We start from the raw sequence: 230,686 nt of genomic DNA, 5'->3' as shown, positions 1-230,686 counted from the left end.
GTGACGAGAACGCCAACGCCATCTGCTCCCAGCTGCTCCTCCTCTCGGCTGAAGACCCCGAGAAGGACATCTACCTTTACATCAACTCACCCGGTGGCTCGGTGACCGCCGGCATGGCCATCTACGACACCATGCAGTTCATCCCCAACGATGTTGTCACTGTTGCCACCGGCCTGGCTGCCTCCATGGGGCAGTTCCTGCTCTCCTCCGGAACCAAGGGGAAGCGTTACGCCACCCCCAACGCCCGTATTCTCATGCACCAGCCGTCCGGTGGCATCGGCGGCACTGCTTCGGATATCAAAATCCAGGCCGAGCTCATCCTGCACATGAAGAAGGTCATGGCGGAACTCACCGCAGAACAGACCGGCCAGACTGTGGAGACCATCCTCAAGGACAACGACCGCGACAAGTGGTTCACGGCCACGGAGGCTCTGGAGTACGGCTTCTTCGACAAGATCTCGGCTCACGCAGGCTCGGTAGCTGGTGGCGGTGGAACGGCCAACCAGTCGAACTCCGAGCCAGGCTCCGAAAACTAACCGGCACCAAAGAACCACTGAAACCCAGGAGTAATGACATGAACTACAACTTCGGATGGTCTGCCGGTAATCTCCCAACCAGCCGCTACGTCCTGCCCCAGTTCGAAGAGCGCACACCGTACGGCTTCAAGCGCCAGGATCCGTACACCAAGCTGTTCGAGGACCGCATCATCTTCCTCGGCGTCCAGGTTGACGACGCTTCTGCCGATGACATCATGGCCCAGCTGCTGGTCCTTGAATCGACGGATCCGGACCGCGACATCACGTTGTACATCAACTCGCCCGGCGGCTCCTTCACGGCCATGACGGCGATCTATGACACCATGCAGTACATTCGTCCGGAGATCCAGACCGTATGCCTGGGCCAGGCAGCCAGTGCGGCAGCTGTCCTGCTTGCAGCGGGAACACCCGGCAAGCGGCTGGCACTGCCGAACGCACGCGTGCTGATCCACCAGCCGGCGTTGTCCGGCGGCCAGGGCGGCCAGGCATCCGACCTCGAGATCCAGGCTGCTGAAGTCATGCGCATGCGTACATGGCTTGAAGACACGCTGGCACACCACTCGGGCCGTACCTCCGAGCAGGTCAACAATGACATCGAGCGCGACAAGATCCTGACCGCGGCCGAGGCCATGAGCTACGGTCTGATCGACCAGGTCCTGGACTCCCGCAAGATCAAGCCCCAGGCAATCGCCAGGTAGCATACGGAAAACGACGCCGGTGCGGTTCGCGAAATATGGACCGCACCGGCGTTCTGTTTCCACCCAAGCAGCCCATTGTGACCTAGAGTGGATGTTGTCACGGTGGTGCCAACCCCGGCCAGGCTGCACACTTGAGTACGGCACGGAGCCGCATCACCCGCATGTAACGAAGGGATTCCCACATGGCTCGGATTGGCGAGAGCACGGACCTGCTGAAGTGTTCTTTCTGCGGAAAGAGCCAGAAGCAGGTACGGAAGCTGATTGCCGGGCCCGGTGTGTACATCTGCGATGAGTGCATCGAGCTTTGCAACGAGATCATCGAAGAAGAACTTGCGGAAGTTTCGGACCTTGGCAGTTTTGAACTCCCCAAGCCCCGGGAGATCTTCGATTTCCTGCAGGAATACGTCATCGGCCAGGAGCCTGCCAAACGGTCGTTGGCAGTTGCCGTCTACAACCACTACAAGCGGATCCAGGCCGGTCATGCTCCCAAGGCCGGGAGCCTTGGTGAGGGTCCGCATCACGAGGATGTGGAGATCGCCAAATCCAACATCCTGCTGATCGGTCCAACTGGCTGTGGCAAGACGTATCTGGCGCAAACGCTCGCCCGCAGGCTCAATGTCCCGTTCGCCGTGGCCGATGCAACCGCACTCACGGAGGCTGGCTATGTGGGCGAGGATGTCGAAAACATACTGCTCAAGCTCATCCAGGCCGCTGATTACGACGTCAAGAAAGCCGAACAAGGCATCATTTACATTGACGAGATCGACAAAATCTCCCGCAAGAGCGAGAACCCCTCGATCACCCGGGACGTGTCGGGCGAGGGAGTCCAGCAGGCCCTGCTGAAGATCCTCGAAGGCACAGTAGCCTCCGTCCCGCCGCAGGGTGGACGTAAGCATCCGCACCAGGAATTCATCCAGATCGACACCACCAACGTGCTCTTCATCGTGGCAGGTGCATTTGCCGGCCTTGAGGACATCATTGGTTCGCGGTCAGGGCGCAAGGGCATCGGCTTTGGAGCGCCACTGAACGAAGTCCGGGACAACGTGGACACTTACGGTGAAGTCATGCCGGAAGACCTGCTGAAGTTCGGACTCATTCCGGAGTTCATTGGCCGCCTGCCAGTGATCACCACCGTCTCGAATCTGGACCGTCCTGCGTTGATCCAGATCCTTTCCACGCCCAAGAATGCCCTGGTGAAGCAATACCAGAAGATGTTCCAGCTGGATGGTGTAGACCTGCAATTCGACGACGACGCTTTGGATGCCATCGCTGACCAGGCTCTTGAGCGTGGAACCGGCGCCCGTGGCCTGAGGGCCATCATGGAAGAAGTCTTGCTGCCCGTCATGTTTGATCTGCCAAGCAGGGATGACATCGCAACTGTCGTCATCACCGCTGATGTGGTGGACAACAAGGCCCAGCCCACCATGATTGGCCACGACGTCGTAGCGAAGCGCCGGAATAAGTCGGCCTAGCCACCCGTTGGCCTAGTAAGCGGCGGTTTCATTCATTCCGCGTCGCTTGATGCCCGCTTTTTACTCTTCCAAGGAGTTTCCCTGTGCCTGAAATGAATGTGCCTGAACTGACTGTGCCTGAACAGAGCCTGCCCGAACAGAACCTGCCAGAGCAGCCCGTCAATAAAGCCGATTTCTGGTTCGATCCTGTTTGCCCCTTCGCATGGATCACATCGCGCTGGATCGGCGAGGTGGAGCAAGTGCGGGGAATTGAGACCGAATGGCACGTCATGAGCTTGTCCGTCCTCAATGAGGGCCGTGACCTTCCCGGGGATTACAGGGCGATGATGGACGACAGCTGGGGTCCTGTCCGCGTGATCATTGCTGCCCAGGAGCTCCATGGCAGCAGGTACATCAAACCCTTGTACGACGCCATGGGGGAACAGTTCCACCACGAAGGCAACAAGGACCGTAGTTCCGTGATCCAGAAAGCGCTGGCAGAAGTAGGCCTTCCTGCTGAGCTGGCCCGCTTCGCGGACTCAGGGGAGTACGACACCGAATTGCGGGCCAGCCACGAGGCCGGCATCTCCCTGGTGGGCCAGGATGTGGGAACGCCCGTGGTGGCTGTAAATGGCACGGCCTTCTTCGGCCCGGTCCTCACCCGGATTCCGAGGGGCGAAGAAGCGGGGCAACTTTGGGATGCCACGGTAACCCTTGCCGGCTACCCGCACTTCTTCGAAATCAAGCGCAGCCGCACGGAAAGCCCTGAATTCAACTAGGAAAGCCCGAGTTCAACCAGGAAGCCCAGGTCCGGCCCGGCGAATCCGCGGCACTACTTCAGGAAGCGCGACGTACGCCGGTCCGCGAGGATCTTTCCGTGGGTTTGGCAGGTAGCACAGTACTGAAGTGACGTGTCTGCGAACGACACTTCACGTACAGTGTCGCCGCAAACAGGGCAGGGCAGCCCGGTCCTGGCATGGACCCTGAAATTGCTTCGCTTTGTGTCCTTCAGCTCGCTGGAAGGCTTTCCAGCTGCCGCGTTCACGGCACCCACCAAAACCTCCTGCATGGCATCGTAGAGCCGCTGCACTGTTTCGCCGTCGATCGTCTTCGCGATGGCGAAGGGGGAGATTTTGGCGGCGTGCAGAATCTCATCGCTGTAGGCGTTGCCAATCCCGGCGATGATGCTTTGGCTGCGGAGAAGTCCCTTGATCTGTTGGGAACTTGTCTTAAGGATTGCCGCCAGGGCATTTTCGTCGAAGTCGGGGCTGAGCGGTTCCGGACCCAGGGTTGCGATCCCGGGAACATCCAAGGGATCCCTTACCACGTAGATGGCCAGGCTCTTTTTGGTGCCGGCTTCAGTGAGGTCCAGTCCTATGTGGGCGTCGTCGGCCTGCCGGTGCAGCAGTAGCCTGGCCGCTATGTTGCTCTTGCCCATGCGCAGCCCGGCTGCTGATGGATGCTCCGTATAGCGGACCCACCCGGCCTTTGCGAGGTGGAAGACGAAAAACAGGCCGTCGGCATCGAGGCTGATGAACTTGCCGAAGCGCTGTGTGCCCTGGATGGTGCGGCCTTCGAGGGTGCTGTAGGGCGGATCAGCGGTCTTCAAGGCGGCGATGGAGTTGATGCGGACGCTGGTCAGCACTGCTCCATGGAGCTGGGTGTCCAGATACGTGCACAGGCCGTGCACTTCGGGAAGTTCCGGCATGTCCATACTCTGCCATAGCTTTACCCGGGCTGCAGGATAGCTGCACGAAAAAGCCCTGGCAGAACTACAGGATTGTAGTTCTGCCAGGGCTCTTGTGCATGGTCACTGGCGGGACCACAATGGTTCTTACCCACTTCGAAAGAAGAGGGACACGGAAACCAAAGATTCAGTGATATGCAACCAACGCAGCCTTTGGCAAAGTTGGAAGCAAGCTACCAGTGACGAGGTAGTAAGACCTGAAATTCCGAGGATTCCGCCAGACTGTCAAGCCGTCACCAGACAGCCGAAAAGTCGAAGCCCCACCAACGGCAAAACGCTGATGGGGCTTCCCCTTTGCCCAAATTTCCGGAATTTGCCGGAAGGCTCTTAGGACGCTGGCGTTTCCTCTGCCGGTGCGAGGACGACGTCGCTGACCGTCAGCTCACCCTCACCGGACTGAAGTGCGATCTCCTGGGCGTTCGCGGCTGCCTTCAGGTCCCCGAGTCCGGCCTTGAGCTGCGCAACAAGCATTTCATTGGCCGTGATGGACGCCGAGAGTACTGCGGTGCGCTGCTTCACTTTTGCCTCGGACTTGGCCTTGCGGATGCCACTGAGTGCTACGCCAACAGTGCCAAGCATGGTGGTGTCGCCATCGGCGATTTCCAGTGCGGCAGGCCATTGGGCGCGGTGAACCGAGCCGGTGCGCCACCAGCTCCACACCTCTTCGGTGGCGAAGGGCAGGAACGGCGCGAAAAGGCGCAGCAAGGAGTCCAGGGTGGTGGCCAGCGCAGCCAGTACGGATGCTTGCTCCGACTCCCCGGCCGCACCGTAGGCGCGGTCCTTGATCAGCTCGACGTAGTCGTCGGTGAACTGCCAGAAGAATGACTCAGTGATTTGCAGTGCCCGCGCGTAGTCGTAGTTTTCGAAAGCCTTGGTGGACTGCGCAACAACGTCCGACAACTGGGCGAGCAGTGCCCGGTCCAGTGGATTGGTCAGCACGGAAAGATCGCTGGACACCACGGAGTTTTCGGTGGCACCAAGGTTCAACACGAACTTGGAGGCGTTGAGTAGCTTGATGGCCAACCGACGGCCGATCTTCATCTGCGCGATTTCGTAGGCCGTGTCCGCACCGAGCTTGGCCGAGGCTGCCCAGTAGCGGACGGCGTCCGAGCCGAACTCGTTCAGGACGTCCGTGGGGACAACCACGTTGCCCTTGGACTTGGACATCTTTTTGCGGTCCGGGTCAAGGATCCACCCTGAAATAGCTGCGTGCTTCCACGGCGCGCTCTTCTGCAGGGCGTCGGCGCGGACAGCGGAGGAGAACAGCCATGTGCGAATGATGTCGTGACCCTGGGGGCGGAGGTCGAACGGGTAGACCTTGGAGAACAGTTCCTCGTCACGGCTCCAGCCACCCACGATCTGCGGGGTAAGGGAAGACGTGGCCCAGGTGTCCAGGACGTCGGCGTCACCTGTGAAGCCGTTGGCCTGGTCACGCTGCGCTTCCTCGAAGCCAGGGGCTGCATCTGCGGCGGGATCCACGGGGAGCATGTCATCCGATGGCAGGATGGGGTGGTCGTAGTCCGGGTTGCCCTGGGCATCCAGGGGGTACCAGACGGGAATGGGCACGCCGAAGAAGCGTTGGCGTGATACGAGCCAGTCGCCGTTCAGGCCCGCGATCCAGTTCTCATAGCGCGAGCGCATGAAAGAGGGGTGGAAGTTGATTTCCTGGCCGCGGCCGATCAACCGTTCGCGGCGTTCTTCATCTCGTCCACCGTTGCGGATGTACCACTGGCGTGAGGTCACCACCTCAAGGGGCTTGTCGCCCTTTTCGAAGAAGTTCACGGGGTGGGTGATCTTCTTCGGTTCGCCGTCCAGCAGGCCTGCCGCCGTGAGGAGCTCTACAACTGCTTCCTTGGCGGAGAAGGCCGTCTTGCCGGCGATCGCGGCGTAGGCTTCCTTGCCGGCGTCGGTAGTAATCCATTCCGGGGTTTCGGCAATGATGCGGCCATCGCGGCCCATGATGGCGCGTGTGGGCAGCTGCAGCTCGCGCCACCACGTGACGTCTGTCAGGTCACCAAAGGTGCAGACCATCGCGATGCCGGAGCCCTTGTCCGCTTTGGCGAGCGGGTGGGCCTTTACCTCAAGCTCAACGTCGAAGAGCGGCGACTTCACGGTCTTGCCGAACAGCGGCTGGTACCGTTCGTCGTCGGGGTTTGCTACCAGCGCGGCGCAAGCGGCGAGCAGTTCCGGACGGGTGGTCTCGATGAAGATCTTTTCGCCGTCTTCGGTGAAGAAGGGGTAGCGGTAGTAGGCGCCCGCAACTTCGCGGTCCTCAAGCTCAGCCTGGGCTACAGCGGTACGGAACGTGACGTCCCACAACGTGGGGGCCTCGGCCATGTAGGCGTCGCCCGCTGCAAGGTTGGCAAGGAAGGCACGCTGGGATACCGCACGGGACGTGTCGTCGATGGTGCGGTAGGTCAGGTCCCAGTCCACGGACAGGCCGAGGGTCTGGAAGAGGTTCTCGAAGACTTTTTCGTCCTCGACAGCGAGTTCCTCGCACAGCTCGATGAAGTTCTGCCGGGAAACGACGTCGAAATCGCGCTGGTTCTTGGCCGGCTGTGCTGGAGGACGGTAGTCGGCGTTGTAGGGGATGGCGGGATCGCAGCGCACACCGTAGTAGTTCTGGACGCGACGCTCAGTGGGCAGGCCGTTGTCGTCCCAACCCATGGGGTAGAAGACATTCTTTCCGGTCATGCGCATGTAGCGGGCCTGGACGTCCGTCTGCGTGAAGGAGAACATGTGGCCCACGTGGAGGGAACCCGAGGCGGTCGGCGGGGGAGTGTCGATCGAGTAGACCTGCTCCCGGGTGGTGTCCGGGTTGAACTTGTAGGTTCCTTCGTCCAGCCAGCGCTGCGTCAGGGCAGCCTCAAGGCCTTCAAGGGCCGGCTTGTCGGGAACGTTGATGGGGGCGGTGGCGGGCGTGTCTGTACCCTGCGTTGATTCAGCCATGTGTCAATTGTTCCATGGTCCGCCGCAGCGCCTTGCCGTAGCATGCCGTCATGGCCGGCCATCGGGACGCTTTCGTCCTCAAACGCATCTACGAGGACCCCGCTGACGACGACGGTGCCCGGGTTTTAGTTGACAGGCTATGGCCGCGCGGGGTGTCCAAGGAGAAGGCCCACTTGGATTTGTGGCTGAAGGAAGTCGCGCCATCGCCAACCTTGCGGACCGAATTTGCACACATGCAGGAGCGGTTCACCGATTTCCGGCGGCAGTACGAGGCTGAACTGGAAAGCAATGCTGCAGTTCAGACTTTGCTGGAGTTGGCGAGGTCCCATCCTCGGGTCACCTTGCTCTATGCCGCCAGGGATCCAGAGGTGAACCATGCCGTGGTATTACGTGAATTCCTGCTCGGCCGGGCAGATGCTTGAGGCCTGCGGATAGTGTGGTGCCATGACTTTGGCAGCACACACGGTTCATCCAGTTCAGAACAAGACAGCAGTAGTAACCGGCGCGAGCACGGGCATCGGCGAGGCAACGGTGCGGGCGTTGGCCTCCACAGGCTGGAAGGTCTTTGCGGTGGCCCGCAGGGCCGAGCGCTTGGGCGCGCTGGGCGCCGAAACCGGCGCCATTCCATTTGCGGCCGATATCACCAGCGACGACGACGTCGCAGCCCTTTTGCAGGCCGTTTCCAAAGCCGGGGGAGCCGATACCCTCATCAACATCGCCGGCGGTGCCCGTGGCGCGGACACGATCGCGAATGCCGATACTGAGGATTGGGAGTGGATGTACCAGGTCAACGTCCTGGGCACCATGAAGATCACCAGGGCATTCCTTCCGATGCTGAGGGAGGACGGGGAAGGAACTGTACTCAACCTCACATCCACCGCCGGACTGGCCGCTTACGAAGGCGGCGCAGGATACAACGCCGCAAAGTTTGCCCAGCACGCCATGACCAACGCCCTAAGGCTGGAAGAAGTGGGTCACAACATCCGTGTCATCGAGGTAGCGCCGGGCCTGGTCCACACTGAGGAATTTGCCCTTAACCGGCTGGGTGACAAGGACGCTGCCGCCAAGGTCTACGCCGGAGTCGAAAAGCCCCTAACGGCAGAGGACGTGGCCGACGTCGTGAAGTACGCAGTCTCGCTGCCGCACCACATCAACCTGGACCAGATCGTGGTGCGCCCGGTGGCGCAGGCGGCCAACCACAAGCTCATCCGCAAGGAAGGCTGAAGCGAGACACGCCTTCCAACCGGCTAACCGGCCGGGATAACCAGGGTTGCCACCATGGCCGCATGGTCAGAACCGGAAACCTGGTGGACCGCGTAGCCACTGCTGCCGATTCGGGGCGACGTAACCATGTGATCGATCACGATCCCAGGTAGGGGTGGTCCCTCCATCGGCCAGGTGGGGGAGAACCGTCCGCCTGAGGCTGTTCCGACGTCGACGAGCCTTTTGCCGTCCTGTCCGCCGCCCATGGCGGGGTCAAGCAAGGCGCGGAACTCGGCATGGTCGTAGGTGGAGTTGTAGTCACCCATCAGCAGGTGATGTCCCGGACGGGAGGCCTGACGGGCAACCTGGACAAGGTCGCTGCGCCACTGCTGGATCCGCTCGTCAACCGGGGGCAGTGCATGAACGTTGGTGAGGTTCAACGTCGCCTTGGAAACGTTGCCCGGATCCGTGACGAGGACCCGCGTCACGTCCATCCGGAATGGCGTGTCGGGCAGCAGCCCCTCCGGTTGCAGAGGGAAAACGGAATACACGGCGCCACCGGAAGCGTCGTCGTTGGGTTCACTCAGGAGGTTCGGCAGTATTGACTCCAGGCCTTCGGAGCGTAAGCGGTCTTCCAGCCCTTGCGTATGCTCCTGGAGGGTCAAAAGTTGAACACCGTTGTCCCGGACCAACTTCACGATGGCACGTGCGTCAGCCTCACCGTATTCAGTGTTGAGGCTCATCACCTTCACGGAAACAGTGGCGTTCCCCGCAGGAACTGCTTCTGCCCTTCCGGTGTCCAGCGGAAACAGCCAGAACAATTGGAGAGCCAACAGGGCTGCCGTCGTGATGAGGACCCACAGGCGGCGCCCAACCAACGCAAGGACCATCGCCAGCGCCGATGGCAGCACCATCCACGGGGTGAACGACAACAGTTGAACCACCACCAGCGGCCACTCCGTGGGGACCGCCCTGAACAGGGACATTCCCGCCACAGGCAACACCAAGAGCAGAGCCAGGACCGACCACGCGGGGGATGCCTGGTGGCCCAGCCAGCGTTTTACCGGGCCCGCGGTCGGAAGGACAAGGGCGGGGTTGGTCATGGGGTCGAGTCTATGCACCCGACGGCATCCAGCTGGTCCACCCGAAGGATGATCCTGCGAGTGGAGCACGGGGCTCTCCTGCCGCTAGACTTGGGAGACAAGCGTTGACCCGGCCATCACCGGTGAGCTTCCGGAAGAACATCCCTGAACGCCCAAGTGGAGCAATCCAAGCGGCGGCCAGGGCCCAGTAGAACCGGACGGGTAAGCCCGTCACAGCAGTAATGAGAGGCCGGAACCGGCCGTTGCCCCCCCACCCGGGGCGCCATGGTTCCGGTAAGTGAGGTGGTACCGCGGCATCAGCAAACACTGAAGCCGTCCTCGCATCCTGACAGTCAACCAGCTATCACAGGATATGAGATGACCCACTACCCCAAGGCCTCAGCGACTCCTTCAGGCACGCAGGGCGTGTCCGCTTCCGTGAAGTTCCCGGAAATCGAAGAGCGCATCCTCAAGTACTGGGATGAAGACGGCACCTTCCAGGCAAGCATCGACCAGCGCGAAGCAGGCAAAGACGGCAGCAACGAGTTCGTCTTCTACGACGGCCCTCCCTTCGCCAACGGCCTCCCCCACTACGGGCACCTCCTCACTGGCTACGCCAAGGACCTCGTGGGCCGCTACCAGACCCAGCGCGGCAAGCGCGTGGAGCGCCGCTTCGGCTGGGACACCCACGGCCTTCCAGCCGAGCTCGAAGCCATGAAGCAACTGGGCATGACGGACAAGACCCAGATCGAAGCCATGGGCATCGACAAATTCAACGACGCCTGCCGCGCCTCCGTCATGAAGTACGCCAACGAATGGAAGGCCTACGTCACACGCCAGGCCCGTTGGGTGGACTTCGACAACGACTACAAGACACTCAACGTCGAGTACATGGAGTCGGTGCTGTGGGCCTTCAAGCAACTGCACGAAAAAGGACTGACGTACAACGGGTACCGCGTCCTTCCGTACTGCTGGAAGGACGAGACGCCACTGTCCAACCACGAGCTCCGCATGGACGACGACGTCTACAAGAACCGCCAGGACCAGACCGTCACGGTAACGTTCCCCATCAAGGCGGGGGAGTCCGAACTCTCCAAGGCCCTCGAAGGCGTCCAGGCGCTCGCCTGGACCACAACGCCCTGGACGCTGCCCACCAACCTGGCGCTCGCCGTCGGGCCTGAAATCCCCTATGCGGTCCTGCCCGCCGGTCCGAACGGCGTCAAGGCTGCTTCGGCGGAAGCCCCGGTCACGGGCAGCTTCCTGCTGGCCGCCGACCTCGTGGGGACCTACGCCAAGGATTTGGGGTACGACGACGCAGCTGCCGCAGCTGCCGCCGTCGTCTCAACCCATACAGGCGCCGAGTTGGCGGGCCTTGAGTACGAGCCACTGTGGAACGACTTTGCCGATGCCGAGAAGTACGGCACCCGGAACGCGTGGCGCTTCCTTGTGGCGGACTACGTCACCACCACAGACGGTACGGGAATCGTGCACCAGGCTCCGGCCTATGGTGAGGATGACCAGAAGGTCTGTGAGGATGCCGGCATCCCCGTTGTCCTGTCCGTTGACGAGGGCGCGAAGTTCCTGCCGTTGTTTGCCCATGGCGAGCTCGCCTCGATCGTGGGACTGCAGGTCTTTGACGCGAACAAGCCCATCACCCAGGTGCTGCGCGCCGATGGCCGCCTGGTCCGCCAGGCCAGCTACGAGCACAGCTACCCGCACTGCTGGCGCTGCCGGAACCCGCTGATCTACCGTGCTGTGTCCTCCTGGTACGTCGAGGTCACCAAGTTCAAGGACCGCATGTCCGAGCTGAACCAGGAGATCAACTGGATCCCGGGCAACGTCAAGGACGGCCAGTTCGGCAAATGGCTGGACAACGCCCGCGACTGGTCCATCAGCCGTAACCGCTACTGGGGTTCGCCGATTCCCGTGTGGCAGTCCGATGATCCCGAGTACCCGCGTACGGACGTTTACGGCTCGCTGGCTGACATCGAGGCGGACTTCGGCCGTCTGCCGGTCAACAACGAAGGACAAGTGGACCTGCACCGCCCGTTCATCGATGAATTGACCCGTCCCAACCCTGACGACCCCACAGGCAAGTCCACCATGCGCCGCGTCGAAGATGTCCTGGACGTCTGGTTCGACTCCGGTTCCATGCCCTACGGACAGGTGCACTACCCGTTCCAGAACGAGGAATGGTTCGACACCCACAACCCTGCGGACTTCATCGTGGAGTACATCGGCCAGACCCGCGGCTGGTTCTACATGCTCCACATCCTGTCTACGGCGCTGTTTGACCGTCCCGCTTTCCGCAACGTCATCAGCCATGGCATCGTGTTGGGCTCCGACGGCCAAAAAATGTCCAAGAGCCTGCGCAACTACCCGGACGTTTCCGAGGTCCTGGACCGTGACGGCTCGGATGCCATGCGGTGGTTCCTGATGTCCAGCCCGATCCTTCGCGGTGGCAACCTGGTGGTCACCGAGCAGGGCATCCGCGACGGCGTCCGCCAGGTCATCCTGCCGCTCTGGAACGTGTACAGCTTCTTCACGCTCTACACCAACGCCGCGAACTCCGGTTCCGGCTATGAAGCGAAGCTGCGCTACGACGGCTACTCCGACACGTTGGACCAGTATTTGATGGCCAACACCGGGGACCTCGTCCGCAGCCTGACCGAAAGCCTGGATTCTTACGACATCTCCGGGGCCTGCGATGAACTCCGCAGCTACCTGGACATGCTCACCAACTGGTATGTCCGCCGCAGCCGCCAGCGCTTCTTTGACGAGAACGTGGACGCCTTCGACGCCCTCTACACCGCTTTGGAAGCCGTATGCCGTGTGTCAGCGTCCTTGCTGCCGCTCGTGACGGAAGAGATCTGGCGCGGGCTGACGGGGGGCCGTTCCGTGCACCTCGCCGATTGGCCCGACGCTTCACTGTTCCCGGCCAATCCAGGGCTCGTGGAGGCCATGGACCGCGTGCAGCAGATCTGCTCCACCGGATCGAGCCTGCGCAAGGCCGCGAACCTGCGCGTCCGCCTGCCGCTGCAGGAACTGACTGTCGTGGCACCCGGGGCAGATGCGCTGGGAGGCTTCGCCGCCGTCGTCGCCGATGAACTGAACCTACGCTCCGTCCGCTTGCTGGACGCTGCTTCGGCTTCACCGGAGGAATTCGGCATCGAGCAGAAACTGGTGGTGAACGCCCGGGCTGCTGGTCCGCGCCTTGGCAAAAACGTGCAGCAGGCCATCAAGGGATCCAAGTCCGGCGACTGGTCGGTAACCGATTCCGGCGTCGTGGTGGCTGGGGGACTTGAGCTTGAGCCGCAGGAATACACCCTGGAGACCGTCGTGGCAGAAGCGGCCGACGGCGGGTCGTCCGCAGCTGCCGTACTGCCCGGTGGCGGCTTCGTGGTCCTGAACACCGAAGTCACGCCGGAACTGGCTGCCGAGGGCCTGGCACGCGACATGGTCCGCGCCATCCAGCAGGCACGCAAGGATGCTGGGCTGAACGTGAGCGACCGCATCCGAACTTCCGTCGAAGCGCAGCAGGACGTCGTTGACGCCCTCCAGGCCAATGCTGAGCTCGTCAAGACCGAAACGCTGACCCTGGAACTGGAAGTTCTGCTTTCCAGCGCCGAGGAACCGCAGGTCACCGTAGCAAAGGCAGGGGTCTGACCAATGACTGACGAATTCTCGGTAGAGAGCGTCTACGCCGAACTCCTGGGCCGCGCGCCGGAGAACAAAATGGAACCGCGGTTGGCTCCGCTCTTCCGTGCCATGGACGTGCTGGGTGAGCCCAACAAGGCTTTCCCGATCATCCACATCACCGGTACCAACGGTAAGACGTCCACTGCGCGCATGATCGAGGCCGGGCTCCGTGCCCACGGCCTCAGCACAGGCCGTTACACCAGCCCGCACCTTTCCAAGGTCACCGAGCGCATCAGCATAGATGGTGAGCCGGTATCGGATGCGACGTTTGTTCGGATCTGGGATGAAATCCGTCCGTACCTGGAAATCGTTGACAACGAGCTCCTTGCCGACAACCAGCCGCGGCTGACGTACTTCGAATGCGTCACGATCCTCGGGTTCGCCATCTTCGCCGACCAGCCCGTGGATGTGGCGGTCTTTGAGGTGGGACTGGGCGGCATCACCGACGCCACCAACGTCGGAGACGGCCAGGTTTCCGTCATCACGCCGATTTCCCTGGACCACACGGACCTGCTGGGCGATACGACCGAGGACATCGCCTACGAGAAAGCCGGCATCATCAAGCCGGGCGGCTTCCTGGTAAGCGCCGCCCAGCCCGTGGATGCGGCGCAGGTGCTCTTGGAAAAGGCCCGGGAAGTAGACGTACCGTTCCGCTTTGAAGGCGTCGAGTTCGGCGTCGAGTCGCGCAGCGTCGCCGTGGGTGGCCAGGTCCTTACCGTCCAAGGCCTCGCAGGCCGCTACGAAGACCTCCTTCTTCCCTTGCATGGTGCCCATCAGGCAGAGAACGCCGCCGTGGCGGTTGCTGCATTGGAAGCCTTCTTCGGTGGAGGAGAAAAAGAGCTGGACATCGACGTCCTGAAGGAAGCCTTCGGCAACGTGACGTCACCTGGCCGACTGGAAGTGGTGCGGACCGCCCCCACGATCGTGGTGGATGCCGCCCACAACCCGGAAGGGATCCGTGTTTCTGCCGAGGCAATCCACGAGGCCTTCAGCTTCAGCAAGCTGGTGGTCGTCGTCGGAGTCCTGCGGGAGAAGGACGCTGAGGAGATCCTGAAGACACTCAAGGAACAACTTGGCGATCTTGCCGATGAATTCTGCTTCACCCAGTCCAACTCACTCAGGGCTGTCCCTGCAGCGGAACTGGCCGAACTCGCCGTCGATCTTGGCTTTGGCGAGGACAACGTCCACATCGCTGAGAAGCTCGATGACGCACTGGAGTGGGCCGTTGAACGGGCCGAGTCCAACGATGACCTTGCCGGCGGCGTGCTGGTCACCGGCTCCATCACCCTGGTGGCTGAGGCACGCATCCTGCTTGGAAAGGAAGGTGCCTGACAGTGGCAAGGCTGACCAAGGCCCAGCGTGAATGGCGGCCGGGCATGCCCAGGAAGCGTCGATCCACCAAGGTAATGTTCGCTTCCACGGTGCTGCTGCTTGAAGCCTTTGTGGCCTTCTTCGGCACCTTGGTGGTTTTCGGGCTAAGGCGCGGGGAAGTTGCTCCTGGAATCATCCTGGGTGTGGGAATCGCGCTGAGCGTAGTGCTTGTCCTCACATGTGCGGTGTTGTCCAAGCCCTGGGGAATCGGCCTTGGCTGGGGGCTGCAGCTCCTCCTGATCCTGACGGGGATTGCAGAGCCCATGATGTTCATCGTTGGCGTCCTCTTCGCCATCTGCTGGTGGTACGGAATCCGGACGGGGATGAGGATCGACCGTGAAGTGGCACAACGCGACCGGGAGCAGGCCGAATGGGACGCCACGCACCGTGACGAGGCTGGTTCGTAAAACCCCGTAAACTGGCTGGGAAACCCACCCACCAACCACATTGGAGCAACTGTGAGCATTGAACGGACCCTTGTCCTGATCAAGCCCGACGGCGTCGCCCGCAACCTCAGCGGAAGCATCCTCGCCCGGATCGAAGCCAAGGGTTACGCCTTGGCCGAGCTGAAGAAGGTCAACGCGACCCGCGAGCTGCTGGAGCAGCACTATGAGGAACACGTGGGCAAGCCGTTCTACGAGCCCCTGGTTGAGTTCATGCTCAGCGGCCCGGTCATCGCAGCTATCTTTGAAGGCCACCGCGTCATCGAAGGCTTCCGCTCCCTGGCAGGAACCACGGACCCCACCACCGCTGCTCCGGGCACCATCCGGGGCGACTTCGGCCGTGACTGGGGCCTGGCAGTCCAGCAGAACCTGGTTCACGGCTCTGACTCCGTTGACTCCGCCGAGCGTGAGATCAAGATCTGGTTCGCCGGCTAGGTACGCCTCGCCGAAGTGACACTTAAGGCCAATGTTCATCACGAACATTGGCCTTAAGTGTCATCTCGCGAAGAGTTAGTAACCCGACGTGCCTGCGAAGACGTGGATGAAGGCGAAGAAGATCGTGGCAATGACAGCCACATAAAGCAGCGCCACGATGATCCAGCCGGAGTCACCCAAAACCTTGGCCAGTGCCGGTGGGGCCTTGATGACGCCATGGGAGATATTGCGGATGGTCACCCATACGAACATCGGGATCATCACGGTCCACACCACCATGCAGAACGGGCACAGCACGTTGATGACGTACAGGGCCTGGGACCACAGCCACACCACAAAGGCGAACCCCAGGGTTACGCCGGCCTGCAAGCCCAGCCAGTACCCGCGTGAGTACTTCGCCCCGGCCAGGAGGCCCATGGCAGTGGTGATGATCACCGCAAAGGCGACGATGCCGATGAACATGTTGGGGAACCCGAAGACCGAACTTTGCGGTGTTTGCATCACCGCGCCACAGGAAACCCAGGGATTCACATCGCAGAGCGTGATGTGGTTGGGGTCTTTGAGTACTTCCAGCTTCTCAAGGACCAACGCCCCGGAAGCCAGCCAGCCAATGACGCCGGTGATCAGCAGGAGCCAGGCGAACGGCTTGTCGCGGACTGCTTTAGGCAGCAAACCTGCATTGGTGGACGTATCCTCCATGGGGGTGGAGGCTTGGTTGGCCAGGTTTTCCCTGGCGGTGCTTGGCATCGCGGACGCAATCCTTTTCAACAAGTGACCCGGCCGGGCCGGGAACGGTTCTTGTCAGGATTGTAACGCCGGAGACTGGATGCAGCCTCCAGCCAGCACCAGCACTTTCCACACTGTGCGACACAGCCCCCTACCCTTCGAATGTGCGGGGGTGTGAGAGAATGAACATGGCTGGAAGCCGATCCACATTCGGAATCCGGTCCGGTGACTTGTTCCCAAGACCGCCAGTATGAGCAGGGCCTGCCCGGATCACGTGATCCTCGGTAAGCCCGCCATGACAATGGACGGCACCTGGTTGTGGCAGCAGAACAACGGGTTTCAGAGCAAAGCTACCGGCCTTCCAGGGCTGCCGCACCCCAATGATGGTGCGAACCGGAAGGAATACTACCGACTTCTGTCAACGCCTGAGGGTTTTGACAAATATTTGCCCCACTGGGCGCCGGATGTGGCGGCGTCGCTGGGGCAGGAGTGTTGCCACATATGGATAATGACCAGGTTGTAGCCGTTAATGAAGAGGCAGCTCCCGCGGAAACTGCGGAAGCGCCCAAAAAGACCACCCGGACACGGCGCAAGGCTGCGCCCAAAGCAGTGGAAACAGCCAGCGCTGAGGAAGCCACCGGCACTGAACCGACCGAAGCAGCTGTGAAGGCGCCGGCGCGCCGTACCCGTGCGCGCAAGACAACGGTGCCTGCCGAGCCCCTCCCGGGTTTTGACGATCAGGCCGGAGTAGCGTCCCAGCCGGAAACCGATGCCGAACCTGCCCCCGAAAAGCCGGTCCGCCGTCGTCGGACTACCAAGCCCAAGGACGTTGAGGCAACGGTCAGCGCGGAGGCGCCAGCCCCCGAAGCGTCTTCCGCCGTGGAAGCCGTTGAAGAAATCACGACGCCGGATGCGGGGTCCCAGCCTGCGCCGGCTACCCAGGGCGACCTTCCCGTGGAGGGCGACGTTCCCGCCGAGGAAGAGGCCGAAGCTGCCGAGGAGTCCGCCCCCGGTTCAACGTCGTTGTTCCTGGAACCTGTCTCCATTACCTCGATGATCTTCCAGGCCCCTGATCTGAGCACCGTTGCCCGCCCCGCCGTAGAGGAAAAGGCCGAAGAGTCTGAAGCAGAAACTCCGGAAGCCGGGTCAACTGACGAGCTGGAGGATTCCAGCAGCCGTCGTCGTCGCCGTAGCCGTGGCCGGCGTGGCCGCCGCGGGACTGAACGCGATGAGACCGATTCCGAGGACGGCGCTGAGGCTGAGGATGAAGAAGATGCTCCGGTAGCGGAAGCGCTCGAAGAGGGCGTCACGTCGCGTCGTCGTCGGCGTCGCCGCCGGGGTGACCAGGACCTTGAACTGACTGGCGGCTCGGACGATGACCCGCCCAACACGGTGACCCGTGTCCGCGCGCCCCGCCCGATCACTGAGACGGCCCCGTCAAACCGGGTTACCAGTGTTAAGGGTTCCACCAGGCTAGAGGCCAAGAAGCAGCGCCGCCGCGAGTCCCGCGAGACCGGACGCCGCCGCCAGGTGATCACAGAGGCTGAGTTCCTTGCCCGCCGAGAGTCCGTGGATCGCCAGATGATCGTCCGCCAGCGCGACGATAGAATCCAGATTGCGGTCCTTGAAGACGGCGTGCTTGCTGAGCACTTTGTGTCCAAGACCCAGCAGGATTCGCTGATCGGCAACGTGTACCTGGGCAAGGTCCAGAATGTTCTGCCGTCCATGGAAGCTGCCTTCGTGGACATCGGACGCGGGCGCAACGCAGTTCTTTACGCCGGCGAAGTCAACTGGGACGCCGTCAATCTCGAGGGACAGCCGCGCCGGATCGAGAATGCCCTCAAGTCCGGTGATTCTGTCCTGGTGCAGGTGACCAAGGATCCTGTAGGCCACAAGGGCGCGCGCCTCACAAGCCAGATTTCCCTCCCGGGCCGCTACCTTGTGTACGTGCCTGGCGGTTCCATGACCGGCATCTCGCGCAAACTGCCCGACGTCGAACGCAACCGCCTCAAGCGCATCCTCAAGGACCGTTTGCCTGAGAACGCCGGCGTCATCGTGCGCACGGCCGCTGAAGGTGCCTCCGAGGAAGAACTGACGCACGACATCAACCGTTTGCGCGCGCAGTGGGAGGGCATTGAAGGCCAGGCGTCCTCCACCAAGGTGCTGGCACCCGAACTGCTCTACGGCGAACCTGACCTCACCATCAAGGTGGTCCGGGATGTCTTCAACGAGGACTTTTCCAAGCTGATTGTGTCCGGCGACGACGCGTGGGACACCATTGAGGCTTACGTCACCTACGTTGCTCCCGATTTGGTGGGCCGCCTTGAAAAGTGGACCAAGGACCAGGACATTTTTGCGGCCTGGCGGATCGACGAACAGATCCACAAGGCCCTGGAGCGCAAGGTCTTCCTGCCGTCCGGCGGTTCCCTTGTCATCGACCGCACCGAGGCCATGACCGTCGTGGACGTCAACACAGGTAAGTTCACCGGCAGCGGTGGAAACCTTGAAGAAACCGTCACCAAGAACAACCTTGAAGCGGCCGAGGAAGTAGTTCGCCAGCTGCGCCTGCGCGATATCGGCGGCATCATTGTCATCGACTTCATCGACATGGTCCTTGAATCCAACCGTGACCTGGTACTCCGCCGATTGGTGGAATGCCTGGGCCGTGACCGCACCAAGCATCAAGTGGCTGAAGTGACGTCGCTTGGCCTGGTGCAGATGACACGCAAGCGCATGGGCACAGGCTTGCTTGAAGTGTTCGGTGAGCAGTGCGAGCACTGCGCCGGACGCGGCGTCGTCACCCATGATGAGCCCGTGGAACACCGACGCGCCAATGTAGTTGCCGCCGAGCACCACCGTCCACACACAGAACCGCAACAGCCTGCTGCCCGGAATGAACGCAAGCGTCGCCGTGGGAAAGGTGGGGGAGCGGTAGCCGAGGAAGCAGTCTCCACCCACAGCACCGCTGCCGCCCCGGTAGCTGCGCCAAGTGGCAAGGAGTCGGTTGACCCCGTTCGCCAGGCGAAGGCCGAGGCGACCAGGGCGGCTCTTGCCACCATCGCCGCTGCAGCGCATGCCGCGCACTTGCACGACGACGAAGTTCACCGCGCGGAGGAACTGGCACGCGCAGCCGGTCAGCATCACGACACGGCTGAATCCGTGTCTGATACGGCAACCGGCGATGCCGGGGGAGCGGCCGCAGCTGATGCCGCCAGCCATGAAGCAGCGGTTCGGGAGGCACGGTCCACGCCCGTTTTGCGCTTCGGCGGCGAAGAAGTGGCGCTTCCATTCGTGGAGCACCATGAGGAACCATCTGCGGGCAAGCCGGCCATGAGCCTGGACCTGCTGGCGGAGGCGTTCTCGCACCTCGGTGCTGCACCGGCTGACGAGGAAAAGACTGTGGATACGGTTTCCGGACCTGCCACGGCTTCCGAAACTTCCGCTGCCTCCGCTGCCACTACCTCCGCCGCCAGTGCTGCGGCCACCGACGGTCAGAACGATCGTTCTTCGCGTTCGCGTGGAAGTCGAGGCCGAAGGAACCGTAGCGCGAGCAGGGCACAGGGTGCCGCAAACGAAACCAGCGTGGAGCACCACGAGGTAACTGCCGCAGCCGCGGGTGGAACGGCCCACGAGGCCAAAGCGCCGGCAGCGGAAGAGCCTGCCAAAAAGAAGGCAGCTGACGAGCCCATCATCCTCGGCGTAGGAGTTCCAGCTTCGGAGTTGTAAGCACGTCAGCACTGATGACGTATTGAAAGAGTCCCGCAGTATCCGATGTCGTCGGATACTGCGGGACTCTTTTGTCGCCGGCAGTCACATCCATGCACCCAAGCAGGCCGGTTCCCGGACCGCTGGACTTCCCGGCTACGCTAGGAAACTGACACGGGGTGCCGGGCGCTGGGCCTGGCTGAGATCCAGACCCGTTGAACCTGTCCGGTTAGCACCGGCGAAGGGATGTCCATCATGGCTTCATTGTCGAGTTCCCCTGTCTACCCCCTTGACCCCGCCGGTAGCGTTGGCGGACCCGTGGCTGCCCGGCAACATCCGCGGGTGCTTAGCATTGCCGGTTCGGATCCGTCCGGAGGCGCAGGGATCCAGGCAGACCTGAAGAGCATTGCTGCGCACGGTGGTTACGGAATGGCTGCCATCACGGCGCTCACGGCACAGAACACCCTTGGAGTCAGTGCAGTCCATGTTCCGCCCGTGGAGTTCCTGCGCCAGCAACTGGATGCCGTCAGCAGCGATATTGAGATTGATGCCGTCAAGATCGGGATGTTGGGTGACGCGTCCGTCATCCACGAAGTCCGCAGCTGGCTCGAAGACGTGCGTCCCGCCGTCGTGGTCCTTGACCCGGTGATGGTGGCCACCAGCGGCGACCGGCTTCTGCGTGGGAACGCCGAAGCCGCCCTGCGCAGCCTCCTGCCTTTGGCGGATCTCGTTACCCCCAACCTTCCCGAACTGGCTATGTTGCTGGGGGAGCCTGACGCCCCGGACTGGGCCACTGCCCTTGACCAAGGCAAGCGTCTGGCTGCCGAATGTGGAACGACCATCCTGGTGAAGGGTGGCCATTTGGCAGGAGCGGAATGTCCTGATGCCTTGGTCAATACGAGCGGCTTGCTGCGGCAGGACGTTATCGAGGTGGCCGGTCCCCGCGTGGATACCCGGAACAGCCACGGAACGGGCTGTTCGCTCTCCTCGGCATTGGCCACGGTGCAGGCCCGCAGAGGTGACTGGGAAGCGTCACTGCGGGAGGTTAAGCCGTGGCTGCTGCAGGCCCTTTCTGCGGCCGACGGGCTCGACGTGGGCAGGGGCAGCGGGCCGATCCAGCACTTTCACCATCTGGAGCCGACACGGAATCCTGCTGGCCGGTCCGGCGATTTTGCCGCGCGACTTTGGGCGGAAGCCACGCCGGAGTTGGACGCAATCTACGGCCTGGCCTTCATCCAGGGCCTGCAGTCGGGGAGGCTCCCTGAGCCCGAGTTCAACTACTACCTTGCCCAGGATGCCATCTACCTCAACGGCTATTCCCGGGTTCTGGCCCGCGCCGGTGCCCTTGCCCCCACTGAGGAAGAGCAGCTCTTCTGGGCCAAGGCGTCACAGACCTGCCTTGAGGTCGAGTCCGAGCTTCATCGGAACTGGCTGAGCACGCGCCCGGCTCCGACGCAGACCGGACCCGTGACCAAGTCGTACGTGGACCACCTCCTGGCCACTTCCGCGTCCGGCAGTTACGCTGTGTTGCTCGCAGCAATCCTGCCCTGTTACTGGCTGTACGCGGAGGTAGGCCGGCAACTCCACGCGGCCTACGTGGATGCAGGCGCACCCGGCGACCACCCGTACGCCGACTGGTTGAAGACCTACGCCGACGAGGAGTTTGCTGCCGCAACCCGCAAAGCGATCGACCTTACGGACGCAGCCGCCCTCAAGGCCTCTGCGCAGGAACGCGAGGCCATGGTTGAGGCCTTTACACACTCTTGCCGCTACGAGACGGCCTTCTTTGATGCGCCAAGGCTCTTCGCCTGAGTTCGATTTCCGTGGTTTCTGCATAGCCGATCGACGAAACTCCCGCGCGTCGCCAGCCAAATCGCAGCATTCCCGCCCAAACCCTGTAGGCTGTATGGGCACGGTGCCGGGAGAGTCCGTTACAACTGGTGATGCAAGTCACCCGATAGCCTCCGGACCCGGCCTCATTTGCAGCTGAAGGTCAAACTAGCGTAATCTTGATCTTCGGTGCTTACGCCAACACTTGGGTTATGCCCCTTGGAATTGTTCATGGGATGACTCGCGGGCTTCGATCTGAAGTCCACGGCGTTGAGGCACAGCGCGAACCAAGCCTGATTCCGGTTCAAGGTTCCGCACGCAAATTTAGTAAGAAACGTCGAGAGAAGTGAGTACCCAAGTGGTGTACGCGATTGTCCGCGCAGGCGGCCGCCAAGAAAAAGTTTCCGTTGGAGACTACGTAACGCTTAACCGCGTCCCCGGTGGAGCCGGCAGCACGCTTGAGCTGCCCGCCTTGCTCCTGGTTGACGGCGACAAGGTCACGTCCGCTGCTGCGGACCTGGCCAAGGTCAAGGTCACGGCTGAGATCCTTGAGGACCTTCGCGGTCCCAAGATCGTCATCCAGAAGTTCAAGAACAAGACCGGCTACAAGAAGCGCCAGGGTCACCGTCAGGAACTGACCAAGATCAAGATCACGAGCATCAAGTAACTTTCGTTACTCTGTTCAGATTTTCAGTTTCCCCAGAAATTTAGAGGCAGGCATTTCACATGGCACACAAAAAAGGCGCGAGCTCCACTCGCAACGGTCGTGACTCCAACGCACAGCGCCTCGGCGTCAAGCGTTTCGGTGGCCAGGTAGTTTCCGCAGGCGAGATCATCGTTCGCCAGCGCGGAACCCACTTCCACCCCGGTGCAGGCGTCGGCCGCGGTGGCGACGACACCCTGTTCGCACTCGAGGCCGGTGCGGTTGAGTTTGGTACTCGCCGCGGACGTCGCGTAGTGAACATCGTTGCTGCTGCAGCTGCAGAGTAACAACAAGTTCTGAACCGGTGGAGCGGGCCAAACGGCCCGCTCCACCGTTCTTTTAACCGCATTACAATCGATTAGGGCGCCCATGGCGCTCTGGTTTATGCAACAGCGCTGGCAACAGCAAGAGGAGATTCACGTGGCGAGCTTTGTAGACCGGGTAGTCCTGCACGTATCCGGCGGAACCGGCGGCCACGGCTGTGTCTCTGTCAAGCGGGAAAAGTTCAAGCCTCTCGGTGGACCCGACGGCGGCAATGGCGGCAACGGCGGAGACGTCATCCTTAGGGTGTCGGCGCAGACCACCACCTTGCTTGACTACCACCACGCCCCCCACCGCCACGCCACCAACGGTGGCCCTGGCATGGGTGATTGGCGTGGCGGCAAGAACGGCGAAACCTTGATCCTCCCCGTGCCGGACGGCACCGTGGTGAAGACGAAGGACGGCGAGGTCCTCGCTGACCTCGTGGGCGAAGGCACGGAGTATGTTGCCGCGGCAGGAGGCCAGGGCGGTCTCGGAAACGCCTCACTGTCCTCGCAAAAGCGGCGCGCGCCCGGCTTCGCGCTACTGGGCATTGAAGGCGAATCCAGCGACATCGTGCTGGAACTGAAGTCCATCGCCGATATCGCGCTGGTCGGATTCCCCTCCGCTGGAAAATCCAGCCTCATTGCGGCCATGTCCGCTGCCCGGCCAAAGATTGCCGACTACCCCTTCACCACCCTCATTCCCAACCTTGGCGTCGTCCAGGCCGGCGACATCCGGTTCACCATCGCCGATGTGCCCGGCCTGATCGAAGGCGCCAGCGAGGGCAAGGGCCTTGGCCACAACTTCCTGCGCCACGTTGAACGCTGCGCGGCCCTGGTTCACGTCCTGGACTGCGGAACCCTGGAATCGGACCGTGATCCACTCTCCGATCTGGCCATCATTGAGGCGGAACTGGAGAAGTACGCCGTGGACATGAGCTACGCCGGCGTAGACGGCGAAGTAGTGCCGTTGAACGAGCGTCCCAAGCTTGTTGTCCTGAACAAAGTGGATCTTCCGGATGGCAAGGACATGGCGGAGTTCGTTCGTCCGGACCTCGAAGCACGCGGCTACCGTGTCTTCGAAGTCTCGGCAACCAGCCATGAGGGCCTGCGCCAGCTTGGCTTCGCAATGGCGGAGATCGTCAAGGCTGCGCGGGATGCCGTAGAGACTGCCCCTCCCAAGGTTGCCCCGCCCATCCTTCGTCCGCGCGCCGTCAACGAGAGCGGATTCCGGATCCGCCGCGAGGAAAAGAACCTCGAGCCGCTGTTCCGCGTGTTGGGCGAGAAGCCTGTCCGCTGGGTCAAGCAGACCGACTTCACCAACGAGGAAGCCATTGGCTACCTGGCCGATCGCCTGGCCAAGCTGGGCGTCGAGACGGAGCTCTTCAAGGTTGGAGCGAAGCCCGGCGATACGGTGGTCATCGGCGAGGACGATGGCGTGGTCTTCGACTGGGAGCCCACCATGATGGCAGGCGCCGAGCTCCTGGCGACTCCCCGTGGTACCGATATCCGCGTCGCGGACATCGGCGACCGTCCCACACGTTCGCAAAAGCGCGATGAACAGCTTGAGCGCCGGGAAGCGAAGGCTGCCGCCCGTGCTGAACTCGAAGCCGAGCGCAAGGCTGGCATCTGGACTGAGTCCGTCAGCCGTCGTCGTGCCCAGCCCGTAACGGAAGGCCACCTGGATACCGGTGATGACGACTAGGACTGTCGAAATTCCGGACGCAGAGGTTCTTGAGCGTCAGGCCCTGGCCACCGCCAAGAGGATTGTTGTCAAAGTGGGCTCGTCCTCGCTGACCAGTATCAAGGGCGGCATTTCCGAGAAATCGCTGACTTCGCTGGTTAATGCGCTGGCTGACAAACGAAACGCCGGTACTGAAATCATCCTGGTTTCCTCGGGCGCCATCGCGGCAGGTCTTGCCCCGCTGGGGCTCGCCAAGCGCCCGAAGGACCTCGCTACCCAGCAGGCTGCGGCAAGCGTGGGGCAGGGCCTGTTGATGGCGCGCTATACGCAAGCTTTCAGCGCGCACGGCGTCACGGTCAGCCAGGTCCTGCTGACAGCTGACGACCTCATGCGCCGGACGCAACACACCAATGCTTTCCGTGCCCTGGACCGCCTGCTGAACCTTGGTGTCGTTCCCGTCGTCAACGAGAACGACACCGTGGCAACCCATGAGATCCGTTTTGGGGACAACGATCGCCTCGCAGCCCTGGTGGCACACCTGGTGCGCGCCGACGCACTCGTGCTGCTCTCCGACGTCGATGCCCTGTACGACGGTCCACCCTCCCACGGCGCCAAGCGCATCCCCTTGGTTCGTGGTCCGCAGGACCTCGAGGACGTGACCATTGGCAAGGCAGGCAAGGCCGGTGTAGGTACCGGCGGCATGATGACCAAAGTGGAAGCGGCGTCCATAGCTGCCGGGTCAGGGATCCACGCGCTGGTGACTTCGACGCCCAATGCTGCAGCTGCCCTGGCAGGGGAGGACGTAGGAACGTGGTTCGCCGTCAACGGCAGCCGCAAGCCCGTCCGGCTCCTGTGGCTGGCTCACCTGGCAACGGTTCACGGGCGCTTGATACTCGACGACGGCGCGGTGAAGGCAGTGCGCGACCGGCATAGGTCACTCCTGCCCGCGGGGATATCGGACGTATTCGGAGACTTCGAAGCCGGGGACCCCGTTGAAATGGTGGCTTTGGACGGAACAGTGATTGCCCGCGGCCTGGTGAACTATTCCTCGGAGGAGCTTCCCCGCATGCTGGGACGCTCCACCCAGGAACTCGGCCAGGCAATGGGCCGCGGATACGACCGCGAAGTTGTTCATGTTGACGACCTCGTACTCCTTTAGGCTGCGCCCTCATCTAAACTTGGAGCATGACTGAAGCGCTGACCCCTGACGCCCCTGTGATTTCCGACGTTTCCGGTGCCGCCGGCCAAACGCCGGAGAACCCTGTGGCAGGTGGCGCTCCGTTGTCGCCGGAAGATGTCCAGGCTGCCGTCCATGCCATTGCCGACCGCTCCCGCAAGGCCGCCCGCCGTATGGGTCAAGCCAACCGTGCGTGGAAGGACCGCGCCCTGCGCGCTATTGGTGCTGCCCTTCAGGAGCGCCGGAAGCACGTGCTGGAAGCAAACGCCAAGGATGTTGCCGCAGGACGTGCCAATGGCACATCTGCCGCTCTTCTTGACCGGCTGACGCTGACACCTGCCCGGATCGATGGGCTGGTTGCTGCTTTGGAGAACCTGGCTGGCCTGCCGGACCCCGTAGGCAACGTGGTCCGTGGCCAGACGCTGCCCAACGGCTTGCGCCTGCGCCAGGTCAACGTCCCCATGGGCGTTGTTGCTGCTATTTATGAAGCCCGCCCCAATGTCACGGTGGATATTGCCGGACTCGCGCTTAAGAGCGGCAATGCCGTCATCCTGCGGGGTGGTTCCGCTGCAGCGAACACCAATGAGGCCCTGGTGCAGATCCTTCGGGAAGCCCTGGACTCTGTTGGCCTGCCTGCCGATGCTGTGCAGACCGTGGACCAGTACGGCCGCGAGGGCGCCAACGTGCTCATGCGTGCCCGGGGTCGCGTTGACGTCCTGATTCCCCGGGGTGGACGGGAACTTATCCAGACTGTCGTGACCAACTCTGCCGTGCCTGTTATTGAAACGGGTGAAGGCAATGTGCATATCTTCATCGACGAATCGGCCAATGAAGAGATGGCGGTTGACATTCTTTTGAATGCCAAGACGCAGCGTCCCAGCGTCTGCAACACCGTAGAGACCCTTCTTGTACACTCGGGCTCCACCGTGCTGCCTGCCGTTGCCGCTGCACTTCGCGCTGCCGGAGTCACCCTCCACGTCGATGAGCGGATTGCTGCCGCTTTGGGCAAGGACGTTGAAACCGTTCCGGCCGACGACGACGATTGGGCCACCGAGTACATGGACCTGGACCTTGCCGTTGCCATGGTGGACAACCTCGATGATGCCGTCAATCACATCCGCAAGTGGACCACCGGGCACACCGAAGCGATCCTGACGAACAACCTGGCCAACGCCGAGAGATTCATTGCTGAAATCGACTCGGCTGCCGTCATCGTCAACGCCTCCACGCGTTTCACCGACGGCGGTGAGCTCGGCCTCGGAGCAGAAGTGGGTATTTCCACCCAAAAGCTGCACGCCCGTGGGCCCATGGGCCTGACCGAACTCACCACCACCAAGTGGATCGTGCAGGGCGAAGGCCAGATCCGCAGTTAGCTACGCGGTAACATAGAACAGAAGTCCGGAACGGCGGGGAGTCCCGCCGTCGAAAATCCTTGAGAACCAACTAGGGGAGAAGATGCTGTTTCAGCAGATCGCCACGTCCATAGCAGCCCAAACAGAAGGCGGCCACGAAGCGCCTGCCCCGCTCTGGGCCGAGCCGTGGGTCTTCGGAGTCAGCATGTTTGCCCTCCTGCTGGTTTTGATGTTCGTTGCCCTCTCCTACACCAACCTTGGCAACCGTCACGAGGCTGTGGAAGAGCACTCGGATCCGCACCGCCAGCACCCGAACAAGCACACCCACAAGCAGGGCCACTAACATTATCGCCGCAACTCCGCGCGGGGAGTCGGAGCGCAGGCTCCGGCTGGGCGTGATGGGTGGAACTTTTGATCCCATCCATCACGGCCACCTTGTGGCTGCAAGTGAGGTTGCCGCCAAGTTCGATCTCGACGAAGTCGTTTTCGTGCCTACTGGCCAACCTTGGCAGAAGTCCAGCAAGCAGGTCAGCAAACCCGAGCACCGTTATTTGATGACCGTGATCGCCACGGCCTCAAACCCGAGGTTCACGGTGAGCCGGGTCGATGTTGACCGTCCCGGACCCACTTACACCATCGACACCCTGCGCGATCTAAGGGCCCAGCGACCCGACGCTGATTTGTTCTTCATCACTGGCGCTGACGCCTTGGCCCAGATTCTGTCCTGGAAGGACGTTGACGAACTCTGGTCTTTGGCGCACTTCGTTGGTGTAACGCGCCCTGGCCACGAACTGGACGGCATGGGCAGGGAAGACGTCAGCCTCCTGGAAGTTCCAGCCATGGCGATTTCCTCAACGGATTGCCGGACACGCGTAGGTGCCGGGAACCCCGTTTGGTACCTCGTGCCCGATGGCGTGGTGCAGTACATCGCCAAGTATGGTCTGTACGCCCCGCACTCCGGGACCGCGCGGCCAGGGACAGGGGAGCTGGCCCCCGCATTATCCGGATCAGACGACCAAGCACGTACTGAATGAGTTTTGAATGAGCAGCCAGGAACAGCGACCCATCCGCAGCAGGCGTGAGCTTCGCCGCGCCCGCGAAGAGAACCAAGAGCCGCAGGCGGAAGCTACACCACACAAGGTAGTAGACGCCGCGGAGAATGCTGTAACTGGCCGGAATCGTCGGGCGGCGGATGCTCCCGTAGATGCAGTGGGTACCACCGCGCAGCAGCGGTCCTCCCAAATCCGCGCCCGCGACCGCGCAGCTTTGCGCACCATCAAAGAGCTTGCGGACAAGGAAGAGCAGCTCTCCGGCGGTGGACCGCCAACACGTCGCCAGCTTCGCCTGCAGCAACTCCAGCAAGAAGTGGCCACGTCTGCCAACCCCATCGTTCCCATGCCGGGCGGGAAGCCAACGGACAAACCAGCCGGCCATCCCGTGGATACCAAGGCCGCCGCTGAGGGTTCCGCTGGGGTTCCGGCACCCAGCGCTGGTACTGCCGAATCTGAAATGTCTGTAGAGCAGGCACTTGCGGTCCGTGAACTGATCGCTGCCCAGGTCCAGAATCAAACCGCCAAGCTTGAGCACATTGCCGAGCAGGATCCCCTGGCTGTCGATCCTGAGGTCCTCGCCCAGCAGATTGCCCTCGCCGAACGAGCTGCAGTGCTGAACAAGCGGGCAGCGGCCAAACAGAAGCTTGCCGAACAGAACCAGGCTGAAGCCAAGGCCCCGGCAGCGGGCGTGTCCGAGGGGAAGAAGTCTTCGGGAGTCTCAGTGGGCCCCTCCACTGCAAACAATCTCGCCATGGTCACGCCGCTGGAGTTCGTCAAGGTGCCCGGCATTGAACGTCCGGTCATGAAGCGCCCCAGTACCACTTTCGTGCCTCTCGTGACCTCGTCGGATCCCACTCTTGATGCCGGCAAAGCGCCGGCGAACGGAAAGGGCACGCGTGGCCGTTCGGGTGTTCTCGCCCGTGCCGAAGCTGTGGCAAGGAACGCCCGGAAGCGGCCAGCGGCCGTCGACGAACAGCTTGAAGAAACACAGCGTCCGCCGATTTCTGCCAGCGCAGCGTATGGACTGGACCCTCTGGACGCCAATACGGCCGGCCTGGCCCGGGCCCAGCGGAACAGGTTGCTGCAGTTCGGCGTCCTGGCGTTGGGTGTTGTCGCGCTCATCGTCGGCATCATCATGATTACCAGCGGCTAATTCCGCTAGAACCCGGCTAACGCCATTTACAGGCCAACGGCCACAACAAGGAGTCCCCGTGTCTGCACATGAACAATCCATTACCCTCGCCCGTCACGCCGCGCGTGCGGCGGCTGACAAGCTTGCCGATGACATCGTTGCGCTTGACGTCAGCGAGCGGCTCGCCCTGACTGATGTCTTCCTGATTGCCTCTGCGCCCACTGAGCGCCAGGTCAATGCCATCGTTGACGGCATCGAGGAAGAGCTGATGAAGCAAGACCTTCGCCCGGTGCGGCGTGAAGGCCGATCCGAAGGCCGTTGGGTGCTCCTGGACTACGCCGACATCGTCATCCACGTCCAGCACGCAGAGGACCGCGTTTTCTACGCCCTGGAGCGCCTCTGGAAGGACTGCCCCGTAGTTGACCTTGAACTGGGGGATGACGCCTCGGCAAAGGCTGCGCCAGCAGGGGAATCAGAGTTCTAAACATGGGCCGGCAACCGAATATGCCCGATTTGGAATTTTCGGAAACGCTGTTCTAAGATATTTGAGTTGCTTCGGCGCGGATGGCTGGAAAGTCGATCGTGGAGCAGCAAGAATATGGGGCTGTGGCGCAGCTGGTAGCGCACCTGCATGGCATGCAGGGGGTCAGGGGTTCGAGTCCCCTCAGCTCCACTCTTAAGGTTCTGCCCTTCTTCGTGATGAAGAAGGGCAGGGCCTTTTTTGTGTGGTTCGGCCTAGCTGCCAGCGCCGGCTTCGATTGCCGGCAGCATGAATTCCCACATCTCGTCAATGCGGCGAAGTACGTCCGTGCGGGCAGTCAGGACGTTGGACACCATCTGGACTCCGGTGAAGGAGGCAACCAGATAGCGGGCAAAGGCGGCGGGCTCCAGCGTGGGCCGGACAGCCCCTTCGGTTTGGGCTTGGCGGAGCAGTTGCTCCACTGTTTCTATCCAGTCCTGGTAGGGGCCCGAAATATCGGCATCAAAGGCGGAGGCTTCGAACGTCAGGCGGATCCCGCCTTGGACAATCGCTTCGTCAAGCAGCTGCCGGCCGAACATCCGGCACAGTCCAATGATCTTGTCCAGGGCAGTCATGTTTGAGCCCACGATGCCCGCACCCGCCGCGAGGACCAATGCATGCTGCTCCTGGATGACGGCCAAAGCCAGCTCCCGCTTGGACGTGAAGTGGAAGTAGAGCGCCCCTTTGGTGACTCCGGCACGCTTGGTGATGTCGCTCAGGCTTGCATTGCCGTACCCGACTTCCGCGAAGACATGGGCGGCGCCTTCAATAACGGAAAGGCGGGTGTCTTTCGCGCGTTGCTGCATGGGCGGTGGGGGAGCCTCTCACTTGTTTCACTGTGGGACGGCCAGTAGAACGCGCCGCCGGACCCCACAACGCTACCACCGTCCATAAGTTAGGGCCCGTAAAACCGACTGAACGGTTTGGTTTATTCTTTCGGTGATTCTAGACTTCAAGAGGAGTCGCGCCGGGCCTTGGCCCAAGGGACTCCGCGTGGCCGTTTGGGGGGGAGGTGCGGTGGAGCGATCCAGCGCACCCCGGCTGCGGGGGAGTGCAGGGCAGAAATGCCCGCTCATCGCCGTGAGGCGTATCACGCTCCCGCGATTTCGCTTCTCGGGGGATTGTGGTTAGTATTGACGAGTTGCTTCGGCGGGAAGGGAAATCTTCCTGAAGAAATCAACAAGATCCGGGGCTGTGGCGCAGCTGGTAGCGCACCTGCATGGCATGCAGGGGGTCAGGGGTTCGAGTCCCCTCAGCTCCACTTCGGATAAAAGACCCCGCTCGGGCGAGCGGGGTCTTTTGCTTTCTGGTTGGCGGACGGATTCCTATTCCTGGCGGACGCCGAACTCGGCTGCACTGAGGAATTCGATGCCTTGGAAGGGCTGATCGCCCACCACCCGGGCATGGTGTCCCGGTGGGATCGAATAGGAGTCACCGCCGGAAATACTAACCTGGGCGCCATCGTTGGTTTCCACCTCGAGGGAGCCGGAGACGCAGAAACCTACATGGCTCAATTGGCAGGAGTCGGTTCCGACTACGGGTTTGATGCAGTCGTCCCAAGTCCAGCCAGGTTCAAAGGTGGTCCGGCCGATTGTGTATTCTCCGACGGTGACGACTTCCACCTTCGTCTTGTCCGGGGTGCGCGTTTCGTCGGGGGAGTTGTGTGATTTCACTTGGAGTTGCGTGACAACATTGACACTCATGGTTCGCTCTCAGGAAGGGAGCCGGTTAAGTGTGGTCCCGGGGCCTGGCTCGTCGGTTGGGCGGGACCGGTGCCTGCCGTCGGACGGGTTTGGGTTCGCAATCCGTCGCGACAACAGGTGCTTGGCATGCTGCATCATCCACATTCCTCCGAACGCACCATGAAGTCGAGACACTAAAGCGAACGAATTTTAGGAAAGTGGGAACGCGATGGTGGCCGAACTGGAACTGGAGCCGTTGTTCGGCGGGCTGCGCAGGTTCCCCGATGTCGAGGCGGACAACCTCCAGGCATACGACGCCACGGATCGCCTCCTCCTTGAAACCGCCGTGGATTATCTCCGGCCGGAAACAAGGATGGCTGTCATTGGCGACCGGTACGGTGCCCTGACACTGGGCGCTTTGGTGGGAAACGGCGTCGGGCATGTCCGCGTCAACCAGGACCTCTACACCGGAAGGCTGGCGCTCCAGCACAACGCGGAAGCAGCCGGCCTGCAGGGTCTGTTCAGCGCCCATGAATTGGGCAAGGAGCTCTTGGCGGGCGCGAACCTGGTGTTGATGCAGTTGCCGAAATCTCTGGCGGAGCTGGAGGAAAACGCCGACGCCGTTGCCCGCTATGCGGCGCCGGATGCCGTATTGCTCGCAGGAGGCCGCGTCAAGCACATGTCCCTGGGTATGAACGGGGTGCTTGAGCGCTATTTCTCCTCCGTACAACCGCAGCTTGCGCGCCGGAAATCCAGGGTGCTGGTGGCAAGCAATCCCAAACCGGTTTCCACCGACCCTCCCTACCCGGTGGTGGAACAGCTACCGGAACTGGGGATCACGGTCTGCGCTCATGGTGCTGCTTTTTCAGGTGCGCGCCTTGACATCGGAACCCGCTACCTCCTGACCTTCTTGGACCGTATGCCGGAAGTTCGACGCATGGTGGATCTGGGGTGTGGGACAGGCATTCTTGCCACGATGTTTGCACGGCACCAGCCCACTGCGGGCGTCGTGGCCACTGATCAATCGGCGGCGGCTGTGGCATCAGCAATGGCCACGGCAGCAGCCAATGGGCTGGGTGACCGGGTTTCCGTGATCCACGACGACGCCATGTCCACGTTTGATCCAGGCAGTGCGGATCTTGTCCTGCTGAATCCACCGTTCCACCTGGGAGCCAGCGTGCATGCCGGCGCTGCCCTGAAGATGTTCCAAGCGGCCGCGCGCGTTCTCGCGCCCGGCGGTGAGCTGTGGACTGTGTACAACAGCCATCTGCAATACCGGCCTGCCCTTGAGCGCCTCATAGGTCCCACTGTGGAGGAAGGCCGGAACCCGAAGTTCACGGTGACGCGGAGTCGTCGTGGATGAGCGGACCGTCGCTCTCACATAGAATTTAGTGTCATCGTTACCAAGCCCTGACTCCGGTGCCTGCGTGTGCGCATATCCCTGTGAGCGTGGGTATCGTACGATTCAGACAAAGACGAAGTACCATGATGTTTTTTCAAAAATGACTTAGGGGAATCAGTGACTGAGATCCGGCAGCCCACACCGAGGCGCGGAACGAATCTACCCCGCATGGGTGACTTCAATCTGACGGTCATTCTCGAGGCGATCCGGAGGTCCCCGGGCGGGCTCAGCCGTGTTGAACTGGCACAGATTGTTGGCCTGTCCCCCCAGACCATTTCCAATATTTCCCGTCGCCTGCTTGACCAGCACCTGATTGTGGAAGCAGGCAAGGAGGGGACAGGCCCAGGCAAGCCACGGACCATCCTGCGGCTGAACCCATCGGGAATGTATGCGGTGGGCGTCCACCTTGACCCTGCAGTCATCACGTTCGTTGTCCTGGACCTCCTGGGCGATGTTGTCAGGCATTCGCGGATGGCCACTCCCGGTGGTGACCCGGCGGCAGTGATCGCGAGCATCGCCCAGCAGATCAAGGTCCTCATTGAGGAATCGGGCGTGGATGCATCCAAGATTGCCGGGCTCGGCGTTGCCGTCCCGGGCCCGATCGACCTCGACGAAGGTTCCGTTGTGGAGCCGCCGCTGTTGACTCGATGGAACCGCGTGCGCATCCGGGAGGCCCTCACGGAGGCCACCGGCCTGGAGACGCTGGTGGACAAGGACGTAACGAGCGCCGCAGTGGCCGAAACCTGGGCCGGCGGTGCCAGCGGTGCCGGCAGTTTCGTCTTCATGTATATGGGCACCGGTATTGGTTGCGGCATAGTCCTGAACGATGAAGTGGTCCGTGGAACGTCCGGTAACGCGGGCGAGATCGGCCATATCATCGTTGATCCGATGGGGCCCCAGTGTGACTGCGGGCTCCGTGGTTGTGTGAAATCCTCGTGTATCCCGCAGGTCCTGGTGGCCGAGGCGGAGGCGGCCGGTGTGCTTGACAGCCATGGCGAGGATGCAGATGGACCGCAGGTGCAGGAACGTTACGCCTTGTTGTGCGACAAAGCCGACGCCGGCGATGAAAAAGCCATTGCCATCCTTGATAAGTCAGCCACCCTCGTGGCCCGTGCTGTCTCGGTGGTGACCAACACCCTTGACGTGGAACGCGTTGTGTTCGGCGGTCCTTTCTGGGGGCGGATGTCGAAGTACTTCCTGGAGCGTGTCCCGGCCCTCATCGCTGAAAACAGTGCGGCCCGCATGATCCACGGCATAGAAGTTGTGGGTTCCGGGGTAGGCGAGGATGTCGGCGCTATTGGTGCGGCGTGCCTCGTCCTGGAGCACACACTGGCACCACGCGCCCAACGGCTACTGCTGGAGGGCTAACTACTCAGCCACGTTGACTCGATTGGAGCAAAATGCGCCGCCCCATGAGGTTTGCCACCGTCCTTCCCGTCGTAGCCGCTCTTCTCGCTGCAACAGCTTGTTCCTCGACGCCGCCGACAGCCGAGAACAAGACCTTGAAGATCGTCTACCAGAAATCTGACTCCTTTACGGCACTGGATGCTGTGATGCAGGACGCCAAAAAGGAATTCGAGGCAGCCAACTCTTCGGTGACGGTCAATCTCGAACCGATCCAAGCCAACGACGACGACTACGGCACCAAGCTCGCCCTCGCCCAGCGCTCCCCGGACACCGCGCCGGATGTCTTCTATGAGGACACGTTCAAGGTGCGTTCCGACGTCGACGCCGGTTACCTCCTCAAGCTGGACAGCTATCTTGAAAAGTGGGACGACTGGTCCAAGTTCAACGAAGCGGCCAAAGAAGCGGGTCGGGCCGATGACGGAAGTATCTACGCTGTGCCCCTGGGCACTGACACTCGTGCCATCTGGTACAACAAGGCAGTGCTGCAGAAGGCCGGAATTCAAGTTCCCTGGCAGCCCAAAACGTGGGAAGACATCCTGTCCACGGCACGTGCCATCAAAGCCTCAGATCCAACCGTGATTCCCTTCAACATGTACGCCGGCAAGGGTACCGGCGAGGGCACTGTCATGCAGAGCTTCTACGAACTCCTCTACGGGACAGACAGCACCCTGTACGACGAAAAGGAAAAGAAATGGGTGGTGGGCTCCCAGGGTTTTACTGACTCGCTGGCCTTCCTGAAGACCCTCTACGACGAAAAACTTGCAGTGAGCCCGGCCGAAGCCCTCGACGCCAATGTCTGGAAGAAGGTCTTTGGCGAGTGGTTCCCGCAGGGCAAACTCGCTGCAACCGTGGAAGGTTCGTATACGCCGTCGTTCTGGCAAAAGGGCGGGGCCTATGAGTGGGCAGGCTATGAGCAGGACATGGGTGTGGCCATGTTCCCCACGAGGAACGGACAGGAACCGGGCGGCGTCAGCATGTCCGGTGGGTGGACCCTTGCAGTTGGTGCCAAGAGCAAGAACGCTGAGCTTGCGTTCAAGTTCCTCGCAACCGCGCTGAACAAGAAGAATGCCTTGGCCTTTGACGTTAACAACTCCCAGATAGCGGTGCGCACGGATGTTGCATCGGAATCGAGCTACCTTTCGGCGAATCCGTTCGTAAAGGATGTCTCGGAGTTGGTGAAGGTGACGCATTACCGCCCGGCAACCGCAGATTACCCGAGGATCTCGACGGCGGTCCAGGTCGCCACCGAGTCTGTCATCACTGGAAAGCAAAGCCCCGAAGATGCCGCAGCAGAGTATGACGCCACCGTGCGAAAGCTTGTTGGTGATGACAAGGTCCTGGAGAGATGACATCAAAGAAATGACAGCAGGGAAATGACGATTCGCCGCTACCTGCGGCTGCTGCCGGTTGTTCCGTCCGTTCTCCTGCTCCTGCTGTTCCTGCTTGCCCCGGTGGTTTGGTCCTTCTACGCGTCGTTCACCAATGCCGCTCTTTCAGGCCGGGCGGCCCGGGATCCACAGTGGGTGGGGCTTGAGAACTACGTGCGGATGTTCAGCGATGACTCGTTTCCACTGGCGGCATGGCTGACTGTTGTTTTCGTCGCAGCCTCGGCCGTGCTCGGCCAGAATGTGCTCGGCCTGCTCATCGCGCTGCTCATGACGCGCTCACGCAGGGCAGTTTCCTCGTGGGTGGGAACAGTGGTGGTAGCGGCCTGGGTACTCCCCGAGATCGTGGCTGCCTTCGCGGCCTATGCCTACTTCAACCGTGACGGCACACTGAATCAGATGCTTGCCTTCTTTGGCGGGCAGGGGCCGGACTGGCTGTACACGTTCCCGCTGGTCGCGATTATCCTTGCGAACACGTGGCGGGGAACGGCCTTCTCCATGCTGGTGTACAGGGCCGCCCTCGCGGACGTGCCACAGGACGTCTCGGAAGCTGCCTTGATGGACGGTGCGCAAGGCTGGCAGCGTCTGGCATTCATTACGTTGCCACTGATCAGGAGCAGCATCGCCACGAACCTGATGCTGATTACCCTGCAGACGTTGGCCGTGTTCACTCTTATTTGGGTGATGACGGCCGGCGGCCCGGCCAATGCCAGTACTACCCTGCCGGTGTTGGCCTACCAAGAGGCCTTCAAATTCGGGGATATTGGCTATGGCACGGCCGTTGCTTCGGTTTTGATTGTTTTGGGAGTGGTCTTCGGCGCTGTCTACGTCCGGCTGCTCAGGGAGCAGAAGCCGTGATGTCCAGGCCGCGGTTTGCGGCAGATATCGCTTTGGCCGTGATCGGTTTCTGCTTTATGGCGCCATTGTTGTGGTTGCTGCTGGCCGCCGTTGATCCTCAGGCCGGCTATCAGACCGCGCTGCCGTCAGCGCCGTCGATGGAGAATTTTGGCGCGGTGCTCACACCGGAACTGTTGTACCAGCCCCTGGCCAACAGTTTCCTTCTTTCAGCGGGAACAGCAGCGGTCAACCTGGTGGCAGCCGTCCTTGCCGCATATCCGTTGTCCCGCTACCAGTCCAGGTTCAACAAGCCGTTCATGTACTCGGTGCTGTTCGGGACGTCCTTGCCCGTGACGGCCATCATGGTGCCCGTCTATGGTTTGTTCGTCCAGCTCCAGTTGCTCGATTCCATGGTGGCAACCATATTCTTCATGGCTACAACCACCCTGCCGATGGCCATCTGGATGATGAAGAACTTCATGGACTCCGTTCCCTTGGAACTGGAGGAGGCGGCGTGGATGGACGGCGCCTCAAGTATGACGGCCTTGCGCGCGGTGGTGCTGCCTCTCATGAGGCATGGCTTGGGCGTGGTGTTCATCTTCGTCTTCATACAGGCATGGGGAAACTTCTTCGTCCCGTTCATCCTGTTGCTTTCCACGGCAAAGCAACCAGCCGCGGTGTCCATCTTCAGCTTCTTTGGCCAGCACGGTGCCATAGCTTATGGACAGCTCGCGGCATTTTCCATCCTGTACTCAGTGCCGGTGCTGTTGCTGTACGTGCTGGTATCCCGGAGCGTGGGCAGCTCTTTCGCGTTGTCCGGCTCCGTGAAGGGCTAGTCGATGTCTTCGACTATTTCACCGTAGGGTATCGACTCGTCCAGATGAGCCTGGTGTCCGGTGGGCCCTGTGTTGTAGGTGATCCGGACCCCGTGCCTCTGGTCTGCCGCGGACTGCAGCAGAACTGGACGAACGGCGTCGATGACACGCTGGGTTTGGCCGTTGAGATACTGCTCATAGCGGGCTGGTAGCTGATGCATGGCAAAAGAATAGACCCCAGAAGTCCACATGGGGAGGGCTCCCCATTGCGGGCTTGTTCAGGGAAGGCTTGGATAGAGTGGATTCACGCCAGCGAGGGGACCACAGGTGCTTCAGAACACAGCCGCGACCGGAACCGATGCACCGGACGGGATCGATGCACAAGATTTGGCCCGCGCACAGCAGCTCGTCGGCAGCATTATCCGCAGCTTTGAGACCAAGGTGGTGGGCCAGTCGAGGCTGCAGGAAACGCTGCTGATCGGCCTCCTGACCGGCGGACATGTCCTTTTGGAGAGCGTTCCGGGCCTGGCCAAGACCACAGCGGCGCAAGCTCTTGCGGACTCCGTGAGTGCGGATTTTCGCCGGATCCAATGCACTCCGGACCTGTTGCCCAGTGACATCGCCGGCACCCAGATATTTGATGCGGCCAAAGGCACGTTCGTCACCCAACTGGGACCCGTTCACGCGAACATTGTGCTGCTTGACGAGATCAACCGTTCCAGCGCCAAAACGCAGAGCGCCATGCTGGAGGCGATGCAGGAACGGCAAACGTCCATCGGTGGCGAGTCCTATGCTCTGCCCGAGCCTTTCCTCGTGCTGGCAACTCAAAACCCGATTGAGCAGGAGGGAACCTACCGCCTTCCGGAAGCACAGATGGATCGCTTCATGCTCAAGGACGTCCTGGACTATCCGAGCCCGGCGGAGGAAGCCGAAGTCATCAGGCGCATGGATGCCGGGGTGTTCAGCACAGCGCAGAAGCCACCCGCAGCCGCTTCCCTTGACGCCATTGTCCAGGTGCAGGAACTCGTCAGGAGGGTTTACGTTGATCCTGCCATCATCCAGTACATCGTTGGCCTGGCCTATGTGACCCGTCATGCCTCCCAGTACCTGGAGCCCCGATTGGCAAACCTCATCGAGTTCGGTGCAAGTCCGCGGGCAAGCATTGCGTTCAGTCAGGCGGCGAGGGCATTGGCACTCCTTAGCGGGCGCGACCACGTCATTCCCGAGGACGTCAAGAAACTGGCCCACAGGATCCTGCGCCACAGAATAGTGCTCGGGTTCGACGCCGTGGTTGAAGGGACCCCGGTGGAAACCATCATTGACGCAGTGCTCATGTCAGTGCAGACGCCGTAACGGACACCGAATGCCCAGCCTCCTCCGACGCGTGAAGTCGAAGATGTTCATCTTCGCCCATCGCAGGACCCTCACCATGTTGGATGGCGAATACGGTTCTGTCTTCAAGGGCCGCAGCCTGGACTTCGACGAATTGCGCTCATACGTACCCGGCGACGAAGTCAGGGACATCGATTGGAAAGCCACTGCCCGCCACGGATCACCCCTGGTGAAACGCTATGTGGCCGTCCGCCGTCATTCGGTGCTGTTGCTCGTGGACACGGGACGGAACATGGCAGCCCACGCAGCCTCGGGTGAATCCAAAAAAGACATTGCCGTTGACGCTGCCGGAGTACTGGGCTATCTCGCCTGCAGGCATGGGGACGACGTCGGACTCCTGCACGGCTCGGCCGCCACTTCCCGCTACCTCCCGCCCCAAAACGGTGAAGAGCACCTGGAGCGGTTGCTCCGGGAAGTGGATTCCGGCATCTCCCTGGATGGGCAGGCGAGCGCTATCACAGAGCAACTCGACTACGCGCTGAGGTTCTTGAAGGGCCGCCTGCTCATTGCCGTTCTCGCTGATGAGTTTATGCCCGACGCCCGCACCGAAATACTGCTCCGGCGCCTGAGGGCCCGGCACGAAGTCCTCTGGCTCACTATCCTCGACGCCCGCATGGCCGCGGAACCGGGGCAACCGGCGTCTATGCAAGAGGCCAGCAGCGACGTCGGGAACGGCCTGCGGATCCCTGCGGCGGTGGCGGGGAACAGCGTTGTTCGCGCCGCCTATGCCAGCGCAATGCGGAAACGAAGGGAGGAGCGCAGCGTATTCTTCCGCAGGCTCGGCATTGCTGAGCAGCCGGTTGGCGCCACCGTCGATGTCCTCCCGGCGGTGTTCGCGCTCCTGGAGAAGCACCGCTCGGGTGCGAAGTCCGCCAAGGGCAGCAACCGTGCAGGATAACGCCGGCTTCTATGCACCCCTTCAATATCAGCAGCTGTGGCTATGGCTGGGCTTGGTACTCCTGCTGCTCGTGGCGTGCTGGTACGGATGGATCCTGTGGCCCGACCACAAGGCAACACCAAAAACACCTGTAGGCGGGAACAGGACGCCTCACGATCTGGAAACGCTGCGGGCCACCTGCCTCTCAGCAATAGATACCCTCGAAAGAGAAGCCGACGCCGGCCGCCTCCCCGGGCGGGACGCCCACCAGCGGCTCAGCCTCCTCGTGCGCGAATTCGCGGGTGCGGCCACAGGCCTTCCGGCCACTTCCATGACACTGGAAGAATTACGCCGCAACGGACTGGATCAGGTCGCCGTGGGTATCGCCCTGATCTATCCCAACGAATTCGCGCCAGTGGCCTTGCAATCCGTTCGGGACTCCGCCAGGACCGCACGCCAGGTGGTACAGGCGTGGAACTGACCTTCTGGTGGATTCTTCCCCTCGCTGCCCTGGCACTGCTGATAGCCGCCCGGCTGTTGATCCGGCGTCGGCGACAAATGGGCAGGCCAGTGGCACACGGCGAGCGCCTCACAGACCTTCCCGAGTACCAAAGAGCGCTGCGGCGGTACAAGGCCACGTTGGTCCTCGCCATGGCCTTGGGTGCGTTGTTTCTGGCGGCCACAGCCACAGCCGCGGCAAGACCTGCCCAGCGCACCACGGAGCAGCCCGACATCCGGAACCGGGACATCGTCCTCTGTCTGGATGTTTCAGGATCCATGACCAGTACGGACGCTGCCATCGCCAAAGTGTTCCAGGAACTCGCCCGGGAATTCGATGGCGAGCGCATCGGCATGGTCATCTTCGATAGCAGCAGCGTCCAACCGTTCCCGCTGACAGACGACTACGACTACGCCGCCGAACAGCTCACCGCAGCCCGGAAGGCTCTGGACAGCGGGGCAGGATCCTTCTTCGACGGGACATGGAACGGCGGAGGATCCTCCCTGATCGGCGATGGCCTGGCATCCTGCGTGCAAAGCTTCCCGGACATTGAACCAGGGTCGGGGCCAGATCCGGGGGCAGGGTCAGGGTCGGCATCCACGTCCGGCAACGCCAAGCGCTCGCGGTCTGTTGTGCTGGCCACCGACAACTTCCTCTCCGGGGACCCCATCTTCACCCTGCAGCAGGCCGGGGAGCTGGCCCGGAGCAAGAACGTCAAGGTTTATGCCCTGAACCCCTCGGACTTTGACTACCCCGGCGACTTTGACTACGGAGATCAAGCAGATCAGCCAGGCGGCCAACTCAAGGCGGTTGCCGAAGGAACCGGGGGCAGCTACTTCGCCCTGGACAGTCCCGACGCGGTGCCCGGGATAGTGCAGAAAGTGCAGGAGACCGAAGCCAGCAGCTACCGGGCCGCGCCCCTGGTTGCCGTGAGCGATAGCCCGGCGCTGCCGCTTGGGGTCGCGCTGCTGGCAGGTGCCGGAATGGTGATCCTGGGATGGAGGCTGGACCAGTGACCCTTCTGCCAATCGTTCCGTGGGCGCTCCTCGCTGCCATGGGGGTCGCCGTCGTCGCCCTCACCCTGTGGGCCATCATTCGCGGGCCGGGACGCGGCAGCACTGGACCAAAAGGGTCGGTGCGGCCGGCCGCCGTCCGGGGCGCCGCCGTCGTGCTTCTGGTCCTTGCCGCACTGCGACCGGGTTGGCCCGGCAGCGAAGTGAGGACCGCCGTCGCGGACGTGGACGTCTTCTTCGTTGTCGATACCAGTACCAGCATGGCAGCAGAGGACTACAACGGCGCTGGAACCCGCTTGTCAGGGGCGACTGGCGACGTGATGGCGATAGCCAGGGAACTAGCGGGAGCCAGGTTTTCCCTCATCACTTTCGACAACAAGGCGACCGTCCGCATGCCGTTGAGCCAGGACGCCACCGCGCTGCAAACCGCCATGACAATACTGCAGCCGCAAAACCCGCGGTACGCCAACGGCAGCAGCATTACGGGCGCGGGAGCGTTGCTCAAGGAAAGGCTCGCGGCCGCCCGGGAGCAGCACCCAGGACGTCCGGCATTGGTCTTCTACGCCGGGGACGGCGAGAACACGGCGGCCGAGGCACCAGTGCCGCTGCCGGTGGATGCGGGCAGCGTCGGTGGGGGAGCCGTGCTGGGTTACGGCACGGGGCATGGTGGCCGGATGAAGGACGCCTCGGACACTGAAGCCGGGTACCTGCAGGACAAGGGCTCAGGCCAGGACGCGGTGTCCAGGATCGACGAAGGGCAACTGAAAAACATCGCAAGCCAACTCAATGTCCCATATGTCCACCGTACCGGGAACCAACCCACGTCCGACATGCTTGCCAAAGCCCGGCCCGGCGCCCTCACGCCCACCAATGACGATGAACCCGGCCGCGTGGAACTTTACTGGCTTCTGGCGCTCGCCGGATTCCTGCTGGCCCTTCACGAACCCGTTCGTCATCTCATCGCGCTGCGGGAAGTGCGGAGCTTGCCGTCGAGGGCCAAGGAGCCACTGGCATGAAGAATGCTCGACGCCGGAGACGCCGCCTCGCGCTGTGGTCCGCTCCGCCGGCCCTGCTGACGCTCGCCGTGGCGGCGAAGCTCCTCAGCGTGGGTGCCTTGGGCGGGGACGCCGCACATGCCTTCGAAACGGCCGACCAGGACCGTGCGGCCAGAGCCGCGTCCTGGCTGCATGTGGCGAACCTGGTGGAGCCGCACAAAGCCTTCTTCGCATCAGGCGACGCCCACGTTTTGGCCGGTGACTTCACGGCGGCAAGGAAGGACTTCGAGGCGGCGTTGGATGCCGGCGCCGGCGAGGACGAATGCCAAGTGCGGGTCAATCTGGTGTTGAGTGTCGAGAAACTGGGCGATGCTGCCCTGTCGGCAGGCAATCAGCAGATGGCAGCCACGTTGTTTCGTGAAGCGCTGGACCTCATCGATTCCTCACCTAGCCAGTGTGCGCAGGAGGGACCCGGAAATTCGTCCGGAGAGGGGAGGGCTTTGGACTCAGCGGCCGATCGTCTCAAAGCCAAGATAGCTGCGGACTCGGACGGAAGGGCCGGGGGGAAGCCAGCCAAGGACACGCCGCCTGACCAACAGCAGGAGCAACTGCAGAAGCTGGGACAGAACGCGCAACAGGCCCAACGGGAGCGGGCAGAAGGGCAGCAACGTGAGGAGTACCTGCGGGGCCCCGGGAATGAGTCCGGCGTAGACAAGCCCTGGTGAGCCATTCAGCGAACAAAGTTCACAAATCCCTCTTCGTGGATCGTAAAACTGCGTCTTAATTCGGTGGCAAAGTTGAACCGCTCGCCGCCCACGACCTAGAGTCGTAAACAAGTTACCGTGGTAACGTGTCAGCGATCCTCCGTTGGATCCGCCCCGCAAGGGCGGTGAGGAGGGTGTGGGTGCCCCCATGTGGGCCTGACATTTGCACACGGAAAGCTTCATTCCTGGCGTACCGGTCGCGGCTGCGTCCTGCTGGAGTTTCTTCGTGTATCCCAAACTAAATTCATCGACCATGCAATCGGTGGTTCCCTTGGATCCATTGGGTGATGTTCGATGACGAACAGCCAAGGACGCAAATGTCGCCGCCAAGCCTTATTGACGCACATCCCAACCTCGCCGGAACGGCGCCCGTGGCACTTTCCTACGAGCTGTTTCCCCCTCGCTCCCCGGCGGCCGCAGAAAGCCTGTGGACCACTATCCGTGAACTCGAAGCCACCGAGCCGGACTACGTCTCGGTGACATACGGTGCCAGTGGATCCAACGGGGATACTGCCGTTGACCTCATCAACCGCCTCCTGCTCGAGACCACGCTCCGGCCCTTGGCCCACCTGACGTGTGTGGGCAACACACCGCTTGAATTGGCGGAGATCATTGGTGAACTACTGGACCGCGGCGTCCGTGGCATCCTCGCACTCCGCGGGGATCTGCCCAAGGACGGAAGCCAGCCTGCCAGTGGCTCACTCCGGTATGCCCAGGATCTGATCGAACTGATCCGCCGCGTGGAGCAGCGTCGTTCAGCACTTCTTTGTGCCGGCAAGATCGCTGTCGGAGTGGCCGCGTACCCCACCAGGCATCCTGAATCGCCAAGTGTGGGGCACGACGTCGAAGTTCTCCTGGCCAAGCAGCGTTCCGGCGCAGACTTCGCGATCACGCAGGTCTTCTTCCACGCGAACGAATACTCGGACCTGGTTGCGCGTGCACGCCGGGCCGGGGTCACCATCCCGATCATCCCTGGTGTCATGCCGCTCACCAGCATCCGGCGCCTGAAGCGCCTCGGCGAACTGGCCGGCGTCGACCCTTCCGTGGAACTCATTGAGCGCCTAGCTGCCTTGGACACTGAAGCAGAGCGTCGGCGAATCGGCGTCGCTGCCACCGTGGATCTTACCAATGCAGCACTGGATGCCGGTGCACCGGGCATTCACTTGTACACCTTCAATGAGCACGCGGACGCCCTTGACGTGCTGGACAAGCTGGCGCTGCCGCGGCCATCCCGGCCGGCTGGCCGCGTAAGCACCATGGCACTCCGCCAGGAATACGCAAGCTAAAAACAGCTGGCCGCTTCTCCCGGCCGCCGTCGGGCGTTTAAGCTTCAGCCTTCACGACTCCCAAAGGATTTCGTCATCCACCACGCCGTCTTCATCGGCGGCCACTACCAGCAGCTCATCCGTGAAGTGCGAGCCGAGGGTGAAGTCCAGGACAAAATAGCGCTCGGGCTGGCCAGGGTAGATGGCCACATGACCCAGTTTGAGGGCTTTGAGGAAGACGTCGTTGGTGAGCTGGGACTTGTCCCTGACCCCGAAAACCGATTCGAGCTGCTCTTCCTTGAGCTGGGAGCTATGGAAATGCAGGAACTGCTGCGGATTGGTGCCGTCCTGGTCCAGCTCATCGGCGATCATCTCCCGGACCTGGTCAACCAGCTCCGGCAGGAAGCGCAAGCGGTAGTCCACCTTGTGCATGGCGGCCTCGTCGAAATGGTCATGCGCCGTGACGTTCAGGTCCAGCTCCAGCTGATTGCCGCCGAGCTCGTGTTTGGTCACGAAGCAATGTTCACGCCCGTGATTGAGCTCGATCTCCCCAAAATGTGTGCTCGCTACCTTGCCCATGTGATCAATCTAACCCCAACATCGGGCCGGTTCCAGCAATTGGGGAGAATTCACCTCCGACGCTGCGAACCCTTGACAGGCGCTGATTTCAGGGGATGCAAACCGCTCTTTTCGGAGGTGCCACGGAGGGTGTCGGCCAGGAGCTGCGTAAACAGTTGCACTTGAGCTGTTCGCTTTTCATTGATGAGCAGCGCGAACACGTTTCGCGCCAGCCGGATGTCCGGAACGTCAAGGACCACGACGCCGGGTGGCCGGTTGCGCAGCGCCAGTTCCGGTACCAGCGAAGCACCCAGGCCGGCCGCGGTCATCTCCAGGCTGGCATGGAAATCGTCACTGTAAGCCACGACGCGGGGATGCAGGTTGCAGCTGGCAAACAAACGTTCGATCACCAGGGCGTCGCTGGTGCCCGGGTGATGGACGATCCATGGCATGTCCGAGAGGTGTGCGGCCTCAATCTCGGCATCCTCGCGGATTTTCCATGAAGCGGGCAGCACCACCCGGAAGTCGTCGTCGCCGATCCATTGGCGCTCCAGGGAATGTGGCCAGGCCAATCCTGACTGTCCCACCTGGTACACGAGGGCGACGTCCAATTCTCCGCCGCTGCGCAGTCCCTGGATGGTCTGTGCCGGCTCAGCGACTGATACGCGCAGCTCTATCCCCAGCCCGTTCCACCGCTCATTCCGCAGGATGTCCGGCAGCACATACGTGGCAAGGCTGGGGAAGATGCCCAGCCGCAATTCCTGGGCCGGTGCATCGCTGGTCCTTGATGCGGCGGCCATGAGCGCTTCGACGTCCGTGAGCACCTTGGATGCGTGCCGGGTCATGGTGACGGCGGCCTCAGTGGGAATCACGCTCCTCGCCGAACGCTGGAACAGTTCGACGCCGGTATCCCGTTCCAGCGCGGCCATCTGTTGGGAAACGGCGGAGGCTGTATAGCCAAGCTGCGCCGCTGCGGCCGCGAAGGAACCCAGCCGGGTGACCTCCAACAGGGTCCGGAGATGGAGAAGGTTGACCATCAGCTGTCCTTTTGCTCGTTTCTTCCTGCCAACACAGGGGAGTGGGCTCCCTTGAAGCATCAGGGACACCGTACTCTGCGTTTGACCATCAGCAAATCTGGCTGTTCGAGCCGTGTTCGCCACGCCACATTTTCAAAGTGTCACGACACGCCGGAACCCGGCGACACGCTGGAGATTAAATGTGGCTAAGTAGTCCACAGGGTGTGGATTTCATCTCTCACTTTGGCGGAATCACGGACATTTTGAGCCACCTGCCCTGTGGACGAGCGGTGGATTGAATGACATACTTGTAATACATCATCTTGGGGTCCCGGCGAGGCGCTTGCACTACATGTAGTATCGGTTTACGGATTGAGCGGGAAACCAGCACAAGACTAAATAAGCGTGTTGGCTGCCACAGCAGCCTGCGGGCCGGTATCGGATTCAGTATTCAGTTCCGGTTGAGCCCGCCAGATACGAAGAGCGACAGACTTCAACTAAGGGGACAGGGATCATGACCGTTACGGTTTACACGAAGCCGGCCTGTGTTCAGTGCAACGCAACCTACCGGGCACTCGACAAGAAGGGCATTGCCTACCAGAGTGTCGACATCTCCCAGGATGCCGAGGCGCTCGAACGCCTCAAGGCGCTGGGTTACATGCAGGCTCCCGTCGTCGTGACCGAGCAGGACCATTGGTCTGGATTCCGCCCGGACAAGATCGAGGAACTGGCCCAGGCCGTTTCCTCCGTGGCCTAAGTTTCCTTTCGGACTTCGCCACCACAGCAAGCAAGAATTCCTATGTAGTCGAGGTGACTCCCATGGCACCGCTGGCAACGGCATCCGTGCGCAGTGACACGGACACTGTGACCACGAGGAGTCACCTCATCTACTTTTCCTCGACATCTGAGAACACCAAGCGCTTTGTCCGGAAATTGGGCAGGGATGCAGCGCGCATCCCGCTTTATGCGCACGATGCCCCGCTTCAAGCACTTGAACCCTTTGTCCTTGTCCTGCCGACTTACGGCGGGACAAACGGCGAAGGTTCAGTGCCCAAGCAGGTCATCAGGTTTCTCAACAACCCACGGAACAGGGAACTGATCCGTGGTGTTATCGGTGCAGGAAACACCAACTTCGCGGACAACTATTGCGCAGCGGGAGACATCATCGCCGCCAAGTGCAACGTGCCGCATCTCTACAGGTTTGAACTCATGGGGACGCCGGAAGACGTCGATCGGGTCAATCAAGGATTGGAAAAGTTTTGGACACTACTGTCGCAGAAACAGAAGTAACCGGGGGCGCTGTGGAAACGGCCAAGAAGCCACTGCCGGAGGCCTATAAGGGCCTGGGCTATCACGAGCTCAACGCAATGCTGAACCTGTATGGCCCCAACGGCGAGATCCAGTTTGAAGCCGATCGTGAAGCCGCGCACCAGTACTTCCTGCAGCACGTGAACAACAACACCGTGTTCTTCCACGACCTGGAAGAGAAGCTCGACTACCTGGTGAAGAACCAGTACTACGAGCGCGAAACACTGGACCAGTACACGATGAACTTCATCCGTGAACTCTTCAACCGTGCCTACAAAAAGAAGTTCCGCTTCGAGACCTTCCTTGGCGCCTTCAAGTTCTACACGTCCTACACACTGAAGACGTTTGACGGCAAGCGCTTCCTTGAGCGCTACGAAGACCGCGTCTGCATGGTTGCCCTGCACCTTGCCCGCGGCAACGAAGAACTTGCCAGCCGCCTTGTTGACGAAATCATCGATGGCCGTTTCCAGCCGGCAACCCCCACCTTCCTGAATGCAGGCAAGGCCCAGCGCGGCGAGCTTGTCTCCTGCTTCCTGCTCCGTATCGAAGACAACATGGAGTCGATTGCCCGCGCCATCAACTCCGCGCTGCAGCTCTCCAAGCGCGGTGGCGGTGTGGCACTTTCGCTCACCAACATCCGTGAGCACGGCGCCCCGATCAAGCAGATCGAAAACCAGTCCTCCGGCGTCATCCCCGTGATGAAGCTCCTCGAAGACAGCTTCTCCTACGCCAACCAGCTTGGTGCCCGCCAGGGTGCAGGTGCCGTGTACCTGCACGCACACCACCCGGACATCTACCGCTTCCTGGACACCAAGCGCGAGAACGCCGACGAGAAGATCCGCATCAAGACGCTCTCCCTTGGCGTCGTGATCCCGGACATCACGTTCGAGCTCGCCAAGAAGAACGAGGACATGTACCTCTTCTCCCCGTACGACGTCGAGCGCGTCTACGGAGTCCCCTTCTCCGACATTTCCGTCACGGAGAAGTACTACGAGATGGTTGACGATTCCCGGATCAAGAAGACCAAGATCAGTGCCCGTGAGTTCTTCCAAACCCTCGCGGAGATCCAGTTCGAGTCCGGCTACCCGTACATCATGTTCGAGGACACCGTGAACCGGGCCAACCCGATCGACGGCAAGATCACCATGAGCAACCTGTGCTCGGAGATCCTGCAGGTTTCCTCGCCGTCCATTTACGCGGAAGACCTGAGCTACCAGACCGTGGGCAAGGACATTTCCTGCAACCTCGGTTCCATGAACATCGCCAAGACCATGGATTCGCCGGACTTCGGTCTCTCGATCGAGACGTCCATCCGCGCCCTCAGCGCAGTGTCCGACATGTCCTACATCAACTCGGTGCCGTCGATTGCCCAGGGTAATGCCCAGAGCCACGCGATTGGCCTCGGCCAGATGAACCTCCACGGCTACCTCGCCCGCGAGCACGTCCACTACGGTTCCGAAGAGGGCCTGGACTTCACCAACATCTACTTCTACACGGTGCTGTTCCACGCCCTCCGCGCGTCCAACAAGCTGGCCATCGAGACCGGCCAGAAGTTCGGTGGCTTCGAGAAGTCGACCTACGCTTCCGGCGAGTTCTTCGACAAGTACACGGAGCAGGAATGGGTTCCGGCAACGGAGCGCGTCCGCGAGCTCTTCGCAGGCCACCACATTCCCACCCAGGACGACTGGCGTGAGCTGAAGGCTTCCGTCATGGAGCACGGCATCTACAACCAGAACCTCCAGGCCGTGCCGCCCACCGGTTCCATCAGCTACATCAACAACTCCACCTCCTCGATCCACCCGGTGGCCGCAAAGATCGAAATCCGCAAGGAAGGCAAGATCGGCCGCGTCTACTACCCGGCTCCGTACCTGACCAACGACAACCTGGAGTACTATCAGGATGCCTACGAAATCGGCTACGAAAAGATCATCGACACCTACGCCGCGGCCACCCAGCACGTGGACCAGGGCCTGTCCCTGACGCTGTTCTTCAAGGACACCGCCACTACGCGTGATATCAACAAGGCGCAGATCTACGCATGGCGCAAGGGCATCAAGACCCTCTACTACATCCGTCTCCGCCAGATGGCCCTGGAAGGGACTGAGGTGGAGGGCTGTGTTTCATGTGCCCTATGACGGTGGTGCTTTGAGATGAATGGAATTACGACGGCGACGGGTGGCTTGGTTTATGGCGTCCGGCTGCGCCGTGAGGTTGAGTACCGCTACGTCGGCATTACGACCAAGACCACCAGCCGTCGGTTCCATCAACATCTCAGAGTCGCCGCCGAAGGACGCAAGACTCCGTTCTATGACTGGGTGAGGAAGCACGATCCTGCGGATCTCATTGCTGACGAACTTGATTGGCTTGAAGGATTGGACCAACTTGGTCAAGCCGAGATGGACTGGATCGCATATTTGAGGAGTCAGGGGGATCGTCTCCTGAACCTCTCAGAGGGCGGGCTGGGTCCGACGGGTGTGGTGTGGACAGATGAAATGCGGGAAGCTGCTCGGCTCCGATCTACTGGGCGGAAGGGCCTGAGCCGATTCGGTGAGGAGAATCCCTTCTTTGGCAACTCACACTCATCGGAGCAGCGGGAAAAGTGGTCCGATGAGCGCAAGGGCACGTTTGTCGGATCGGACAATCCGAACTTTGGCAAGTTCGGGCCGGACCATCCAGGATTTGGCCACACAATGCCTTTGGAGTCACGCAAGGCGCTTTCTGAGGCCTTCACCGGCGAGGGCAATCCAAATTTTGGCAAGAAGGCCAGCGCCGAAACTCGTGCGAAAATGTCTGCTGTCAGGAAAGGCAGGCCGATGCCATCCAGCCGACGAAACGCGCACACCAGACATCACACGAACAAGGGTGTTGTGAACCCAACCTGCCAGCATTGCATCGACGATGCAGCGCAAGCGAAGCTCATGCGAGAAAGTGAAACGACAAATGACTGAGAAAGTGAAGCTCCTGACGCACGTCGAAGCAATCAACTGGAACAAGATCCAGGACGACAAGGACGTGGAAGTCTGGAACCGACTGGTCAACAACTTCTGGCTGCCGGAGAAGGTGCCGCTGTCCAACGACGTCCAGTCGTGGCACACGCTGACGCCGGAAGAGCAGCAGCTCACCATGCGCGTTTTCACCGGTCTCACCCTGCTTGACACCATCCAGGGAACCGTGGGCGCAGTTTCGTTGATCCCGGATGCCCTGACGCCGCACGAAGAGGCCGTGTACACCAACATCGCTTTCATGGAATCGGTGCACGCGAAGTCCTACTCGTCCATCTTCTCCACGCTGTGCTCCACCAAAGAGATTGACGACGCGTTCCGCTGGTCGGTCGAAAACGAGAACCTTCAGAAGAAGGCGCAGATCGTCATGGACTACTACCAGGGCGACGATCCCCTGAAGCGCAAGGTGGCCTCCACACTGCTGGAGAGCTTCCTGTTCTACTCGGGCTTCTACCTGCCCATGTACTGGTCCTCGCGTGCCAAGCTCACGAACACGGCCGACCTCATTCGCCTCATCATCCGTGACGAAGCCGTGCACGGTTACTACATCGGCTACAAGTTCCAGAAGGGCCTGGAAAAGGTTTCCGAAGCCCGCAAGCAGGAAATCAAGGACTACACGTTCGAGCTTCTCTTCGAGCTGTACGAAAACGAAGTCCAGTACACGCACGACCTCTATGACGGCGTCGGCCTGGCCGAGGACGTCAAGAAGTTCCTGCACTACAACGCCAACAAGGCCCTCATGAACCTCGGCTACGAGGCAATGTTCCCGGCTTCCGTTACGGACGTGAACCCGGCCATCCTTTCGGCGCTGTCCCCGAATGCGGACGAGAACCACGACTTCTTCTCCGGCTCGGGCTCCTCCTACGTGATTGGCAAGGCTGTCAACACTGAGGATGAGGACTGGGAGTTCTAAACGGATTCAGTTCTTGGTGTGAGGTTCCACGCTACATGGCCAAAATCAACCTTAGTTGGCCACGTTTCACAGCACTTGGCCAAAAGTCCAACTTAGTTGGCCTTTTGGTTCTATGACTGACGACAGGCTCTTGAACAGTCAACCCGCGACAGTAACTGGGAGATGACGCTAATGCCCGACTACACAACTAGTGACTTCGGCGAAACGGTATTGGGGGACTACCAAGCTCGGCGGGGCGGCATGAGTGTCTTTAAGGAGGCGCTACAGGCATCTGCCGCACGCGAGCCGAAGGTGTTGGGACATCCCGACTTCGAGGGCCTGGCTGTTGGTGAGCGTCGAACCGCGTCCATTGTGGCGGCGTTCATCGATTTGACGGACTTCACCGGGCGAAGCTTTTGGGATGACGAAACCGAGGTAGTAGACCTGGCACATGCTGTCCTTTCCGGCTTTGTTGAGACCGTCGTCAACTTTGGCGGTTTCCCACTTGGACTCCGTGGCGACGGGCTGTTTGCAGGATTTGGACCGGGCAACCCTCAAGTCGATGGTGTGATGGCGCTCAGCGCGTGTTCATTTGCACTCGACGCTGTTGAGACGGTCGTTAACCCTCGCCTTGAACGGCTCGGGATAGCTAGGGTTCAGGCACGTGCAGGACTCGACTACGGACGGATCACATTCGTTCGGAGCGGCAGCGGGCAGCACAGTGAGATCAATCCCCTCGGCTTCGCAGCCAACTTTGCAGCAAAGTGTGAAAAGAAGGCAAATTCTTGGGAAGTCGTTGCCGGCGAGGGCCTTGCTGAATTGCTGCCCCACGCCGATGCGTTCGTCGAGCACGAGGATTCCCCAAAGACATACCAGCGCGACTATCAGCGCCGGACTTACAGGTTTTACGACTACCGATGGAGAAGCACTCTTCGGCACATACCAGGAACCGTCCAGCAGCTCGACGGCAACCCCACCGAAAGCATAGCCCTGTTCTGAGGAGCAAACATGACCATTGCCGCGCTGCTGCGCCACCACGGCGTCAACGTTCCCCGGTACGTGACCGTTGAAGGACGCGTGGTCTTCGACGGTGTTACGACTACCGGCCCCGGGGCACATAATCATGCGACGCTGGGCACAGTTACTCCTGTCGCCAGCCATACCTTCCACGGAGGCGATGAAGAATCTGACGCTAAGGGGGATGCTTTGACGGCATGGTGGGCAGACGAGGAGGAGATCAACCGTCATATCGAGGCAATGAAAAAGTCCTTCCCAAAGTTCACCTACGTCCCAGCTGGGAACGACCTTGGTCCTTGTTGGGTTGGTGCTATTGACACAGGGCGGGGTAAGTTCAATGTCGCTGTGATCCTTCGCCACGACAAGCAGCTTCCGCGTGTCGCAGTGCTTGGGGTTGGTCGCCTCGGCGTACCCGTCGGCCGCCGATGGGTACAGTCTCCTCACCTTTATGACAACGGCAATTTGTGTGTGGCGGATGTCGGGGACTGGAAGCCCGAGGAACACACCGCCGCCACAGTGACCGCTTGGGCTTCCCACTGGTTGGCGGCGTACACGGAATGGCGGATGACGCGACGGTGGCCGGCCGAGGGAGCTCAGTCGGATGTGGCCTAGGAAACCTGTACCTTTCCCTCCCTCGACGCAGGTAGGTCCTGGGGCGCCGGACGAAAAGTGGGACGCGAAGCCGGCCGACGGCGGCTTTCAGGCAATGGATCAGATGGCGAACTGGGTACGGTTCGCAGACACAAAAGCAACGATCCTTACCGCAGGACTTGGCGTCATTCTGACGATGCTGATGAACAACGCTAAGACGGTGACGAGCGCTGTTGGTCAAGGGTGTCTCCAGGCTTTGATCGTAGGCACTCTGGCTGTTGGGGCACTTTTGGCATTCTTGTGGACGCTTTTCTGGCTGGTGAGGGCTGTCAGACCCCAAACCTCTACCAAATACTCGCAGCTCAATCGATTTGCGTGGCCGGCGCTTCAAACGGCCACCGCTGAGCAGGTGTCGGAGCACGCGAATCGGGTCGATGTTCGCGTGGATGCCTGGCAACAAGTGCTTGAGTTGTCTGAGCTCGCCGGGCGAAAGTTCGATGCATGTGCCAAGGCAGTGACGGGGTTTGCTCTCCTGGCGGTCTTCGCCCTGACGTGCGTCGCTGTGAGTATGGGGTTGACCGCATAATGTGAACGATGGCATGCCGTGCAGAGCTGGATCCGATCGCGTGAAGTGGTATGACAGGGATGGATCGGTCTCCAATACGCTTCTGCACTGCCACAGCAGACTCATGAGTGGATGGGCTGTCTCAGAAGGTCAGCTCGTTTGAGTTCGGGGAGCGAAGTGGTGCTGAGGCTGCAACATCGCGCGCTAGCTCTATCAACTCGGGGATGGCCCCGTCGTCGACCTCTGTTGCTGATTCGGGTCATGGTCCGCGCGGCAATTCGTCCGTGGACAGGGAGACGCCGGGACTCCCGGACGCTTGGCTCGTTGCCAGCGCCGCTCTAGATCCTTAAGAAGGATGCTTAGGCGTCAGACGGGCCGCTGTTCAATTCCATTCACACACGCCGGGCTCTCTATGTCTTGCTGTCTTGTCAGTTGAGCGGCACGAACAACTATGCGCTCCTCGCGGCTGATGCGCTCTGTGAATCGCTCGCAGCAGCCCGTTCTTTTCCGCGAATCCCTGATAGTCCTGCTGTCTTGAAGCGGTCTCTCCCAGGCTTCTGTAATGATCGTGGTCTTTTCCTCGCCGGAGAGACTGCTTGTGTTGAGGAGTTCCAAGGGGCGAGACAAACCATTTGCCGCGAGGGTTTGTCGTCGACTGCCACTTCCAACGCCAATCGTGCCCGTCACCGCCATTCTAATTGGCTGCCTGCAGTTGTCGCATTTTCATCTGGGAGGGTAGTCGCCAAATGCTGTCTGTCGAAGTATTAGCGAGGTGATCCCCGGAAAAGGAGAACATCGAGTGGCCCGAGGGCGGTGACCATCTGCCACCACTCGGTTTCACCAGTGGACGACAATGTCGATACGACTGGCTGACAAAACAGCGCCCATCTGCATAGTAGGTCGAGGATTAGTCAATGCGGCGACCCTTCGAAGAATGCAAGTAAGCAAGCTCCCCTTTTCGAGCCAACAGTTGCGCCTACCGGGTCACTCATCTAGGAGGGCAGACTGCCTGCGTCGCCGGACAAATGTCTATGTCGTAGCCTGCAGGCAGGGCCCCGGCCTGAATGAAGCGCCACGTAGGCTCGAATGAACCTTTCAGCATTCGGGCAACCACCATCGTTGTGACCTCGGTGGCGCCAGCCACCTTTAACTGATGGGCAACGGACTGGGCGTTGGCCCCGGTGACCCAGGTATCGTCAAAGAGTAGGATATGACGGCCCCTGACGTCGCCACTTACAGCAAAGTCCTCGGGGTGAAGTCGTCGCTGGGTGCGCGGTTGGGGCGGTGCCGTGCATTGGACGTGAATTGGGTCTCCTGCCCAGAGGAACTTGAGCAGGTCATATATGGGATGACTTTCCCTGCCTTGAGTGGAGGGAACGACGGCGGCGGCTGATATGGGAAGCGCGCTGAGCGCTTGTATGCAATCCCAGTGGAACTGACGTGCCAAGTAGACCAGGTATACGACACGGGCTAGCGACGGGTTGGGAGCAGCATGAGCGTCTTTGTAACGGTACATGTCGTGGGACATTTGCTGGCCCTCTAAGGCATAGGTCAGCGGAATGACACGGTCAGAGAGTCCTCCACCAGCGTACCGAGCCCGATGTGCATTGCACTGCATGCAGTACGTGTAGCCGATTACTGGCGCCAAGCAAGTCGCGCACATGTCGGGAGTACTGGCGAAAATGCTGATCAGCTCTGCTTGGGCGGGTAGGAGGAACCTATTGGGATTGGCTGCTATTGGTGCAACTTCTGCCAGCATGAGGCGATCAACTTCGGTTAGACCGTCCAACTCATCAGGCTTTCTGAAGGACTTGAGGCATAGGCGGGTGAATTGCCTGAAACGCCAGTCCTAGGGCCTCATCCTCATTGCCAGCCACGGACACCCTATTTAGGGGATCCTCTCCGTACTTTCGACCCCAGGAAGTCATCTCAGCTACTGCCTGGCTCAGAATGACCGGCCGCCCGTGCTTTACGGCTTGTGCCACCTGATGCCGAGTTCCGGACTTTTCACTGGCCTGAACGACGATCGTTGCCAAACCGTATGCCGACATCACACCGTTGCGCATCGGAAAGTTCCTTTGCCGGGGAGGTTCATCGGGCCAGAACTGCGATACAACCAGACCGCGTTGTTCGACCTCAAGCTGCAGAGAGGCATTCGCCGCCGGATATTGCCGCCGGATGCCCGTTCCAATAATGCCGACCGTGCGGCCCCCCAAGTCAAGGGCTGTTCTCTGCGCAGCAGCGTCCACGCCAGCGGCCAATCCTGAGACAACCGTCACACCTTGGCTGACGAGCCTGCTAGCCATGAATTTTGCTGATTCTATCGCCCAAGGCTCCGCATCCCGCGAGCCCACAATGCTAATGCCCAAGTCCCGATGATTTGGAGGCGGCAGAGTTCCTCTGGTGAAGATCATGAGTGGATAATCGTAAACGTCCAGCAGTTGAGCGGGGTAGCCCACATCCATGCACGTGAGGAGTCGCGTCCCGTCGGATTCCCACTCAGCAACTTGGGCGAAGGCTTTCTGTCGCATCTCGTCAGCGTTGCCCGTGCCTTCCGCCTCAGCATCCAGAATTGCGGCGAAAGAACGGGTTTCCTCGTACATGAGTCGTAGCGTGGCTGGCTTGATCACGTCGCTACCGTATTGCAGCGCCACCAGAGAGGCTCGCTCGATGTCATTCTGGTCCATCTGAGTTGCCTCCACTCTCAGCTATTCGACCGACGTTCGACAGGACGGCGACCGTAGATTCTTGGTTTACCTAAGGCTAGCAGTGCACCTAACCGAAGTTGCCGTGGCTCGACGGTTGCGATCTAAGTCAGGTGAGTCGCTGAGACCTCTACAAGCAACGGGTGTCACATGTTGTTTCTGAAATGCGGAAGCAAAGAGTTTGATTATACCGAGGCTAGCTCACGCCACTTCCGCCTTACCTGTTCAGGCGCGGCTTGGAACGCCTAGGCTGCGATTTTTGAAGGGCCTTGATTCCGGCGGGCGACCCTACGACGAGGGGGCCGAGGGGAAGGGATTCGACGGAGAAGCAGTTGGTGTGCGCCGATGAGGACTGGCACGGCTGGGAGACAGTGGTTGCCGAACGTTGCGAAGATTCAGGAAGCCGTTCTCACACATCTTGACGGATCAGGGGCACCGCGCGGGCGACCCGCTCATGAACGCGCGCCATCCTGCTTCGCCGACTATTCGTCCGGCCGTTATTATGCCTTCACTGCTAGTGGCGGGCACCAGTTGCGACCGTCAGCGAGGGCGGTGTTCCTGGCCCAACGGCAGGGAGTAGGCCAGTTCGTTAACCCGTTCGACCCGTCCGCGCTTTCTTGTCTAAGCCAGTGAGTATAAGGACCCGCTGCGCTATCCGTTCCTGATGTGGAGGGGGTTTATCCGTAGAGGCACTTGACTGGCCAAACAAGGACGCCATTCCCGTGGCGCGAGTTCTCCATATTGAGCACGTCGACTCTTGTGATCGTCCCGCTCGAATGTTCCAACTAGCAGATGCGCCGTCGGTGCCAGTGGCCGCAGGATAGATGAAGCACGGTCAGCGCATCGACTACTTCTCTCAGAGGGCGCCGGGTTTTGTTCGCTATCTCAGCTAGTTCTGTGCGGAGCTGAAAGTCACACTTGAGTGGAACACCTGTAGGGGCATCGTGGGCAATCAGGATGTCCAGGTGGCCGCCGGCGATGAGGGCCTCGGCTTCCTCGCGAGTGGGTTCTTCATTGGGCCACCAGTCCCTCCCCTCGGTCCTGTGCTCGTGGTCGACGCTGAAGGCGCCGCCCAAGCCGCCCACTGTGAGGCCCTCAACGAAGGCTCGCCCTCCTCTGGGAAGGACCTGCCGGAGTTGATACCGACCATGCCGACTTCCAAACGGCGTGCCACGCGGCGGGCCCCGGCTGAGGTCATTGGTCATCAGGTATCCGGCCAGTCCGTAGACGGTGTCGTTGGCGAGGGCGATGGCGTCGTCTTCGTCGGTGAAGTTGATGATCGGGGCGACCGGCCCGAAGATCTCTTCCTGGGTCAGTCGGGCAGCGCGGGTCAGGTTCGCCAGCACGGTGGCGGGTAGAACGATCCGGGGCCTTCGGGGATGGTCCCGCCGACGCGGAATTCTGCGCCGCGTGTGACGGCGTCCTTGACGAGGGATTGGATGCGTTCGACGCTGGTCTGATCAATCATGGGCCCGATCTCCGTGCCTTCTTCAAGGCCGTTGCCGACCCGGAAGGAGGCAAACCGTTCGGCCAGTTTGCCCCTGAGTTCCTCGGCGATGCGTTCATGCACGAGGACGCGGTTGGCTGCGGTGCAGGCTTCACCCATGTTGCGCATCTTCCCTGCGGTGATCTCGGTGACGGCCTCGTCCAAGTCGACGTCCTCGAAAGACGATGAATGGTGCGTTGCCTCCGAGCTCGAGCGAGGTGCGGATCAGGTGGTCCGGGCACTGGCTGTGCAGCTTGGAGCCGATGAAGGTGGATCCGGTGAAGGGAGAGGTGACGGACGAGCCCTTCGGCGGGCAGGGGAGCGACCAGGGCGCTGGAGCTGGAGGTGGTGACCACGTTGATTGTTCCGGCCGGGGCACCGGCCTCTTCGAAGATCTTTGCCAGGAACAGCATGGTCAGCGGGGTCTTCTCGGCCGGCTTGACGACGACGGCGCAGCCGGTCGCGATGGCGAGGGCGACCTTGCGGACGCCGATGGGTTCGCGGGAGAGGACCATTTGTCCGCGGCCGCTGGGGGATTCTGCGTGCGATCCCTGGACCCCGGTGCCTTCCTGGGCGTGCCACTGCAGGTAGCCGGCAGGGTAGTCGATCTCGCCGCGGGCTTCAGCCAACGGCTTGCCCATCTCCGCGGTCATGATCGCGGCGAGTTCCTCTTTGGACTCCAGCAGCAGTTTGTGTGCGGCGAGGAGGATGTCGGCGCGGGCACGGGAGGAGAGGGCTGCGAAAGCGTCCTGCGCGGCGTTGGCGGCATCCACTGCGGGCGTCCGTCTTCGGGGCGGGCATCGGGGATTTCGGCGATGATCTCACCGGCGGCGGGGTTGTGCACCTGGATGCGGGGACGGTCGGGAAGCTCTTCCCAGCGTCCGTTGATGAACAAGTCGGTCTTCAGCCCCACGGGGGCCTGCGCGGTTGTGGCCATGGTCATCCTTCAGTCTTCTGGGTGGTCCGGGGGTCGAGGAGTGCTGCAAGGTGCAGGCTATTGCGGTCGGGTTCGAGCTGCTTGACCTGCATGGCGCAGCTGAAGCCGTCGGCGAGGACGGGAACGTCGGCAGCCGTTTTGGCCAGTGCCGGTACCAGAGCTTGTTCAGCGACCTTCATGGAGATGTCCTAGTGGTTGGCTTCGAAGCCGAAGTTCCCGGCGACGCCGCAGCAGCCCGTGGCTTCGTTGACGTTGGCGACACCAAGAGCAGCCAAGGCCTTGCGTTGCACGGTGGCACCGAAGGTGGAGTATTCGCGACAGTGGGTCTGCACGGTCGCGGCCGTCGGCACGGCAGGGGGAGTCCAGCCGCCGTCGACCCATTCCTGCACGGCTTCGGCGAAGCTGCGGATCTTGTGGGGACGCGTTGGGCCGCTTCGGTGCCGAGCAGTTCGGGGGCGTCCTTCTTCAACGCTGCGGCGCAGCTTGGTTTAATGACGACAATCGGGGTCTCGGTGCCGTCGTCAAGCTTCGCGACCGCTTTGCCCATGAGCGGTGTCCAGCTGGCCGGTGGAGATCTACATCAGTCCGCAACAGGCGTCGGATGCACAGCCGATGGTGCGGCCGGTGCTTTCCATCACCCGGGCCGCTGCCCCGGCCACCTGAGGCCTGAAGCCCTTAGTGAACGAAAGTGAGGCGGAGCATGATGACGGTGCCTCGTCTCTATTCGCCCCAACCCACTTCAGCGTTCAGTATGCGAAGCGTGGCTTGGCACAAACCTATGCAGCGGTCGTGGCACAATGGCCAACGACGCAGGAAATTGGGCTTGAGTACAGTGGAAAAAGGAGTTTGATGCGGAACGTGCCGACCGGAGAATCGAAGGCGATGTGGACGGCGCTGGGTGGGGCATTCAGCATTGTCCTGGGCACTGAATCCCGGATCAGAAAGTCGCAAGTGGTGAGCAGAATTGCGTCTGCCGGACTCAATGTGGGGGAACGTAACAAAAATGATACGGTCACAGCCGCGTTCAACCAGGCGGACGAATGGCAGGCCAAGAAACTTGTCGAAGAGCTGCTCGACTTGCTTGTGACCGAAGGACTCTTTGTGTCTGGTGAGGAAACCGACGAGAAAAGCGTCAAGCGGTTGCAGGATGCATTCTTAGCCTGCGGCGCAGAGTTGGACGCCAGTGGTTTCCTTGATTGGCACGAAGAAGTTTTGAAGCCGAGTCCCCCGTCGTTCGCCGCCATTAGCACTCCTCCCGCCGGTCTCAGTCCAGGCCACAGAACCTTGTCCGCCCGCTTAACCGCTGCACCGTCGACTCCGGTTGCCGTGGATAATCAGCCTCGCCTCTCTCACTCACGCTCAGCCGACGAGGTCACCAAGGTTTCAGTGCCGACGATAATCAGAGTTCTGCAGCGGGTTCCTGAAGCGTCCAGGCCGCTTACCTATCATCGCCAGCAGAGCACACTAAAGTCGCCCAAAGTAGTTTTGCCCGTCCTTGACGAGTATGACGCCCAAGACTTTGTGTCTAACGCGTTTGAACTTTTTTGGGACGAGTCCGTAGTTCAAGAGCAACCGTCGGGTATTACAGGTGGCAGGAGTTCGCTGCGCGGAGACTTTCATTTCGAGGCCGAAAAAATCATGGTCGAAGTGAAGGTGGCCAAGATTGGGCACGCAGAAAAGGAAATCCAAGACGAGATTGCCCAAGACCAGGCTAGATACCGCGGGAAACGAGATGTCGAAGTGCTTGTAGTGGCCATCTACGACTTGGAGCATGCCCTAAGCAAAGAAGGAGCGCTTAAGCGGCACCTGGAGAGCACAAAGGACATAGAAACTCATGTTGTGATAGTGGATTGGCCTAAGAACCCGACGACGGCTACACGCAAGAGTTCAAACGGGGCTAGCTGAACCCTGTCCTGAGGTCGAGTCGCCCGGAGCTGCTGCATTGCCGGCAGCTCACGATAGCGAGGCGCCGAAGCCCGTGTTGACACCCGAAGCCAGCGGTATTGTGAAACTGTTAGTTGACCTTCTGCGGAGCTACTCGCCCAAGCCGCCGCTTCTGTCCAGACCCAAACACTTGACGAAGAAAACGGCGAAGTCAGTGCTGGCACATACTGTGCCTCATGGTGGACACGATTCGCTTCATGAATGGGGAGATAGGCACTGCAGGGCGCGAACCGCAGTCTGGCCGCGCTGGCTGGATGCACTGGAGTCCTTAGGGCTGACCATTGCCGAGAATCTGGGCATATACCTGCAGGCGATACAGGAAGAATCTGTCCAGTCGAAAGGCCCTGGGTTACGTGGTCTCCTTTTGTAAGTGTTTTCCTTTGAGTATCCGAATTATGTTCGTCCAGTCGAGGCTCCATGCGGTCTCTAGCTCCGACGATCTTCGCGTATGCATGCAGCCCTGCTATTAGGGCAAGCGTTGCCTTCATATGCACGGCTGTCGAGAACCGGGGCTCCCATTCGAACTGAAATCTTGCGTTGGCCCCGTCCGTTACGGTGTAGTAGGGTTGAGCGCTGGCCGATGAAGGGTGGCTGTCTTGCGTGTCGATGAGCCAGCCCAGATAGAGCGGACCGCGCTCCTCTGGATTTAGATCAACAATTTTGCGAAGGTGGCCGAGATGGCCGAGAGATTTATCCGCGGCTCCGGCTTCCAGTATGTGTCGCTCCATGGCATCAGCAAGCTCCTTTTCGAATGACCAAACGTCCGATTGGACGTCGATGATCTTCGTGAGGCCCTGCTCCTTCGTCAGGCGTGCAACATCGACGAAGTCCGTTCCCGAGTCCGCTGCCCAAAGCAATCTGATGGCATGCTCGATGGCGCTTCGATTCAGCGGTGGGGTTTCGGCGCCGAAACCTTGTTCTCCAAGTGGATAGCAGCCCGCCCTGAACGTGTGATTCGCACAAGCCAGCCCCATGCCATGGCAGGAGCATGGAGGTCCTTTAGCTTCTGTGCATTCCACTCACTGGGAGGCACATTCGGTGGCAGCGGCAATTCATGTACGAGGGCGATCAGCTCGTCATATGATTCCGTCGTGCGCCGAGGCCCTGTGGCATGGAGATTCTGTTGGCGCTGCCTCTTGCTCCTGCTTTCGCTCATGGCTCAAGTGTCTCAAAGGGTTCGCGGCGGAAGCTCAGTTCCTTATCTATCGGAAAGCCCTCCTGTGATAGCCGGGCCAGATCCCCTTGGGAGGTGGAATTTGTTGGCCAGACGGAGCAACGTCCCCTTGAGTTCGGTCCAGACGCTGGTCGACCGTTTTGAGAAAGGGCCAACTAGCTTGGGACAGCGGCTTAATTTCCTGATCTAAAACTTCCCGCAATCAGTGGATTCAACTTGGCGGAATGGTCCAGTTAGATCGGAATCTCACACTTGGCGGCATCTTCAAAGCCCCTTACGCTGTGCTGGCGTGAGGGGCTTTGTTGTAGTTCCAGTACGACCCAGCCAGTTGACCCGAATTCCCTCAATCGACTCGGGTTCGTTCATAACCTGGCAATGGAGGCGCGGCGCAGCGGTAGCTGTGCCCAGTGGGCGTGGTCACTTTTAGCGTGTGTCTCCGTGCAGGTTCTGGTCTGACGCTCCACCCGGGGTTTTCTTTGGTGTGATTGCATTGTTCGCAGAGCCCGGCCGCGTTCTTCAGTGTGGTTTTACCGCCTTCGGCCCACGGCAGGATGTGGTCGTAATGGCGGATGGGGGCGTCGCAGTATGGCGTGCGGCAGGTGCAGTCGCGGGTTTCGATGAACCGTCTCATGCCCATGGGGAAGAAGCGTGCCCTCGAGTCAGTGGCAAGGAGTTCGCCCGTGCTTGGTGCCGTGAAGAGTCGTCGCAGCCAAATGCTGAAGTCTTGATCTGTCTTGCTCTCACCGCTGGTCAGGAGCTTCCTGGCCCACTCAGCTGGAACGATGCCGTAGCCAGTAAGTCTTGCCGGTTCGCTGTCGCCTTGCAGCAACGTGCGGTCGGTCATAACGAGTTGAAGGTCGATCCCAGAGAACCCTGCAGGCGAACCGGTGATGCGTTCGACGAGCGTGTCCGCCATGACCTGTCCCCGGGACCGGCCATCCCCGTCGGAACGGGCGGAGTCTGCGTGCCGGGTGAGGGCCGCGTATGCAGCCACGCCTTGGGCGACTGGAAGTAGAGCCGTGAGGATCGTCATCGTGTCCGGTGCCGGGCGGAGGCTCACACGCCGTTCAGACGCCGCGTGGGCGGCCCTTTGCGTCACCGAGCGAGGATCACGCCGATAGGCCGCTGCTTTTGCGGCGGCGATGATGGTCTTGTCGCCAGCACCATCGAACGTGCCCGAGTCGGGGGCGAGTTCCTCGTCCACCGCGCAGCGATCTTCAGCACTGAGGCAGGCCGTTTCCTTCACAAGGAGTGTGGCCCGCCACTCATTTAGTCTTCCCGACTCCAAGGCGGCCATGGTCCGTGGCATCTCTGACACCAGCGCCTTGGCCAGTCCCAGAAGCCGGGACCCCTTATTCGGAGACTCCCGCCGGGCAAGGGCAACCTGGGCTGATACACCTTGGCCTCGTTCAGCAGCGGGAACCCCCGCTGCTGCCTGTTCTTGACGCTGGGCAAGGTCAAAGGCCACGGCTATCTTCGCTTGCAAACTTGAAATCGCAGACTTCATGTCCTCAAGAGCACGGAGCTGATTAATCAGGTCACCGCTGACGCTGCCTGCTTGAGCACGTGCAGGCAGCGAGGCCACCGCTTGGGTGGCTTGTATCTGCTGGCTCCGGCTCATATTTTTACTATGTCAGTAGCCACTGACATTTTTTAGCGCCGGGAACTTTGGCAGCAGATCCAAACCGTACCTGAACCCTTCCACCCTTGCCCGCGTCTTTCCAGCAGAGGAAGATACTGCCCAACTTCGGGAGGACGTCATGGTTCAGCTTGAGAAGTTTGAAAAGTACTTGATCGAAGAGTTCTACGACGATTACCGCTCGGGCGACATGTCCCACGGGACTTTCACCAGGCGCGTGGCGTTCATCATGGGAAGTATGACCGCGGCTGCGGCGGCTATGACCTTGGTGGGCTGTACACCGGACGAGGTGCCAAAGACCGGGGACCCGATGCCCACAGCCACGGCTTCAGCAAGTTCGGGAAACACTACAGCGGTTCCCAACGCCAAGAGTCCGCTGACGGTGCCGGAAGGGGCCGGGGGCTTGCAAACAGAAACGGTGAAGTTCGATTCCGGCGGCACCGACATCAGCGGGTACCTGGCCCGGCCCGAGGGCAGCAAGCCGGCTCCGGCCGTCCTGGTCTGTCACGAAAACCGTGGCCTCACGCCCCACATCCAGGATGTCGCCCGGCGCTTCGCCAAAGAAGGCTACGCAGCTTTGGCGCTGGACCTCCTCAGCAGGGAGGGTGGCACTGCATCGATGGATCCGGATGCTGTCCCGGGTGCCCTCACCAAGGCAGGAGCCCAGCGGCACGTGGGGGACTTCCAGGCAGCATTTGAATATCTGAACGGCCAGGACTTCGTGGAAAAGGGCCGCGTTGCCATGGTCGGCTTCTGTTTTGGCGGCGGCATCACCTGGCAAGCGGCCACCGAGATCCCGGGGCTGAAGGCCACCTCCGCGTTCTACGGTCCCGCCCCGGACCTGGCGAAAGTCCCCATCATCAAGCCCGCCGTTTTTGGTGTCTACGCTGAAAAAGACGCGCGGATCACCGGTTCCATGCCGCAGTTGAAGGCGGCCTTGGATGCGACACAGGTCAAGCACCAACTCAAGGTGTACCCGGGCGTGGACCATGCATTCCATAACGACACAAGCGACCGCTACAACGAGGCCCAGGCTACGGCGGCGTGGAACGACACGTTGGCCTGGTTCAGGGAAAACGTCTGAGCCTAATCCGGCAGGATACGGGCTTGGCTTGCCAGCTCGGCTTCCAACGTTTCGATACTGGGCAGGCTGGCGACAAATTCGTCGGGCAATGACTCGGCAAGGGACGTCCGCCACTCCGCGATCCCCACCGGAGCGCTGAATCCACGCAGGGCGTACTCGGCCACCACGCTGTTCTTCTCCTTGCACAGCAGCAGGCCGATGGTTGGTTTGTCGTCAGGGTGGGCCATGAGGTCGTCAACGGCTGCCATGTACATGCCCAGCTGGCCCAGGAACCCGGGTTCGAATTTCACGGCCTTTAGCTCGATGACCATGTAGCAGCGCAATTTCAAATGGTAGAAGAGCAGGTCCGCAAAGAATTCGTCGCCGGCGATCTCCAATCGGACCTGTTCACCAACGAATGCGAAGCCTTGACCCAGCTCGAGCAGGAATTTCTCCACATGCTTCACCAATTCCACCTCCAGGTCCCGTTCCGTGTGCCGGTCAGTCATGGCCAGGAAATCAAAGACGTAAGGATCTTTGGTGGCCTGCTGGGCGAGGTCTGAATCGGCGGCAATCATGGTGGTCTTGAAATTGGTGATGGCTTGCCCTGAGCGCTCGTGCAAGCGGGTCTCGATCTGATGCGTCAGGACGTTGCGCGACCAACCATGCTGGGCAGCTGCCGCTGCGTACCAGAGGCGGGTGGCGGCGTCGTCGAGCTTTTCCAAAAGCGCGATCTGGTGGTACCACGGCAATGTTGCAAGCGGCGCTTGCAACATTGGAAACTCGGGCCAAGCCTGGGCAAAGCTCTTCATGTACCGCAGGTTCCTGGGGGAGAAGCCCTTCGCTTCGGGGAAGCGCGTTCGGATATCAGCGGACAATCGGGTGACGACTTTGGCGCCCCAGCCCTCCTGCGATTCGCGCTCGGCAAGTTGCCTGCCGATGCTCCAGTACGAATTGAGCAGTTCGCTGTTCGCGGCCGCCAGTGCGCGCGTGCGGCCTGTCCGGACTTCTTGCGCGACAGTGTTGAGCAGCGCGGGATACCAGTCGGGCATCGACGTCGCGGCGGGGACTCCCGGGAACGACGCTGTGGCCTCGGTAGCGAGCTCTTGCGAAGGCATAATCTCTCCTGTCGATTGCTGTTGCCCCCACCCTAGAAGGAGGCACTGACAGAATGGACGCGTGAGTGAAGCTGGTGAACTTGTGGACTTCACGCTGCAGCGTGAATCGTCGTGGGAGAAGGCCATGGAAGCCCGGGAGCGCCTGGGCGGAATGAAGGTCTACGGGGCATCGGTTGGTGCAGTGCGAGGAACGGTCCGGGACGTCCTGAAGCGGCACAAGACTCTGGGCCATGACGACATCACGGCCCTGAGTTCGGAACTGTGGGAGGAGCCGGTCTTTGAACGCAGGCTCGCTGCGGTTGTCCTGTTGCAAACCAAAGTGGGGATCCTGGTCAATACGGACCTGACCCGCATAGAGGGCTTCATTCGGCAGGCCGGCACGGAGGAACTGGCTGATCCTTTGGCGGTGGATGTGGTCAAACCCCTGCTCGCCAGGCTCGAAGGACAGGCAAAGGAACGCGCTGAACGAGTTTTGGAACGCTGGTCGCGTGACACGGACCCGTGGCTCCGCCGTGCCGCGCAACTCGCCAAGGACAACCCGACCCCTTGATAAGGCCCGGCCACCGGCCTACCGTTTTCATCAACACATGCCAGGCGCCAATTCCGTGAATTGAGAGGCAGGTTGTTCGATGAAATCGCTGTGGTTGGACAGGGAATCCAGCTTCACGTCCGATGCAATCCCCGATGAAAAGCACTTCGACACAATAGTGGCGGGCGCAGGGCTCACAGGAATGGTGACGGCTCTGCTGTTGTCCAGATCGGGCCAGCGTGTGGCAGTTCTGGAAGCGCGCACCCTCGGCGCCGTGACCACAGGCAACACCACCGGCAAACTAAGCCTCCTGCAGGGAGGGGCACTCTCGGCGCTGCGTGGCCAGTACTCACTGAAAGTAGTGCAAGCCTATGTGGAAGCGAACCGCACTGGTCAGGCATGGCTGATGCGGTATATGGAAGAGCAGGGCATCGCGTTTCAGCGCCGGACGGCAGTCACCTTCGCAACCACCGACGACGGCGGCCAGCGCCTGCGCAAGGAGGCTGCCGTTTCCCGCGACGCTGGTTTGGACGTGCACTTCAGCCGCGACCCCGGGCTGCCATTCCCGGTGGTTGAGGCACTGGAACTCGATGACCAGGCGCAGATCCACCCCATGGAAGTCCTGGAGGTCCTGGCAAGGGATATCCGGGAGCACGGCGGAATAATTGTTGAGGGTGTCCAGGTGCAGAATGTGGGTTCCGACCTTCCCGTGGAAGTATCCACGCGAAAAGGGGCATTCACCGCGGACACCGTCGTCATTGCTACTGGCACGCCGATCCTGGACCGCGGACTCTATTTCGCCAAGCTCGAACCCAACCGGTCATACGCTGCCGCTCTTCGGCTTCCAGGTGAAACCCCGCCACCGAGCGGAATGTACCTGAGTATCGATCCACCCACCCGTTCCCAACGCACTCATCCGACGCCGGAGGGTGAGTTGTTGTTGGTAGGTGGCTACGGGCATACCGGCGGCCGGGCGGTCTCACCCAAGGCGCACCTGGATGACCTTCTCGCCTGGGCCAACCAGCATTATCCGGGCGCGGAGGTCACGCATACGTGGTCTGCCCAGGACTACCGGCCAACCAACCTCGTTCCCTTCTTCGGCAAGATGCCCCGGGGTCACGGCCGGATCTTCTTCGGAACCGGCTACAACAAGTGGGGCATGAGCAACGGAGTAGCTGCCGCGTTGTCCATTACTTCGGACATTCTGGGCGGCCAGTCTGATTGGGCCACGGTCATACACCACCGCGTTACGTCGCCCCAGGGCGCGTTGGAAGCCGTTCGCCTCAATGCCAGCGTCGCCAAACGGTTGGTCGAGGACAAAGCCAAGGTCAGGAGCAATCCGGAAATCACGGACCAGACCCGACCCCCGGAGGGGAGTGGCGTCGTCGGGCTTTACAAGGGTGAGCCGGCAGCTGTGTCCACCGTTGATGGCAACGTCTGTATGGTGTCGGCGAGCTGCGCCCACTTGGGAGGCCTGCTGAGCTGGAACGACGCCGAGAAATCGTGGGATTGTCCCTTGCACGGTTCAAGGTTCGCTCCCGACGGCAAGTATTTGGAAGGCCCTGCGACGCATAACCTGCAGAAGTCGCCACTAAAGAAGAAGGAGTAGTCAAGCCAGCCGTTCGACGCGCCGCCGGGCCTGGTCCGCGGCGCGTCGTTGCTGTGCCGCGGCCCGGACGGCCAGCTTTTTGTGCGACTCAGCGGCTTCGGCGTCCCGGGTGATGCCGATCAGTTCGGCTTCGAGGGAAGCCAAACGCTTTTTGGCGTCGGTGATCTGCGCCTCGACGTCCGAGCGCCTGTCCTCGAATTCATTGACAGCGTCCCAAGCCTTCGAAGCAGCGTTTTCGGCCTCCAGGGCTTCCTGTTCGGCTGCCTCAAACTCGGTGCGGGCTTCTTCCAACGCGGCCTGGCGCTTTTGGGCCCGGCGTTCGGCCAGGGATGTTGCGGCTTCCTCGGGTGCTTTCTCTTTCGGCTGCGGCTCTTGATGCTTCTTGCTCTGCCGTGCCGGCTTGGTTCCGGCTGGCAGCTTCGCTTTTGGCGCTTCGCCCACGCTCGCGATTTCGTCGGGATTTGCTGCAGCGACGGCATCTGTCAGGTCCACGGACTCGAAACCGCTGCCGCTTAGCCCGCGCACCAGCCGGCCGGTCGCCACCGCGGCTGCGGCGCCGGCGTCGGCCATTGCGGCCCGAAGCGTTTGCTCCACGTCGGCAGCGCCGGCCGCGCTGAGCGGTGCTCCCAGCCGGCTCGCCAGCTCCTTTGCCGCCTGCACGGCCAAGCTCAGTTGACCCTGTCGCTGCTGGCCGAGTTCACGGAAGGCTTCAGCATCTCCCTCCTCTTGCGCTGCACGGAGGGAAGCGCCAAAACGCACGACGCCGTCAATCACCTCGGGTTGGTGGATGGCAAGCATGTTGATGCCCCAGGCGCCGGCGGTGGGCTTTGGCAAGCTCCCGATCTCCTTGGCGAGCTCCTTCCCACCTGCTTCCTTTGCCTGCCGTGCCAATGCTGTCCGCTCCGCAGTGAATTCACGCGGAAGCACGGCGTACAACTGTTGGGCGGCATCGCGAAGATCCATGACTTCATCCTAGGTGCGCTTGTGCCGACCCTGGCCCGTGGCGCCGGGCACTTGCCCGCGGGACCTGGTGATGGAGCCTGCGGCGCTTAGGGTAGCCTAAGTCACGTGGACCAGATCATGAGCTTGCCCTTTGGCGTCGCGGTTGCGGCGCTCTTCGCGATTGTCATGATCCGCGTCAATGTCACGTACTGGCTGGGTCGAGGAGCAGTTGCCGGCTTCGCACACACCCGCTTCGGGGCGTCGCTCCAACAGCCGTCGCTCCAACAGTCCAAGGCAGCCCGGGCCCAAGCCTTCATACAGCGTTGGGGTCCGTACGCCGTCGTGCTGTCCTTCCTGACCATCGGCCTGCAGACCGCCGTTAATCTGGCAGCCGGCGCAGCGCGGATGCCGTTGCGCCGCTATCTCCCCGCTGCTATCGGGGGTTCCATCATCTGGGCGTTGCTGTACGCAACCATCGGACTGGCCGCCCTTGAGGCGTGGCTTGCGGTAGCTGCGACGTCGCCGGCTGGTGCCGGGCTGTCGGTGCTGGCTGTGCTCGCCGTGATCGTGTGGGTGGTGGTTGCCCGGCGGCGTCGGTCGGCTGCCAAATCAGCGGATACAGTGGTCTGAGTTCTACTGCTGGATTGGCGAAAGGCTCGCGTTGACAACCTCATTACCGGAACTGGCGGAGGGCAACTTCTACTACGAATCGTTGGGTGGGGGCCGCTACCGCTCCACGATTCATGCCCAGGGTGCCTGGAATCCGCACGAACAACACATGGCACCTGCCTCCGGCATCATGGCTGACGCCCTCCTGAGGCATGAGCCCCGGGACGACGTCCGTATGGCGCGGATCAGCTACGAGATCCTCGGGCTGATCCCCGGCGGCGAGTTCCAGGTAACCACCTCAACCTTGCGGCCGGGACGAACGATTGAACTCATCCAGGCTGAGCTTTCCGCCGGCGGGCGTGTCGCCATCCGTGCCGCAGCGTGGCGCATGATCACCAGCGATACCAGCGCCGTGGCGGCGTTCGAGGACGAGGCCATGCCCGCCCCGGACGAATGCAAGTTGTGGGATGGTGCCAGCGTATGGCCCGGCGGCTACATCCGGTCCCTGGAAATGCGTATCGCCGAAGGCCATCGGCCAGGTTCGGGCAAGGTGTGGATCCGGACCATGCACCCTTTGACTGACGAGGAAGACAGCAGCGATCTTGCCCGTCTCATGGGCTTGGTCGACACCGCCAATGGCATCGCCGCACGGGTCCCCCCAGGGGAGAACAGCTACATCTTCCCCAACGTGGACCTCCAGATCCACATGTATCGTGCGCCCTCGGGAGAGTGGCTCGGTCTGGACAACAAAGTCTCCTTCGGGGCAGATGGCATCGGCCTGACGTCCAGCGTGCTCCATGACATCAACGGACCTTTCGGCAGGGCCGAGCAAATCCTGACGCTGAGGAAAAGCTGATGAGCGAAGCACGGAACGAAGCCGACGGCGGCCTCACGGAGCGCTCCGAGCTGACCGTCTACCGCCAAGAGGAATCCCTTGGTGCTGCCGGGGATCTTGATTTTGCGTTGGAGCTGCTGAAGCGGGCGCGGAGCGGGCAACTGGGTCCCTCCCTTCGCTTGTACCGCCCGCAGCCTACGGTTGCCTTTGGCCAGCGCGATGCGAACCTGCCCGGCTTCAGCGCCGCCGAGGATGCGTGCCGGGAGCTCGGCTTCGAGCCCCTCGTGCGGAAAGCTGGTGGACGTGCGGCGGCTTATCACCAAGGCACTCTGGTGATTGATCACATTGAGCCGCACCCTGACGCGATCGTCCGTGCGAAAGCCCGTTTCGCGGAGTTCGGTGAGTTGCTGGCAGGTGCCCTTCGCAGCGTTGGCGTCCAGGCCGCCGTCGGGGAGATCCCGGGGGAGTACTGCCCCGGAGAGTTCAGCGTTCACGGGGAGGATGCGGAGTTTCCCGCGCATCGGATCAAGCTGATAGGGACTGCGCAGCGGGTGGTTTCCGGGGGTTGGTTGTTCAGCTCCGTGATTGTGGTGGAGAACTCCGGTCCGATCCGGGACGTACTGACGGCAAGCTACGCTGCTCTTGGCCTCGATTGGGATCCGGCTACCGCCGGTGCTGCAAATGACCTGCTGCCCCACTTGGACGTCAAAACGGTGGAGGACGCCGTGGTTGACGCTTACCGCAGCTACGCACACGTGGTGGACGGCGACTTCAGGAGCCTCTTGGCGTAGGTGGCTTTCACCGCCATTGAGCACGCTGGGGGCCGGGTTTACGCTGAGGGAATCAGGAACCCAACCACACGAAACCTGGTGGAATGATGGGCCGCAAGAAGCACCCAATTCAGGATACCGACGTCGACTTGAGCGTCAGCGAACCAAAGAGGTCGGCCGCCGGCTTGCCCAGCCTCAGCGAAACCCTTCCCCATGCGATGGCCTATATGGGCCCTTCCCGCGCATGGAAGACACTTACAGCAGTCAACCAAAAAGACGGTTTCGACTGCATGAGCTGTGCTTGGCCTGATCCGCCGGAACGCAAGGCTGCCGAATTCTGTGAAAACGGCGCCAAGGCTATCGGGTGGGAGGCGGAGCCGCTGAGGATCCCCACGGAGTTTTGGGCCGGAAACCCGCTGAGTTCCCTGGAGTCCCGTTCCGAGTATTGGCTGGGCCAACAGGGCCGGCTGGTGGAACCGGTGTATAAGGCAGCAGGCTCGGACCACTACGCGCCCGTCAGCTGGGAGCGGGCCTTGGACATCATTGCAAACGAGTTGAACGCCCTCGACGATCCGGATGAGGCCACTTTTTACACCAGCGGACGCACCAGTAATGAGGCAGCGTTCCTGTACCAGCTTTTCGTCAGGGCTTTCGGGACCAATAACCTTCCGGATTGTTCAAACATGTGCCACGAGTCCACGGGCCTTGCCATGGGCGAGACCATTGGGGTGGGCAAATCGGCCATCACGTATACGGACTTCGCGAAGTCGGACCTGATCATCATCATGGGGCAGAACCCGGGGACCTGCCATCCGCGGATGCTGACGGCACTGGAGGAGGCCAAACTCGCGGGTGCGTCCATTGTGGCTGTTAATCCTTTGCCTGAGGCTGGCCTGATCAACTTCCGGAACCCACAGCGTGTTCGAGGCCTCGTGGGGAAGGGAACTGACCTGGCTGACCAGTTCCTGCAGATCAGGCTCGCCGGGGATATGGCGCTGCTTCAGGCTGTTTCCAAGCGCGTCCTGGATGCTGAACGGGCTGCGCCGGGTTCGGTGCTGGACCGCACGTTCATCGATGAGCATTGTCAGGGGTTTGTTGGGTTCGCTGCCCACCTCGCAACTTTGCAGGAGCAGGACGTTCTTGCCGCCACCGGCCTGACCAGCGCAGAAATCGATGAACTCGCTGAACGGTACATCCACGCGGAGAGGGTGATCATTACGTGGGCGATGGGACTGACCCAGCATAAGAAGGCGGTGCCCACCATCAAGGAGATCATTAATCTTCTTCTACTGCGTGGCAACATTGGCAAACCGGGGGCCGGACCTTCGCCAATCCGTGGACACAGCAATGTGCAGGGTGACCGGACCATGGGCATTTGGGAGAAGATGCCGCCGCGGTTTCTTGACGCCGTGCAGGATGAGTTTGGCTTTGACCCGCCGCGGAAGGCCGGTGTTGATTCGGTGGACAGTATCCGTGGAATGCGTGATGGGAGGATCAAGGTCCTCATCGCGCTGGGAGGGAACCTGGTGCATGCGATCTCGGACACCGTGGTCGCTGAGGAGGCTGTGCGTCGGACCAGGCTTTCGGTCCAGATTTCCACCAAGTTGAATCGCTCACATGTGGTGGTTGGCGAGCAGGCGCTGATCCTTCCGACCCTTGGCCGCACCGAAATCGACAAGCAGGACGGGATTGAGCAGTTTGTCACCGTAGAGGACACTGTGTGTGCCGTGCACCGCTCCGCAGGGACGCTGGAACCCATTGCTCCGGACGTTCTGTCCGAAGTGGCGATTGTCACCCGCATGGCCGAGGCGGTTCTTGACCACAAGGTGCCTGTGGATTGGGCGGACCTCAGGCGTAATTACGACACCATCCGGGACCACATTTCCCATGTGGTGCCTGGATTTGATGACTTCAATACCCGCATCCGCGAGCGCGACGGTTTTGTCCTTCCGCATGGTCCCAGGGATTCGCGGACGTTCCCCACGGCAACGGGGAAAGCCATGTTTTCCGTCAATGACCTGGAAACCATTGAAGTACCGCCGGGGAGACTGCTCCTTCAGACTGTGCGGTCCCATGACCAGTTCAATACGACCACGTACTCCATGAATGATCGTTACCGTGGCATCAAGAAGGGCCGCATGGTCTTGTTGGTGAACCCTGGGGATCTGGCGGGGTTGGGTTTCCAGGACGGCGACTATGTGGATGTGCACAGCGAAGCCGACGACGGCGTTGACCGTGTGCTGCGCCAGTTGCGTTTAGTGGCGTACCCCAGTGCCAGGGGCTGCGCGACTGCCTACTATCCGGAGGCGAATGTGTTGGTGCCGCTGGATTCAACAGCGGAAGGCAGCAATACACCGGCGTCGAAGTCTGTGATTATTCGTCTTGAACCGGCTGCCGCCCCGATTTTCGAGGCGGCGGCCGGACAGCGGAAGTGAATGCCTTAGGCTGCGAGGCGGTTTTCTACTTCGGAGGCAGAAGGGTTGGTTGCTGCGGTTCCGTCCGGGAAGAGGACGGTGGGGACGGTGCGGTTGCCTCCGTTGAGCTGCTCGACGAGTTCGGCCGTGCCATCTACCTCTTCGATGTTGATCTCGGTGTAGCCGATGCCCTTGGCGTCGAGCTGCTTCTTCAGGCGGTTGCAGTAGCCGCACCAGGTGGTCGAGAACATGGTGATGGTGCCGGAGTCGGGAGTGAAGTCCACAGAGCTCTCCTCGGTATTGGTCGTTTCCACGGGTGATTCGTTGGTATCAACCGTAACCCGCAGACCAATAATTCCCATGAGGCCGGGATTCGGGGTTACGTCACATTCCGGGCTGGTGTGTGCTTGGGCGACACGGCAGACTGTTCCCATGTGTGGACGTTATGTAATGGCCCGTGCCGTGGGGGATCTGCTGGCTGACTTTGATGCCGAACTTGAAAACGAGATCGCCCTGGAAAAATCGTGGAATGTCGCTCCAACGGATGCTGTTCCGATTGTGCTGGAAAGGCTCATGGACGATGGATTGAAGCGGCAGTTGCATGTTGCGCGCTGGGGATTGGTGCCCTCGTGGGCGAAAGATCCCAAAGGCGGGGCGCGCCTGATCAATGCCCGCAGTGAGACCCTCCTGGAGAAGCCGTCCTTCCGAAAGGCTGCTGCGGCCAGGCGATGCGCTGTTCCTGCCGATGGCTATTACGAGTGGAAGAAGGGCGAGGGGAAGTCAAAGCAGCCGTACTACGTGCATCCGGCGGATGGTGGGGGCGTGGTGTTTGCCGGGTTGTATGAATGGTGGCGGGACCAGTCAGCCTCTGATGATGATCCGGCCCGTTGGCTGCTGTCCATGTCGATTCTCACGGCCGACACCCCGACGGCCGAGTCGGCCGTGACCCGGCGGAGTGCCTCGGTGTTCGACGAGCTGACTGCCCTGCATGACCGCGTTCCACTTCCCATGAGCAAGGACACGATGGAAGCCTGGTTGAATCCGCGCGAAGATGATGCGGCCGGCCTCGTGGATCTGGTGCGGTCAAAGGCGCACGACGCCGCTGCCAGCTGGACGCTCGACGCGGTGGGTGCCGCCGTCGGCAATGTCCGCAACAACGGACCGGAACTCATTGAGCCGGTGGAGGGCCTTTTCTAGCTGGAGCTATTGCCCTGGCTAGAGCTGTTCCCTACCTACAGCGCTTCCGTGACCGGAACGCCGGCCTGGAATTCGCGGCCGTCCGCTTCGCTGAAGGCCGTCATAACGTGGCCTTTACTGAGTCCATGGATGGCGGACATCGGGAAGTTTCCGGTGATCACGTTCCCGGAGTGTTCCACGCCCTTGATGTCGTAGTTTTCCTCGGCACTGAGTGAGTGGTTGAAGGAGTAGAACGAGATCGCTTCTCCATTCATGAACTCAATGCCCAGCCTTCGTTGGGAGGAATAGTCCTCGCTGGCAGCAACAAGGCCCACGACATAAGCGCCGGAGCCCGGTATGTTGCCTTCGATTTCGAATCTCGCAACGAGGTTGTCATCTGCGGCGGAGATACTGACCTGCTTCAGGAGTGCGTCATTGGTGCTCATGCCACAATCCTGCTCTGTGGACCCGCCCGCGTCCACCCCTTTGCTTCATCCCTCCAAGAGTCGCCGGACGTTGGCTGCCACTGTGGTTTGGTCCATCGCCTGGCCGCGGCGTGCTGTCAGGAGATGCATGGCCAATCCGTCGCCGTAGTCCGATACGGCTTCTGCACGGGCCCTTGGGTCGGTAATGCCCATGGAATCGAGCATCTGTTCAAGAGCTGAAAGCATCCGCTCGTGCCCGGCGGCCACCACCTCGGGTTGGTCCAGGGCAAAGGCGAACCGTGCGCGGGTCAGGTCAGCGTGATTGTTTGCGAGCCGGAGCAGTGCTCCCGCGAGCAGTTCCGCCAAGGCGGCTACCGACGTCGGGACCCCTGATCCACCCTGCTGCTGCAGCAGGAGCGAATCCCGTTCTTCAACGCGGTCGACGGCGGCAGCTACCAACGCGGCACGGTTGCGGAAGTAATTGGAGGTCGTTCCGACGGCCACGCCGGCTTCGGCGTCAACGGCGCGGTGGGTCAGTCCCTTGAGACCTTTGGCGGCCACCACGGCGAGGGCCGCGTCGGCAAGATCGGTTCGTCTGTCCGGCATGGCGAAAGTCTAGTCTTTAACCTCACAATTACTACAAATGTAGTAGTACATTGGCACCATGAAAAAGGTGGAAATCGTCGGTGGTGGAATAGCAGGCCTCGCCCTTGCGGGAACTCTTGATCCCAGTCAGTTTCACGTCACTGTGCACGAACAGCGGACCGGCCTCCCGGCAGTAGGAACAACCCTGGCCATGTGGCCCGAAGCCCAGAAGGCCCTGGCCTCATTGGGGATCCTTGATGCCGTCCGGGAAAACAGCCCCACCATCACGGGTGGCGCGCTCCGAAGTGCCGCAGGGATGCCGTGGCTGAGTGTGGAGGGGCAGAACCTTGTGGGAGTCGCCCGCCACACGCTCCTGCGGCTCCTGGACTCCGCCGTGCCCCCGACGGTCCAGAAACGCAACGGAAAAGTGGATGAGGTTCCAGGCGACGCCTACCTCGTAGTGGCGGCAGACGGAGTGCACAGCATGGTAAGGCGTTCCGTCTGGGGCCAGGGGTGTGCAGCAACGCTGACCCCCTACCTCGCCGTTCGAGGCGTCATCGCCGAAGAGCCCGGCAGCGAAACCATCGGTGAGTACTGGGGGCGCGGGGACCTCTTCGGCATAGGCCCATCAAGCGGGGGAACCAACTGGTATGCGTCCTTCCGCTCCGGGATGGGACCCGAGCGAATTGACGTCGGCGAAGCCCTGGCAGTGGCGCGCCGCCGCTACGCCGGACACTCGCAAAGTATCCAGCACGTCCTGCAAGCAGCGATGCCCGAAACAACATTGGCACAACGCATATGGACCACCCCGCCGCTAAGGCGCTATTCCCGGGACAACGTAGTCCTCATCGGCGACGCGGCCCACGCCATGGCACCCAACCTCGGGCGGGGCGCTTGTGAGTCGCTGATAGACGCCGTCGCCTTGGGCACGCTCGTCAACACACTGCCACTGGACCAGGCCCTCGCCGCCTACAACCGTCAACGCGTTCTTCGGACCCAGCAATACCGCATCGGTTCATCATTGATGATGCGCGTGGCGCTCGCAGAAGGTGCCCAACCACTGCGCGACAAGATGCTCGACCTTGCTGCCAAGCGAAAGTCCAAAGCGCCCCGAAGGAGCAAAACTTCCCAGTAGGTTTTGTCGGAGGGGCAACGTAAACTGGATACATTCGAACATACATTCGAACAGAAATTGCTCACAGGCAAGGAGTGTGGATATGGGACTTTTCAGTGAGTCCGTGGACGTCATCTGCACGGATACAGGCCAGCCGCAGGAAATCCAGTGGAAAGGAACCCGCTACGTCGTTACCAACGAACCCCTCAGATGGTATGAACGACGCCAATGGTGGGTAGAAGAAAGCCGGGCACCGCTGGGAAGCGGCGCAGGCTTGGTGGATCACGAAATCTGGCGGGTCCAACTCCAGCGCCCGCAGGATGAAGGGCAACCCGGCCAGGCCATCACCCTTGACCTTGTCCGCCATCTCGGCAGCGGCCGCTGGCGGCTCCTTCGCATCCACGACGCCGCGCCGGCCCGGGCAGTCGAACCAGACGAAGCCGCCTGAACCTTGAGCTTTACACACCTGCACGTCTCCACAGCCTTCAGCGCCCACTATGGCGTCTCCTGGCCGGACGAACTTGCCCAGTCAGCCGCAGCAGACGGCGCAACAGCGCTCGCCTGTACTGACCGGGACGGCCTATACGGCACCATCAAACACCTCAAAGCATGCATGGACGCCGGTATCGACCCCATCATCGGCGTGGACCTCGCCATATTCGACGACGACGGCGACCACCGCACCCAAGTAGCGGGCCGCGTCGTCGTACTCGCCCACGGCAACAACAACGGCGCCGGCTACCGGGCACTCTGCCGACTCGTCTCAGATGCCCATGCCCGCACCTCCGGTAAAGCCGGGGGAGTAGTGCCCGTCGCCGTAACGAGGGCAGAACTCGCATCACGCACACTGGACTCAAAAACCCTCAAACCCGTGCTAACCGTCCTCATAGGACCGGACTCCGATGTTGGCCGGGCCATGGGAGGGCGGAAATATCTTCGGCCCCGGACACTCTTCAAACAATGGATCGACGCCATGCCGCCCGGGACAATCGTTGCCGAAGCCGTATCCCACCTCAGCGCCCCTGGAGAGCCCCTCAGCACATCCCACGCAGTGCGCATGCTCAAACTCGCCCTTGAATACAACATCCCCGCCATCCTCAGCAACGCCGTCCGTTACTGCGCCCAGGACGGCGCCCCCACCGCAGACGTCCTGGATTCTGCACGCACACTAAAATCCCTCCCCGAACTCTCCGCAGCCCCACTGCTCCAACCAACAGGCCAGCTCCAACCAACCGGGCAGGGTTGGTTGAAAAACGCCCAACAAATGCTCCAACTCGGCAAGGAAATCATGGGCGCCGCAGGCCAAGGAGCAGCAGGGCTGAACAAGCTGCTCTCCAACACAGAAGCGCTCGCCGACAAATGCCGTATCGATCCCGTCCCGGACATGGGATGGAAAAAGCCCGTTGTTCCCGAAGCTTCCATCATCGGCATCGACCAGGACCCCATGCTGGAACTCACCCAACGATGCGAGGCAGGAATCACCCGGCGCTTCCCCGGCATCAACGGCAATGCGGAAATACAGATGCGCTCGCGGTTGCAGCATGAGCTGGGGATCATCGACAAACTCGGCTTTGCCTCCTACTTCCTCACTGTTGCGGAAGTATCCAGGATGATCATCGAGATGGGCGTCCGGGTAGCTGCCAGAGGTTCCGGAGCCTCCAGCCTGGTCAACTATCTGATCGACATCAGCCAAGTGGATCCCATCCGGCATGACCTCATTTTCGAACGGTTCCTCTCGGGTCGCCGATCCACCCTTCCCGATATTGACATCGACGTCGAAAGCGCCGAACGGCACAACGTCTACCGGAAGATCTTCGAGCGCTTCGGAGCCGAACGGGTGACCCTGATGAGTATGCAGAACGGGTACAGGGCCCGTGGTGCTGTCCGCGATGCCGGCATGGCCCTTGGCATGGATGATGGTGAAATCGGCGAAATTGCCAAGCAGTTGTGGCGGTTCTCCGCGCGCAAATTCAGGGAGGCATTGGTTGAAAAGCCTGAACTCCGGGAATTTGCCGGACGGGTGGAGGCCGGCCGTGAAGGGCCTGGGGGCATGGAGGAAAACCAGCAGTTGGACCTGTTGGTGGATCTCACTGAAAGACTGGACCGCCTTCCCCGGCACATTTCCATGCACCCGTGCGGGGTGATCCTGGGCGATGCCACGCTCCTGGACAGAACCCCGGTACAGCCCAGCGGTTTGGGTCTGCCCATGAGCCAGTTCGACAAACACGACATGGATCCCATGGGCATGCTCAAACTTGATGTCCTGGGTGTGAGGATGCAAAGCGCCATGGCGTTTGCGGTGCGGGAAGTTATCCGCCTGCACCCATCCAAAGCGGAGGTGGTGGCGGCTGGCCACCATCCGGTGGAAGCGGGAGGCAATGGTCCGGACTATATTGCCCAGGACGGCAGGATTGATCTCAACGCGGTGCCTTTCGACGACGAACCCACCTATGAGTTGATCCGCAGTACCCACACTTTGGGCTGCTTCCAGATTGAATCCCCCGGCCAGCGTGAGCTGATTGGGAAGATGGCACCGCGGGAATTCAACGACCTCATTATCGATATTTCCTTGTTCCGCCCTGGTCCCATGAAGTCGGACATGGTCCGCCCGTTCCTTGAACACCGGCACGGTTTCGCACCAGAGGTCTACCCGCATCCGGACCTGAAGCCCGTTTTGCAGGAAACCCATGGCGTTACGGTTTTCCATGAGCAGATCCTGAAGACCTTCCATGTCATGACAGGGTGTGGTTTGGACCGGGCAGACGAGTTTCGAAGGGCCTTGGGTGACGAGCTCCACGAACCTGAAGTAGAGAGGTATTTCCGTCGGGAAGCGATCAAGAGATACTCCCCGGAGGTCGTGGACAAAGTGTGGGGAACCCTCAAAGCCTTCGGCAGCTTTGGTTTCTGCAAAGCCCATGGAGCTGCCTTTGCTGTGCCTACCTATCAATCGGCATGGCTGAAGGCACACCACCCTGAAGCGTTCCTTGCAGGGCTGTGGGAACACGACCCCGGGATGTACCCCAAACGGCTGCTGGTTGCTGAGGCCCGCCGCTTGGGTATTCCCATCCTGCCCTTGGATATTAATCGAAGCCAGGCTGAATACAGGGTGGAAAGAATCCTGGAGGGCCAAAATTCGGGCAAGCTCGGCATTCGCTTGAGCCTGAACGGAATATATGGACTGTCGGGAGCGGAGCTGAAGCGGATCGTAGCGGGCCAACCCTACGACTCCCTCGCGGACCTCCGGGCCAGGGCCAGGGTGAGCAAACCGAATATCAAGCGGCTCGCCCAACTCGGAGCCTTCGATGCCCTGCACCGGGATGCCGGCGGAACTGCAAACCGCGCCGATCTGGTGCAGCACTTGCAAGCACTCCAGGGCAGTCCCTCCAAGAAGGCCGGCGGGGTCATTGAAGGGCAATTATCCCTACCCCTTGGTGATGTGGAGTTGCGGAACCTTGCTGCTGGACTACCTGAGCCCAGCATGGTGGAGAACGTGCGGGCAGAGCTTGATCTCATGGCAGTGGATGTGAGTGAGCATCTGATGGAAAGCCATAGGCCTTTGCTGGACAAGCTTGGCGTCACTACGGCGGATAGACTCCTGGGTCTTCGCAACGGCACCGAGGTGCTGGTTGCCGGCGTCCGGATCGCAACGCAGACACCTCCCATGCGGGGTGGGCGCCGCGTGGTGTTCATCAGCATCGACGACGGTACAGGCTGCGTGGATACTGTCTTCTTCCATGAAGCGCAGGAAGAATCGGGTCCACTCCTGTTCGGTACCCGGCTTCTGCTGATCCGCGGAACTACGCGAAGAACTGGACCCAAGGGAATCAGCCTCAGTGCCAGCAAAGCCTGGGACCTTGGCCGCCCCGAAACTTTGCCGTTCGCCGAAGTCCTGCCACCCGGCGTCGGGCTTGCGCCTGAATTCACTCATTCAGGGCCCCTTGAGGGTATCTCCAGGAACCTGGCCATCACGGGCCTCGGGAGCTGACCCGTGGCGTCGGCGCGCTGCTTTGGCCGCCTTCGTCCAAACAGATACGATTGACGATGGCTGGCTGTGGTCCCCGTACGCCACAAGCTACGAAGCCTTCACTATGAATAGGAGACACCCGTGTCAGATGCCCAACAGATCACCCTCATCGTCGATGGCGAAGAGACCAAGGTGACGGAAGGGACTACAGGCGCGGAACTCTTCTTCGAGCGCCGCGACGTCGTTGTTGCCCGCGTCAATGGGGTACTGAAGGATCTTGACCAGGTTCTCACCGAGGGTGCAGACGTCGAAGGTGTCACCATTGAATCCCCTGACGGACTCAACGTTCTCCGTCACTCTACGGCGCACGTCATGGCCCAGGCCGTCCAGCAGTTGCGGCCTGATGCCAAGCTTGGCATCGGTCCGTACATTACTGACGGCTTCTACTTCGACTTCGACGTCGCCGAGCCGTTCACCCCTGAAGACCTTCGCCAGCTGGAAAAGATGATGCAGAAGATCATCAACCAGAACCAGAAGTTCGTCCGCCGCGTGGTCACCGAAGAAGAAGCCCGCGAAGCCATGGCCGGCGAACCCTACAAGCTGGAGCTGTTGGGCAAGAAGAACGACGCCGCCGACGCCGGAGAAGGCGTGAACGTTGAAGTCGGTGCGGGCGACATCACTATCTACGACAATGTGGACCGCAAGAGCGGCGAAAGCGTCTGGTGCGACCTCTGCCGCGGACCGCACCTGCCCAACACCAAGATCATCTCCAACGCGTTCGCGCTGACGCGCTCATCCTCCGCATACTGGCTGGGCAACCAGAACAACCAGCAGCTTCAGCGAATCTACGGCACTGCATGGCCCACCAAGGAAGCCCTCAAGGCTTACCAGGAGCGCATCGCAGAGGCAGAGCGCCGCGACCACCGGAAGCTGGGTGTGGAGCTGGATCTGTTCTCGTTCCCGGACGAACTCGGATCGGGCCTTCCTGTGTTCCACCCCAAGGGCGGCATCATCCGCAAGGCCATGGAGGACTACTCCCGTCAGCGCCACGTGGACGCCGGCTATGAGTTTGTTTACACCCCGCACATCACCAAGGGACACCTTTACGAGGTCTCCGGCCACCTTGACTGGTACAAGGACGGCATGTTCCCCGCGATGCAGGTGGATGCCGAGCTCAACGCGGACGGCACTGTGCGCAAGCCCGCCCAGGATTACTACCTGAAGCCGATGAACTGCCCCATGCACAACCTCATCTTCCGCTCACGTGGCCGGTCCTACCGCGAGCTGCCGTTGCGCCTCTTCGAATTCGGCTCGGTGTACCGGTACGAGAAATCCGGTGTTGTCCACGGACTGACCCGCGTCCGTGGAATGACACAGGACGACGCCCACATCTACTGCACCCGTGAGCAGATGAAGGACGAACTCACCACCACACTGAACTTCGTCCTTGGCCTCCTCAAGGACTACGGCCTGGATGATTTCTACCTCGAACTCTCCACCAAGAACGAGGAAAAGTTCGTAGGAGACGACGCCGCCTGGGAGGAAGCCACCCGCACACTCGCCGAGGTTGCGGAGGCGTCAGGGCTGAACCTGGTACCGGACCCGGGTGGAGCAGCGTTCTATGGGCCGAAGATTTCCGTTCAGGCAAAGGACGCCCTCGGCAGGACCTGGCAGATGTCCACGATCCAGTTGGACTTCAACCTGCCTGAACGCTTCGAGCTGGAGTACCAGGCAGCCGATGGAACACGTCAGCGTCCCGTCATGATTCACCGCGCCCTCTTCGGATCGGTGGAGCGCTTCATGGGCGTTCTTACCGAGCACTACGCCGGCGCCTTCCCCGCATGGCTGTCTCCCGTCCAAGTGGTTGGCATCCCTGTGGCCGAGGCATTCAACGATTACATGTTCGACGTCGTTGACCAGTTGAAAGCCGCAGGAATCCGTGCCGAGGTGGACATCTCTTCAGACCGTTTCCCGAAGAAGATCCGCACGGCCAGCAAAGACAAGGTCCCGTTCGTCCTGATCGCCGGCGGTGAGGACGCCGAGGCAGGTGCTGTCTCGTTCCGCTTCCGTGATGGCAGCCAGGACAACGGCGTGCCCGTGGCAGAGGCGGTCCGCAGAATCGTGGACGCTGTCAAGAACCGCGAAAGCTGACGGAACGGACAATAGACGGTGCAGGAGAACACAGGCGCGGCAGCTGACCTTCCGGGCGACGCCGAAGTAACCGATGACTTCGGCTTGGCAGGTGTTCCGGACGCTTTTCAGCGCCTGTGGACTCCCCACCGCATGGCCTACATTAAAGGCGGACAGGACCAGTTCAAGAACAAGGACGACTGCCCGTTCTGTGTGGGACCCACCCGTAGCGATGAGGAGTCCCTCATCGTCTATCGGGGGAGGACCTGCTACGTCGTGCTCAACCTTTTCCCCTACAACCCGGGCCACCTGCTGATCTGCCCCTACCGCCATGTACCGGACTACACGGACATCACGGTAGAAGAAACGGCGGAATTCTCCGAGCTCACCCAGACGGCCATGCGGGTGCTGCGGAAGGTTTCCAACCCCAGCGGCTTCAACCTCGGCATGAACCAGGGTGTCACCGGTGGAGCAGGAATCGCAGCGCACCTGCACCAGCACGTTGTGCCGCGCTGGGGTGGGGACGGAAACTTCTTCCCCATCATCGCCCAGACCAAGGCCATTACGCAGACACTCGACGAAGTCCGCAAACTGGTGGCCGAAGCCTGGCCGGGGGAGTCGAATGCTCAATAGGCATGCGCGTGGTTTCTTTACTTCCCTCTTCACACCCCTGGCACGTTGGCTACTCAAGATTGGCGTATCTCCCGACGCAGTGACCGTGGCTGGCACAGCAGGGGTCATTCTCGGCGGACTGGTTCTGTATCCGTTGGGATACCTGTGGTGGGGTTCGGTGGTGGTGGCATTCTTCGCGTTTTCGGACGTCGTGGATGGCATTATGGCCCGCTTGCAAGGCAGAAGCGGCGGTTGGGGAAACTTCCTCGATTCCACCTTGGACCGGTTGGCGGACGGCGCCATCTTTGCGGGGCTGACCATCTGGTTCTTCACCAAAGGTGGGGACCCGGCAATTGGTACTGCCGCCGTCGTTTGCCTGGTACTGGGCATGGTGGTGTCCTATGCGCGGGCAAAGGCCGAATCACTGGGCTATCAAGCAAGCGTTGGCATTGCCGAGCGTGCCGAGCGTTTAGCTTCGGTGCTTCTCATCACCGGGCTTACGGGTCTTGGACTTCCAGCAGTGGTGCTCTTCGCGACCCTGATCCTTCTCGCGCTTGCCAGTGTGGTCACTATCGTCCAAAGAATGGCGACTGTCCGCAAGCAAGCGATGGCCGAGGCATAGGAAACTGGCATCTGACCAGAGTCCGTCAGTGGCAGTTGTGCAGGTGTCCTATAGCAGGCCCTCTTCTTGGCCGCGTATGCGGTAATGAATGTACTGCCACCCGGCAACGTGCGACTACTATTACTAGTACTTGGTCACCTTGACCTGAAAATCCGGTGTGCGCTGATTGCGGTCGTGTGGCTGCGTGAGCCACCGGCGAAAAGGTCGTTTATCTACCCATAGGGGTTTTTGTGTCTACACCAGATGTAAGCAACGAAGCCGGTTCGTCCGCGAACAGCGTCACGGGCAGCAGCCGCGTCAAGCGGGGCATGGCGGAGATGCTCAAGGGCGGCGTCATCATGGACGTCGTTAACGTCGAGCAGGCCCGTATCGCCGAGGACGCCGGTGCCGTCGCCGTCATGGCGCTCGAGCGCGTACCCGCCGACATCCGCGCCCAGGGTGGCGTGTCCCGCATGTCCGATCCCGACATGATCGATCAGATCATCGCCGCCGTGTCCATCCCGGTCATGGCCAAGGCCCGCATCGGCCACTTCGTCGAAGCCCAGGTCCTGCAGTCCCTCGGCGTGGACTACATCGACGAGTCCGAGGTCCTGACCCCGGCCGACTACATCAACCACATCGACAAGTGGAACTTCACCGTTCCCTTCGTCTGTGGTGCCACCAACCTCGGTGAGGCCCTGCGCCGCATCAACGAGGGCGCTGCGATGATCCGTTCCAAGGGCGAAGCCGGCACCGGGGATGTTTCCAACGCCACCGGGCACATGCGCAAGATCCGTTCCGAGATCGCCAAGCTCGCAGCCCTTCCCGAGGACGAGCTCTATGTCGCGGCCAAGGAACTGCAGGCCCCGTACGAACTGGTCAAGGAAATCGCTGCCACGGGCAAGCTTCCCGTTGTCCTGTTCACCGCCGGTGGCATCGCGACCCCGGCTGATGCTGCCATGATGATGCAGCTCGGCGCCGACGGCGTGTTCGTTGGCTCCGGCATCTTCAAGTCCGGCAACCCCGCCGAGCGCGCTGCCGCCGTCGTGAAGGCCACCACGTTCTACGACGACCCCGATGTCATTGCCAAGGTCTCCCGCGGCCTGGGCGAAGCCATGGTCGGCATCAACGTCGACGAAATCCCGCAGCCCCACCGCCTCGCAGAACGCGGCTGGTAAGCAGCAAAAGAAGTACGACGCCGGGTCGGTCACCTTAGTGAGGTGACCGGCCCGGCGTCGTTATTACTCCAGTCCCCGGCGCTTCAGGAGGGGTTCGAGCTCCGCATCGCGCCCACGGAACGTGCGGAAGGATTCCAGCGGATCCCGGCTGTTACCCGTCGATAACAGCTCGGATCGGAACCGCTCTCCGTTTGCGCGGGTCAGGCCGCCGTTTTCCTTGAACCACTCAACGGTGTCCGCGTCCAGGACTTCGCTCCAGATGTAGGAGTAGTAGCCGGCAGCATACCCGGCGCCGGCAAAGATGTGCTGGAAGTAGCCGGTACGGTAGCGCGGCGGAATCAACGGGTGCGCGATACCGGCGTCGGCGAGGGCCTTGGCTTCAAAGGCAAGGACATCCGCAGGGACTTCTTCCGTGGAGAGCACATGCCATGCCACATCCAGCAACGCTGCTCCCAGGTATTCCGTGGTCGCGAATCCCTCACCCCACAGCAGGGATTCGTTGATTCTGTCCACGATCTCCTGCGGGAGCGCTTCGCCTGTGGCGTAGTGGCGGGCGTAGTTCTTCAGGACTTCCGGCCACATGATCCACATCTCGTTGACCTGCGACGGGTATTCCACGAAGTCCCGCGGCACGGACGTTCCAGAGAACCGGGGATAGGTCACGTCGGAGAACAGTCCGTGGAGCGCGTGGCCGAATTCATGGAATACCGTGCGGACCTCGTCCAGGGACAGGAGAGCAGGTTCGCCCGGCGCCGGCTTGGTGATGTTGAGGTTGTTGATCACCACCGCCTGCGTGCCAAGGAGACGGGACTGTTCCACGAGCGAGTTCATCCAGGCTCCTCCGCGCTTGGATTCCCGTGTGTAATAGTCGCCGAGGAAAAGACCCAGAGCGCTGCCGTCCTCGTTTTGCACCTCCCATACCCGGACGTCCTCGTGGTACCCGGCGAGGTCCGGCCTCTCATGGAACGTGATGCCATAGAGTTGGGTCGCTGCGAAGAAGACGCCGTCGGCCAAGACCGTTTCGAGCCTGAAGTAGGGCCTGATGGCCTGTTCATCCACTTGGTATTTTTCCCGCCGGACCTGCGCGGAATAGTAGGCCCAGTCCCAGGGCTCCAGCGAATGGCCAGCGGATTCGGCCAAAGCGAGGGCTTCGGCTTGGGCGTTGCGGAGCGCTGCAGGTGCCAGGCGGCCCAGCATTGCCTGCACTGCCTCGAAGTCCGGTGCCGTTTGCTGGTCCACCACGAGCTCCGCGAAGTTTCGAAAGCCCAGCAGGCTGGCTTTCTCCGCACGTAAACGGACTGTTGCCGTCACCAGATCGCGGACGTCCAGGCTTCCGCCGTCCGTGCCCCGCCCGAGTGAGGCTTCAAACAGCCGACGCCGGATGGCTTGGTTTTCGAGCGAGGCAAGGGCTGGTTGGTTGCTTGGCTGGATCAGGGTCAGGAGGTACTTGCCTTCGTGCCCCGCAGCCTTGGCGGCCCCGGCAGCGCCAGCGACGTCTTCGGGGGACATGCCGGCCAGGTGCGCTTCGTCGTCGAGGAGAACAGCGCTAGCCTTTATAGCCTCCTTGACGCGCTGGCCGAATTCGGTGCCCTGACGTGAGAGTTCGGCGTTGATTTCCCGAAGGCGGGCCTGGCCGTCGTCGTCGAGTTCAATTCCGGTCTTCCGAAACTCTTTGAGGTATTCCTGGACCAACCGCGCAGACTCATCATCAAGGCCCGCGGTGTCAATGGCAGCGAAGCGTTCATACAAGCCACGGTTCATGTAGACGGCGTCTTGATGCGCGGCAAACCTGGGCGCGAAGGCCGTCTCCAACTCCCTGATGGCGTCCGATGCATCTGCCGAGACAAGCGTAAAGAACGCCGCCGCAGCCCGGTCCAGCAACCGCCCGGACCTTTCCATGGCCAAAGCCGTGTTCTCGAAAGTCGCTGGTTTTGGGTTGGCCGCAATCTGCTGGATTTCGCGGAGGTGTTCCTCCAGCCCCGCGTCGATGGCTTCGGCATAGTCCTCTGTGGTGATTGCTTCGAAAGGTGGCAGGCCGAACGGCAGGGGGCTGGGACTCAAAAGCGGATTGGTCATGAAGGGACTCTTTCATTTAAGAATCGTGTCCTCAAGGGTGGCTCGCCGGAATCCCGCGCGTTTTGCGCCGTAGGATTGCCCGTATGGGGATCATCACATCTGGCGGACGTCGCGCGGACCGGGGGCGTTACAGGCCCTCACGACGAACGGGCACCCTCCTGGTGGCCTCAGCCGTTGCGTTGTGCTTGAGCGCCTGTGGAGTAATTGCCGAGAACGATTCCCGGGAGAAGAGCAGCGCCGCTACCGCTCCCGTGGCTCCCACACCCACCCCAACGCCGACACCTACGCCCACCCCTGGCAAGGGACCCGTCTGTCCAGAGCTGCGCTGTACCTCCATCACGGTCACGGGCGACATGCTGATCCATACACAACTGTGGCAGCAGGCCCGGGCCGACGCCGCCGCCGTAGGGCAGCCAGGGTACAACTTCGTCCCGCTCCTTGAAGGCCAGCGGCGCTACATCCGCAACAGCGATCTCGCCATTTGCCATCAGGAAACTCCTGTCGCCACTGCCGAAGGTCCGTTCTCCGCGTACCCGTCCTTCAATGTGCCGCCGCAGATCGTTGCCGCCTCCAAGGACGTGGGCTACCAGGCCTGCACGACGGCCAGCAACCACACCATTGACCGGGGGACTGAAGGGTTGCTCCGGACATTGGATGCCATGGATGCTGCCGGGCTCAAGCACACTGGTTCCTACAGGACTCAAGCTGCATCACAGGAAATCCTGATGCTCAAGACAGACGCCGCAACGGTAGCAGTCATCGCTGGCACCTACGGCCACAACGGTCAGATTCCGGAATACCCGTGGCTTGTGGACGAACTTGATCCCACCACCATGATTGCGAAAGCCACCAAAGCCCGTGCGCTTGGAGCCGACATCGTGCTCGGAGTCATGCACGCAGGTGACGAGTACGCCAGCGAGGCCAACGCCCAGCAACAGGAAGTCGCCCACGCATTGGTGGACAGTGGGCAATTCACCATGGTTTATGGACACCACACGCACTCGGTGCTGCCGATTGAAAACTACAAGGGCACGTGGATTGTCTATGGACTGGGTAATGGCGTCACGGAATTATCGCCCTGGTATGTAGTCAACAACGAAGGACTGCTGGTCCGTGCGCAGTTCAGCCAAAACGCGGCGGGTGTTTGGGCTGCCTCGGATCTCGCGTGGGCGCCGTCGGTGATTGTCCGGGACCCCTACCGCTGGTGCTCAGTGGCCAGCGACGCACCGCAGGGAGTCTGCGCTTCCCCGGCTGCCGATGCAGAGACCCATCAGCGCACCCAAGCCGTGGTCGAGTCGATGGGCGCAGCGACAGCCGGCGCCCACGAGTTGCTCATCACCAAGGAAAAATAGCTTCTAGCGTGGTCGGCGGGCAGCATGCTCCCGCGCGAGGCGGGCGTAGTCGTCGTCGGGCGTTCCGGGCACGAAAGTGCCATATTTCCGTTCGGCCGCCGTGCGGATCAGGAAGTCGGCGATCGCCGGGTTCTTGGGCAGCAGCGAACCGTGCAGGTAGCTGGCCACCACGTTGCGATAGCGGGCGCCCTCGTGACCGTCCTTGCTGTTGTTCCCTGCACCTTTGGTGACTGTTCCCAACGGTTGGACACCGGGGCCCAGGGTGGTTTGTCCACTGTGGTTCTCGTAGCCCAGGACGTCCCCGAATTCGGAGGACTTGAGCGTGACATTGCCGATCAGCCGCTCATCCGTGCCGTGCGTTTCGACGTCGAGGATGCCGATCCCGGGAATGACAGGTCCTGCGCTGGTTTTAAAGAACTTTCCGAAGAGCTGGTAGAGCCCGCAAATGACCAGCATCGGTGCGCCGCCATCCGCGAGATCCCGCAAATGATCGGCACGTGCCTGTAGATCATCCTGAATAACCAGCTGGCCGCTGTCCTGCCCGCCGCCGCCCACGATGATGTCAACGTCCCCGGGAAAGTCGTCGCCTACGTTGTATTCAAGCAGCTCCGGCGTGTAGCCATGCCACTTGATGCGTTGCTGGAGGACCAGGGCATTGCCCCAGTCACCGTAAATATTCATGTCCCGCGGGTACAGCTGGAGGACGCGGATTGTTCCTTTGGTCGGCTGTGCTTCCGAGGTCATGAGACCACCTCAACTATGGTGATTTTGGCCAGTTCGCGACGGATCGCGAGCATGGCGGTGTACGTGCAGAAAATCCGCTTGGGCTTGCCTCGCGAGCCGTCGATAAATGCATGGAGCGCCGAGGTTATGTCGGTCTCGACTGTACCGAAGCGGACCTCGTCGTATTGCAATCGCAGGGCCATGTCGTAGGCGCGGACGCCGGTAAGGACCTCGACGCCATCTTCCCTGAGTGATTCGAAGTCAACGTCCCAGAGCCAGGACATATCCCTGCCATCTGCATAGTTGTCGTTGATGGCGATCATGGTGGCGTATCCACCGGCAGGGAAGGACTTCAGGCCGAGCCGGAAGCCACTGGGATTCTTGACCAGCACAAGCTCCAACGGCTGGCCGTCCACGGTGAGGCTTTCGCCGCGCCCGAAAGCAGGAGCCACGTCACCAAGTGCTTTGACCAGTTTGGGAGTGTCGACGGCTCCCGTACCCAGGATCGCCCTGGCCAGGGAGAGCGCGGCCGCCGCGTTGAAGATGTTGTAGACACCCCGCAGCTTCATGCTCGTGGTGACTGTTTCGCCGTCGAATTCAAAGTCAGCGTCCTGGGCACCCACACGGCGGAGTACGACGTCGGCAGCGGGGCCGTCAGCCACCTCACCCGCGGTGCCGGGCGCCGGCGTATTCGGGGACGACGGTCCGGTGGTGGCGGTGCGCATGTCGTCGTCGTTGGGGAACGTGCTGCGAAGTGATTCATCCAGCCCGAAGTAGCGGACGCTGGGACTGTGGACAGCCCCCGGAACGTTAAGGACGTTGGCAATGCGGGCCACCCGGGGGTCTTCACGGTTCAGCACCACGGTGTCTGTGGTCTTCAGTGCAATGTGTTCGAGCAAACGGGCCGTCTTGTCGATCTCGCCGAACCGGTCAAGTTGGTCCCGAAGGACGTTCAGCAAGAGGCTGAAACGCGGCGGCACCTTGTTCACGAAGTGCACGGCATGTGCTTCGTCGAGTTCGAGGATGGCGACGTCGGCGTCAAGGCGGCCACGCCAGTCAACTTCGCCGAGAAGGGAGGCGGCCACGCCCCGGGTGAAGTTACTGCCTGTGCGGTTGGTGAAGACCTTCAGGCCCTGGCTTTCCAGCAGTTCGACCACCATTTTGGTGGTCGTCGTTTTTCCGTTCGTGCCGCTGACAACAGCCACGCCATGGGGAAGGCTGGACAGCGTTCTCTGCATGAAACCGGGATCGATTTTTTCGACCACCAGGCCGGGGAAAGCAGAGCCGCCGCCCCGGAGCCGGGACAGTGTGCGGACCAGCTTGCCGAGGGGAACGCTGAAGGAAAACATGCTCTGTAATATATCCCAGTTAAGGCATGGAACTTGGCGTGGAGGCCCCTCCTGCTGGCACTCCCGCCTGTCCTCCGGGAGGAGATTGCCGGGCCGGGCCACTATGATGGTCCAATGACCAACCCCCTTTCCGACGCTTCATCACGCGTGGGTGCAGGACTCCGGATCGGCGTACTGGCCCTCCAAGGCGACTTCCGTGAGCACATCCACGCAGTGGAAGCCGCGGGCGCCACGGGTGTGGGCATCCGTCGCCCCGCAGAACTGGATGACGTTGACGGCCTCATCATCCCGGGTGGGGAATCCACCACGATCGACAAACTTTCCAGGATCTTTGAACTCGCGGACCCGCTACGGAAGCGCATCGCCGAAGGCCTTCCCGTGTACGGCTCTTGTGCAGGCATGATTCTGCTTGCCGACGAGATTGCCGATCCCGCTACTGATCTGGACGGAAACCCCCAGCAGACCTTCGGTGGACTGGACATCACAGTGCGCCGCAATGCCTTTGGGCGGCAGCGCGAGTCCTTTGAAACCGACCTCGATTTTAAAGGACTCGAGTTCAGCGCAGGCGAGTCCGGCGTGGATCCGGTGCACGCGGTCTTCATCCGTGGACCCTGGGTGGAACGGGTTGGCCCGGGAGTCGAAGTCCTGGCACAGGTTGATCCGGAGCATGCCAGCCACACCGCCACTTTGCACGGATTGGCTAGAATTGTTGCAGTGCGCTCCGGCCAGCTGTTGGCCACCTCTTTCCACCCGGAAGTCACAGGTGAGAAGCGCGTGCATGAACTCTTTATTCGAATGATCAGAGGAGAAGCGTAAAGCATGTCAGGCCACTCCAAATGGGCGACTACCAAGCACAAGAAAGCCATCATTGATAGCAGGCGTGCAAAGTCGTTCGCAAAGCTGATCAAGAACATCGAAGTTGCTGCGCGCATGGGCGGCCCGGACCTCGCCGGCAACCCAGGCCTGGAACTTGCGGTTACCAAGGCGAAGAAGACCTCGGTTCCGAACGACAACATCGACCGCGCCATCAAACGTGGTGCCGGCCTCACAGGCGAAGTGGTCGACTACACGGAAATCATGTACGAAGCCCGCGGCCCCCAGGGCTCGGCTCTGTTGATCGAGTGCTTGACCGACAACAAGAACCGTGCGGCTTCGGAGGTTCGACTCGCGATTTCCCGCAACGGTGGCACCATTGCAGATCCCGGCTCGGTCAGCTACTTGTTCACCCGCAAGGGCGTCGTCGTGCTGCCAAAGAATGGCCTGAGCGAGGACGACATCCTGATGGCCGTCCTGGACGCCGGCGCAGAGGAAGTCAAGGACAGCGGCGAGAACTGGGAAGTCCATTCCGAGCCCTCTGATCTGCAGGCCATCCGTGACGCCTTGAAGGAAGCCGGCATCGAGTACGAATCCGATGAAGCCGAATTCGTGCCCTCCATGCAGGTGGACCTCGATATTGATGGCGCCCGGAAATTCATGAAACTCGTGGATGCCCTCGAAGACCTGGATGACGTCCAGAACGTCTACAGCAACGCGGACTTCAGTGAGGAAGTGCAGGCTGCCCTCGACGCCGATTAGGCAGGCAGTACTCCTCTTTTGACAACAACCAGGAAGGCCCGGACTTGACTCTTCGCGTATTGGGAGTCGATCCGGGCCTCACCCGTTGCGGCATCGGCGTAGTGGATATCGAGCGGAACCGCCGGGCCACCATGGTGGCTGTTGGTGTGGTGGGGACGTCGGCTGAGTTGACGCTGGACAAGCGGCTTTTGGTCATCGCGCAGGCCATCGACGAGTGGCTGGACCTGCATGAGCCGGACGTAGTCGCCGTCGAGCGCGTTTTTTCGCAGATGAACGTCAGCACTGTGATGGGCGTGGCCCAGGCCTCGGGCGTTGTCATCGCCGCGGCCGCGCGCCGCGGGATTCCCGTCGCCTTGCACACGCCCTCCGAAGTCAAAGCGGCCGTGACCGGAAGTGGAACTGCGAACAAGGACGCGGTCACTAAATTGGTCACTAAAATCCTCCGGCTCGATGCCCCGCCCAAGCCCGCTGACGCCGCGGACGCGCTTGCCCTTGCCCTGACGCATGCCTGGCGGGCAGGTAGCGGAATGGGTGCGCCCCAGGGTTCCGGCAAGGATTCGCTCACCCCCGCGCAACGTGCGTGGGCTGAAGCAGAAGCGAAAGCGCGCCGCGCACGCTGATTGTCGGTAGCCCTTGCTAGGGTATTCGTAGATATGTTCGGATAGTCCGCTAACCTCAGGAGCCGGGTCTTGATCAGTTTTCTCCGTGGAACAGTTGCCCACGTTGGCTTGTCGACCGCCGTGATCGACCTCAACGGTGCGGGAATGAGCGTCTTCGCAACGCCGCAGACCTTGAGCCACCTAAAAGTAGGCGCCGAGGCGAAGCTCTTCACTTCCATGATCGTCCGTGAGGATTCGCTCACGTTGTTCGGCTTCGCCGATGATGATGAGCGCGAGGTCTTCGATGTCCTGCTGAGTGTGAGTGGCGTCGGGCCACGGCTGGCTCTGGCCGTACTTGCGGTGCACGAGCCGGAAGCGATCCGCGTAGCTGCGCACACCGGCGATGGCAAAGCGTTCACCAAAGTCCCGGGCATTGGGCCCAAAGTCGCAGGCCGGATAGTCCTTGAACTGGCCGGAAAGCTGGTCCCGCACGGCACAGGCACGGGCACAGCACCCGCAGTGATCAATACCGTGGAATGGAAGCCCCAGGTAGTGGCTGCCATGACCAGTCTGGGGTGGTCCGAGAAGGACGCCGCGGGAAGCATCGACAAAGCAATGGCCGATTCCCCCGAGCTTGCCGATGACGGTAACGTGGCGCAAATCCTGCGGGCCACATTGCGCTGGCTGGGGCAGGACGGCGCGCGCGCCGGAAACCGTGTAGGTACCCGTGGCTGAGCAATCGCTCGTTGCCGGGGGAGAGGAGCCGGAGGAGCGCGTCATTGAAGCCGCCCTCCGGCCCAAAAACTTGCATGATTTTGTTGGCCAGCACCGTGTTCGCAAGCAGCTTTCGCTGGTGCTTGAAGCTTCGCGGATGCGGGGCCGCAGCGCTGACCACGTACTGCTCTCCGGTCCTCCAGGTCTGGGCAAGACCACCCTTGCCATGATCATTGCCGCGGAGATGAACGCCCCACTGCGTATCAGCAGCGGACCAGCCATCCAGCATGCCGGAGATCTTGCAGCAATTCTTTCCTCGCTGTCCGAAGGGGAGGTGCTGTTCCTTGACGAAATCCACCGCATGTCCCGCCCGGCTGAAGAGATGCTCTACATGGCCATGGAAGACTTCCGTGTGGACATCGTGGTCGGCAAGGGGGCCGGCGCCACCGCCATTCCGCTTGAACTTCCACCCTTCACGCTCGTTGGTGCAACCACGCGCGCCGGGCTTCTGCCGGGCCCTTTGCGGGACCGGTTCGGATTTACCGGCCACCTGGAGTTCTACTCTGTGGCAGAACTCGAACTCGTGCTGCGCCGCTCGGCGGGATTGCTTGACCTGAAGGTTAACTCCGCCGGATTCACGGAGATTGCCGGACGCTCCCGCGGCACGCCACGTATTGCAAACCGCTTGCTTCGCCGTGTCCGCGACTGGGCCCTTGTGCACGGAATCGAACAGATCGACGCGCGTTCGGCGTCGGCGGCCCTGGATATGTACGAGGTGGATGAACGGGGACTGGATCGCCTTGACCGCGCCGTCCTTGAGGCGTTGATTACCAAATTCAATGGAGGACCGGTGGGTCTTTCAACGCTGGCGATCGCCGTGGGTGAGGAGCCGGAGACTGTCGAAACCGTTGCCGAACCGTACTTGGTGCGCGAAGGACTGCTCGGGCGCACACCCCGTGGCCGTATCGCCATGGCATCCGCATGGACACACCTTGGTTATGCCGTACCGGCGGGCGTGTTCGGGCAGGAGACACTTGCCTTGTTTGACGAGGATGAAAACCATGCCGAAAGCGTAGATACCATCGGTTAACACGCTGTATTCAGCTTTTCCCACTAGACTGGTATGACGCTCGGCACGTTCGAGTCCTTGATCCATGCGCCCGCTTCGCGGTGAAGCGCGTTGCTGTGCGGGGTTTACTCCCGGGCCGCAGGATCTGCCGGGGACGTTGCCGTGGACCAAAACGTAAGTAAAGAATGGAACTTCCCTGTGGATCCAATGACCATATTGCTGTTCGTCATGCTTGGACTCTTTGTCTTCATGATGTTCCGCCGCAACAAGAAGACCCAGCAGCAGCAGGCTGCGATGCAGTCCAAGTTCGCTCCGGGCGTCGATGTCATGACCAGCTTCGGTCTTTTCGGACGCATCGTGTCCATCGACGAAGCTGAGAACAAGGTTGTTATCGAGCTGTCTCCCGGAAACGAAGCTACGGTTCACCGCCAGGCCGTCACCAAGGTGATCGAAAAGGCTGAAGAGGAAGCCCCCGTCGTTCCGGACGACGCTTCTTCGTTGACCGTTGCTGATGAGACCCCGGCTGCGACTGAGACGCCGGACGAAACCATCGCGCGCCTCAACAAAGAGGACAAGAAGGACAACTAGCACCGTCAGTCGCGGCAACACCGCGCAAGGACACTTCTACGGCAGCCGAAAGCCGCCGGCAGACGCTTACCAGCGCCCGCCGGCGGCTGTCCGGCGATAAAAGGAAGATCGATAATGGCACGGACCGGCCCCAAAAACTCAGCCCGCAGGGTGCTGACTTGGCTTGGAGCAATATTCGTTGTACTCACCGCTGTCCTGGCTGGCGGAGTCATTTCCGGCCATGCAAGCTGGGCTCCCAAGCTTGCCTTGGACCTTGAGGGCGGCACCCAGATGATCCTGGCACCGCGGGTAGAGGGTTCCAGCGAGATCACCGAGGAACAACTCAACCAGGCAGTTGCCATCATCCGGCAGCGTGTAGACGGCTCCGGTGTTGCCGAAGCCGAGATCAGCACCCAGTCGGGGCGGAACGTGGTGGTGAGCCTCCCGGGAACTCCATCCAAGGAAACCCGAGACCTTATCCAGGCGTCGGCGGACATGAACTTCCGTCCGGTGATCGCTGCGGCTGATCCTGCTGCCATCCCTGTCGAATCCCGTACGCCGGATGACAAGCTGCCCAAGCCCACTGCAGAGCCCACCAACGCGAGCGACACCAACTGGGTGACTCCGGAGGTCTACAAGGAATTCGAGGCGCTTGACTGCGTCAACCCTTCCGCCGAGAAGCGGGACCGTTCTGATCCGGCGAAGCCGCTGGTGACTTGTGAACCGGCAACGGACAAGACGCCCGCCATCAAGTACATCCTTGGTCCGGTGGAGGTCAAAGGCCAGGACATCAGCTCCTCGTCCTTCTCGCAGGTCCAGGGCGCACAGGGCTCGGTGACAAATTCCTGGGGTGTGAACATCACATTCAACGCCGAGGCAACTGCCAAGTTCAAGGAAGTTACGGAGCGGCTAAACCAGTTCTACACTGCGTCCCTTGCCCAGGGCGGCAACGACCCCAAGGCACAATTCGCCATTGTCCTTGATGACAAGGTCATCTCAGCACCGAGGTCCCTTGCTGTCATCACTGACGGAAAACCGCAGATCACGGGTAACTTCACCCAGGCCTCTGCAAAGGCGCTGTCCGACCAACTCCGCTACGGCGCTTTGCCGATCTCCTTCGAGATCCAGTCCCAGGAACAGATCTCTGCCACGCTCGGTGGGGATCAGCTCCGGCTCGGCCTGCTGGCCGGCCTCATCGGCCTGTTGCTGGTGGTTGTGTACTCGCTGTTCCAGTACCGCGCCCTTGGCTTTGTCACGATCGCTTCCCTGGTTGTCGCCGGTGGCTTGACCTACCTCGCCATCGCCATTTTGGGTTGGACTGAAAACTACCGCCTTTCCCTGGCAGGTGTTGCCGGCCTGATCGTGGCCATCGGACAGACGGCGGACTCATTCATCGTTTACTTCGAACGAATCCGCGATGAACTTCGTGAAGGCCGTGGGCTCGTGTCCGCCGTCGAGAATGGCTGGAAGCGCGCCAAGCGGACTGTGCTGGCTTCCAAGGCAGTGAACCTGCTGGCAGCGTTGGTCCTTTATTTCGTGGCCGTCGGCAATGTCCGTGGCTTCGCGTTCACCCTTGGCCTCACGGCCGTCGCTGACCTCATCGTGGTGTTCCTGTTCACGCATCCGATGCTGCAGGTCCTTGCCCGCACGAAGTTCTTTGGCGAAGGCCACAGGTTCTCCGGACTCTCACCTGACCGTCTGGGGGCTGTTCCGTTGTATCGGGGAGCCGGACGCCTCCGCACACCTTCCGAGAAGCCGGCCGTTGTCCGTGCACGCAATACAGGTGCCGCGGCTGAAGCAGAACGCCGCATGACCATCGCCGAACGGCGCCTCGCCGAGAAGGGCCAACTGACCGGTCCTTCCAACGGCACCAAGGAGGAGAAGTAATGACCACGAGCTTCGCAACCTTCGGCAACGAGCTTTACACGGGCAAGCGCTCCTACAACTTTGTTGATTCCAAGAAAATCTGGTTCATCATTGCTGCGGTCGCTGTGGCCCTTTCCATCCTGATCCCGGTTTTGAAGGGTGGCTTTAACCTCGGCATCGAGTTCCGCGGCGGCTCGGAGTTCACGGTCTCCAACGTGAAGACCACCGATGCAGGCCTGGGCGAAAAGGCTGTCCATGACGTCGTATCCGGTGCCGTTCCCCGTGTCGCGAACGTGGCGGGCAACACCATGCGGATCCAGACGGATCAGCTGACCGATGACGAGACCAACCGCATCAAAGAGGGCCTGACCACCGCTTACGGTGTAACGGACAACGAAGTCACATCAAACTTCGTTGGCCCCACGTGGGGCCAGGATGTCACACGTCAGGCACTCATCGGGCTGGTCGTGTTCGTTGGCCTCGCAGCTGTCCTCATGGCTCTGTATTTCCGGACCTGGAAGATGTCACTCTCTGCCTTGGTGGGCATGCTGGTCACGATGTTCACCACAGCGGGCGTCTACGCCCTGAGTGATTTTGAGGTGACGCCATCGGCCATCATCGGATTCCTGACAGTCCTGAGCTATTCGCTGTATGACACCGTGGTGGTCTTCGACAAGATCCGCGAGAACACAGCAGACATTTCCACTTCCACGCGCCGGACCTTCGGTGAAGAGGTCAACCTCGCGGTCAACCAAACCCTGGTCCGCTCCATCAACACCATGATGGTTGCCGTCCTTCCGGTTGCGGCGATCCTCTTCATCGGGGCCGGACTGTTGGGCGCAGGAACGCTGCGGGACCTTTCCCTGGCGCTGTTCGTCGGAATCCTCATAGGAACGGCAGCGACCATCTTCATCGCGGCACCGCTCTACGCCTGGCTGCGCCAAGGCGAGCCGGACCTCGTGAAGCAGGCCAAGAAGGTGGCCCACCGCAGGGCCGAGGCCACTGTTTAGGCTCTTTCCATCAGGCATTACGCGCTGGAAAAGGACCCCGCTTTCCAGCGGGGTCCTTTCTCGTTGACTTGCCGGGGCGCGCGTCATGTGCTGTCCGGTTGCGGAAGCATTCGCCTGCGGGAATAGACTGGAAGAATTAAATAGGTCGTGAGGGGTACTTCTGTGGAAGAACGTGCGACGTCGGCACCACCGACGGGCGGGGAGGACAGTCACCACGGTGTGACGGTTCCGGCAACAAGCGTGGCTGGACGGACTGCTGGTACGGTTCCAGTCGATACTCCCGGCGTGCGTCCAACCTTTCCGGGTCGCCGGGAGCGCACGCGATCCAGGCTTGCGCGGTTGACCGGCCGGGGGATGGCGCCGTACTCGCCGATTCTGGAACCGCTCCTGCGAACGGTGCGGGCCAACAACCCCAAAGAAGACTTCGACCTCATTCAGCGCGCATTCGCGGTAGCAGAGCGCAGCCACCAGGGGCAGAAGCGCAAGAGTGGTGATCCGTACATCACCCACCCGGTGGCAGTAGCCACCATCCTTGCTGAGCTCGGGATGACAGGGACCACCCTGGCCGCTGCGTTGCTCCACGACACCGTGGAGGACACCCCCTACACACTGAATGACCTCACCCGCGACTTCGGCCCGGAAGTTGCCATGCTTGTGGACGGCGTGACCAAACTGGACAAGGTCAGCTTCGGCGAAGCGGCCCAGTCGGAGACGGTCCGCAAGATGGTCGTGGCCATGGCCAAGGACATCCGTGTCCTGATGATCAAACTTGCCGATCGCCTCCACAATGCCCGTACGTGGCGGTTCGTTTCGGCAGAATCCTCGTCCCGTAAAGCCCGCGAAACGCTGGAGATCTTCGCTCCCCTTGCACACCGCCTGGGTATGAACACCATCAAGTGGGAGCTGGAGGATCTGTCCTTCGCGGCGCTCTACCCCAAGGTGTACGAAGAAATCGTCCGCATGGTGGGGGACCGCACACCCGAACGTGAGAAGAGCCTGAGCGTCATCCGCAACCAGATTGCCGATGATCTTCGGACTGCGCGGATCAAGGCGACCATTACCGGCCGGCCCAAGCACTACTACTCGATCTACCAGAAGATGATCGTCCGCGACAAGGACTTTGACGACATCAACGACCTCATGGGCGTTCGCGTCCTGGTTGATTCGGTGCGGGATTGTTACGCGGCACTTGGTACCCTGCACTCGCGATGGAACCCTCTCCCAGGGCGGTTCAAGGACTACATCGCCATGCCGAAGTTCAACATGTACCAGTCCCTTCACACCACGGTCATCGGCCCGGGTGGAAAGCCCGTGGAAATCCAGATCCGCACCCATGAGATGCACCGCCGGGCGGAGTACGGCGTCGCAGCCCACTGGAAATACAAGGACCAACCCAACCGTACTGCGGTGGGCCCGGGCAGCCCACGCGACGGCGATATGGGCTGGCTGCGGTCCTTGGTGGACTGGCAGCAGGAAACTTCGGACCCGGGCGAATTTCTTGATTCACTCAGGTACGAGATCAACGCACGGGAAGTCTTCGTCTTCACGCCCAAGGGCGAAGTCATGGCCTTGCCTGCTGGATCGACCCCTGTTGACTTTGCGTACGCGGTTCATACGGAAGTGGGGCACCGGACCATCGGAGCCCGCGTTAACGGCAAGCTTGTGCCGCTCAACAGTGAACTGAACCATGGCGACTGGGTGGAGATCTTCACCTCCAAGGCCGAGGGGGCGGGTCCGAGCCAGGACTGGCAACACTTCGTCAAGTCGGCACGGGCCCGGAACAAGATCCGCCAGTGGTTCACCAAGGAACGCCGTGAGGAAGCGATTGACCGCGGCAAGGATATGCTGACGCGGGCAATGCGAAAGCAGAACCTCCCACTGCAGCGACTCATGACGCATGATGCGCTGTCTGCCGTCGCCGAGGACTTCCACTACGTAGACATCTCCGGTCTGTACGCAGGAGTGGGTGACGGGCACACGTCTGCCCAGTCCGTCATGGAGAAGCTCGTAGAGCACCTTGGTGGACACGAGACCCCGGATGAGGACCTTGATGAGGTCAGCATTCCTACGCAGGTAGCCAAGTCCAAGTTTTCCGATTCCGGTGTCATTGTTCGCGGCGTGGGAGACGTGTGGGTCAAACTGGCCCGATGCTGCACCCCTGTGCCCCCTGACCCCATTCTTGGATTTGTCACCCGCGGTTCCGGCGTGTCGGTCCATAGGACTGATTGCACCAACGTCTCCGGGTTGCGTGATCAGCCGGACAGGATCGTCGAGGTCGAGTGGGCACCAACACAGTCCAGCGTCTTCCTGGTGGAGATTCAGGTGGAAGCCTTGGACAGGAAGTCACTCCTGTCCGATGTCACGCGTGTCCTGTCTGAAAACCATGTGAACATCCTTGCGGCTTCGGTGCACACCTCAAGCGACCGGGTGGCGATCTCCAAATTTGCTTTCGAAATGGGTGACCCAAAGTATTTGCACCATGTTCTCAGCGCGGTGCGGCGTATTGACGGGGTCTTCGATGTGTACCGCACCACGGGTAACAGGCGCAGGAGCTAGTTCGGGGACACGAGCCGTGCGAGCGTAGCGAGCGCACGCTTCTTGTGGGGAACCCGCGGCGCTGCCTCCACGGCAAGGGTGAGCAAACGGAGCCTGATGCCCAGATCGGGGTCGTCCAGGAGTCGCCGCAGTGCCGGCACGGCCTGGTCCGGCTCAACGTGCAGGGCAATGTCCGCTGCTGTTCGCAGGGGGCTGCTCACCAGCATGCCACCAACGCTTACAACGTCCAGTTGGCCAAGCCGGACCTCATGGAGGTTGCACCCCCGGGCGCTGCGCACGCTGGAGATACGATGCTTGGCATCCACCAGGAGTGATAACCGCTCCGGAGGGCTCGCACACCCGTAGATCCAGGCCGCGGTAAGCCTGCCCGCCACCACCTTGGTGCGCATCCTGTCCGGGACAGTCAGGGCAGCTGCACGGGCGCGGAGGCGGGGCGTGACTGCAACGCCGGGCGACGCATAGCTCCTGCCGTACAAGGGAAGCAGGATGCCATCCTGTGCCATGCCCTGCAATTCAGGCCAGGTGAAGATGCGGCTGGGTGCGTAGAGCTCGGCAAGCACGGGTTCCTGCAGTTGCGGGGCTGTGACGGGTGGGACCATTCATTGATCATTCCGTGTCCTGGCCGCAACAGTACAGGCCCTGCACCGGTCATGTGGATAACCGGTACAGGGCCTGCAGATAAACAGGGGCTCAACATGAACCCAAGGCTGCGTCAGGCGAGGTCGCTCGCTGAGCGCTGGATCTGGTCCAGCCACGCCTGACGTGCTTCAAGAGCTTCCCGCGCAGCCTTGATGCGGCGCTGGTCTCCGGCTTTTTCAGCTTTCTCCAGATCCTCCTTGAGCCCGGCAATCGCGGACTCAAGCTGCGACAAAGCGCTGTTGGTGCGGGCCTTGGTCTCCGGATTGCTCCGGCGCCACTTCTCCTCCTCAGCCTCGCGGACTGCGTCCTCCACCTTGCGAAGGCCGGCCTCGATGCGGCCCATGTCCGCCCTCGGGACCTTGCCGGCATCTTCCCAGCGGTCACGAATGGACTGCAGGGCCTTCTTGGTTGCGTTGAGATCGTTGATCGGCAGCAGCGCCTGGGCCTCAGCTACCAGCTGCTCCTTCACTGCAAGGTTGGCGGTGTACTCCTGGTCGATCTGGTCGTTCGCAGCCTGCCGGTTGCTGAAGAACACATCCTGCGCGGCCCGGAAACGGCCCCAGAGGGCGTCGTCATCCTTGCGGCTGGCGCGCGGGGTGGCCTTCCACTGATCCATGAGCCTGCGGTATTCACCGGCGGCGTAACCCCAGTCAGTGGAAGAGGAAAGCGCCTCGGCCTCTGCGATCAACGCTTCCTTGGCCACCTTGGCCGCAGAATTGTTGCTGTCCAGCTGCGAGAAGTACGCGCGGCGATGGCGATCGAATACAGTGCGTGCCGAGCGGAAGCGCTTCCAAAGCGCGTCTTCATTGCTCCGGCCAAGACGGACACCGCTCTTCTGCGCAGCCTTCCACGTCTCGAAGAGTTCGTTCATTCGCGCACTGGACGTCTTCCATTGGATTTGCGCAGGATCCTGGCCAGCGATGGACTCCGCCTCTGCCACGATGGCTTCGCGCGCAGCAAGCTCGTTGGCGCGGACGGCTTCATGGGCCGCTTTCTCGGACTTTTCCAGCTCGGCGATCTGTTCGGACAGCGTGTCCAGGCGTGCTTCGGCCGAACGGATATCGCCCACCATGTTGCGCTCTGCGAGCTGCTCGCGGAGGTGGGTCACCGTCTTCTGCATGTCCGTTGCCGGGGCTTTGGATTCCACGCGGTGTTCCAGCAGGACTATCTGGGCAATGACGTCGTCGTACTTCCGGGCGAAGTAGCCCAGGGCTTCGTCAGGGCTGACACCGGGATACTGGCCAACGGCAATCTCTTCGCCATCCAAAGTGAGGAATACGTGGCCGTCACCTTCGGCGCGTCCCCACTTGGCTGCCTCTGCAAGCGAGGCGGCAGACACTGCAGGCGCAGCGGGAACGACGGCGGCAGGCGCCTTCGGGCGGGCCGCGAAGGCAGCCGGGGAAGGAGTAGGACGCGAATCGGCAGGCTTGGCTTCCTCCGCTGCGGGTGCCGCCTCAGCCGCTGGTGCTTCCTCCGCTGCGGGTGCCGCCTCAGCCGCTGGTGCAGGCGTTCCTTCTGTCGCAGGCGTTTCTTCAGCGGCAGGGGCCTCGGTTGCTGCCGGTGTTTCGTCGGCCGCAACTGCGGGAGTTTGTTCAGTCGCAGGTGCAGCTTCAGCGCCGTTCGGGCTGTTTGCCTCGACTGCGTCTTGGTTGGCCACTACTGCTGTTTCGTCGGATTTCTGACTGTCTGTCACCGCTAAAAGTCTTTCGCTTGGAGGGACTGCTAAGGTACTGCACCCCGGACCGGGGCCAAAGGCTGGTTACTTCAGAGAAAACGAGTCTATCGTGACAGGTGCCACAGGGGCGCCGTCGGTCGCGTTTTCGCCCGGTTTCAGGCCGGCCGCAGCGATTTTCGTGACCACGTCCAAACCACTGGTGACTTTGCCGACCACTGTGTAACCACCGGCCGCGTCCGCAGGAATTGTCGTGTCCTTATACACAATGAAGAACTGATGACCGTTGCCGTAGGCGTTGTTTCCCGAACGGGCGACGGCGATTGTTCCAGCCGGGTATGTGTTGTCCGTTGGTGTGTTCTCCAGGGGACCCCAGCGGTAATTGGGATCATCTGAGCCGTCTTCGGACTTGGCTCCGCATTGCAGGAGGCCGAACGTATCGGACGTTGTCAGGCGGTGGCAGAAGGCGCCGTTGTAGTAGCCGGCATCGGTGAGGGACTTGATGACGGCCGCCGCCTGGGGTGCAGCAGTTCCGTTCAGTTCCAATCCCACAACGCCGCTGTTCAGTGCGAGCTCACCGGTGAAGGTCTTACCGGCTGCGGTGTCCGGGCTGGGTATGTCTGCGCTGTTGGAGGCCGAAGGAGAGGCCGACGGGGAGTTCAGTCCGGCCTCTGCGGCGGCGAACTCTGCCTCAGTGGGGTTGGAACTGAAAACAGTAAGTTGCAGTACCACCGCGAGGATCACAGCCGCGGCGCCCGCGCCGATGGCAACAGTGTTGTCGCGTTTGCGCCGCTTGCCCTGTTCCTGCCGCAGGGCACGCTTGGCTTCCATCTGCCGGATGCGGCGTCTCGCTTCGCGGTCATCCCGCGACCTTGTTGCCAAGAGTCCTCCTGATTGTGTCCACGTTCGCCGGCCGCCTGCAGGGACCGGGCATGCTGCATTAGATGTGCACGCGCGGAAAGCATAAACTGGCTGCCGCACATAGTTTATGCATGACCGGCTGGACGCCCGCCCCATAATCGCCGAAAAGGCCTTTAAAGCTGCGGTGCTCATTCCTGAGTCAGCTTTCATCGAGGAGATTTATCCACCATGGCACGTACCGCCTCCCTGTCCGGATTCCCCGAGTGGCTTCCCCAGGAGCGGTTGGTGGAGCTCCACGTGCTGGACACACTCCGGAAAACGTTCGAACTGCACGGCTTCTCCTCCATTGAAACGCGTGCCGTTGAAACAGTCGGCCAGTTGCTGCGGAAAGGCGAGATCGACAAAGAGGTCTATGGCCTGAGCCGCCTTCAGGACGACGAAGAAGATTCCCGGTCAACCACTACGGACAAGGCAGACAAAGCTGATCCGAATGCGCTTGCCCTCCACTTTGACCTCACTGTTCCCTTCGCACGCTACGTCGTGGAGAACGCGGGTTATCTGGCCTTCCCCTTCCGCCGCTACCAGATCCAGAAGGTCTGGCGTGGTGAGCGTCCGCAGGAAGGCCGTGCCCGCGAATTCACCCAGGCAGATATTGATGTGGTGGGCGATGGCGAGTTGCCGTTCCGCTACGACGTCGAAATTGCGCTGGTCATCGCCGAGGCCCTGAGCGCCCTCCCGATTCCGGACTTCCGCCTCCGGATCAACAACCGCAAGCTGGCTGAGGGCTTCTACCGCGGTATTGGCCTGACTGATACGGCCGGAGTCCTGCGGAGCATCGACAAACTGGAAAAGATTGGCGAAGGCAAAGTCGCTGAGCTGCTCAAGAGCGAGCTTGGCGCCTCGGATGAGCAGGCGGCACTGGCGCTCAAGCTTGCCACCATCCGCACCGAGGACACCTCGTTCGTGGAGCAGGTACGTGCCCTTGGGGTGACTGATGACCTTCTCGAGGAAGGCTTGAGCGAACTCCAGCAGGTCATTGAGGCCGCCGTCCAGCGCGCACCCGGCAAGGTGGTCGCAGACCTCAGTATCGCCCGGGGACTGGACTACTACACGGGAACCGTCGTCGAAACCGTCCTGGTAGGACACGAACAACTTGGCTCCATTTGCTCGGGCGGCCGGTACGATGCCCTGGCCAGCAAGGGAAACCGGAAGTTCCCGGGCGTCGGCCTGTCCATCGGCGTCACCCGCCTGGTCTCGCGGATCCTGAGCCAGGAGCTTGCAACGGCTACCCGTGCGGTGCCCACTGCTGTCCTGGTCGCTTTGAACAACGACGACAGTTGGTCCGCGGCACAGGACGTCGCGGCACAGCTTCGCGGCCGCGGTATTGCTACTGAAGTTGCCGCGAAAGCTGAAAAGTTCGGCAAGCAGATCAAGTTCGCGGATCGTCGCGGAATTCCGTTTGTTTGGTTCACTGACGATGACGGCAAGCACCAGGTCAAGGACATCCGGTCCGGCGTGCAGGTGGACGCGGACCCGGCCAGCTGGTCGCCGTCGGAGGAAGATCTGCACGTCCGTGTCATCACCGCCTGACCCAGGCCAGGTGATTCAGCCGCGGCCGGGGCGGGTAAACTCGGACGGGATCGTCTTTGCAATGATCTCTTGAAAATTCATGCTGAAAGGAATGCTGTGCTGCGCACACATGACCTCGGATCACTTCGCTCCGAGCACATTGGACAAACCGTTACCCTGGCCGGCTGGGTGGGCCGCCGCCGTGATCACGGTGGCGTTGCATTCGTTGACCTTCGTGACGCTTCCGGTGTCGCCCAGGTGGTTGTCCGTGAAGAAGAGGTCTTCCACGGCCTGCGGAACGAATACGTCCTGCAGGTGACGGGTACCGTCAACAAGCGTCCTGAAGGCAATGAAAACCCTGCGCTGGCTACCGGCGAGATCGAGGTCATTGCGGACAAGGTCATCATCCTGAATACCTCGGACCCCCTGCCGTTCCAGATCGACGAGCACGTCGAAGTGGGCGAAGAAGCGCGCCTTAAGCACCGCTACCTTGACCTTCGCCGCCCTGGCCCCGCACGGAACCTCCGCCTCCGCTCAGAGGCAAACCGCATTGCCCGCGAGTTGCTGCACCAGCGGGGCTACGTCGAGATTGAAACACCCACGTTGACGCGTTCGACGCCGGAAGGCGCCCGCGACTTCGTCGTCCCCGCCCGGCTTGCCCCGGGTTCCTGGTACGCGCTGCCGCAGTCGCCGCAGCTTTTCAAGCAGCTGCTCCAGGTGGGCGGATTCGAAAAGTACTACCAGATCGCCCGCTGCTACCGTGACGAAGACTTCCGCGCGGACCGCCAGCCCGAATTCACCCAGTTGGACATCGAGGCCAGCTTCGTTGACCAGGACGATGTCATCGAGCTCGGTGAAGCAATTGTGAAGGCCCTGTGGCAGCTGATCGACGTCGAGGTCCCCACGCCCATCCGGCGCATGACGTACCTGGACGCCATGGCAAAGTACGGTTCCGACAAGCCGGACCTGCGCTTCGGCCTGGAGCTGACCGAGTTGACGGAGTTCTTCAAGGACACCAACTTCGGCGTCTTCAAGGCACCTTATGTTGGCGCCGTCGTCATGCCAGGGGGTGCTTCGCAGGCGCGCCGTGCCTTGGATGCCTGGCAAGAATGGGCAAAGCAGCGTGGCGCAAAGGGACTGGCCTACGTTCTTTACAAGGAAGACGGCGAACTCGCCGGCCCCGTGGCCAAGAACCTCACCGACGAAGAGCGGGCCGGCCTGGCCGACGCCGTTGGTGCCAAGCCGGGTGACTGCATCTTCTTCGCCGCCGGCGAGAAGTCCGCATCACGGGCCCTCCTTGGCGCTGCACGTGTTGAAATTGGCCACCGCACTGGCCTGATCGATCCCAACGACTGGGCCTTCGTATGGATCGTGGACGCGCCGATGTTCGAGCCCGCTGCCGCTGCAGTTGCCTCCGGTGACGTCGCTGTGGGTGCCGGGCAGTGGACAGCCGTGCACCATGCCTTCACCTCTCCCAAGCCGGAGTTCCTTGACACCTTTGACAAGGATCCTGAGTCGGCTCTGTCCTACGCCTACGACATCGTGTGCAACGGCAACGAAATCGGTGGTGGCTCCATCCGTATCCATGAGCGCGAAGTCCAGGAACGCGTCTTCCAGCTCATGGGCCTGGACAAGGAGGACGCCCAGACCAAGTTCGGCTTCCTGTTGGAGGGCTTCAAGTACGGCGCGCCACCGCACGGCGGCATCGCACTGGGTTGGGACCGCGTAGTGGCTCTGCTCGCTGGTGTCGAGTCCATCCGCGACGTCATCGCCTTCCCGAAGACCGGCAACGGCTTTGACCCGCTGACTGCCGCTCCTGCCCCGATTACGGCACAGCAGCGGAAGGAAGCCGGCGTCGACTTCAAGCCGGAAACCAAGCCTGCGGCCAAGCCGGAGACCAAGTCCGAATAAGACGCTAGCCAAGGGCTCCCCACTCATGTGGGGGGCCCTTGGTGTTCCTTCAGATGAAAGGCGCCGGGATGTTGGAACAAGCATTCTTGGAAACCCTCATGGATAAGGCGTGGCCGGCCGTGGAGCGCAAAGACACGGGGGAGTGGGTGCTCCGCGCGTCCTCCGGGGTCACGCAGAGGGCGAACTCCGTGTGGCCGAGGAGCCTGCCTGGCGCGGCCGGAACTGCTGGCCTGGGCGGGACTGAAGACATAGCGCGGTCAGTCAGTTCGGCATCAGCCTGGTACAGGCAGCGGCGTCTCCCGCTCATTTTCCAGATATTCGATGACTCCCGTAGTGCAGGCCTTAATGCCGTCCTGGACGGGCAACGCTTCACCAGACAGTCCGAAACCCTGATTATGGTCCGGGGCATGGACGCCTTGGAGAACTTAAGTGCCGGGCCCAAGGGCGTAGAGGTCTCGGACACGCCCACCGATGAATGGCTTCGCTTGTGGTGGTCCGTGGATGGTCGCGGTGGCGAGGTGGAACTCGAGGTTGCCCGCACCATTCTTACCGGATGCAAGTCTCTGTACGCGCTGGTGAGGGACGACGACGGCGTGCCGGCCGCCGTCGGACGCCTCGCCCTGGTGGACGGCTGGGGAGGCCTCTACACAATGGCGACCTCGGTCACCCACCGCAGGCGGGGATACGCGACGATGGTCCTGTCAGCGCTGCTGGAGCAGGGGGCGGCCCGCAATCTCCAAGGTTTTTGGCTGTTGGTCACCGCATCCAACCGCGGTGCCCAGGCGTTGTATTCACGGGCCGGGTTCGTGGAACAAGGAAGCTATCTGTATCGGCAGGCTCCTTTGAGGCGGGCGCCGGGAGGCTGCTGAGCCGTAGTCACGTTGCTGGATCAGTCACCAGGATCCGGATGGAACAAGCATCCGAAGCAGCTTTTGCAAGCGCAGCAGTTTTGGGTTCCTGTACATCCAGGAAGGCAAGTTGGCTTCGGCTGGCCAGGGCCCGCAGGGAGGGTTGCGCCAGGACCAGGTCCACCAAGGCTCTGTCCCCGCCGGGAACAATGTACTCAACACGGTGGCCGGCGAAAATGCGCGCGGCCTGTTCCGCCGCGGAGTCCACCAAGGCGTCCGCCTGGTTGGAGCGGCGCCGGGCATAACGTTGTTGGGATTGGCCACCTGCAGCCGTTCTGGACTGAACATAGCGGTTACCGCTTTTGGATGCCAGGACCTTGCTGCCGCTCGCCACGGCCACAGCGAAACCGCCCCGACGCACCAGCAGGATACCCAGACCACGTTCCTGGCCTGCAAGAGCGGCAAGCCGTTCGATGTCAGTGGCGCCACGGCCTGGACGTCCATCGACCGGCCAGGGTGCCTTCAGGAGGGCAGAAGCCCCGTCAGCGGCGCGGAGGAGGATGCCGCCGTCGTCAGTCTCTTCAGTGAGTGGGCCATGGTTTCCGGCAAAGCGATCCACCCAACCCACCAGCCGTGATGCCGGCACGAGGGCCGTGCGGCTGGAGGCCCTCGGCGGCCGTTGTTGCGGGGCGGATGCGCGGCGGTCCACGTCGATGTCTCCTTTGTTGGAACTATGAGTAGCCTATCCATGTGGAAGATCTCTTTGGTGCCGGTGCAAACAACGACGACGAGTCGGAGGATCTGCCTGCCGGAGGGGGAGCCTCCGACGCCGCGTGGATGGCGTCCCAGCGGAGCCCGCTGGCAGTTCGGATGCGCCCCCGGACCTTGGATGACGTGGTGGGTCAACAGCACCTGTTGGGACACGGTTCCCCGCTTCGCCAGCTCGCCGCGGGCGCAGAAGCTGCCGGCCCGGCAGGGCCCAGTTCAGTCATTCTGTGGGGGCCTCCCGGAACCGGGAAAACGACGTTGGCACATGTCATCGCCCGCGGACCGGGGCGGAAGTTCGTGGAATTGTCTGCCATTACTGCCGGTGTGAAGGATGTTCGCCGGGTAATGGATGAGGCTTTGACCGCCCGGGACCTTTACAAGAAGACCACTGTCCTGTTCCTCGATGAAATCCACCGGTTCAACAAGGCGCAGCAGGACGCACTGTTGCCTGGCGTTGAAAACCGGTGGGTGGTCCTGGTGGCGGCCACCACGGAGAACCCGTCGTTCTCGGTGGTATCACCGCTGCTGTCCCGCTCGCTTCTGCTGACGCTGAAGCCACTGACGGATGACGACATTGCCGGTCTGTTGCAGCGGGCTGTTGCTGATGCCCGTGGCCTTGCCGGGCGTGTGGAACTCAGTCCCGGGGCTTTGGATCACTTGGTGCGGCTTTCCGGAGGTGACGCCAGAAGGGCCCTGACTGCCCTGGAAGCTGCGGCCGGCGTAGCGTTCGGAGACAGCAATGCCGTTTCAACCGTCGTCGAAGGGGAAGGCGAAACCGACGGGACCAACGTCACCGACGGGGGCAACGTCACTGACGACGGCGAGCCCGGACTTGCCGGGGACGGCGCCCCGGACGCTCCCGTACTCGTGGAACTGAGGCACACCGAGCGTGCCCTTGACGCCGCTGCTGTCCGTTATGACCGGGCCGGCGACCAGCACTACGACGTCGCCAGTGCGTTCATCAAGTCCATCAGGGGCTCGGACGTTGATGCCTCCCTTCACTATCTGGCGCGGATGCTGGAGGCGGGGGAGGACCCGAGGTTCGTGGCGCGGCGCATCATCATTTCCGCGGCGGAAGACATCGGCATGGCCGATCCCACCGCTTTGCAAACAGCTGTGGCAGCGGCACAGGCGGTCCAGTTGATAGGGATGCCGGAAGGCCGGATTGTCCTGGCCGAAGCTGTTGTCCACCTTGCCACCGCCCCCAAGTCCAATGCGGCGTACATGGGCTTGAACAAGGCGGTTGCCGACGTCCGTGCCGGTTTCGGCGGCGGCATCCCCATGCATCTGCGGGACGCGCACTATCCAGGTGCCAAGCAATTGGGACATGGCAAGAGCTACAAGTACGCCCATGATGAACCGCACGGGGTGGCGACCCAGCAGTACCCGCCGGATGACCTCGTGGGAAAGGACTACTACGAGCCAACCAACAACGGCGCCGAACGCGATATAGCTGCCAGGCTGGAACGGCTCCGGAAGATCATCCGGGGACAGTAGCGTGGTAGGATAGTTGCTTGTCTGGCATGACCCGACGCACAATCCCTTTGAAGATTCCTTCAATGGAGCTGTGCCGCGGGCCAGTAGCAAAAGGCAGCGGTTGGCCGATGCTCTCCCTGATGGAGGCCAGTAACACTGACACACCGCAGTAATTTGGAAGGACACAAGTGGCTAACAACACTCGTGCTCGCCGTACCGCACGCCTTTCGCGTGCACTCGGCATTGCTCTGACCCCCAAGGCCGCCAAGTACATGGAGCGCCGCCCGTACGGCCCCGGTGAGCACGGCCGTGCCCGCAAGAAGCAGGACTCCGACTACGCCGTACGTCTGCGCGAAAAGCAGCGTCTCCGCGCCCAGTACGGCATCCGCGAAGCCCAGATGACCCGTGCCTTCGAAGAAGCACGCCGCACCAAGGGCCTCACCGGTGAAAACCTGGTTGAGCTGCTCGAAATGCGGTTGGACGCCCTCGTACTGCGTGCAGGCTTCGCCCGCACCATCGCACAGGCCCGCCAGCTCGTTGTGCACCGCCACATCATGGTTGACGGCATCCGCGTGGACCGCCCGTCCTTCCGCGTTGGCGAAGGCCAGCTCATCCACGTTCACAGCCGCTCCGAGGTCATGGCTCCGTTCCAGGTCGCAGCTGCTGGTGCCCACGCCCTGAACAACGTGCCGGCATACCTGGACGTCAAGCTGGACGCCCTGCAGGCCCGCCTGGTTCGCCGCCCGAAGCGCTCCGAGGTCCCCGTGATCTGCGAAGAGCAGCTCGTCGTCGAATTCTACGCCCGCTAAATTCAAGCAGCGATTACAAAGAAAGCCCGTGGCACACGCCGCGGGCTTTCTTTGTAGGTAGGGTACTGACGTTTTTTCGATAGGGTACTGGGGAGGCCTTGGTCGAAGCCGGATACCGGCCGTGCCGGGCAGCGCAACAATCTAGGAGATGAATTTTATGTCTGGTGGCGACATCGCCGGCCTGATTGCGGCAGGAGTGTTCGCACTGCTGGTCCTGCTGTTGGCCGTGCCTATCCTGAAGCTCGGTGGCGTCTTTGACGAAGTGCGCACCACCATCCGATCCATCAGCGACGGGGCGACGCCCCTCATGGACGAAGTAACCGCAACGGTTTCCACTACCAACCAGCAACTGAAAAAAGTCGACGGCATCGCATCGAACGTGTCCGACGCATCGGCGAACATTTCCGCCCTGTCCTCGCTGGTGGCTGCGACTGTTGGTTCGCCGCTGATCAAGGTTGCAGCCTTCAGCTATGGTGTCCGTTCGGCCTTCGCGGGCCGTCGCGCTCCTTCCTCCGGCCGTCGCAGCCGCTGAACCAATTGGAGACCAGGAACACATGAAAAGAATCGTTTGGATGGGCATTGGGGTGGCGATTGGCATTATTGCCTTCCGCAAGGTCACCGAGGCCAAGGCCACTATCGGCCCGGATGGCTTGAACCGTGCAGTTGGGCGCCTTGCCGACGGCTTGTTCGAGTTCGCGGATGCGGTGCGCTCAGGCATGCATGAACGCGAAGAGGACTTGAGGTCCGCGCTGGGCATTCAGAGTGTGGATATCAACACCAGCCCCGCCCGGCGCTAGCGAACACGGTTCGCCCCAGAGCCCACAACAAGGCAGAATGGAAAGCTGCGGAACGGCAACAGCCGGTGCCGCGCACAACGTGTGCAGTGAATTGAGAAGGGTAAGTAATCAGCTAATGAAGTCGCAGGAGATCACCAAACGCTGGGTGGACTTTTTTGTCAGCAAGGGCCACACCGCCGTTCCCTCCGCGTCGCTCGTTTCCAGCGACCCGTCACTTCTCTTTACTGTGGCAGGCATGGTGCCGTTCATTCCTTACTTGACGGCCCGCGAAGAGCCTCCCTACACACGCGCCACGAGCGTCCAGAAGTGTATCCGCACCGGCGACATCGAGGAAGTCGGCAAGACGGCACGGCACGGCACGTTCTTCCAGATGTGCGGCAACTTCTCCTTCGGGGACTACTTCAAGGAAGATGCCATCAAGTTCGCTTTCGAGCTGCTCACCAAGAGCGTTGACGACGGCGGCTATGGGCTTCCTGCCGAACGCCTCTGGGTGACGGTCTACGAGGAAGACGACGAAGCCAAGGAACTGTGGCTCAAGAACACGGGCATTCCGGCAGAACGCATCCAGCGCATGGGCAAGTCGGATAATTACTGGCACACGGGCCAGCCCGGTCCCGCAGGCCCCTGCTCGGAGATCTACTACGACCGCGGTCCCGAGTACGGTATTGAAGGCGGCCCCATCGCCGACGAAACGCGCTACATCGAAATCTGGAACCTCGTGTTCATGCAGTACCAGATCGAGAACGTGCGTTCCAAGGTGGACTTCGACATCGTGGGCGAACTGCCGAACAAGAACATTGACACCGGCCTGGGCATGGAACGCCTCGCGATGATCCTCCAGGGCGTCGAGAACATGTATGAGACAGACCAGGTCCGTCCTGTCATTGACAAGGCTGCAGAGCTGTCCGGCCGTGAATACACCTCTGCCGAGTCAGCAGATGACCCCCACCACACTGACGACGTCCGGATGCGCGTTGTTGCCGACCACATCCGCTCGGCCCTGATGCTCATTGCTGACGGAGTAGCACCTTCGAACGAAGGCCGAGGCTATGTCCTGCGCCGGCTGATCCGCCGGGCCGTCCGTGCGATGCGCCTGCTCGGTGTCGAGAAGGCTTGCCTGCCGGACCTTCTTCCTGCTTCCCGTGACGCCATGAAGGGTGTCTACCCGGTAGTGGAGACGGACTTCGCGCGCATCAGCCGTATCGCTTACGCCGAGGAAAAGGCGTTCCTGCGCACCATTGCCTCGGGTACAGCCCGCCTGGAGGATGCGGTGGCCGAATCGAAGGCTGCAGGGGTTCCCTTGTCCGGCGCCGATGCTTTTGCGCTGCATGACACCTACGGTTTCCCCATTGACCTCACCTTGGAAATGGCTGAAGAAGCCGGCCTTAAGGTTGACGAAGCCGGCTTCCGCTCGCTCATGCTTGAACAGCGTCAGCGCGCACAGGCAGATGCCAAGGGCAAGAAGGGCGGCCACGCCGATCTCACCGCCTACCAGGAGATGCTTGGCCAGGGCGAGACTACGTTTACCGGCTACGACGAGCTTGAGGGCGAGTCCAAGGTCCGCGGCATCGTCAGCGGCGGTCGGCGCGTGGCGCACGCTTCCACGGGCGACGAAATCGAAGTGGTCCTCAATGAGACGCCGTTCTATGCAGAAGCCGGTGGACAGTCGGCCGATACCGGCCTGATCACCGGCGACGGATTCGTCGTCGAGGTCCTGGACGTCCAGCGCCCGGTAAAGGGTCTGAGCGTCCATAAGGCAATCGTCCGGGAAGGTGAGATCGCCACCGAAGCCCTGGTGCGCGCCGCCGTCGACCGTGAACGGCGCCACGCGGCCGAGCAGGCGCACACTGGTACGCACATTGTGCATGCCGCGCTGCACCAGATCCTGGGCCCGGAAGCTACCCAGCGCGGTTCCTACAACAAAGCCGGCTACCTCCGCTTCGACTTCGCCTGGGGTGAGGGCCTGAGCCCCGCCACGCGTTCGGAAATTGAAGAGGTTTCCAACATCGCCATCCGGAACAACTACCGGGTGGACACCAAGGTCATGGGCTTGGCAGAGGCCAAGGCCCTGGGCGCCATGGCCCTGTTCGGCGAGAACTACGGCAGTGAAGTACGCGTCGTGGAGATCGACGGCGCGTGGTCCCGCGAGCTTTGTGGTGGCACGCACGTGTCCAATACTTCCCTTATTGGCAGCCTTTCCCTGTTGGGTGAGCAGTCGGTTGGTTCCGGAAACCGTCGTGTGGAGGCCTTCGTGGGCTTGGACGCTTTCCGCCACCTGGCGGCCGAGCGGGCACTCGTTACGGAACTCACGGAACTGTTGAAGGTTCCCTCCGGCCAGCTCGCGGACCGCATCTCCAGCACCTTGAACAAGTTGAAGGCAACAGAGAAGGAACTCGACCGCCTTCGCAAGGAGCAGCTGGCTGCAGCGGCCGCCAACCTGGTGGGTACCGCCAAGGACGCCGCGGGTGTGCGGGTTGTAGCCCACGACGCCGGCCAGGTGGGTGGCGCAGACGATCTCCGGAACCTTGCCCTGGACCTCCGCAGCCGTTTGGGCTCCGAAGCCGCCACTGTGGCCGTAGCCGGTGTCAGCAACGACCGGCCCGTCATTTTGATCGCCACGAATGAGGCTGCCCGTGAAGCCGGTGTGAAGGCCGGAGCTTTGGTGCGCCTTGCCGCGGGAATCCTCGGTGGTGGCGGCGGCGGCAAGGACGATGTCGCCCAAGGCGGCGGCACCGACGCTGGGAAGGTCTCTGAGGCCCTCACAGCGGTGGTGGATGCGATAGCCAAGCGCTAACGGTGAATTCCAGTACGAACAGCGGCGTCTACCCCCAAGGCATCAAGCTGGGGGTAGACGTCGGCACCGTCAGGGTTGGGCTGGCCATTTGCGACCCCGACGAAATCCTGGCCACGCCTTTCAAGACAGTGGGCCGCGACGCCAAAAAGAACTCCGATGTTCGCGTGGTGGTTAAACAGGCTATGGAAATGCGGGCCGTGCAGATTTTCGTGGGCCTTCCAAAGACCATGAAGGGGGAGGAACGAAGCTCCGCGCAGATGGCAACGGAGTACGCCGAACTGCTTGCGGGCGAGCTCGCCCGAACCGGTTTGGACGTTCCCGTGAACCTCGTGGATGAGCGTCTTTCCACTGTTACGGCGCACCGCAACCTGCACGAAGCTGGCATGAGCAGCAAGAACCACCGTAAAGTGGTTGATCAGGTTGCCGCTGCTGGAATACTTCAGCACGCGATCGACATGCAAAAAGCCAGAGGAACGGACGTTGGCCGCCGCGTAAATGCACCGGGGCCGTCCGATACATCCAGCAGTGCCCCAACGCTGCAGGCTTCCTCCGGCCCTGAACCAGATTCTTCTACGAGGGGACTGCAACTGTGAGCCCGGTCAACAACGACCCCTCCAGCGGAACCGCCGGCGGCGGCATGCCGCTGACCCGCAAGGAACTGCGGGCGCGGGAACGATTCCTCGCCACCCAGAACCAGAACGTCGTACCCGTTCCCGAAGCGACGCCGGGGGAAGCAGCGCCTTCGGCTGATGTCGAGCCTGAACTGCCCCGCCCGATCCCCGCGGTTCCCAAGCCAACTGCTGTGCCTGAAGCCCCTGCGCCTGAACCGGTTGCGCCTGAGCCTTCCGCGCCCCAACCGGCTGCGTCTGAAACCCCGGCCCCGGAACCTGTGCGGGCTGCTTCTCCGGAGGTCCCGCCAATTCCGGAGGCGTTGCCGACGGTTGCTCCTGCCGAACATGTGGAGCCCGTGCTTTCGGAAGAGGAGCACCATGACGATGCCCTTCCGGTCCCGGCTGTTGCACATGTCTATGCCGGTCATGCCAATGAGGCCCACGACACCTACGGCGTCCACGAAGGCTCGGTCCACGTGGATGATCATGCGTTTGAAGAGCATGCGCCCCAGTACCATTACGAAGCCCACGAAGGGCACATGGAGCTTCACGACGAGCTTCATGACGAGCACCACCACCTCATCGCTCCGGTAGAAGTTACGGCGGCGTCCAAGGCCGCGGCCAAGAAGGCGCGGCGTCGCCGTCGGGTCCTTGCCTTGCTGATCACGCTGGGAGTCTTTGTTGCCGCCATCGCGATCGGGGCACAATTCCTCAAGCCCCTCCTTGGCATGGACAAAGTCACTGATTACCCCGGTCCCGGGACGGGCTCCGTCAGCATTACGGTCCCGGAAGGGGCCGGCCCCAAGGCTGTGGCAACCGCGCTGGTGGAAAACCACGTCGTGGCGGACGCCGATTCCTTCGTCAAGGAGTTCGTGACCGAGGGCGGCGAGCTCTCGCCGGGGGAATTCACCTTCCGTACCGAGATGAAAAACTCCGACGCCGTTGCCGTCCTCGTCAACAAGGACGCTTCCAAGGTGATCTACTTCGCCCTGAGTGCAGGTCTGAGGATCAACGAGTCGCTGGAGGCTATCTCCAAGGGCTCCGGCATCCCCATGGCACAGCTGAATGGCTTCAACCAGGCGCCCGGACAGTTCGGGGTGCCTGCGAAGGCCAAAAACCTGGAGGGCTTCCTCGCTCCCGGAGAGTATCGCTTCCCGCTGGGAACATCGGGTAAGGACATCATCCAGAAGTTGGTCTCCAGCACCCTTGATGAGCTCAAGGCCCAAGGAATTACGGATCCGGCCAAGCAGTACGACACCGTAACCATCGCCAGCATCGTCCAGGCGGAGGGCGGCCAGGCCGACTATGGGAACGTCGCTGGTGCGATCTACAACAGGCTCAAACCGAACAACACCGAGACCAACGGCCTTATCCAGTCCGACGCCACGGTGACTTATGGCCTGGGCAAGAAGTCCTTCCACCTCACGGACGAAGAGAAGGCCGATAAGTCCAACACCTACAACACGTACGCCAACCCAGGGCTGCCCGCCGGTCCGATCGGTTCTCCGGGCAAGACGGCGATCGACGCCGCAGCAAAGCCGACGCAGAACGATTACCTGTACTGGGTCACCATCAACCTGGACACCAAGGAGACCAAGTTCTCCAAGACGCTGGCCGAACACAGCAGGTACGTTGAGCAATACAACGCATGGTGCCAGGCCAACGCCGGACGGTGCGTGTGAGTCGTCGCGCCGCTGTCCTCGGGCACCCGATCTCACATTCGAAATCCCCGGCGATGCACACTGCCGCCTATGCCAAGCTCGGCGTGGACATCGAATACTCGGCAATCGACCTGACGGTCGATAGGCTTCCGGCCTTCATGGATTCCCTCCGCGGGGACCAATCATGGTGCGGGCTGTCGGTAACCATGCCCTTGAAGTCGGCCATGGTCAGGGAAGTTGACGAGGTCCGGGGCGCTGGCGCCCAGTTAGGCGTTATCAACACTGTGGCCTTTGAGTACGACGGCGGTTCGGCTCGCCGCATCGGTTACAACACGGATGTAGTGGGCATCGTGGAAGCAGTGCGTTACGCGGGAATCTCTTCGGCACCGCATGCTGCTGTCCTCGGCGGCGGAGGAACCTCCGCGGCTGCCATTGCTGCCGTACACGAGCTCGGGACCGGGCATGTGGACGTTTTCGTCCGTGATGCCACGCGCGCCGTCGACGCCCAGGCCGCTGCGTCCGCCGTCGGAATTTCCCTGCGGCTCCGCCCCCTCAGTGAGGCGGCCACTGCCGTGGCCGGGTCCGGGCTGGTCATCTCCACCTTTCCACCGCGCGCGGCCGATGCGCTTGCGGAAGAGCTCGCTGCCCTGCCAGGAACAGGGGCAGGGGTTTTGCTGGACGTCGCTTATGACCCGTGGCCAAGCCGCCTCGCCGAGGTTTGGCACGGCCATGGGGGAGCGGTGGTTCCCGGGCTTGAAATGCTGATGTACCAAGCGGCGGAGCAGATCCGGCAGTTCAGTGGCTGTGACGTTGACGCCTCCGTCATAGATGTGATGTGCGACTCAGTTGGGCTTCCCCGGCGAGTGTTCTAGAGGCCTTACATGGCAGGATTGGTTATATGTTGCGTTGGTTGACTGCCGGTGAATCCCATGGTCCGGCTCTGATCGGAATTGTTGAAGGCGTGCCCGCCGGTGTTGAACTCACCAGCGGGCAAATCCGTGATGCTTTGGCGCGTCGTCGCCTGGGCTATGGACGTGGCGCCCGCATGAAGTTTGAGCAGGATGAAGTCACGATCCTCGGTGGCGTGCGCCACGGCATCACCCAGGGTGGTCCGGTCGCCATTCAGGTGGGCAACACCGAATGGCCAAAGTGGGAGCAGATTATGTCTGCTGATCCGGTGGACCCTGAAGTCCTTGCCGACCAAGCCCGCAACGCACCTCTGACGCGCCCGCGTCCGGGGCACGCCGATTTCACCGGGATGCAGAAGTACGGCTTTGATGAAGCCCGTCCGGTCCTTGAGCGCGCAAGTGCGCGTGAAACCGCCACCCGTGTTGCTCTTGGTACCGTTGCCGCCCAGTTCCTTAAGCAACTGGGCGTGGAATTGGTAAGCCACACCGTTTCCATCGCCAGCGTCACCGTACCCGAGGGCAAGGCGTTGCCCCTGCCTAAGGACGTCATCGCCCTTGATGCAGATCCGCTGCGCTGCTTCGACCGCGAAACATCCGATGCAATGGTCGCCGAGGTGGATGCCGCCCACAAGGAAGGGGAAACCCTTGGCGGCGTGGTTGAGGTCCTTGCCTACGGGCTTCCCCCTGGATTGGGCAGTTACGTCCATTGGGACCGCCGCCTTGATTCCCGCCTGGCCGCTGCGCTGATGGGTATCCAGGCCATCAAGGGCGTGGAGGTCGGCGACGGTTTCCTCACCGCTGCCCGCCGTGGTTCTGCAGCGCACGACGAAATCCTCAAGGATGAGAACGGCAGAATTATTCGTCAGACCAACCGTGCCGGCGGCATTGAGGGTGGAATGAGCATCGGCGAAGTTCTGCGCGTCCGCGCCGCCATGAAGCCTATTGCTACTGTTCCCCGCGCGTTGCGCACCATTGATGTCAGCACCGGGGAACCCGCCAAGGCGCACCACCAGCGTTCGGACGTTTGTGCAGTTCCGGCAGCGGGCGTTGTGGCCGAGGCCATGGTTGCCCTCGTCCTCGCAGAAGCCATTGCCGAGAAATTCGGAGGTGACTCTGTTGCCGAGACCACGCGTAACCTGCAGAGCTACCTGGACAACATTCCGGCAACCCTGGACTCGGTCGGCCGGTAGTGGGCCGCACTACCCAGGACGGCTGCGCTGGCCGTCCCGTTGTCCTGGTGGGTCCCATGGCAGTTGGCAAGTCTGCGATCGGCCAGCAACTGGCGCAGCAACTCGGCGTTCCCTTCGTGGACACCGACGCCGTGGTGGTCGCGGCGCACGGCAGCATCGCTGACATTTTCGCTGGTCGGGGAGAACACGCGTTCCGGGAAATCGAAGCCCGGGCAGTGGCGAAGGCCATCGAGGCCGCCAAGGAACAACCAGCGGTGATTTCGCTGGGTGGTGGAGCGGTCCTGGACTCGGGAACCCAGCAATTGCTGGGGGAGTGCACCGTGGTTTACCTGGAATGCGACGCCTCGACTGTTGCTGACCGGATCGCGCGAAACACCGGAAGGCCTTTGCTGCAGGGCGACGCAATGTCCCGTTGGGAAGCTTTGTTTGCCACCAGGCGTCCAGTGTATGAGCGCCTGGCAGACATTGTCCTGGACGTCCGTTCGGGATCCGTGGCTGAAATCGGCCTCCGGTTGGAGGAACGGCTGCGCCAGCATGCAGCCTTGAAAGAGGAAGTTGAAAAGTGAGCAACGAAGCAACTGTCATCAAGGTGACCGGCCAATCAACCACGGAGAACTACGACGTCATCGTGGGCCGTGGACTCCTGCAATCCCTTCCCGCCAAGCTTGGCGAGCGGGTTCGACGCGTGCTTGTCATTCACCCACGTGCCCTTCGCCTGACCGGGGACACCGTCCGCGATGAGCTCGAAGCTGCCGGCTTCACCGCGCTGACGGCCGAGATCCCGGATGCCGAAGAAGGCAAGCACATACAGGTTGCCGCTTTCTGCTGGCAGGTGCTGGGGCAGAACGACTTCACGCGCTCGGACGCCATTGTTGCCGTCGGTGGCGGGGCCGTGACCGACCTCGCCGGATTCGTTGCCGCTACCTGGCTTCGCGGAGTCAAAGTCATCCACATGCCCACCAGCTTGTTGGGCATGGTGGATGCCTCAGTTGGCGGCAAAACAGGTATCAACACTGCCGAAGGCAAGAACCTGGTGGGATCGTTCCATCCTCCGGCGGCTGTACTGGCGGATCTGGATACGCTCAAGACTTTGCCCAGGAATGAGCTGATTTCCGGAATGGCAGAGGTCATCAAGTGCGGCTTTATCGCCGATCCCGCGATCCTTGACCTCGTGGAAAAGAACACGGACGCCGTGATGGATCCGGAGTCGGATGTTGTCCGTGAACTCATCGAACGCGCCATTGCGGTCAAAGCCAACGTCGTCTCCCAGGACCTCAAGGAATCCGGGCTGCGCGAAATCCTGAACTACGGACACACCCTGGGCCATGCCATTGAACTCGTGGAACGGTACTCCTGGCGCCATGGTGCGGCCGTTTCGGTAGGCATGATGTTCGCTGCTGAACTGGCCCGAAGCGTTGGACGACTCTCCGACGCCGACGCCGACCGGCACCGCACCATCCTTGAGAGCCTTGGTTTGCCCATCACCTACCGCAAGGACCGTTGGCAAGGCCTGCTGGATGGCATGCGCCGGGATAAGAAGTCACGTGGCGACCTCCTGCGCTTTGTTGTCCTGGATGGCGTAGCCAAGCCCGGCATTCTGGACGTCCCCGATACGTCCCTGTTGTTTGCTGCCTACCAGGAGATTGCTTCATGATGACCACCCTCAGGGAAGGCGTCAGCGATTGGCCAACCGCAGGATTCCCGGGCGTCCGCACGAACCCGGACACCTTGCTGCCCGTCATCGTCAACGAAGACGCACTGGAATCTGCGCTGGCCGCTTCGGAAGATCCTGCCGACCGCATCATGGCGCTGCTGCTGGAAAACCAGCCAAAGGAAGCGGCGGAATTGCTCGCCGAAGCCCGCTACAAGGACCCGGAATCCTTCCGGTTGCGGATTTTTGAAGCTGAAGTCCACCGGGCCACCAACCGCCTGGACCGTGCCATCCAACTGTTCCGCCAACTGCTGCAGGAAGTCCAGGGCACATCCAAGGAAGCGATCGTCCACCAGTATTTGGGCAGGGCATATTTTGTGAGCGGAAATGCGCTGGCAGCGTCCGAAGAGTTCGCCAAGGCACTGGACCTGAGGGTTGCCAAGGCCGCCGATGCCGCGTTGATTTACTCCTCCGCGGTGGCACTCCAACGGGCCAGGGACGTGCTGGAACTCGCATCCTGATCCAGGCTGGAACCACCCGAAGCCAAGCCACTTCCCATTTGCCGGTAGAATGGTTCTTGGATTTTTGATAAATACGCGCTGGCACGCCTTTTGGCATGCTGGCTGGCATACCCGGCTGGAAGCTAGAAACCGTAGCTAGAACCAGTGAGAGAAACCAGAGGATACGAGTGGCAACCACAAACGACATCAAGAACGGAACCGTACTGAAGCTCGAGGGCCAGCTCTGGAACATCATTGAGTTCCAGCACGTCAAGCCGGGCAAGGGTGGCGCTTTCGTTCGCACCAAGATGCGCAACGTCATGTCCGGCAAGGTGGTTGACAAGACCTTCAACGCCGGCCTGAAGATCGAGACCGCTACGGTTGACCGCCGTGACTACCAGTACCTGTACCAGGATGGCGAAGACTTCGTCTTCATGGACACCCAGGACTACGACCAAATCACCGTTTCCGGTGCTACGGTCGGCGACGCCACAAACTTCATGCTCGAGAACCAGATGGTGAACATCGCCATCCACGAAGGCACGCCGCTGTACATCGAGCTGCCGCCGAGCGTCGTTCTCGAAATCACCTACACCGAGCCCGGCCTCCAGGGCGATCGCTCTTCGGCGGGCACCAAGCCGGCAACCGTGGAAACCGGCTACGAAATCCAGGTTCCGCTGTTTGTGGAGCAGGGCACCAAAGTCAAGGTTGACACCCGCGACGGCAGCTACCTGGGCCGGGTCAACGACTAGTGAGCGCACGCGGTAAAGCCCGTAGCAGGGCACTTGAAGTACTTTTCGAGGCGGAGCAGCGTTCCGTTTCGGCTTTTGACGCGCTCAAGGCGCGTCGGGAGAAAACGGATCTCGTCATTAACCCCTACACGATGGAAATCGTTGAGGGTGTCGTCTCCATGCAGCCGACTATCGACGAGTTCCTGCAGACCTATGCCCAGGGCTGGACGCTTGAGCGGATGCCTTCGGTAGACCGCATCATCCTCCGCATTGGTGCCTGGGAACTCCTCTACAACGACGAAGTCCCGGACGGAGTGGCAGTCAGCGAAGCTGTGGCCCTCGCCAAGACGATGTCCACGGACGAATCACCGGCCTTCATCAACGGCTTGCTTGGCCGGCTCCAGAAGCTCAAGCCGTCACTGCTCGCCTAGGCGTCGCTGCAGCTTGTTCAGAAAGAGGACCCGCGTCCACAGGAAACTGTGGGGCGGGTCCTCTTCTTTGAGCGGGTCAATTCTTAGAGCGGGTAAATTCTTTGGGGCGGGTCAGTTCAGCACTGCCGCCCGGAGCGCCGGAATCCCGCGAAGATGCTCAAGTTCGTCCCGCTGATGAACGGGCACGTCACGGCCGCTGAGGATGCGTTGGCGCGTGAACGCCAAGGCCGTGGCGCCCTTGATGAACGCCCGCATCTGCGCGGCACGACCACGCGAGGCTGCCCAGCGAACCGCCTGCCGCCTTCCTTGGGAGGTCGCCAGCATTTCAACTTCGGCCGGGGTGAACCATCCGGCCCTGGCATATTCGAGAAGCCGCTGCCGCGTGAGTTTGCCTTCGGCAATGCGCAGGAAAATGATGCCCAGGGCCGCGACCAGGAAGATCGGCACCTGCACCACGAAGTAGTCCAGCAGGAAGTCCTGGCCCATGCTGTTCCACCGGTTATGCAGGAACATGGCCGGCAGGAGTCCGATGGCGAAGGCGAGTACTGCATAGCCGGAATGCCATCGACGGGCGGCGAATCCCATAATCAGGCCGGTTGTCCCCGTGAAAATGGCGTGGGCGAAGGGTGACATGACCCCGCGAAGGATGAAGATCCGGACAAGGTCCGTGCCGGGCTCCGATGAGGAGGCGATCTCACGGCCGAAGTAGAGGATGTTCTCGGTGAAGGCAAAGCCGGCCGCGATGGTAAAAGTAAAGACCACACCATCCACGGGACCATCGAAATACTTCCGGGCTCCAAGGATCAGAAGCAACAGGCCAAGCGATTTGGTGAATTCCTCCACGATGGGAGCCTGGACCGTGGCCATGAAATAAGTGAATGCTTCTTCGCTGGTGGTGGGAGCTGCCAAGGCGAAGAGGGGCTGGATCAACAATGTTCCGGCGATTGAGACTGCGGCTCCCCATGTGAAAGCGAACCAGAGCAGCCTGTTTGGTTCGGGCTCCCAACGGTCAATGAGCCGCACGGTCAGCAGTACCACCGACAACGGGATCAGGGAGGCGATGAACCCGATCACGAAGCCTGCGATTCCTGTATTGCCCAGAAGGAAGGGAACCACCAGGAGAAGGCTGCCGAAGACCAATATGGCGCCCGCCAGGAGCAGGGGGAGTGTACCCGGCGACCGGCGTGCCCGGGGTGCCGGTGGAGCCGGCCAGGCCTGCTGGGGAAGGCTGCCGGGGTTGCCGGGCGCTGGTTGGTAGTTTCCGGGCTGTACGTGTCCGATCCATGTGGGATTGGCTCCCGGTTCCAGATAGGGCCGCGGGTAGGGTTGATGCCCGCCAGGGTGCCCAGGATGGTCGCTGCTCATGGCTTAGAGCCTATTGCAACGGGCCGGATGTGAGCTTTAACTCACGCCTCGTCTGCGGCCCGGTGAGGCGGCCGGTTTTCGCTGTGGTAGTTTTGAAAGGCAAATATTCCTTTTTTAATTCCGTCCCGTGAGGCGGGGAAAGGGGAGACGAGCGAATGACTGAAGTCACTTCAGCGCAGGTACCGTCGCGGGTTGTTCTCAACCAAGCGGACATTGATCGCGCGCTGACTCGTATCGCCCATGAGATCCTCGAAGCCAACAAGGGTTCCCAGGATCTGGTTCTCTTGGGCATTCCCAGCCGCGGTTATCCCTTGGCCGTGCGGCTCGCCAACAAAATCGCTGCGGCTGACCCCGGCGTCAACGCGGAAACGATCGTCGGGCAACTGGACGTCACCATGTTCCGTGACGATCTTTCACACCAGCCCACCAGGCCGCCCCACCACACACGCCTGCCACTGTCCGGTATCGACAACAAAGTTGTTGTCCTCATTGACGACGTCCTGTATTCCGGCCGCACCATCAGGGCAGCACTTGATGCCCTGGTGGACCTTGGCCGTCCCAGGATTGTCCGCCTGGCAGTCCTGGTAGACAGGGGCCATCGTGAGCTTCCCATCCGCGCCGACCATGTAGGCAAGAACCTGCCCACTTCTTCCGCAGAAAAGGTCCGCGTCCACCTCGAGGAAATCGACTCGGTGGACGGCGTTCCAGTCAATGAAGTAGTAATCGAGGCGGGCAAGTGAAGCACCTCCTCTCCACTGAGAACCTCAGCGCTGTGGACGCCATCCGCGTTCTGGACACCGCCGAAGAAATGTCGGCCGTGGGCGACCGCGAGGTCAAGAAGCTCCCTGCCCTCCGTGGCCGCACGGTAGTGAACCTCTTCTTCGAGGACTCCACCCGTACCCGGATCTCCTTCGAAGCCGCAGCAAAGCGGCTTTCAGCCGATGTCATCAACTTCGCGGCCAAGGGTTCCTCCGTGTCCAAGGGCGAGTCCCTCAAAGACACAGCCCAGACCCTGGCCGCCATGGGCGCGGATGCGGTGGTCATCCGTCATTGGGCTTCCGGCGCTCCGCACCGGCTTGCTGCAACGGACTGGATCGACGCCGCAGTGATCAACGCAGGCGATGGCACCCACGAACACCCCACGCAGGCGCTGTTGGACGCGTTCACCATGCGCCGGCACTGGTCCCGGCTCAACAGGACGAAATCCACCGGGGCGGACCTTCGAGGCATGCGTGTCGCGATCGTCGGAGATGTCCTGCATTCCCGCGTGGCCCGGTCGAACGTCTGGTTGTTGCGCACCCTGGGTGCCGAGGTCACGTTGGTTGCGCCACCCACACTGCTGCCGATCGGCGTCGAGCACTGGCCCTGCAAGGTCAGCTACAACCTGGACGAAACGCTCGAAGCGGGCGTCGACGCGATGATGATGCTGCGCGTCCAGGGTGAGCGCATGCATGCCTCGTTCTTCCCCTCGACCCGTGAGTACTCACGGCGCTGGGGTTTCGACGATGCCCGGCTTCGGGCACTGGATGATCTTGGCATGAAAGACACCATCATCATGCACCCCGGCCCCATGAACCGTGGCCTGGAAATTTCCTCGGCCGCCGCCGATTCGCCCCGCTCAACAGTGCTTGCACAGGTGCGGAACGGTGTTTCAGTGCGCATGGCCGCCCTTTACCTGCTGCTCTCCGGGGATTCCCGCGAAGCAGCTACCGCAACGGCAGCGACCACCCATGCCGTAAGCCAGTCCACCAAGGAGAGCAACTGATGGCCGAGAACACGTACCTGATCCGCGGGGCCGCCATTCTCGGCGGCGAAGCTGAAGACCTGCTGATCCGCGATGGCGTGATCGCAGCCAGGGGCAAGGATCTCCACGACGACGACGCCACAGTGATCGACGGCAAGGGCCTCATTGCCCTGCCTGGCATGGTGGACGTCCACACGCACCTGCGCGAACCCGGCCGCGAAGATGCTGAAACGGTCGAGACCGGCACTCGTGCCGCAGCCCTGGGTGGCTTCACGGCCGTCCACGCCATGGCCAACAGCAACCCCGTTGCTGACACGGCAGGCGTCGTCGAACAGGTCCACAGCCTCGGCCGCGCGTCGGGCTGGGTGGACGTACGACCCGTTGGCGCTGTCACGGTGGGCCTGGCCGGTGAACAACTTGCGGAACTGGGTGCCATGGCGGATTCCCGCGCCCAGGTGCGGATGTTCTCCGACGACGGCATCTGCGTGCACGATCCCGTGCTGATGCGCCGCGCGCTGGAGTACGTCAAAGCGTTCGACGGCGTGGTGGCCCAGCACGCGCAGGAACCCCGCCTTACCGCCGGGGCACAGATGAACGAAGGCGCCGTCTCGGCGGTGCTGGGTCTTGCCGGTTGGCCTGCGGTGGCAGAGGAAAGCATCATCGCCCGCGACGTCCTGCTCGCGCAGCATGTGGGTTCCCGCCTCCACGTCTGCCACGTCTCCACCGCCGGATCCGTTGAAATCGTCCGCTGGGCCAAAGCCCGGGGGATCAACGTCACAGCCGAGGTCACGCCCCACCACCTGCTCCTCACTGACGAACTGGTCCGCAGCTACGATCCCGTGTATAAGGTCAACCCGCCGCTGCGTACGGATGCCGACGTCCAGGCGCTCCGCGAAGGCCTCGCCGACGGCACGATCGACGTTGTGGGCACGGACCACGCACCGCACCCCAGCGAGCACAAGGAATGCGAGTGGGCGCAGGCGGCCATGGGCATGACCGGCCTGGAAACGGCACTGTCCGTGGTTCAGGAAACCATGATCGAAACCGGACTCATGACGTGGGCAGACTTCGCCCGGGTCACCTCCTTCACCCCGGCAGTTATTGGCCGCGTAGCGGACCAGGGCCGGCCGTTGGAGGAAGGCGAGCCCGCCAACGTCATCCTGGTGGACCCGGCTGCGCGCTGGACGGTTGACCCCCATAAAATGGCCACCATGGGCCGCAATTCACCGTTCAAGGGCAAAGAGCTGCCCGGATCCGTGGTCGCAACCTTCTTCAAGGGCCACCCCACGGTTCTCAACGGCAAGCTCAACACTCCGTACAGGTACGCCGGAAACTACCCAACCCCGGATGCCGCCGGGGCAGTCAGCGGTAGCTGATGAACAACCAGACACTCACCGTGCTCATCACGGTGCCGCTGATCATCCTCGTCCTGGTGATGATCTGGCTGGGGTGGCGGAACCGGCTCAGGCGGCAAGCCGACGTCGAACGCCTCCCCGAGGTGCCGCAGCAGCTGACACCGGCCACGGCGGTAGCGGAGGGCCAGTACGTTGCCACTACCACCGCAGGTGACTGGCTGGACCGGATCGCAGTGCAGGGCCTTGGCGTCCGCACCAACGCGGAACTGAGCGTCCATGCTGAAGGCATCCTGTTCGACCGCCCAGGCGCCGCCCCGGTATTCATCCCACGCTCCGCAGTGGCTGACAGCCGCCAAGCCGCCGGCATGGCCGGGAAGTTCGTCGAAAAAGACGGACTCCTGGTTATCAGTTGGAAGCTGGGCGGCAAGGAACTGGATACCGGGTTCCGGACCAGGCATGCAGCCGACAAAGAGCTCCTCCTCGAAGCCATCCAAGAATTGATCTCCGCAGCCCCTCAGGCAGATGCCGATAGTGGAAAGTAATAAAGTGACGGACAGTAAAGCAGCCACCACACCCACCCCCTCAGCAGCAGTACTGGTGCTCGAAGACGGCCGCATGTTCCGCGGCCGTAGCTACGGCGCCCAGGGAACGGCCCTCGGTGAGGCCGTCTTCGCCACCGGAATGACCGGCTACCAGGAGACCATCACCGATCCCTCCTACGCCCGCCAGCTCGTGGTGCAGACTGCACCCCACATCGGCAACACGGGCGTCAACAGCGAAGACGCTGAGTCCCGCCGCATCTGGGTGGCCGGCTACATTGTGCGCGATGCCGCCCGCCGCCCCTCCAACTGGCGCTCGGAACGCAGCCTCGATGATGAACTCCTCGAGCAAGGCATCGTGGGCATCCAGGGCGTCGATACGCGTGCCATCACCCGCCACCTCCGCGAGCACAAGACCATGCGCGCAGGCATCTTCTCGGGTGAGGCCGCACAGGCATCGGACAAGGAGCTCCTGAACGCCGTGCTGGCAAGCGCCCCCATGGAAGGCGCAGCGCTGGCTGAAGAGGTCTCCATTGACGAGGCTTACGTCGTGGAACCCAAGGACCACGGCTGGGAAGGCGAGCCCAGGTTCTCCATTGCCGCCGTCGACCTCGGCATCAAGGCCATGACCCCGGTCCGCTTCGCCGAACGCGGCGTGCGCGTGCATGTCCTTCCGGCGACGTCCACCCTGGAAGACGTCAACGCGGTCAACCCGGACGGCTTCTTCATGTCCAACGGACCTGGCGACCCCGCCACGGCGGACCACCAGGTTTCCTTGCTGCGCTCGGTGCTGGACGAGAAACTCCCGTACTTCGGCATCTGCTTCGGCAACCAGATCCTGGGACGCGCCCTGGGCTTCGGCACCTACAAGCTCCGGTACGGCCACCGTGGCATCAACCAGCCGGTGATGGACCGCCGTACCGGAAAGGTTGAAATCACCTCGCAGAACCACGGCTTCGCCGTTGACGCGCCGTTGAACGGTGCCACTGTGGCACCGGAAGAGCGCTTCGGCCGCGTCGAAGTCAGCCACGTCTCCTTGAATGACGATGTCGTTGAAGGCCTTGCCTGCCTGGACATCCCGGCGTTCTCGGTCCAGTACCACCCTGAAGCCGCGGCTGGCCCGCACGATGCTGCCTACCTGTTCGACCGCTTTATCGACCTCATGGCCGATACCAAGTCCAAGGCCACAGACGCCAACTCCACCGAATCCAAGACTGAGGACAAGAAGTAATGCCAAAGCGTACAGATCTCAAGAGCGTCCTTGTCATCGGTTCCGGCCCCATCGTCATCGGCCAGGCAGCCGAGTTCGACTACTCCGGGACCCAGGCTCTCCGCGTCCTCAAGGAGGAAGGCCTCCGGGTCATCCTCGTAAACTCCAACCCCGCCACGATCATGACGGATCCCGAGTTCGCCGACGCCACTTACGTCGAGCCCATCACGCCCGAGGTTGTTGAGAAGATCATCGCCAAGGAGCGTCCGGACGCCATCCTGCCCACCCTGGGTGGCCAGACGGCCCTGAATACTGCCATCGCGTTGGACAAGAACGGTGTGCTGGAGAAGTACAACGTGGAACTCATTGGCGCAAACATTGCAGCCATTGAGCTCGGGGAAGACCGCGAGAAGTTCAAGGGCGTTGTTGAGCGTTGTGGCGCGGAGTCCGCACGCAGCCACATCATCCACACCATGGAAGAGGCCTTCGCTGCTGCTGAGGACCTCGGCTATCCCATGGTGGTCCGGCCGTCCTTCACCATGGGCGGTTTGGGCTCAGGCCTGGCTTACAACGAGGACGACCTCCGCCGCATCGTCGGCCAGGGCCTCCAGTACAGCCCTACCACGGAGGTCCTGCTCGAAGAGAGCATTCTCGGTTGGAAGGAATACGAGCTTGAGATGATGCGCGACAAGAACGACAACGTCGTTGTTGTTTGCTCCATCGAAAACTTCGATCCCGTGGGCGTCCACACAGGTGACTCCATCACGGTTGCGCCGGCACTGACCCTCACGGACCGCGAGTACCAAAAGCTTCGGGACGTCTCCATCGCCGTTATCCGCGAAGTGGGCGTTGACACCGGTGGCTGCAACATCCAGTTCGCTATCGACCCCGCCACTGGCCGCGTAGTGGTTATCGAGATGAACCCGCGCGTATCCCGTTCCTCCGCGTTGGCTTCCAAGGCAACCGGCTTCGCCATTGCCAAGATCGCCACCAAGCTCTCCCTTGGTTACACCCTGGATGAGATCCCGAACGACATCACGCAGAAGACGCCGGCGTCGTTCGAGCCCACCTTGGACTACGTTGTGGTCAAGGTTCCGCGTTTCGCTTTCGAGAAGTTCCCGGCAGCCGACAACACGCTGACCACCACCATGAAGTCTGTTGGCGAAGCCATGGCCATGGGCCGCAACTTCACCGAAGCCCTGCAGAAGGCCCTTCGCTCACTGGAGCAGAAGGGCTCGCAGCTGGACTTCAGCTCCGTGCCGGAGTATGAGGTTGCCGAGCTCATCGAGAAGGCCAAGCGTCCTACGACGGACCGCCTGCACCAGGTGCAGCGCGCCCTGCTGGGTGGCGCCACGGTGGAGGACCTCTTCGAAGCCACCAAGATCGATCCTTGGTTCCTGGACCAGCTGCAGCTCCTGAACGAGACCGCGCAGGAGATCCGAAAGGCCGGCGTCCTCACAGAGGAAATGCTGCGCAACGCCAAGCGCCACGGCTTCTCCGATGAGCAGATCGGTGCGTTGACGCACAACAATGAGGCAGTGGTCCGCGGCGTCCGCCAGGCCTTGGGTATTCGTCCGGTCTACAAGACGGTGGACACCTGTGCCGCTGAGTTTGCCGCATACACCCCGTACCACTACTCGTCCTACGACGAAGAAGATGAAGTGGGCCTGCACGCCAAGCCCTCCGTCATCATCCTTGGCTCAGGGCCCAACCGCATTGGCCAGGGCATTGAGTTCGACTACTCCTGCGTCCACGCCTCCATGGCGCTGCGCAAGGCCGGCTACGAGACCGTCATGGTCAACTGCAACCCCGAGACTGTCTCCACGGACTACGACGTCTCCACGCGCCTCTACTTCGAGCCGCTGACCCTTGAGGACGTCCTCGAGGTCATCGCCGCTGAGGAGCGCACCGGTGGCGTCATGGGTGTCTTCGTCCAGCTCGGTGGCCAGACACCCCTGAAGCTCGCACAGCAGCTTGCCGACGCCGGCGTGCCCATCCTGGGCACCTCGCCTGAGGCAATTGACCTCGCAGAGCACCGGGGCGCCTTCGCCCGCGTCCTGGACGAGGCCGGCCTGACCTCCCCGAAGAACGGAACCGCCGTTTCCTTCGAGGATGCCAAGAAGATCGCCGACGAGATCGGCTATCCCGTGCTCGTCCGTCCGTCCTATGTCCTGGGCGGTCGCGGCATGGAAATCGTCTACGACGAAGCCAACCTTTCCCGGTACATCGCCAATGCCACGGAAATCACGCCGGATCACCCCGTCCTGATTGACCGCTTCCTGGAAGACGCGGTCGAAATCGACGTCGACGCCCTCTTCGATGGCACCGACATGTACCTGGGCGGCATCATGGAGCACATCGAAGAGGCGGGTATCCACTCCGGAGACTCCGCTTGTGTCCTTCCTCCGATCACGCTCGGCAACAACGTGATCGAGCGCGTTCGCACCGCAACGCGTGCCATTGCCGAGGGTGTGGGCGTCCGTGGCCTCATCAACATCCAGTTCGCCCTGGCCTCGGACGTCCTGTACGTCCTTGAAGCCAACCCGCGTGCTTCGCGGACTGTGCCCTTCGTTTCCAAGGCAACCGGGGTGCAGATGGCCAAGGCTGCTGCCCTCATCGGTACTGGCGTCACCATCAACCAGCTGCGCAGTGCCTACAAGATGCTGCCGGAAACCGGTGACGGTTCCACGTTGCCCCTGGACGCACCGGTCGCTGTCAAGGAAGCTGTCCTGCCGTTCAGCCGCTTCCGTACGCCCGAGGGCAAGGTTGTCGACTCCCTGCTCGGCCCGGAAATGCGGTCCACGGGTGAAGTGATGGGCATCGACAAGCACTTCGATACCGCCTTCGCCAAGAGCCAGGCCGCCGCAAACAACGCGCTGCCCACCGAAGGCAAGATCTTCGTTTCCGTGGCCAACCGCGACAAGCGCTCGGTGATTATGGGCGTCAAGCGCCTCTCGGACCTCGGCTTCGAGATCGTCTCCACGGGTGGTACGGCTGACGTCCTGCGCCGCAACGGCATCCAGGCGACTCCGGTCCGCAAGGTGGCCGAGGGCAGCAGCGCCGAGGGTGAAGGTACCATCGCGGACCTCGTCATTGCCGGCGAGATCGACATGGTCTTCAACACCCCGTCCGGCGGGGAAGCCCGCAGTGACGGCTACGAGCTCAGGGCAGCGGCTACATCCATCGGCATTCCGTGCATCACCACCGTGGCTGAGTTCAACGCGGCCGTACAGGCAATCGAGGCACTGCGCACCTATGAATGGTCGGTCACCAGCCTTCAGGAGCACGCAGCCAACCTCAGCGAATCCCAGGCCGCTGTCAATGCCTGACATTGTTGGTGCGCACGAGGCCCAGGATGCACAGCAGCCGGTCCGGGAGTCATTTGGCTCCCGGCTGGCTGCCGCAATGGCCGCCCGTGGCCCGCTGTGCGTTGGAATCGATCCCCATCCCCAGCTGTTGGCTGACTGGGGACTGAACGACGACGTCGCCGGGCTGGAGCGCTTTTCGCTCAGCGTTGTGGAGGCTGTGGCTTCCCTCGCTGCCGCGGTCAAGCCGCAAGTGGCGCTTTATGAGCGCCACGGCTCTGCGGGCATGGCTGTCCTGGAGCGGACGTTGGCCGCAGCTGTTGACGCGGATGTGCTGAGCATCGCCGATGCCAAGCGCGGTGACATCGGGTCCACCATGGCTGCCTACGCAGATGCGTGGCTGCGTGACGGCTCGGCCCTGGCTGCGGACTCAGTGACCCTGAGTCCCTACCTGGGCTTCGAATCCTTGCGTCCGGCGCTGGACCTTGCTGCGCAAAACGGCAGGGGAGTCTTTGTACTCGCCTTAACATCCAATCCGGAGGGAAAGTCTGTCCAGCACGTGGGCGGAAGCAATTCCGTCGCCCGCGGTATCGTCACTGCGGCCGCAGCCGAGAACCAGCGGTACGCGGGTGTCCTGGGTTCAGTGGGACTTGTTGTAGGCGCCACCATAGGTACGGCACTTGAGGATCTGGACATCGACCTCGGCCCGGTCCGCGGAGCTATCCTGGCGCCCGGGTTGGGGGCGCAGGGTGCTACACCCGCGGATCTCCGCTCGACCTTCGGCGCCGCCTATCCCACAGTGCTGGCTACGTCGAGCCGGGGCATCCTTGCCGCCGGTCCAACGAGCGCTGCGTTGCGGGCGGCTACCCAGGAAACGCTGGACGGCCTGCGGGCGGAATGATTCGCTGGCGCCTCATTGCGCAACCCGCCGCCTGCCGGTAGGTTCAGGATCAGTTTCGCGTGACGTGAATCACAAATCCGATCTGACAGGGGTTTGGCCGTGGGTCTGAAAGAGCTGACACCGCAGGAGCGTTCCGATGCTTTGGATAAGGCTGCAAAGGCGCGCGCTGTGAGGGCCGCAGCCAAAGAACGGCTCAAACGTGGTGAAGTGAGCATTGCTGAGCTGATCTCTTCAGGCACTACGGATGAAGCCATTGCGCGGATGCGGGTGGTGGAGCTCCTGGAGGCCCTCCCAGGCATAGGACCTGTACGTGCGGCCGGGATCATGGCGGACATAGGCATCGCCGCATCCCGGCGCATCAGGGGGTTGGGCATTCACCAGGCCCGGGCGCTGGTAGATTTTATGGATACCCAGCAAAGCGTTTGACGCATCTCCCCGAAGGAATCCGTGAGCAAGAAACCTGGACTGACTGTCCTTGCAGGCCCAACTGCTGTTGGCAAGGGAACCGTATCCACCTACATCAGGGACAACTATCCAGAGGTTTGGCTTTCCGTCTCCGCCACCACCCGCGCCGCGCGTCCAGGGGAGAAGGACGGGGTTCACTACTTCTTCAAGTCCGCCGAAGAGTTTGACTCCCTCGTGGCTGATGGCGAACTCCTGGAGTGGGCCGTGGTGCACGGCCAGAACCGGTACGGCACGCTCCGGAGCACCGTGAATGCTGCCATTGCGGAGGGGAAATCGGTGCTGCTCGAGATTGACCTTCAAGGTGCACGGCAGGTAAAGGCTGCTGTACCGGATGCCAAGTTCGTCTTCCTGGCACCGCCCAGTTGGGAAGAAATGGTGCGGCGGCTTGTGGGCCGCGGCACTGAATCTGCCGAGGAACAGCAGCGCAGGCTGGAAACCGCTAAACTGGAACTTGCTGCTGAACCGGAGTTTGACCACACCGTCATTAATGACGACGTTCGCCGGGCAGCGGACGAGCTTGTTTCACTCATGGGGCTAACCCCGCACGAGCGCTAAGCGCTTGCACTTGTAGGCCCGCTAGAATTTGGAGATTTCGTGTCCACGAACCTTGAAGGCATCATCAACCCGCCGATCGATTCGCTGCTTGAGGCTGCCGATTCCAAGTACGGCCTTGTGATCTTCGGCGCCAAGCGTGCCCGTCAGATCAACGCCTACTACGCCCAGCTGCACGAGGGCCTCTTCGAGTACGTCGGTCCCTTGGTAGACACCAAGCTGAACGAGAAGTCATTGTCGATCGCCCTCCGCGAGATCAACGAAGGCCTCCTGGTTTCCACGCCGATCGAGCCCGCAGAATAAAACAGACTGCCTGTTGACGGAGGTCACGTGCGCATAGTCCTCGGAGTCGGGGGAGGGATCGCAGCCTACAAGGTTGCATCGCTCCTCCGGCTTTTTACTGAAGCCGGACACCAGGTGACGGTGATCCCAACCGAAGCAGCCACCCGTTTCGTCGGTGTTGCCACGTGGGAGGCGCTCTCCGGAAACCCGGTGAGCAACAGCGTCTTTGACGACGTCGAGAAGGTCAACCACGTCCGTCTGGGCCACGAGGCTGACTTGATCGTCGTTGCACCGGCCACTGCGGACCTCTTGGCCAAGGCAGCCACAGGCCAGGCCGGTGACCTCCTGACCAATATGCTCCTCATGGCTCACGGTCCGGTGCTGTTCGCTCCTGCAATGCACACGGAAATGTGGCAGCATGCTGCAACCCAGGCCAATGTGGAAACCTTGCGGAGTCGAGGGGTAACAGTCCTGGAACCTGCCAGCGGCCGCCTGACCGGCGCAGATTCGGGCCCCGGCCGCCTGCCCGAACCCGAAGCAATTTTCACGGCCGCCATGGCGTTGGCCGAGGCCGCCACGGAGGTGGATGCGCCCAAGGCCGTACCCGCGGCACACGCTTCCCTTGCTGGCCGAACAGTGACGATTTCGGCCGGTGGTACCAGGGAAGCGCTGGACCCGGTGCGTTTCCTGGGTAACCGGTCCTCGGGAAAGCAGGGTGCTGCCCTGGCCGCGGCTGCGTTGGCTGCCGGTGCCACCGTTCGTTTCCTTGCCGCGCATATGGACGTCGAGCCGCCCGCCGGCGTCGAGCTCGTCCGCGTTGAGTCCGCCCTGGAACTGCGTGATGCAGCGCTGAAAGCGGCAGTGGATTCCGACGTCGTCATCATGGCTGCCGCTGTGGCGGATTTCCGGCCGGCTGAAGTTTCTGACACCAAGATCAAGAAGGTCGACGGCGAGGACGCGCCGTTGGTGCGCCTGGTTCGGAACCCGGACATCCTGCATGAGCTGGTCGAACGGCGCAACGCTGAGGGTGGCCGCCAGCTGATCGTAGGTTTTGCCGCCGAAACGGGCGATGCCCAAGGTGATGTCCTGGAGCATGCCACCGCCAAACTCAAGCGCAAGGGCTGCGACCTCCTGGTGGTCAACCACGTCGGGGTAGGCCGTGTCTTCGGCCAGGACGATAACTCGGTGGTGATTCTCTCCGGGCACGGCGCCGAACCGCAGTCCGCGTCCGGATCCAAGTTTGATGTCGCCGCGGCCGTTGTGGATCGGGTGGGCGCCGAATTGGTCAGGGTTTTTCCGGCCAGGTAATGTCCACGGGCGGTAGCCCCCGCCCCGAAATTCTTAGCATAGGGACACACGGCAGATGCCGCCGCCCCGCAACACAGTAAGGTGGTCGAGTGACTTTACCGCTGCACCATGAACATCATGGCACCCCGTCCAAGCTCCGGCTCTTCACGTCCGAGTCGGTCACTGAAGGGCATCCGGACAAGATCTGCGACCAAATCAGTGACGCGATCCTGGATGGGCTGCTGGCTGCTGATCCTGAATCCCGGGTGGCTGTCGAGACCATGGCCACCACCGGCCTGGTCCATGTGGCCGGTGAAGTAACCACTGACGCTTACGTCGAGATTCCGCAGATTGTCCGTGAGACCATTCTCGGCATCGGCTACGACTCTTCGGCCAACGGTTTCGACGGGGCCCGCTGTGGCGTTTCAGTGTCGATCGGACAGCAGTCCAACGACATCGCCGGTGGCGTCTTCAACTCGCTTGAGGCGCGTGAAGGCCGCCAGGAGGACGATTACGATCTCCAAGGTGCGGGCGATCAGGGCATCATGTTCGGCTATGCGAGCGATGAAACTGCGTCCTACATGCCGACGCCCATCTGGCTTGCCCACCGTTTGTCCGAGCGCCTTACCGAGGTCCGCAAGAGCGGCGAACTCGCATACCTCCGTCCGGATGGCAAGACGCAGGTCACGGTTGGGTATGACGGCGATCGCCCGGTTTCGGTTGAAACGGTGGTTATTTCCAGTCAACACGCCGAAGACGCGAGCCTGGAGCAACTGCGCGCCGACCTCGCGAGCCATGTCATCGATCCCGTTCTGGCGGCATCCAACCTTGACATCTCCCATGTAGCCAACATCCTGAATCCTGCAGGTGCCTTCGTCATCGGTGGCCCGGTTGGCGATGCCGGACTGACCGGTCGGAAGATCATTGTCGATACCTATGGCGGATTCTCCCGGCACGGTGGAGGTGCCTTCTCCGGCAAGGACCCGTCCAAGGTAGACCGTTCGGCCGCCTACGCCATGCGCTGGGTTGCCAAGAACGTGGTAGCCGCAGGTCTGGCCAAGCGCGCGGAGATCCAGATTGCCTACGCCATTGGCCAAGCCCGTCCGGTCGGCACGTACGTAGAAACCTTCGGCACGGAAACTGTTGACCCCGCCCGCATCAGCGAGGCCATCAACGAACTTTTCGATCTCCGTCCCCGGGCCATCATCGACGCCTTGGACCTCAAGCGTCCCATTTACACCAAGACGGCGGCTCACGGACACTTCGGGCGCGACGAGCCCGACTTCACTTGGGAGCGCCTGGACCGCGTGGCGGACCTGAAGGAATTCTTCAACGCCTGATCTCCTCGATGTTCGGCCGGTGCCGGCCCCTGGGTTTACTGCTTTGTCGGTGGTCCATGATTGGCTGGAGCCAGAGAGATGCCCGCAGTGGGTTTCCCCTACTGCGGGCATCCGTCGTTTAGTCTGCGCTAGAAACCCATCGTGACAAAGAGTTGGAGGTAGAGAGCATGGCGGGAAATGAAGCCCAGCCCACCTTGCTTCAACCTTCTTTGCTTCAAGGGTTCCCTGACAAGTCTCCCGTCAGCGGACCCCCGTTGGCGGCGGTGAATCCCGTTGCCCGTGTGGTGCTGGAATCTTCCCTGCCACACCTGGACCGGCCGTTCGATTACAGCGTGCCCGCTGAACTCGCTGATTCTGCTGTTCCCGGCGTCCGGGTGAAAGTGAAGTTCAACGGCCAGGAGCTTAACGGCTTCGTGCTGGAACGCGTCGATGCTTCGGATGCCGGCCACCCGCTGACCCCACTTCACAAAGTAGTCTCCTCGCTGTCCGTCCTGACGCCCCAGATCGCGGGGTTGGCTGGAACGGTAGCCGCGCGCTACGCCGGAACCTTGAGCGATGTCCTGCGCACTGCTGTTCCCCCTCGCGTTGCCAAAGTTGAGAAGGAGTTACTCGCCGGGGACGCTGCACGGGAACCGGAGCTTCCGTCAAATGCGCCGGATGCCACCGCCTGGGCTTCCTACTCCAACGGAGCCCCGTACCTCAACCACCTGGCCGGTGGCAGAACGCCCAAGGCTGTCCTCACGGCGCTGCAGGGATTCGGCCCGGGGGGTTGGCCTTCGCTGGTTGCCGCGGCTGTTGGGGCAGTCCGGGCATCGGGCCGTGGTGCAGTGGTGGTCGTTCCCGATTACAGGGATCTTGAACAGCTGGAGGTGGCCCTGGCCAAAGTCCTGCCACCCGGTGACGTCGCGCGGTTGACGGCTGACGACGGTCAAACTCCCCGCTACCGAAGCTTCCTGCGAATCCTTCGTGGTGAGGCGCGTGTAGCCATTGGTACGAGATCCGCCGCCTATGCGCCGGTTCGGGAGTTGGGACTTGTGGTCTGTTGGGACGACGGCGATGACCTCCATATCGACCAGCGGGCTCCCTACGCACACACGCGGGAAGTACTGCTCCTGCGGGCCGAGCAGGAGAACGCAGCCTGCCTGATGGCATCCCATAGCCGCAGCACCGAACTCCAGCGCCTGGTTGACATGAAATGGGCTGTGCCGATCGAGGCGCCGCGAACGGTCATTCGTTCCACTGTTCCCCGCGTCCTGAACACAGCGGACAGCTTTGAACAGGAACGGGATCCTCTGGCCCGGATTGCACGTTTGCCCGGAGCGGCATGGCGTGCAGCCAAGGAGGGCCTCGAGCACGGCCCTGTGCTGGTGCAGGTTGCCCGTGCCGGCTACGCACCTTCTTTGGCTTGCGAAACATGTCGGGAGCTTGCCCGCTGCAACAACTGCCAAGGACCGCTGGCTATCTCCAGCAGTTCCGCCATGCCGCTTTGCCGCTGGTGTTCCACTCCGGCACCGCAGTGGCATTGCAACCATTGCAACGGCACACAGTTGCGCCGGGTTGCGGCGGGAGCCGTGCGAACGGCGGAGGAACTGGGCCGGGCTTTTCCTGGCCAGACGGTTATCACCTCATCCGGGGAAAACATCAAGGCCACGGTTCCTGATGCTCCGGCATTGGTCATTGCCACGGTCGGCGCGGAACCCGTGGCTCCCCAGGGGTACGCGGCCGCGCTGCTTCTGGATGGTAATTCATTGCTCCGCCGGGAAAACCTGCGGGCCGGCGAGGACACTGTTCGGCGGTGGTTCAACGCGGCGTCGCTGGTGAGACCCTCCAACCAGGGCGGGCTGGTAGTCATCACGGCAGATGACACAACCGCTACCGGGGCCCTGCTGCGCTGGGACGCACCGGGCTACGCGTCGCGTGAACTGGCACTCCGCAAAGAACTCCAGCTTCCCCCGGCAGTGCGGGTAGCTTCAGTGACCGGGCCAAGGGCCGACGTCGCGCATTTTTCCGATACCTTCGAGGCAAGCGTCAAGCTGAAGTCCGGTTCGAAGCTCCGCAGCGCCGGTCCGGCGCCACTTCAGGCAGACGTTCGCACCCTGTACTTCATTCCCTACGCAGACGCCGCGGACGTTACCCGTGCCATGCGTGCCGTCAAGGCAGCGAACGCGGCGAAACGCACAGCCGGGCCAGTCCAACTGCGGCTCGACGGCGTGGACGTTTTGTAGCCTTCAGCTGCTGGTTTCGGCGGGCACGCTAGCGCTTGCGAAGCGCCACGACCTCTTCTGCCGCAGCCACCAACTGCCGGGCGGATTCGTCCCAGTTGAAGTCTCCAGCACGTTCCACGGACCTGCGGGAACGTTCCTGCCACAATGCGTCATCGCCCAGCGCCGTGACAGCCGCAGCGAACTCCGAGGGTGAACCGGGGTCAACATAGCTGACCGCATCGGCGCCCACTTCCCGGAAAATTGGTATGTCGCTGGCGATAACGGGCGTACCCAGGGACATCGCCTCCACCAGGGGCAAGCCATATCCCTCGGCCCGCGACAAGCTGATGAGTGCAGTCGCCCTGGTCAAAAGCTCTTCATACTCGGCGTCTGTTACACCGTTGTGGAACAGGACCTTTGCCCCGTGGGGCACCATGGCCTCGAGTTCGGCCCGACGCTGGGGTGTAATCCGGCTGAGCAAGTGCAGTGTGTAATCCTGCAGGCCTGCCATTCCCCGAATCATGGTTTCCACGTTCTTGTAAGGCATGAACGAACCCATGTACAGCAGGGTCTTATCCGCTCCGGCCGAAGGATCGCGGGGAGTCTGGCCGGGCTGCGGGGCGTTGCCAACGATCCGTACGGGGCGGCGGGTCAAGGTGTACTTGGCCATTAAAGCCTCTGTGGTCCTGCTGATGGTTGCCACCACGTCAGCCCGGTTCAGCAGCAGGCGCTGCGGCCAGAACGCCTTGTGGTACAGCCTCCAGAGCAGGCGCACCGGAGCCGGAAGGAACCCCGGGGGAGCGGGGTGTTCGTAATAGATGAGATCGTGAAGCGTAAGGATCAGGCCATACTTCCGCCCCAAGGTTCCCATGGTTTGCATCGGGCACACCACGACGTCGGCCTTCAGCGGGTTGACTTTACGGGCCACGAACAGCTCGAGCGGGGACAGCGGGCTGTTGACCATCACGTAGGGCACGTCGGGAAGCAACGCCAGCTGGCGTTCGTCATTGATGAGCATGGTGACATCCGCAATTTTGGATGTTGCTGCAATGAGGCTTGAACCGTACCGGCTGATGCCATCGTGGTGGTCCGTCCTGGTGAAGCGGGCGTCGATGACAATTTTCACGCGGGGTGTTCCTCCAGGAATGTGCGGATGGCTGCGGCAGCCGGGGCCGGAGTCTCGTAGTGGATCAAATGCCCGACGTCGGGAATCACTTCCAGCGTGGCCTCCGGAAGGCGTTCCATCAGTTTGTGCTGGTTGGGCAGAGTGGCGATCTCGTCCTTTTCGCCCGCGATCAGCAGCACGGGGAGGCGCAACTCCCCGGCGACGTCGGCCACTGTTCCCGACACGGATGCCTTGAAGGATTCAAGCAGGCTCCTCCGGTCCGCGAATGCGCTGAAGTAGGCATCGTGCTGGCCGTGTATGAAGCGACGCAGGTTTTTGTCTTTGGTCTTGGCCATGGTGATACTCATGACGCGGACAATGGCGCGGTTGCGCAGGAGGGCAAGGCCAAGGCGCCGTGGAAGCCTGGCAGACACCTGGTAGTAAAACACCGCGAGCTTGGTCATGATCCCCTTGGGACCCTCCAAAGCGGGTGCAGCGATGGGGTTGATCAGGATCAATGGATAAATGGCGCCGGGATTCCGGGCCGCAAAATGGCTCGCGACGATGGAACCGAAGGAATGGCCCAGCAGCACGGTCTTGGGGCCCAGGCCCAGCGCGGCCATGAAACCGGAGATGAAATGGCCGTAACGCTCAACCGTGTGTTCGTCGTCAAGGAAAGGATCCGAACTGCCAAACGCAGGGAGGTCAGGCATGATGATCCGCATGTCCGGAAGCAGGTCCGCTACACGGAGCAATCCATGGTGGTCACCCCGAAAACCGTGAATGACCAAAATCGTGCGGGCATCCTGTGTGGGTTTGACGGGTTCGTACGTCCAATACGCCACATTGCTGCCATCGACGTCCACATCAGAGGCGATAGTGCGTCCCTGCAGGGATTTGCTGATGAATTCAAACGGGGCATCTGCGCCTTCCGGGGTTTGCGCGGTGTCCACTTTTTCCATTCGGCCGTTCCTAATTCACGTTGTCCGGGTGCGAGCCCGTGCGGTGGTGGCGTTCAAGCGCCGCCATGCCGTCCATGTCTGCTGGCTCGAGTTCGAAGTCGAAAACGGCAAAGTTCTCCTTGATCCGCCCCGCGGAACTTGCTTTCGGAATGACGAGGTTCCCAAGCTGGAGATGCCACCGGAGGATTATTTGGGCCGGTGTCCTGCCGTACTTGTGAGCCAAATCCGCAATCGCAGGATCGGCAAGGACCTGCCCACGGCCGAGGGGACTCCATGCTTCGGTTCGGATCCCGAGTTGTTCATGCAGTGTCCGCAGCCTGGGCTGCTGAAGCCAGGGGTGCAGCTCTATTTGATTAACGGCCGGGACCACTTCGGCTTTCTGCATGAGTTCTTCCAAGTGCCCGGGCTGGAAGTTCGAAACCCCAATGGCCCGGACTTTGCCTTCCCTGTACAGGGTTTCCATGGCTTTGTAGGTCTCCACGAACAGCCCTCGTCCGGCACACGGCCAGTGGATGAGGTAAAGATCCACGTAGTCCAGTCCGAGGTTGGCCATGGATGAATCGAAAGCACGGAGGGTGGAGTCGTAACCGTGGTCGTCGTTCCAGACCTTGGTGGTGACAAAGACGTCTTCCCGGGTCAGGGCATGCACGGATTCGCCGGAACCACCCGTGCCGAGGTTTGCCTCATTGGCATCGCCGATTGCACCACCGATCGCGCGGCCTACGCCTACTTCGTTGCGATACATGGCGGCGGTATCGAACCGCCGATAGCCTTCGCCGAGGGCAGTGCTCACCAAAGCCTCAGCTTCTTTGGGCGGCACCTTATAGAGTCCGAATCCCAGGCGATCCATCATCACGCCGTTGTTCAATGTCAGCCGGGCCGGGAATCTCATATCAACGACTCTACCCATTCCCCGGCCGAAAGCCTCAGGACTGGCCATTGAAACTCACCAGGCGTCGCGCCGAGGCTTCGTCGAGGATGAGGTCGGTGGCAAGTCCGGCTGCCAGGGCGCCCTGCAGACCGTTGATTTTGGAGGCACCGGACACGACGCAAATCCGGCGTCGCACCTGCCGTAGCTGTTCATGGCTTGGACCAGTCGACCGCTCGTTCAGGGTAATGCCGTCAGATGATCCATCACTGCGGAAGAAGACCGTGGCTACGTCGCCCACCACGTCGTCGGCGGCCAACATGCTGAGGTCTTGTTCGTCGAGGTAGCCGCCGGCATACACATGGCTTGGATAGTCCGAATCAACGGATCCAACACCGAAAATGGCGATGCTCATGCGCGCCTGCAGATCCAGGATGCGTTGAACGCTGCGTTCATTCCACATGGCCGTCTTGGTGGCCGCGTGATCGAAAAACGCCGGCACGGGAAATTGTTCGACCCGCGCTCCGTAGGCGCTGCCGAAGCGCCGCATGATGTCGCTCGCGTAGGTGATGCCGGTTGTTTGCATGTTCCCGGCGCCGTTGAGTTGGACAACGATGGTGTCGTGCGTGACTTTCCGGGTCAGGTGCCGGCTTACAGCGCTGAGCGTTGCACCCCAGGCAATGCCGATGATGGCATTGGAATCCACCAGGGGTCCTATGGTCCGAGCTGCCTGCATGGCCACGCGGTCCAGCGTCTCAGCCTCGTTCAAGGTGTCAAGCACCGGCACTACGTGGACGTCCACCTTGAATTTCTCGCGAATCTGGCTTTCGAGCTCGGGGGCGGTATCAAACGGGCTGCGGATCTGGACCTGGACCAAGCCTGTTTCCCGGGCGGAAGACAAGAGCCTTGAAACAGTGGAGCGCGAGGTCCGCAACTCACGCGCAATGGCGTCCATGGTCAGGTCCTGCAGGTAGTACATCTGTGCGGCCCGGAGGGCATCCGAGTGACGTGAGCGTCCCATCTCATTTCCTTACTGCACGTTTGTGCAAATAGCTTGACTCCATTTTCCACCTTCGCCAGATTAGTGGTGAAAGGTGCAGCGAACGTAACGCCGCGCACAAACCAAGCCCAAGGGAGCAGTTTTGGGACACAACAGGATTTCTACCTCCTCTGATGCGCATCGGCGTGAGTCTGTAACCGCCTTGCGGGAGCGGCCGTCGGCGAAGGTGCTGATTATCGGCGGGGGTATCAACGGCGTAGGGACCTTCCGTGACCTGGCCTTGCAGGGCATTGATGTTGCGCTTGTGGAGCGTGGTGACTACTGCCAGGGTGCAAGCGGTGCATCGTCGCACATGATCCATGGCGGCATCCGTTACCTGGAGAACGGTGAGTTCCGCCTCGTCAAGGAATCAGTGGTGGAGCGCAACCGCCTTCTGCGGATCGCCCCGCATTACGTCAAGCCGCTGCAGACCACCATTCCCATCTTCAGCACCTTCTCCGGCATCCTGTCCGCGCCCATTCGCTTCCTCACCCACAAACAGGGCAAACCGAACGAACGCGGCGCCTTCCTCATCAAGCTCGGCCTGAGCATGTACGACTTCTTCTCCCGTGACGGCGGCAGCGTCCCCCGGCACCAGTTCCGCGGCAAGGACAAGGCTTTGGCGGAGCTGCCCAAGCTGCACCCGGGAATCAAGTACACGGCAACCTACTTTGACGCGTCCGTCCACAACCCTGAGCGGCTCACCCTGGACGTGCTTCAGGATGGCGAGAAGGCCGGGCGCGGTGGCGGCCTGCCCGGCGGGACGGCCCGGGCCAGCAACTACGTCTCACTGGTTTCCATGGGTACTGACGGCCTCCGGCTACGCGACGAATTGAGCGGCAAGGAGTTCGATTTCCAGGCAGACATCATCGTCAACACCACCGGTGCGTGGGTGGACCTCACCAACCAGGCCATGGGAGCCGCCAGCCAGTTCATGGGCGGCACCAAGGGCTCGCACATTGTGCTGGACCACCCTGGGCTGCTGGCCGCCTGCAATGGCCGGGAGATCTTCTTCGAACACACGGACGGCCGCATCGTCCTTATTTACCCGATGGGGGACCGGGTGCTGGTGGGCACCACGGACGTCGACGCCGACATGTCAGAAGACGCCGTCTGTACCGAATCCGAAATCGACTACTTCTTCGACCTGATCGGCCACGTCTTCCCCACCATCAAGGTGGACCGCGGCCAGATCGTCTACAGCTTCGCCGGAGTCCGTCCACTGCCGCGCCACGACGCAACCCAACCGGGATTTGTCTCAAGGGACTACAGGATCGAACGCAGCGTCCGCAGCGGCGAAGGTGCCATGGCTACGCCGGGCGGCAAGGCCGCCGTCGTACTGAGCCTGGTAGGTGGCAAGTGGACTACTTTCCGGGCACTGGCCGAACACATGACCAACGACGTTCTTCGCGAACTTGGTCGGGAACGGAAAATTTCGACGGCGAAACTCGCCATCGGCGGCGGCGCTGGCTTCCCTGCCACGGAACAAGGTGAGCAGGAGTGGATCAAGAAGCACATGGGGCCCGGACTGGACGCGGACCGCGTGGCTGGACTCCTGACGCGGTATGGAACACGGGCAGAGACCGTCATCGATTACCTGAACGCAGGACACGACGCGCCGCTTCGTTCAACCCGGGAACTCAGTGTTCGCGAGTTGGCATTCATGGCCGAAAACGAGCAGGTCGGGCATCTGGTGGATGTCCTCATCCGACGTACGTCCCTCGCGTTCCGCGGCCTGGTGACCGGCGAGTTGCTGAACGAAATTGCTGCAGCATTGGCTGAACCGCTTGGGTGGGATGCCGCTGACCGTGAGGCAGAAGTGCGGCATGCCCAGGAAGTGCTGCGGCGGTTCCACAAGGTCGACGTGCACAGTCTCGTGGCTTGAGGCTGCCCACACAAAATGCTTGATCGTCCCACTGTGTGGCCAGGAAGCTGGCGACAGGGACGGCAAACGGGGTAGGTGAGCCCCTTGGGGGCTCACCACACCGGGATGGTTGCGGAAAACGGAACTGTCCCAACAGCCTCTTCAACCCGCGAGGAGGCTGACAACAGAAAAATGAGGAGTCAAAGATGTCTCTTGGAATAGTTTTCCTTTCCGAAGTATTCGGAACCATGATGCTGACCCTGCTGGGTTGTGGCGTCGTGGCCAACGTTGCGCTCAAAGGCACCAAGGGCAACAACGGTGGATTCTTGATGGTGACCTGGGGCTGGGGTATTGCGGTCTTCGCGGGCGTTTTCGTGGCCGCCAAGTCCGGTGCGCACCTGAACCCGGCTGTCACCTTGGGCCTGCTCGTCAAGGGAAGCAAGGAATACGCGCCCGATGTCAGCGTGGACTTCGCTTCCACCTTGACGTACTTCGGCGGCGAACTGCTCGGGGCATTCCTCGGCGCCGTTGTTTGCTGGCTCGCTTACAAGCAGCACTTCGATGAGGAGCCGCTGGCAGCCAACAAGCTGGGAACGTTCTCCACCGGGCCTGCCATCCGTTCAACTCCGTGGAACCTCATCACCGAAATCATTGGCACGTTCGTCCTGGTTTTCGTCATCCTGACTTTCGGCGGCACCCCCTCGGGCCTGGGCCCGTTGGCGGTGGCGCTGCTCGTGGTCGGTATCGGTGTGTCCATCGGTGGCCCCACCGGTTACGCCATCAACCCGGCACGTGACCTTGGACCCCGCATCGCGCACGCCATCCTCCCCATCAAGGGCAAGGGTTCCAGCGACTGGGCCTACTCCTGGATCCCTGTCGTCGGGCCCCTTGTCGGCGGTACGCTGGCAGGCCTCATGGCCAACATCGTTCCGGGGATCATGCCGTCCGTCGCCGGCTAGCTTCATACCCCTTACGCGGCAATACGCCCTACCCGATCAATAACCGCCAATAACCACTGAGACAAGGACGTCACCATGAATCAATACGTCATCGCCATCGACCAAGGCACCACCAGCTCCCGCGCCATCGTCTTTGACCACTCCGGCAACATTGTGTCAACGGGACAGATGGAACATGAGCAGATCTTCCCGCAGGCAGGTTGGGTCGAGCACAACCCCGCCGAGATCTGGAACAACACCCGGGAGGTCATAGGTTCCGCGCTGTCCAAGGCGAACCTGACGCGGCACGATATTGCCGCCGTCGGAATCACCAACCAGCGTGAAACCGCCGTGGTCTGGGACAAGAACACGGGCGAGGCGGTTTACAACGCCATCGTCTGGCAGGACACACGGACCCAGCCCATTGTGGACGAGCTTGCCAGGGACGGTGGACCTGAACGGTTCAAGCAAAAGGTCGGCCTTCCCTTGGCCACGTACTTTTCCGGCACCAAGATCAAATGGATCCTGGACAACGTCGACGGCGCCCGCGAACGCGCAGAAGCCGGCGACCTCTTGTTTGGGAACACCGACGCCTGGGTTCTCTGGAACCTGACAGGTGGAGTCGACGGCGGCGTGCACGTCACTGACGTGACCAATGCGTCCCGCACTATGTTCATGGACCTTGAAACGCTGCAATGGGACCAGGAAATTCTTGACGTCTTCGGCGTCCCGGCCTCCATGATGCCCGTCATCAAATCCTCCTCCGAGGTCTACGGACAAGTCCACACCTCCCAGTTGCTGCGCGAAGTTCCCGTGGCCGGCATTCTGGGCGACCAGCAAGCCGCCACATTTGGTCAAGCCGCGTTCCAAGCCGGTGAAGCGAAAAACACCTACGGCACGGGTTGCTTCCTGATCTTCAACACCGGCGAGGAAATCGTTCACTCCAAGAACGGTCTGCTCACCACCTTGGGATACAAGCTCGGCGACGACAAGCCCCACTACGCCCTGGAAGGTTCCATCGCCGTCACCGGTTCCCTGATTCAGTGGCTGCGTGACAACCTCGGCATGATCAGCTCCGCACCCCAGGTGGAAGAACTCGCCGCCGCAGTCCAAGACAACGGTGGCGTGTACATCGTCCCCGCGTTCTCCGGCTTGTTCGCTCCGTATTGGAGGGCTGACGCGCGCGGCGCGATCGTAGGCCTCACCCGATTCGCCAACAAGGGCCACATTGCGCGTGCTGCCCTTGAAGCGACTGCGTTCCAGACCCGCGAGGTACTCGACGCCGTCAACGCCGACTCGGGTGTGCCCCTCACCGAACTGAAGGTCGACGGCGGCATGGTCGCCAACGAGGCACTCATGCAGTTCCAGGCCGACATCCTCGGCGTACCGGTAGTCCGCCCGAAGGTGGTTGAAACCACCGCCCTGGGCGCCGCGTACGCTGCAGGCCTGGCCGTCGGATTCTGGAAGGACCTGGGCGAACTCAGCGCCAACTGGGGCGAGGACAAGCGCTGGGAACCGCAACTGCCTGCCGAAGAGCAGGAGCGCCAGCTGCGGCTCTGGAAGAAGGCCGTAACAAAGTCCATGGATTGGGTCGACGAGGACGTTAAGTAGTTCAAAAAAGGGGCCGATGACTCCCGCCCGCCCGTCCCCAGCTGCTCCCGCCGCTCGCAAGCTCGCGGTGGGGCCCTCGCAGCTCGGGGCCCACCGCGGGTGCCCACCACACCATGGCGGGGAGTCATCGGCCCCTTTTTTGATGCGGGCCGCTGCGCCGCCAACCATGCTTTGTCGGCGAGTGGAAGGATGATCGTGCGCTATTGTAGATCTATGCGTGCGATCCTTCTGCTTAGCTAGCCGCCCGGCAATCAACAGCCGAGCGGCCGCCCCTCCATTGTCGAGGGGCTTTTGTGTGTCCGGGGCTTTACCTGGAGCGCAGCAGGAGGCAAAACCGCCATCGAAGAACAGAAGAGGGCAGCAGTGAGCGTTCAGCCGGAGACAGAGACCGGAACAGCACAGACAGCCGCAGCTGGAGCGCCTGAAGAAGGCGTCTACAGCTTCGCCGCGATGGAAGCCAAGTGGCCGCAGGTCTGGGAAGACCTCAAAGTGTTCACTCCACTTGACGATGGTTCGCGGGAACGCCGCTACGTGCTGGACATGTTCCCCTACCCCTCAGGCGACCTCCACATGGGGCACGCCGAGGCGTTTGCCATGGGCGACGTCGTAGCGCGCTACCTGCGCCAGAAGGGCTACGACGTCCTGCACCCCATCGGTTGGGACTCGTTCGGCCTCCCCGCTGAGAACGCGGCCATTAAGCGCAACGCCCACCCCAGCGAGTGGACCTACGCCAACATCGACACCCAGGCTGCCTCGTTCAAACGCTACGCCATTTCGGCCGACTGGTCCCGGCGCCTGCATACGTCCGACCCCGAGTACTACCGGTGGACCCAGTGGCTGTTCAAGCGCTTCTATGAGCGTGGCTTGGCGTACCGCAAGGACTCGCCCGTCAACTGGTGCCCCAAGGACCTCACCGTCCTCGCGAACGAGCAAGTAGTCAACGGTGCCTGTGAGCGCTGTGGCACGGCAGTCACCAAGAAGTCCCTGAACCAGTGGTACTTCAAGATCACCGAGTACGCCGACCGCCTGCTCGAGGACATGGACCAGCTCCAGGGCCATTGGCCCGAGCGCGTGCTGGCCATGCAGCGGAACTGGATCGGCCGCTCCGAGGGCGCCCACGTCCGCTTTGTCATCGAGGGCACCCAGGACCGTGCAGAGCGCGAAGTCACCGTCTTCACCACCCGCCCGGACACCCTTTACGGCGCAACATTCTTCGTGGTTGCTGCGGATGCGCACTTGGCCCTGGACCTCGTCACACCTGAACAGCATGACGAACTCATGGCCTACCGGGAAAAGGTCAAGGCCCTCTCCGAGATCGAGCGCCAGTCCACCGAGCGCGAGAAAACCGGTGTCTTTACCGGACGCTACGCCATCAATCCGCTCAACGGTGAGAAGCTTCCTGTTTGGGCAGCCGACTACGTTCTGGCCGACTACGGCACTGGAGCCATCATGGCTGTTCCGGCGCACGACCAACGCGACCTCGATTTCGCCAAGGCGTTTGGCCTGCCCGTGCGCGCCGTACTTGATACAGGCGAGGAAGACCCCGCCGAGACCGGTGTGGCCACTGCGGGCGAAGGACAGCTCAAGAACTCCGGCGACTTGGATGGCCTATCCAAGTCGGAGGCCATCCCGGCCGCCATCGGGATCCTGGAGAAGTTGGGAACCGGCGAGAAGTTCGTCAACTTCCGGCTCCGCGACTGGCTGCTCAGCCGCCAGCGTTTCTGGGGCACGCCCATCCCGATCATTCACTGCGCCGAATGCGGCGAAGTGCCCGTTCCCGACGACCAATTGCCCGTGAAGCTGCCCGAAGACCTGCGCGGAGAGGCGCTGGCGCCCAAGGGCACCTCACCGCTGGCCGCCGCCGTCGAATGGGTCAACGTCGAGTGCCCCAACTGTGGCAGGGCAGCGCAGCGCGACACGGACACCATGGACACGTTCGTGGACTCTTCCTGGTACTTCCTGCGGTTCGTCTCGCCCCACTACACCGAGGGCCCGTTTGATCCGGCGAAGATCAATGACTGGATGCCCGTGGGGCAGTACGTGGGCGGCGTGGAGCACGCCATCCTGCATCTGCTCTACGCCCGGTTCTTTACCAAGGTCATCAAGGACATCGGCCTGATCGACGCCAGCGAGCCCTTCAGCGCGCTGCTCAACCAGGGCCAGGTGCTCAATGGCGGCAAGGCCATGAGCAAGTCGCTTGGCAATGGTGTGGACCTTGGCGAGCAGTTGGACAAGTTCGGCGTTGACGCCGTTCGCCTGACCATGGTCTTCGCCTCGCCACCTGAGGACGATGTTGACTGGGCGGACGTCTCGCCGTCCGGTTCGGCCAAGTTCCTGGCCCGTGCCTGGCGCCTGGGCCAGGACGTCACCAGCGAACCCGGAACCGATGCCAGTGCCGGTGACCGCGCCTTGCGCACGGTGACCCACAAGACCATCGCTGATGCCGCTGAACTGTTGGACAACAACAAGTTCAACGTCGTAGTGGCACGGCTCATGGAGTTGGTCAACGCGACGCGTAAGACCATCGACTCCGGAGCGGGTGGAGCAGACCCTGCCGTGCGCGAGGCAGTTGAGGCCGTCGCTGTGATCCTGAGCCTTTTTGCCCCGTACACGGCAGAAGATCTCTGGAACACGCTGGGACACCCGGCCTCCGTGGCCAATGCCGGCTGGCCGAAGCACGACGACGCCCTGCTCGTCCAGGACACCGTCACCGCCGTTGTGCAGGTCCAGGGCAAGGTCCGCGACAGGCTCGAAGTATCGCCGGACATCAGCGAGGACGAACTGCGCGAACTGGCACTCGCATCCGAAAATGTCCAGCGCGCTATGGACGGCCGTGGCATCCGCACCGTAATCGTGAGGGCGCCTAAACTGGTGAACATCGTCCCCGCCTAACCAGGCATCACGGACTTTGCGGCCGCCGGCATTGTGCCGGCGGCCGGTCACCATTGTTGGAGGTTGCGTGCCCGAGCGAGAACCACCTGCCTGGATGTGGCTCAAGGAACGGCTGTCCCGCCTCCGGCAGCCGGCGCTCCCGGTTCCCATTGCCGATGAGGCGCTCCCCGCCGTAGTAAAGACCGCCGTGGTAACTGATTCGGCAGCCGCCCTGCCAGCGGACTGGGTGGCGGCCTTTGCCGCGGACGGGCGCCTGGCCGTCGTTCCCATGCCGGTCATGGTGGGGAGCGAAATCTACGGTGAGGGTGAAGACGACATCACCGAAACGTTGGCCGTTGCCTTGGCGTCGGGCGCATCCGTGAAGACATCCCGGCCCTCGCCCGGCCAGTTTGAACAGGCTTATCGTGCCGCGCAGAACCGCGGGTTCGAAGCCGTGGTGTCCATCCATATTTCCGCCGAATTGTCCGGAACCGCCGATGCCGCGCGTCTTGCTGCGGCACGGGTTGGTATCCCGGTGGAGGTACTGGACTCACGCACCGTCGGAATGGCGCAAGGCATGGGAGTGCAGAGCGCCGTGGTTGCTGCGGCCGCTGGCCTGCCCGCAGCTGAAGTCCGCGCTTTTGCGGAAAAGCGCATGGAACGTACCAAGGTCTACTTCTACGTTCCGAGCCTGGAGCAGCTCAGGCGTGGGGGACGCATTGGAGCCGCGGCATCGCTGCTGGGGACGGTGCTGGCCATCAAGCCAATACTTGCGGTCGACGGCGGCAGGATCGTTCCGTTGGAAAAGGTCCGCTCCGCTGTGCGTGCTGTAGCCCGGCTTGAGGAGATCGTGGCAGCTGATGTCGCTTCCAGGCCTGCCGGTCAGCAACGGCTGGCAGTTCATCACTTTGGTAACCAGCTGGAGGCCGAAGCGTTGGCCGCACGCCTTCGGGACAAATGCCCGGACTGTCCTCCCGCCCAGATCAGCGCCCTCCCCGCAGTCCTCGCGGCGCACGCGGGTTTGGGTGTCCTGGCGGTTATCGTGGGGGAGAGCAGCACACCCACGTGAGCTTTTCCACATAGCCCAAGAGGCCCGGTGCACTCCTTTCGCGTCCCTCGTAGGCTCGAACCATGCCACGCTGGAATCGGGATGGGTCCCCAGACGCCGCAGCACTGGCAGCCAGACGGCGGCTCGCGGCGGGACTGAACCCTCCGGATGATCCGGCTCCCTTGCTTGCCATGCCTCCGCTCGAAGAGCCCGCGCCGGAGGCTTCGGCTTCGGACCCCCTCCAAGGCCAAGAGACAATGGCGGCGCGGTTTCGGTGGCGAACGTCCTGGAGGGTTGCGGTTGCGGTGTCGGTAGTTGGTGCCGCCTGCGCGGCGTGGTTCCTTCTCCAGGCGGCCACCGGGCAACCCACTACAGAGCCCCTGAGTCAGTCGGTACCGGTCGAGGGAAGCGTGACTGAAGGTGACGGGCTGAATTCCACTGGACCGACGCCGCCGTCTCAAAACACGAAGATGCTGCTGGTCCATGTTGCCGGTGCGGTACAGAAACCCGGTGTCGTTTCGCTTGCAGAAGGAAGCCGGGTCTTTCAGGCGATCGATGCTGCAGGCGGGGCAACCGCCACTGCTGACCTAAATGGCCTTAATCTCGCGGAAGTAGTCACAGACGGGGCAAAGATCCATGTTCCGGCTGTGGGGGAGGCGTCCCAGCAGGAGACTTCCCAGGAGACAGGGAGCGGAAACGGCGCAGGTGGGCCGGCAGAGACCCAGGTCAGCCCGGGATCCGGAGGCGCCAAGGTCAACATCAACACTGCCTCCGTGGAAGAGCTCGGGACACTGCCCAGGGTTGGTCCCGTGATGGCCCAGCGCATCGTAGATTGGCGCAAGGAGCACGGAGCGTTTGCCTCGGTGGAAGAGTTGGATGCCATTGATGGCATCGGACCCAAGCTCATGGAGTCGCTCCAGGATTTGGTGACGGTGCAGGGTGGCTGAGGATTCACACGGAAATCCCTGGCTGAGGCGTCTGGATCTCCGTCTGGTCCCTGCCGTTCTTGTCACCTGGGCCGCGGCACTTGCCTGCGGTGTTCTCGCCGCTGCGTGGTCGGCGACTATAGGCGTAGTCCTTGCCGGTGTTGCCAGCGCCTTGCTGCTCTCTTCGCGCCTGCGGGCAACGCGGACGTCACGCGCCAGGACAGTTCCGGCCACTCTCGCCTTGGCCTGTGTGCTGGGTGCTGTGGCTGCTGGTCATTGTGCCTTGGCTGCCGGCAAGCGGGACCAAGGCCCCCTCGCCGCAGCCGTCGACGCCCACGCTGGCGTGGTCATCCAGGTCCGGGTCACTGGCAGTCCTTCAGAGGCGCCCCAACCCGGGCACTCCGGCGACACCCGATGGTCGGTTCCGGCCAGCCTGGTCGACCTTACCTCCGGAGGGAATGTCATTCGAGGTTCTGCTTCCCTTGTGGTCATTGGCGACGATGCGTGGCGGGACGTACGCCCGGGACAGCACGTGAGAGCAACCGGCACGCTGAATGAGATCCGGCCCGGACAATCAGAAGCGGCGATACTGACAGCCACCACCGGACCGGTTGTGATGGGCTCTGCCTTCGACCTGCAAGACGTGGCCGCCCAGCTGCGCGGGCAGTTACGCGAAGCTGCAAGTTGGTTGCCTCCTGATGCTGCCGGTCTGCTGCCAGGTATGGTGACTGGCGACACCAGCGAGCTTCCGGAGAGCCTTGAAGCGGACATGAAGACAACCGGGATGGTCCACCTAACAGCTGTAAGTGGGGCGAATTGCAGCTTAATTTTGGGCGGCTTCATCCTGGTTGCCAGAAGCCTGGGACTGGCTCGTCCGTTCGCTGCCGCTTTCGCAGGGTGTGGGCTTGCTGCGTTCGTAGTGCTGGTAGGGCCGGAGCCCAGCGTCCTGCGCGCGGCGCTCATGGGACTGGTCGGGATGGCTGCATTGACAGGCGGGCTGCGGGGAAGGCCGCTGACTTTCCTATGCTTGGCTACGGTTGTTCTTCTCCTGCTGGATCCCACCCTAGCCAGCAACTTTGGCTTCCTCCTCTCCGTCCTGGCTACGCTTGGCATCGTGCTGCTCGCGGGCCGGATAGCGTCGTGGTTTCCTGACACCATTCCCAAGTGGTTGGCAGTAGGGGTTTCCGTGCCCCTGTCCGCCCAGGTGCTCTGTGGGCCAGTCATCGTTGCACTCCAACCCCAGTTCTCGCCGTATGCACTCCTTGCAAACGTGATGGCTGGTCCGCTCGTGGCTCCCGTGACGATTTTGGGGACCCTGGCCGTGCCGCTCTCCGCGATCCATCCCTGGGCTGCGGCAATCCCCATCGCCCTGGCGGGTGCCAGCGCCAGCGGTGTGGCGGGCATAGCAAGGTGCCTTGCCGGACTACCCGGCGCGGCACTCCCGTGGGCGGAAGGTCCGGCGGGCATTGGTGCCATGACCGTTTCCTCGGTGGTCACCATACTCGTTGTCTGGACAGCCCTGCATCCAAGCGGTGTGCTCCGGAGGATCATGGTCGTTCACCACCGCCTGATGGTTGTGTTGGAAAGGCTGGACAAGAACGCAAGGCGGCTGCCTGTTCGGGTTGCTGCGCATCCGCCCAGGGTGGGACGAGCCGCGCGCGACCGCCAAGGCATGGCAGACTTGAAGTCTGCAAAAAATCCTCCGGAAGGAACCAACTGTGGCTGCTGCCCAAAACACCCGGGCCAAGAGCGTCGCTGCCAACACCGTCAGTTGGCGGGACGCGACGCCGGCCGCGGTGGTGCTGATCACGGGCCCGGAAGAATACCTCGGTATCAGGGCCATGGACCGCATCAGATCCCTCGTCCGGACGGCAACACCTGATGTTGAACTCAGCAGGCTGAATGCTGGTGCCTACGAGGCCGGTTCCCTGGCGATGACCGTAACCCCATCTCTGTTCGGCGAGGGAAAGCTGATCGAAGTAGAGGGCTTGGAAGCCATGAATGATGCGTTCCTGGCTGACTCTTTGTCCTACTTGTCCCATCCCGAGCAGGATGTGGTTTTGGTGCTGCGCCATGCCGGCGGTGTTCGCGGGAAGAAATTGCTGGACGCCGTGAAATCCGCTGGATGGCCTGTGATCGATTGCCAGCCTCTTAAGAAGGATGCGGACAAAACTGCGTTTGTTGTCTCGGAGTTCAAAGCCGGTGGTCGCCGGATTGAAGGCGAAGCCGTCCAGGCCCTCGTCAATGCGGTGGGAGCCAATCTGTCCGAGCTTGCGGCCGCCTGCAACCAGCTGATTGCCGACGCCACCACAGCTGTCACGGCCGAAACCGTGGAGCGCTACTACGGTGGCCGGGTGGAAGCTACGGCTTTCAAGGTGGCCGATGCTGCCATGGCCGGCAACGGACCAGTGGCTTTGTCCACCTTGCGGCATGCCCTGTCCACCGGGGTTGATCCAGTCCCCTTGGTGGCTGCGCTTGCGGCGAAACTGCGGACGCTGGCAAAGGTTGCTGGAGCCAACGGGTCCCCGGCCACCATCGCCAGGAACCTGGGAATGCAGCCCTGGCTCGTGGAGCAGGCCCAGCGCGATGTCCGCCGTTGGACCCCGGAAGGCCTGATCCGCTCCATCCAAGTCATCGCCGAGGCGGATGCCCAGGTGAAGGGTGAGTCGCGTGACCCGGTCTACGCCGTGGAGCACGCGGTCACGGTGATCGCCACGTCGGCCAGCCGCCGCTGAAGCCGGCGCGTTCACGGCGGTTTTCGGTTAAACCCAAAAGGCCGGCGCCCGTGGGTGCCGGCCTTTTGATCAGCTCAGTCGAACTGGAAAAACCTTAGAGTGCGTTGACCTTCTTGGAGATCGCCGACTTGCGGTTTGCAGCGTTGTTCTTGTGAATAACGCCCTTGCTGACAGCCTTGTCCAGCTTCCGGCTGGCAGCAACAAGTGCAGTTGCAGCAGCATCCTTGTCAGCAGACTCAACGGCGTTGGCAACGGCGCGGATGGCCGTCTTCAGCTCGGACTTGACGGCGTTGTTACGCAGGCGAGCCTTCTCGTTGGTGAGGATGCGCTTCTTCTGGGACTTGATATTAGCCACGTATGAACTCTCTTTTTAATGCGGAAATGGTCTAGAGGGTTTTCAGGTTGGCCATCGACTGAGCGGCGTGGGGATGCCTATGGCAGCCAACCATGAGTGGCCGTCGACCTGCACGGACACACAGCTATAAAGGATAGCAGAAAGCGCGGCCCAGTGTGGACGCGCTGGTCAGCTCCAGCCGTGTCGGTCCCTCAGGGCGCGGGAAATCTCAAGAAATGCCGGCTTGCCGAGGACTGCACCTTCACGCCGGATCGCCTCCGGGTTCACCCGGATCACGCGGTCAATTTTGACTTCACTCGGCCGCCCTTGACGGTCCCACTGGCCCACTCCAACATCAACGTAATCGCCGGCGCGCCCGCCGTTGTCGTGGTCCTTGGACGTCAGCATGAGGCCCAGCAGCCACTCGCCATCCCTGCCAACCAACAGCACAGGGCGATCCTTGCCCTGCGAGAAATCCTCTTCGAACGGGACCCAGGTCCACACAATTTCTCCCGGATCGGGCCGCCCATCCGGTTTGGGGGAGTAGTGCAGTTTTGCTGCTCCCACGAAGTCGCCGGGGTAGTCGCCCGGGAAGGCAGCCGGTTGAGGCCCCAAGGCGGATTGCCGGCTCTTCTGCCTCGGGAAACCAGCGGGAGCGTTGTTCCTGCTACTGGTGCTGCTGCCGCCAAGTGTCTTGAGGGATCGAAGGATGAGTTTGCCCAGTGGGCGCAAGTCCAAAGCCATGCGGACAACGCTACCGCGATGGTCCGGCGAGCGAACGTACGCGGCGCTTCATCGAGACCGGCAGGAATGTACGGGGAACCGCAGGTTCGTGGGAGACTAGAGGATCAGATGCGCGGCGTGTCCCGGCTGGCCTTTGCCCAGCCGGTGGATATGCCGCGTGAGTGTCGACAGTAAGGATCCTGCGTGTCTCCCATGGCCCGCACCGCACCGGTGCCCGCCGCAACAGATCCGGCCATCATCCGGAACTTCTGCATCATTGCCCACATCGACCACGGTAAGTCCACCCTGGCCGACCGCATGCTGCAGTACACCGGCGTCGTTCAACAGCGCGACATGAAGGCCCAGTATCTGGACCGTATGGACATCGAACGTGAGCGCGGCATCACCATCAAGTCCCAGGCAGTACGTATGCCATGGGAACTCGATGGCACCAGCTATGCCCTCAACATGATCGATACTCCTGGCCACGTCGACTTCACCTATGAGGTGTCGCGCTCCCTGGCAGCCTGTGAAGGTGCCGTGCTGCTGGTTGATGCAGCGCAGGGTATCGAAGCCCAGACGCTTGCCAACCTTTACCTGGCGATGGAGAACAACCTCACCATCATCCCCGTGCTGAATAAGATCGACCTTCCGGCTGCCCAGCCTGAAAAGTATGCGGCAGAACTGGCCAACCTTATTGGCGGAGACCCGGATGATGTCCTGAAGGTTTCGGGTAAGACCGGTGTGGGCGTGGAAGCGCTGCTGGACAAGATCGTCCGCGACCTCCCGGCCCCCGTCGGCAATCCCGACGCACCGGCACGTGCCATGATCTTCGACTCCGTCTATGACACCTACCGTGGCGTGGTCACCTACGTCCGCGTTGTGGATGGCATGCTGCATCCGCGGGAACGCATCCAGATGATGTCAACACGGGCCACGCACGAGCTCCTGGAGATCGGTGTGAGTTCCCCGGAGCCCACACCGTCCAAGGGCCTCGGAGTCGGTGAAGTGGGTTACCTCATCACCGGTGTGAAGGATGTTCGCCAGTCCAAGGTGGGCGATACCGTAACCAACCTCGCCAAGCCGGCATCGGAGTCGCTCAGCGGCTACGCCGACGCCAAGCCGATGGTGTTCTCGGGTCTGTACCCGCTCGATGGAACTGACTACCCCGTTCTCCGCGATGCCCTCGAGAAACTGATGCTGAACGACGCCGCCCTGGTCTACGAGCCCGAGACGTCTGCTGCCCTGGGCTTTGGCTTCCGCGTTGGCTTCCTGGGTTTGCTGCACCTCGAAATCACCCGTGAGCGCCTCGAGCGCGAGTACAACCTGGACCTCATCTCCACAGCTCCCAACGTTGAGTATGAGGTCACGCTGGAGGACAAGAAGGTGGTCCACGTGACCAACCCCAGCGAATATCCCACAGGCAAGATCGCAGAAGTCCGCGAGCCCATGGTGTCCGCTACGATCCTGGCGCCCAACGAGTTCGTGGGATCCATTATGGAGCTCTGCCAGAGCCGCCGTGGCCAGATGCGTGGCATGGACTACTTGTCAGAAGACCGCGTGGAACTGCGCTACTGGATCCCGCTGGCGGAAATCGTCTTCGACTTCTTCGACCTCCTGAAGTCCAAGACACGCGGTTACGCATCCCTGGACTGGAAAGCCGACGGCGAACAGGTCGCGGACCTTGTGAAGGTGGACATCCTTCTCCAGGGCGAGCAAGTGGATGCTTTCAGTGCCATCACCCACCGTGACAAGGCCTACGCCTATGGTGTGATGATGACCGGCAAGCTGCGCGAACTCATCCCGCGTCAGCAGTTCGAGGTGCCCATCCAGGCTGCCATCGGATCGCGCATCATTGCCCGGGAAAGCATTCGGGCCATCCGCAAGGACGTTCTTGCCAAGTGCTACGGCGGTGACATCACCCGTAAGCGCAAGCTGCTTGAGAAGCAGAAGGAAGGCAAGAAGCGCATGAAGATGGTGGGCCGGGTTGAAGTGCCCCAGGAGGCTTTCATTGCCGCGCTGACCACCGACGAGTCCAAGGACAAGGCCAAGAAGTAGATGCCCAGCGTCCTTCCTTTGGGCGACCCGGCACCTGCGGATGGTTTGTTGCCTCCGCAGGTGCTGACCGGCGTCGAGCACCGCAAGTTCGGGCTGTACGTGCATATCCCGTTCTGCGCGGTGCGGTGCGGCTATTGCGACTTCAATACCTATACGGCCACGGAGCTCGGCGGTGGGGCGTCGCAGGATGCTTATGCCCAAACGGCCGTCACGGAGCTGGACTTCGCGGCAACGGCCCTGAATGCTTCCGGCTTGCCGGAGCGGCCCCTGAGCACCGTATTCTTCGGCGGGGGAACACCCACGTTGCTCCCTGCCGAGGACTTGGCACGTATCCTGCGCGCCGCCGTCGGGCATTGGGGACTTGAGCCGGGCATAGAGGTGACCACCGAAGCCAACCCCGACTCTGTGACGCCGGAATCGCTCAAGGTGCTCGCTGATGCCGGCTTTACGCGCGTCTCCTTCGGCATGCAGTCCGCGGTACCGCACGTGCTCAAAGTGCTGGATCGCACCCATACGCCCAGCCGTGTTCCGCTGGTGGTCCAGTGGGCGCGCGAGGCTGGCCTGGCCGTTAGCCTTGACCTCATCTACGGCACGCCGGGAGAGTCGATGGCGGATTGGCAACTGTCCCTTGAGACTGCCCTCTCCTACGAACCCGACCACATCAGCGCGTATGCCCTGATCGTGGAGGACGGCACAAAGCTGGCGGCCCAAATCCGCCGCGGCGAAGTCCCGGGAATCGACGACGACGACCACGCCGCCAAATATGAGCTCGCTGACAAATTGATCTCCGAAGCCGGCCTGACTTGGTATGAGGTCAGCAATTGGTCGAAAACGCCTGAACAAGCCTGCCGTCACAACCTTGCCTATTGGCGGGGCGATGACTGGTGGGGTATTGGTCCCGGTGCCCACTCCCACGTGGGCGGTGTCCGCTGGTGGAACGTTAAGCACCCCACGGCTTACGCCAACAGGCTGGCTGCAGGAGACTCGCCGGCAGCCGGCAGGGAAACTCTCGACGCCGACACCCGGGAAGTCGAGCGCATCATGCTTGAGGCGCGGCTCGGTACAGGGCTAGCGGTGGATGCGTTGGACAAAGTCGGCCGCCATGCGATGGCGGGACTTATCGCTGAAGAGCTGGTGGACCCGGTTGCGGCCTTCAAGGGTCGCCTGGTTCTTACGCTCAAAGGCCGGCTACTGGCGGACGCCGTGGTGCGCAGGATTCTGCCGGACTAACCGTCGGAAGAATCCTGCGGTGGCCCGGGACTACTTAATCCAGCGCAGGTTGAGCTTGTAGCGGTGGGGCTGCCCGTGGTTGACACGAATACCAGCCGAGACTGAGAAGCACGTAAGTGCTACCCAGATGCCCGTGGCGATGACTGCAAAGATATTTCCCACCACTGGAAGCAGAACAAGGATATTCGCCAGGACTGCTGCGATGGTCGGAGGGAGCGTGAAGTTCAGGGCTTCCTTGGATTCCTGCGCCGTAAACGGCCCGCGATCACGGAAGATCAGATAGATCAGCAGGGAGGGCAGGCATCCCAGAATTCCCCCGAAGTGCGCAAGGGTGGCCCACTGGCGGTCTTCGCTTGCCGTCAGTGGGAGTGCGTTTGCGGGCGCGCCATGGTACTGGGGCTGGCCTGCGGCGCTGCCCGGTTCTTCAGGAGCGTTCTCTGCCACGGTGTCTTCCCTTTGCTGTAAAGATGCTGCAGTGTTGCTGTCCCAGAATACTGGGTTCCGGGTCATCCCGGGACCAACGCCCCGTTACGTTCCCGGGAAAAGTGCGTTCAGGAAACGTAAATTCAGGACAAGACCGTCAGGCAGTGGTGAGGAAATCGATGACTTCCTCCACCCTTCCCAGCAGCGAGGCTTCCAGATCGGCGTAGGTGCGGACCGCACCAAGCAGGCGCTGCCAGCCGAGTCCAATGTCTTCGGCGGTTTCGTGCGGCCAACCGAAAGCGGTCAATATTCCGGTCTTCCAGTCAGTGCCGCGTGGAACGTCCGGCCACCGCTCAATACCCAGCACTTTTGGCCGGATCGCTTGCCAGACGTCTACGTACGGATGGCCGACGATCAGCACGTTTCCGGCGGCTCCGGGCACCGTCATGGCTTCTGCGGCGATGCGTGATTCCTTTGAGCCCGCTACCAGATGGTCTACCAGGATCCCAAGCCTGCGGCCGGGCCCGGGTGAGAACTCTGCGATCGCTGACCTGAGGTCGTCCACGCCGTGCAGCGGCTCTACGACGATGCCCTCAATGCGGAGATCATCGCCCCAGACTTTCTCCACCAGTTCGGCGTCGTGCTTGCCTTCCACCCAAATACGGCTCGCCTTGGCCACCTGGGCACGCTGGCCCAGGACCCTGACGGACCCGGATGCCGTTCGACCCGGCTGCAGAGATGAACCAGGAGTCGAACCAGGAGCCTTTGCCGCCGGCGGCATGAGGCGGATGGCCTGTCCTTCAAGCAGGAAACCGAATCCGAGCTGGAAGGACTTGGTTTTACCACGCCGGTCCTCAAGGGAGACGATGTGCATTCCCCCCGATTTCTCCACGCGGGTGACTTCGCCCACCCAGCCGGACTGGACGTCTTCAAGGACCATCCCGCGCTGGACGGCTACCTCGGGGAGCTGGCGTTTGGCAGGAGCGGACAGATCCTGCGGGCCCCACGTATCGAAAGCCAAGGACTTCATACCCCTTTGTGCTGGTTGTGCTGGGAATAACTCCCGCGGGCGGTTTCAATGCTAGCAACGTGCTGGCTCATACTAGACTTGTTAGCACTTGGGCATGTTGAGTGCTAAGTATTGGTCCGAAAAGCTATCGGTCCTACACAGGCCGGGACAGTCGTCAGGAGGTGTTGCAATGAGTGAGCCACGCAAGCTTGAAGTACTGCGCGCAATTGTTGAGGATTATGTGCATTCCCGTGAGCCGGTTGGATCCAAGGCACTTGTGGAGCGGCACCATCTCGGCGTTTCAAGCGCCACCATCCGAAACGACATGGCCGTACTTGAAGAAGAGGGCCTGATCGCGGCGCCGCACACCAGTGCCGGCCGGATCCCAACGGACAAGGGCTATCGGCTGTTCGTGGACAGGATCTCGCAGGTCAAGCCGTTGTCCGCCGCGGAGCGTCGAGCCATCCACTCGCTGCTGGAAGGGCCGGACGACCTCGATGACATCCTTGAGCGCACCGTCAGGCTCCTGTCGCAACTGACCAACCAGGTCGCCGTCGTACAGTACCCGCACTCCAACCGCGCACTTGTCCGTCACGTTGAATTTGTCCTCCTGGCGCCCAAGCAGGTGCTGGTGGTCCTCATCGCAGATACAGGAAGCGTTGGCCAGAAGGTCATCGAGGCTGGCTCCGATGTCAGCAACGAGGCCCTGATGGCACTGCGCTCCCGGTTCCTTGGCAGTATCGCGGGAACCCAGCTGGCGCTGCTGCCGCAGGTGCTGCCATCCGTCGTGGCGCTGTGCCCGCCGGACCTTCGCGCACTCGCGCAGCATCTTGCCCATGGTCTCCAGGCTTTGAGCGACACCAGCCGTGAAGAGCGCATCGTCATGGCCGGAACAGCCAACCTTGCCCGCTCCAATGTGGATTTCCCGTTGAGTATCGGGCCAGTGCTGGAAGCTCTTGAGGAACAAGTTGTCATGCTCCGGTTGTTGTCCGATATGGGGGATGATCCCCGCGGCGTGACAGTCAGCATCGGACGCGAGAATCCTTACGACGGCCTGGCCGAGGCCTCGGTCGTGGCAACGGGGTACGGCTCCGGAGCCAAGGTCGGAATCCTCGGACCAACCCGGATGGACTATCCCACCACCATGGCTGCCGTGCGCGCCGTGGCCCGCTACCTTTCCCGCATTCTCGGCGGCTGACGCCGGCCCCGAGGTAAGAACCGCTTTACAACAAGGAAGAGATACCGACTTTGAGCAGCCACTATGACGTTTTGGGAGTCTCGCCGGAAGCCACCGGGGAAGAGATCAAAAAGGCGTACCGCAAGTTGGCGCGAAAGCTTCACCCGGACGTCAACCCCGGGGAGGATGTCGCGGAGCAGTTCAAAGCCGTGACGCATGCTTACGAAGTGCTGTCCGACCCCCAGAAGCGTCGCGTCTACGATGCCACCGGCAACGAGAATGGCACTGACAACGGCTTCGGCGGCGGCTACTCAGGCCAAGGCTTTGCCTTCCAGGACATCTTCGACACCTTCTTCGGCGGTGGCGGCGGACACGCTGGACCAGCCTCCCGTGTGCGTCGGGGCCAGGATGCACTCATCAGCGTCCGCATCGACCTCAAAGACGCCGTGTTCGGTGTCAACAAGAAGCTCGAAGTTGATACGGCAGTGGTTTGCCCCACGTGTGATGGCAGCTGCTGCCGGCCGGGCACCCACCCGGAGCGTTGTGACATTTGTGGCGGCAGTGGCCAGGTCCAGAGGGCCGTTCGATCCATCCTGGGCCAGGTCATGACCACCGCCCCCTGTGGTTCCTGCGAAGGCTTCGGTACCGTCATCAAGGATCCCTGCAATGAGTGCAACGGCCAGGGCCGCATCCGTAGCCGCCGGTCCCTCACCATCAAGGTACCCGCCGGTGTTGCCACGGGTACGCGGATCCAGCTCTCCGGCCAAGGCGAAGCAGGACCGGCAGGCGGACCTGCCGGCGACCTCTACGTAGAGATCCGCGTCAACAGTGACTCCACCTATATCCGTGAAGGCGACGATCTGCACGCAACACTGAGCGTTCCGATGACGGCCGCTGCTTTGGGTACGGAACTGAGCCTGGAAACCTTTGACGGGCCCCAGGAGATCGACGTCAAGGCCGGCACCCAGTCCGGCGAGGTCATCACGCTTCGCGGTTTGGGTGTTACCCACCTCAGGGGCTACGGTCGCGGCGATCTCAAGGTGCACCTGCACGTTGAGACGCCGGTCAAGCTGGATCCGGCACAGGAAGAGCTTCTGCAGCAGCTTGCCAAGTTGCGGGGCGAGCAGTTCAGCGAAGGCAAACTCGTGGCCAGCGGCGGCATGTTCGCCAAGCTGCGGGACAAGCTCGGTAACCTGTAGCGGTGAGCAACCCCGTTTTCTTCACGCCTGCCGGGACCCTGGACGGTGTTGAGCCGGGCGCGTTGTTCGTCATCGACGGTGCGGAAGCCCGGCATGCCGTGACGGTGAAGCGCCTCACCGTCGGTGAGGCCGTGGACATTGCCGATGGCGCAGGAGCCCGCCTGACAGGCACGGTGGCAGAGGCCGGCCCTGGAAGTTTGTCCGTCATGGCATCCAGTGTGATTTTCGAGGACCAGCCGGATGTGCGTTTGGTGCTTGTCCAGGCATTGGCCAAGGGTGACCGCGACGAGTTGGCTATTGAAACGGCCACCGAACTGGGCATTGATGCAGTGATCCCTTGGCAGGCCGAGCGATCCATTGTCCGCTGGAAGGGGGATCGCGCTGCAAAGGCCCACGCCAAGTGGCAGTCTGTGGTCACTGCCGCGGCCAAGCAGGCCCGCAGGGCATGGATACCCGAGGTACGTCCCATCCTGGATTCCGCGGCGCTGGCAAAGGCTGTTGCTGCCGCAGACCTGGCTGTGATCCTTCACGAGGACGCCAAGAACCCTTTGCGGACCGTCCTTGAAGCGCCGCTCGTGGCTGAAGGCGGCGGGCTGGAGTCGCCGCGTGAAGTCCTCTTGATCGTGGGGCCGGAAGGTGGCATCTCGCCGCGCGAGGTGACGCGCCTCAGCGACGCCGGGGCGGTCACGGCTCTCTTGGGCCACCACGTCCTGAGGTCATCGACGGCGGGACCCGCCGCCGTCGTACTCGCCTCCGACGTCCTGGGCCGCTGGTAGGCCGTGGGGGCTGGCAGGCGAAACTACCCTGGGGACCCTGGCTCTAGCCGACGCTGAAAAGACGCGTATCCGTGGTGGATGTGTCTGCTTGCCCGGAGTCCTGAACCTGGGTCACGCGTAATTCGTATTTCCCTGGTTTCAGGGTTGCGCTGAAGGAGAACACGCCGAATTGTCCCGGCTCGCCGGTGGCTTTTGTCTGGCCGGTCAACAGGCTGGTTTTCTCACCGCTGCCGTTGTCCCGGAGAATCTGCCAGCTGACGGGCTTGGAGCTGTCAGTGCTGCGGCCATTGAACTTAACGGCGCCGGCGGGCAGCGAGGTGTCCTCCTGCGGGTCGATAATCCACAGTGGCGCAACCAAGGAAGCGTCCCTGGCCATTGGTTGACCGAGCCGCACCTGGCCAAACGCCATGAAATCCGTGTGGCCGTCGACCAGAATGACCACCTGGATTTGCTGCCCTGAATTGATCAGGCCCGACGACGACGCCGCTGCGGTGGCCGTGTAGACCAGCTGCTGTACAGCCCGTTGCGCCATACCTGCATCAAGGTTGGAATTGAAGGCGTCCCGCGAAATATCAACCGTGATCACGTTCTTGCCCGAAATGGAGGTTGCCAGGCTGCCTGGGTCCTGCCAGGGAGTAAAGAAGTCGTGGTCCAACGGCTTTTCGGCCATCATGATCCGCAGTGCTGTGGTGACGGGGTTTCCGTCGCCGGAGATGTCCCTGAATTCGCGGTACAGGTAGACGTCTTCCTTGCTCCGTCCAATCCAGTAAACCGGGATCTTGGTGGACGCCTGGGTGGTCTCCAGGGGAGCATTGCTGGCCGGAGCTTCCTGGACGCTGACGGGCGGCGCGCTGGAGGTAGCTTGGGTGGGTCCACCGTTGGCGATACAGCCGGTCAGCAAAAGGACAGCAAGCATCGCAGGCGCGGCGACGGCGGACTTTTTCCGCTTTCGCCCGCCGGGCTGATGGCTTACTGACTGCACGATTGGGGTTCCTTGCCTTTGCGGCCGGTGGTTGTCGCCGACGAGTCGAACGGGCGTAGTCTGACTACCCGCTCTGCCAGCTTGGCATATCGTCGACGGCGGCTGGCAGGGTTTCCGGGCACTGGCGTCAACTGAAACAGGATTGATACCCGCTTGATGCCGAGTTGAGACAAAAAGTCGTCCCCCAGCGGCCCGTGCAAGGTGGACGAAGCCCGCGTGTACGCCCTTGTCGTTCCGGGCTGGCGTAGGATTGAAGGCATTCCGGCATATGGCCTGGCGGTTCAGCCAGTCCCGTTGTCGAAACGATGGACCAACTGTATTCCGACCGGAGGAGAAGAGGCCGCACGGCCACCACTATGAGTGAATCCCTGAATGGGCGGTTGCGGACCGGAAACGGGAACCCAGCCACCACCGAGTTCCCGCACACCTTACCGGGCACGCGCACGGAAATCGTCACGTTCGACAACTCCGATCAGATGGTTCACTCATTGGGCAGCCATGACGAAGCATTGCGCTACATCGAGGAGCAGTTCCCGGACGTCAATTTCCACGTTCGCGGCAATGAGTTGTCCATGTCCGGTCCCTCCACGGTCATTCCGCGCATCATGCGCCTCCTTGAGGAGGTCCGCGGACTGGTTGCCAGGGGAACCGTCGTTACCCCTGATGTCCTCCAGCAGCTCGTTTCCCTCCTGAGGACACAGTCAGTCCAGAATCCCGTGGATGTCCTTACCCACAACATTCTGTCGAGCCGTGGCAAAACCATCCGGCCCAAGACCCTGAACCAGAAGAACTATGTGGATGCCATCGATGCGAACACAGTGATCTTCGGTATTGGCCCGGCAGGTACTGGCAAGACCTACCTCGCCATGGCCAAGGCCGTACAGGCCCTGCAACTCAAGGAAGTAAGCCGGATCATCCTGACCCGGCCCGCCGTTGAGGCGGGGGAGCGGCTGGGCTTCCTGCCGGGAACGCTGAGCGACAAGATCGACCCCTACCTGCGGCCGCTTTACGACGCCCTGCACGACATGATGGATCCCGAATCCATTCCCCGGCTGATGGCTGCCGGCACCATCGAAGTCGCACCGTTGGCCTACATGCGTGGACGGACGCTCAACGACGCCTTCATCATCCTGGACGAGGCCCAGAACACCACTCCTGAACAAATGAAAATGTTCCTGACCCGTCTCGGATTCGGTTCCAAGATGGTTGTTACAGGAGACGTAACGCAGATCGACCTGCCTTTTGGCTCCACGTCCGGACTACGGATCGTACGGGAAATCCTCACCGGGATCGATGACGTCAATTTCTCCATCCTGGAGGCTGCGGACGTCGTCCGGCACCGTTTGGTTGCAGACATCGTCTCCGCCTACAGCAGGTGGGATGACGCGCACCGTACGGATGGGGCTGCCGGCACACATCACAAGCGTGGAGAACGAAAATGAGCATTGAAATCAACAACGAATCCGGCGTGGAGGTGGACGAAGCCCAACTGGTGACATTGTCCCGGTTCATCTTCGAGCGCCTCTACATCCACCCGCAGGCTGAGCTGTCCATACTCCTGGTGGATGAACCCGCCATGGAGAAGCTGCACATCGAGCTTATGGACGAACCAGGAGCCACCGATGTGCTCTCGGTGCCCATGGATGAGTTGACGCCGGGCACGCCCGACAAGCCCACGCCGCAGGGAATGCTTGGAGACATTGCCATATGTCCCCAGGTGGCCGAGGTGCAGGCGCGGAACGCCGGACACGCCACCCAGGACGAAATGCTGTTGCTCGCCACCCATGGCATCCTCCACCTGCTTGGTTTCGACCACGCCGAACCGGAGGAAAAGGAAGAAATGTTCGGTTTGCAGCGTGAGTTGCTGTCTGAGTTCCTGGGCAAGGATGCCCCCATGGAGACCATGCAGTGACCTCGCTCATCCTTGTCGGCATGGCGCTGGTTTTCCTCAGTTTCGTCGCCTTGCTGACGGCAGCTGAGGCTGCGTTCAATTTCCTGCCCCGGCACGAAGCTGAACAATCGGTAGTCCGCAGCAAGGGCAAGGCCTTGGCGAGCATCCTGAAGAACCCCGTCGCCCATATGCGTGCCCTGCGGTTCTGGCGGGTCTGGTTCGAGATGGCAGCAGCGGTCGCCGTCGCTGTCGTCATGCACAGTTTGCTGGACAACGTGTGGCTCGCCGGCCTGGCGGCGACTGGCATCATGGCCGTCATCGGGTTCGTTCTGGTGGGCGTCTCGCCCCGGCAGTTGGGACGCGCGCATTCAGGCCCCATTGTCCGGTTTACCGCACCGTTGATCAGGTTCCTCTGCTGGATCCTCGGACCGATTCCCGGCTGGCTTGTCGCGTTGGGGAGCGCGGTCGCGCCCGGCGCCCCCGGCGGTGATGACGCGTTCGTCAGCGAGGAAGAATTCCGCGAGTTCGTGGACCGCGCGGCAGAATCGGACATGATCGAAGACAATGAGGCGGAGCTCATTCATTCGGTCTTTGACTTCGGCGACACCTTGGTTCGCTCGGTCATGGTTCCGCGCACGGACATCGTCAGCATTGGGACCGGTTCGGACCTTGAAGCGGCCATGGCCCTTTTCCTCCGCTCCGGCTACTCCCGGATACCGGTAATTGGTGAGAACACGGACCAGATCCGCGGCATTCTCTACCTCAAGGACGTTGCTGCGGCGATGCATCGCGGCGAACCCGGACTGCAACCGCACGACGTCGATTCCCTCGCCCGGGATGTTCGGTACGTCCCGGAATCCAAACCCGTGAGCGACCTCTTGAAGGAACTGCAGAAGGAATCCACGCACGTTGCCATCGTTATCGATGAGTACGGCGGCACCGCGGGCCTGGTGACTTTGGAAGATCTCATCGAGGAAATCGTAGGAGAGATCGTTGACGAGTACGATTCTGCGGCGGAAGAAGCAGTGGATCTCGGCGATGGAACCTACCGTGTCAGTGCCCGCATGAGCATTGATGACCTCGGGGAGCTGTTCGATATCGACCTCGACGACGACGAAGTGGACACCGTTGGGGGCCTCCTTGCCAAGGCCCTCGGCCAGGTTCCGATCGTCGGGAGCTCCGTTGAAGTGAACGGTGTGTCGCTAAAGGCAGATAGGCTTGAGGGTCGCCGAAACCGGGTCAGCCACATCATTGCGGCAGCCATGCCAAAGGAAGACACTGACTTTGAAGACCTTCTCGATGAGGCAGACACAACGCAACAGGGAGTTCCACGTGAGCAAGCAAAGTAAGAAATTCGACGCCGATGACAATTTCGGTGGCTTCCACGCCGGATTCTCGGTCCTTGTTGGCCGCCCCAACGCGGGAAAGTCCACGCTGACAAATGCCTTGGTGGGGCAGAAGGTGGCCATTACATCGGCCAAACCGCAGACCACGCGCCACACGATTCGTGGCATCGTCCACCGCGAGGATGCACAACTGATCCTGGTTGATACCCCGGGCCTCCACCGGCCCCGCACTCTTCTGGGAAAGCGGCTCAACGACCTCGTGGCTGACACGTTGTCCGAGGTGGACGCGATCGGGTTCTGCTTGCCGGCGAATGAGAAAATCGGTCCTGGCGATAAGTACATCGCTGCCCAGCTGGCTGCCGTGGGCCGCAAGCCGATCGTTGCCATTGTGACAAAGACGGACCTCGTGGACCGTCAGGCCCTGACGGAGCAGCTGCTCGCAGTTGCTGCCTTGGGCCGTGAAGTCCTCGGAGACCAGGGCTGGGCGGATATCGTTCCCGTTTCTGCCGCCGACGGTTTTCAGGTGTCCACTGTGGCCGACGTCCTTATCGGGCACATGCCGTCATCGCCCCCTCTTTACCCGGATGGTGAGCTGACCGACGAGCCCGAGGCCGTCATGATCGCTGAACTCATCCGCGAAGCCGCCCTCGAAGGTGTCCGGGATGAGCTTCCCCACTCCCTTGCCGTTGTCGTTGAGGAAATCGTGCCTCGTGAAGGACGCACGGAGGACAACCCCTTGCTGGACGTCCGCGTGAACCTTTACGTGGAGCGGCCCTCCCAAAAAGCCATCATCATCGGTAAGGGTGGCAGCAGGCTGCGGGAAGTCGGAACCAACGCGCGCAAGGGAATCGAGACGCTCCTGGGAACCAGGATCTACCTCGATTTGCATGTCAAGGTTGCCAAAGACTGGCAGCGGGATCCCAAACAATTGGTAAAACTCGGCTTCTGATCCGGCGTCACGGCAACGGCGTGGCTGGGGCTCGATAAGGAACTTCCCAGAATCGGCCACTATGATTGCGGGGATCCACGTGTTTGAGGAAAGGTAACCGAATAGTGCGACGTCGTGACGCCCGCCCGCTGGGCCCCGGCACCGCTGCCCCCGATGCGGCGCGCCATGGGGAGGACCCCGAGGGAACTCCGCGCCACATGAACGCGCCCAAGGGGCTGCCTTTGTGGCTGAAGATTGTGACCGGCCTCGTGTCGGTGGCACTCGTTGCCGGCGTTGCTTTTGCAGCCTTCTGGTTTATCCGACTACAGACCAACATCACCAAGGCCCCGCTATCGGCGGCCGAATCACGCGATAGCAGTGATGCCGTGGTCAATGACAAATCGGACCGCCTGCAGATTCTTATCCTCGGCTCGGATACCCGCGATGGGAAAAACTCCCAGTACGGCAACGCGGACGATTCCACAGGCTACGGCCACTCGGATGTCATGATGCTGCTGGACATTTCCGCTGACAATAAACGGGTCAGCGTCATGAGTTTCCCACGTGACCTCCTGGTTGACGTGCCCCAGTGCACGGACCACACCAACAACCAGACGTTCCCCGCGCGGAGCGGTGTGATGATCAACGAAGCCATGGCAGAAGCCGGGATCGGCTGCGCGGTGGACACCATCAATAAGCTCACCGGCCTGGAAATTGACCACTTCATGATGGCCGACTTCAACGCGGTGAAGGAACTCTCCAAAGCCGTCGGCGGAGTGGATGTTTGTGTCAGTGATCCCGTCTTTGATCCGGACTCAGGTCTTCGTTTGGCGAAGGGCAATTCCCAGGTCGAAGGCGAGCAGGCGCTGGCGTTCCTGCGAACCCGGCATGCCTTTGGAGATGGTGGCGACCTGGGCCGAATCAAGGGCCAGCAGGCATTTCTTTCATCGCTGACACGTAAGCTCAAGGCGGACGGCACGCTGGGCAACCCGCAAAGGCTCCTGCAGATCGCTGACGTCGTCACGCAAAACCTCACCGTTGATGACGGGTTGGCATCTGTGCCATCGCTGTTGACGATCGGTGGCAGGCTGAAGGACATAGATGTCTCCAAGGTCGCATTTGTCGCGGTACCCACGCAGCCTGCCACGTTGGACCCCAACCGGTTGGAGCTCGTGGAGCCCCAGGCATCACAGCTTTTCGCGGCCCTTCGCGCAGATCTGGACCTGACGAATCCCGGGGCGACGTCCAGTCCGGCTCCAACAGCGCCTGCGGAAGGAACACCTTCGGCGGCTCCAACCACTGCTGCCCCGACAGTCCCGGCGTACAACAAAGCCATCCAGCCCGTGGCAGTCGCCAACGGCAGCGGAGTTGGGACCAGAGCACAGGAAATCCTGGCAACGTTGACCGGCAATGGATTTACACAGTCGGTGTCATATTTGGCAAACCCAGTGGAGAAGACTGTGGTCTACTACGGTCCGGACTTCGCTGACGTTGCTACGGACGTTGCCACGCTGTTCGGCATCCCTGCGGCACAGGTTCAGCAAGCCCGGGGAGTCTCGGGCGTGCAGCTCTACGTGGGCACCGACTTTGCAACGGGGACCGCCTATGGAGCGGCCTCGGTCCCGCCCGATGTTGTCAACCAGACGGCCAAAGAAGCAGTCTGCCAACAGGTGAACCCGCTCTACATCACGCAATAGCCGTCACAGGAGGGCAATCCGGCGCAGGGCACTTCGCGGCAGGGTAGCTCCGCAGCATAGAACAGGGCCAAAAACTAATGGCCGGACCCTTGGTTATCCAGGGGGCCGGCCATTCGTCGTAGTGGCTTTACCAGATGCTGACTCTGTCCTCAGGTGCCATCCACATCCGGTCTTGGTCATTGACCTGGAAAGTTTCGTGGAAGGCATCGAGGTTCCGGGCAATGGCATTGGTGCGGAACTCGTTGGGGGAGTGTGGATCGGTAGCAAGCCTGCGGATCGCTTCCTCGCTACGGATCACCTGGCGCCAGCCGGCAGCCCAGGACATGAAGAACCGCTGCTGGCCTGTGAAACCATCCAGGACCTCAGGCTCGGCACCAGCGAGGCTGATCAGGTAGGCCTTGTAAGCAATGGTGAGGCCGCCCAGGTCACCGATGTTCTCACCCAGCGTCAGTTTGCCGTTGACCTTGTGCTCAGGTGCTGCGTAGGGGGATAGCGCATCGAATTGGGCAACCAACTTTGCCGTGCGGGCTTCGAAGGCCGTCCTGTCCTCTTCGGTCCACCAATTGCGGAGGGCTCCGCTTCCGTCGAATTGGGATCCCTGGTCATCGAATCCATGGCCGATCTCATGCCCGATCACCGCGCCAATCCCGCCATAGTTCACGGCGTCGTCTGCTTCTGCCGTGAAGAACGGCGGCTGCAGGATGGCGGCGGGGAACACGATTTCGTTCAGCATCGGGTGATAGTAGGCGTTCACGGTCTGAGGGGTCATGAGCCACTTGTCCAGATCCACCGGCTTGCCGATCTCGTCCAGGTGTCGATCGACGTCGGCGTCGTGGGCCCGCTCAACGTTGCCCAAGAGGTCGTTGGCGTCGATCTCAACGGCGGAGTAATCGATCCATTTTTCAGGGAAACCAATCTTGGGGCGGAACGCGTCCAGCTTCTTCAGGGCTTCGGCCTTTGTGTCCTCACCCATCCACTCAAGGGAAGAAATGCTGTCCCGGTAGGCCTCGATCAGATTGGCGACGAGGGTTTGCATCCTGGCCTTGTGTCCGCCGGGGAAATGCCGCTCCACGTAGATTTGGCCCACCGCCTCACCAAGTGCTGCTTCGACGACGGCAACGCCGCGCTTCCAGCGCTCCTTGTTCTGTGGGGTGCCACTGAGGGTGGTCCCGTAGAAGTCGAAGTTCGTGTCCACGAACTCCGAGGAGAGGTAGGGCGCCGCTGAGTTGAGCACCCTTAGAGTCAGCCATTCCTTCCAGACGGCAAGGGGTTCCGATTCGAGAAGCGCGGCCGCGCCGGCAAAGAAGTCCGGCGTGCTGACTACGATTTCGCCGCGTTTGCCGGCATCGACGCGGCCGGCCTCAAACCAGGTATTCAATAGCGGGAACAGCGTCGCTGCTTCTTCGGCCGTTTTCAGGTTGTATGTCTTTTGGGGATCCCGAAGCGTGACGTTGTCCCAGTGGTGGGATGCGAGGGCCTTTTCCAAGGCAACGATGCGACCAGCAGCGCCTTCTGCGTCAGCAACGCCGGCGAGGCCGAGCAACTTGGCGACGTATTCACCGTAGGCTGCCACAATCGGGGCAAACTTTTCATCGCGGTAGTAGGACTCGTCCGGGAGGCCGAGGCCGCCTTGTCCGATGTACAGAAGAATCCGCTCCGGGTTTCCGGCGTCGGGTGCCGGGTAGATGGAAAACAAGCCGGAAACGTCGCACCGGAACAGCCGGCCCAGCAACGCCGCAAATTCCTCTGCGGAACCCACTGACCGGACTTCCTCCAGCCGCTCCCGCAAGGGCTCGAGTCCCTTCGCCTCTGCCGCGGCCTCATCCATGAAGCTCGCGTAAAGCCCGCCGACCTTCTGCTCGATGCCGGAGGCCGATGCTCCCTTGTTGGCGGCTTCCTCGATAATCGCCTTGACGGCCAGTTCTGCCTCGTCACGCAAAGCCGTGAAGGTGCCTTCCAGCGGGCGGTCGTCAGGGATCGTCGTGCTGTTCAGCCACGCACCGTTGACGTGCTGGTAGAGGTCGTCCTGCGGCCGGACGCTGTGATCGATGTTGGAAAGAGTGATCCCCGACTGTGGCACTGTGGCTCCTTGAATGGACGCTGCAGCCGGCGTTGCCACCGTCGCTGCGTCTGCATAGTGGACGTTGCATGAGGTGTTGCAATGTCATCATACGCATCGTGTTACTGTGAACTTGTGCGTGCGGGAATGCTTCTTCTTAGCTGCCGCGGCGAGGCCTGAAAGCTATCTGAAAAGCTGGGCCACCCTCGCCGCGGAGTTTCGTTGTGCCCGGCTAAGCTTTCATTTAGATCTTAGAGAAAAGGCCACACGACATGCGTAATGCACAAAAGCCCTCCGGTATGCCGATTCACCGTTACCTGCCGTTCCAGGACCAGATCACTGTCGAAGTTCCGGATCGTACCTGGCCGGACAAAGTCATCACCAAGGCCCCGCGCTGGTGTGCAGTGGACCTGCGCGATGGTAACCAGGCACTGATCGATCCCATGAGCCCGGCGCGCAAGCTGAAGATGTTCCAGCTGCTGGTCAACATGGGATTCAAGGAGATCGAGGTTGGGTTCCCCTCCGCTTCCCAGACCGACTTTGATTTCGTTCGGCAGCTGATCGAAGGCGGCCATATACCGGACGATGTCACTATCCAGGTCCTCACCCAGGCGCGTGAACACCTGATTGAACGGACCTATGAGTCCTTGGTGGGTGCCAAGCAGGCGATCGTGCACCTGTACAACTCCACTTCTGTGCTGCAGCGCCGGGTTGTCTTCAACCAGGATGAGGACGGCATCCTCGATATCGCCCTGCAGGGTGCCCGGCTGTGCAAAAAGTATGAAGAGACGCTGACCGATACCCACATCACCTACGAGTACTCTCCGGAGTCGTTCACGGGAACCGAGTTGGAGTATGCAGCCCGGGTCTGCAATGCAATCGCAGATGTGTTTGAAGCGTCAGCGGACAAGCAGGTCATTATCAACCTGCCGGCGACGGTGGAGATGGCAACCCCCAACGTCTATGCCGACTCCATTGAGTGGATGCACCGCAATCTGCATCCCCGTGACGGCATCATCATTTCACTGCACCCGCACAACGATCGCGGTACTGGCGTTGCTGCCGCGGAACTCGGCTACCTGGCTGGAGCAGACCGCATTGAGGGCTGCCTGTTCGGCAATGGTGAGCGCACAGGAAACGTTGACCTCGTCACCCTGGGCCTGAACATGTTTGTCCAGGGCGTGGACCCCATGATCAATTTCTCCGACATCGACGAGATCCGCCGCACGGTTGAGTACTGCAACCAGTTGCCCGTTCCCGAACGTTCGCCGTACGGTGGCGACCTCGTCTTCACAGCCTTTTCCGGTTCGCACCAGGACGCCATCAAGAAGGGCTTCGAAGCACTCGAGAAGGATGCGGCTGCGGCAGGGGTGCCCGTGGACGACTTCACCTGGCAGGTTCCGTACCTGCCTATCGACCCCAAGGACCTGGGCCGAAGCTATGAAGCTGTCATCAGGGTCAATTCTCAGTCCGGCAAGGGCGGCGTCGCCTACCTGCTGAAGAACGAGCACAACCTCGATCTGCCGCGGCGCGCCCAGATTGAATTCTCCGGCGTCATCCAGCGCCGCACAGATGCTGTTGGTGGCGAGGTCAGCGGGGCGCAGCTCTGGCAGATCTTCCAGGACGAATACCTGCCCTCTGATGAGGAACAAGCCCAGTGGGGCCGGTACTCCCTGGGCAGCGTAAGCACGGAAACGGATGAGTCCGGCGCTATGACCATGAACGCAAACCTGCGGATTGATGGCGTAGAGGTGCGCAGGACCGGCCACGGTAATGGTCCAATCGCCGCGCTCCTGGACATCCTGCACCACGACGGCGTTGATGTCCGTGTGCTCGACTACAGCGAACACGCATTGTCAGAGGGCGGCAGCGCAAGTGCGGCTGCTTATGTTGAATGCGCGGTGGGCGAACGCGTCCTCTGGGGCGTGGGAATTGATCCCAGCACCACGACGTCCTCGCTGAAGGCGCTGATCTCGGCTGTAAACCGGGCAGTTCGGGACGCCCAGGCCTAACGCCAAGACCGTGTGGTGACGGGAAATACCGTCACCACACGGTCTTGTGGTCCTTTCAGGCCACTGGCTTAGTGCGAAGATTAGTTGTGGCCAATCCCTCCTCATTTGCAGCGCGGTCCTACCGGGACGATGCCGTTGTGCTCCGCACCCATAAGTTGGGCGAGGCAGATCGGATTATTACCCTGCTGACCAAGCATCACGGGCAAGTACGTGCGGTCGCAAAAGGTGTGCGGCGGACCACCAGCCGTTTCGGCGCCCGGCTGGAGCCGTTCATGGTGGCCGACTTGCAGCTCATCTCTGGCCGAACCCTGGATATCGTCACCCAGGCTGTTGCCAAAGGCGCCTATGGAAGCAGCATTGCGGCGGACTATGGCCGCTTCACTGTAGCTGCTGCCATGACAGAGACGGCCGAGAAGCTTACGGACGCGGACGCCGAATCCGGCACGGCCCAGTACAACCTCTTGGTAGGTGCCTTGGCGGCGCTCAGCCGCTCGGACCATGCCCCCGAACTTATTCTGGACTCCTATCTCTTGCGCGCATTGGCCACAGGCGGATGGGCGCCGAGCTTTACTGATTGCGCCCGGTGCGGCAAGCCCGGACTGCACACGGCCTTTGCCGCGCCACTCGGGGGTATGGTGTGTGGCGATTGCCGCCCGCCTGGCTCACCGGCTCCGGCGCCGGAAACCGTGGTGTTGCTCGGAGCCCTCCTGACCGGGGATTGGGGCGTAGCTGACGCCTCGGACCCGAGGCATCGACGCGAAGCAGCCGGACTGGTGGCCAGTTACCTGCAATGGCATTTGGAACGCGCCTTGAAATCACTCAAACACGTGGAGCGAAGCTGACTGTGGCACTTGGAAAGAAAAGCAAGACAACCCCGGCGCGGACTTCGCCCGTAGTGGCCCCTTACGGACATCCTTCAGGTGCCGTTCCGCCCAACATTCCAAGTGAACTTATTCCGCAGCATGTAGCGATTGTCATGGATGGCAATGGACGTTGGGCCAACCAGCGGGGACTGCCGCGAATCGAGGGGCACAAGGCCGGCGAGCCGGCACTGCTGGACGTTATGGCCGGCGCCATTGAGCTAGGCATCAAGTACGTCAGCGTGTACGCGTTTTCCACGGAGAATTGGCGGCGATCCCCGGAGGAAGTCCGCTTCCTCATGGGATTTAACAAGGATGTGCTACGTCGCCAACGCAATCAGCTCGATGAATGGGGAGTCCGGATCCGCTGGGCCGGTAGACGCCCCAGGCTCTGGGGCTCGGTGATCCGTGAGCTTGAAGAGGCCGAGGAATTTACCAAGGCCAATAACACCTGCACGTTGACCATGTGTGTTAATTACGGTGGCCGGGCAGAAATCGCCGACGCCGTCTCTGCCATAGCTGAGGACGTTGCCGCCGGGCGCCTTAAGCCAGGATCGGTGACGGAGAAGACCATCCAGAAGTACCTGGACGAGCCCGACCTCCCCGACGTAGATCTCTTCCTGCGCAGTTCCGGGGAGCAGAGGCTGTCAAACTTCCTGCTGTGGCAGTCCGCATACGCCGAATTCGTCTTTATGGACACGTTGTGGCCGGACGTAGACAGGCGCACGCTCTGGGACGCCGTCGAAATATATGCCAAGCGGGATCGCCGCTACGGCGGGGCAGTTGACGCGGCCCCAGCCGGAAAGTGACAGGCCTTCTACTTCAATACGGGTAGGACGAAAGCCAGACCGACACATCACGGTACGCCTGTTGGCGGATGGTCCTCCGCGACAAGAAGATGTCGTGCAGCGCCCCTGGGTAGCGGAACACAGCTGTCCGCCTGCCCAGGCCCAGCGCGCGCCGGGATGTCTCCTCGACGTCGATCACGGCATCGGCCCTCATGAGGTCCGACGTCCATTCGGCCTGGATCCGGGTCCGGCCCGATAAAAGGACCAGCACCGGGGCATCGATATTGAGTTTGCGCTCTACCGCTTTGTGGCCGGCAAGCACTGCCTTCGTCCAGCCAGCGCGGATAGGGAATGAGCCGCGCGGACGCCAGACGGGATCCAGCGGCCACTCGCCGTGGGCCTGGTTGCTGACGCTCTCCCAGTACGCAGGCATTTCAGGGAACCTGAACGGACGCTTGGGGTCGGTCCGCGCGAAGGGCTCCACCACATGCATGGCGATGCTGCGAATCAGGCTGCTGCCTTGGAGCTCCAGCCATGGCGAGTTCAGGACAAGTGTCCCGATCCTGCCTGGATGGCGGTCCGCCCACAGAGAAGCAATCAGACCTCCCAGGGAGTGCGCAAGCATATGGATCGTTGGCGACGCCGGACTGTTGGTCCTGGCCACAACGTCCCGTTCGATCTCCAGCAAAGCTGCTTCGATGTCTTCGTCGTAGACAGCCAGATCGGTTGTGTATCCGGGAGTCTGACCAGGTAGCAGGCTGCGCCCAAATTTCCGAAGGTCCAGCGCGTAGAAATGAAAGCCGGACGCCGTCAGGTACTCGGCGAGTTCGGTCTGGAGGAAGTAGTCAGCCCAGCCGTGCAGGTAGAGGACCACCCGCGGTGCCCCCGTGGGATCCAAGGACGCCGCACGACGCCTGCGTTGCGTGAAGGTGGAGAAGAAATCGAGGATGCCGTGAGGGGTTGCGTCTGTGAGGGGCGGGGCGTGCCTGACGAGTGTTGCTTTGACCGGGCCCTCCTCGTCAGGAGACAGGGGGAGTTCCAGACGTTCGTATCCGGTGCCCAGGATGTCCGGTTGCCAAAGATGTACCGATTCTTCGGTGGTGGTCATGCGTCCCCCTCCTGCCGTACCTGCGGCAAGTCACTCTCCATGTACCCGCGAATCCATCGTGAAAGCCTCGCGTAGGCATCTGCCCGGACGTTGGGTGCGGACAGGAAGACATCATGCAGCCCGCCATCCACTCTTTCCAGAGTCACACTGCGACCCAAGGCCATGGCACGCAGTGCGATGATGCCGACGTCCAATACAGCATCCGAACGCCGCATGGACTCCTGCCACACCATTCCGTTGGCGCTGGCTGTCGATGTCAGAACCAGCACCGGGATGTCCAGGTCCAGGCCGCGTGCAACCTGTGAGTGGCCGGCCAGGACGGCGCTCAGCCAACCGGCCCTGACGGGAAAGGCCAGGGGTGGCCGGTACTTTTCATCCAGCGGCCATTCGCCTTCGGCGGTATTGCTGATGCTACGGAAGTAGAATCCACGCTCCGGCAGCCTTAAGACCATCTCGGGCCGGACCCTGGCAATGGGTCCCACCATTGCTTGGGCGGCGCGCCTGACAAGTGAGCTGCCATGCATTTCAAGCCAAGGGCTGTTGAGGATCAGGTGTTGCACCCGGCCTGGGTGCTTGCTCGTCCACAGTGCTGCGATGAGGCCCCCGGTGGAATGGCCCATCAGGGCAACGCCATTTCGGAGAGGTCCCGTGCTGTCGCTGTGGATGACCTCAAGGGCCCGGCTGATTTCGGCGTCGTAGTCCCCAAGATTGGCCACGTACCCGCCCGGCGAACCTGAAGTCAGGCTCCTTCCATGGTTATGCATGTCCAATGCATAGAATTCGTACCCGTGCCCTGCCCAAAACCTGGCAAGTTCCACATTGAAGAAGTAGTCGCTCCAGCCATGCAGGAACAGCAACGCGCCGTGCGTGGCCTGGCCCTCCTGGGTGGTCGACTCCGGCCGGTGACGGACCAGGGTTGCACGGCGCACCACGCCGTCAGGTCCTTCGACGTCCAAGGCGCATGACTGGAAGTCCATTCCCAGTATGTCGGTCGACCAATCCATGCCTTCAGCTTAGACACTCGCCGCTGCGTCGCGTCCCGCGGCCCTGCCTGTGAAAAGACATCCACCCAGGAAGGTTCCTTCCAGGGCCCTGTACCCATGGATGCCGCCTCCGCCGAAGCCCGCCGCTTCACCGGCTGCATAAAGGCCCGGGATCACCCGGTCTTCCTGGTCCAGGACCCGGGACCTGAGGTCAGTCTTCAGCCCTCCCAGGGTTTTCCTTGTGAGGATGGACAGCCTGATGGCAATGAGCGGTCCGTGGGCAGGATCGGCCAGGCGGTGTGGGGGAGCCACGCGCATCAGTTTGTCAGTGGCAAAACGGCGGGCCGCGCGGATAGCAGCCAATTGGGGGTCCTTGCCCAGTCCGCTTGCCACTTGAAGGTCGCGGGCGCGCACCAGCGCGTCCAGGTGGTCAGCGCTGATCAGTTGATTGCCCGAGAGTGCGTTCATTTTCCCGGCCAGATCATGGGGCGAGGATGCCTGAATGAAGTCGATGCCTTTGTCCAGGAAACGTTGTATGGGGGTATCGCTGCCTGGCTTCAGTCGGGAAACGAGCAGTGAAACGTCCCTCCCGGTCAGGTCCGGGTTCTGCTCGGATCCGGAAAGCGCGAGTTCCTTGAGCGCAATGGTGCGGTTCAGGACGAACCACGAATAACTGTGACCGGTGGCGACGATGTGGCGCAGCGCGCCAAGGGAATCGAAGCCTGGAAACAGAGGCGCCGGCAGCTGTTGCCCATCGGCATCCAACCACAGTGATGACGGACCGGGAAGAATGCGGATGCCGTGCTTGGGCCACACGGGATCGTAGTTATGGATGCCCTCGGGGTAATGCCACATGCGGTCTCCGTTCACCAACGATGCACCGAGGGATTCCGCGACAGGAAGGAAATTACCATCCACTGAAGCGGGAACACCGCTGAGCATGTCAGCCGGTGCAGCGTTGTCCGGCCATTGCCGGCGCACGGTCTCGTGATTGCCGCCGATGCCGCCTGTAGTCACTACGACAGCGCCCGCCCTGGCCTCGAAACCCCCGACGACGGTTCGCGAGGACGCTTGGCCGCGCACCGCCGTCGAGGGTTCCAGAATCTGGCCCGTGACACCTGCCACCCGGCCGGCCGTCGTCGACAGCGCAGTAGCCCTGTGCCGGAAGTGCAGCGATACCCTCCCCGTCTGGACACCTTCCTGCACCTTGGCCAAAAACGGTTCCACGAGGGCGGGGCCCGTTCCCCACGTGACGTGGAACCGGGGAACGGTGTTTCCGTGTCCCTGGGGGCCATAACCTCCGCGTTCTGCCCATTGCACCAAAGGGAAGATGCCGACGTCGAGGCTTTTCAACCAGGCGCGCTTCTCACCGGAGGCAAAGTGGACATAGGCTTCTGCCCACTGCCGCGCCATCGCATCGTGTGGCCGGTCAAAGCCTGCGGAGGCCACCCAGTCCGAGAGCGCCAATTCAGCGCTATCCCTGACACCGAGCCGGCGCTGCTCCGGCGTGTCGACCATGAACAGGCCCCCGAAGGACCAATGCGCCTGTCCACCCAGGGATGCCGACGGCTCCTGGTCCAGGATCGCCACGCGCTTGCCTGCCGCGTAGGCGGTTGCTGCCGCTACCAGTCCGGACAAGCCTGCACCTACGACGATGACGTCGGCGAGGATTGGATTCCCATGATCTGCATCACGATCTTGTAGCGGCATGCGTACATGCTAGCCGCAGGCAAGGTCACGGGTTTGGTGTGTTGTCAGTAAACCGGAAAACTAGGACCATGCGTGTTTACCCCACCTTCTTCAAGCTCGCCTTCTCCTGGATGGATGCCGAGAAAGCCCACAAGATCGGCTTTCAGGCGATCCGGGCGGCCCACCGCACCGGCGCAGGCAGGGTTCTTGCCAGGATCACAGCTCCGGATGCATCCCTTCGAACCGAGGCGCTTGGGTTGACGTTCCCCTCTCCCTTCGGTTTGGCAGCCGGCTTTGACAAGGAAGGCCACGGAATCGAAGCGCTGGCCGATCTAGGATTTGGCCACGTGGAGGTGGGAACCATCACCGGGCAGGCGCAGCCTGGCAACGAAAAGCCGCGTTTGTTCCGATTGATTGAGGACCGCGCCGTCATCAACCGGATGGGCTTCAATAACGACGGCGCAGCAGCAGTTGCTCCGCGACTCAAGTCGGCGAAAGCTGCACTGCAGCGCATGCACGCCGATGTACGGCCCGTGATTGGTGTCAACATCGGCAAGACGAAAGTTGTTGAGCTGGAGGAGGCCACAGAGGATTACCTCGTCAGCGCCCGGAGCCTCGCTCCCGCTGCCGACTACCTCGTGGTCAATGTCAGTTCCCCCAACACGCCGGGACTGCGGCTTCTCCAGAACGTGGAAACTCTTCGGCCGCTGCTCCGGGCCGTGGGGGATGCCGCAGATGAAGCTGCTGGCCGCCATGTTCCCTTGCTCGTCAAGATTGCGCCTGACCTGAGCAACGAGGACATCGACGAGGTCGCCCGGCTTGCGCTTGACCTCAAGCTGGACGGCATCATTGCAACCAACACCACCATTGCCCGGGACGGCCTCGTCACTGACGCTGCGAAGGTTGGATCGCTGGGAGCCGGCGGGCTTTCAGGTGCCCCGCTGAAGCAGCGGTCACTGGAGGTCCTGCGACGACTCAAGGACGCCGTCGGTGACCAGCTGGTACTGATTGCCGTGGGCGGCGTGGAGTCCGCCCAGGATGTCCAGGACCGTTTGAATGCTGGGGCAACCCTGGTGCAGGGCTACACCGCGTTCCTCTACGAGGGCCCGTTCTGGGCATCACGCATCAACAAGGGCCTCGTGAAGATCCGGAAGCGGGACTCCCGCTAGTCAAAACGTCCACCTGGGAACGAATCGAAACGAAGGCCCATACGAAGAACCCCGGACCAATGGTCCGGGGTTCTTCGTATAAGTAGTGGGGTCGGGGCCTCTTTGCTTGCCGCTACGCGGGGTACTGGCCTCGCTTGACCTGTGGCTTGGGGAGGCGGAGTTTGCGGAACTGCAGTGCACGCATGCATCCGTACCAGATTGCACCGCGCTCGACTTCGCCGAACTTCTCGCCCAGGCGCTTGCGGAGCTTGCGTGAAAGGATAAAAGCATCCACGAAGACGGCAAGGAACATGATCCAGAATCCAACCAGGACATAAGTAATCTGTGCACTGTTGGCCGGGACGATAAGCGAGATCACCACGAAAAGCAGGGCGCCGAACATCAGGTATTCGCCGAGGCTGAACCGGGCGTCCACATAATCCCGAACGAAACGCTTCTGGGGACCCTTGTCCCTCAGTGGCAGGTACTTTTCGTCACCTGTATCCAGCGCCTGCCGCATCTTCTGGCGCTGGTCCTGAATCGCGACGCGTTCGGCCTCCTTGGAAGCTTTGCGGTCGTTGGGCACCAGTGGGCGCTTGCGGGCTGCCTCCTGGTCCTTCCGCTTGGGGGTAGGGGCGCCCTTTCCGGCACCCGGCTCCTGGGCGGCGGCTTGGGCCTGGTCTACTACTGCTTGAGCGCTGGGCTCTTCCTTTTTGCGTCCGAACACCCATACAGAATACCCCGCAGGAAGGTGGCGAAGATTACGGACGGCCGTGGTCTCCCTCCAGCCTGGCAGCCCACCGCGCCTTCCTTTGCCTTCCCGAAGTCAGCTGTAAAGTTTGGGCATGACATCAGAACATGCGGGGATCCCGCAGAATCAGCGACGGAACTCCGGCCACAGCACTGAGCGCCCGTCGTCGAACGAGACCATCCGCTCCGAAGTCGTGGCCGCTTTGGCCAAAGCAGTCGATGAGTCATTCAGCGCGACTCTTGGCGCCCTGAAGGACCTTGTCGGTATCCCGGGAATCGCGTGGCCAAGCTTCGAACCCGCCGAACTGGATCGCAGCGCCGAAGCTGTCGCCTCCTTGGTAAGGGCAACGGGAATGGATGACGTACGAATTCTGCGCTGCGACAAACCGGACGGGACGCCCGGGGGTCCCGCCGTCGTCGCCCGCCGTCCGGCCGGCGAGGGCAAGCCCACGATTCTCTTGTACGCGCACCATGACGTCCAGCCGCCAGGCGATCGGGCGCTTTGGGCTTCCGAGCCTTTCATCGCGGAGGAGCGGGCAGACCGGCTCTATGGTCGCGGCGCGGCTGACGATAAAGCCGGCATCATGGCCCATCTGGCTGCTTACGCGGCTGCGACAAAGGTCCTGGGGGATGAGTTTGGCCTCGGCGTGACGCTCTTCTTTGAAGGCGAGGAAGAAGCGGGCTCGCCCACCTTCAGGACATTCCTTGAGGAACATCGCGAGCTTCTCCGGTCCGATGTAATCGTCGTGGCGGACTCCAGCAATTGGAAGGTCGGCATTCCTGCCTTGACCACCAGCCTGCGTGGGCTCGTGGATGGCACGTTCGAAGTCCGTGTGCTGGAACATGCGGTGCATTCGGGAATGTACGGTGGCCCGGTGCTGGACGCTCCGACCCTGCTGTCCCGCCTCATCGCGACCCTCCACGACCACGAAGGTAATGTCGCTGTGGCCGGGCTCGTTGGAAATGACAACGTAGCGGTTGACCTGACGGAGGCCGAATACCGCGCCGACGCCTCAGTGCTCGACGGCGTCAAACTCGCCGGCAGCGGGACGATCGGCTCGCGTTTGTGGACCAAGCCGGCGTTGTCCATCATCGGCATGGATGTTCCTGCCGTTGCCGTTGCCTCCAATACGCTCATTCCCTCAGCCCGCGCCAAATTCAGCATGCGCCTGGCTCCCGGACAGGATCCCGACGCCGCTATGGAGGCTTTGAAGAGCCATGTTGAGTCCCACGCACCATTTGGCGTCGAAGTAACATTCACGCCGGGGGAGAGGGGCAATGCCTTTTCGACCGATACCTCGTCGGCAGCTGCCAGGGTGGCACTCTGGGCCTTGGGGGAAGCCTGGGGAGTCCAACCAGTGGAAATGGGAATCGGCGGTTCCATCCCGTTCATTGCCGACCTGACCGAGATGTATCCCGACGTCCAGATTCTGGTGACAGGCGTAGAAGATCCGGATTCCCGCGCCCACAGTGCCAACGAATCGCTGCACATCGGCGATTTCCGTAATGCTGTGCTGGCCGAGTCGCTGATGCTGGCGCGGCTTAACGCCGAAGGCCTTGATGGCTGAGCAGCGCAATGGCGTTACAGGGTGTCGTTTATGGGCGGCGGGGCAGGCCGGGAACAAGTGAATGCGGTCCGTGGTTACGTCAGAAGTTATAGCTCAGCGTCTGCGCGACGTAGCATGGAGCTATAACCCGTACGTAATTGGGTAAGGGCAGGCTGCGTTCCGGCGCCGCCGCCAGGAGCGTCATAAGAAGGTAGGCCAATGAGCACTGCAACCAACGAAAACAGCACCGGAGCACAGCTCGTCCCCGACGAGGAGCTTCCCACGCACGAGGTCAATCTGACCGATGTCGCAGCAGGCAAGGTCCGTAGCCTCCTCGAACAGGAAGGGCGCACCGATCTGCGTCTGCGGGTTGCAGTCCAGCCGGGCGGCTGCTCGGGCTTGATCTACCAGCTCTACTTCGACGAGCGCCTTCTCGACGGCGATGCCGTCCGCGACTACGACGGCGTCGAGGTCGTAGTGGACAAGATGAGCGTGCCGTACCTGAGTGGGGCCAGCATTGACTTCGAGGACACCATCTCGAAGCAGGGCTTCACCATTGATAACCCGAACGCCGGCGGGTCTTGCGCTTGCGGCGACTCGTTCCACTGACGTGAGCTATCGCCGCATGTCGGCGCCCCTCTGCATGCGTTCCAACGCATTCGGAGCCACGGCGCCGACATGTGCGCGAAAACCGCTTCATAGCGGTAAGCTCTACATCGGGTAGTAAAACTTTTTAGTGTGCCCGGTGGCCTTTGGCCTGCCGGGAGACAGCAACAAGAGGAAGGGCCGTCTGTGAGTTCGCAGAACCGAACCGGCAGCCGACGCATAAAGATCACCTCGATCACTGGCTTGGCACTAGCCGGCGCGTTGGTTTTGACCGGATGTTCACCAGAGGTAGAGAAGGGTTGGCTGCCAACTGAGCGCGGCACGACCAACCACACTGACCGGATCATGGACCTCTGGGTCAACTCATGGATCGCCGCCTTGGCAGTCGGTATCATCACGTGGGGCCTTCTGGTCTGGTGCATCATCGCTTACCGCCGCCGTAAGGGCACCACGGGATTCCCGAAGCAGCTCAGCTACAACCTGCCGCTTGAGGTCTTCTATTTGACTATTCCGCTGTTCATGGTGCTGGTGTTCTTCTACTTCACCGACCAGGACCAGCGCGCGATCGATGACCGCTCACAGCCGGCAGACGTCGTCGTTGACGTCCGCGGCAAACAGTGGGCTTGGGACTTCAACTACAAAAAGGGCGAGGTCATCAACGAAGACCTCCACGAGGCCGGCGTTCAGGCCCACCTGACAGGCAACGAAGTCAACAAGGAACTGCTCCCCACGCTGTACTTGCCCGTTGGCAAGTCGGTTGACCTGGAGCTGAACTCCCGCGATGTCATCCACTCTTTCTGGGTTCCGGCCTTCCTGCAGAAGCGGGACATGATCCCTGGCAAGACCAACTACATCAGGTTCACCCCCACCAAAGAGGGCACCTTCGATGGCAAGTGCGCCGAACTCTGCGGTGAATACCACTCCGAAATGCTCTTCCGGGTCAAGGTTGTCTCCGAGTCTGAATTCCAGGCCCACATGGACAAGCTTCGCCAGGACGGCAACACGGGCCTGCTCGGTGCGGAATACGACCGCAACCCGGACCTGACCGAAACCAAGTAAGGGGAGCGACGTGGCTACTTACACTCAATCCGCCGGGACCCTCGAGGCTCCCGTAGTTCCTAAATCCAAGGGACGCATAGTCGTCAACTGGATCACCTCCACGGACCACAAGACCATCGGGTACATGTACCTCATTGCGTCCTTCGTGTTCTTCTGCCTCGGTGGCGTCATGGCGCTGCTGATCCGTGCTGAACTGTTCGAACCTGGCATGCAGATCCTGCAGACCAAGGAACAGTACAACCAGATGTTCACGATGCACGGCACCGTGATGCTGCTGATGTTCGCGACGCCGCTGTTTGCGGGCTTCACGAATGTCATCATGCCCCTGCAGATTGGCGCTCCCGACGTCGCCTTCCCGCGATTGAACGCGTTGGCCTTCTGGTTCTTCCTCTTCGGCTCCACCATTGCAGTGTCCGGATTCATCACGCCGCAGGGTGCTGCATCGTTCGGCTGGTTCGCGTATGCGCCACTGTCGAACACCACCTTTACGCCCGGCGTCGGCGGTGACCTATGGGTCTTTGGCCTTGCGCTGTCCGGCTTCGGCACCATCCTTGGTGCCGTGAACTTCATCACCACGATCATCTGCATGCGTGCCCCCGGCATGACCATGTGGCGCATGCCGATCTTCACCTGGAATGCCCTCGTGACGTCCATCCTCGTCCTTATGGCGTTCCCGCCGCTGGCCGCTGCCCTGTTCGCCCTCGGCGCCGACCGCAAATTTGGTGCTCACATCTTCGACCCCGAAAACGGCGGCGCCGTCCTCTGGCAGCACCTCTTCTGGTTCTTCGGCCACCCCGAGGTGTACATCATCGCCCTGCCGTTCTTCGGCATTGTCTCCGAGATCTTCCCGGTGTTTAGCCGGAAGCCGATCTTTGGTTACAAGGGTCTTGTATACGCAACCATCGCAATTGCCGCACTGTCCGTCACCGTCTGGGCACACCACATGTACGTGACCGGTTCCGTGCTCCTTCCGTTCTTCGCCTTCATGACCATGCTGATCGCCGTGCCTACCGGCGTGAAGTTCTTCAACTGGATCGGTACCCTCTGGCAGGGCTCCATCACCTTCGAGACTCCGATGCTCTGGAGTATCGGCTTCCTGGTGACCTTCCTCTTCGGTGGACTCACGGGTATCATCCTTGCGTCGCCGCCACTGGACTTCCACGTCTCGGACTCCTACTTCGTGGTGGCACACTTCCACTACGTGGTCTTCGGTACGGTTGTGTTCGCCATGTTCGCAGGCTTCTACTTCTGGTGGCCGAAGTGGACCGGCAAGATGCTGAACGAGCGCCTGGGTAAGATTCACTTCTGGCTTCTCTTCCTTGGCTTCCACGGCACCTTCCTTATCCAGCACTGGTTGGGTGTTGAAGGCATGCCCCGCCGTTACGCCGACTACATGCCGCAGGACAACTTCACCTGGATGAACCAGTTCTCCACTATTTCGTCCTTCGTCCTGGGTGCATCGCTGCTGCCGTTCTTCTGGAATGTCTACATCACGTGGCGCAGCAACAAGAAGGTTGAAGTTGACGACCCCTGGGGCTTTGGAGCGTCGCTTGAATGGGCGACTTCCTGCCCGCCGCCGCGCCACAACTTCACGTCGCTGCCCCGTATCCGTTCGGAGCGCCCGGCACTGGACCTGCACCACCCTGAGTTGGCCCAGGTCCACACCGCCCAGTCCCCGGACCCCGCAGCAGTGCTGCTGGGCAACGCTGACCAGAAGGACGTTCGCAAGTGAAAATCGAATCGTGGCTCTTTGGAGCAGGAGCATTCTTCTTCGTCCCCGTCGCCATCGCCTACGGCCTCCTGACGGAATGGCATGAGTGGGTCGGCGTTCTGGGCATTCTCCTCGTTGGCGGTCTCGTAGGCATGATCGGCGCCTACTTGGGCTTCACCGGCAAGCGGATCGGCATGCGTCCGGAAGACCGCCCGGATGCTGAAATCCACGAGGGCGCGGGCGAGCAGGGGCACTTCAGCCCGTGGAGCTGGTGGCCGCTGGTTCTTGGCATTGCGTGCGCAAGCGGCTTCCTGGGCCTTGCCGTGGGCTTCTGGATCACCTTCATCGCTGGTGGCCTTGCCGTTGTGGCACTGGTCGGCTGGGTGTTCGAATACAGCCGTGGCGACCACGCACACTAACGGCACAACAACATAACGACGACGGGCCCCACCTTTTGGTGGGGCCCGTTCTCGTGTTTGGGGCGTCAACGGGCCTGAGTGCCCTCCAGAACGGCAGAAAGGCCTACGAGGGCATTGTCGGCTTCGGAAACAGTTTGATCGTCCTGGAGGGCCTCAACGGCCACCTCAAGGAGTACCTCGCAGCCATGGCCAAAGTCTTCTGTCATGACTTCAAGGAGCGAGCGGGCGTCGACCGGAAGGCCATCCTGCTTCCGTATTGTTACGGGCAGGCCTGTCTCGGTTACTGCCCGGACAAATACCGCTGCTGCTCGAGCATGCAAGCCAATTTCTGCTGCGACGAAGGATTTCTGCTGCGGCAAGCCAGCTCCTTTGCTAAGACGGAATAGCCGTCCGTGAAATTTGATCCATACAAGCGTAGCCGCCCGCGGGCCAGCTCTCCATATCGCTCAGTGCGGCTGGTCTAGACCTGTGCCCTGGCTGATCTACCCTTAAGGCATGACCTATTTGATGTTGGGAGCTCGTCATGCCTGAAGCCACGAGTATCGCCGGTGAAATTGACCGGACCAGCAGCACCCCCATTTACGTCCAGCTCCGGGAGATACTGAGGAGTTTCATAGCCCAGTCATGTCCGCCAGGCTCGTCGCTGCCGTCTGAGCGGGACCTTTCCCTACGATTCGGTCTTGCGAGGATGACCGTACGGCAAGCCATTGATGCCTTGGTGGGTGAGGAAGTCATTGAGCGGGTGGTGGGACTCGGTACGTTCGTTAAGAAGCCCAAACTCGATCTCCAGGTGAAGCTGACCTCATACAGCGAGGAGATGCAACGACGAGGGATGGTTCCGGCTGCAAAGGTGTTGAGCTTTGAACAGATTGCCGCCAGTGCTTTTCTGGCGCGGGAGCTTCAGCTTGAGGAAGGCACGCCGTTGGTCCGTTTCCGGCGGTTGCTGTTGGCCGACAACGAACCCATGAGCGTCGACGAGAACTTCATTCCGGCACACCGCGTCCCGGGGCTGTTGGATGAGGCGCCCCCCACTTCGCTCTACAACGTGCTCAGCGAACGCTACGGCCTCGTCATGGAATGGGGCGAGGACATGATTGAGGCCACGGCGGCATCCCCTTCAACGGCGAGGTTGTTGAACGTGGACGTGGGCTCACCCCTGTTAAAGATCCAGCGCCATGCCTTCGTGGCCCGGGCAATGGTGGACTACTCCGTTTCCTACTACCGGGCCGACCGCTACAAGCTTTGGATTCCGCTGCAGCGGCCAGGGGTCCGGCCCACACGCAACTACTCCTCCGGTTACCGAACCCAGTAGAGCCGGAAGCGGTCCATATCGGGCCCATCACACACTGCATAAGCAACAGGGAAGGGCACGATCCTTATGGATCGTGCCCTTCCCTGTTTAAGCCGTAACTAGTGGCTGAGGCTCTTCTGGTCCTCGCCAGCTTCGATGGCCTCGTGGTGGCCATGCGCATGGGCTGCTTCGAGTTCCGCCGGAGTTGCCGGAGCAACACGGTCTTCGAAGAACCACTTGGAGAGCGCTGCACGGCGCTTTTCCTTGCGGGTTACGACACCGTGTTCGTTCGGCGTCGCCGGCAACGGAACCGGAGATTCGAATCCAACGAGCTTGTAGCGCTTGTACTCGTCCAGGGGAGCGTGTACTTCGATGAACTCACCGTGGGGGAGCCGTACGATGCGGCCGGTCTCACGCCCGTGGAGGGCGATCTCGCGGTCCTTGCGCTGCAGTGCCAGTGCGATTCGCTTGGTCACGATGAAAGCGAGAACCGGGCCGATAAAGAACAGTGTGCGCAGCCAGTACGTGACATCGTTCAGGGATACGTGGAAATGCGTTGCGATGAGGTCCGAACCTGCCGCAGCCCACATGACGCAGTACCAGGTGAAACCGGCAACACCGATCGCGGTACGGGTAGGTGCGTTGCGGGGACGGTCAAGGACGTGGTGCTCGCGGTTGTCCTTGGTGACCCAGCGTTCAATCCACGGGTACATGAACAGCACGGTGAAGATGATGCCGGCAGGCACGAGTGCCGGGAGCAGGACGTTCAGGGTCAGCGTGTGTCCGAAGACGATGTACTCAAAGTGGAAGTTGTTGACGACACCAGGCATGAGGCGAAGTGCACCGTCAACGAATCCGATGTACCAGTCAGGCTGGGTACCGGCGGAAACCGGGGAGGGGTCATAAGGACCGTAGTTCCAGATCGGGTTGATCGTAAAGGCAGCTGCCATAAGGGCCAGGACGCCGAAGACGATGAAGAAGAACCCGCCGGCCTTGGCTGCGTAAACCGGGCCGAGGGGGTAGCCGACGACGTTGCCGTCATTGCGTCCAGGGCCGGGGTACTGAGTGTGCTTGTGCACGACAACCATGAACAGGTGAATCACGATCATCAGCAGAATCAGTGCCGGGACCAGAAGGATGTGAAGCACATACAGACGACCAATGATCGCTGTGCCCGGGAATTCTCCACCGAAGAGGAAGAACGAGATGTAGGTACCAATGACCGGAATGGACTTGATAACGCCATCGATGATGCGCAGGCCGTTGCCGGAAAGGAGGTCATCGGGGAGGGAGTAGCCAGTGAAGCCGGCAGCCATGGCCAGAATCAGGAGGACGCCGCCCACTACCCAGTTCATTTCACGGGGCTTGCGGAACGCGCCAGTGAAGAAGACGCGCAGCATGTGGACACCCAGGGAAGCCACGAACAGCAGTGCCGCCCAGTGGTGCACCTGACGCATGAAGAGGCCACCGCGGACATCGAAGGAGATGTTCAGCGATGAGCTGTACGCCACGGACATTTCGACGTTGTACAACGGCGTGTAGGAACCCTGATAGTGGGTTTCAGCCATCGAGGGGTCGAAGAAGAAAGTCAGGAAGGTACCCGACATCAGCAGGATGACGAAGGAATACAGCGCCACCTCACCGAACATGAACGACCAGTGGTCCGGGAAGACTTTGCGGCCGAACTCGCGCAGGATGCCGGAGCCACCTACACGCTCGTCCACGAAATCAGTGAAACGGCCAACTTTGGTCTTCGCTACGAAGGGGGCTTCAGCTGTTGATGAGGCGCTCATGCTCGTCACGCTCCCAGTAACTCGGTCCTACAGGTTCTTTGAAGTCGCTGGTAGCGACGAGGTAGCCTTCTGCGTCAACTGCGATGGGCAGCTGGGGGAGCGGACGGCTGGCCGGTCCAAAGATGACCTTGCATTCCTGCGTGAGGTCGAACGTGGACTGGTGGCACGGGCACAGCAGGTGGTGGGTCTGCTGCTCGTAAAGAGCAACGGGGCAACCAACGTGTGTGCAGATCTTGGAGTAAGCAACAATGCCGTTGTAGCTCCAGTCCTCACGGCCCTCGGAAGGGTTCAGCGAGTTCGGATCCAAACGCATCAGCAGAACGACGGCCTTGGCCTTTTCGTTCAGCTTGCCCTCGTGAAGTTCGTTGAGGCCCTCGGGAATGACGTGGAAGGCCGAACCGATGGTGACATCCGAAGCCTTGATGGGAGTGCCATCGGGGTCGCGGGTAAGTCGCTTGAGCTTGCCACCTTCAGGAGCCCACATGGTGTGTGCGAGCTTGTCATCAGGACGCGGTCCCAGGTCGCCGAAAATCGCGAGAGCAGGGAGCGGAGCAAGGGCAACGGCGCCAAGAAGGGTGTTGCGGATCAGCGGGCGACGCTTAATGCCGGTTTCCTCGACGATGTCGTCGACGATGCGCACCGCAGCCTGGCGATCTTCCTCGTGACGGATAGCGTGGCGCTCTTCCGACACTTCGTGATCGGGCATCAGGGCCTTGGCCCAGTGCACGATGCCGGTGCCGATTCCGAGCATTGCAAAGGCCGTACCCAGGCCCAGGAGCAGGTTCTGGGTACGGATGTTTGCAATCGTCGAATCGTCGCCCAAATCGATGGCGAAGTACGCCACCAGGAAGATCAGCGTGCCGATGACAGAGGTGCCAAACAAAATGGCTACCTGACGCTCGGCTCGCTTTGCGGCTACCGGGTCCGTGTCAGCCAGGCGCAAACGATGCGGAGGAAGCCCAGGATCCTGGAACTTCTCCACTTCATTCTGACCAGCCGTAGCTACGGTGCCCGAGTGGTTCGGACTGCCGTCACTATGGTTGCCCATAATTCGCCTCATCCTTCTCTCGTTGTCTCGGCCTGGGCCGAGTTAATTTTCAGTTCCAAACTGCTGACCATGCAGCAGAAGTTTGTTGTCTCGTCCGGACTAGGAGGTGCGTGACGTCAGCCAGATAGTGAAGGCGATGATGACGCCCAGGCCTGCAATCCAGACGAAGAGACCTTCAGACACCGGGCCAAGGGAGCCGAGATCGGCACCGCCCGGTGAGCCGTTGGCTTCGATGGTCTTGAGGAAGGTGATGATGTCGCGCTTACCTTCGGGTGAGACGTTCGAATCGTTGAACACAGGCATGTTCTGCGGGCCCGTGGCCATGGCTTCGTAGATGTGTTTTCCTGTGACATCTGCAAGGGCGGGAGCGAACTTGCCGCGGGTCAGGGCGCCGCCGGCTGCGGCAGCGTTGTGGCACATGGCGCAGTTGACGCGGAAGAGTTCGCCACCATTGGCTGCATCTCCCTTTTCGTCAAGGAGGTGTTCTTCCGGAATCGCAGGGCCTGCACCGAGCGATGCAACGTAAGCGGCCAGTTGGCTGGTCTGCTCCTCGTTGAACTGGACGGGCTTCTTCTGCGCCTGGGGGCCGTTCATCTGCATGGGCATACGGCCGGTGCCAACCTGGAAGTCAACTGCTGCGGCACCCACGCCGACCAGCGAGGGGCCGTCCTTGGTTCCGCTTGCACCCATGCCGTGGCAGGTGGCGCAGTTGGCAGCAAACAATTTGCCGCCCTGCTCTACGTCACTTGCGCTGTAGCTGGTGGTGTCGGCCTTGGCCTGGTTGACAGATGTGGCAACGGCGTACAGCCCACCAGTGAGGAGGAGGCCCATCAGCAACAGCGCTATGGCTGCCAGTGGGTGACGTCGCTTCTGCGAGAGTGCCTTCACGTGGTGGTTCCTTTATTCGATCCTGCGTCGGCTCCGCGAGCCGCTTCTTGAAATTCTGCCTCTTGTAGAAAAAGAGTCAAAGCCGGGCTACTTCAGGACGTAGATGACCAGGAAGAGGCCAATCCAGACGACGTCAACGAAGTGCCAGTAGTACGAGGTGACGATCGCTGATGTCGCTTCAAAGTGCCCAAACTTCTTGGCGGCAAACGCGCGGCCAATAATGAACAGGAACGCGATCAAACCGCCGATGACGTGCAGGCCGTGGAAGCCTGTGGTCATGTAGAAGGCGGAACCGTAGGCATTGGATGACAGGGAAACGTGCTCGGAGACGAGCATGGCGTACTCCGTTGTCTGTCCGGCCACGAAGAAGGCACCCATGATGAAGGTGAGAACGAACCATTCGCTCATGCCCCAGCGGGTGAACTGCAGGCGTCCGCCGGTGCGGCGCGGTTCAAGCCGCTCAGCGGCGAAGACGCCCATCTGGCAAGTAAAGGAACTGGCCACGAGGACGATCGTGTTGACGAGCGCAAACGGGAAGTTGAGCTTGGCCGACTCCTCGGCCCACATCAGTCCCGATGTGGAACGCAGGGTGAAGTACATGGCAAAGAGACCGGCGAAGAACATCAACTCACTGGACAGCCAAACAACGGTTCCAACAGAAACCAGATTGGGGCGGTTCAGCGTCGGGTGCGCCGGGGTACTGGGGGCATGGGTCGCAGATGTCACAAGGACATTATGTCTGTAAAAGTCCAGAGTTCCCAATGCAAACCACCGATTCGGGAGACTTTTTCTACAAAGACGCGAAATCGCGCGGAAAAGTTCCCGGTCAGGTTCACATTGGTCATCGGCGTAGCCCGGTCGATAGCATCAGGGGGTGACTTCTCCGGCATCGGCACCTGCAGCCAGCAATACCTGGCCAGGGCTCATCTCAGCACTGATCAACGGCGACGACCTTTCAGTGGGCAACACTGAGTGGGCCATGAACACGATCATGGCCGGCGAAGCGACTCCTGCCCAGATCGCGGGTTTCCTGGTTGCCCTTCGCGCCAAGGGCGAAACAGTGGAAGAACTGGCCGGTCTTGTGGAGGCGATGCTCCAGAATGCCAACCCGATACAGATCTCCGGTGAAAAGCTGGACATCGTGGGCACGGGCGGGGACAGGCTCAACACCGTCAACATCTCAACCATGGCAGCCCTTGTTGCGGCCGGTGCGGGCGCGAAAGTCGTCAAGCACGGAAACCGGGCGGCGTCGTCTACGTCCGGCTCTGCTGATGTATTGGAAGCCCTGGGTGTCCGCCTGGACCTTTCCATTGAGCAGGTTGCCCGGAATGCGGAGGAGGCGGGAATCACATTCTGCTTTGCGCAGGTTTTCCATCCCTCGTTCCGTCATACTGCGGTACCCCGGCGGGAGCTGGCAGTACCCACGGCCTTCAATTTTCTCGGCCCCATGACCAATCCTGCTCATGTCCAGGCTTCGGCAGTCGGCGTCGCCAACGCCCGGATGGCTCCTCTGGTAGCGGGTGTCCTTGCCCGTCGCGGCAGCCGTGGCCTCGTGTTCCGCGGTGACGATGGGCTGGACGAATTGACGCCCACGGGACCATCAACTGTTTGGGAAATCAGGAACGGAACCGTCACGGAGCAGGTGTTCTCTCCCGCTGAGCTCGGTATCGAACCGTCCACCGTTGCGGATCTGCGGGGCGGGGACGCCGCTGCAAATGCAGTGGTTGTACGTGAGGTCCTTGACGGCAAGACAGGTCCTGTGCGCGATGCTGTCCTGTTGAATGCTGCCGCTGGCTTGGTGTCCGTTGATCTGAACGCCGACGGTGACCTTTTGGATCGGATGCGGGCTGCCTTCACACTGGCAGCCGACTCCGTTGATTCAGGTAAGGCCGCCGGTGTCCTGACCAAGTGGATTGCCCTTAGCCAGGCCTCCAAGGGCTAGTCCAGGGGTCCTTGGCCCTATTCGAATCCCAAGGCAAAGGCGGCGTCGAGATCGTGCTGCGAGTACGCACGGAACGCTATGTGCGTAGTGGTGTGGACCACTGAATCCACCTTCGACAGGCGGTCAGCAATGACGTCCGCGAGGTCTTCATGCTTGGACACTCTGGCTACAGCGATCAGGTCCCATTCTCCAGTGACGGAATAGACCTCACTGATGCCTTGGATGGCCGAAATCTGCTCGGCGGTTTCCGGAATGCGCGAAGCGTCGGTCTTGATCAGGACGAAAGCGGTGATCACGTGGGGCCTTTCCGGAAAAGCTTCATTGCGGACGCATTTCAGCCTAGTACATGGGAGAAGCCGGGGAACCTTTTCAGGCCTTGGAGTGGGGCTTTCGTGACGCACGCAGAATTAGCGCGAGAATGGCGCGGTAGCCGAGCAGGAAAACACCCAGGCTGATTAGTGCCACGATGACAAAGGGCAACACCACCGTCTGGCCGGTTACCGCCCTGAGCAGCATGCCGATCACTACGGCACCGATCCAGACAGAAACGCCGGAAGGCCAGAGGGCATAGGGCGCACGCCAAACCCTTGCGACCAGCCAGGCAACGCCGGCACCGGCGAGGAAGGGCCAGGCTGTGACAAAGGCACCCGTGATGATGTCGCCCCGGGCGTGGGCATCCCGGCCAATTGCGGCGAAGACAAGAATCAATACGAGGTCGGCGGCGGCAGCAGGGATCCAGGATCTGGGCGATGATGGCATGTTCTGACATTATCCGGGTGGAAGTGCTGGCGCGAAGTTGACGGGCCGCAGGTTGTCTCTTGCGCTTGGTTTCTGCTGCGTCCACGATGACTGACAGGAACAAGGACGCACCCCACTTACTGGAGGAGATCATGCGATTCGTTCAAGTAGCCCAGCACGCCGAGGACCTGAAGCGGGCGGCGGCCTTCTACGCTGCACTGCTGGGCGCCGATCCCAAGGCCTTGTACGACCCTCCCGGGCTCCTCTTCTTTGACGTGGGTGGCGTGCGGCTTCTGCTGGAGAAGGGAGCGCCATCATCCCTGCTCTATTTCGAGGTCGGAGACCTGCATGGCACGGTGGCGGCAATGAGGAGCAGGGGTGTGAAGATCATTTCGGAGCCGCACATCATCTTCACCCATGAGGATGACCTCCTCGGACCTGCAGATTCGGAGGAGTGGATGGCCTTCATCGAGGACAGCGAGGCCAATACCGTAGGCCTGGTCAGCCGGATCAGGACGGCAGGAGACTAACTCGTGCTTGATCTGCCGGCCGCGCTGGCTGGTGCGCATCACGCATCCGGCGACAACCGCCGTCGGGCGTTGTGTGGTGGAACCCACGCGACTAGCCTCAATCGGGGGACAAGGGTTCCTCAAGATGCTGGAGGACTTGCAGAATGCAGAAGATTTCCACCTGTTTGTGGTTTGACGGCCGGGCCGCGGAGGCGGCGGAGTTCTACACGTCGACATTTGATGATTCATCCATCCTGACATCGATGCCGGGTCCAGGCGGAGACGTTCTTACGGTCGACTTTGAGATTGAAGGGCGTCAGTTCATGGCCCTGAACGGGGGACCAGCTTTCACCTTCAACGAGGCAGTTTCCCTCGTGGTGAACTGCGATTCGCAGGACGAGGTGGACCGCTACTGGAATGCGCTCTTGGAAGGAGGAGGAGAAGAAAGCCAATGCGGATGGTTGAAGGACAAGTTTGGCTTGTCGTGGCAGATCGTCCCTGTTGGGATGCCGGGCCTGTTGAATGGTCCGGATCCGGCTGGTTCCCAGCGGGCAATGGAAGCCATGTTGAAGATGCGGAAGCTTGACATCAACGTTCTGCAAAAGGCGTACGACGGCGACTGAAAGTTCGGGGGACAGGCGCCTTTGGCGCTGCTAGCATTACCGCACGGTGACGTGCGCACCTATTACAACCATGAGGAGAACTGACTAATGACAACCCGCCTCAACCCATATATCTCGTTCCGCGATAATGCCAGGGACGCAATCAACTTCTACGAGTCCGTCTTCGGCGGCGAACTGACGCTCAGCACTTTTGGCGAATATCAGGCAAGCGAAGACCCCGCCGAAGCGGAGAAGGTGATGCACTCAATGCTGGTAACGCCCAACGGCCTGACGCTGATGGCTGCCGACACGCCGAACAGCATGGACTACAACCCGGGCAACAACATCTCGGTGTCGCTAAGCGGCCAGTCCGAGGATGAAGCCGAACTTCGTGGTTACTGGGACAAACTCGCCGACGGCGGTACCGTCACCATGCCGCTCGAAAGCGCACCGTGGGGCGACACCTTCGGGATGTGTGTGGACAAGTTCGGCATCGCCTGGTTGGTCAATATTGCAGGAGAGCAACAGGGGCAGTAGCAGACCAAGCCCGGCGCAAAATACAAGCGAATGCCTCGTCCGACACGCGTTGGACGAGGCATTCCCATTAAGGCCTTATATGATGCGGCGGCCGGCAGGATCCAGCCTGATGCCGACATGCTTTGGTGTTCGCAGTACGACCGAGCGGTCCATGATTTCCACCATGGGCAACTTTTCACCCAGTTGCCGCTCGAGAATGGTCATGTCATCGAGACGGCGCAGCCAGACGGACATCACAATCGAATACAGCCCGCCTGTGGTGGCTACCAGACGCACTTCTCCGAGACCCACCAACCGGCCCGCCACTGCCTCCGTCTGCGTGGCTGGTACGCGGAGGAAATACCAAACGTTGACCGGCCAAGGGGACAATGAACGGGCGATTTCCAGACGAACCACCAGCCGGTCCTGGGCCAGGGCCGCATCCAAAGCGCTCTTCGCGCGCGGGGGGCTGATTCCCAACTTTTGGGATATTTCAGTTATCGAGGCTCGACCATCAGCGCGAAGGATCCAAAAAAGCCGCTCTTCCAGATCTGCCGATGCGCCCTTCGCGGCCGCACGTGGTTGAGGTGCTTCGCGCTCTATGAGTTTTACCTCGTGGTCCTGCAGGGAGCGCAACCGCCAACTCCGCGCATCCGCCAGGAGATTGATGACCGGATGCGTTCTTGTACTGCGGATTCCTTTGATGGCTGGCAGGCGGTCCAAAACGAATCGTGCGAGGGAAGCTTCATCGCGGCTCACGACGGTGATGACCATGTCCCTGCCACCTGCGGTGTGATCGATCGAGAGCACGTCCGGATCGGCGTCAAGCTCTTCGGTCACGCCTGACATGTGGGCAGGTGCGCACTCAATTTCCACCAGGGCAAAAGCGACATTGGAACCGATGCCACGGTAGGTCGCTACCCATGCCAGCCCTTCCGCAGAAAGAAAATTCCAGCGTCGGGCCAAGGTGACTGCATCGGCACCCACCCCGGGTGCCAAGGCCGTCCATGGTGCCCGGGGACGGATTTGAAGGGCGTGCAGGAGTTTGAGGTCCCGTTCATCAAAGTCGAAATCCTGCATGGAACGTCTACTTCCAACAAATTGCCTGCGTTTTGAGTGTGACCAATCACTTGCTGCCTAGATTCTAGGCGTCATTGCTCAAGCACTTCGGAAGGCAGCCATGCTTGCTCCCGTCCGGCCGTTCGGCCGCGTCCAATCCTCCTCGACGGCTCAGCGAGTACAAGTGTTTCCCAATCCTGCACAAAGTCACCGGGGGAGGGGAGCGGGCCAACTCCCGTTGGCGGCGGGGGAGAGTGACACAATCCTGCTCGCTTCCGTGCGTGGGGGCGACTCTGGATCCTACGAGGAACTTTTCCGCCGGTACCAAGGCATTGCCACCCATGTTGCCCGGGCTGAATCGGATAATCCAATGGATGCCGACGACGTGGTCTCCGAGGCGTTTGCATCGATCCTGGAATCCCTGCTGGCGGGCAGGGGACCCGTGGACTCATTCAGGGCTTATCTGGTAACCACCGTTCGGCGAATGTCGCACCGCCGAAATCTGCAGGTCGGACGGGCAGCGACGACGGTGAGAGGCGTTGCGGGTCAGGTCGTGGTTATCGATGATGATCCTGTTCTCAAAGACTTCGAGAATACGATCCTTATGCTGGCTTTCCGTTCCCTTCCATCCAGCTGGCAGACCGTACTTTGGCACGTGGACGTTGAAGACTCGAAGCCGGCTGCAGCGGCACGAGCCATGGACCTGACTCCAAACGCTGTGTCGTCATTGCTCATCCGCGCACGGGAGGGTCTCCGGCAGGCGTACCTCCAAAAACACGTGCAGGAATCAGCTGCGGACCCCTGCACGGACTTTTCACGCTACTTCGGTAAATACGTCCGAAATGCCGTGCGCCAGGCCGCCCAGGACAAAGTTCGCCGGCACCTGGACGATTGCCTGCGTTGCGCAGGGGTGTTGGCCGAGTTGGTGGAAATTCAGTCAGGAATGAAACGGGCGCGAGTGCTGTAATCAACGTTTACTTTACATAATGTAGATTATCGGCGTTCAAACAACGGGAGTAGAAGCAGCTGCGAGAACTCCCGCCCCATGACGAATCCAGCGTTTCCGCAGGTCAGCCGGGCTTTGCCCGGCGCGCGCATTCCTCACGCCAACGACTGAATTTGCCCTCGGATCGCTTATGGCTATAGGTTTCCTGCATCTAATGCATGTTTCCATGGTTTAGGGGTCGTGGTGGGTAATACCGTTCCGGGTTTCGTCCCGCGGATGCTGGTGGATCCGGACATTGGGCTGTTCCGGGCTGATGAACGGGTTTTCACTGCCATGCTCGATGGCTGGCGCGCGCAGATGCTGGCACGTGGCCTCACGACTCAGACCATCAAGCAGCGCGGCCAGCTGCTGGAGCGTTTTCAACGCTTCACGGGTGAATTCCCATGGCAATGGCGCCACGCCGACATCGATGACTTCCTGGCCGATCTGCGCTCGGGCGAGAAACCGATCAGCCTGAAAACGTTGCGCTCGTACAGCAACGCCGTGGCGATGTTCTGCTCTTATCTGACGCATCCTGGCTATGGCTGGGGCGAGTTCTGCGAACGGACTTTCGGCGATATTCCGAGCCAGATCTGCTTCGAGTGGAATATGCCAAGGCACACCACCGATGATGCCGTCCCGGCGAAGAAGCGGTCGTTCACCAAGGCGGAACTGCAGCGACTATTCGACTACATCGATGACCTTGTCGACCGGGAATACGCCGCTGGCAGCAAACGATGGCTGCCCCTTTTCCGCGACTCTGTGGCGTTCAAGGTCTGCTATGCCTATGGGCTTCGCCGACGTGAGATGACCATGCTGGACCTGGAAGACTTCGGCCCGAACCCGCACGTCAGTGACTACGGCCGGTTCGGAGCAGTTCAGGTACGGTTCGCCAAGGGAACGGCAGGCTCAGGACCCAGACGGCGCACCGTGCTGACCGTTCCGGAGTTCGACTGGGTCGTGGACCAGCTCAAGACCTGGACATCCGGAGGGCTGCGGCAGCAGTTTCCGACAGCTGAACGGTCCTCGGCTCTTTGGCCGAGCGAGCGGGGTGCCCGGATGTCCCTGGGCTCTTTCGGGGATGCGTTCGCCGCTGCCCGGGATGCCGTCGGCTTGCCCCAGGAGCTGGGTCTGCATTGCCTCAGGCATTCCTACGTGACCCACCTGATCGAAGCCGGCTATGACGCGGCCTTCGTGCAGACTCAGGTTGGCCACTCCTACGCCTCGACCACCGGGCTCTACACGTCGGTATCGTCGGACTTCAAGCAGAAATCCGTGCAGCAGATGATTGCACGCCGCATCGCGAACTTGGAGGACCCAGATGCCTGAACAGCGCCGGATTGGCTACCGCTGGAACTTGCGAGCCCTGATGGCAAAGCAGAACCTGTGGAAGACCACCGAACTGATGCCGCTCCTGAAATCTCGTGGTATCAACCTTTCCGAAAGTCAGGTCTACAGGCTGGTCACATCGACTCCGGAGCGCATTCCGGCCAAGACATTCGCGGCGCTCTGCGACATCCTGGACTGCACACCCAACGACCTGTTCGAACCATTCGTGGAGATGCGCGCCGCGGCGACAGCCAATGCCCCGAAGCGCAGTGAAGACCTCGGCATCCAACCAGGCAACCCCATCGCACGACGTGTCCGCCTCGTCGCTTCTGAGGACGGTGAGTAGGCCACGCAAAGCAGAGGACCCGATCCGCTGGCCGGTTCCCTGCAGTCGCTGCGGTCAGCACCATCAAACCGTCGCGCGCTGGCCAGACGGCGGCGTTTGCGGCTACTGCTATCAGCAGGCAAAGCGCACCCGTGGAGTCTGCGCCTGCGGCCATGAAGGTGTTCTTCCGGGAATTATCGATGAGGAGCCGGCATGCCGCAGCTGCTCGGGCGTTCGGCTCAACGTTGACTGTGTGGGCTGCGGCGCCGAAGACGAACTTTACAGTGGTGGACGCTGCTGGACCTGCGTCCTCGGCGACATCGTAGACGACCTGCTTACAGACCCAGCTACGGGAGTCATGGCCACGGAACTGATCCCGCTGGCGGCGGCACTGAAGTCAATGAAACGGGCCAACAGCGGCATGACCTGGATCCGGCAAAAGCACGTCACGGCCTTCCTTCGTAACCTCGCTACCGCACCCAAAATCAGTCACGACACCTTCGATGAACTGCCCGACTCCCGCACCCGCGAGTACGTCCGAGGGCTCCTCATCGAGCACGGGGTGCTCCCCCAGCGAAATGCGTTCCTGATTCGCTACGAAAGCTGGGCCACCCAAGCCATGGAACGCGTCAGCGACCCACAGAACCTTGACGTGATCCGCCGCTACATCCGATGGCATCACCAGCGACGCATGAACCTCATGGACGAAGTCTCCCGCGGCACTTTCCTGCGCGCCAAACAGGAAGTCACCGTCGCCATCGACCTCCTGAACTGGCTCACCGGTCATGACATCAAACTGCCGGAACTGCAGCAGTCCCACCTTGATGTATGGCAATCCGAGGGGCCCACGACGAGACGCATCGCTGAGCGCTTCCTCAAATGGGCCATCAAAACCAAGGCCGCCCCAGCGGGGCTCACCATCGTCCCGCACCGCCGCGGCACCAGCCCAAGACTCCCCAAGATCGGGCAAGACAAAGCGCTCCAACAAATCATCCACACCAACGGACCGGAGACCCGTGACCGGGCCGCCGCGATCCTCATCCTCGTCTTCGGACAACAAGCCGAAAACATCGCCCGGCTGACCTGGGACGACGTCACAGTCACTGAAGACTTAGTCACCATCCAACTCGGAACCACCAAAATTGCGCTGCCGGACCCGTTAGCCCAGCCATGGCGGGAGCTCGCCGCAAACCCAGGCCACGAACTGACCGCAGCACACCCCAACACCAAGTGGGTATTCCGCGGAACATCACCCGGACGCCACATCCACCCAGGGCACCTCACAACCCGACTCAGCAAGCTCTTCAACACCCGCGCCGCGCGACTCGGAACACTCCACGAACTCACCAAACTCGCACCCGTGGCCATCATCGCCGAAACCCTCGGCTACTCCCCGACTACCATCGAACGCCACGCCACCGACTCGGCATCCGCCTATGCCCGGTACATCGCAGCAGTAAACGAGTCCGTCCTGCACGAAAGCCCGAGAAACTAGAACGGCTCCGTCTCGCTTGCGTCCGTGAGGACATACCTAAAGCTGCCGGCCCCGACGATCCCAGTCCTGGCGACGGGCTTCTTCCTCGTCCCAGAAATGACCGTCGTAGTGGCGCACATAGAGCAGATAGGCGGTGAAGACCGCGCAGATAATCAGCATTGCCAGCATGAGGTAAAGAAAGGGACCCCAAGCTTGATTCCACCGGAATGCAATTTGCACGATTGCGTTTACGGCCATGAAGGACACCATGACCAGCTGCCAGCGAAATCCGCCCCGCGTCATACGCGGCTCAAGGCGCTTCCGACCCTCAGGCATATTCGGAGCCTACAGCCGGAGGAGCTTTCTGTCATGAGCTAACACCGGCCCCGCCACCGAGCAGTATGAGTGCCGTTCACCGTCGGCAAATCACGGAGGCGGCTACTCCCGTCCCATGAATACCCGTGCATGCCAGTTAAGTCACGGGAGTAGAAGGGGTGCCTGACGCGGTCTGACTCAGTGGACACGGTCTGTCTGATCCGGGATAAGGCTGCCGTCCTCGCGCAGCACGGGACCCTTGCTGCTGTCTGGGTTGGTGTACCCCTTGGTGCTGCATGGATACGGCTCGCTGCGCTGTGGTTTGGGGTCGATGAACATTGACGTGATTAGCCACTTGCCGTCCTCGTTGTCGTACGCGCGGCACATGATTTCCGCGTTGTTCCGGTTCACCACCAGTCTGGCTTCGGTGGCGTCGGCAACGAAGGTTACGTCCGTGCCGGAGTCGCCGGCGGCCAGGATCTGGCGGCGTTCGGCAGGCAGTTGCTCAAAGGCTGATGGACCCTCGACGCCGAAGATCACCTGATTGGCCCAGCATCGTTTTCCCTCGATGTAGGTCATGACGGAATCTTCGCCGTCGGGTATGCCGCCGCAGCCTTTCAGATGTGAGGTTTGGATGCCGTCCTCGTATACGCTTCGGACGCCTACGACATGTCCGGCGTCGATGCCAACCTCGCCGGCCCACGCCTTGACCACCGGCTCCGGCGATGCGGAAACCACCCAGGTTTCGATGCCGTGTGCCTGAAGGACACCAATGAGGTCCTTCATTTGAGGGTATATCCGGATATAGCCGTCCACCTGCTGGCTTCCAACGGTCTGCATGCTGCCTTCTGGTGCTAACAGGTTCTCCTGCTTCATTGCGAGTGCGAACCCGCCAAGTTGCTCCTCCGTATATCCGGCAGAGAGGGCCGTACCCCAGGCGTAGGCGCCTATGAGGTGGCGGGCATTGAAGCCCTCAAAGGCCGGTTCGCCGGAACGCGTCTTGTCCTCAAGGATGGCGAGGATTTCATCGGCACACTCCGTGTTGCTGCTGGTCTTCAGGGGTTGGCCTGCGGGCGTGTCGGTACCGCATGCCACCGCCAGTGCCTTCGCTGCCGCATCGGTCAGGTAGCGGTTTGTGCTCTTCCAATCCTTATTGGCTGGTTGCAGCACTTTGTCGTTCCGCAGCATCCAAAAGTTCGTGCCGTAGCCGATGTCGTTCTTAACCACGGTGTTGTCCCAGTCGAAGATTGCGACTGGAGCTTTATCTCCGCGGGCTGTTCCGGTGCAGCTGCTGTGGGCGTCAATGGTCTTTTGCAATTGTTCACGGACCTCCCCTGGCCATGGCAGTTGGGCGTCGAGTTGGCGGCATTCGGCTGCCGGACGAGCGTTGGTGGCAGGAGGTGTTGCGCACGACGTGGCTGACATAAGGGCAGCCACTACGGCTGCGGTGGTCGCAAACCGGAAATAGTTCTTCCTGAGGGTTTCCTTCCTGTGGCTCTTGTCATCCTTGACTGACGCTGACGAAAATGTGGACATGCTTCCCCCGATTCTCAAGATCCTTAATGGTCTGTAAATAGTCCAAAGTCCTGAGTAAGTGTGTGTCATGTCACAAGGGATAGTCAAGAGATAAGGCGGAAACTTCTACTAGGAAGCTTGGGCTGGCCACTCTAAAACAAGGCGTATTGGCATTTTTTCAAGCCAGTCAAATATCAAGCGCCGACGTAAGCGGCCAGGTGCTTGCCGGTCAGCGTCGGGCGGTCAGCCACAAGGTCAGCGGGCGTACCGGAGAAAACGATCTTGCCGCCGTCGTGTCCGGCACCTGGTCCGAGGTCGATAATCCAGTCGGCATGTGCCATGACGGCCTGGTGATGTTCGATCACAATGACTGACTTTCCCGACTGGACCAAGCGGTCCAGCATTCCCAGTAGGTTTTGGACGTCGGCCAGGTGCAGGCCTGTAGTTGGTTCGTCCAGGACGTAAATATCGCCCTTTTCGGACATTTGCGTAGCCAGCTTGAGCCGCTGGCGTTCCCCGCCGGAAAGTGTGGTGAGCGGCTGTCCGAGCGTCAGGTAACCGAGTCCGACGTCGGCGAGGCGGTCCAGGATCTTGTGGGCGGCAGGTGTGCGTGCTTCACCTTCGCTGAAGAACGTCTCAGCCTCGTCGACAGACATTGCAAGCACTTCTGCAATATTGCGCCCGCCAAGCCTGTACTCCAATACGGAGGCCTGGAAGCGTTTGCCTTCGCATTCCTCACACGTTGATTCCACCGTCGCCATGACGCCAAGATCCGTGTAAATCACTCCAGCGCCATTGCAGGTGGGGCACGCGCCCTCCGAATTGGAACTGAAGAGAGCCGGTTTCACATTATTGGCCTTGGCGAACGCCTTGCGTATGGGCTCAAGCAGCCCTGTGTAAGTTGCAGGATTGCTCCGGCGGGAACCCCGGATGGCACCTTGGTCGATCACGAGGACCCCGTCACGTTTGGCCACCGAGCCGTGAATGAGCGAGCTCTTGCCTGATCCGGCCACACCCGTGAGTACACAGAGCACGCCCAGTGGAATATCCACGTCCACGTTTTGAAGATTGTTGGTGGAAGCTCCACGTACCTCAAGAGTGCCGGAAGCCGTCCGTACCTGCTCTTTGATGGATGCGCGATCGTCCAGGTGGCGTCCAGTGATGGTGTCACTCCCCCGCAGTCCATCCAGATCGCCTTCGAAGCAGACTGTTCCGCCGCCGGTGCCTGCGCCAGGTCCGAGATCCACCACGTGGTCAGCGATCGCAATCGTTTCAGGCTTGTGCTCGACTACCAGCACAGTATTGCCCTTATCCCGCAACTGCAGCAGCAACTGGTTCATGCGCTCGATGTCATGTGGATGCAGGCCGATGGTTGGCTCGTCGAAGACGTAGGTGACGTCAGTCAGCGATGAGCCCAGATGCCGGATCATCTTGGTTCGCTGCGCCTCTCCCCCGGACAAGGTTCCGGCAGGCCGATCGAGGGACAGGTATCCGAGACCTATCTCGGCGAAGGAGTCCAGGAGGTGCTGCAGTCCTTTGAGAAGCGGAGCAACTGAGGGCTCATCGATTTCCCGGATCCAAGCGGCAAGGTCGCTGATCTGCATCTTGCAGACATCGGCAATGCTCTTGTCTTTGATCTTGGAAGAACGTGCCTCCGGGCTCAACCTGGTGCCCTCACACTCCGGACAGGTTGTAAAAGTGATGGCCCGCTCCACGAAGGCGCGGATGTGGGGTTGAAGTGCGTCCACGTCCTTGGAGAGCATCGATTTCTGGATTTTGGGGATGACGCCTTCATAGGTGAGATTGATGCCTTCAACCTTGATTTTGGTCGGTTCCCGGTACAGGAGGTCGTGGAGCTCCTTCTTGGTGAACTTCGCGATTGGCTTGTCCATGTTGAAGAAGCCCGATCCGCTGAAGATCCGGCCATACCAACCATCCATCGTGTATCCGGGAATGCTGAGGGCGCCTTCGTTCAAGGACTTGCTGTCGTCATACAGTGCAGTGAGATCGAAATCGTTGACCGAGCCCATTCCCTCGCAGCGTGAGCACATACCGCCCAGGCGATTGAAGCTGGCCTTCTCCGTCTTCGTTTTGCCCTCACCGCGGTCCACTGTGATGGCCCCGCTGGCCTTGACGGTAGGCACGTTGAAGGAGTAAGCGTTCGGCGATCCGATGTGGGGTTGCCCAAGCCGGCTGAAGAGAATACGGAGCATGGCATTGGCATCTGTCGCAGTGCCCACCGTTGAGCGCGGGTTCGATCCCATCCTCTCCTGGTCCACGATGATGGCCGTCGTCAGGCCTTCCAACATGTCCACGTCCGGCCGCGACAATGAAGGCATGAAGCCCTGGACAAAAGCACTGTAGGTCTCATTGATCATGCGCTGGGACTCAGCGGCGATGGTCCCAAAGACCAACGAACTCTTGCCCGAGCCGGAGACACCCGTGAACACCGTCAGGCGACGTTTGGGGATCTCGACACTGATGTCCTTAAGGTTGTTCTCGCGCGCACCCTGCACCCGTATGAGGTCGTGGGTGTCTGCTACATGCGACGCAGGAGACTGGGTGTCGGTGCTCGTGGCAATGCTCATAATCGCTCCATCTGTTAGGCGGCGCCACCCAACAGTCCCCCGTCGGCGTCGCCTGGCCAGGTCTGACCAGCCTGAGGTCAGTACGTAAAATTCTCGTTCGTCGTCGCGAATGCGGCAACGGTCAGTGTCCACACTAGCGGCCAGCGTCACGGGCCTCGGGGAGGACGCGAAGCCTGAGCCGCTCCAACCATTGTCATCAGCCGCCGACTCGCTAAGAATGAAGCATGCCGGTATACATGAGGTCCCTTGAAACCGCAGTTCCGCCAACCATCCTCGTGCAGTCGCAGGCACGGGACGTCTTTGCAGCTCAACCAGGACTGACGCGGCTCGGGTCGCGGTTGGTCTCCACGTGCTTCGACTCAGCAGCAATAGATACCCGGTATACGGCGGTGGAAGAGCTGAGTCTCGACGCACATCCGGAAAATCCACGGTTCTTTGACCCCTCGAGCAATCAAGTGCTCAGCCCCAGCACCAAAGTCCGGAACGAGATCTTTGCTACGGAAGCCACCAAACTCTTCATCGAGGCCGGCAAGGCTGCGGTGGCGCGGGTCCCTGACGTTGACCTCGATGACATCACCCACGTCATCACCGTTTCCTGCACGGGATTCTTCAACCCCGGTCCCGACTACAAGGTAGTCCGGGCACTTGGACTCAACCCCGCCGTGCAGCGATACCACCTGGGCTTCATGGGCTGTTATGCCGCTTTTCCAGCCCTGAAGGCAGCCAAGCAGTTCTGCCTGGCTGATCCAGCCGCCGTCGTTCTGGTTATCTGTGTGGAGCTTTGTTCACTGCACGTGCGGACCTCCAACGACCCGGACACCATCATGGGTTCAGCGATATTCGGCGACGGCGCGGCGGCGGCCATCGTAACGGCCAAGGAACCCCAAGGGCCCGAACCCGTGATCCGGCTGGACCACTTTGAAACGGTCCTCACGCCCGTGGGCGAAGAAGCCATGGCCTGGAACATCGGCGACGAAGGATTCGAAATGGTGCTGGGTTCCTACGTGCCCCACATCATCGAGGAACACATCACTGGCGCGTTGGAGCCGTTGCTCGCCAAAGAGCCACAACTGGCGGGACTCCCCTACCGCGAAATAACGCACTGGGCCATCCATCCTGGTGGGCGAAGCATTTTGGACAAGGTCGAATCCAAGCTCGAACTAACCGAGGAGCAACTGGTCCCGGCAAGGGAAACACTGAGGGAATACGGCAACATGAGCAGCGCCACGGTGCTCTTTGTCCTGAAATACATGCTCGGACAAACGCCAAGCCAGCGCGAGGAACCAATCTGTTCCATGGCTTTTGGCCCCGGACTCACGGTGGAGACTGGCCTCTTTACGTTGGTCTCTCCCACTCTGTGAGCCCGTGGGGGTCCCTGAAAGACAGGGACGTGGATGCCATCGAGGACATGGACCGGTCTGACTGCGACCTCCAGCGCCTCAACCGTAGTTATGCCCGCTTCCCGGTGGTCAACGGCCTCCTTTCGGGATGGCACCGCATTTACCGTGACCGCTTTCGGCCGATTCTGGCCTCTACCGGTACGGCATCGGTGCTGGACATCGGATGCGGTGGTGGGGACGTTGCCCGAAGCCTGGCCGGATGGGCCGCGAGGGATGGGTTCTCTTTGCTGGTCACGGCGATCGATCCGGACCAGCGCGCCTACGACTTTGCCAGCCGCTCCCCAGCCGTTGAGGGTGTCCGTTTCCGGCAGGCCCATAGTGCCGAACTTGTCGCGGAAGGCAGCGCGTTCGATATTGTGCTGTCCAACCACATCCTCCACCACCTCGACGCCGATCAATTCACCGCCGTCGTGCGGGACTCCGAGGCTCTGGCCAAGCGTCTGGTGCTCCACAACGACCTCAAACGCAGCAACGCCGCTTACCTCCTTTTCGCCGCCGGCTTCTGGCCGTTGGGTATCGGCTCCTATATTTGCGGAGACGGCTTGGTTTCCATCAAGCGAAGCTTTACCGCCGCAGAGCTCCAACGGGCGGCTCCGGTGGGTTGGAGCGTGGAACGGAACGGCCCATGGCACAACCTGCTCGTCTACCAACATGCTTGACGTCGTCATCGTCGGGGCCGGGCCTGTTGGGTTGTTCATGGGCGTTCTGCTGCTCCAACATGGGCACCGTGTACGCATACTGGAACGCCGATCGAACCGGAGCCACCGTTCACGGGCAATTGGGATTCACCCTCCGGCTCTAAAGGAACTGGACCATGCCGGTCTCGCGGCGACTTTGGTGGCATCCGGCGTCCGCATCGAGCGGGGCGTTGCGTACAGCAAAGGCGCCAGGGTGGCCGGGTTGCCCTTCAACGGGGACCCGGACTTTCCGTTCATTCTTGCCGTCCCACAACCCAAAACGGAACAGGTGCTTGAACAGGCGGTCATGGCTTTGGATCCGGACGCGATCATCCGCGGCGCCGCTGTCACGGAATTCGCCGACGACGGCGGTACGGTCAGCGTCCTGGCCGACTCGCCGTCCGGTGGCCTCGCCTACACAAGCCGCCTGCTGGTGGCAGCCGACGGAGCCCACTCGATGATTCGCCAGCGCCTTCTCCCGGGCCTTTCCGTACGCACCTATCCGGACTGCTACCTGATGGGAGACTTCATCGACACCACAGGGCACGGAGATGAGGCAGTTCTTTACCTGGAGCCCGAGGGGATCGTCGAGTCGTTCCCCTTGCCCGGGGATGTTCGCCGGTGGGTGGTACGGCTTGGAGCCCCCGCAAGAAGCCCGACGGCGGCAGGCCTGGCTGCGTTGGTGGAAGCCCGGACGGGAGTTGGCGTGGACCCCGGCAGCAACACCATGCTCAGCGCTTTCGAGGTCCAATCACGGCTCGTGAAGAGAATGGTCCATGGCAGGACGGTTTTGTTGGGCGATGCCGCCCACGAGATCAGCCCTATCGGAGGCCAGGGAATGAACCTTGGATGGCTTGACGCCGCTGCCTTGGCACCTCTCGTTGATGCCTCCCTCAGGGGACATAACGTCGGTCGGCAGCTTCAGTTGTTCGAGAAGGAACGACGCCGGGCGGCATCCCGGGCTTCGCAGCAGGCCGGGTTGAACATGGCCCTTGGCAGGCCCCTGCATCCGGCAATCATGGCATCCCGAAACGCGTTTTTTGCCCATGCCTTGGAACTGCCGGGTGTCTCCGCCCTGGTCGAACGGCGATTCACCATGCGCTAGGTGGCGCGTGTTCATTCATGACGTTGCCTGTTCAGGAAGGGTGTAGTAACAGTCGTAGGTGTCTTGGCTGACGATCAAACCGTCCCGCAGCTCAAAGACAGCGGTGCTCCGCGCACGTATGGTCTCACCCGCATCCCAGTGCGGGAGGTCCAGGAGCAATGTGGCTGACCAGTTCATCTCCAGGACCACCCGGTTGCCTTCGCAGGTGGTACGGACCACCTCAAAGCGCTGGTTCGCCACGATGTTCTTACTGTGGTCCGCGCCTGTGAGAGTCTCCTTAAGGGTCCGGGTGGACCCGGTCCTGGATAGTGCGTGCGGCCATTCCGTAAGGGTGAAGTCGTGGGCAAGGTACGGGCTGATCTCGGCGGCGCCGCCGCCGGATTCAACCGTCCTGATAAACCCGAGTACATGGTCCAGAGGGGTGCTGATACTCATCCGACGAGCCTAACTGAACGTGGAGACCCAGGCCCGGCAAGGGCGCACCCCGAGTGCAGGACACAGGCACGAAGGGCAGCCTTGGCGTTAGGCTCAAGTCATGACGCAGCAACCTCACTCCGAGGCGCCCAGCCCGGCTACTGACTTTAATCCCCTCCAGATCAGGGACGCAGTCCTGCGGTTACTTGAAACAGAGGAGCTTCCGCCGATCGTTCAAGCCGGGCACCCTGTCCTCCGGCAACAGGCGGCGCCATATGACGGGCAGCTTGATGGCACTGAATTGGCGGCGTTCATCGAGCGGATGCGTGAGGTCATGCTTGCCGCGCCGGGGGTTGGGCTGGCGGCTCCGCAGTTGGGCATTCCGCTGCAGTTGGCGGTACTTGAAGACAAGTACGAGGTGGATCCCGAGTCGGCAACGGTCCGTCACAGGGAGCCACTGGAGTTCATGGCTGTCCTTAACCCGCAATATCGGCCTCTGGGAAACGAGACAGCGTCATTCTATGAGGGGTGCCTGTCCGTTAGCGGCTACCAAGCGGTGGTCACCAGATACCGCAATGTGGAATTGAGCTATCTGACTCCAGAGGGGCGCCCAGTGGAAGAATGGTTCTCAGGGTGGCAGGCACGCATAGTGCAACACGAAACGGACCACTTACAGGGAATTCTCTATCTGGACAAGGCGGAGCTGCGCTCGCTTTCCAGCAACGCGGAACACTCCCTGCGGTGGTCCAATCCGGACATTGGAGATGCGCGGCGGACCCTGGGTTTCCTGCACAGCTAGCCGGTGCGTGGCCTGCCTCAGTCCGGCAGGCGGTTTGATGCCGTAGGGAGGTGCGCGGCCCACCATGCAAGGATGTGCTCGAACCGTTGCTTGCGGTGATGCGGCGTACCGGAGCGGGACAATTCATGGTCCTCCCCCGGAAAGACCAGCAACGAGGTCTCAATCCCTCTCTCCTTCAGCACGGCGAAGTAACGCTGCCCCTGTTCCAGAGGACACCGAAGATCGTTTTCGCTGTGGATTACCAATGTCGGTGTCTCCACCGAGTCTGCTACGGCCAAAGGGCTCTGTGCCACCAGCTGCCCGGGCGTCGCTCCGGCGTACTCGCCACCAAAAAACCAGCCGATGTCGGACGTTCCCGCGAAGCTGACCGGATCCAGGAACCCGCGCTCGACAACTGCCCCTTTGAAACGGTGGTCGTGTGCAATGGTCCAGGCCGTGAGATAGCCGCCATATGATCCGCCCATGATGCCCGTACGATCTGTATCCAAAGTTGTATGCGTGGACAACGCAGCGTCCAGGAAGGCGAGCACGTCCTGCATGTCCAGGGTCCCCATGCGCTCCTTGATGGCGCGCCCATGGGTCTGTCCATAGCCCGACGATCCCCGCGGGTTGCACATGGCTACTGCGTATCCCGCAGCCGCATAGACTTGCGCTTCGTCGAAGAAGGCTCCCGTGTATTGGGAGAACGGACCCCCGTGGATAGTGAGCAGGACAGGGTGTGGCCCTGGTCCGTCAGGCAGCAGCAACCAACCGTGCACCGGGTACCCGTCCTTCGCATCCGCCTGGAATTCCATGGGCTCACTGACGCGGGAACTATTCCGCAGTTCCGCCGAGAAGTCCGTCAGCAGGCGCAGTTCACCTCGCTCCAGGGAGGCGACGTCGCCAGCGGTGGAGGCGTCCTGGAAGCTCACGGCTATTTCGCCGTTGGCGGCTACGGTGGCTCCATTGACTACCCGGGCTCCATGGACCAGAGGAGTAACGCTGCCTGCCGCGGTGATATCGAGGAGCTCCACGCTGCCCAGCGCCGTGTTCAGTACAAGGACGCTGTCAGGTCCGCTCGGTTCCAGCGGACCTGAGACGTCCAAATGCTCGACGTCGGTGAGGGCAACCGCATCTCCCCCGCTGACAGGCATTGAGTAGAGAACGCCGTTGCGCGCCACAAAATCCCGACCTGTATCGCCCAGGTCCTGCGCGGTGAAGAAGAGCGATCGGCCATCGGCGGACGCCCGCACGGCCGTGACGGTCTGCAGTTTTGGATTGTTGGGTTTGATGGGCTCTGGCTCGCCGCCTGTTGCCTTAATCCGGTACACGGACGTTACGAGGTCGTCATCATGCCCGTCATGGAGAGCCGCTACGAAATATATGAAGCTGCCGTCAGCCGAGAAGCACGGCGCCTCGTGGTCCGATTCGCCGAACGTCATCTGCATTGCAGTGGGGACTCCGGTTACCTTGGCGCCAGGCTGTTCGCGGGCGGCTCTGCCACGGGGAATGACAACAGGCTCGCCACCCAATTCCGGCACGTCAACCACGAACAGTTGCTGGCGTTGGTCCAGGACGTACCCCAGACCGTTCATCTGGTACTGGTTCACGGCGATAAGCCGGGCGTCTTCGCTTCCGGAAGCAACGCCGTCGACCGTTCCATATCGGCCCGGTTCCGCAACACGGCTGGTGAACACCACGCGATGGGAATCGGGAGACCACGCAAACCCGTTCACCCCGCCGTGCTGATCCGTGACCTGCTGTGGTTCGCCCCCTGCCGACTCCACAACGAACAATTGTGCTTTTCCCTCAAAGTCGCTCCGCAGGAAGGCCAAAACCAGGCCGTCAGGGGAGAAAGCCGGTGAAGTGTCCCTGAACCCACGGGTGATACGTCGCGGGCGCTTGCTGGTGTCCAGCGGTACATTGCACAATTGACCGACGTAGGCATCGGCGTCGAAATCAGGCCTGACGACGGATACCACGGCTTTGGTGCCGTCCGGATGGATGGCCGGGGCGGAGACGGAGTTCAACAAAGGCAGTTGCTCGGGTTTCACCTTGGTGAGCCTAGCCCCGCAGCCCTGGCGCAGGCACCAGACACTCCGGCCCAACGTAGGATTGAATCCATGTTGTCCGATGCCGTTGCCGCCCTCCGCTGTCCCGTTTGCGAAGGGCGGTTCCAGCTGGCCGGGGATCCACAGCGGAGGCTTGTTTGCGATTCCGGGCATGTCTTCGATGCCGCAAAACAGGGTTACTTCAACCTGCTCACGGGTAAGGGCACAGTCTTCGAAGCTGATTCGGCGCAAATGGTGGGCGCCCGGCAGCGATTCCTGGACAGCGGACATTACGCTGCTTTGGCTGACCGCGTCGCGGGTCTGGCAGCCGCATCGCTGCAGCGGCCCGGGGCCGTGGTTCTCGACGCCGGAACCGGCACCGGGCACTACCTCCACCGCGTTCTGGAAACCACCCCGGCTTCTGCAATCGGGCTGGACATTTCCAAATTCGCACTACGGCGGGCCGCACGACTCAACGGGGATGCTGCCAACCTCGTCTGGGACATTTGGCGCCGGTTGCCCGTCGCCGACGACGCCGTGGATGTGGTCCTTGTGGTGTTCGCCCCGAGGAACCCGGCAGAGTTCGCCCGGGTGCTGCGGCCGGGTGGACAGCTGATTGTGGTGACGCCGCAGCCAGGACATTTGGCTGAAATCGCTGCCCGAACTGGAATGCTCAGTATTGAGGAAGGCAAGGCCGAGCGCCTGGCTGAATCCTTGGGCGGCTATTTCCGCGCGAATTCAGCGTACAACCTGGACATGCCCCTCACCCTCAAGGGCTCCGAGTTGGCCGACATCGCCTACATGGGGCCGGCCGGTCACCACATCAAGCCCGAAGAACTCGCACAGCTGGCCGCTGCGGATGGACCCGTAGCAACCACGGCGAAGTTCCGTATCAGCCTCTTCACCGTGGGTGCTTCGGCTTCCTGACGAGGAACTCAGCGTCGGGCTAGGATGGAGGAACAGCGACTGTGACCCCGTCTACGGCGGGGTCCGGGACCAAGGGGGAAATGATGTTTGAATGGCTCGGCGAGAATTGGTGGGCCCTCTGGCTCACGGTCTTCCTCGCGTTCGCGGTGGTGGAGATGCTAACCCTCGACCTCTTCTTCATCATGCTCGGCGGCGGCGCACTGGCAGGGCTCATTGCCGACTTCGCCGGGGCCGATTTCTGGCTCCAGATCGTCATCTTCAGCGTGGTCTCCCTCTTGATGATCGCCTTTGTCCGGCCGGTTGCCCTGAAACACCTGCATAAAGGACCAGCAGAACAGCGGACGAATATCGACCGGCTCATCGGTCAGCCCGCCCTGGTCATTGAAGCGGTCACGGGCACCAGCGGTCTGGTCAAGATCGGCGGCGACGTCTGGAGCGCGCGCAGCACCGCTGGAGTCCTGGACGCCGGCGCTACCGTTCAGGTCACCAGGATTGACGGCGCGACGGCGGTAGTTGCCTCGCCTGCCGAAAACAGCCCGCGCTGATTCGAACCGGAAAACCAGAATTCTGCGGACAGGTTGGCAGCCTGCCCGCAAAAGGCCAAAGCAAGCCACGCAATTGGGGAATCAAGGAGACGCATGGACGGTTTAGGAGGAACAGCGGCAGCAGTTGTGCTGATTGTTCTCGTCATTTTTGTCATCATCGTGTTGGTCCGCTCGGTAAGGATCATCCCGCAGGCGCGTGCCGGCGTCGTTGAACGCCTCGGCAAGTACCAGCGCACGCTCAACCCGGGCCTTACCATCCTGATTCCATTCGTCGATCGGCTCCTGCCGTTGCTCGACCTCCGTGAGCAGGTGGTGTCCTTCCCGCCGCAACCAGTCATCACCGAGGACAACCTCGTGGTTTCGATCGACACCGTGGTCTACTTCCAGGTGACGGACCCACGGGCAGCCACGTACGAAATCGCCAATTACATCCAGGCGGTTGAGCAGCTGACCACGACAACTCTTCGTAACGTTGTAGGTGGCCTCAACCTCGAAGAGGCACTGACCTCCCGCGACCAGATCAATGGCCAGCTGCGTGGAGTGTTGGATGAAGCAACAGGCCGCTGGGGCATCCGCGTCTCGCGTGTGGAACTGAAGGCTATTGATCCGCCCCACTCCATCCAGGACTCGATGGAAAAGCAGATGCGTGCAGAGCGCGACCGTCGAGCAGCCATCCTGACGGCTGAGGGAACCAAGCAGTCACAAATCCTTACAGCAGAAGGCCAGCGCCAAGCTGCCATCCTTGCAGCTGAAGGTGATGCCAAGGCCGCTATCCTTCGGGCAGACGGTGAAGCCCAGGCCATCCAGAAAGTCTTTGACGCCATCCACAAGGGCAACCCGGACCAGAAGCTCTTGGCTTACCAGTACCTGCAGACGCTACCCAAGCTGGCTGAGGGCAGTTCCAACAAGCTCTGGATCATCCCCAGTGAAGTTGGCGAGGCCCTGAAGGGCATTGGCAGTGCGCTCGGGGGCGCCAATGGTGACTCCGATGCTGCCGGCTTCTTTGGCGGCAGCAACAAAGTTGCTGCTTCGGAGCCAGTAACTCCCGTGGAATCCACTACGGCATCACAGTCAAGGCTCACAGAGTAACTCTGTGTGAGGCAGGTGAGCGGTCAGCCAAACGGCTGGCCGCTCATCGCCTTGTGCACTGCTTTTGGGTACTGACCATCGATCCGCGTATAATGGGATATTTGTCCGGCTGGTTCAGTGTGGATGGAACATTAAAGCTTGGCCAGGCGTTGCAATTAGTGATGCAAGGTGTGCAGAGGTAGTCCGTAGGGACCGCGAAAACGGCTTACGGCTAGCGCGGAGTTCAGGCTCCGCGAACAGACAGAGGGAGTAATCATGAGCGATCGCAGCCTGCGGGGTATGCGTCTTGGCGCCCAAAGCATGGAAACCGAGTCCGGCGTTGAACCGGCACCGCGCCAGCGGGTTGAATACCGCTGCGAGGATGGCGAGCAGGTCTTCGTCACCTTCTCTGCTGAAGCCGAGATCCCCCCTGTTTGGGTTTCCAAGACTGGCAAGGAAGCCTTGCTCGTAGACGGCGAGCGTCCCGTGGACGCCAACGAGAAGGCCGTCCGTACCCACTGGGACATGCTCCTGGAACGCCGCAGCCTTCCGGAGCTGGAGCAGATCCTTGAGGATCGTTTGAACATCCTGCGTGAGCGCCGCGGAGAGCGCCGCTCAGCTTAGTCTTTGGACTCAAATGGAAAGGCCGGATCGGTTCCTTGCGGAACCGGTCCGGCCTTTTCTTTCTGGAAGCTACTTCTGCTTTGCGAGGGCCGGCTGTTTGCCGGTGAGCTTGGCCCAGCGTGCTGCCAGGCCCCATTTAGTGACGTTGATCATGGCTTCCACCACGATGTTGCCGCTCATCTTCGATGCGCCGAGTTCCCGCTCAACGAAGGTGATGGGGCGCTCCTCAATGCGCAGGCCGAGCTTGGCAACACGCCACGCAAGGTCAACCTGGAAGCCGTAACCCACTGAATCCACTTCGTCCAATTTGAGGGCTTCAAGTGTGCTGCGGCGGAAAGCCCGGTAGCCGCCGGTGACGTCCTTGATTTTCAAGCCAAGCATGATGCGGGCATAAGTGCTGCCGATGCGCGAGATTGCCTGGCGGTAGAGCGGCCAGTTCACAACACTGCCTCCCGGTACCCAGCGCGAGCCCATGGCGAGGTCGGCGCCTTCTTTCACCGCATCAAGGAGGAGGGGCAGTTGCTCGGGCTTGTGGGAACCATCGGCGTCCATCTCCACGAGGACGTCATACCCGGCGGCAAGGCCCCACTTGAAGCCGGCTATGTAGGCCGCGCCAAGGCCTTCCTTGCCTTTGCGGTGCAGTACGTGCACTTGCTTGTCCTCGGCGGCTATGCCGTCAGCAAGTTGTCCCGTGCCGTCCGGGCTGTTGTCATCAACCACCAGGACGTCCGATTCAGGCACTGCGGTCCGCAGCCGACCCAATGTCTTGGGGAGCGATTCCAGCTCGTTGTAGGTAGGGATGATCGTCAGGACACGCAAGAAGAGGCCTTTCCTTGATGGAGCGGTCAGTGTGCCGGACCAGCCTCAAGGCTGGCGTTCTGGCGCAACTCTCCATTATAGGACGATCCTGTGCACTGCTAAGGGCAGCTGTGGCCCCGGCCACACAAACTTAAGCGCTGCGGGCAGGTCCATAGACCCAGGACCAGTGTTGTCCGGACAGGTAAATTGCCGGACGAACTGTTTTCTGGGGCCCTATGGGCCTGCCCACTCGCGTACCGCCACCAGGCGACGTCCTGGCCGCGACCAGACCATTACTCCCGGGATCACCCCAAGCCTTAACGATCCGTTGAGCCTCAATGTTACGGACTTTACAAAAGCTGTCAACCCGCGGTTGACCTGCGCGTTCGTGCATCGTCCCAGTTCAGGCGGAGCATTCGAAGGCAAGGAAATAGTGCCCTCAGACCCGGAGGGATTCGTGAGCGAAGAGCTCCTGGCCTTCCCTCACCGTCTGCAGGCAGACCGGATCACTGCCGGTATCCAGGGCCGGGAGCAAGGGCGTGCGGGCACGGGGATCGGTGCTCCAGGACTGCACACGGCTATCCGCTACCTGGACCATGAGTTCCTCAACTTCCCAAACCGCGAAGCTGGCCGGCGCACCGGGCACGAGTTGGCCCATCAGAGGGTTTCTGTGCTTGGTGGCCCGCCAGCCTGCCCGTGTGTGGCCAAGGAACGCCGCACGGGCTGAAATGCGCTGGTCCAGGTTGCTGTGTTCCAGGCAGGCCCGGATGCTTGACCAAGGGCTGAGTGGTGTCACGGGGCTATCGCTGCCAAAGGTGATTGGAACTCCGCTGGCGTAGAACGCAGCCAAGGTGTTCATGGCCTTGCTGCGTCCGCCAAGCCGTTGCTCGTAGAGACCTCCGGACCCTCCCCACATAGCATCGAATGCCGGTTGCATGCTGACTGTCACCGAGTATTTGGCCAGCTTCTCGACTGCAGCCTGATCGGCAAGCTCAACATGTTCAAAGCGGTGGCCTGCTGCGCGGATCCGCTGCTCCCCCACCTCGGCGGCTGCGGCGTCCAATGCGTCAAGCGCAACATCAAGGCCGGCATCGCCAATGATGTGGAAACCGGCCTGGACGCCCAGGAGTGAGCACGCAGCAAGGTGCTTGGCGGCCTCATCCACTGAAAGATACAAAGTGCCGCGTTGGCCCGGCGCATCGGAATAATCCTGTCTCAAGGCAGCTGTCCGTGACCCGATGGAACCGTCGATGTTCAGGTCACCCGCCAGGCCCAGGACCCCGGGGCCCAGCCCGTCCAGGATCGTGCGGGCGTGATCCTCCGATGACGCCAGCTCGCCCCAATACGGCAGAACCTGCGGTTTTCCGGTCTGCCTGTTCCAGGACATGGCCATGCGAAGATCTTCCGGGCCGCAAATGTGTGGGGCCGACATTTCAGCCAAGGCAACGTAGCCGTTGGAAGCCGCATAATGCAGGGCGCGTTCCTGATATCCACTCCGTTCGGCGTCACTGAACCTCCGCGCCGCGAGACGGGCGGCGGTGTGGGCTGTCCTGACTACGCGACCACTATCCCCGGAGAAGCCGTCCATGCCGGCAAGGCCTGCCGACGCCGCCAGGGAGGATGAAACCAGGGCGGAGTGAACGTCAATGCGGGAAAGGTAAACCTGCCTCCCGCCGGAGGCCTGCTCCAGCTCTTCCAGCGTTGGAAGCGTGGCATCCTGCCAGGTTGTTTCATCCCAACCGTGGCCAATGACAGTGCCTGAACCGCTGGCGGCAGCAACGGCGTCGAGCAGTTCCCGGGCAGACCGCACACCCGTCAAGGACAGTCCAGCCAAAGCGAGGCCCGTCTCCGTCAGGTGCGCATGGGAGTCGACAAAGCCCGGTGCCACGAGGGCCCCCCGAAGATCAATGACGTCCATGGTGGAATCCTCGATGGACGTCGCTGCTTGTTCGGATCCCACCCACGCGACCGTGTCACCATCCACCACCATGGCGGTAGCGAACGGATCGGCAGCGGTATAGATCGAACCGTTCCGGTAAAGGGTGACCTTACGGACGTTTTCGTCGGGACGGTCGCCGGCGGACAGGCCTGGCTGGTTCATGCGGTGTGCTCCTCGAGCGTTTGAAGAAGGTCTGGGTCTCGAAAACGGTTCCGGGTCAGGCGACGGTTGAGTAAGCCACGACACCCCGGCGGACCAGGTCGATGGATTCACGGCAGATCCGCGCCAAGCGGGGATCCAGTTGTGGAATTTTGGCGAGTTGGTCCAGGAGGTCAACCACTTGCTTTGCCCAACGGACGAAGTCGCCCGCAGCAAGGTCAGTGCCGCTGAGGACGTCCTGAAGATGGCGGCCTTTGGCCCACTTATACATGGGCCACATGAGGCCCAGCTCCGGTTCGCCGGTCAGCGGAAGCCGGTTCTGTTCCTCAATGTCCTCAAGTTGCGACCATTCCCGAACGACGATGTCGACCGCCGTTTCCAGTGCAACCGAGGGCATCCTCGGGCGAAGGCCCCGGTCTTCGCGCTTTGCCTGGTACACCAGGGTGCTGGCCAAGGAGGCCAGCTCGGCAGCATCGAGATCGTTGATGGCACCACGCCTGATGGACTGTGAAATAAGCAGGTCCTTCTCACCGTAGATGCGGCGCAGCCGCTGCCCATCCGTGCTGATGGTGACCTTCCCGGCGTCGTCGGTTTCGAGGTAGCCATAGGCGGAGAGGACGTCGCATACGCGATCGAACGTCTTGGCAATCGTGTTGGTCCTGCTTTGGATCTGGCGGACCAGGCCGTCGGTCTCCTTGCGAAGTTTCCACCAACGCTCCCCCCAACGGGCGTGGTCCTCGCGCTCACTGCAGCCATGGCAGGGATGCGCCCTGAGCGCCCTGCGTAGTTCAGTGATCTTCTGTTCCTGGTCCTGGGCACGCGAGCCCAGACCGAAGTCCTCGTGCCTGCTGTTCCGCCTGGGGCGGGGTGCTTCATCGCTGATCGCGTTCCGCATGGAGGCTGCAAGATCACGGCGGGACTTGGGCACCTTGGCGTTGAACGACTTGGGAATCCGAATGCGGGTCACCGGGGAAATGGGGCCGTCGAGGTCATGGACGCCGATACGACGCAGCTGGTTGTCCGAGGTGAGGACAGACGGCCGCGGTTCGCGGGCATTGGGATCGACATCAAGCACGACGGCGTGTCCGGCTAACCTGCCACTGGAGACGGTAATGACGTCCCCGGGTATGAGCCGGGTCAAGGAATCAGCCACTCTGGACTTCCGGGCGCGCTGGTGGTCGCGCGCCGCGAACTGCTCAGCGTCGCTGAGTTCGCGGCGGAGCCGGGCATACTCCGTGAAGTCGCCGAGGTGGCATTCCATGGACTTGGCGTAGCCGGCCAATGATTCTTCGCGTCCACGGACTTGCCTGGCGAGGCCCACCACGGAACGGTCCGCTTGGAACTGCGCGAAGGACGACTCAAGGATCTCGCGCGCCCGCACCCGGCCGAATTGGGCAATCAGGTTGATGCTCATGTTGTAGGTGGGCGTGAAGCTGGAGTTCAGCGGATACGTGCGGCGTGACGCCAAGCCTGCCACTGCCGCCGGGTCCGTTCCGGGCTGCCATAGGACCACGGCGTGGCCCTCGACGTCGATGCCGCGGCGTCCGGCCCGACCGGTCAGCTGCGTGTACTCCCCCGCCGTGATGTTGACGTGGGCTTCCCCGTTGAATTTTTCGAGCTTTTCCAGCACCACGCAGCGCGCAGGCATGTTGACTCCGAGTGCCAAGGTTTCAGTAGCGAACACCGCCTTGACCAGGCCATCCGCAAACAGTTTCTCCACTACCTCCTTGAAGGTGGGCAGCATGCCCGCGTGATGAGCCGCAAAGCCCCGGATGAGGCCGTCGCGCCAGCCCCAGAAACCCAGGACATCAAGGTCGTCTGCAGGAATTTCGTGGCTTGCTTCGTCCACGCGCTGGGCGATGATCTGCTGTTCGCGCTCAGTGGTGAGCCACAGGCCGGACGCCGCGCACTGGGCCACCGCAGCATCACAACCTGCCCGGGAGAAGATGAACGTGATGGCAGGCAACAGGCCCTGGCGGTTAAGGCTCTCAATGACCTGCGGACGGCTTGCTTTCCGAACCGGGCTGCGCTGCTCCGGGCTCTGCCGCTCATCCCGGTAGCGGTCCTGCCGACGGCGGCTCCGGCCACCATGGCCGAAGCGGCCGTTGAAGTTCATACGGCTCTCGGATCGGGCCATTGCCAACAAATCCGGGTTCACTTCGAATTCAGGGCCGGTAACTGCCTGCCTGGCCGTGGAGGTCACAAGACTCTTGGCTGCGATCTTTCGGCTTTCTGCCGGAAGGACGGCCTCGTCAACGGCATCCTCAACATCGCTGAGATCCGGTACCTCGGTGTCCGGTATCTGTGGGGCGATTTCATCGAAAGTGGTATCGCCGGCAAAGAGGTCAACGATCTCCCTGCCCACCATGACGTGCTGCCACAGTGGCACGGGCCGGTGCTCGGACACGATGACGTCAGTATCGCCCCGAACGGTATCCAGCCACGCACCAAACTCTTCAGCATTGGACACAGTGGCGCTCAGCGAAGCAACCTGCACTTCACTGGGCAAGTGAATAATGACTTCCTCCCAGACGGCTCCGCGGAAGCGGTCTGCGAGGTAGTGGACCTCGTCCATGACGACGAAGCCGAGGTCGCCGAGTGTCTCCGAGTCGGCATAGAGCATATTGCGGAGGACTTCGGTGGTCATCACCACAACGGGCGCCTCACCGTTGATGGTTGTATCGCCCGTCAGCAGGCCAACGTTGGCAGAGCCATACTTGGCGGCGAGCTCGGAGAACTTCTGGTTGCTCAGCGCCTTGATGGGTGTTGTGTAGAACGCTTTGAGGCCACGTTCCAGAGCCAGGTAGATGGCAAATTCGCCAACGATCGTCTTGCCGGCACCGGTAGGCGCCGCGACGAGGACGCCTCTGCCCTCCTGCAATGAGCGGCACGCCTCACGTTGGAAGTCGTCCAATTCGAAGTCCAGGGAACGGGCAAAGGCACCAAGATATGTCTTGGCCTCAGCTGCCCGGTGAGCGGCCGCCTGGTAGCGGTCTGATGGTGATTGGGACCCGGAAATGGAGGACATGCACCAAGCCTAATGGCCTGAGGTCTAGAGATTCTCCAGATCCGAGGCCGGGGTGGCAATATCTGCCGTGGCTTCGGTCTCAGCAGCACGCTTGATGGCACGACGTTCCCGCCGGCGGTCATTCCAGAGACAGACACCGATGGCAGCAAAGAACAGAAGCAGCATGGGCGCCGCCAAGTAGAACATGCTCATGGCGTCGGCACCCGGGGCAGCCATGGCCGCAAACAGGCAGACCAGGAAGATGGTGATCCGCCAGCTTTTGACCAGTTGCTTGCCCTTGATGATTCCTGCCAGGTTCAGCCCAACCAGCACCACCGGCACCAGGAAGGCGATTCCAAAAGCCAGAAGAAGCCTGAGGACAAACGCAAGGTAGATTTCGGCACTAATGAAGTTTGAAGCGCCGGTGGGTGTGAAGTCCGTGAGGACACGCACGGCGTTGGGCAACACCAGCCATGCCAGCAGGACGCCGCCGATAAACAGCGGAACGGCAGCTGCTACAAACGACAGAGCCAACCTGCGCTCTTTCTTGTGCAGGCCCGGGACTATGAATGCCCACAGCTGGTAGATCCAGACAGGACTGGAAAGGATCACGCCAAGGAATACGGAAACCTGGACCATGAGGTCGAATGAGCTGGCTACGCCATCAAAGTTCAGGCTGGCAGCGCGGCCTTCTTTTTCATTGAGGTCTTTGATCGGCTTGATCAGGGCTTCCAAGAGGGGTTGGTAGACGATGAAGCCCAGCACCGTCCCAAGAATAACGCCGATGGCAGCCTTGAAGAGCCGGTTCTTGAGCTCCTTAAGATGGTCAAGGAGCGCCATCCGGGCTTCGGGGTTGGCCTTGCGCCCCTTCGTCTCTACCACTTCTTCTTAGACGCGGTTGGAGGGCGGAACGTCGGTCTCGCCGTTGTTCTTGGCCTTTACGTCCGGGTGGTCTACAACCCTGCCTTCGACGGCGTCAGAGGGTTCCTGGGTTTCCTTCTTTTCGGAGGAACCGTCCTTTTTCATTTCCCGGACTTCAGACTTGAAGATACGCATCGACTGTCCAATGCTGCGCGCCATGGACGGCAGCTTTGGTGCAGCGAAAAGCACCAGAGCCAAAACGATGATGATGATGAGATGCCAGCCTTCGAGCCTCATGTGGGGAGGTCCTTTCCTTTTGGATACATCCTACGTCTATCTGAATTCAATGTCGTGCAGGGATTGGGGCTGACCCCGCTCTGCTTTGCGCTGAACGCGCTTCTGGCGACGAACTTCCTGGCGGAAGGCTTTGGCCGTCAGGTAATCATGACGCATCTGCTCCGGCGAGGCAAAAATTGCAGATCCCGGCTCCGGGTGGCGTTCCGGAGCCTCAACATCGGAGGTTTCTGCGGCAGGAGAAAGATGGCTGAAACGTTTGCCGGCGTCCCCTAATTCATGAACAGTGGCCATGAATTTCCTGAACAGCCGGTAACCCAGGGTCACATGGAGGAGCAACGACAGGGCTATGAGCGCGATCCACAGCAGGATCCAAAACCACCAAGGCATCTGAGTAGTCTAGCCAGCCATGATGTCCGACGAGGAAACGGCACCGTATTGGTCAAGCGCCGCCGTGAGCCAAGCCTGGACTTCCTGGCGCAACTGCGCAGGGTCCAGCACCCGCACTGTCCCTCCATGTTGGGACACAAACATCGGTAACCACTCCACATTTCCAAAGCGCACCTCGGCAAGCAGCCCGCCGTCGGGCAACTCAGCCGTGCGTTCGGCGTAGTAGTCATCAGCCAGGCCAGCGCCCTGCCGGGTCAATTCAAGCACCACCAGGACGTCGTCGTCGCTGGGCGTGAAGAGCCTTGCCGGAAAGTCTGCATCAGCAGTTGCTGTTCCGGAGACGGGACGGCCATTGGGTTCCAGGGATTGCACGCGGTCCAGCCGGAAATTCCGGAGTCCCGACTTGCTATGGCAGTAGGCCTCGAAGTACCAGGTGTTGTCCAGGGAGTACAGCCGCAGGGGATCCACGTCGCGCTCGGTTACTTCGTCCCGCTGCGGGGAAAGGTAGCTCAGGCGCAGTTGCTGGCCGTCCCTGATGGCGTGGGTAATGGTTGCGAACGCCCCCGATTGCTCGGGTGCCACCGACTGGCCCGCAACTGCCCCGGCCAGGCGTCCGGCCTGTCCTGCAGCGCCCGTCAATTTGATGGTCACAGACTCCAGGGCGCTGCCCGGTTCGTCCTCGGCCAAACCTGCCAGTGCAGGTAGATCGCCGAGCATCGACAATCCAGTCAGCAGCGCGGCGGCTTCGTCCTCGCTGAAGCGCACAGGACGGTTAAGGTCCAGATGCTCCGTGATGTACACATGGTCGTTTTCCCACTGGATGTCCAGGAGGTCGTCCGGGTAGCCCCCGGGCAGCCCGGAACAGATCAGTATCTTGAGGTCGTCAATGAGGGCTTTGCGGCTGATGCCAAAGCGGTCCGCTACCTCCTGCACGTGCAGGCCCTGATGATGGACGAGGAACGGCACCAACTGCAGCATGCGCGTGAGTTGGTCTTCGGACGTTCGCTTCCTTGATCGCTGCGCGCGCGCAGCCTCGGGAAATTCCACGGGGATGGCCGGAGACGCATTGAAGTCCGCAGCGCTTTTGAGCCGGCGTACGACGGCGGCACGCAGCTCGGCAGGTTCAAGCACTTTGACGTGGGGACCATACGAGGCCAGTTCCTCGGCGAACTGCCCGGGGTCCCGGAAGTCCACGACCAGCCTGTCCCGGCCGCCTGTTCCCTTCCCAGCCCGTTCATCCCCGGAGCCGGTGGAAACAGCACGTTTGCGCAGGGCGAGGAGGCGTCCCTCGTCTACGTCCAGGACAGCCTGCTGCAAGGGAAGTTCGTTGAGGGAATCCAGCTCCGCCCGGGCGTTGAAACCGGCTGGCGGCTCGAAGGAACTGCCCGGTATGACGGAGACGGCGGTGGTCATGCGTGACAACCTGAAAATCCTCTTGGCGGCCCTCCCCCGGTCGAATCCCACGAGGTACCACTGCCCGAACCGGCTCCCCAGGCCCCACGGTTCCACCTCGCGTACTTCCTCACGGCCGGTGCTTCCGGCGAGGTAGCCGAAGCGGACCGCATGGCGGCCGTGCATGGCTCCAACGACGTCGTCGAATGCTTGTCCGGCTGGCTTGATCCGCGGCTGGACGCCGGCAGGCAGGTCGACGTCGGTGAATCCACCTGCCGCCTGCAGCTTGCGGACGGCATTGACTGCGGCGTTTCCGAGGGCAGCACGTTCCCACAACTGGGCGGCAAGGAGGAGGACAGTGGATTCAGCGGGAGTCAGGCTGACATCAGGAAGTCTGTTGGAGTCCTTGCCGATGCGGTAGCGGGTTGATGCGGGGTCCTCGGACCCGAAATTACGCGGGTCCGTGAGGGTCTCGATCTCAAAGCCGAACTGTTTCAGATCCACTTTGTCGCGCTCGAACATCCGTCCGAATGCGACGTCGTTTTCGGCGGTGTCGTGATAGACCTTCTCCCGCAGGACGGAGCGCGGAAGGCCCACCCTGGTATTGAGCAAGGCAAGCAGGAGGTTCAGGAGTCGTTCAGTGCGGGATGCGGACACGGTTGCTACGTTACTAAAGTCCTGGGCGAAAGCAGCAAGGCGCGTCACCGGCCCGGCAAAGCCGGGTGGTAACGCGCCTTGGCAGGAAGCTTGCGCCCTAGCGGACAGCTACGAGGTCGACGACGAAGATCAAGGCCTCGTTGGGCTTGATTGCTCCGCCGGCGCCACGGGATCCGTACGCCAGTTCTGAAGGGATCTCAAGGCGGCGACGGCCGCCAACCTTCATACCCAACAGGCCCTGGTCCCAGCCCTGGATGACCTGGCCCACACCAACACGGAAGTCCAGCGGAGCGCCACGGCCCCAGGAAGCGTCGAACTCTTCGCCCGTGGACCAGGCGACGCCAACGTAGTGGGTGGAAACGGTGTCGCCGGCTTTGGCCTCGGCGCCGGAACCCTCAATGAGGTCCGTGATGACGAGCTCGGTGGGAACGTCGCCTTCCGGGAAGTCGATTTCGGGCTTGGTGCGGTCGAAGTCACGCTGACCAAATGACATGGTTGCTCCTTGGTGTGAGGGACGAATGGTGTCAGGAACCAGCTTAGCCAGTCCCGGATCAGGTGGCTGCCTACTTGACGCCGAGGATGTCAACGACGAAGACGAGATCGCCCTTGGCTTCACCCTGTCCAGCAGCGCCATAAGCAAGGTCCTGCGGGATGACCAGAAGGACGCGGGAGCCGACGGTCTTGCCTTCCAGGCCTTGGGTCCAGCCCTTGATGACACCGGAAAGCGCGAAGCTTGCTGTCTGTCCCCGGTCAAAGCTCGAATCGAACTTCTGGCCGCCCACAAGATTGACGCCAACGTAATTCACCGTGAGGGTGTCAGTAGCCTTAACAGCAGCGCCGGAGCCCTTGATGAGGTCCTGTGCGATGAGTTCCTTCGGAGCGGCTGCGCCTTCAACGGAGATCTGCGGGATGCCCTTGTCGTCTTCCTTCACGGTGGGGAGCCCAGCCGGAGGAGTGATTGTCTCACCTTCCGGCTTTGACAGGACCGGAGCGGCTTCCTTGGCGGAAAGCAGCTTGAAAACCACCAACTGCGTAGAGCCGGCGGCAGCGCCCGTGGCTGCCGAACCCGGCGCGGCGAACGCGATGTGGGAACCGATCTTGGCGCCAACAATGGCGTTGTAGATCAGCTCGTTGCCCTTTTTGAGCTCGTCATTCAGCTCAATGGGCTGGGGGCCGTTCTTGTAGACGTCTTCAACGGTCTTGCCGTCATTGCCATCCACGGCGATGTATGCGAGCTCGGCAACCTGGCCGGCCTTGATACGGTCGCCGTTGCCTTCACTGACTACCTTGATGGTAGGTTCAGCGACGGTGAGCGGCTTGGTGAAGTCCAGGCCAGGGGCCTTGTCATCTCCGTTGTCGGTCACCTTGACGGAATCGAGTTTGGAGACATCGCCCGATGACTGGCTGGTGGGCTCCGCGGCTGGCGTGCCCCCGCCCCCACACGCAGTGATGAGCAGCAGGGCAGGAAGAAGAATTGCTAGGAGTCGGCGCACAAAAAAGACACTTTCGTCGGGGCAAAGGACACTCGGAAAGGCGCATGGCAGATCCAAGGCAATGGCCTCTTGGAAAGAGGCCACAGTCCAGAATAGCCCGTGAAGCTGGGAGTACGCTCAGAAAGGCTGTTAGCCCATGGAGTCCAGGAGCGCATCAACGCGGTCGTCCACGCTGCGGAAGGGGTCCTTGCAGAGGATTGTCTGGTGTGCGCGGTCGTTGAGCTTCAAGTGCACCCAGTCCACCGTGTAGTCGCGTCCGAGCTCCTGCGCCCTCCGGACGAAGTCTCCCCGCAGCTTGGCCCGGGTTGTCTGTGGAGGAGTGTCAACAGCGTCCTTCACTTCGGTTTCGGGAACCAAACGCCGCGCGGCATCCCGTGATTGCAGCAGGAAGAAGAGGCCGCGCTGGCGTGAAATGTCGTGGTAGGTGAGATCCAGTTGAGCAATGCGGGGCGAGTCCAGGCTGAGGTCGTGCCGGCGCATGTAACCGTCCATCAGCTTCTTCTTGATGGCCCAGTCCACTTCGGTGTCGATAGTGCTGGTATCGCCACTTTCGATGGCGTCCAGGGTCCGCTCCCACAAGTCGAGAATAAGCGGCACGTGGGCATTATGTGCGCCGTTCGCGGCCACGAACTCTGTGACCTTTGCAAGGTACTCGCGCTGGATATCGAGCGCCGAGAGCTGCCTGCCGTTTGCCAGGCGGACCAAAGCGCTGCCCGTGAGGTCATGCGAAATTTCCCGGATGCTCCGGATGGGGTTCTCCATTCGCATGTCCCGCATGATCACCCCTGCCTCGATCATGCGCAGGATCAGGTCAACCGTGCCCACCTTGAGGAGCGCGGAGGTTTCGGACATGTTGGAATCACCCACGATCACATGGAGCCGACGATAGAACTCGGCATCGGCATGCGGCTCGTCACGGGTGTTGATAATGGGGCGTGACCTGGTGGTGGCAGAAGACACACCTTCCCAGATGTGGTCTGCCCGCTGTGAGAAGGCAAAAGTTGCACCATGGGGTGTCTTCAGGACTTTGCCTGCTCCCGCGATGAGTTGACGGGTCACCAGGAACGGGATGAGGATCTCGGCCAACCTTGAGAACTCTCCCCGACGCGGTATGAGGTAATTTTCGTGGCTTCCGTAGGAGTTTCCGGCGGAGTCGGTGTTGTTCTTGAAGAGGTACACCGTGCCATTGAAACCCTCCGCGGCGAGCCGGGCCTGGGCCTCATCAACGAGGTCGTCCAGGATGAGCTCTCCGGCGCGGTCGTGGGCGATGAGTTGCGCGAGGTCATCGCATTCCGCGGTGGCGTATTCCGGGTGCGAACCAACGTCCAGGTACAGGCGTGAACCGTTGGTCAGGAAGACGTTGGAAGACCTGCCCCAGCTCACCACCTTGCGGAACAAATAGCGGGCCACTTCTTCGGGGGCCAAAGGACGTGAGTCGGGGCTGGAATAGGAAATCCCAAACTCCGTCTCGATGCCGAATATGCGTTTGTCCATCTCAAGCCTCCTCTGTGAGCAGCTGTGTCATGTCCTCGGGGAGCAGACGCCGGAAAGCCCGGCGGGAACCCCGGTGACTCTCTGAAGCGCGGTCCAGAACGGCAGCTTCGACGGCGGTCGCCGGGAGGGCGTCGGCTTCCTTGTCCGTCGCCAAAGCACGCAAAGCCAATCTCATGGCCCCGGCAAAACCAAGCTCGGGCTCCCAAGCCCCGCTTACGACGTCGGAAATCTGGTCGGCAAGTCCACCCATCACCACGAAGCCGTTCTCATCGGCAATCGAGCCATCAAAGGTGAGCCGGTACAGGTGGTCCTGCTCTTGCGCCAGGCCGACTTCAGCCACGGCCAGTTCCACTTCGAACGGCTTTTGTTCGGCGGTGAACACTGCGCCGAGGCTCTGCGCGTAGACGCTTGCCAATCCCCGGGCGGTCACGTCTTCGCGGTCGTACGAGTAGCCACGGACATCCGCGTACCGCACACCGGCCTGTCTGAGGCTTTCGAACTCGTTGTACTTGCCCACTGCCGCGAAAGCGATTTTGTCGTAGATCTCGCCGATTTTATGCAGCGAAGGTGACGGGTTCTCAGCGATCAACGCGATGCCGTCAGCACAACTGATCACCACTACGGAGCGGCCGCGGGCAATGCCCTTCCGTGCGAAATCCGCACGGTCCTTCATCAGCTGTTCGGGCGAAACATAGAACTGCTGCGTCATGTCAGGCCTCCCGTCCGGCGATGGCACGGGATTCGACGATGGCACCGGCTATCGCCGCCAGGTCCCGTTCAGGTACCCGGCGATTACCGGCACGGTTGACCGTGTAAACCACTGGCCACAGCTGGCGGACGGGGTCCGGGCCGCCCGTTGCGGAGTCGTCGTCCGCGGCGTCGTAGAGCGCCTCAACCGCGACGGCCACAGCCTGTTCTTCCGAAAGGTTCGGCTTCCAAAGTTTCTTCAGGGCTCCACGTGCAAAAACTGAACCGGAACCCACGGAGTGGTGTTCCTGTTCTTCATAGCGCCCACCGGTGACGTCGTAGGAGAAAAGCCGTCCGGTGCCCGATACGTGGTCGAAACCGGCAAACAAGGGAATCACCGCCATTCCCTGCATTGCCATGGGCAAATTGCCGCGGATCATCGCACCCAAACGGTTCGCCTTGCCCACGAGGCTAAGGAGCGTGCCCTCAATTTTCTCGTAGTGTTCCAGTTCCACCTGGAAGAGCCGCGTGATATCGATTGCCAGGCCCGCCGTACCGGCAATACCCAGGACCGAATACTGGTCCGCGGGAAAGACCTTCTCAATGTGCCGGCTGGCGATCACGTTTCCCATGGTTGCCCGCCGGTCCCCTGCCATCAGCACGCCGCCGGCATACGTCAAGGCGACGATGGTGGTCGCGTGCGGCGAGGACGGAACGGTACCGGCCGGCAACGTTTGGTTGAACGGAAGGAGTTCGGGACGCGAGCGTTGAAGGTGCTCCGTGAATGAAGACGTTGCCTGGGTGGCCAGGGGGCCGGTTGATGGGTCCTGCATTGCTGCACTCCTTCGACTCTGCATTCCGATGCCCGGTGGCCTCGCGCCAGCCGGGCAGTACATGGTTTGTCCGGGTCCGCTTACTGGCCGCCCTTTTGGACGAAGGCCCTGACGAACTCTTCAGCGTTGGATTCCAGGACGCCATCGATTTCGTCAAGGAGGTCGTCCACACCCTGGGTGGCATCCGAGGCCTGGGCTTCGGGTGCTGCCGGTGGTGCCTCCGGGACGTCTACTTCAGTCTCAGTATCCCGTGACTGCGGTTGCTGCTGCTCCTGAGCTGCCATTTCCATCTCCCTACTGTCAGCCCCCGTTCGTGGGGACTTCCTACTGCCATATTGCCACGCCGTGGGCTGCTGCGCCCGGCTTTGCCAAGGCACCATTTTTGCCCGTGGCTGAATGCCTCAGTCCTTGGGCGGCGGCGGTTTTTGGCCCAGCAATTCGGCCAGGAACGAGCCCGCCTCCTGATGCCGGTCAAACAGGGCTCCTGTGAGCGCCCGGGTCCCCCGAAGTGGTTCGCGGGTGGGAACACGCTGCAGTTTCCCAAGTCCCGGAACATCGAAGATGACCGAGTCCCAACTGGCGCCAACGACGTCCTTGCCGAAGCTTGAAACGCACCGTCCGCGGAAATACGCCCGTGTGTCCGACGGCGGTTCACCCACCGCCCTGGCGATGTCGGCGTCGTCGACGATCCGGATCATCCTGTCCCTGGACAGCATCCGGTAGTAAAGGCCCTTCTCCGGCCGGATATCGGACCATTGGAGATCGACCAACCCGAGCCGGGCATCGTCCCAACCAAGGCCGTCGCGGTTCCGATACCCCTCAAGGAGGGACTTCTTGGCTATCCATTCCACGGATGACGCCGCAGCAGCGGGATCGCTGCCCAGCAGTGACAGGGTCGATTCCCAGCGTTCAAGTACGCCATGCGTGTGCCCGTCGCCAGTGACGGAATCGGCAACTCCGGTCTCCTGCGCCAGCTTTGCGGCAGCTTCGTAGTACATCCACTGGATATCCAGGGCGGTCACCCGCCGTCCATCCAGCAGTCTTACGGTAGTGGCCAAAGTTGTGTCATGACTGATGGCCTGCAGTGCCTGAACGGGTTCATGGACTTCGATGCGGGGCGCCTGGCCGGCTTCAATGAGGCTGAGAACCATGGCCGTGGTGCCGAACTTCAGATAGTTGGAAACCTGGCTGAGGTTCGCATCGCCGATAATGACGTGAAGCCGCCGG

Annotated in this window: 209 protein-coding genes, 2 tRNA genes, 1 pseudogene and 1 riboswitch (2 of these 213 only partly in view); of the genes and pseudogenes, 146 read left to right on the top strand and 66 right to left on the bottom strand. The window is 61.5% G+C overall.

Translation table 11 applies throughout. The features are described from left to right. From LDN82_RS13265 to LDN82_RS13250, 4 genes are all read left to right on the top strand, one after another. Positions 1–536, top strand: the 3' portion of a protein-coding gene (locus LDN82_RS13265) for an ATP-dependent Clp protease proteolytic subunit (protein ID WP_275964122.1). 88 nt of this gene lie to the left of the window's left edge; 536 of the gene's 624 nt are visible here — the last part of the coding sequence; the start codon falls outside the window, past its left edge; it ends in the stop codon at positions 534–536. Between the two features lie 38 nt (positions 537–574). Continuing rightward, complete coding sequence (locus LDN82_RS13260) at positions 575–1,234, top strand: ATP-dependent Clp protease proteolytic subunit (protein WP_216925476.1); 660 nt, start codon at positions 575–577, stop codon at positions 1,232–1,234. Positions 1,235–1,416: 182 nt separating this feature from the next. Further along, the gene (clpX, locus tag LDN82_RS13255) at positions 1,417–2,706 is read left to right on the top strand and encodes an ATP-dependent Clp protease ATP-binding subunit ClpX (RefSeq protein ID WP_223933150.1); all 1,290 of its coding nucleotides are present in this window, start codon (positions 1,417–1,419) and stop codon (positions 2,704–2,706) included. Positions 2,707–2,819: 113 nt separating this feature from the next. Continuing rightward, positions 2,820–3,464 carry a DsbA family protein gene (locus LDN82_RS13250; protein WP_275965568.1) on the top strand — a complete coding sequence of 215 codons (645 nt, stop codon included), beginning with the start codon at positions 2,820–2,822 and terminating at the stop codon, positions 3,462–3,464. A gap of 53 nt (positions 3,465–3,517) precedes the next feature. Here the strand turns inward: LDN82_RS13250 and LDN82_RS13245 are convergent, their stop codons facing one another. Both LDN82_RS13245 and valS read right to left on the bottom strand, forming a co-directional pair. After that, positions 3,518–4,393, bottom strand: a complete 876-nt coding sequence (locus tag LDN82_RS13245; protein WP_224164540.1) for a DNA-formamidopyrimidine glycosylase family protein — start codon at positions 4,391–4,393, stop codon at positions 3,518–3,520. Positions 4,394–4,759: 366 nt separating this feature from the next. Continuing rightward, positions 4,760–7,381: a valine--tRNA ligase gene (gene valS / locus LDN82_RS13240; RefSeq protein ID WP_224164539.1), complete on the bottom strand. Its 2,622-nt coding sequence runs from the start codon at positions 7,379–7,381 to the stop codon at positions 4,760–4,762. 50 nt (positions 7,382–7,431) lie between these two features. Here valS and LDN82_RS13235 point away from each other — a divergent pair, with 50 nt between their 5' ends. Together LDN82_RS13235 and LDN82_RS13230 are read left to right on the top strand one after the other, a co-directional pair. Beyond that, positions 7,432–7,803 (top strand): DUF488 family protein, encoded by a 372-nt coding sequence (locus LDN82_RS13235; protein WP_224164538.1) that lies wholly within the window; start codon positions 7,432–7,434, stop codon positions 7,801–7,803. Positions 7,804–7,825: 22 nt separating this feature from the next. Continuing rightward, positions 7,826–8,605, top strand: coding sequence for an SDR family oxidoreductase (locus tag LDN82_RS13230; protein ID WP_224164537.1), 780 nt, complete (start codon positions 7,826–7,828; stop codon positions 8,603–8,605). 23 nt (positions 8,606–8,628) lie between these two features. Here LDN82_RS13230 and LDN82_RS13225 read toward each other — a convergent pair whose 3' ends face one another. Continuing rightward, on the bottom strand, positions 8,629–9,687 hold the full coding sequence (locus LDN82_RS13225) for an endonuclease/exonuclease/phosphatase family protein (protein ID WP_224164536.1): 1,059 nt from the start codon (positions 9,685–9,687) through the stop codon (positions 8,629–8,631). Between the two features lie 357 nt (positions 9,688–10,044). On the opposite strand from LDN82_RS13225, the gene ileS reads away from it, so the two are divergent. Genes ileS through ndk form a run of 4 tightly spaced genes read left to right on the top strand, consistent with a single transcriptional unit; the run spans position 10,045 to position 15,614 of the window. After that, on the top strand, positions 10,045–13,332 hold the full coding sequence (gene ileS / locus LDN82_RS13220) for an isoleucine--tRNA ligase (protein WP_224164535.1): 3,288 nt from the start codon (positions 10,045–10,047) through the stop codon (positions 13,330–13,332). Positions 13,333–13,335: 3 nt separating this feature from the next. Beyond that, positions 13,336–14,697, top strand: a complete 1,362-nt coding sequence (locus LDN82_RS13215; RefSeq protein WP_224090686.1) for a folylpolyglutamate synthase/dihydrofolate synthase family protein — start codon at positions 13,336–13,338, stop codon at positions 14,695–14,697. Between the two features lie 2 nt (positions 14,698–14,699). Next, positions 14,700–15,143 (top strand): DUF4233 domain-containing protein, encoded by a 444-nt coding sequence (locus LDN82_RS13210; RefSeq protein ID WP_224090684.1) that lies wholly within the window; start codon positions 14,700–14,702, stop codon positions 15,141–15,143. 51 nt (positions 15,144–15,194) lie between these two features. Beyond that, a complete protein-coding gene (gene ndk / locus LDN82_RS13205) occupies positions 15,195–15,614 on the top strand; it encodes a nucleoside-diphosphate kinase (RefSeq protein ID WP_224164534.1) in 420 nt (139 codons plus the stop codon). Positions 15,615–15,689: 75 nt separating this feature from the next. Here ndk and LDN82_RS13200 read toward each other — a convergent pair whose 3' ends face one another. Then, positions 15,690–16,361, bottom strand: coding sequence for a vitamin K epoxide reductase family protein (locus LDN82_RS13200; RefSeq protein WP_224164533.1), 672 nt, complete (start codon positions 16,359–16,361; stop codon positions 15,690–15,692). A 480-nt stretch (positions 16,362–16,841) separates the two neighbouring features. Between LDN82_RS13200 and LDN82_RS13195 the strand changes: the two genes are divergently transcribed. From LDN82_RS13195 to LDN82_RS13140, 12 genes are all read left to right on the top strand, one after another. Continuing rightward, positions 16,842–20,066: an Rne/Rng family ribonuclease gene (locus LDN82_RS13195; RefSeq protein WP_224164532.1), complete on the top strand. Its 3,225-nt coding sequence runs from the start codon at positions 16,842–16,844 to the stop codon at positions 20,064–20,066. Positions 20,067–20,210: 144 nt separating this feature from the next. Then, positions 20,211–20,309: riboswitch (TPP riboswitch) on the top strand. Then, complete coding sequence (locus LDN82_RS13190) at positions 20,301–21,857, top strand: bifunctional hydroxymethylpyrimidine kinase/phosphomethylpyrimidine kinase (protein ID WP_224090677.1); 1,557 nt, start codon at positions 20,301–20,303, stop codon at positions 21,855–21,857. Its footprint overlaps the riboswitch before it by 9 nt. A 376-nt stretch (positions 21,858–22,233) precedes the next feature. Continuing rightward, on the top strand, positions 22,234–22,542 hold the full coding sequence (gene rplU, locus LDN82_RS13185) for a 50S ribosomal protein L21 (protein WP_207616561.1): 309 nt from the start codon (positions 22,234–22,236) through the stop codon (positions 22,540–22,542). 59 nt (positions 22,543–22,601) lie between these two features. Beyond that, entirely contained in the window at positions 22,602–22,865 is a 264-nt protein-coding gene (gene rpmA / locus LDN82_RS13180; RefSeq protein WP_021470683.1) for a 50S ribosomal protein L27, read from the top strand. A 133-nt stretch (positions 22,866–22,998) separates the two neighbouring features. Next, a complete protein-coding gene (gene obgE / locus LDN82_RS13175) occupies positions 22,999–24,585 on the top strand; it encodes a GTPase ObgE (RefSeq protein WP_224090675.1) in 1,587 nt (528 codons plus the stop codon). Next, on the top strand, positions 24,575–25,723 hold the full coding sequence (gene proB / locus LDN82_RS13170) for a glutamate 5-kinase (protein WP_224164531.1): 1,149 nt from the start codon (positions 24,575–24,577) through the stop codon (positions 25,721–25,723). The genes obgE and proB overlap by 11 nt, the downstream gene beginning before the upstream one ends. Before the next feature lie 26 nt (positions 25,724–25,749). Continuing rightward, positions 25,750–27,114: a glutamate-5-semialdehyde dehydrogenase gene (locus LDN82_RS13165; protein ID WP_224164530.1), complete on the top strand. Its 1,365-nt coding sequence runs from the start codon at positions 25,750–25,752 to the stop codon at positions 27,112–27,114. A gap of 82 nt (positions 27,115–27,196) precedes the next feature. Next, positions 27,197–27,436: a hypothetical protein gene (locus tag LDN82_RS13160; protein ID WP_224090660.1), complete on the top strand. Its 240-nt coding sequence runs from the start codon at positions 27,197–27,199 to the stop codon at positions 27,434–27,436. 55 nt (positions 27,437–27,491) lie between these two features. Further along, entirely contained in the window at positions 27,492–28,127 is a 636-nt protein-coding gene (nadD, locus tag LDN82_RS13155; RefSeq protein ID WP_263422255.1) for a nicotinate-nucleotide adenylyltransferase, read from the top strand. 7 nt (positions 28,128–28,134) lie between these two features. Beyond that, positions 28,135–29,298, top strand: coding sequence for a hypothetical protein (locus LDN82_RS13150; protein WP_224164529.1), 1,164 nt, complete (start codon positions 28,135–28,137; stop codon positions 29,296–29,298). 58 nt (positions 29,299–29,356) lie between these two features. After that, positions 29,357–29,761 carry a ribosome silencing factor gene (gene rsfS / locus LDN82_RS13145; protein WP_224164528.1) on the top strand — a complete coding sequence of 135 codons (405 nt, stop codon included), beginning with the start codon at positions 29,357–29,359 and terminating at the stop codon, positions 29,759–29,761. Between the two features lie 116 nt (positions 29,762–29,877). Beyond that, a tRNA-Ala gene (locus LDN82_RS13140) sits at positions 29,878–29,950 on the top strand. Positions 29,951–30,012: 62 nt separating this feature from the next. Here the strand turns inward: LDN82_RS13140 and LDN82_RS13135 are convergent. After that, a complete protein-coding gene (locus LDN82_RS13135; protein ID WP_224164527.1) occupies positions 30,013–30,603 on the bottom strand; it encodes a ScbR family autoregulator-binding transcription factor in 591 nt (196 codons plus the stop codon). A gap of 382 nt (positions 30,604–30,985) precedes the next feature. On the opposite strand from LDN82_RS13135, the gene LDN82_RS13130 reads away from it, so the two are divergent. Next, a tRNA-Ala gene (locus tag LDN82_RS13130) sits at positions 30,986–31,058 on the top strand. Positions 31,059–31,122: 64 nt separating this feature from the next. On the opposite strand, the gene LDN82_RS13125 is transcribed toward LDN82_RS13130, so the two are convergent. Beyond that, complete coding sequence (locus tag LDN82_RS13125; RefSeq protein WP_224164526.1) at positions 31,123–31,500, bottom strand: cupin domain-containing protein; 378 nt, start codon at positions 31,498–31,500, stop codon at positions 31,123–31,125. A 208-nt stretch (positions 31,501–31,708) separates the two neighbouring features. Here LDN82_RS13125 and LDN82_RS13120 point away from each other — a divergent pair, with 208 nt between their 5' ends. From LDN82_RS13120 to LDN82_RS13100, 5 genes are all read left to right on the top strand, one after another. Then, complete coding sequence (locus LDN82_RS13120) at positions 31,709–32,842, top strand: methyltransferase (RefSeq protein ID WP_224164525.1); 1,134 nt, start codon at positions 31,709–31,711, stop codon at positions 32,840–32,842. 207 nt (positions 32,843–33,049) lie between these two features. Beyond that, entirely contained in the window at positions 33,050–34,249 is a 1,200-nt protein-coding gene (locus tag LDN82_RS13115; RefSeq protein WP_224164524.1) for an ROK family transcriptional regulator, read from the top strand. 32 nt (positions 34,250–34,281) lie between these two features. Beyond that, positions 34,282–35,637, top strand: a complete 1,356-nt coding sequence (locus LDN82_RS13110) for an extracellular solute-binding protein (RefSeq protein WP_224164523.1) — start codon at positions 34,282–34,284, stop codon at positions 35,635–35,637. 24 nt (positions 35,638–35,661) lie between these two features. Further along, positions 35,662–36,531, top strand: a complete 870-nt coding sequence (locus tag LDN82_RS13105; RefSeq protein ID WP_224090647.1) for a sugar ABC transporter permease — start codon at positions 35,662–35,664, stop codon at positions 36,529–36,531. Beyond that, on the top strand, positions 36,531–37,346 hold the full coding sequence (locus LDN82_RS13100) for a carbohydrate ABC transporter permease (protein ID WP_224167538.1): 816 nt from the start codon (positions 36,531–36,533) through the stop codon (positions 37,344–37,346). Before LDN82_RS13105 ends, LDN82_RS13100 begins: the two co-directional genes overlap by 1 nt. On the opposite strand, the gene LDN82_RS13095 is transcribed toward LDN82_RS13100, so the two are convergent. Next, complete coding sequence (locus tag LDN82_RS13095; protein WP_224164522.1) at positions 37,343–37,546, bottom strand: hypothetical protein; 204 nt, start codon at positions 37,544–37,546, stop codon at positions 37,343–37,345. The genes LDN82_RS13100 and LDN82_RS13095 overlap by 4 nt on opposite strands. 106 nt (positions 37,547–37,652) lie before the next feature. On the opposite strand from LDN82_RS13095, the gene LDN82_RS13090 reads away from it, so the two are divergent. The 7 genes from LDN82_RS13090 (at position 37,653) to LDN82_RS13060 (ending at position 44,151) form a co-directional block, all read left to right on the top strand. Beyond that, positions 37,653–38,678: an AAA family ATPase gene (locus LDN82_RS13090; protein ID WP_224164521.1), complete on the top strand. Its 1,026-nt coding sequence runs from the start codon at positions 37,653–37,655 to the stop codon at positions 38,676–38,678. A gap of 10 nt (positions 38,679–38,688) precedes the next feature. After that, positions 38,689–39,615: a DUF58 domain-containing protein gene (locus LDN82_RS13085; RefSeq protein ID WP_224164520.1), complete on the top strand. Its 927-nt coding sequence runs from the start codon at positions 38,689–38,691 to the stop codon at positions 39,613–39,615. After that, complete coding sequence (locus tag LDN82_RS13080; protein WP_224164519.1) at positions 39,605–40,075, top strand: hypothetical protein; 471 nt, start codon at positions 39,605–39,607, stop codon at positions 40,073–40,075. The genes LDN82_RS13085 and LDN82_RS13080 overlap by 11 nt, the downstream gene beginning before the upstream one ends. Beyond that, the gene (locus tag LDN82_RS13075; RefSeq protein ID WP_224164518.1) at positions 40,066–41,109 is read left to right on the top strand and encodes a VWA domain-containing protein; all 1,044 of its coding nucleotides are present in this window, start codon (positions 40,066–40,068) and stop codon (positions 41,107–41,109) included. Before LDN82_RS13080 ends, LDN82_RS13075 begins: the two co-directional genes overlap by 10 nt. Beyond that, entirely contained in the window at positions 41,106–42,122 is a 1,017-nt protein-coding gene (locus LDN82_RS13070) for a VWA domain-containing protein (protein ID WP_224164517.1), read from the top strand. Before LDN82_RS13075 ends, LDN82_RS13070 begins: the two co-directional genes overlap by 4 nt. Further along, entirely contained in the window at positions 42,119–42,826 is a 708-nt protein-coding gene (locus LDN82_RS13065; protein ID WP_224164516.1) for a hypothetical protein, read from the top strand. Before LDN82_RS13070 ends, LDN82_RS13065 begins: the two co-directional genes overlap by 4 nt. A gap of 356 nt (positions 42,827–43,182) precedes the next feature. Continuing rightward, positions 43,183–44,151 (top strand): methylenetetrahydrofolate reductase, encoded by a 969-nt coding sequence (locus LDN82_RS13060; protein ID WP_224164515.1) that lies wholly within the window; start codon positions 43,183–43,185, stop codon positions 44,149–44,151. 51 nt (positions 44,152–44,202) lie between these two features. Here LDN82_RS13060 and LDN82_RS13055 read toward each other — a convergent pair whose 3' ends face one another. Both LDN82_RS13055 and LDN82_RS13050 read right to left on the bottom strand, forming a co-directional pair. Continuing rightward, positions 44,203–44,709 (bottom strand): DUF2004 domain-containing protein, encoded by a 507-nt coding sequence (locus LDN82_RS13055; RefSeq protein ID WP_223933081.1) that lies wholly within the window; start codon positions 44,707–44,709, stop codon positions 44,203–44,205. 50 nt (positions 44,710–44,759) lie between these two features. After that, the gene (locus LDN82_RS13050; protein WP_224164514.1) at positions 44,760–45,725 is read right to left on the bottom strand and encodes a LysR family transcriptional regulator; all 966 of its coding nucleotides are present in this window, start codon (positions 45,723–45,725) and stop codon (positions 44,760–44,762) included. Between the two features lie 493 nt (positions 45,726–46,218). Between LDN82_RS13050 and nrdH the strand changes: the two genes are divergently transcribed. From nrdH to LDN82_RS13005, 9 genes are all read left to right on the top strand, one after another. Then, positions 46,219–46,461 (top strand): glutaredoxin-like protein NrdH, encoded by a 243-nt coding sequence (nrdH, locus tag LDN82_RS13045; protein WP_011775022.1) that lies wholly within the window; start codon positions 46,219–46,221, stop codon positions 46,459–46,461. Between the two features lie 62 nt (positions 46,462–46,523). After that, a complete protein-coding gene (nrdI, locus tag LDN82_RS13040) occupies positions 46,524–46,994 on the top strand; it encodes a class Ib ribonucleoside-diphosphate reductase assembly flavoprotein NrdI (RefSeq protein ID WP_224164513.1) in 471 nt (156 codons plus the stop codon). A 32-nt stretch (positions 46,995–47,026) separates the two neighbouring features. After that, positions 47,027–49,147 (top strand): class 1b ribonucleoside-diphosphate reductase subunit alpha, encoded by a 2,121-nt coding sequence (gene nrdE, locus LDN82_RS13035; protein ID WP_224167537.1) that lies wholly within the window; start codon positions 47,027–47,029, stop codon positions 49,145–49,147. A 15-nt stretch (positions 49,148–49,162) separates the two neighbouring features. Then, positions 49,163–49,960 (top strand): NUMOD3 domain-containing DNA-binding protein, encoded by a 798-nt coding sequence (locus LDN82_RS13030; protein ID WP_224164512.1) that lies wholly within the window; start codon positions 49,163–49,165, stop codon positions 49,958–49,960. After that, positions 49,953–50,927, top strand: coding sequence for a class 1b ribonucleoside-diphosphate reductase subunit beta (gene nrdF / locus LDN82_RS13025; RefSeq protein WP_224164511.1), 975 nt, complete (start codon positions 49,953–49,955; stop codon positions 50,925–50,927). Before LDN82_RS13030 ends, nrdF begins: the two co-directional genes overlap by 8 nt. 240 nt (positions 50,928–51,167) lie before the next feature. Then, positions 51,168–51,905 carry an adenylate/guanylate cyclase domain-containing protein gene (locus tag LDN82_RS13020; RefSeq protein WP_224164510.1) on the top strand — a complete coding sequence of 246 codons (738 nt, stop codon included), beginning with the start codon at positions 51,168–51,170 and terminating at the stop codon, positions 51,903–51,905. Between the two features lie 9 nt (positions 51,906–51,914). After that, positions 51,915–52,535: a hypothetical protein gene (locus LDN82_RS13015; protein ID WP_224164509.1), complete on the top strand. Its 621-nt coding sequence runs from the start codon at positions 51,915–51,917 to the stop codon at positions 52,533–52,535. Positions 52,536–52,638: 103 nt separating this feature from the next. Continuing rightward, complete coding sequence (locus LDN82_RS13010) at positions 52,639–53,100, top strand: Pycsar system effector family protein (protein WP_224164508.1); 462 nt, start codon at positions 52,639–52,641, stop codon at positions 53,098–53,100. A 1,189-nt stretch (positions 53,101–54,289) separates the two neighbouring features. Beyond that, entirely contained in the window at positions 54,290–54,472 is a 183-nt protein-coding gene (locus LDN82_RS13005) for a hypothetical protein (RefSeq protein ID WP_224164507.1), read from the top strand. 400 nt (positions 54,473–54,872) lie between these two features. Here the strand turns inward: LDN82_RS13005 and LDN82_RS13000 are convergent, their stop codons facing one another. Both LDN82_RS13000 and LDN82_RS22590 read right to left on the bottom strand, forming a co-directional pair. Beyond that, complete coding sequence (locus LDN82_RS13000; RefSeq protein ID WP_224164506.1) at positions 54,873–55,766, bottom strand: DNA-processing protein DprA; 894 nt, start codon at positions 55,764–55,766, stop codon at positions 54,873–54,875. An 803-nt stretch (positions 55,767–56,569) separates the two neighbouring features. Next, a pseudogene (locus LDN82_RS22590) lies at positions 56,570–57,390 on the bottom strand (aldehyde dehydrogenase family protein). A 158-nt stretch (positions 57,391–57,548) separates the two neighbouring features. Here LDN82_RS22590 and LDN82_RS22585 point away from each other — a divergent pair. Genes LDN82_RS22585 through LDN82_RS12980 form a run of 3 tightly spaced genes read left to right on the top strand, consistent with a single transcriptional unit; the run spans position 57,549 to position 60,112 of the window. Then, positions 57,549–58,292 carry a hypothetical protein gene (locus LDN82_RS22585; protein ID WP_263422251.1) on the top strand — a complete coding sequence of 248 codons (744 nt, stop codon included), beginning with the start codon at positions 57,549–57,551 and terminating at the stop codon, positions 58,290–58,292. After that, on the top strand, positions 58,258–58,899 hold the full coding sequence (locus LDN82_RS12985; RefSeq protein ID WP_263422250.1) for a hypothetical protein: 642 nt from the start codon (positions 58,258–58,260) through the stop codon (positions 58,897–58,899). The genes LDN82_RS22585 and LDN82_RS12985 overlap by 35 nt, the downstream gene beginning before the upstream one ends. After that, positions 58,886–60,112 carry a hypothetical protein gene (locus LDN82_RS12980; protein WP_224164503.1) on the top strand — a complete coding sequence of 409 codons (1,227 nt, stop codon included), beginning with the start codon at positions 58,886–58,888 and terminating at the stop codon, positions 60,110–60,112. Before LDN82_RS12985 ends, LDN82_RS12980 begins: the two co-directional genes overlap by 14 nt. Before the next feature lie 1,556 nt (positions 60,113–61,668). On the opposite strand, the gene LDN82_RS12975 is transcribed toward LDN82_RS12980, so the two are convergent. After that, positions 61,669–62,946 carry an HNH endonuclease signature motif containing protein gene (locus tag LDN82_RS12975; RefSeq protein WP_224164502.1) on the bottom strand — a complete coding sequence of 426 codons (1,278 nt, stop codon included), beginning with the start codon at positions 62,944–62,946 and terminating at the stop codon, positions 61,669–61,671. Between the two features lie 139 nt (positions 62,947–63,085). On the opposite strand from LDN82_RS12975, the gene LDN82_RS12970 reads away from it, so the two are divergent. After that, entirely contained in the window at positions 63,086–64,048 is a 963-nt protein-coding gene (locus tag LDN82_RS12970) for a dienelactone hydrolase family protein (protein WP_224164501.1), read from the top strand. Between the two features lie 2 nt (positions 64,049–64,050). Here LDN82_RS12970 and LDN82_RS12965 read toward each other — a convergent pair whose 3' ends face one another. After that, entirely contained in the window at positions 64,051–65,145 is a 1,095-nt protein-coding gene (locus tag LDN82_RS12965) for a PDDEXK nuclease domain-containing protein (RefSeq protein WP_224090632.1), read from the bottom strand. 61 nt (positions 65,146–65,206) lie between these two features. Here LDN82_RS12965 and LDN82_RS12960 point away from each other — a divergent pair, with 61 nt between their 5' ends. Together LDN82_RS12960 and LDN82_RS12955 are read left to right on the top strand one after the other, a co-directional pair. Beyond that, complete coding sequence (locus LDN82_RS12960; protein ID WP_224164500.1) at positions 65,207–65,695, top strand: DNA alkylation repair protein; 489 nt, start codon at positions 65,207–65,209, stop codon at positions 65,693–65,695. A gap of 79 nt (positions 65,696–65,774) precedes the next feature. Then, complete coding sequence (locus tag LDN82_RS12955) at positions 65,775–67,283, top strand: FAD-dependent oxidoreductase (protein ID WP_224164499.1); 1,509 nt, start codon at positions 65,775–65,777, stop codon at positions 67,281–67,283. Here LDN82_RS12955 and LDN82_RS12950 read toward each other — a convergent pair whose 3' ends face one another. Then, a complete protein-coding gene (locus LDN82_RS12950; RefSeq protein WP_224164498.1) occupies positions 67,284–68,246 on the bottom strand; it encodes a hypothetical protein in 963 nt (320 codons plus the stop codon). A 105-nt stretch (positions 68,247–68,351) separates the two neighbouring features. On the opposite strand from LDN82_RS12950, the gene LDN82_RS12945 reads away from it, so the two are divergent. The 4 genes from LDN82_RS12945 to LDN82_RS12930 all read left to right on the top strand — a co-directional run bounded on the left by LDN82_RS12945 (position 68,352) and on the right by LDN82_RS12930 (position 72,874). Next, positions 68,352–68,855 carry a VTT domain-containing protein gene (locus LDN82_RS12945; protein ID WP_346347088.1) on the top strand — a complete coding sequence of 168 codons (504 nt, stop codon included), beginning with the start codon at positions 68,352–68,354 and terminating at the stop codon, positions 68,853–68,855. A gap of 31 nt (positions 68,856–68,886) precedes the next feature. After that, on the top strand, positions 68,887–69,690 hold the full coding sequence (locus LDN82_RS12940) for a thioesterase family protein (RefSeq protein WP_224090622.1): 804 nt from the start codon (positions 68,887–68,889) through the stop codon (positions 69,688–69,690). Further along, positions 69,690–70,460, top strand: coding sequence for a lipoate--protein ligase family protein (locus tag LDN82_RS12935; RefSeq protein WP_224164496.1), 771 nt, complete (start codon positions 69,690–69,692; stop codon positions 70,458–70,460). Before LDN82_RS12940 ends, LDN82_RS12935 begins: the two co-directional genes overlap by 1 nt. An 86-nt stretch (positions 70,461–70,546) precedes the next feature. Continuing rightward, positions 70,547–72,874: an FdhF/YdeP family oxidoreductase gene (locus LDN82_RS12930; RefSeq protein ID WP_224167536.1), complete on the top strand. Its 2,328-nt coding sequence runs from the start codon at positions 70,547–70,549 to the stop codon at positions 72,872–72,874. A gap of 5 nt (positions 72,875–72,879) precedes the next feature. Here the strand turns inward: LDN82_RS12930 and LDN82_RS12925 are convergent, their stop codons facing one another. Beyond that, a complete protein-coding gene (locus LDN82_RS12925) occupies positions 72,880–73,137 on the bottom strand; it encodes a mycoredoxin (RefSeq protein WP_017197512.1) in 258 nt (85 codons plus the stop codon). 166 nt (positions 73,138–73,303) lie between these two features. Here LDN82_RS12925 and LDN82_RS12920 point away from each other — a divergent pair, with 166 nt between their 5' ends. After that, positions 73,304–74,050: an SOS response-associated peptidase gene (locus tag LDN82_RS12920; protein WP_263422249.1), complete on the top strand. Its 747-nt coding sequence runs from the start codon at positions 73,304–73,306 to the stop codon at positions 74,048–74,050. 35 nt (positions 74,051–74,085) lie between these two features. Here LDN82_RS12920 and LDN82_RS12915 read toward each other — a convergent pair whose 3' ends face one another. Beyond that, positions 74,086–74,475, bottom strand: a complete 390-nt coding sequence (locus tag LDN82_RS12915) for a hypothetical protein (RefSeq protein ID WP_216925525.1) — start codon at positions 74,473–74,475, stop codon at positions 74,086–74,088. A gap of 45 nt (positions 74,476–74,520) precedes the next feature. Continuing rightward, positions 74,521–75,060, bottom strand: a complete 540-nt coding sequence (locus LDN82_RS12910) for a TetR family transcriptional regulator (RefSeq protein WP_224164494.1) — start codon at positions 75,058–75,060, stop codon at positions 74,521–74,523. Between the two features lie 58 nt (positions 75,061–75,118). On the opposite strand from LDN82_RS12910, the gene LDN82_RS12905 reads away from it, so the two are divergent. The 7 genes from LDN82_RS12905 to pdxS all read left to right on the top strand — a co-directional run bounded on the left by LDN82_RS12905 (position 75,119) and on the right by pdxS (position 84,638). Further along, positions 75,119–76,174, top strand: a complete 1,056-nt coding sequence (locus LDN82_RS12905) for an FAD-dependent monooxygenase (protein ID WP_224164493.1) — start codon at positions 75,119–75,121, stop codon at positions 76,172–76,174. Between the two features lie 82 nt (positions 76,175–76,256). Continuing rightward, entirely contained in the window at positions 76,257–76,601 is a 345-nt protein-coding gene (locus LDN82_RS12900; protein ID WP_224164492.1) for a DUF6504 family protein, read from the top strand. A 3-nt stretch (positions 76,602–76,604) separates the two neighbouring features. After that, a complete protein-coding gene (gene dnaE, locus LDN82_RS12895) occupies positions 76,605–80,138 on the top strand; it encodes a DNA polymerase III subunit alpha (RefSeq protein ID WP_224090595.1) in 3,534 nt (1,177 codons plus the stop codon). 120 nt (positions 80,139–80,258) lie between these two features. Beyond that, entirely contained in the window at positions 80,259–82,268 is a 2,010-nt protein-coding gene (gene thrS / locus LDN82_RS12890; protein ID WP_224090594.1) for a threonine--tRNA ligase, read from the top strand. Between the two features lie 18 nt (positions 82,269–82,286). Beyond that, positions 82,287–82,880 (top strand): HIT domain-containing protein, encoded by a 594-nt coding sequence (locus LDN82_RS12885; protein WP_224090593.1) that lies wholly within the window; start codon positions 82,287–82,289, stop codon positions 82,878–82,880. Beyond that, positions 82,870–83,481, top strand: coding sequence for a phosphatidylinositol phosphate synthase (gene pgsA / locus LDN82_RS12880; RefSeq protein ID WP_224090592.1), 612 nt, complete (start codon positions 82,870–82,872; stop codon positions 83,479–83,481). The genes LDN82_RS12885 and pgsA overlap by 11 nt, the downstream gene beginning before the upstream one ends. A gap of 230 nt (positions 83,482–83,711) precedes the next feature. Next, positions 83,712–84,638: a pyridoxal 5'-phosphate synthase lyase subunit PdxS gene (gene pdxS / locus LDN82_RS12875; protein ID WP_020608520.1), complete on the top strand. Its 927-nt coding sequence runs from the start codon at positions 83,712–83,714 to the stop codon at positions 84,636–84,638. 63 nt (positions 84,639–84,701) lie between these two features. On the opposite strand, the gene LDN82_RS12870 is transcribed toward pdxS, so the two are convergent. Beyond that, positions 84,702–86,714 carry a M3 family metallopeptidase gene (locus tag LDN82_RS12870; RefSeq protein ID WP_224164491.1) on the bottom strand — a complete coding sequence of 671 codons (2,013 nt, stop codon included), beginning with the start codon at positions 86,712–86,714 and terminating at the stop codon, positions 84,702–84,704. 83 nt (positions 86,715–86,797) lie between these two features. Here LDN82_RS12870 and LDN82_RS12865 point away from each other — a divergent pair, with 83 nt between their 5' ends. Then, positions 86,798–88,066, top strand: coding sequence for a CapA family protein (locus LDN82_RS12865; protein ID WP_224164490.1), 1,269 nt, complete (start codon positions 86,798–86,800; stop codon positions 88,064–88,066). 3 nt (positions 88,067–88,069) lie between these two features. On the opposite strand, the gene LDN82_RS12860 is transcribed toward LDN82_RS12865, so the two are convergent. Continuing rightward, positions 88,070–88,810 (bottom strand): glutamine amidotransferase, encoded by a 741-nt coding sequence (locus LDN82_RS12860; RefSeq protein ID WP_224164489.1) that lies wholly within the window; start codon positions 88,808–88,810, stop codon positions 88,070–88,072. Then, complete coding sequence (locus LDN82_RS12855; protein ID WP_224164488.1) at positions 88,807–90,138, bottom strand: Mur ligase family protein; 1,332 nt, start codon at positions 90,136–90,138, stop codon at positions 88,807–88,809. Before LDN82_RS12855 ends, LDN82_RS12860 begins: the two co-directional genes overlap by 4 nt. A 114-nt stretch (positions 90,139–90,252) precedes the next feature. On the opposite strand from LDN82_RS12855, the gene pdxT reads away from it, so the two are divergent. The 9 genes from pdxT to LDN82_RS12810 all read left to right on the top strand — a co-directional run bounded on the left by pdxT (position 90,253) and on the right by LDN82_RS12810 (position 100,094). Then, positions 90,253–90,954 (top strand): pyridoxal 5'-phosphate synthase glutaminase subunit PdxT, encoded by a 702-nt coding sequence (gene pdxT / locus LDN82_RS12850; RefSeq protein ID WP_216925537.1) that lies wholly within the window; start codon positions 90,253–90,255, stop codon positions 90,952–90,954. 3 nt (positions 90,955–90,957) lie between these two features. Beyond that, the gene (locus tag LDN82_RS12845; RefSeq protein WP_224090590.1) at positions 90,958–91,713 is read left to right on the top strand and encodes a YebC/PmpR family DNA-binding transcriptional regulator; all 756 of its coding nucleotides are present in this window, start codon (positions 90,958–90,960) and stop codon (positions 91,711–91,713) included. Between the two features lie 44 nt (positions 91,714–91,757). Beyond that, entirely contained in the window at positions 91,758–92,333 is a 576-nt protein-coding gene (ruvC, locus tag LDN82_RS12840) for a crossover junction endodeoxyribonuclease RuvC (RefSeq protein ID WP_224164487.1), read from the top strand. Positions 92,334–92,402: 69 nt separating this feature from the next. Then, on the top strand, positions 92,403–93,047 hold the full coding sequence (gene ruvA, locus LDN82_RS12835) for a Holliday junction branch migration protein RuvA (protein ID WP_224164486.1): 645 nt from the start codon (positions 92,403–92,405) through the stop codon (positions 93,045–93,047). Beyond that, positions 93,040–94,116, top strand: a complete 1,077-nt coding sequence (gene ruvB / locus LDN82_RS12830; RefSeq protein ID WP_223946210.1) for a Holliday junction branch migration DNA helicase RuvB — start codon at positions 93,040–93,042, stop codon at positions 94,114–94,116. The genes ruvA and ruvB overlap by 8 nt, the downstream gene beginning before the upstream one ends. A gap of 186 nt (positions 94,117–94,302) precedes the next feature. Continuing rightward, positions 94,303–94,683, top strand: a complete 381-nt coding sequence (gene yajC / locus LDN82_RS12825) for a preprotein translocase subunit YajC (protein ID WP_216925542.1) — start codon at positions 94,303–94,305, stop codon at positions 94,681–94,683. 114 nt (positions 94,684–94,797) lie between these two features. Further along, positions 94,798–96,549 carry a protein translocase subunit SecD gene (gene secD, locus LDN82_RS12820; protein ID WP_224164485.1) on the top strand — a complete coding sequence of 584 codons (1,752 nt, stop codon included), beginning with the start codon at positions 94,798–94,800 and terminating at the stop codon, positions 96,547–96,549. Next, positions 96,549–97,538, top strand: coding sequence for a protein translocase subunit SecF (gene secF, locus LDN82_RS12815; protein WP_224090588.1), 990 nt, complete (start codon positions 96,549–96,551; stop codon positions 97,536–97,538). The genes secD and secF overlap by 1 nt, the downstream gene beginning before the upstream one ends. A 162-nt stretch (positions 97,539–97,700) precedes the next feature. Beyond that, on the top strand, positions 97,701–100,094 hold the full coding sequence (locus LDN82_RS12810) for a bifunctional (p)ppGpp synthetase/guanosine-3',5'-bis(diphosphate) 3'-pyrophosphohydrolase (protein WP_216925652.1): 2,394 nt from the start codon (positions 97,701–97,703) through the stop codon (positions 100,092–100,094). Here LDN82_RS12810 and LDN82_RS12805 read toward each other — a convergent pair. The 3 genes from LDN82_RS12805 to LDN82_RS12795 form a co-directional block, all read right to left on the bottom strand. Then, the gene (locus LDN82_RS12805; protein ID WP_224164484.1) at positions 100,091–100,693 is read right to left on the bottom strand and encodes a hypothetical protein; all 603 of its coding nucleotides are present in this window, start codon (positions 100,691–100,693) and stop codon (positions 100,091–100,093) included. The two genes, LDN82_RS12810 and LDN82_RS12805, sit on opposite strands and share 4 nt — an antisense overlap. A gap of 113 nt (positions 100,694–100,806) precedes the next feature. After that, the gene (locus LDN82_RS12800; RefSeq protein ID WP_224164483.1) at positions 100,807–102,426 is read right to left on the bottom strand and encodes a DUF349 domain-containing protein; all 1,620 of its coding nucleotides are present in this window, start codon (positions 102,424–102,426) and stop codon (positions 100,807–100,809) included. A 66-nt stretch (positions 102,427–102,492) separates the two neighbouring features. Next, positions 102,493–103,287 carry a peptidylprolyl isomerase gene (locus LDN82_RS12795; protein WP_224164482.1) on the bottom strand — a complete coding sequence of 265 codons (795 nt, stop codon included), beginning with the start codon at positions 103,285–103,287 and terminating at the stop codon, positions 102,493–102,495. A gap of 207 nt (positions 103,288–103,494) precedes the next feature. Between LDN82_RS12795 and hisS the strand changes: the two genes are divergently transcribed. The 3 genes from hisS to LDN82_RS12780 all read left to right on the top strand — a co-directional run bounded on the left by hisS (position 103,495) and on the right by LDN82_RS12780 (position 107,615). Next, a complete protein-coding gene (hisS, locus tag LDN82_RS12790; protein WP_224164481.1) occupies positions 103,495–104,856 on the top strand; it encodes a histidine--tRNA ligase in 1,362 nt (453 codons plus the stop codon). A 96-nt stretch (positions 104,857–104,952) separates the two neighbouring features. After that, positions 104,953–106,746 carry an aspartate--tRNA ligase gene (gene aspS, locus LDN82_RS12785; RefSeq protein ID WP_224090574.1) on the top strand — a complete coding sequence of 598 codons (1,794 nt, stop codon included), beginning with the start codon at positions 104,953–104,955 and terminating at the stop codon, positions 106,744–106,746. Between the two features lie 68 nt (positions 106,747–106,814). Next, positions 106,815–107,615, top strand: coding sequence for a GNAT family N-acetyltransferase (locus LDN82_RS12780; RefSeq protein WP_224164480.1), 801 nt, complete (start codon positions 106,815–106,817; stop codon positions 107,613–107,615). 7 nt (positions 107,616–107,622) lie between these two features. Here the strand turns inward: LDN82_RS12780 and LDN82_RS12775 are convergent, their stop codons facing one another. Beyond that, entirely contained in the window at positions 107,623–108,303 is a 681-nt protein-coding gene (locus tag LDN82_RS12775) for an acVLRF1 family peptidyl-tRNA hydrolase (RefSeq protein WP_224164479.1), read from the bottom strand. 41 nt (positions 108,304–108,344) lie between these two features. On the opposite strand from LDN82_RS12775, the gene LDN82_RS12770 reads away from it, so the two are divergent. From LDN82_RS12770 to nusB, 14 genes are all read left to right on the top strand, one after another. Beyond that, entirely contained in the window at positions 108,345–109,859 is a 1,515-nt protein-coding gene (locus LDN82_RS12770; protein ID WP_224164478.1) for a replication-associated recombination protein A, read from the top strand. A 167-nt stretch (positions 109,860–110,026) separates the two neighbouring features. Then, on the top strand, positions 110,027–110,647 hold the full coding sequence (gene rpsD, locus LDN82_RS12765) for a 30S ribosomal protein S4 (RefSeq protein WP_216925553.1): 621 nt from the start codon (positions 110,027–110,029) through the stop codon (positions 110,645–110,647). Between the two features lie 157 nt (positions 110,648–110,804). After that, entirely contained in the window at positions 110,805–111,179 is a 375-nt protein-coding gene (locus LDN82_RS12760; protein WP_216925653.1) for a DUF948 domain-containing protein, read from the top strand. A 22-nt stretch (positions 111,180–111,201) separates the two neighbouring features. Continuing rightward, the gene (locus tag LDN82_RS12755) at positions 111,202–111,444 is read left to right on the top strand and encodes a DUF6167 family protein (protein WP_224164477.1); all 243 of its coding nucleotides are present in this window, start codon (positions 111,202–111,204) and stop codon (positions 111,442–111,444) included. Between the two features lie 115 nt (positions 111,445–111,559). Next, complete coding sequence (gene alaS / locus LDN82_RS12750) at positions 111,560–114,238, top strand: alanine--tRNA ligase (RefSeq protein WP_224164476.1); 2,679 nt, start codon at positions 111,560–111,562, stop codon at positions 114,236–114,238. 2 nt (positions 114,239–114,240) lie between these two features. Continuing rightward, the gene (gene ruvX, locus LDN82_RS12745) at positions 114,241–114,831 is read left to right on the top strand and encodes a Holliday junction resolvase RuvX (RefSeq protein ID WP_224090564.1); all 591 of its coding nucleotides are present in this window, start codon (positions 114,241–114,243) and stop codon (positions 114,829–114,831) included. After that, entirely contained in the window at positions 114,828–116,531 is a 1,704-nt protein-coding gene (gene mltG, locus LDN82_RS12740; protein ID WP_224164475.1) for an endolytic transglycosylase MltG, read from the top strand. Before ruvX ends, mltG begins: the two co-directional genes overlap by 4 nt. Then, positions 116,528–117,382 (top strand): shikimate dehydrogenase, encoded by an 855-nt coding sequence (locus LDN82_RS12735; RefSeq protein ID WP_224167535.1) that lies wholly within the window; start codon positions 116,528–116,530, stop codon positions 117,380–117,382. The genes mltG and LDN82_RS12735 overlap by 4 nt, the downstream gene beginning before the upstream one ends. A 26-nt stretch (positions 117,383–117,408) precedes the next feature. Further along, positions 117,409–118,608, top strand: a complete 1,200-nt coding sequence (gene aroC / locus LDN82_RS12730; RefSeq protein ID WP_224090548.1) for a chorismate synthase — start codon at positions 117,409–117,411, stop codon at positions 118,606–118,608. A gap of 56 nt (positions 118,609–118,664) precedes the next feature. Next, on the top strand, positions 118,665–119,174 hold the full coding sequence (locus LDN82_RS12725; protein ID WP_263422248.1) for a shikimate kinase: 510 nt from the start codon (positions 118,665–118,667) through the stop codon (positions 119,172–119,174). Beyond that, on the top strand, positions 119,171–120,262 hold the full coding sequence (aroB, locus tag LDN82_RS12720; protein ID WP_224164474.1) for a 3-dehydroquinate synthase: 1,092 nt from the start codon (positions 119,171–119,173) through the stop codon (positions 120,260–120,262). The genes LDN82_RS12725 and aroB overlap by 4 nt, the downstream gene beginning before the upstream one ends. Then, positions 120,259–120,780 carry a tetratricopeptide repeat protein gene (locus tag LDN82_RS12715; RefSeq protein WP_224090545.1) on the top strand — a complete coding sequence of 174 codons (522 nt, stop codon included), beginning with the start codon at positions 120,259–120,261 and terminating at the stop codon, positions 120,778–120,780. The genes aroB and LDN82_RS12715 overlap by 4 nt, the downstream gene beginning before the upstream one ends. A 167-nt stretch (positions 120,781–120,947) precedes the next feature. Beyond that, on the top strand, positions 120,948–121,511 hold the full coding sequence (gene efp / locus LDN82_RS12710; RefSeq protein WP_011774957.1) for an elongation factor P: 564 nt from the start codon (positions 120,948–120,950) through the stop codon (positions 121,509–121,511). After that, positions 121,511–121,921 (top strand): transcription antitermination factor NusB, encoded by a 411-nt coding sequence (gene nusB / locus LDN82_RS12705; protein ID WP_216925562.1) that lies wholly within the window; start codon positions 121,511–121,513, stop codon positions 121,919–121,921. Before efp ends, nusB begins: the two co-directional genes overlap by 1 nt. Positions 121,922–122,032: 111 nt before the next feature. Here the strand turns inward: nusB and LDN82_RS12700 are convergent, their stop codons facing one another. Continuing rightward, positions 122,033–123,286 (bottom strand): PrsW family intramembrane metalloprotease, encoded by a 1,254-nt coding sequence (locus LDN82_RS12700; protein WP_224164473.1) that lies wholly within the window; start codon positions 123,284–123,286, stop codon positions 122,033–122,035. A gap of 155 nt (positions 123,287–123,441) precedes the next feature. Between LDN82_RS12700 and pyrR the strand changes: the two genes are divergently transcribed. From pyrR to LDN82_RS12635, 13 genes are all read left to right on the top strand, one after another. Further along, positions 123,442–124,026: a bifunctional pyr operon transcriptional regulator/uracil phosphoribosyltransferase PyrR gene (pyrR, locus tag LDN82_RS12695; protein ID WP_224164472.1), complete on the top strand. Its 585-nt coding sequence runs from the start codon at positions 123,442–123,444 to the stop codon at positions 124,024–124,026. After that, a complete protein-coding gene (locus tag LDN82_RS12690) occupies positions 124,023–125,051 on the top strand; it encodes an aspartate carbamoyltransferase catalytic subunit (RefSeq protein ID WP_224164471.1) in 1,029 nt (342 codons plus the stop codon). The genes pyrR and LDN82_RS12690 overlap by 4 nt, the downstream gene beginning before the upstream one ends. Then, positions 125,051–126,406, top strand: coding sequence for a dihydroorotase (locus LDN82_RS12685; protein WP_224164470.1), 1,356 nt, complete (start codon positions 125,051–125,053; stop codon positions 126,404–126,406). Before LDN82_RS12690 ends, LDN82_RS12685 begins: the two co-directional genes overlap by 1 nt. Further along, complete coding sequence (locus LDN82_RS12680) at positions 126,406–126,927, top strand: hypothetical protein (RefSeq protein ID WP_224164469.1); 522 nt, start codon at positions 126,406–126,408, stop codon at positions 126,925–126,927. Before LDN82_RS12685 ends, LDN82_RS12680 begins: the two co-directional genes overlap by 1 nt. Then, entirely contained in the window at positions 126,908–128,155 is a 1,248-nt protein-coding gene (gene carA, locus LDN82_RS12675) for a glutamine-hydrolyzing carbamoyl-phosphate synthase small subunit (protein ID WP_224164468.1), read from the top strand. Before LDN82_RS12680 ends, carA begins: the two co-directional genes overlap by 20 nt. Next, positions 128,155–131,463 (top strand): carbamoyl-phosphate synthase large subunit, encoded by a 3,309-nt coding sequence (gene carB, locus LDN82_RS12670; protein WP_224164467.1) that lies wholly within the window; start codon positions 128,155–128,157, stop codon positions 131,461–131,463. The genes carA and carB overlap by 1 nt, the downstream gene beginning before the upstream one ends. Then, complete coding sequence (gene pyrF, locus LDN82_RS12665; protein WP_224164466.1) at positions 131,456–132,340, top strand: orotidine-5'-phosphate decarboxylase; 885 nt, start codon at positions 131,456–131,458, stop codon at positions 132,338–132,340. The genes carB and pyrF overlap by 8 nt, the downstream gene beginning before the upstream one ends. 99 nt (positions 132,341–132,439) lie before the next feature. Continuing rightward, positions 132,440–132,766, top strand: coding sequence for an integration host factor, actinobacterial type (gene mihF / locus LDN82_RS12660; protein ID WP_224164465.1), 327 nt, complete (start codon positions 132,440–132,442; stop codon positions 132,764–132,766). Positions 132,767–132,787: 21 nt separating this feature from the next. After that, a complete protein-coding gene (gene gmk, locus LDN82_RS12655; RefSeq protein WP_224090532.1) occupies positions 132,788–133,360 on the top strand; it encodes a guanylate kinase in 573 nt (190 codons plus the stop codon). Between the two features lie 39 nt (positions 133,361–133,399). Beyond that, a complete protein-coding gene (gene rpoZ / locus LDN82_RS12650; RefSeq protein ID WP_017197559.1) occupies positions 133,400–133,660 on the top strand; it encodes a DNA-directed RNA polymerase subunit omega in 261 nt (86 codons plus the stop codon). Positions 133,661–133,687: 27 nt separating this feature from the next. Then, complete coding sequence (gene coaBC, locus LDN82_RS12645) at positions 133,688–134,947, top strand: bifunctional phosphopantothenoylcysteine decarboxylase/phosphopantothenate--cysteine ligase CoaBC (protein WP_224164464.1); 1,260 nt, start codon at positions 133,688–133,690, stop codon at positions 134,945–134,947. Positions 134,948–135,036: 89 nt separating this feature from the next. After that, the gene (gene metK, locus LDN82_RS12640; protein WP_224090531.1) at positions 135,037–136,266 is read left to right on the top strand and encodes a methionine adenosyltransferase; all 1,230 of its coding nucleotides are present in this window, start codon (positions 135,037–135,039) and stop codon (positions 136,264–136,266) included. A gap of 167 nt (positions 136,267–136,433) precedes the next feature. Continuing rightward, positions 136,434–138,491: a primosomal protein N' gene (locus LDN82_RS12635; RefSeq protein ID WP_224164463.1), complete on the top strand. Its 2,058-nt coding sequence runs from the start codon at positions 136,434–136,436 to the stop codon at positions 138,489–138,491. A gap of 28 nt (positions 138,492–138,519) precedes the next feature. Here the strand turns inward: LDN82_RS12635 and LDN82_RS12630 are convergent, their stop codons facing one another. From LDN82_RS12630 to LDN82_RS12615, 4 genes are read right to left on the bottom strand one after another with little or no spacing between them, the layout of a single operon-like run. Then, a complete protein-coding gene (locus tag LDN82_RS12630; RefSeq protein WP_224164462.1) occupies positions 138,520–139,596 on the bottom strand; it encodes a glycosyltransferase family 1 protein in 1,077 nt (358 codons plus the stop codon). Then, complete coding sequence (locus LDN82_RS12625) at positions 139,593–140,537, bottom strand: alpha/beta hydrolase (protein WP_224164461.1); 945 nt, start codon at positions 140,535–140,537, stop codon at positions 139,593–139,595. Before LDN82_RS12625 ends, LDN82_RS12630 begins: the two co-directional genes overlap by 4 nt. A gap of 10 nt (positions 140,538–140,547) precedes the next feature. Then, on the bottom strand, positions 140,548–141,429 hold the full coding sequence (locus LDN82_RS12620; RefSeq protein WP_224164460.1) for an aldo/keto reductase: 882 nt from the start codon (positions 141,427–141,429) through the stop codon (positions 140,548–140,550). A gap of 34 nt (positions 141,430–141,463) precedes the next feature. Then, positions 141,464–142,426, bottom strand: coding sequence for a sugar-binding domain-containing protein (locus LDN82_RS12615; RefSeq protein WP_224090525.1), 963 nt, complete (start codon positions 142,424–142,426; stop codon positions 141,464–141,466). A 121-nt stretch (positions 142,427–142,547) separates the two neighbouring features. Between LDN82_RS12615 and LDN82_RS12610 the strand changes: the two genes are divergently transcribed. From LDN82_RS12610 to holA, 8 genes are all read left to right on the top strand, one after another. Next, complete coding sequence (locus LDN82_RS12610) at positions 142,548–144,329, top strand: glycerol-3-phosphate dehydrogenase/oxidase (protein ID WP_224164459.1); 1,782 nt, start codon at positions 142,548–142,550, stop codon at positions 144,327–144,329. 185 nt (positions 144,330–144,514) lie between these two features. Continuing rightward, positions 144,515–145,267, top strand: a complete 753-nt coding sequence (locus tag LDN82_RS12605; protein ID WP_224090521.1) for an MIP/aquaporin family protein — start codon at positions 144,515–144,517, stop codon at positions 145,265–145,267. 75 nt (positions 145,268–145,342) lie between these two features. Beyond that, on the top strand, positions 145,343–146,857 hold the full coding sequence (gene glpK, locus LDN82_RS12600; protein WP_224164458.1) for a glycerol kinase GlpK: 1,515 nt from the start codon (positions 145,343–145,345) through the stop codon (positions 146,855–146,857). A 363-nt stretch (positions 146,858–147,220) separates the two neighbouring features. Next, entirely contained in the window at positions 147,221–149,749 is a 2,529-nt protein-coding gene (gene leuS / locus LDN82_RS12595) for a leucine--tRNA ligase (RefSeq protein ID WP_224164457.1), read from the top strand. Positions 149,750–149,765: 16 nt separating this feature from the next. Further along, on the top strand, positions 149,766–150,797 hold the full coding sequence (locus LDN82_RS12590; RefSeq protein WP_224164456.1) for a DegV family protein: 1,032 nt from the start codon (positions 149,766–149,768) through the stop codon (positions 150,795–150,797). Between the two features lie 62 nt (positions 150,798–150,859). Beyond that, positions 150,860–151,723 carry a helix-hairpin-helix domain-containing protein gene (locus LDN82_RS12585; protein ID WP_224164455.1) on the top strand — a complete coding sequence of 288 codons (864 nt, stop codon included), beginning with the start codon at positions 150,860–150,862 and terminating at the stop codon, positions 151,721–151,723. Continuing rightward, the gene (locus tag LDN82_RS12580; protein ID WP_224164454.1) at positions 151,716–153,584 is read left to right on the top strand and encodes a ComEC/Rec2 family competence protein; all 1,869 of its coding nucleotides are present in this window, start codon (positions 151,716–151,718) and stop codon (positions 153,582–153,584) included. The genes LDN82_RS12585 and LDN82_RS12580 overlap by 8 nt, the downstream gene beginning before the upstream one ends. Next, complete coding sequence (gene holA, locus LDN82_RS12575) at positions 153,544–154,437, top strand: DNA polymerase III subunit delta (RefSeq protein WP_263422247.1); 894 nt, start codon at positions 153,544–153,546, stop codon at positions 154,435–154,437. Before LDN82_RS12580 ends, holA begins: the two co-directional genes overlap by 41 nt. A gap of 94 nt (positions 154,438–154,531) precedes the next feature. Here the strand turns inward: holA and rpsT are convergent, their stop codons facing one another. Both rpsT and LDN82_RS12565 read right to left on the bottom strand, forming a co-directional pair. Beyond that, positions 154,532–154,792 carry a 30S ribosomal protein S20 gene (rpsT, locus tag LDN82_RS12570; protein WP_216925588.1) on the bottom strand — a complete coding sequence of 87 codons (261 nt, stop codon included), beginning with the start codon at positions 154,790–154,792 and terminating at the stop codon, positions 154,532–154,534. Positions 154,793–154,960: 168 nt separating this feature from the next. Further along, positions 154,961–155,515 (bottom strand): type II toxin-antitoxin system PemK/MazF family toxin, encoded by a 555-nt coding sequence (locus LDN82_RS12565; RefSeq protein ID WP_224164453.1) that lies wholly within the window; start codon positions 155,513–155,515, stop codon positions 154,961–154,963. Positions 155,516–155,698: 183 nt separating this feature from the next. On the opposite strand from LDN82_RS12565, the gene lepA reads away from it, so the two are divergent. Both lepA and hemW read left to right on the top strand, forming a co-directional pair. Next, on the top strand, positions 155,699–157,552 hold the full coding sequence (gene lepA / locus LDN82_RS12560) for a translation elongation factor 4 (RefSeq protein ID WP_224164452.1): 1,854 nt from the start codon (positions 155,699–155,701) through the stop codon (positions 157,550–157,552). Further along, a complete protein-coding gene (gene hemW, locus LDN82_RS12555; RefSeq protein WP_224164451.1) occupies positions 157,553–158,782 on the top strand; it encodes a radical SAM family heme chaperone HemW in 1,230 nt (409 codons plus the stop codon). Between the two features lie 30 nt (positions 158,783–158,812). Here the strand turns inward: hemW and LDN82_RS12550 are convergent, their stop codons facing one another. Continuing rightward, a complete protein-coding gene (locus LDN82_RS12550; RefSeq protein WP_159699313.1) occupies positions 158,813–159,226 on the bottom strand; it encodes a DUF4870 domain-containing protein in 414 nt (137 codons plus the stop codon). Positions 159,227–159,362: 136 nt separating this feature from the next. Further along, a complete protein-coding gene (locus LDN82_RS12545) occupies positions 159,363–160,226 on the bottom strand; it encodes a DUF3097 domain-containing protein (protein WP_224167533.1) in 864 nt (287 codons plus the stop codon). Between the two features lie 178 nt (positions 160,227–160,404). Here LDN82_RS12545 and hrcA point away from each other — a divergent pair, with 178 nt between their 5' ends. From hrcA to LDN82_RS12530, 3 genes are read left to right on the top strand one after another with little or no spacing between them, the layout of a single operon-like run. Beyond that, positions 160,405–161,412 carry a heat-inducible transcriptional repressor HrcA gene (gene hrcA, locus LDN82_RS12540; RefSeq protein WP_224164450.1) on the top strand — a complete coding sequence of 336 codons (1,008 nt, stop codon included), beginning with the start codon at positions 160,405–160,407 and terminating at the stop codon, positions 161,410–161,412. Between the two features lie 50 nt (positions 161,413–161,462). Continuing rightward, the gene (dnaJ, locus tag LDN82_RS12535) at positions 161,463–162,590 is read left to right on the top strand and encodes a molecular chaperone DnaJ (RefSeq protein WP_216925593.1); all 1,128 of its coding nucleotides are present in this window, start codon (positions 161,463–161,465) and stop codon (positions 162,588–162,590) included. Between the two features lie 2 nt (positions 162,591–162,592). Next, entirely contained in the window at positions 162,593–163,366 is a 774-nt protein-coding gene (locus LDN82_RS12530; RefSeq protein WP_224164449.1) for a 16S rRNA (uracil(1498)-N(3))-methyltransferase, read from the top strand. A gap of 43 nt (positions 163,367–163,409) precedes the next feature. Here the strand turns inward: LDN82_RS12530 and LDN82_RS12525 are convergent, their stop codons facing one another. After that, positions 163,410–164,282: a GerMN domain-containing protein gene (locus tag LDN82_RS12525; protein ID WP_224167532.1), complete on the bottom strand. Its 873-nt coding sequence runs from the start codon at positions 164,280–164,282 to the stop codon at positions 163,410–163,412. 422 nt (positions 164,283–164,704) lie between these two features. Here LDN82_RS12525 and LDN82_RS12520 point away from each other — a divergent pair, with 422 nt between their 5' ends. From LDN82_RS12520 to LDN82_RS12500, 5 genes are all read left to right on the top strand, one after another. Continuing rightward, the gene (locus LDN82_RS12520; protein WP_224090480.1) at positions 164,705–165,790 is read left to right on the top strand and encodes a PhoH family protein; all 1,086 of its coding nucleotides are present in this window, start codon (positions 164,705–164,707) and stop codon (positions 165,788–165,790) included. Next, positions 165,787–166,260, top strand: a complete 474-nt coding sequence (gene ybeY / locus LDN82_RS12515; RefSeq protein ID WP_224164448.1) for an rRNA maturation RNase YbeY — start codon at positions 165,787–165,789, stop codon at positions 166,258–166,260. Before LDN82_RS12520 ends, ybeY begins: the two co-directional genes overlap by 4 nt. Then, positions 166,257–167,588, top strand: a complete 1,332-nt coding sequence (locus LDN82_RS12510; protein ID WP_224090471.1) for a hemolysin family protein — start codon at positions 166,257–166,259, stop codon at positions 167,586–167,588. The genes ybeY and LDN82_RS12510 overlap by 4 nt, the downstream gene beginning before the upstream one ends. Then, positions 167,572–168,534, top strand: a complete 963-nt coding sequence (era, locus tag LDN82_RS12505; protein ID WP_224164447.1) for a GTPase Era — start codon at positions 167,572–167,574, stop codon at positions 168,532–168,534. Before LDN82_RS12510 ends, era begins: the two co-directional genes overlap by 17 nt. Positions 168,535–168,638: 104 nt before the next feature. After that, positions 168,639–170,210: an LCP family protein gene (locus LDN82_RS12500; RefSeq protein WP_224090467.1), complete on the top strand. Its 1,572-nt coding sequence runs from the start codon at positions 168,639–168,641 to the stop codon at positions 170,208–170,210. Positions 170,211–170,337: 127 nt separating this feature from the next. On the opposite strand, the gene LDN82_RS12495 is transcribed toward LDN82_RS12500, so the two are convergent. Continuing rightward, a complete protein-coding gene (locus tag LDN82_RS12495) occupies positions 170,338–172,290 on the bottom strand; it encodes a M13-type metalloendopeptidase (protein ID WP_224164446.1) in 1,953 nt (650 codons plus the stop codon). A 251-nt stretch (positions 172,291–172,541) separates the two neighbouring features. Here LDN82_RS12495 and leuA point away from each other — a divergent pair, with 251 nt between their 5' ends. The 3 genes from leuA (at position 172,542) to LDN82_RS12480 (ending at position 175,950) form a co-directional block, all read left to right on the top strand. Further along, positions 172,542–174,281: a 2-isopropylmalate synthase gene (gene leuA, locus LDN82_RS12490; RefSeq protein WP_223932971.1), complete on the top strand. Its 1,740-nt coding sequence runs from the start codon at positions 172,542–172,544 to the stop codon at positions 174,279–174,281. 86 nt (positions 174,282–174,367) lie between these two features. Further along, positions 174,368–175,123 carry a DNA repair protein RecO gene (gene recO, locus LDN82_RS12485; protein ID WP_224090460.1) on the top strand — a complete coding sequence of 252 codons (756 nt, stop codon included), beginning with the start codon at positions 174,368–174,370 and terminating at the stop codon, positions 175,121–175,123. Between the two features lie 2 nt (positions 175,124–175,125). Then, positions 175,126–175,950 carry an isoprenyl transferase gene (locus LDN82_RS12480; RefSeq protein ID WP_224164445.1) on the top strand — a complete coding sequence of 275 codons (825 nt, stop codon included), beginning with the start codon at positions 175,126–175,128 and terminating at the stop codon, positions 175,948–175,950. 13 nt (positions 175,951–175,963) lie between these two features. Here LDN82_RS12480 and LDN82_RS12475 read toward each other — a convergent pair whose 3' ends face one another. Genes LDN82_RS12475 through LDN82_RS12465 form a run of 3 tightly spaced genes read right to left on the bottom strand, consistent with a single transcriptional unit; the run spans position 175,964 to position 179,730 of the window. Next, complete coding sequence (locus LDN82_RS12475) at positions 175,964–177,037, bottom strand: alpha/beta hydrolase (RefSeq protein WP_224164444.1); 1,074 nt, start codon at positions 177,035–177,037, stop codon at positions 175,964–175,966. After that, positions 177,034–178,041, bottom strand: a complete 1,008-nt coding sequence (locus tag LDN82_RS12470) for an alpha/beta hydrolase (RefSeq protein ID WP_224164443.1) — start codon at positions 178,039–178,041, stop codon at positions 177,034–177,036. Before LDN82_RS12470 ends, LDN82_RS12475 begins: the two co-directional genes overlap by 4 nt. Positions 178,042–178,050: 9 nt before the next feature. After that, entirely contained in the window at positions 178,051–179,730 is a 1,680-nt protein-coding gene (locus LDN82_RS12465) for an FAD-binding dehydrogenase (RefSeq protein ID WP_224164442.1), read from the bottom strand. A gap of 68 nt (positions 179,731–179,798) precedes the next feature. Here LDN82_RS12465 and LDN82_RS12460 point away from each other — a divergent pair, with 68 nt between their 5' ends. After that, positions 179,799–180,878: a quinone-dependent dihydroorotate dehydrogenase gene (locus tag LDN82_RS12460; RefSeq protein WP_224164441.1), complete on the top strand. Its 1,080-nt coding sequence runs from the start codon at positions 179,799–179,801 to the stop codon at positions 180,876–180,878. A 112-nt stretch (positions 180,879–180,990) separates the two neighbouring features. Here LDN82_RS12460 and LDN82_RS12455 read toward each other — a convergent pair whose 3' ends face one another. Further along, a complete protein-coding gene (locus LDN82_RS12455; RefSeq protein ID WP_224090454.1) occupies positions 180,991–181,584 on the bottom strand; it encodes a DUF3043 domain-containing protein in 594 nt (197 codons plus the stop codon). 118 nt (positions 181,585–181,702) lie between these two features. Here LDN82_RS12455 and LDN82_RS12450 point away from each other — a divergent pair, with 118 nt between their 5' ends. The 5 genes from LDN82_RS12450 to LDN82_RS12430 all read left to right on the top strand — a co-directional run bounded on the left by LDN82_RS12450 (position 181,703) and on the right by LDN82_RS12430 (position 186,949). Continuing rightward, positions 181,703–183,175 (top strand): dipeptidase, encoded by a 1,473-nt coding sequence (locus LDN82_RS12450; protein ID WP_224164440.1) that lies wholly within the window; start codon positions 181,703–181,705, stop codon positions 183,173–183,175. Between the two features lie 198 nt (positions 183,176–183,373). Then, complete coding sequence (locus LDN82_RS12445; protein ID WP_216925609.1) at positions 183,374–183,763, top strand: iron-sulfur cluster assembly accessory protein; 390 nt, start codon at positions 183,374–183,376, stop codon at positions 183,761–183,763. A gap of 183 nt (positions 183,764–183,946) precedes the next feature. After that, on the top strand, positions 183,947–184,819 hold the full coding sequence (gene coxB / locus LDN82_RS12440; RefSeq protein ID WP_224090452.1) for a cytochrome c oxidase subunit II: 873 nt from the start codon (positions 183,947–183,949) through the stop codon (positions 184,817–184,819). Positions 184,820–184,829: 10 nt separating this feature from the next. Further along, entirely contained in the window at positions 184,830–186,551 is a 1,722-nt protein-coding gene (ctaD, locus tag LDN82_RS12435; RefSeq protein ID WP_216925611.1) for a cytochrome c oxidase subunit I, read from the top strand. Then, a complete protein-coding gene (locus LDN82_RS12430; RefSeq protein WP_224090450.1) occupies positions 186,548–186,949 on the top strand; it encodes a cytochrome c oxidase subunit 4 in 402 nt (133 codons plus the stop codon). Before ctaD ends, LDN82_RS12430 begins: the two co-directional genes overlap by 4 nt. A 65-nt stretch (positions 186,950–187,014) precedes the next feature. On the opposite strand, the gene LDN82_RS12425 is transcribed toward LDN82_RS12430, so the two are convergent. Next, positions 187,015–187,308 (bottom strand): HPr family phosphocarrier protein, encoded by a 294-nt coding sequence (locus tag LDN82_RS12425; RefSeq protein ID WP_224090448.1) that lies wholly within the window; start codon positions 187,306–187,308, stop codon positions 187,015–187,017. 164 nt (positions 187,309–187,472) lie between these two features. Between LDN82_RS12425 and LDN82_RS12420 the strand changes: the two genes are divergently transcribed. Further along, positions 187,473–188,261, top strand: a complete 789-nt coding sequence (locus LDN82_RS12420; RefSeq protein WP_224164439.1) for a GntR family transcriptional regulator — start codon at positions 187,473–187,475, stop codon at positions 188,259–188,261. Positions 188,262–188,359: 98 nt separating this feature from the next. Here LDN82_RS12420 and LDN82_RS12415 read toward each other — a convergent pair whose 3' ends face one another. The 4 genes from LDN82_RS12415 to LDN82_RS12400 all read right to left on the bottom strand — a co-directional run bounded on the left by LDN82_RS12415 (position 188,360) and on the right by LDN82_RS12400 (position 192,731). Further along, the gene (locus tag LDN82_RS12415; RefSeq protein WP_224164438.1) at positions 188,360–190,033 is read right to left on the bottom strand and encodes a cytochrome bc complex cytochrome b subunit; all 1,674 of its coding nucleotides are present in this window, start codon (positions 190,031–190,033) and stop codon (positions 188,360–188,362) included. Then, a complete protein-coding gene (locus LDN82_RS12410; protein ID WP_224090445.1) occupies positions 190,011–191,081 on the bottom strand; it encodes a Rieske 2Fe-2S domain-containing protein in 1,071 nt (356 codons plus the stop codon). Before LDN82_RS12410 ends, LDN82_RS12415 begins: the two co-directional genes overlap by 23 nt. A gap of 99 nt (positions 191,082–191,180) precedes the next feature. Further along, a complete protein-coding gene (locus LDN82_RS12405) occupies positions 191,181–191,969 on the bottom strand; it encodes a c-type cytochrome (protein ID WP_224090444.1) in 789 nt (262 codons plus the stop codon). Between the two features lie 87 nt (positions 191,970–192,056). Beyond that, positions 192,057–192,731, bottom strand: coding sequence for a heme-copper oxidase subunit III (locus LDN82_RS12400; protein WP_223932955.1), 675 nt, complete (start codon positions 192,729–192,731; stop codon positions 192,057–192,059). A 112-nt stretch (positions 192,732–192,843) separates the two neighbouring features. Here LDN82_RS12400 and trpD point away from each other — a divergent pair, with 112 nt between their 5' ends. Continuing rightward, complete coding sequence (gene trpD / locus LDN82_RS12395) at positions 192,844–193,911, top strand: anthranilate phosphoribosyltransferase (RefSeq protein WP_224164437.1); 1,068 nt, start codon at positions 192,844–192,846, stop codon at positions 193,909–193,911. 17 nt (positions 193,912–193,928) lie between these two features. Here the strand turns inward: trpD and LDN82_RS12390 are convergent, their stop codons facing one another. Both LDN82_RS12390 and LDN82_RS12385 read right to left on the bottom strand, forming a co-directional pair. Beyond that, the gene (locus LDN82_RS12390; protein ID WP_223932953.1) at positions 193,929–194,207 is read right to left on the bottom strand and encodes an Lrp/AsnC ligand binding domain-containing protein; all 279 of its coding nucleotides are present in this window, start codon (positions 194,205–194,207) and stop codon (positions 193,929–193,931) included. A gap of 73 nt (positions 194,208–194,280) precedes the next feature. Next, positions 194,281–194,670, bottom strand: coding sequence for a DUF3054 domain-containing protein (locus tag LDN82_RS12385; protein ID WP_224164436.1), 390 nt, complete (start codon positions 194,668–194,670; stop codon positions 194,281–194,283). Between the two features lie 131 nt (positions 194,671–194,801). Here LDN82_RS12385 and LDN82_RS12380 point away from each other — a divergent pair, with 131 nt between their 5' ends. The 3 genes from LDN82_RS12380 (at position 194,802) to LDN82_RS12370 (ending at position 196,297) form a co-directional block, all read left to right on the top strand. Further along, positions 194,802–195,179, top strand: coding sequence for a VOC family protein (locus LDN82_RS12380; RefSeq protein WP_224167531.1), 378 nt, complete (start codon positions 194,802–194,804; stop codon positions 195,177–195,179). 143 nt (positions 195,180–195,322) lie between these two features. Next, positions 195,323–195,781 (top strand): VOC family protein, encoded by a 459-nt coding sequence (locus LDN82_RS12375; protein WP_224090437.1) that lies wholly within the window; start codon positions 195,323–195,325, stop codon positions 195,779–195,781. 87 nt (positions 195,782–195,868) lie between these two features. Then, positions 195,869–196,297, top strand: coding sequence for a VOC family protein (locus LDN82_RS12370; RefSeq protein WP_224090433.1), 429 nt, complete (start codon positions 195,869–195,871; stop codon positions 196,295–196,297). 75 nt (positions 196,298–196,372) lie between these two features. Here the strand turns inward: LDN82_RS12370 and LDN82_RS12365 are convergent, their stop codons facing one another. Beyond that, entirely contained in the window at positions 196,373–197,356 is a 984-nt protein-coding gene (locus LDN82_RS12365; RefSeq protein WP_224164435.1) for an Lrp/AsnC family transcriptional regulator, read from the bottom strand. Positions 197,357–197,705: 349 nt separating this feature from the next. Between LDN82_RS12365 and LDN82_RS12360 the strand changes: the two genes are divergently transcribed. The 4 genes from LDN82_RS12360 to LDN82_RS12345 all read left to right on the top strand — a co-directional run bounded on the left by LDN82_RS12360 (position 197,706) and on the right by LDN82_RS12345 (position 201,469). Continuing rightward, complete coding sequence (locus tag LDN82_RS12360; RefSeq protein ID WP_263422245.1) at positions 197,706–198,302, top strand: sigma-70 family RNA polymerase sigma factor; 597 nt, start codon at positions 197,706–197,708, stop codon at positions 198,300–198,302. 222 nt (positions 198,303–198,524) lie between these two features. Then, positions 198,525–199,649, top strand: coding sequence for a tyrosine-type recombinase/integrase (locus LDN82_RS12355; RefSeq protein WP_224164433.1), 1,125 nt, complete (start codon positions 198,525–198,527; stop codon positions 199,647–199,649). Beyond that, positions 199,642–199,995: a helix-turn-helix transcriptional regulator gene (locus tag LDN82_RS12350; protein WP_224092706.1), complete on the top strand. Its 354-nt coding sequence runs from the start codon at positions 199,642–199,644 to the stop codon at positions 199,993–199,995. Before LDN82_RS12355 ends, LDN82_RS12350 begins: the two co-directional genes overlap by 8 nt. A 337-nt stretch (positions 199,996–200,332) precedes the next feature. Next, positions 200,333–201,469: a Fis family transcriptional regulator gene (locus LDN82_RS12345; protein WP_224164432.1), complete on the top strand. Its 1,137-nt coding sequence runs from the start codon at positions 200,333–200,335 to the stop codon at positions 201,467–201,469. Positions 201,470–201,505: 36 nt separating this feature from the next. Here the strand turns inward: LDN82_RS12345 and LDN82_RS12340 are convergent, their stop codons facing one another. The 3 genes from LDN82_RS12340 to LDN82_RS12330 form a co-directional block, all read right to left on the bottom strand. Then, entirely contained in the window at positions 201,506–201,784 is a 279-nt protein-coding gene (locus LDN82_RS12340; RefSeq protein ID WP_224092703.1) for a hypothetical protein, read from the bottom strand. A 177-nt stretch (positions 201,785–201,961) separates the two neighbouring features. Continuing rightward, on the bottom strand, positions 201,962–203,299 hold the full coding sequence (locus LDN82_RS12335) for a haloacid dehalogenase-like hydrolase (RefSeq protein ID WP_224164431.1): 1,338 nt from the start codon (positions 203,297–203,299) through the stop codon (positions 201,962–201,964). A 173-nt stretch (positions 203,300–203,472) separates the two neighbouring features. Continuing rightward, the gene (locus LDN82_RS12330) at positions 203,473–205,866 is read right to left on the bottom strand and encodes an excinuclease ABC subunit UvrA (RefSeq protein ID WP_224164430.1); all 2,394 of its coding nucleotides are present in this window, start codon (positions 205,864–205,866) and stop codon (positions 203,473–203,475) included. Between the two features lie 224 nt (positions 205,867–206,090). Between LDN82_RS12330 and LDN82_RS12325 the strand changes: the two genes are divergently transcribed. The 3 genes from LDN82_RS12325 to LDN82_RS12315 are packed head-to-tail and all read left to right on the top strand — an operon-like array spanning position 206,091 to position 209,048. Continuing rightward, positions 206,091–207,227: a type III polyketide synthase gene (locus tag LDN82_RS12325; RefSeq protein ID WP_224090415.1), complete on the top strand. Its 1,137-nt coding sequence runs from the start codon at positions 206,091–206,093 to the stop codon at positions 207,225–207,227. After that, positions 207,224–207,925: a class I SAM-dependent methyltransferase gene (locus LDN82_RS12320; protein WP_224090414.1), complete on the top strand. Its 702-nt coding sequence runs from the start codon at positions 207,224–207,226 to the stop codon at positions 207,923–207,925. The genes LDN82_RS12325 and LDN82_RS12320 overlap by 4 nt, the downstream gene beginning before the upstream one ends. Then, entirely contained in the window at positions 207,918–209,048 is a 1,131-nt protein-coding gene (locus LDN82_RS12315) for an NAD(P)/FAD-dependent oxidoreductase (RefSeq protein ID WP_224164429.1), read from the top strand. The genes LDN82_RS12320 and LDN82_RS12315 overlap by 8 nt, the downstream gene beginning before the upstream one ends. A 15-nt stretch (positions 209,049–209,063) precedes the next feature. On the opposite strand, the gene LDN82_RS12310 is transcribed toward LDN82_RS12315, so the two are convergent. After that, a complete protein-coding gene (locus tag LDN82_RS12310) occupies positions 209,064–209,483 on the bottom strand; it encodes a nuclear transport factor 2 family protein (RefSeq protein WP_224090411.1) in 420 nt (139 codons plus the stop codon). A 100-nt stretch (positions 209,484–209,583) separates the two neighbouring features. Between LDN82_RS12310 and LDN82_RS12305 the strand changes: the two genes are divergently transcribed. Further along, entirely contained in the window at positions 209,584–210,261 is a 678-nt protein-coding gene (locus tag LDN82_RS12305) for a peptide deformylase (RefSeq protein WP_224090404.1), read from the top strand. A gap of 17 nt (positions 210,262–210,278) precedes the next feature. Here LDN82_RS12305 and LDN82_RS12300 read toward each other — a convergent pair whose 3' ends face one another. Continuing rightward, positions 210,279–212,294, bottom strand: a complete 2,016-nt coding sequence (locus LDN82_RS12300; RefSeq protein WP_224164428.1) for a S9 family peptidase — start codon at positions 212,292–212,294, stop codon at positions 210,279–210,281. A gap of 69 nt (positions 212,295–212,363) precedes the next feature. Here LDN82_RS12300 and LDN82_RS12295 point away from each other — a divergent pair, with 69 nt between their 5' ends. The 4 genes from LDN82_RS12295 (at position 212,364) to LDN82_RS12280 (ending at position 215,455) form a co-directional block, all read left to right on the top strand. Continuing rightward, positions 212,364–213,218, top strand: coding sequence for a methyltransferase domain-containing protein (locus tag LDN82_RS12295; RefSeq protein WP_224164427.1), 855 nt, complete (start codon positions 212,364–212,366; stop codon positions 213,216–213,218). Between the two features lie 83 nt (positions 213,219–213,301). Continuing rightward, positions 213,302–213,763 carry an NfeD family protein gene (locus LDN82_RS12290; RefSeq protein ID WP_216925837.1) on the top strand — a complete coding sequence of 154 codons (462 nt, stop codon included), beginning with the start codon at positions 213,302–213,304 and terminating at the stop codon, positions 213,761–213,763. 93 nt (positions 213,764–213,856) lie between these two features. Beyond that, on the top strand, positions 213,857–214,852 hold the full coding sequence (locus tag LDN82_RS12285; RefSeq protein ID WP_224164426.1) for an SPFH domain-containing protein: 996 nt from the start codon (positions 213,857–213,859) through the stop codon (positions 214,850–214,852). Positions 214,853–215,107: 255 nt separating this feature from the next. Next, positions 215,108–215,455: an RNA polymerase-binding protein RbpA gene (locus tag LDN82_RS12280; protein WP_021470504.1), complete on the top strand. Its 348-nt coding sequence runs from the start codon at positions 215,108–215,110 to the stop codon at positions 215,453–215,455. A gap of 69 nt (positions 215,456–215,524) precedes the next feature. On the opposite strand, the gene LDN82_RS12275 is transcribed toward LDN82_RS12280, so the two are convergent. The 14 genes from LDN82_RS12275 to dop form a co-directional block, all read right to left on the bottom strand. After that, a complete protein-coding gene (locus LDN82_RS12275) occupies positions 215,525–216,274 on the bottom strand; it encodes a polyprenol monophosphomannose synthase (protein ID WP_224164425.1) in 750 nt (249 codons plus the stop codon). Positions 216,275–216,692: 418 nt separating this feature from the next. Next, positions 216,693–218,354 (bottom strand): amidohydrolase family protein, encoded by a 1,662-nt coding sequence (locus tag LDN82_RS12270; RefSeq protein WP_224164424.1) that lies wholly within the window; start codon positions 218,352–218,354, stop codon positions 216,693–216,695. 55 nt (positions 218,355–218,409) lie between these two features. Beyond that, positions 218,410–221,379: a DEAD/DEAH box helicase gene (locus LDN82_RS12265; protein WP_224164423.1), complete on the bottom strand. Its 2,970-nt coding sequence runs from the start codon at positions 221,377–221,379 to the stop codon at positions 218,410–218,412. Between the two features lie 24 nt (positions 221,380–221,403). Next, positions 221,404–222,240 (bottom strand): twin-arginine translocase subunit TatC, encoded by an 837-nt coding sequence (gene tatC, locus LDN82_RS12260; RefSeq protein WP_224090396.1) that lies wholly within the window; start codon positions 222,238–222,240, stop codon positions 221,404–221,406. A gap of 6 nt (positions 222,241–222,246) precedes the next feature. Continuing rightward, complete coding sequence (tatA, locus tag LDN82_RS12255; RefSeq protein ID WP_224090393.1) at positions 222,247–222,516, bottom strand: Sec-independent protein translocase subunit TatA; 270 nt, start codon at positions 222,514–222,516, stop codon at positions 222,247–222,249. Between the two features lie 36 nt (positions 222,517–222,552). After that, entirely contained in the window at positions 222,553–222,903 is a 351-nt protein-coding gene (locus LDN82_RS12250) for a hypothetical protein (RefSeq protein ID WP_224090391.1), read from the bottom strand. A gap of 9 nt (positions 222,904–222,912) precedes the next feature. Beyond that, a complete protein-coding gene (locus tag LDN82_RS12245) occupies positions 222,913–224,952 on the bottom strand; it encodes a WYL domain-containing protein (RefSeq protein WP_224164422.1) in 2,040 nt (679 codons plus the stop codon). Between the two features lie 97 nt (positions 224,953–225,049). Next, positions 225,050–225,445 carry an FKBP-type peptidyl-prolyl cis-trans isomerase gene (locus LDN82_RS12240; RefSeq protein ID WP_216925697.1) on the bottom strand — a complete coding sequence of 132 codons (396 nt, stop codon included), beginning with the start codon at positions 225,443–225,445 and terminating at the stop codon, positions 225,050–225,052. A gap of 70 nt (positions 225,446–225,515) precedes the next feature. Continuing rightward, positions 225,516–226,445 (bottom strand): FKBP-type peptidyl-prolyl cis-trans isomerase, encoded by a 930-nt coding sequence (locus LDN82_RS12235; protein WP_224164421.1) that lies wholly within the window; start codon positions 226,443–226,445, stop codon positions 225,516–225,518. 129 nt (positions 226,446–226,574) lie between these two features. After that, positions 226,575–227,939, bottom strand: a complete 1,365-nt coding sequence (pafA, locus tag LDN82_RS12230) for a Pup--protein ligase (RefSeq protein WP_224164420.1) — start codon at positions 227,937–227,939, stop codon at positions 226,575–226,577. A 1-nt stretch (position 227,940) separates the two neighbouring features. Beyond that, positions 227,941–228,648 (bottom strand): proteasome subunit alpha, encoded by a 708-nt coding sequence (gene prcA, locus LDN82_RS12225; protein WP_224164419.1) that lies wholly within the window; start codon positions 228,646–228,648, stop codon positions 227,941–227,943. 1 nt (position 228,649) lies between these two features. Further along, entirely contained in the window at positions 228,650–229,459 is an 810-nt protein-coding gene (prcB, locus tag LDN82_RS12220; RefSeq protein ID WP_224090384.1) for a proteasome subunit beta, read from the bottom strand. An 80-nt stretch (positions 229,460–229,539) separates the two neighbouring features. Beyond that, positions 229,540–229,743 (bottom strand): ubiquitin-like protein Pup, encoded by a 204-nt coding sequence (locus LDN82_RS12215; RefSeq protein WP_216925702.1) that lies wholly within the window; start codon positions 229,741–229,743, stop codon positions 229,540–229,542. A gap of 117 nt (positions 229,744–229,860) precedes the next feature. Continuing rightward, positions 229,861–230,686, bottom strand: partial view of a depupylase/deamidase Dop gene (gene dop, locus LDN82_RS12210; RefSeq protein WP_224167530.1) — the 3' portion only. 794 nt of this gene lie beyond the right edge of the window; only the last 826 of its 1,620 coding nucleotides appear in the window; its start codon lies off the right edge, out of view; the stop codon is at positions 229,861–229,863.

Origin of the sequence: Arthrobacter sp. StoSoilA2, from assembly GCF_019977195.1 — a bacterium.
GTDB lineage: Bacteria > Actinomycetota > Actinomycetes > Actinomycetales > Micrococcaceae > Arthrobacter.
This window is presented reverse-complemented; position numbering and strand designations above follow the sequence as displayed.

Excerpts from the sequence above, each read along its gene's own strand:
- LDN82_RS13050 (WP_224164514.1), bottom strand. The coding sequence starts at position 45,725 with ATGGTCAACCTTCTCCATCTCCGGACCCTGTTGGAGGTCACCCGGCTG.
- LDN82_RS13115 (WP_224164524.1), top strand. The coding sequence starts at position 33,050 with ATGGGTGACTTCAATCTGACGGTCATTCTCGAGGCGATCCGGAGGTCC.
- LDN82_RS13260 (WP_216925476.1), top strand. The coding sequence starts at position 575 with ATGAACTACAACTTCGGATGGTCTGCCGGTAATCTCCCAACCAGCCGC.
- LDN82_RS12860 (WP_224164489.1), bottom strand. The coding sequence starts at position 88,810 with ATGACCTCGGAAGCACAGCCGACCAAAGGAACAATCCGCGTCCTCCAG.
- LDN82_RS13200 (WP_224164533.1), bottom strand. The coding sequence starts at position 16,361 with ATGCCAAGCACCGCCAGGGAAAACCTGGCCAACCAAGCCTCCACCCCC.
- LDN82_RS12565 (WP_224164453.1), bottom strand. The coding sequence starts at position 155,515 with ATGGCTTTGGACTTGCGCCCACTGGGCAAACTCATCCTTCGATCCCTC.
- nrdH (WP_011775022.1), top strand. The coding sequence starts at position 46,219 with ATGACCGTTACGGTTTACACGAAGCCGGCCTGTGTTCAGTGCAACGCA.
- LDN82_RS12970 (WP_224164501.1), top strand. The coding sequence starts at position 63,086 with ATGGTTCAGCTTGAGAAGTTTGAAAAGTACTTGATCGAAGAGTTCTAC.
- LDN82_RS13060 (WP_224164515.1), top strand. The coding sequence starts at position 43,183 with ATGTCGCCGCCAAGCCTTATTGACGCACATCCCAACCTCGCCGGAACG.
- LDN82_RS12345 (WP_224164432.1), top strand. The coding sequence starts at position 200,333 with ATGGCCACGGAACTGATCCCGCTGGCGGCGGCACTGAAGTCAATGAAA.
- clpX (WP_223933150.1), top strand. The coding sequence starts at position 1,417 with ATGGCTCGGATTGGCGAGAGCACGGACCTGCTGAAGTGTTCTTTCTGC.
- pyrF (WP_224164466.1), top strand. The coding sequence starts at position 131,456 with ATGCCTGACATTGTTGGTGCGCACGAGGCCCAGGATGCACAGCAGCCG.
- LDN82_RS12470 (WP_224164443.1), bottom strand. The coding sequence starts at position 178,041 with ATGGATTGGTCGACCGACATACTGGGAATGGACTTCCAGTCATGCGCC.
- secF (WP_224090588.1), top strand. The coding sequence starts at position 96,549 with ATGACCACGAGCTTCGCAACCTTCGGCAACGAGCTTTACACGGGCAAG.
- LDN82_RS13225 (WP_224164536.1), bottom strand. The coding sequence starts at position 9,687 with ATGACCAACCCCGCCCTTGTCCTTCCGACCGCGGGCCCGGTAAAACGC.
- LDN82_RS12415 (WP_224164438.1), bottom strand. The coding sequence starts at position 190,033 with ATGAGCGCCTCATCAACAGCTGAAGCCCCCTTCGTAGCGAAGACCAAA.
- carA (WP_224164468.1), top strand. The coding sequence starts at position 126,908 with ATGCCGATAGTGGAAAGTAATAAAGTGACGGACAGTAAAGCAGCCACC.
- LDN82_RS13015 (WP_224164509.1), top strand. The coding sequence starts at position 51,915 with ATGACCATTGCCGCGCTGCTGCGCCACCACGGCGTCAACGTTCCCCGG.
- LDN82_RS12760 (WP_216925653.1), top strand. The coding sequence starts at position 110,805 with ATGTCTGGTGGCGACATCGCCGGCCTGATTGCGGCAGGAGTGTTCGCA.
- LDN82_RS12865 (WP_224164490.1), top strand. The coding sequence starts at position 86,798 with ATGGGGATCATCACATCTGGCGGACGTCGCGCGGACCGGGGGCGTTAC.
- LDN82_RS12325 (WP_224090415.1), top strand. The coding sequence starts at position 206,091 with ATGCCGGTATACATGAGGTCCCTTGAAACCGCAGTTCCGCCAACCATC.
- LDN82_RS13030 (WP_224164512.1), top strand. The coding sequence starts at position 49,163 with ATGAATGGAATTACGACGGCGACGGGTGGCTTGGTTTATGGCGTCCGG.
- pyrR (WP_224164472.1), top strand. The coding sequence starts at position 123,442 with ATGACTGAAGTCACTTCAGCGCAGGTACCGTCGCGGGTTGTTCTCAAC.
- LDN82_RS12855 (WP_224164488.1), bottom strand. The coding sequence starts at position 90,138 with ATGTTTTCCTTCAGCGTTCCCCTCGGCAAGCTGGTCCGCACACTGTCC.
- LDN82_RS12805 (WP_224164484.1), bottom strand. The coding sequence starts at position 100,693 with ATGGTCCCACCCGTCACAGCCCCGCAACTGCAGGAACCCGTGCTTGCC.
- LDN82_RS12900 (WP_224164492.1), top strand. The coding sequence starts at position 76,257 with ATGGGACTTTTCAGTGAGTCCGTGGACGTCATCTGCACGGATACAGGC.
- leuA (WP_223932971.1), top strand. The coding sequence starts at position 172,542 with ATGCGTAATGCACAAAAGCCCTCCGGTATGCCGATTCACCGTTACCTG.
- LDN82_RS13150 (WP_224164529.1), top strand. The coding sequence starts at position 28,135 with ATGAGCAGCCAGGAACAGCGACCCATCCGCAGCAGGCGTGAGCTTCGC.
- LDN82_RS12605 (WP_224090521.1), top strand. The coding sequence starts at position 144,515 with ATGTCTCTTGGAATAGTTTTCCTTTCCGAAGTATTCGGAACCATGATG.
- LDN82_RS13085 (WP_224164520.1), top strand. The coding sequence starts at position 38,689 with ATGCCCAGCCTCCTCCGACGCGTGAAGTCGAAGATGTTCATCTTCGCC.
- LDN82_RS12445 (WP_216925609.1), top strand. The coding sequence starts at position 183,374 with ATGAGCACTGCAACCAACGAAAACAGCACCGGAGCACAGCTCGTCCCC.
- LDN82_RS12330 (WP_224164430.1), bottom strand. The coding sequence starts at position 205,866 with ATGAGCATTGCCACGAGCACCGACACCCAGTCTCCTGCGTCGCATGTA.
- LDN82_RS12250 (WP_224090391.1), bottom strand. The coding sequence starts at position 222,903 with ATGCCTTGGTGGTTTTGGATCCTGCTGTGGATCGCGCTCATAGCCCTG.
- LDN82_RS12315 (WP_224164429.1), top strand. The coding sequence starts at position 207,918 with ATGCTTGACGTCGTCATCGTCGGGGCCGGGCCTGTTGGGTTGTTCATG.
- prcA (WP_224164419.1), bottom strand. The coding sequence starts at position 228,648 with ATGACGCAGCAGTTCTATGTTTCGCCCGAACAGCTGATGAAGGACCGT.
- LDN82_RS12290 (WP_216925837.1), top strand. The coding sequence starts at position 213,302 with ATGTTTGAATGGCTCGGCGAGAATTGGTGGGCCCTCTGGCTCACGGTC.
- LDN82_RS12910 (WP_224164494.1), bottom strand. The coding sequence starts at position 75,060 with ATGCCGGACAGACGAACCGATCTTGCCGACGCGGCCCTCGCCGTGGTG.
- LDN82_RS12625 (WP_224164461.1), bottom strand. The coding sequence starts at position 140,537 with ATGGAAAAAGTGGACACCGCGCAAACCCCGGAAGGCGCAGATGCCCCG.
- secD (WP_224164485.1), top strand. The coding sequence starts at position 94,798 with ATGGCACGGACCGGCCCCAAAAACTCAGCCCGCAGGGTGCTGACTTGG.
- LDN82_RS12240 (WP_216925697.1), bottom strand. The coding sequence starts at position 225,445 with ATGTCATTTGGTCAGCGTGACTTCGACCGCACCAAGCCCGAAATCGAC.
- LDN82_RS13135 (WP_224164527.1), bottom strand. The coding sequence starts at position 30,603 with ATGCAGCAACGCGCGAAAGACACCCGCCTTTCCGTTATTGAAGGCGCC.
- hemW (WP_224164451.1), top strand. The coding sequence starts at position 157,553 with ATGCCCAGCGTCCTTCCTTTGGGCGACCCGGCACCTGCGGATGGTTTG.
- holA (WP_263422247.1), top strand. The coding sequence starts at position 153,544 with ATGGACCGCATCAGATCCCTCGTCCGGACGGCAACACCTGATGTTGAA.
- LDN82_RS12915 (WP_216925525.1), bottom strand. The coding sequence starts at position 74,475 with ATGAGCACCAATGACGCACTCCTGAAGCAGGTCAGTATCTCCGCCGCA.
- rpmA (WP_021470683.1), top strand. The coding sequence starts at position 22,602 with ATGGCACACAAAAAAGGCGCGAGCTCCACTCGCAACGGTCGTGACTCC.
- LDN82_RS12615 (WP_224090525.1), bottom strand. The coding sequence starts at position 142,426 with ATGGGACGCTCACGTCACTCGGATGCCCTCCGGGCCGCACAGATGTAC.
- LDN82_RS12410 (WP_224090445.1), bottom strand. The coding sequence starts at position 191,081 with ATGGGCAACCATAGTGACGGCAGTCCGAACCACTCGGGCACCGTAGCT.
- LDN82_RS12280 (WP_021470504.1), top strand. The coding sequence starts at position 215,108 with ATGAGCGATCGCAGCCTGCGGGGTATGCGTCTTGGCGCCCAAAGCATG.
- LDN82_RS12270 (WP_224164424.1), bottom strand. The coding sequence starts at position 218,354 with ATGAACCAGCCAGGCCTGTCCGCCGGCGACCGTCCCGACGAAAACGTC.
- LDN82_RS12360 (WP_263422245.1), top strand. The coding sequence starts at position 197,706 with ATGGATGCCGACGACGTGGTCTCCGAGGCGTTTGCATCGATCCTGGAA.
- LDN82_RS12870 (WP_224164491.1), bottom strand. The coding sequence starts at position 86,714 with ATGACCAATCCGCTTTTGAGTCCCAGCCCCCTGCCGTTCGGCCTGCCA.
- LDN82_RS13020 (WP_224164510.1), top strand. The coding sequence starts at position 51,168 with ATGAGTGTCTTTAAGGAGGCGCTACAGGCATCTGCCGCACGCGAGCCG.
- LDN82_RS12265 (WP_224164423.1), bottom strand. The coding sequence starts at position 221,379 with ATGTCCTCCATTTCCGGGTCCCAATCACCATCAGACCGCTACCAGGCG.
- LDN82_RS12450 (WP_224164440.1), top strand. The coding sequence starts at position 181,703 with ATGACATCAGAACATGCGGGGATCCCGCAGAATCAGCGACGGAACTCC.
- LDN82_RS13000 (WP_224164506.1), bottom strand. The coding sequence starts at position 55,766 with ATGGACCAGAATGACATCGAGCGAGCCTCTCTGGTGGCGCTGCAATAC.
- proB (WP_224164531.1), top strand. The coding sequence starts at position 24,575 with ATGACGACTAGGACTGTCGAAATTCCGGACGCAGAGGTTCTTGAGCGT.
- LDN82_RS12520 (WP_224090480.1), top strand. The coding sequence starts at position 164,705 with ATGAGTGAATCCCTGAATGGGCGGTTGCGGACCGGAAACGGGAACCCA.
- LDN82_RS13165 (WP_224164530.1), top strand. The coding sequence starts at position 25,750 with ATGACTGAAGCGCTGACCCCTGACGCCCCTGTGATTTCCGACGTTTCC.
- nadD (WP_263422255.1), top strand. The coding sequence starts at position 27,492 with ATGGGTGGAACTTTTGATCCCATCCATCACGGCCACCTTGTGGCTGCA.
- LDN82_RS13065 (WP_224164516.1), top strand. The coding sequence starts at position 42,119 with ATGAAGAATGCTCGACGCCGGAGACGCCGCCTCGCGCTGTGGTCCGCT.
- LDN82_RS12420 (WP_224164439.1), top strand. The coding sequence starts at position 187,473 with ATGCCTGAAGCCACGAGTATCGCCGGTGAAATTGACCGGACCAGCAGC.
- LDN82_RS12700 (WP_224164473.1), bottom strand. The coding sequence starts at position 123,286 with ATGAGCAGCGACCATCCTGGGCACCCTGGCGGGCATCAACCCTACCCG.
- LDN82_RS12460 (WP_224164441.1), top strand. The coding sequence starts at position 179,799 with ATGCGTGTTTACCCCACCTTCTTCAAGCTCGCCTTCTCCTGGATGGAT.
- LDN82_RS13100 (WP_224167538.1), top strand. The coding sequence starts at position 36,531 with ATGTCCAGGCCGCGGTTTGCGGCAGATATCGCTTTGGCCGTGATCGGT.
- tatA (WP_224090393.1), bottom strand. The coding sequence starts at position 222,516 with ATGAGGCTCGAAGGCTGGCATCTCATCATCATCATCGTTTTGGCTCTG.
- LDN82_RS12905 (WP_224164493.1), top strand. The coding sequence starts at position 75,119 with ATGAAAAAGGTGGAAATCGTCGGTGGTGGAATAGCAGGCCTCGCCCTT.
- LDN82_RS12340 (WP_224092703.1), bottom strand. The coding sequence starts at position 201,784 with ATGCCTGAGGGTCGGAAGCGCCTTGAGCCGCGTATGACGCGGGGCGGA.
- LDN82_RS12950 (WP_224164498.1), bottom strand. The coding sequence starts at position 68,246 with ATGGATCTTCGCGATGCCGCCCAACAGTTGTACGCCGTGCTTCCGCGT.
- LDN82_RS12335 (WP_224164431.1), bottom strand. The coding sequence starts at position 203,299 with ATGTCCACATTTTCGTCAGCGTCAGTCAAGGATGACAAGAGCCACAGG.
- LDN82_RS12755 (WP_224164477.1), top strand. The coding sequence starts at position 111,202 with ATGAAAAGAATCGTTTGGATGGGCATTGGGGTGGCGATTGGCATTATT.
- LDN82_RS12295 (WP_224164427.1), top strand. The coding sequence starts at position 212,364 with ATGTTGTCCGATGCCGTTGCCGCCCTCCGCTGTCCCGTTTGCGAAGGG.
- pdxT (WP_216925537.1), top strand. The coding sequence starts at position 90,253 with ATGACCAACCCCCTTTCCGACGCTTCATCACGCGTGGGTGCAGGACTC.
- LDN82_RS13235 (WP_224164538.1), top strand. The coding sequence starts at position 7,432 with ATGGCCGGCCATCGGGACGCTTTCGTCCTCAAACGCATCTACGAGGAC.
- LDN82_RS12635 (WP_224164463.1), top strand. The coding sequence starts at position 136,434 with ATGGCGGGAAATGAAGCCCAGCCCACCTTGCTTCAACCTTCTTTGCTT.
- LDN82_RS13230 (WP_224164537.1), top strand. The coding sequence starts at position 7,826 with ATGACTTTGGCAGCACACACGGTTCATCCAGTTCAGAACAAGACAGCA.
- ileS (WP_224164535.1), top strand. The coding sequence starts at position 10,045 with ATGACCCACTACCCCAAGGCCTCAGCGACTCCTTCAGGCACGCAGGGC.
- LDN82_RS12380 (WP_224167531.1), top strand. The coding sequence starts at position 194,802 with ATGCGATTCGTTCAAGTAGCCCAGCACGCCGAGGACCTGAAGCGGGCG.
- LDN82_RS13215 (WP_224090686.1), top strand. The coding sequence starts at position 13,336 with ATGACTGACGAATTCTCGGTAGAGAGCGTCTACGCCGAACTCCTGGGC.
- LDN82_RS13195 (WP_224164532.1), top strand. The coding sequence starts at position 16,842 with ATGGATAATGACCAGGTTGTAGCCGTTAATGAAGAGGCAGCTCCCGCG.
- prcB (WP_224090384.1), bottom strand. The coding sequence starts at position 229,459 with ATGCAGGACCCATCAACCGGCCCCCTGGCCACCCAGGCAACGTCTTCA.
- glpK (WP_224164458.1), top strand. The coding sequence starts at position 145,343 with ATGAATCAATACGTCATCGCCATCGACCAAGGCACCACCAGCTCCCGC.
- pafA (WP_224164420.1), bottom strand. The coding sequence starts at position 227,939 with ATGGACAAACGCATATTCGGCATCGAGACGGAGTTTGGGATTTCCTAT.
- LDN82_RS12685 (WP_224164470.1), top strand. The coding sequence starts at position 125,051 with ATGGCCGAGAACACGTACCTGATCCGCGGGGCCGCCATTCTCGGCGGC.
- valS (WP_224164539.1), bottom strand. The coding sequence starts at position 7,381 with ATGGCTGAATCAACGCAGGGTACAGACACGCCCGCCACCGCCCCCATC.
- carB (WP_224164467.1), top strand. The coding sequence starts at position 128,155 with ATGCCAAAGCGTACAGATCTCAAGAGCGTCCTTGTCATCGGTTCCGGC.
- LDN82_RS12725 (WP_263422248.1), top strand. The coding sequence starts at position 118,665 with ATGGCAGTTGGCAAGTCTGCGATCGGCCAGCAACTGGCGCAGCAACTC.
- LDN82_RS13125 (WP_224164526.1), bottom strand. The coding sequence starts at position 31,500 with ATGAGTGTCAATGTTGTCACGCAACTCCAAGTGAAATCACACAACTCC.
- LDN82_RS12715 (WP_224090545.1), top strand. The coding sequence starts at position 120,259 with ATGATGACCACCCTCAGGGAAGGCGTCAGCGATTGGCCAACCGCAGGA.
- LDN82_RS12215 (WP_216925702.1), bottom strand. The coding sequence starts at position 229,743 with ATGGCAGCTCAGGAGCAGCAGCAACCGCAGTCACGGGATACTGAGACT.
- LDN82_RS13190 (WP_224090677.1), top strand. The coding sequence starts at position 20,301 with ATGGCTTCATTGTCGAGTTCCCCTGTCTACCCCCTTGACCCCGCCGGT.
- LDN82_RS12375 (WP_224090437.1), top strand. The coding sequence starts at position 195,323 with ATGCAGAAGATTTCCACCTGTTTGTGGTTTGACGGCCGGGCCGCGGAG.
- LDN82_RS13055 (WP_223933081.1), bottom strand. The coding sequence starts at position 44,709 with ATGGGCAAGGTAGCGAGCACACATTTTGGGGAGATCGAGCTCAATCAC.
- LDN82_RS12475 (WP_224164444.1), bottom strand. The coding sequence starts at position 177,037 with ATGACCACCACCGAAGAATCGGTACATCTTTGGCAACCGGACATCCTG.
- LDN82_RS13120 (WP_224164525.1), top strand. The coding sequence starts at position 31,709 with ATGGTGGCCGAACTGGAACTGGAGCCGTTGTTCGGCGGGCTGCGCAGG.
- LDN82_RS13245 (WP_224164540.1), bottom strand. The coding sequence starts at position 4,393 with ATGCCGGAACTTCCCGAAGTGCACGGCCTGTGCACGTATCTGGACACC.
- LDN82_RS12525 (WP_224167532.1), bottom strand. The coding sequence starts at position 164,282 with ATGCTTGCTGTCCTTTTGCTGACCGGCTGTATCGCCAACGGTGGACCC.
- LDN82_RS12780 (WP_224164480.1), top strand. The coding sequence starts at position 106,815 with ATGTTGGAACAAGCATTCTTGGAAACCCTCATGGATAAGGCGTGGCCG.
- LDN82_RS12350 (WP_224092706.1), top strand. The coding sequence starts at position 199,642 with ATGCCTGAACAGCGCCGGATTGGCTACCGCTGGAACTTGCGAGCCCTG.
- nrdI (WP_224164513.1), top strand. The coding sequence starts at position 46,524 with ATGGCACCGCTGGCAACGGCATCCGTGCGCAGTGACACGGACACTGTG.
- LDN82_RS12920 (WP_263422249.1), top strand. The coding sequence starts at position 73,304 with ATGGCCCGTGCCGTGGGGGATCTGCTGGCTGACTTTGATGCCGAACTT.
- hrcA (WP_224164450.1), top strand. The coding sequence starts at position 160,405 with ATGAGTGAGCCACGCAAGCTTGAAGTACTGCGCGCAATTGTTGAGGAT.
- LDN82_RS13010 (WP_224164508.1), top strand. The coding sequence starts at position 52,639 with ATGGCGAACTGGGTACGGTTCGCAGACACAAAAGCAACGATCCTTACC.
- aroC (WP_224090548.1), top strand. The coding sequence starts at position 117,409 with ATGTTGCGTTGGTTGACTGCCGGTGAATCCCATGGTCCGGCTCTGATC.
- LDN82_RS13005 (WP_224164507.1), top strand. The coding sequence starts at position 54,290 with ATGACGGCCCCTGACGTCGCCACTTACAGCAAAGTCCTCGGGGTGAAG.
- hisS (WP_224164481.1), top strand. The coding sequence starts at position 103,495 with ATGGCACGTACCGCCTCCCTGTCCGGATTCCCCGAGTGGCTTCCCCAG.
- LDN82_RS12310 (WP_224090411.1), bottom strand. The coding sequence starts at position 209,483 with ATGAGTATCAGCACCCCTCTGGACCATGTACTCGGGTTTATCAGGACG.
- LDN82_RS12585 (WP_224164455.1), top strand. The coding sequence starts at position 150,860 with ATGCCACGCTGGAATCGGGATGGGTCCCCAGACGCCGCAGCACTGGCA.
- LDN82_RS12465 (WP_224164442.1), bottom strand. The coding sequence starts at position 179,730 with ATGCCGCTACAAGATCGTGATGCAGATCATGGGAATCCAATCCTCGCC.
- LDN82_RS12365 (WP_224164435.1), bottom strand. The coding sequence starts at position 197,356 with ATGCAGGATTTCGACTTTGATGAACGGGACCTCAAACTCCTGCACGCC.
- LDN82_RS13160 (WP_224090660.1), top strand. The coding sequence starts at position 27,197 with ATGCTGTTTCAGCAGATCGCCACGTCCATAGCAGCCCAAACAGAAGGC.
- pgsA (WP_224090592.1), top strand. The coding sequence starts at position 82,870 with ATGCTCAATAGGCATGCGCGTGGTTTCTTTACTTCCCTCTTCACACCC.
- LDN82_RS13095 (WP_224164522.1), bottom strand. The coding sequence starts at position 37,546 with ATGCATCAGCTACCAGCCCGCTATGAGCAGTATCTCAACGGCCAAACC.
- LDN82_RS12935 (WP_224164496.1), top strand. The coding sequence starts at position 69,690 with ATGAGCGAAGCACGGAACGAAGCCGACGGCGGCCTCACGGAGCGCTCC.
- alaS (WP_224164476.1), top strand. The coding sequence starts at position 111,560 with ATGAAGTCGCAGGAGATCACCAAACGCTGGGTGGACTTTTTTGTCAGC.
- yajC (WP_216925542.1), top strand. The coding sequence starts at position 94,303 with ATGACCATATTGCTGTTCGTCATGCTTGGACTCTTTGTCTTCATGATG.
- LDN82_RS13110 (WP_224164523.1), top strand. The coding sequence starts at position 34,282 with ATGCGCCGCCCCATGAGGTTTGCCACCGTCCTTCCCGTCGTAGCCGCT.
- LDN82_RS12975 (WP_224164502.1), bottom strand. The coding sequence starts at position 62,946 with ATGAGCCGGAGCCAGCAGATACAAGCCACCCAAGCGGTGGCCTCGCTG.
- ybeY (WP_224164448.1), top strand. The coding sequence starts at position 165,787 with ATGAGCATTGAAATCAACAACGAATCCGGCGTGGAGGTGGACGAAGCC.
- LDN82_RS12385 (WP_224164436.1), bottom strand. The coding sequence starts at position 194,670 with ATGCCATCATCGCCCAGATCCTGGATCCCTGCTGCCGCCGCCGACCTC.
- LDN82_RS12930 (WP_224167536.1), top strand. The coding sequence starts at position 70,547 with ATGGGCCGCAAGAAGCACCCAATTCAGGATACCGACGTCGACTTGAGC.
- LDN82_RS12285 (WP_224164426.1), top strand. The coding sequence starts at position 213,857 with ATGGACGGTTTAGGAGGAACAGCGGCAGCAGTTGTGCTGATTGTTCTC.
- LDN82_RS12955 (WP_224164499.1), top strand. The coding sequence starts at position 65,775 with ATGAAATCGCTGTGGTTGGACAGGGAATCCAGCTTCACGTCCGATGCA.
- LDN82_RS12620 (WP_224164460.1), bottom strand. The coding sequence starts at position 141,429 with ATGAGATTCCCGGCCCGGCTGACATTGAACAACGGCGTGATGATGGAT.
- LDN82_RS12370 (WP_224090433.1), top strand. The coding sequence starts at position 195,869 with ATGACAACCCGCCTCAACCCATATATCTCGTTCCGCGATAATGCCAGG.
- LDN82_RS12680 (WP_224164469.1), top strand. The coding sequence starts at position 126,406 with ATGAACAACCAGACACTCACCGTGCTCATCACGGTGCCGCTGATCATC.
- LDN82_RS12965 (WP_224090632.1), bottom strand. The coding sequence starts at position 65,145 with ATGCCTTCGCAAGAGCTCGCTACCGAGGCCACAGCGTCGTTCCCGGGA.
- LDN82_RS13105 (WP_224090647.1), top strand. The coding sequence starts at position 35,662 with ATGACGATTCGCCGCTACCTGCGGCTGCTGCCGGTTGTTCCGTCCGTT.
- LDN82_RS12845 (WP_224090590.1), top strand. The coding sequence starts at position 90,958 with ATGTCAGGCCACTCCAAATGGGCGACTACCAAGCACAAGAAAGCCATC.
- nrdF (WP_224164511.1), top strand. The coding sequence starts at position 49,953 with ATGACTGAGAAAGTGAAGCTCCTGACGCACGTCGAAGCAATCAACTGG.
- LDN82_RS12305 (WP_224090404.1), top strand. The coding sequence starts at position 209,584 with ATGACGCAGCAACCTCACTCCGAGGCGCCCAGCCCGGCTACTGACTTT.